This window comes from Bacteroides uniformis (assembly GCF_025147485.1).
Classification (GTDB): domain Bacteria; phylum Bacteroidota; class Bacteroidia; order Bacteroidales; family Bacteroidaceae; genus Bacteroides; species Bacteroides uniformis.
Map to the genome: position 1 here is coordinate 1,600,929 of NZ_CP102263.1, position 230,686 is coordinate 1,831,614.

Sequence of the window (230,686 nt, forward strand, 5' to 3'; positions counted from 1 at the left end):
TTTATGGCAAGGCAGTTGAAGAAATCACTTTCTATAGAAATTGAACGATTCAATGTATCACGAAAGAAAGGGTTTAGTTTTATGTTCTGATACTATATAAAACAAGGATTGCTATTTATGAGTTTATGGTAAACTTGCATGTGGGAAAGTTTGAACATCCATAGAAAGTGCCGTACTTGCCTTTCCTCAAAATGAGATGTCCTCCGCATTGAGGACAAACACCTTGATTTATTAGGCGTGAACTTCTGTATTGCCGAGCCTTTGCGTTATGCTTATGCTGTTTTAGTTTCTCTTTATCAGCGATTATGCGATTCTGGTTAATTGTCTGTATTATCCAATTTATGGTCTCCTGATTAAGAACAGCAGTTCTGTATTGTAATATAGCACGTTTTAGATTATATCTGTTTACAACTATGTTATTGTCAGCATGCACTTTTAATTCCGCACTGTTATTGAAAACGACAATTGGAATAAAAAGTATATCCGTTGAACATTTGAGCAAATGATGCAAAAATCTTACATGTCCAGCGTTTTGTTTTATCGGATTGTAAAATTGATGTTTACTTTTATAGATGGTTTGCGTCCAGTATTCACCGTTCTCTCTGCCCAAAATCCAACCTTTATATCCCTTTGTTTCAATTACAAAGACACCATAAGGTGAAACTACAATATGGTCAATTTGTGTTGAATATCCGTTACTTTCGAATAGTAAATCATTAAAAACAACATACTCTTCTGGTAACTCTTGAATCTTGTTATTCACAAGTTTTTCAGAATACTTGCCTTTCCACATTGGCATCTTCAATTTAATAAAGATTACCACTGCAAAAAAGATAACGGTGATGGCAATATGCATATTACTGATTTAATAGATTCTTTTTATCCATCTTTTACTTGATTCAAATCCCCATTGAACATGCCATCTTCTTCCTGTTACTTTATCTAACAAAAGAAATTGATATATATTTTTTGTTGGATATAATTCAAATGTTCCACAGCCTGTACCAAGAGATAGGTCTTCGTTATTAAGGGTTGCAGAACCTTCTTTATCATCATCCAAAGACCATTGTACAATTTCTATTTTCCCTGTCATTGTATCTAATTGCAGAAAATTATATATATTTTCTGTTGGATATAGCTTGTATCTATCAAGTCCATGCATACGAAAATCTATATCTTCTACAATAGCATGTATTTTAATCAAAGTAGAATCATTAACTGTTTTGGTATGTGAAATGGAACTTTCATTTTGTGCAAAAACACATAATGGAATTAAAAATAAATAAAAAATAATCGTAAGTTTCTTCATAGGTAAATCATTTAAGTGATTAAAATTAAGGGTAATAGTATAGCTATTACTGTATTTATTTCTTCCTATTTACATCCCATTTGAAAGTATAAATATAATCTCCGATGGGAATGTTTACAATCAAAATCTTACCTTTTTTCCTTTTAATATTCATATAGCCAATAATAGCTTCATCGGGATAAATAGTTGTGGTTTTTAAATATCCTTGTTCACGTATAGTTCGGTCATTATCCATCATTTGTCCTAATGTAAGCATTTGATTGGTAGATGCGACATTTGCTTGGTATGCTGCATTAGCGTCATAATGATTGGTTATGGTAGTGTAAGCATAACCATTAGAAGAATAAGACGTAGAATAGGATGTTGAATATCCTGCTGTTCCTGCATTAATGCCGGCAGAGATTCCATATAATGCCATAGCCCATGCTTGTGAGCGTTTTATTTTTTTTTGATATTCTTCATTTGTATATACTTCAAGTTTTAAAGTATCATCTTTTTTTGTTAGTAGATTAGAGTGTACGCTATCAGGTTGGAATACAATTGGGGTTTCACTTAAATTCTTGATAAAAATATCCAAGTGATAGTATTTTCCATAATCATCTTTTTCCTCAAAGCATGAAAGACCTACAACAAAATCATTTTTGTTTAAATAAGCCCAAAATTTTCCATCATTATATTCTGTCAGGATAGAATCGTTTTGGGGGTATATGAATGTTTGGGCTTTACATATGGTTGAAAGCAATAAAAATATTACCACGCATATATTCTGTTTCATATCAACTAACTGTTTTAATTATACACCTCCAGCTGCCACAAGGACTTTATAATATCACGAAGCGTGGAACTGTAATGCCACGTCTTTGAATGAAGGTCCTGAGAAAACCTTTGTGTACAGATGTAACAATAGCAGCCCACGCTATAGCGTGAGAACCACTATGCTATTCTTGTACACGTTTGAAAGTTTCTCAGGTTTTCATTCGCAAGAAATAAGCATAACGCTTCTTCTAAATTCTAATATGTCTTGGATAGAGTAGCCTCAATCCGCTTACAAAGATATTTAATTTTATTGAGATACAATCAAATACTATCATAATTACATTCTGAATCCTCTACTTTTTCTTGGTTCTTCTGCTAATTGTCGCAAACCTTGCCTTAATTTTTCCCATTGCTCCTTAAACCATTCGCCTATCGGCTGTCTGTTTATGGTCAGTATCAGTTTGCTATCATCGGTTGGATTCTTTTCCACCTTGAAAATATCATTCTTGATGTCAAACTTACGTTTGTGTTCTTCGGAATAAATCCTACCATTGCATCTGATAGCTTCCTTTTTTGTCAAAAGACTGTTTATCATATCTTTGGTAAATCCGATGGCATAGCAGAGCTTTTCCATTCTCAACATTTCTTTGAGCAATGGGAACCAGTTGAACGCTTTTTCAAGAATGGCGTTCAATCGTGAAATTTCCTTGTCTTTGGCTTCAAGTTCTTGATTATGTATTCCTTGCAGGTTACGAATCTGCTTACTATGCTGTTCCTGCATTTGTTGCATCTTGGCTTTTAATTCATCAATGCCCTTGTCACGTTTGGCAATTTCATGACGTAAATTCTCGTTAGATTGTTCTAAATCTTTCAACTTTCCACTTCCGAAAAGAGAACCTACACCACTGGTTATGGCAGTGGCTACATCGGTAGCTGCACTTTTGAGTTTGTCCGTGCGTATCTCTGCTTTTACTTGTTTGAGTTCTTGCTCGGCAAGGCTTACCTGTTGCTCCTTGTGTCGTTTGGTTTCCTCTATACGTTGCAGTTCGGCTTTCTGTTTTTTTATGATGAAATCGTTTCGCTCCAAGTGCTCCTTACCAGTGACAGCTTTTGCCTGCCCACGTTCCATCAGAAGTATATTGGAAGCCAAGGTCTGCATGGCTGCCATATCCTCGTCATTGAGCTTTCTGCTCTTTCCGGTTTCGTGGTTCATCCAGTCGAAAACGATATGGGCATGATAGTTCGGCTTGAACCATCTGTTCCCGACCTTGAAGCTTTCCCTGTCTTCCGCTTCCGGTTGACCGTTCAGCCAATGCCCTTCATCCTTGTGCAGGAAGATTTGCAACGGTGTGATGCCCCAGCGTCTTTGACACTCTTCACCGAATTTGCGTACATCAGCCAGTGTGGTATCCGGTCTGATGAGCAATACTCCTTCACGAATGGGTGAACATCCCGCCACCTTGATAATTTTTCCATTCTTTCCCTTGCGTTCCCTTTCCTTTTCCTGCATGGCACGTCCGGTCTTTTCCTTGACCATTTGCTTGATATTGTCATAATGAGTTCGCAGTTCGGGAGTGCCGAAGTCGGGATTTATCCACTGTTCGTTGTTGGTGGAGAGTTCGGGAACGACATAGATTCTGGACTCCCCGATGTTACGCATATATTCGGCAGTCCTTCGGTTGTGTACCTCGCTCGATGCGATGTTGCAAGGCTTGATGTGTATGCTTGATTTTGTTGCCATAGCTTCTTTTCTTTGTTTACAATTGATTTACTTTGCTCGCTTTCGCAGAGGGGTTCTTAGGGGTAACCCATAAGCGGAGATTGCAAAGAGAGGGTCACTCTTTGCTCGGGGTTCTCAGGGGTGAAACGCCCTGAGTGGGTTATTAGGGCAAAGTCCTAATCCCCTCGGGAGAGCCCACAACTACGAAAGCGGAGCGTGTAGTTATAGTGGGCTATAACCGAAAGCCGTTTTTCTTTTTCGGTGACTGGCTGCTCATCCCTTTGACGGATTGGACTTGCCTTTTTCTTTCAACCTGTTTCTGTAAGTATTCGTTCAAGTCCTTGCATCCGCTGTAAATCTGTGAAGCGTCACGGATGTATCGGTCTCTGCTGTATTCCTTGCGGATTTGTTGGAGAGCTTCTATGCCTGCATGGTCGTTGTCAAAAAAGCAGTGGATGCGTTCGTAATTGCCCAACGGATAGAGAGCCTTGTTTACATTCGATACGGAGTTTAATACGATGTAGTCCTGTCCGTCCAACTCCGGATAATTCGGGCAGCTCTCCTGTCTCAATGTCAGAAAGGAAAGGTAGTCCATGAAACCCTCGAACACATAACAAGTGTTCCTCGCTTTCCCCGATTGTCTGATGTGGGAGATTTCCTTTGGGGCGATGCAGCCCTTGAAATAGCGGTTGCGAACCTCAAACCCACCAGAACCATTGGGAAAGGCGATGGCAAAGTATCGCTTGCCGTTGTGGGTGAAACGTGCTTCACTACATTCTCTTTTCGCCAGTTCTATGTTAATTCCTCTACCTTGCAAGTAGGCAAGCAGGGCAGGAGATGACAGCGGAACAATCTCCAACTGTTGGAAGCTCGGCTCAGAAGAGCTTTGCTTTCCAAAAGAGAAAGATACCGGGCGCACGTGCGGTGTCTGCTCTGCTATCCGTTTCAAGATGTAAGGTACATGGTCGGTAGCGTACAGATGTGCAGCCAGTGCAATGATGTTTCCGCCCTTTCCCAAACCGAAGTCATACCATTGTTCACGTTCGGTATTCACTTTGAACGATGCTTCACTCTCTTCCCGAAACGGAGATTTGTACCAAAGGTTGATACCTTGTTGTTTTACTGGTGAATAACCCAAGCTGTGCAGGTAGTCGGCTATTCGTATGCTTTTAGCTTCTTCTATTGTCATTTTCTTGCGGATTTGTTGGTGAATGAAAAATGATGATTTGATGAATTTGGAATTTAACACACTGTTAAACAGCGTTATATCGGCTCATCTTTTTCTCATCAGATTGCTTGCCAAAAGAGAAATGATGTTTTCTTTTTTCATCAGCAATCGTTGTTGATGAGTGTTTGATGAATACATATCTATCTGTAAGGCAATATATTACTTCCCTTATTCATCATTTCATCAAAATAATTAGATAGCGGTCAGTTGTTCTTTCGTTACCGTATAAAACCGACCAGTTTTCCTTTTCGGCTCATAGTGGCACTCACGATGGGGTGCGAACTCATAAGCGGTGTAGGATAGCGAATTGTGTGCAGAAGTAAGTTTCCATACTTCCTGCACAACTTTCCTCACTTGATACTTTTCAACCTTGACCTGTGAATAGAGTAGCAAGGTTACAAGGTCGTTCAGGCAGAATGATACGCTTTCCACGTTCATGTTCGACATGATGTCAAGCAACAACTCGGTCATTTCTATTTCCAGTCGGTTGCGGTTGCTTCGGATTATTTTCTGCAAGGCTGCGGTATGTGTCAGTCTTGGGTTGAACCACATACGGCTTTCCTGTGTTGTGGATAGTTCCCTTTGGGTCAGGAAATAAAGAAATGCGGGTATTTCCGCTTTTAGCTTTTGCAGAAAGTTGGTATCATCACTCTGCAACGGCATTATCTTCCGCACCCAGTAGCGTGTTTCTCCTGCGTCTATGAGTATAGGCAGATATTCGTTGTTGGAACATAGCACGAACTTGGCGAAGAAAGCAATCTCCGTTCGGTCTTTGCCTTTGGCTTCCACCTTGTAGGTGAAAGTGGTGCTCAGGTTTTTCAACCGTTCGCTGTCTTCCCTGCGGTTGAGCAAAACTTCGTCCACAACGATTAGTAGCTTTCCTGCCCAGTCGGAATTGAACTGGCTGCGGAAATCTTCGTTGGTGTTGAAAGTCACGTTGTTCTCAAACACGGCTTTCAGGAAGTTCAAGAACGTGCTTTTGCCTGTGTTGCGTTCTTCTGAAACAAGTAGGACAATAGGCAGCTTCTGTGTCGGCTGTAGATACAGCAGTTGCATATAGTCCATACCCAGCTCGTATTGTTCCCCGAAGATGTGCCGCATCAAGGATTGGATGTGGGAGAAGTCCCCCTGCTGCGGTTTATGCTCTATAGGCTCGTAAAGGTTCAGAAATCCCTCAATCTCCTTTTGGTAGTTCAAATGGTTGGGAACGGTGCAAAAGCCGTCATACTTGGGGACGGTGGCAAGATAATTCTTTCCATAGTCCTGCCGTAATGTGCTGTTGTTCCATACGACACGTTTCTTCTCATAACCGCCATTGGCGCATGGCTGATTGACCACCTTGTACAAAGTTGTTCCTACGCGCATATATTCTTCCTCCTTCATAGGCTTAGATTAAAGGATTGTGTTCACCTAAAATTCTCTGAATGTCGGATTGTCGGTATCTGACCTTGTTTCCAACCTTTACAGGCTTCAGATAGTTTTTCTTAGACCAGTGCCAGAGTGTGGTATCACAAACACCGCACATCTTTTTCACTTCCTCTTTGGTTAGATACTTCTCCTTTCTTGCTTCCGCAATGGCGGTAGAAAGTTCATGCTTCGCACGGCTGATTAACTGGTTGGAGAATAATAGCAAATCTTCTCCTGTTACTTCCAACTTGATGTTGCCGTTTCCGTTTTGGATAATTGCCAATATGTCTGTCATAGGCTTCTTGAAACTGCCGGTTGTAAGACTTCCCGTTTCGGCAGTATTATAAACGAAAAGCCACTACCCCGATTAGGATAGTGGCGCAAATATATAATGAAAATCAATCGTAAAACAATGATATTCAATTCGTTAAATTCGTAAAAACGAAAAGCGAATTAAACGAACTTCAATTGGATAGATAGGCTTTCAATTCCTCGATGGCTTCATGGTCTTCACCAATGTCTTTTACCAGTTTCTTGCTGTTTCCAAACGGAGAAGTGAGATTTCTGTATGCTTTCTGGATGCCTCTTTCGTGGACGATTTCTTGTTCCTTGAACTGCTCGTACAGTGCGTTTCTGAAAGTCTTGATGGGACACTTCCGCATGAATCGGTATTCCACCAGTGCGATAAACAGTCGTGCTATATCTGTTTCCGTAGCATGGGTTTTCAATCGTGTGCCAATTCTTTCAATCAGTATGTCATGCCTTTCTATCAGAAGTTCTGGCAACGTGCGTGTGTCGGCTTTGCGTCCTGCGGTCTTTGGCTGTTCTTCCTGCAGCATATCTGTTTCTTCCTCGTCCATGTCTTCATCTTCTTCTATTGCCCATTCCACGAGAGAGTTTTCCTCAATGGCTTTCTGTTGCTTCCTGAATACTTGCCAGTCCTCTTTGGTTCTCATGCCATTGGCGATGCTTTTTCTGATAATGAATTTGACCATGCCGGAAACAAGCCATTTGTATAAGGTGGGAATATCCTTTCTTTTGGTCAGTTCCTCACCCTGTTCCACCATGCACTCATAGCTTCGTCCGTAATAGAGCCATGCAAGCATGGCAGGAACAATACTTCTCTTGTTCGGGGTATGAAACTCATTCACTATCTTCTCGGCAAGGTCTGATTGTAAAAGAACATTTTCCAGTTCCTCGAAATCAGGGTTTCTATCATCGCCTATTCTCTTGCGTGCTGCTTCTTTATATTTCGGAACAAGCCTTACAGCCGTATTGAAAATATTGAAGAACCCTTTGAACTTCTTGTCGTTCATTTCTTCTACAAAATCGGCATATTCATTCGGATGGCTGTCGAGCCATTCCTTTATCAGTCTTTTGAAATTATCATATTCCTGTTGTCCCATACAAGTATCAGTCTAATAGTTTTACAAGGTCTTTCTTCATTTCTTCGTCAATATCCCTGTATCGTCTGAAAGCTTTGCTTCCCTCCTTGTGTCCCGACAGTGCGGAAACAAGGTTCGGGTCTTTCACTTTTTTATAGATATTGCCGATAAACGTACGTCTTGCCAGATGGCTGCTTGCCACTTCATAAATAGGTCGTTTGATTTCGTTGTGCGTCAACGGGTCTAAGATTGTTACGATGCGGTCAACTCCAGCTAATTTGAATATCTTTTTTATGGCATCATTGTACTTTTGCTCGGATATGAACGGCAACAGTTTTCCCTCATATTCTTTGTAGCGTTCAAGGATTTCTTTCGCTTTGTCGTTAAGTGGAACACGTACCGTAACCGGATTCCCCTCTTTGGTTTTCTTGGGAATATATTCTATGGCTTCATTGACCACATTTAGTTTGGTCATTCGGTACAGGTCGCTCACCCTGCATCCTATCAGTGTCTGAAATATGAATATATCCCTCTGTATTGCCAGTTGTGGGGTGGCAGAAAGGTCTGCATTAAAAATCCTGTCCCTTTCTTCGAGTGTTATATAATAAGGTGTACCATATGTACACTCCTCTATCGGAAACTTGTCGAAAGGTCTGTTTGTGGTGCGTTTGTTATCGAAGCACCACAGGAAGAATGTGCGTATTCTTGAAAAACAGTCTATCAGCGTGTTTTTGCTTCTGGGCTGTGGTGTCCTCTTTTCGGGAATGGCTTCATAAATGCTCGGGTAAAGTTCATAATACTGGTATTCGTTCTGAAAGAAATCCCACATATCCCGAAGCGTGTCAGGTGTTACCAAATCCACATCAAGGATAAAGCCCTTTTGTCCTCTCTTTGTAGCCCTTACATATAGTTCATAACGCAGTAAGGCTCTTTTGACAACCCGGAAATTTTTCTTTCGTACTTCCGACAAAGGGTGCTTGTTTAGAAATTCATCGAATAGTTCTCCAATGGTAGGCTTGATAACCACTTCCTCCGGCAAAAAATATTTTTCAGGATGGTAAAATTTATCAAGTGTTGTTTTTAGCCATTCTTTGTCTATTGCTTCCTTTTCTTGTTGATATACCTTCTCGATATAGGTTTTCAACTGGCGTATCTCTTCATTTATATGGGTACGCATTTCTTCATTGCAGACAGCTTTCGTTTTTACACATTCGTCTTTATCATCCCATAGATTGGGATTGATGGCTAACTGAGTAGGAGCAACGGAGTCTAACTGCCTTCCGTTTCTAAAACGGACATAGATTGTAGCCATGGATTCTGTATCATATCGTTTGGCTGCTTTTTTAATGATAAAGGTTACTTTCATAGACTTTCAGGTTGAATTTTACTCTGCTGCAAATATAAATATTTTCCCCACATTTTCCCCACATCTGCTAAATATTTTGCAATTCGATTAACTTGGATTAAAATTTAATAGGATTATAACATATTGAAATACAGTGTAATTGTGGCGTTTTTCCGCATTTTTCTTTTTACCCACATTTTCCCCACTTTAATTATTTCAAATGCGGGTCTGGGTACGAAATAAAGAAGCGGGGAAAGTTTTAATGCTTTTCCCGCTTTCTTTTTATACTTATCTTTTATGCCCTTTGCTCATGGGAACAGATATCTGGCAAGAGATAGAAGTACTGAATCAAGAATTTGTGAGGCTTGGTATCAGTCAGTCGGTAGACTATGAAAAGTACTACCTCTATTCGCTTATTACCCATTCTACTGCTATTGAGGGCTCTACACTTACCGAATTGGATACCCAGTTGCTTTTTGATGAGGGGGTAACAGCCAAAGGAAAGCCGTTGGTCTATCATCTGATGAATGAGGATTTGAAGAAGGCATACGAACTCGCCAAAGAAGAAAGTGCACAAAATGCGGAAATTACGCCTGTTTTCTTACAAAAATTGAATGCTGCTCTAATGCGTACTACTGGGAGTGTATATAATGTAATGGGCGGTTCTTTTGATTCTTCTAAAGGTGAATTTCGTTTGTGCGGCGTTACTGCTGGGGTGGGCGGGTGTTCTTATATGAGCTATCCTAAAGTTCCCGCTAAAGTAGAAGAACTTTGTTCTATATTGAGAGAAAAGCAAAAGAATATGGAAACATTTCGGGAACGATATGAATTGAGTTTCAATGCTCATCTCAATTTGGTAACCGTTCATCCGTGGGTAGATGGCAATGGGAGAACGGCTCGTTTGTTGATGAACTATATCCAGTTCTGCCATCATCTTTTTCCGACGAAAATCTTTAAAGAAGATAGGGGCGACTATATTCTTTCTTTGCGGCAGTCGCAAGAAGATGAGAACAGTCAGCCTTTCTTGGACTTTATGGCAGCGCAGCTGAAAAAATCATTTGCGTCAGAGATTGAGAAATACAATACTGGACGTAAAAAAGGTTTTAATCTCATGTTTTGAAAAGCGACGATTCCTTCCTGATAAGCTCATATAGGCATTAGCTGATTGTGCTGTATCATCCTTTTGTATTGGGTTATTCTCAAAATATTCTCTTCTCGGCATTAAATACAAAATAATGGGTGTAAAATGCAAATTTATTTCGTAGATACTGTTTTCGCATTTATTTTTTTCTAAATTTGCAGTAGCTGGAATCTTATCTAACTATTTAATTATTAAATGTTTGCCAATTATGACAAAACATGTTCCTCTTTTTTTACCTCTCGGAAGTATTCGGTTACTGACGATATTCTTCTCTTTTTGTATAATCTTTGTTCATCCGGCATTGGCTGACAAAATGGCTGAAAGCCCCGAACTTTTCGATACTGCTTTCACCTTGCAGGAAAGGCTTGATATTCCCGACGGGTTTGTTCAAAGAGAGATGGTCTATATTTCCATTCTTTTAGGTACATTGGTGCTGTGCCTCTTCTTTTTCTTCATGCAGAGGCGGATGAAGAAATTGAGGGAAAGGGACCGGGAGAGGTATCTGCAACTGTTGGAAGGCATTCTTGATAATCTTCCCATTGCGGCAAAAGTGAAGGATGTGAATGATGGGATGCGCTATACTTTTTGGAATAAAAAGGCAGAGGAACTCTTTGAATGTTCGGCCAGAGAGGCTATAGGCAAGACGGATTTTGAAACAATGCCAGAGGCTGCGGCTTTAATTAGGAAGGAGGATGAAGAGTTGGTCAAGACGGGGATTCCACAAGAAGGTATACGACGTTTTTTTACCAAGAAGAACGAGGAGCGGTTTACCTTCCAGAACAATAATTTTATAAAGCTTTCTGATGGTCGCAAGTGGATTGTTTATACTGCTTGGGACATTACTGATTTGAAAATCATGGAGCGCAAACTACGTCTGGCCAAAGAGGAGGCTGAGGAGTCCAACCGGATAAAATCGGCTTTCCTGGCCAATATGAGTCATGAGATACGTACTCCGCTCAATGCAATAGTTGGTTTTTCGAGTATTTTGGCCACGGAAGTGTCTGAGGAAGAACGGGTGGAGTATCTCGATATTATAGAGCGGAATAATGAACTGCTGTTGCAGCTCATCAATGACATTCTGGATTTGTCGAAGATAGAAGCCGGTACATTGGAGTATGTCTATGCTAACGTGGATATCAATAAAATGGTGTCCGAGATAGAGCAGGCTACAAGTATCAGGCTGACCAATAAAGACGTGCGTCTGGTCACGGTTACGCCATTGCCCGGTTTGCTGCTGTATACCGATCAGCGCAGAATTACTCAGGTATTCAATAACTTCATCAGTAATGCGCTGAAGTTTACTGCTGCCGGTAGCATTACCATTGGTTACGGAATGCCCGAAAATAGCTATATCCGTTTTTATGTCACCGATACCGGGACGGGGATATCATCTGAGAATGCGCAGGGGATTTTTAACCGCTTTGTGAAGCTGGATTCCTTTAAGCAAGGTACCGGACTGGGACTGGCCATTTCGCAAAACATTGTGAAGGAACTGAAAGGAGAGATAGGGGTGGAGTCACAGTTGAGCAAGGGCTCCACTTTCTGGTTCACGTTGCCTTTTTATAAGATGGACGCGCACCGTTCTATCTTTCCTTGATGCTGCAAGCTCAATCCAATGAAGGGACATCGATTGTCTGGCTTTCCTCGTTCCAGTTGTCAAGGGTGAATTCTCCGGATGATTCTTCGGAAAAGATGTCTCCCAGAGTGAGGGTCAGGGTCAGTTTGGAGTTTGCTTCCAAAGGTCCGTTCAATGTTTGCTTGAAACTTTTCACGTTTCCATTTTTCAGTATGATGCTCATCTGGAATTCCGGTTTCCCGAAAGAAGGGAAGAGCATGACGGTGGCGTTGCTCATTTGTGTACCGTCGACGGAACGGACCAGAGGGAAGGCTACTGTGCGTGGGCTTCCTTGAGGAGCGGCGGTGTAGAAATTCAGTTCTCCAGCAATATTGGTGATGCGCACCACCATGCTGTCGATGCTCGAACTGAGGATGCCGTTGTTCTTGTCCTTGATGATTACTTTCAGCCCGGTCACTACCCGTTTGAGAGATGCTTTCAGGTCCTCACTTCCAATGTTGGCAGGCTGGACGGCGTGTACCAGGTCGAATACCGGATAATAGGTTGTGTCCGCTTCCATTTTGAATAGGGAGAAGTGTTGCTGGGACATGTCTTCGCCTAAGATGTAGACCGGGTCCCTCATGAGAGGATGTGCATAAATCGGCTCCTCGTATTTAGGGGTTCCCCAATAAATCATGTTATAGGGACCTGCGGGTAAGGATAACTCTCGATTGACGCCATCGTTATAGAAAGCTCCGTCTTTAACTTGGTAGTAACCGTAAAAAGGTGTCAGCTTCCGGTTTATGTAGTTTCCATAATAAATAGAGGTGCCCGCCTTGCAGGGCATGATGGTCAGTATACCGGTCAGCGGGCTTTGTCCGCTTTCTGTGGACACGTCCATCAAAAGTCGTGGCGATACCAACTCACTGCTTTTTTCTATCTGGGGCAGATTGTCATCGGCGCAGCTTGCCACGATTGCGGCAAGTACTGCAAATACTACTAATTTTTTCATTATCTGTTAAGCTTTAGGTTGTTCTTCCTTGAGAACGTTTTTAGAAAGAAATGGTTCTTTGTACTCCGGAGAAAGTATATTGGGGATGGAAAAGTGAGGTGAAACCAATCCCGGCATTGAGGGGAATGGAAAGAATAACCCCTCTTCAAAAGGCTTAGAGAAGGGATGGAAAACAAATTATACCTTTTTTAGTAACATTTTAGAAGCCTTGATTAACGAAATCATATACTCTTCATAACAATTTCTCGACACTCTTTTTCTTGTTCCTTCATACATTTGCATCCGAGTTCTTTGGTATTAATTGAAGAACACAATGAATCTTTGATATTAACCATTAAATAATGTACAATGAGAAAAACATTCTTGGAAAAGTGCATAAATCTGCGTTTATGCCGTGTTGCATTGGTACTTTTGTTTCTTGTACCTGCAATCAGTAGCCTGCAGGCTAATCCTTCTCAAAACAAGACCATTTCGGGTGTTGTGACATCGGCTACGGATAGTGAGCCGTTGATAGGTGTCAGCGTGCAGGTGAGAGAAACCGCTACGGGTGGAATTACCGACATTGATGGCCGGTATTCGGTAAGTGCCCAACAAGGACAGACACTGGTGTTTTCTTACATCGGTTATCAATCACAGGAAATCAAGGTAGGTACTTCTTCCGTCATCAATGTGGTGCTGAAGGAGGACACGGAAATGTTGGATGAAGTGGTTGTAGTGGGCTATGGTGTCCAGAAGAAGAAATTGGTGACGGGTGCCACTGTTCAGGTGAAGGGTGACGAAATAGCCAAGATGAATACAACCAATCCCTTGCAGGCTATGCAGGGACAGACACCGGGTGTAAGTATTGCTTCGACTTCCGGTCAACCGGGTGCTGACATGAAAGTGAGTATCCGTGGTCTTGGTACCGTGGGAAATAGTGCTCCTCTTTATCTGATTGATGGTGTGGGTGGTGATATTTCTACTTTGAATCCTGCCGATATTGAAAGTATAGATGTACTGAAAGATGCGGCTAGTGCGGCTATCTACGGTTCGGCCGGTGCTAATGGTGTAGTGCTTATTACTACCAAGCAAGGGCGCGAAGGTAAAGCGCAGATTAGTTTCGATGCTTATTATGGAATACAGAATGTAGCTCGTAAGGCTAATATGCTGAATGCAAAAGAGTATATGGCCATTATGGATGAGCAGGCTTTGAATAGCGGACTTTCGGCTTACGATTGGAGCCAATACCAGTCTATTTACGATGCCAATGGCAATGTGTATGATACGGATTGGGTAGATACTATGTTCAAAGATAATGCCACAACGGAGAGCTATACGCTGGGTGTCACTGGTGGAAGCGCAACTTCCACTTATGCCCTTTCGTTAGGATATATGAGTCAGGAAGGTATTGTCGGCGGTTCGGATGTGTCTAACTATTCGCGTTACAATTTCCGTGTGAACAGCGAGCACAAACTTTTCAAGGATATTTTGAAAGTGGGCGAGCAGGTGAGTTTTGTATATAAGATGAATAACGGTATCAGTGTAGGCAACCAATATAATAATACCTTACGCGGTGCATTCGGAACATCGCCTATCGCTCCTGTCTATAGCGATAATAATCTTTATGATTCGCCTTACAATGACACCAGTACCAGTGACTGGAATAAAGGTGATGGAAACCCTTATGGTTTAATGATGACCGACAGCAACAATGAGAACAAAACGGCTACTTTTTCCGGTAATGTTTATGCTGAATTGCAGCCTGTCAAGAATTTGAAGATAAAGTCTGTATTCGGTGTGGTTTATGGTTCCAGCGAATACCGTAGTTTCAAGCCTCTCTACAAGTTCAGCCAATATATATATAATGAAGAACGTACTACCGTATCTCAAAATGCCAATCACTCTTTGGGTATGACATGGACCAATACGGCTTCTTATGACTGGACTATGGGAGAACATTCGTTCAACGCCTTGCTGGGTATGGAAGCCTATCGTTACGAGGGCACTTATATCGAAGCTAAAAATGGTATGTTGAAAGAAGGTTTTGATGATTGGGAGCATGCTTTTGTGGGCAACGGAACGGCCTCCGATTCGACCAACGGCTTGGGTGCCAGTGGCAATCCGCATACCGAGAGCCGCAAGGTGTCCTATTTCGGCCGATTGGGTTGGAACTGGAAAGAAACTTATATGGTCAATGCTACTTTGCGTGCAGACGGTTCGAGCAACTTTGCCAAAGGCAACCGTTTTGGTTACTTCCCTTCGGTATCGGCAGGATGGACCATTACTAACGAAAAATTCATGGAAAGTACGCAAAACTGGCTCGACTTCCTGAAAATACGTGCCAGCTGGGGACAAGTGGGTAATGCCAACATTGACGCATTCCAATATCTGGCTCCTATCAAGAGTACCAATACACACTATCTTTTCGGCAGCGGTTACGGCGACTCGGATGCTGCGGCACAGCTCGGAACCAACTGGGGAGCTTACCCTAGTCGTCTGGCTAATGCTGACATCAAGTGGGAGACTTCACAGCAGACCAATATCGGTCTTGATGCCCGATTCCTCAACAGTCGCCTGGGTGTTAATTTCGATTTCTACATTAAAGATACTAAAGACTGGCTCGTGGTGGCTCCTATTCTTGCTACTGCCGGAGCAGGTGCTCCTTATATTAATGGCGGTGGAGTGAAAAACACCGGTGTGGAACTCAATCTTACTTGGAATGACCAAATAGGCAAAGACTTTAGTTACAATATCGGTATCAACGGTGCCTACAATAAGAATAAGGTCGGAGAGATTCCTAACGACGATGGTATCATTCATGGCTCTACCAACCAGTTGTATGACAATACTCCTGAATTCTATCGTGCCGAGAATGGTAAGCCTATCGGTTATTTCTATGGTTTCAAGACAGCAGGCATATTCCAAAACAATCAAGAAATAGAGGATTGGATTAAGGCTGGTAACGGTGTGCTGCAAGCTGACGTACAACCAGGTGACGTGAAGTTTGTGGACATCAACCATGACGGACGGGTGAACGAGCTTGACAAGACCGATCTTGGTAACGGTATTCCTGATTTCACTATGGGCTTCAATCTCGGTTTCAACTGGAAAGGACTTGATTTCTCTGTAGTGGCCAACGGTGCTTTCGGACAGCAGATTGTCCAGAGCTATCGTAACCATACCTCCAAGCAAGCCAATTATACTACTGCAATTTTAGGACGTTGGACAGGAGAGGGAACCAGCAATCGCATACCTCGTGTCACAGACCAGAATCTCAACTGGCAGTTCTCAGACCTCTATGTGCAGGATGGTGATTACCTGCGAATCAGTAACATTACTTTGGGCTACGACTTTGCCAAGCTACTGAGATGTAAGGTCATCAGCCAGTGCCGTATCTATGCTCAGGTACAGAATGCGTTCACATTTACCAAATATGACGGCATGGATCCGGAAATAGGTTATGGTCCCGAAGGAGATAACGGACAAGGTTGGGTATCGGGCGTTGATTTAGGTTATTACCCCCGTCCCCGTACCGTATTGTTTGGTGTTAACTTGAAATTTTAAAATATAGACTGATATGAAGAAAAACAAAAATATATTTATGGCAAGTGTCCTGCTCCTGAGTTTGGGACTGGCTTCGTGTACCGACAGTTTTCTCGATGTTACGTCGAAGACTGAATCTTCAACCGGTACATTCTATAAGACTGAAAAAGATGCTTATCGTGCTCTGATAGGTTGTTATGATGGTTGGCGCCAGACTTCATCAGCCATGATGGTAGGGTTTTATATGGCTTCCGAGGTGATGAGTGCCGAGTGTTTTGGCGCTACCGGAAATGCCGATGGACGTGGCTATCAGGCCATTGACCGTTTTGACATCTCCCAATCGCCGGCTGACCTCAACCTATACGAAGGTGACTGGAAAAATTATTATGCGGGCGTCTATCGTTGCAACGAGCTGATAGCTCATGAAGAGCAGATTGTATGGAATGAATCGGATAGCAAACGTGGTATCTATATGGGCGAATGTCGTACGTTGCGTGCATTGCTTTATCTGGATATGGTTCGTTTATGGGGGAATATCCCACTCTTTCTGGAACCGGTAAACGAAAATCGCGCTCCTTCACCTGCCAAAGAGGTGTTCAGTGCCATATTTACTGACTTAAAATATGCTATCGAGAATATTCCCGGTGACGCTTATCCCAAGGCCGACTATACCAAGAACGACGGACATATTACAAAATATGCCGCCGAGGCTTTGCTGGCACGTGCCTATCTTTTCTATACCGGATATTACGGTGAAGAACCTGCAGAGGTGACTCGTGCCGAAGCTTTGGCTGCTGTAGAAGACGTAATCGCTTCAGGAGAATATGGTTTGGTACCGCAATTCAAGAATTTATGGCCGGCTTCTTCTGCAAAAGTGGCCGAAAAAGGAGACTATGAAACTTTGAAGGGTACATATGCCGGTGATGGAAACAAGGAAACCATTCTTGCGTTGAAATTTACCGCTACTCAGGATTATAACGGGAATAATGACTCCAACCGTTGGCAGGTGATGTTGGGTATGCGCCAGCTTAATGCTGCTCCCTATTGCAAGGGATGGGGCGCATTGACGGTAAATCCTGATTTTGTGGAAGCGTTTCCCACTGGTGACCTCCGCCGTTCGGCTTCTATCATTGATTTGGTAGGGGAAGGAATCACCGGTTCGGCCGACTTTACCACCAGTTTTAATGACTGGCGTGAATATACCGGCTATGCTGTGAAGAAGTATGCTCCCCTTTGCTATGCCGATGGAAGCCATGCCGGTAAGCAGGATGGTAGCGGTGACTTCCAGACACAGAACCGCCAAGACTACGTTATTATCCGTTATGCCGACGTATTGTTGATGGCCGCAGAACTGGGTAGCCCCAATGCGCAAACTTATTTCGACCAAGTGCGTAAGCGTGCTTATCAGGTTGATGACAACGGAACAGTATCGGCCAACTATCAAGCTAAGAGTGTGTCTCAACAAGCTATTATGGAAGAACGTCGTCTTGAATTTGCTTTTGAAAGCATTAATTATTGGGATCTCCTGCGTCAAGGTATAGACGTGGCAGCCGAGAAGCTCGCCTTGAATGGTGTCAAGGTGAAGAGTGGAGGCGCTGATGATGCAATAACCATACGGGCCGACCGTGTGAAAGCCACCAAAGGCTTGAGCCAGATTCCTTATAATCAAATTAACCTTTCACAGAGTGTACTTGTGCAGAATCCCGGATGGTGAGTACCATTAATAGAGTAAATAAAAAATAAAAACAATAAGATATGAGACTTAAATCATTCTTTTCCATATTGGCAGGAGCGGCTTTGATATTTTCCGCTTGCTCGCCCGAAGAGTACGAGATGGGGGCAAAAACCTATGTTTCCGATGATTTGGTGGAAGGTATCGCCTATACGGTGACCCCTGATGCCAATGATCCTAATACGATTCATCTGACTTCGCTCATCAAGGGAGCCACTCCCTTGTGGGTCACTCCAAGCGGTCCTTCTCAAAAGACCACTCTTGACTTGGCACTTCCTTTTGCCGGAGAATATAGCGTGACTTTCGGCGCTTCCACACCGGCAGGTCCGGTATATGGCGAACCATATACCTTCAAGGTAGAGACCAATAACTTTGCCATGCTCGAAGACCCTATCTGGGCTAACCTTGCAGGTGGAGTGGGCAAGAGCCGTAAGTGGGTTCCCATTGACAAGAACTTTGGTATTGGCCGTTGTTCGGGACCGGTGATGTACATGAGCCACACTGATGTGAAAAATGATGGAAGCAATATTACCGACCTTATGATTGGTAGCGCTAATTGGGCTCCCAACTGGGATCCGGGTATCCAATCGTGGCTCATTCCGGCAGACGACCCCTATTTCCAGTCGTACATCACTTTCGGCCTGGATGCTGTGAAAGGCTGTACGGTGGAACTTCATCGGGTGGCTGCTTCGGGCACGACGGATGCCACCGGAACTTTCAACTTGAATGTGTCTGACCCGAAACGCCCTGTCATATCTTTCTATGGCGGTACCTATTCATTGCATAACGAGGGTTTTGATGATGTCTGTTCCAACTATACCAACGACATCAAGATTATAGAATGTACTCCTTATCTGCTGCAGGTAGCTACGATGCGTACCAATAGCGAAGGTCCGTGGTGGCTGGTGTGGAACTTCATTTCCGAAGAGGCTTATAATGACCCCAGTATCATACCGACTGAAGATCCGGGTTTGCTTCAGCCTGCCGAAGTACAACAGCCTGCCATTGAAGATTTGGCAACCAAACTGTTCACTACTGAAATCAACGGTGTCACCTATGTGGGCAATGAGGCACGCTTCCTCATCAATGATGAAGAACCTTATGACTGGACATGGTGGAATGGTGGCTCTGCTGCTTGGGAAAGCGTAGTGAAGGGACAGTACGGTTCTTCATGGGCACCTGTGGCCGATGCTTCCATTGCCGACTATGAGCTGGTATTGAGCAGCACGGCCGATGGCTACAAATGGGATGACGGTACCAATGCCGGTAAGCTTGCCATTGAAGACGGCAAATTGAAATTTATGGATGCCGACGGCAATCCGGTTGAGATAACCGTCCTCACCGCTACCGGTGATAAGCGCACGGTGGAAGTGAAGGGAAGCGAGTTTACCGTAATGGCTTGCGATGTCACCAGCTCTTTCCAGATGGGTGTGCCTGCAACGACCAATGACAAGGGAGCCGTGGATTCTTATCTTTGTGCCAACCTCAACTACAAACCTATCGCTACCGGACCTACCGGGCCTACTGAAATCAAGGTAGACAACAGCAAGGTACAAATTCTTTTCGGTGACGGAAATCCCGATCGTTTGCGCTTGCAGTTCTACAATCCTTGGGGCGGTGGTGACGCGGGATGGCCGATCGACATCACGAAGGTGAAGTTGAAAAAGAACCAGACGCTGAAGATACAGTACAAAGTGCTGAGTGGAATCACTTGGAACGAGGGCGCGACTCCTAAGACCGTGATTATGGACAATAACATCGGAAATGCTTGGGAAGATGACTGCTACAACCTGGCTCATGCCGTGGCCTTTGATACTGCCGAAGGAGCTGTACAGACTGTGTCCGTGACCAATACCACCGGTGCCACTGTGACTTACGAAGGAAGCAGTTGTATCTGTATCGGTATCCAGAATAAGGGACTTGCTACTGTGGCTGCCACCGAAGACGGACAGCCGGATGTGAAGGTTGAGATAATTTCGATGACCATTGAATAACCACTTAAATGAATTTAGTATATATGAAGACAAAGATATATTTAGGAATACTTTCACTTGTACTGGGTCTTTCGCTGGCTTCGTGCAGTGAAGATGACGACTATACTATCCACACCACCCCGATTCTGAACGAATCGTCGGTGGTGACGGGGTCGTCCGATGTGACCGCCACTACCGCTACACTCCATGCCACGCTCTCCGGGTTGGATGGCATGGATGCCGGAAGCTATAAGACCGGCTTCTTCTATGGTTTTGCGCAAGACAACCTGCCCGAGGACGTGCAGGCTGCTTATGACGGCAGCGCCTTCAGTGCTCAGTTGAACGGGTTGAACAATAACTCTACGCTCTATTATCAGGCTTATGTATGCTTGCAGGGTAAGGTGTATTACAAAGGTGAGGTGAAAAGCTTGCTCACCACCGATGCCAAGGTGGCTACTGCCGATGCCGCATCTGTCGACTTCGCCTCGGCTGTATTGGGTGGGACATTGACCGATGCTACGGCCGATGCTACTTGTGGTGTTGTTATCTCTACTTCATCCGATGTAGAAGCGGTTCGTGCAGGCCTTATAGTGAAGAGTGAGGAACTTAAGGACAGCTATTCATTCGTCCATGAAGGGTTGGTGCCCGAAACGCAATACTATTATGCGGCTTACCTCAATCTGGGTAGCGGCATTGTGTATGGTGAGGTGAAGAGCTTCACTACTCCTGCCTATGACTTCGATCTCGACAATGACCTTGTCGACCTGGGACTCTCCGTGAAGTGGGCTCGCTTCAATGTGGGTGCCAAGAGCGAGACTGGACTGGGTGGCCTTTTCGGATTCGGTGACCTGACCGGATGCAACAATAGCATCGACCCTGCCGACTATGCTTCGGCCGATACTTATAAAACGGCTTCCGACTTGGCTTTCCGTGCATTTCAAGGGCGTGCCACACTGCCTACTGCCGATGATTTCGAGGAACTCTTCACGTTGTGCCAGAAAGAGTGGACTGAGCAGAATGGAGTGACAGGTTTCAAGTTCACCGGTCCTAATGGTAATTCCATCTTCCTGCCTGCAGCCGGTACGCGTGTGGCAAACGATGTGACGGCGCTGGGTACTGAAGGATATTACCTCACCGGTACTGTCAACTCTTCCAATACAGAATTTGCGGTAGGTTACCAGTTTGCAGCTTCTGTCAATCACCGTATCACTGCCGCAGTTTATCAAGGTATGGCTGTACGCGCTGTTTCCACAGCCAAGAACGTACCGTTCAACAAGGCTCTGCTCTATCAGAAGTGGTATCTTGACAATGGCCAGGACGGTAAGCAGCACGTGTTTGAAGGACCTTTCACGCAGTGGGGTGTTACGGACAACTGGAGCACAGTTTCCAACGGACAACCCAACATTGAACAGCAGATTCATTGGGAGATGGGTACAGATAATGGCTGGATAGGTTATACCTACGGAAAGGACTACGGCTATATGGAACTCAAGGAAGACGGTACGGTGAACATTCATCGCATTGCCGAAGACGGCACCGTGACCGATGAAACCGGTAAGTTTACGATTGACGAGGCGAATAAAGTGATTGACATCGACATAGATGTGCTTTGTGCCAATACTTGGATTGGCACGAAGAGTGGTAAGCTGAACATTCTGTCGTTGACTGCCGACGGCTTGCAGATTGCCCTGCCCGATGGCGACTATGGCTATTCGTTGAACTATTACAGCCAGGCCAAGGCCGATGCCGATGCGCAGGTTCCTGTATTGCTCAATATCGCCGATTCATCATGGGCAGGAAGTTGGGATGCACTGCTTGTAGCCATTTCACCCGAAGACTTGGCTGGACAGCACACGTTTGTTTTCGAGGGAGCTTGTACCGATGCCATGGTGTTTACGCTTGACTTTGCCGGTATGGCGAAGCGCTATCCCAATTCGTTTGTACGCATTGACGAGATTAAGCTGGACGGTACTTCCATTCGGTTTGATGCCAACCGCTTCTATTATGGCGACATTGAAGGAAACGGTAAGTACCGTGTTCAGTTGTTCAATGCTTATGGGGCTGGTTCTGTAGGCAATGCAGTTCCCCTCAGTCCGTTCAGCAATGTAGAAAATCAAGGTACCGAGCCTGCCATCCATTTCAAGGAGAAGCTTGAGATTGTCTGCACCGTCATTACCGACGGTACCGGTGCAGGTATTTATACGCCCAATCTGGTTACTGTCAATCCGGATTGGGGAAGTGCATGGGGATATAACGCAGGAGCTGCGTTCGAGGTGAAATACGAGAACTTCCAGTACAGCCTTGTGGCTTCTCAATTCGACATTAAGTACGAATCTGCCGACTATGCGGCAGGTTCCATCATGACCTTCGTTGAAGTGGCTGACATCTACAAGTATTTCCCCGGTTTGCATGCCACGCTTGACAACCTCTATCTGGATGGCAAGGAAGTGACATTTGATGCATCCAAAGTGCTCGATGCCAATGAATCCCCGAAGTATCGTCTGGAACTTTGGAATTGCTATGGGGCAACAAAGGATAAAGGGTGCGCTTTCGGTACTCCTGATGGTGATGTTATCAAGGAACTTGGTTTCAGCAGTTCTATGGAAGTGAAGTTCACGTTCCACACTCTTTTCTCTGTTCCTGAATGGTAAGAGGGATAGACGGAAATATACTGGTTAGATAGGAAATCCGGGATGCAGGCCATCCCGGATTTTTTGTTTTGCCCTCACCGGTGTGCATCGTTCTGATATAGATTGAAGAACCATAGAGAGAATAAAATAAAGGAGGTGGTCCGTAAGGCGGCGCTTTGATAGCTCTTTGCCTTGTACTTTGTTCGGACGGGATGGGTACTTATTGCGATAAACATAGTGATTTTATGGTATCTCCACTAAAGTGGTCCGCCTTGTTCATAGTAGTGAACAAATCAGCCCACTTAGGTGAACAAACTTGTTCACCTAAGTGGGCCGTTCATGAATCTTTGTACTGAACCGGACAGACAAAAGGGCGGAAGCGGAGAAAAGCAGGGGCTTTCTCTAAGATTGGCTGCTATTTTCCTTCGTAATCAAAGTATTCAAAGTCTGCATATGCTTTTGAGGTTTGAGAACCGGAGATGGCATACAATCCCAGCATGATTCCCGTAAAGCCACCGGCAGTTTCTGTACTGATATAGCGCGTATTCATTCGGCCCAGTTCTTTAAAGTCCTTTCCGTTTGTGGCATACTCGAACGAATAGATTTCGTTGCTGCCTTTTACACGGAGTTGTACTTTCCCCTGGGGCAGAATAACTTCCTTTTCCGTATGGGTCAATTCATTCAATTGGTAGCGCAATACTACAGCTTGTTTCCCGTCTGCCAATTGCTTGACAAATAAATCGTAATGGGACGGTTCGAACATGTAGACCGTCAGGCCGGCTTCGTCGCCACTGGCGGCTTTTTTCAGTTGCATGGAAGTGGTGGCTGTGAAGTCGATATGTTCTTGCCGGCGGCCGACAAAAGTAGGACTGCCTTTCCCGTTGTTCAGGTTTACGGAGGTTGCTTTCAGACGGAGGTTACCGGAAGCAAAGGTATAGTTTTCCGGATGATAGTTTCTGATATGAACCCATTCGGGACCTAATTTGCCGTTTTTGAAATCGGTGCGTGCAGGCTTGGGGGCAAGAGGATGTTGCGGTAGGGTTGGCACATCCATTTGCAGGGCTATTGTACCATCTCCGTTTACTACCGGCCAGGCATTCTTGTCCCAGCGCACGGGAGCAAGGAACGTTTCGCGTCCCAGCAGGTGATGGTTGCCGCTTTGCGGACGGAAAGCGAGACACACCATCCACCACGAACCGTCAGGGGCTTGTATCAGGTCGGCATGGCCGGTTCCTTGTATCGGGCTGTTTTGTGCATTCTTGTTGATGTGGGTCAGGATGGGATTGGCGGGGTTCTCTTCGTACGGGCCGTCTATATCGCGGCTACGGGCTATTGTCACTTTGTGGCCGTATTCCGTGCCGCCTTCGGAAATCAGCAGATAATACCAGCCGTCTTTCTTGTAAATGTGCGGTCCTTCAGGGTGCCGTCCGCCCGTGCCGTTCCAGATGCGTTTGGACTCGTTGAGTTGTTCGCCGGTTTTGGGGTTGATTTCGCACAGATAGATACCTACGCCCGGATTGCTGACAAGGTAACACTTGTCGTCTTCAAAATAGAGGGACGGGTCTATACCGCCTTGCTTGAGCCATACGGGTTCTGACCATTCGCCACGCGGGTCGGTAGTGTGTACAAGGAAGTTGCCTTTGTCGGACACGTTGGTGGTAATCATGTAGAATGTACCGTCGTTGTAGCGGATGGTGGGTGCATAGATTCCTCCCCACGGGCCGGCGTCGTGAAGCGGCAGTTGTGAGGGGCGCGTCAGGCAGTGTCCGATTTGTTCCCAGTTGATGAGGTCTTTGCTGTGGAACAACGGTACGCCCGGAAAATATTGGAAACTACTGTTGACCAGATAAAAGTCATCTCCTGCGCGGCAGACACTCGGGTCGGGATGGAAACCGGGAATAACGGGATTTTGATAACCTTGCCGGTTTTGTGAAAAGCAGGACAGGCTGAGCGCCAGTCCTAAAAATAACATCATCTTTTTTCTCATAAGTACATTGTATTTTAAATAGTTTATCAGATATACGAATCAGTAGTTGAAGGAAGTATTTATACGCAAAAATAAAGTATTCCTTCGGTTCAAACAAGCCGGATGTGTCCGATGTCATTCAATGATTACTTTTGAACCCTATTCGGAAACAAATGATACCGTTGCAGATAACATGACATCGGTGTGTTTTCCGCCTTTTCCGTTACTTTTGCTTTCACTGATTTAACCATTATTTTTAATACGTAAAGACATGATGAAGAATATCATTGAAAAATTCCAAATTTGCCTGGTGCTGTCGGCACTGCTTTTCTCTTCTTTCGTTGCCGCATGTTCCGGCAATGATGATACTGTGACTCCGGAAATAACGATTCCCGCGAACATTCTGACAGATGGAATGACTTTCTCCAAGACCGGAGGAACAAGTACGCTGAACATCAAGTCGAACGTTGCATTGGAAGTTACCAGCAGTGCACCGGAGTGGTGCAAGGTTACTGCCGAAAGTTCTGCTTCGAGTAGCATTTTGAAGTATACCGTTATGGCAGAAGTCAATACGGACACGAGCGACCGTGAAGCCAGGGTAACGGTGAAAGCCGGAGGCAGCGAAGTAGGGAGCTTCACAGTGAAACAGACGGCTGCGGACGGACTAATCATATCCAACTCTACCTCTTTCGACCTGCCAGCTGTGGGAGGAGATGTTTCTGTGGTGGTGGAAACCAATGGTGACGTACAGGCCGTTTCTGATGTTTCTTGGATAAAGGCGGTCAATACCCGTGCCATGGAAGACAAGATTTTCAAGTTTACCGTCTCTTCCAATCCTCTGGGAGCGCGCGAAGGCCATATCACTTTTACTTTGGGTAGCCTGACGGAGACTGTGACCGTAAAGCAGGGTGCGGGCGAAACCGGCAATATGGAAAGCGATGCCAGGACACTTGCCGCCAAGATGTATGCAGGTATCAATATCGGCAACACGCTGGAAGCTTGTGATAACAAGAACAAGATAGCGGGCGAAACGTTATGGGGAAATCCTAAAGTGAGCGAGGCATATATCAAAGGGCTGAAGGCATTGGGATTTAATGCGGTGCGCATCCCTTGCGCGTGGGATTACTACATTGTGAATCCATCGACCTATGAGATAGATGCTGCATGGCTCGACCGGGTGAGCGAAGTGGTGGGCTACTGTGTAGCCAATGATATGTATGCCATTGTCAATATCCATTGGGATGGCGGTTGGCTTGAAGAGAGTATCACCCATGGTTACAGCAGCGAAGTAGATGCCAAGCAGAAAGCTATCTGGACACAGATTGCCAATAAACTGAATGCTTATGACGAACACCTGCTCTTTGCCGGATGTAACGAACCCGGACAGCAAGACCAGGGGAACGTTGGCACATCGGCCATAGATGTCATCTTGAAATACGAACAGACCTTCATTGATGCCGTGCGTGCCACCGGAGGAAATAATGCGAGCCGTTGTCTGATTGTGCAAGGTCCTTATACCAATATTGACAAGACGGTGAATGACTACACGATGCCCAAGGATGAGGTACCCGACCGTCTGATGGTGGAAGTTCACTTCTATGATCCCTATCAGTTCACCATGATGAACCATGACGAAACCTGGAGCAATGTATTCCTTTATTGGGGTAAGGATAATCATGTATCCGGTTCCATTCATAATGCCACCGGTTACGAAGAAGATTATGTGAAGCAGCAATTCCAGAAGATGAAAACGGCCTATGCAGATAAGGGAATTCCTGTGATTGTAGGCGAGTATAGTGCCATGAAGCGGGCAAAAGAAGACAAGATAGAGGGGACTTCTGAACTTGCCTATCCTGATATTGACCAGGAGATGCATAACAAGAGCCGCTCCTATTGGAATGAGGTAGTCACCCGAGAGGCGAAAAACCACGGTTGTGTCCCCTTTTATTGGGAAACCGGCGGTGACATGAACCGTGGTACGGGTACGCCGAAGGAGGCTTATGCCATTGAGGGCATCATGAAGGGAGCCGAAGCCGGCAAATACCCTTATTGATTGAGTGGCGGATAGAGTAAAAGACAGTTTTCAAAAGTATCATACAAATAGTTTTTATAGGTTACAAGGATTGTTGATATAGTTTTTTTTGATTGGTTACGGAGAAGCATGTCCGCGAGGGATATGCTTTTCCTTCTTTAAAAATCCTTGTCTTTCCTTGCTTTTCTGTTCGTTTTTCACTTCATTTGCAATAAAAATAACTTCCCTTAGCTCTGATAGTATGAAAAGACTGCAACTACTGCTCTTGTGGGTTTGGATGGTATGTTTCCCTGCTGTTTCACACGACTACATGTTTAAACATTTGGAAGTGAAAGACGGACTTTCCAATAATCAGGTTAATGCTATTTATAAAGATTCAAACGGATTCATGTGGTTTGGTACAGCTTCGGGGCTGAATCGCTATGATGGTTACAATATTAAGATTTATCGCAGCCAGAAAGATGATGAGAAATCTCTTCCCGATAGTTATGTCGAGGATATACAAGAAGATACGTCCGGTAATTTGTGGATACGTACGGGAGGCGGGTATGCCATTTACAACTCGGCTTCCGATGTTTTTGACCGTAATGTGGAAGCCTGGATGTGGAACATCGGTCTGACCGGAAATCCTTCACTTATCTATATTGATAAGGAAAAGACTTTCTGGATCTATATTAATGGTAAAGGTGTTTACAGCTATAGAGAGGAACAGAAAAATGCCGTAGCAGTAAAGGGGGCGGATGAACTGCTTGCGAAAGCCGAAGTGTCCGACATGAAAGAATGCGGCGAAGGAATCCTGCTGGTTCTGAGTAACGGTATCTTGGTTTGTATAGATGAGGAAAAGCAAAATATCAAGTGGACCAATCCGGACATTGCCGAAGATTGCAGGGAAGTAAAGAATGCTACCTTTGATTTGTTTGTCGACCATAGTGGGCGGGCGTGGATATTCAGTGTGGAGGGGATGTGGATTTATAGCCTTTCTCGGAAGGTTTGGGAACAGCGTTCTCCCCGAACGGACACCTACAATACCGTACGTGCAGTGGCACAGGATAAATACGGATGTATATGGGTAGGCAGGGATCAGGATGGCGTTGAATTGATAGAACCGGCGGGACGGAAAATCCGTCTGGCGAATGAACCTAATAACGGGCGTACTCTGTCCAACAATACAATAACGGCTCTTTATGAAGATGAGGCCGGTACGATGTGGGTGGGAACCTACAAGAAAGGCATCTCTTTCTATAATGAAAGCATTTTCAAGTTCGGTATTGCCGATGTAGGCGACATCAATTGCGTGGAGGACGGAGGCGGTGACATCGTATGGCTGGGAACCAACGACCGCGGGCTGGTGCGCTGGAATAGCGTGACAGATGAACGTATGGTTTTTTCGCATACGGCAGATCCCCACTCTATCTCGAGTGATGTCATAGTCTGCCTTCTTCGGGACAGTAGCGGCAGAGTGTGGGCTGGTACTTTCTGGGGCGGACTGAATTGCTATGATGGGAACCGCTTTATCCATTACCGGTCCCGTAAGGGAGACAGTAACTCGCTGGTCTATGACAATGTATGGGCATTGGCAGAAGATGCGGACAAAAATATCTGGATCGGTACGTTAGGGGGAGGATTGCAATGCCTGAATCCTCAGACGGGGATATTTACCACCTATTCTACAGGTAATTCAAACCTTGTGTCGGACTATATCTCATCCCTCTGCATCAGCTGTGACAATAATCTGGTTATCGGTACTTCGGCAGGGATGGCTTTCATGGACCTGAGGACCGGCGAGATTACAAATTTTGCAGGTACAAAATCGGGTAAGACCAGACTTTCCAACCAAAATATCAATCAAGTTTACGAAGATAGTCGCGGTTTGCTATGGATAGCCACGCGTGAAGGCTTGAATGTATATGACAGCAAACGGGATGAATTGTACGAAGTGCCTATCAAGCCCGGTTTCTCCAAACTATTGATATTAGGTATTACGGAAGATGAAAACAAAAGTATATGGATCAGCACCGGAGGAGAACTGATAAACGTGGTGTTGTCCGTTGACAGCAAGACGGAGCAGCCCGTGTTCCGTTGCTATACCTATAATGACAAGGACGGGTTGCAGAGTTGTGACTTCAACCAGCGTTCCCTCAAACGACTGCATACGGGCGAGATTGTAGTGGGAGGACTGTATGGGCTGAATCGCTTCCAGCCGGGCAACATAAAGTATAACCGTACGTTGCCCAAGGTTATGTTTACCGGTTTCCAGTTGTTCAATGAAGACGTGAAGGTGGGCAAGGAGTATGCAGGACGTGTCATCTTGAAGGAAGCTTTGAATGAAACAGAAGAAGTTGTCTTGGATTATAAGCAGAATGTGTTCACGGTGCTGTTTGCGTCGGACAATTTCGTGCTGCCCGAAAAGACACAGTATTTCTATAAATTGGAAGGATTTAATGAGAACTGGCTGACGAGTATGTCCGATATGCATCGCGTTACCTATACCAATCTGGCTCCGGGGACTTACATCTTAAAAGTGAAGGCTACAAACAGTGACGGATATGCGGGCACTGAAGAGGCTTCGCTCAAGATTGTCATTCTTCCGCCTTTCTGGATGACTCCGTGGGCATATATCGTTTATGCTCTTCTGATAGTAGGAGTTGTTTCCTTTTCACTTTATGCCGTACAACGGAGGGAACGTAATAAGTTCAGAATCCGCCAGATAGAGGAAGATGCGAAGAAGAGGGAGGAGTTGAGCCAGATGAAATTCCGCTTTTTTACGAATGTCAGCCATGAGTTGCGTACGCCGCTTACGCTGATTATATCGCCGATGGAAAGTATGATGAAGGAGATTACGGACGAAAAACTGCATGGCAAGCTGCAACTGATGTACCGCAATGCGCAGCGTTTGTTGAATTTGGTCAACCAGTTGCTCGATTTCCGTAAGAATGAGATGGCAGGATTGCATCTCACTTTGTCCGAGGGGGATATTGTGGCGTATGTGCGTAGCATCTGTGCTTCTTTCCTGATGCTTTCTGAAAAGAAACATGTACATCTGACATTTTTTTCGGCCATGGAATCGCTGAATATGTCATTCGACGAGGATAAAATTGGTAAAGTTGTGATGAATCTTCTATCCAATGCCTTCAAATTTACCCCGGACGGGGGACGTGTGGATGTGGCATTGGAAATGTCGAAAGAGATGTCCGGAAGATTGCTGATAAAGGTATCGGATACCGGTGTTGGCATTAGGGATGAAGACAAGGAGCGAATTTTTGAACGTTTCTATCAGGTGGAGCAGGAAGAACCGGAACACCAGTCAACGGGTAGCGGTATTGGCTTGAGCCTGGTACGCGACTTTGTGACGCTGCATGAGGGCACGGTGCGCGTTGTTGACAATGTGGGGTCCGGTAGTGTGTTCCTGATTGAGCTTCCGGTTAAACATGTGCATGTAAGTCCTTCCAAGCCTGCACCGCTTGCAGAAGAGGTGGAAGAGCATGAGGAACTTTTGCCGGATATGGAAGAGGAACCGCTTCCGGATGATTTGCCGGACGATATGGAGGAGGATAATGAAGATGAAAAAGAGAAGCCGTTGGCCCTGATTGTGGATGATAATGAAGATTTGGTTGCCTTCATGAAAGATAGTCTGAGCTTGTATTTCCGTATACAGTCAGCTTCCAATGGCCGGGAAGCTTGGCAGAAAATACCGGAACTGATGCCGGATATTATTGTCAGCGACGTAATGATGCCCGAGATGGATGGGAATGAATTGTGCCGCTGGGTGAAGACCGATAAACGCACGAGTGACATTCCGATGATATTGCTCACTGCACGGCAGGCTGTGGAAGATAAAGTGGAGGGGTTGACCATCGGTGCGGATGATTATGTGACGAAACCTTTCAATGTGGAAATCCTTATTCTGCGTATGCGCAAGTTGATTGACCTGAGCAAGAAGCGCAAGGCAAAGTCGCTCATTGACCCCGAACCAAGTGAAATAGCCATTACTTCGTTGGATGAAAAGCTGGTGGAAAATGCCATCAAATATGTGGAGGCGAACATCGGTCGGTGTGACTTGTCCGTAGAAGAGTTGAGTCGGGGGTTGGGTATGAGCCGGGTACATCTTTACAAGAAACTCTTGCAGATAACCGGTAAGACACCTATTGAATTTATCCGTGTCATCCGTCTGAAAAGAGCGGCGCAGATGCTGCGCGAGAGTCAGCAAAATGTATCGGAGATAGCGTATCAGTTGGGCTTTAACAACCCCAAGTATTTCAGCAAATATTTCAAGGATGAATTCGGTGTTTTGCCCTCTGTTTATCAGGAAAGAGAGGGTAGATAACAAAAGATACCCCTTACGGAAACATATTGTCTTTTAGGGTAATCAAAAGCGCCCTTTTGTTTCAACATCGGGAGGACTCGTTTTTGAAGTAAACTTTCTATTTTTGCATTGGAGAAAATTCACTTTAAAAACAGTAATATGAAATTGAAAAACACTTCAGTTTATTTGCTTGCCGGATGGATGCTCGCCGCATGTTCCGGAGGCGGATTCCAAAAGACCGAGAACGGTGTTGTTGTGGAAGTCAAGCAGCAGCAACCGACGGATGTGCGTAAAGTAAGATTAGAAGTAATGGGCGAGAAGCTCATTCATGTATCGGCTACTCCTGAGAAGGAATTTTCAAAGGAGCAGAGTCTCATTGTGATCCCTCAACAGAATAAGACCGACTTTAAGGTCGAAGAGCAGGGCGATGAAGTGACTGTCAAGACATCGGAATTATGTGCCATTGTGTCCAAGACAACGGGTGAGGTACGCTTCACGGATGCCGACGGCAAGCAGATTCTGGCTGAAGACTCTGACGGGCGGACCTTTACTCCGGTGGAAGTGGAAGGTACGAAAGGATATACAGTACGTCAGGTATTCCAGTCGGCAGGCAATGATGAGGCTTTCTATGGCTTGGGCCAGCACCAGGCGGATGAGTTCAACTATAAAGGTAAGAATGAGGAACTGTTCCAGTACAATACAAAGGTGTCTGTACCCTTCATCGTGTCTAATAAAAACTACGGTGTGCTTTGGGACAGCTATTCGCTCTGCCGTTTCGGTGACCCGCGTGACTACTCACAACTGGGTGATGTCTTCAAACTTTATGATAAAGAGGGCAAGGAAGGTGCTTTGACCGGTACATATATTCCGGGCAAGAAAGACGTGGAAACCCTTGTACGTCGTGAGGATTCTCTTTATTTTGAACATCTGGACCGTGCCGCACATCTGAGTAAGGTGGTTAATTTGCCTGCGGAGTTCCCGTTCGGAGGGTCCGACGTAGTTTATGAGGGAGAAATAGAACCGGCAGAAAGCGGCTTGTTCCGCTTCATCCTTTACTATGCAGGCTACATGAAAGTATATATTGATAATGAATTGGTGGTTCCCGAACGTTGGCGTACGGCTTGGAATCCTAACAGTTATAAGTTTGCTGTTAATCTGGAAGCGGGCAAGCGCGTTCCGTTGAAGATAGAGTGGAAGCCTGATGCCGGTGTTTCTTACTGCGGTCTGCGGGTATTGAGTCCGGTGGCTGATGAAGAACAGAACAAACTCTCTTGGTGGGGTGAAATGCAGAATGAAATAGACTACTACTTCGTTTATGGTGATGATATGGACGATGTGATTAGCGGCTACCGTACATTGACAGGTAAATCCCAGATTATGCCGAAATGGGCGATGGGTTACTGGCAGAGCCGTGAGAAGTACAATACGCGTGAGGAGGTTCTCTCCACTCTGAAAGAATTCCGCGAACGTCAGATTCCTATCGACAATATCGTAATCGACTGGCTGCACTGGGAGCAGGATTCTTGGGGAAGCCATGAGTTCGACCCCGAACGTTTCCCCGATCCGAAAGGAATGGTCGACTCCATCCATGCCATGAACGGACGTCTGATGATTTCCGTATGGCCCAAGTTCTATGCTACGACCGATCACTTCAAGGAATTTGATGAAAAAGGCTGGATGTACCAGCAGGCTATTAGAGACAGTATCAAAGACTGGGTAGGTCCCGGCTATCTGGGCTCTTTCTATGACGCATACGATGCCGATGCACGCAAGCTCTTCTGGAAGCAGATGCAAGACCATTACTATCCTCTCGGCATCGACGCCTGGTGGATGGATGCCAGCGAACCGAATATACGCGACTGTACGGATTTGCAATACCGCAAGGACCTTTGCGGCCCGACGGCACTCGGCCCCTCTGCCAAGTTCTTCAATGCATACGCACTGATGAATGCTGAAGCTATCTATGACGGACAGCGCGGCGTGGAACCGGACAAGCGCGTCTTCTTGTTGACACGTTCCGGCTTTGCAGGATTGCAACGCTATTCTACTGCCACCTGGAGTGGTGACATCGCTACCCGTTGGGAAGATATGAAAGCGCAAATCTCTGCCGGCTTGAACTTTGCTGTCAGCGGTATCCCTTATTGGACCATGGACATCGGCGGATTCTGTGTAGAGAACCGTTATGTGGCTGGTCAGATGGAATTCAACAAGACCGGACGTGAAAATGCTGATTATAAGGAATGGAGAGAGTTGAATACCCGTTGGTATCAGTTCGGCGCTTTCTGCCCGTTGTTCCGTGCACACGGCCAGTATCCGTACCGTGAGGTTTGGAATATTGCTCCGGCAGGACATCCGTGCTACAACTCCATCGTTTACTATACGAAGCTGCGTTACAACATGATGCCGTATATCTATTCTTTGGCTGGTATGACTTACTTCAATGATTATACCATCATGCGTCCGCTCGTAATGGACTTCACAGCTGATGCAAACGTCAACAATATAGGCGACCAGTTCATGTTCGGTTCTGCCCTGATGGTGGCTCCGGTTTACGAATACGGTGCACGCAGCCGCGAGGTTTATTTCCCGGCAAGCTGCGGTTGGTATGACTTCTACTCCGGCAAGTATGTGGACGGTGGCCAGAAGCTGACAGTAGATGCTCCTTATGAACGTATTCCGCTCTACGTATGCGAAGGTGCTATTGTACCTTATGGTCCGGATATGCAATACAGTGATGAAAAACCGGCTTCAGAAATCACCCTTTATGTTTATACGGGTAAGGACGGCGCATTTACGCTCTATGAGGATGAAGGTGTGAACTATAACTATGAGAAGGGACAATATGCCACTATACCGTTTGCCTATAACGATGCTGAGGGTACACTGGTTATCGGTGACCGTACGGGTGACTTCCCCGGTATGCTGAAGGAACGTACTTTCAATGTAGTGAAGGTAAGTAAAGACCAGCCGCAACCGTTCGATTTAAAGGCTAAAGGTACAACGGTGAAGTATGACGGAAAAGCACAAACCGTAAAATTATAATCAGAATGATAGACGACGGTGCCAGGGAGAGAAATCTTCCCGGTACCGATCTCGTCGTTCCTCGGTGCCAGGTACTTCCCCGCTTCTGAATAGCTGTGAGAGAGGAATAGGCACTCGATAATCTTTTAGATATTTATTACCATGAATAAAATCATATTGTCTTTGGCCATCGGGCTGTCCCTGCTGGTCGGTTGCAATGTTCCTAAAGAGGTAGCTGGCGATGACCGTAGCTTGGATTTTACTGCCGACTGGGCCTTTCGCTTGGGAGACGATACAGCGGCAGCCCGTCCGGATTATAATGACGCAGACTGGCGGAAACTGAACTTGCCCCACGATTGGGCCATTGAAGGAGAATTCAGTAAAGACAATCCTTCGGGAACGGGTGGAGGTGCACTACCTGGTGGTATAGGCTGGTATCGCAAGACTTTTACTGCCGATAAGGCCGATGAGGGCAAACGCTATCGCATAGATTTCGATGGTGCCTATATGAACTCCACCGTTTATATCAATGGCCATGAATTGGGGACACGTCCCTACGGGTACATCTCGTTCAGTTATGACCTGACTCCCTATATCAAGTGGGGAGAGGAGAATGTGTTGGCGGTTCGTGTGGACAACGCCGAACAGCCCAATTCGCGCTGGTATTCCGGTTGCGGCATCTACCGTAATGTATGGCTGACAAAGCTGAATCCGGCTCATGTAGCGCAATGGGGTACCTATGTCACGGCAGAAGATGTGTCGAAGAACAATGCCCGGTTGAAGATACGCACCAAACTGCAGTACGATGCAGAAGCACAGATGGTCGATGTCGTCCTGCAATCCCGGTTAGTGGATGCTGACGGCAATGCGGTGGGTGAGGCTGTGTCGGAAGCGCAGTTGATGCCTCTTACTCCGGCAGAAGTGGAGCAGGAGATACACTTGAAGAATCCCCGTCTTTGGAGTATTGATACGCCCTACATGTATAGGGTAGAAAGTATCCTCAAGGATAAACAGACCGGCGAGGTACTTGACCGTTACTATACTCCTACCGGCATCCGTACTTTCCGCTTCGATGCACAAAAAGGATTTATCTTGAATGGTGAACAAGTGAAAATAAATGGTGTCTGCATGCATCATGACCTGGGTTGTCTGGGAGCTGCGGTGAATACGCGCGCCATCGAGCGCCAGTTGGAGATTCTGAAAGAAATGGGTTGCAACGGCATTCGCTGTTCCCATAACCCTCCTGCACCAGAGCTGCTCGACCTTTGTGACCGTATGGGTTTCATCGTGATGGATGAGACCTTTGATATGTGGCGCAAGAAAAAGACCCGCCACGATTATTCACGCTATTTCAACGAATGGCACGAACGCGATTTGACTGACCTTATCGTGCGTGACCGCAATCATCCTTCCATCTTCATGTGGAGCATCGGCAACGAAGTGCTGGAACAGTGGACGGATGCCAAAGCCGACACCTTGAGTCTGGAAGAGGCCAATCTGGTCTTGAACTTCGGTCACAGTGCGGATATGCTGGCAAAGGACGGAGAAATGTCCGTCAACTCATTGCTGACAAAGAAACTGGCGGATATGGTGAGGGAGCTCGATACCACACGTCCCGTGACGGCGGGTTGCAACGAGCCGAACCCGAACAATCATTTGTTCCGTTCCGGTGCACTCGATATTATCGGCTTCAACTACCATGACGACTGGTTTGCAGGTGTTCCCGAGAACTTCCCCGGTAAGCCGTTCATCGTAACGGAAAGTGTTTCCGGCCTGATGACACGCGGTTACTACCGGATGCCGAGTGATTCGATGTTCATCTGGCCCGAACGTTGGGACAAGCCTTTCTATGATACCTCATTCTCTTGTTCCTCCTACGATAACTGTCATGTTCCTTGGGGCAACCGTCACGAAGGTACCATGCGTCATGTAAAGAACAACGACTTTATCAGCGGACAATACGTCTGGACGGGCTTCGATTATATCGGTGAGCCTACTCCTTACGGTTGGCCGGCACGCAGCTCTTACTTTGGCATTATCGACTTGGCCGGCTTCCCGAAGGATGTCTACTACATGTATCAGTCCGAGTGGCGTCCGGATAAGGCGGTGTTGCATCTTTTCCCGCATTGGAATTGGACGGAGGGACAAGACATCGATTTGTGGGCATATTATAACAATGCCGACGAAGTGGAGCTTTTCGTGAATGGAAAGTCGCAGGGTGTGCGCAGCAAGGGAAAAGACGATTTCCACGTCATGTGGCGCGTGAAGTATGAGCCGGGTACGGTAAAGGCTGTTTCCCGCAAGGAAGGAAAGACTGTGGCCGAGCAGGAAATCCGGACAGCGGGCGAACCTGCGCAGATTCGTCTCAGCCCCGACCGCAGTACCATTCAGGCAGATGGCAAAGACTTGAGTTTCATTACGGTTGAGATTCTGGACAAAGATGGAAATTTGTGTCCGAATGCCGAAAACGATGTGACCTTTGCCGTAGAAGGTGCCGGCTTCATTGCTGGAGTGGATAACGGAAGCCCCATCTCTATGGAGAAGTTCAAGGACAACCACCGCAAGGCTTTCTACGGAAAGTGCCTGGTGGTACTGCAGAACAACGGTGAACCGGGTGGTGTCAAGGTGACGGCTACGGCTGATGGACTGGAGAAGGCGACGACGGCGATTAAAGTTAAATGATAATTTGATGTGCTAATTGGCACATTAGCATATTAACCAATTAAGACATGAAGAATAAATTTTTAGCAACCTTATTTCTTGCATGCTCCATCAGTACCGTGTCTGCACAGACACCGGTCTATATGGACGATGCACAACCTATTGAAGCACGTGTAAAGGATGCTCTCAGCCGGATGACACTGGAAGAGAAGGTAGCCCTTTGCCATGCGCAGAGTAAATTCAGCAGTGCGGGTGTTCCGCGGCTCGGCATTCCCGAGCTTTGGATGAGCGACGGCCCTCACGGTGTCCGTGCCGAAATCAACTGGAATGACTGGGGATATGCCAACTGGACCAATGACAGCATTACCGCTTTCCCGGCTTTGACTTGTCTGGCCGCTACCTGGAATCCGGACATGTCTGCAAAGTATGGCAAGGCCATCGGTGAGGAAGCGCGCTATCGTGAAAAGGATGTGTTGCTGGGCCCCGGCGTCAACATCTACCGTACTCCGATGAACGGTCGTAATTTTGAATATATGGGCGAGGACCCTTATCTGGCCAGTGTGATGTGCGTACCTTACATCCAGGAGTTGCAGAAGAACGGAGTGGCAGCTTGTGTCAAGCACTATGCGCTGAACAACCAGGAACTGTGGCGCGGACATATTGATGTGAATCTTAGCGACCGTGCTTTGCATGAAATCTATCTGCCTGCATTCAAGGCTGCGGTAGAAGAAGGAGGTGCCTGGAGCATTATGGGCGCTTACAATAAGATTCGCGGCCAGCACGCCTGCCATAACGATTTCACACTGAACAAGATTCTGAAAGATGACTGGAAGTTCGACGGCTGTGTCATTACCGACTGGGGCGGTGCCCACGACACCTATGAAGCTGCCGTCAACGGTCTGGATATTGAAATGGGTTCTTACACCAACGGTCTGACGTCCGAGAGTGTATTTACCTATAACGATTATTACCTTGCCAACCCTTACCTCCAGATGTTGAAAGATGGCAAAGTGCCGATGTCTACAATAGATGACAAGGCTTCCCGCATTCTTCGCTTGATATTCCGTACGGCGATGAACCGTCAGAAACCCTATGGTTCGGTAGCTACGGAAGAGCATTATGCCGCTGCCCGCGAGATAGGCAATGAGGGCATTGTGCTGTTGAAGAATGCTCCGGTGATAAAGAAAGGTGCCCCGTTGCTGCCGATTGATGCAGCCAAGTATCAGAATATCCTGGTGGTGGGCGATAATGCCGTACGCTTGCTGAATCAGGGAGGAGGCTCTTCCGAACTGAAAGTGAAGGATATGGTATCTCCGCTGGATGGCTTGCGTGCCGTTTATGGTGATAAGGTAGCCTATGCGAAAGGCTATGCCGCCGGTCGTCCGATGTACGGCCGTGCAGATGAAATTCCGCAGAATGTGGTAGACTCACTCCGTGCAGAAGCCGTGGAAATGGCGAAAAAGGCAGACTTGGTGGTACTGGTAGGCGGATTGAACAAGAACCACTTCCAGGATTGTGAAGGCGGCGATCGTCTGGAATACGGCTTGCCTTTCGGGCAGGATGAACTGATTGAAGCTTTGCTGGGAGTAAACAAGAACCTGGTTCTGGTGCTTCTCAGTGGTAATGCGGTGGAAATGCCGTGGGTATCCCAGGTTCCTGCCATTGTGCAAGGCTGGTATTTAGGCTCCATGGGCGGCAAGTCTCTGGCTGACATCCTGAGTGGTGCGGTGAATCCGAGCGGCAAGTTGCCCTTCTCTTTCCCTGCCCGGTTGAAGGATTGCGGTGCACATGCTTTCGATGAACTGAGTTATCCGGGTGACAGCATCAAGCAGGAGTACAAGGAAGACATTCTGGTGGGTTATCGTTGGCATGACACCAAGAAGATTCCGGCGCTCTTCCCCTTCGGTCATGGCTTGAGCTATACTACCTTTACATATGGCAAGCCGGTGGCTTCTGCCAAGGTCATGGCTGCCGACGGTACGCTGACGCTGACGGTTGCCGTGAAGAATACGGGTAGCGTGGCCGGAAAAGAGATTGTACAGCTTTATATAGGCGATGATAAATGCAGTGTGCTTCGTCCTGTAAAGGAGTTGAAGCATTTTGCAAAGGTCGCTTTGGCGCCGGGAGAGGAGAAGAACGTGACTTTCACCCTTACTCCGGATGATTTGAAGTTCTACGATGAGGCTTCCGCAGCCTGGAAGTACGAACCGGGCAAGTTCAAGGCATACGTTTGCGCTTCGTCTGCCGACGTCCGTGGTGTAGTTCCGTTCGAAATGCAATAATCTTATAATCAGTGCGTAACCACTGCAAAATCAGTGCAACTATTTTGCAGTGGTACTGCATACCTTTTGCAGCGCTACTGCAATTGCTTTGCAGCGTCACTGCAAAAGGTATGCAGCAATGCTGCAAAGTGTATGCAGTAATGCTGCAAAATGTATGCGGTAAGTTTGTAGCCTGAAATCAGAATCAAAAAACAATATGAAGACACTTGCCACTCTATTTCTGCTTGCAGCCTCGTTGCTGCTTCGTGCAGCCGATGCGCCTGCCGACAGTTGTAATCATCAGCTATACTATACATCGCCCGCCGCTATCTGGGAGGAGACTCTTCCTTTGGGTAACGGACGCTTGGGCATGATGCCCGACGGAGGCATTCTCCGTGAGCACATTGTGCTGAATGAAATTTCATTATGGAGCGGAATGGAGGCGGATTATAGCAATCCGGATGCCTCGAAGAGTCTGCCTGCCATCCGGCAACTGCTGTTTGAGGGAAAGAACCGCGAAGCACAGGAGCTGATGTACAGCAGTTTCGTTCCGAAGAAGCAGGAGACTGACGGGAGATATGGAACCTATCAGGTATTGGGTGATTTGGATATAGATTTTACCTACAATTCTTCATTATCCATTCTCAATTCTCCATTAAACAACTATCGCCGTTGGCTCAACTTACGCGATGCGGTGGCATACACGGCTTTTAGGCTGGAAGATGTCGATTACCGCCGTGAGTATTTTGTTTCCCGTGACCGTGATGTCATGCTGATTCATCTGGTTGCCGGACATGAAGGGACTCTGAACTTCTCTGCCCGTTTGAGCCGTGCAGAACATAGCCTGGTGACTGTCCAAGGGAACACCCTTTTGATGGACGGCATGTTGGAAAGCGGTAAACCCGGTTTGGACGGTATGAAATACCGTGTGGCGATGCAACTCGTGCAGAACGGTGGTGAATCATCTGTCAGCCCGGAAAATGGTATCTGCTTGAAGAACGGGCAGGAAGCCTGGCTGATACTTTCTGCCGCTACCTCCTATGCCGCTGCCGGTACCGACTTCCCGGGCGAACGCTATGCGGAAGTCTGCGACAGCTTGCTCCGTCCTTTCACCGCCCCCGCTAATTCTCCATGTGCCATTCTCCATTCTTCATTATCCAACCATGTCACCGCTCACCGTTCCCTCTACGACCGTGTTTCCTTGACGCTTCCTGCCACGCCGGATGATACGCTCCCGACGAACGAGCGCATCCTCCGCTTCACACAGCAGGAGTCGCCGGCATTGGCTGCTCTGTACTATAACTACGGACGCTATCTGCTCATCAGCAGTACCCGTCCCGGCAGCTTGCCGCCCAATCTGCAAGGACTCTGGGCAAATGGAGTATCGACTCCCTGGAACGGGGACTATCATACGAACATCAATATCCAGATGAACCACTGGCCCTTGGAGCAAGCCGGCCTCTCCGAACTCTATCAGCCGCTGACGACGCTGATGGAGCGCCTTATCCCTTCGGGAGAGGCAAGTGCGCGTACCTTCTATGGCGATGAGGCAGATGGCTGGGTGCTCCACATGATGACCAACGTATGGAATTATACCGCTCCCGGCGAACACCCCTCCTGGGGAGCTACCAATACCGGTGGCGCTTGGTTGTGTGCCCATTTGTGGGAACACTATCTGTATACGCAGGACAAGGATTATCTGCGCCGTATCTATCCAGTCTTGAAAGGTGCCGCCCGGTTCTTTAGTTCCACTACCGTGCAGGAGCCTTCGCATGGCTGGCTGGTAACTGCCCCCACTTCTTCTCCGGAAAACAGCTTCTATGTGCCGGGTGACAGCGTGACTCCCGTCAGTATTTGTATGGGTCCCACTATGGATGTGCAACTGCTCACTGAGCTTTATACTAATGTCATCGCCGCCGCTCGCCTGCTGGATTGTGATGCGGATTATGTGGCGAAGCTTGAGGTGGACCTGAAGAGATTCCCACCCATGCAAATCAGTAAGGAAGGATACTTGCAGGAATGGCTGGAAGATTATAAGGAAGTGGATGTGCACCACCGCCACGTTTCCCATCTCTACGGCCTGCATCCGGGAAACCTGATTTCGCCGGAGTCCACCCCCGAGCTTGCCGAAGCCTGCCGGATGACCTTGAACCGTCGTGGAGATGAGGGTACTGGTTGGAGCCGTGCTTGGAAGATAAACTTCTGGGCTCGTTTGGGTGACGGAAACCGTGCTTGGAAACTCTTCAAGAGTTTGCTGCATCCTGCTGTTGATGCTGCGACGGGAGGTCATGGTAGCGGCACTTTTCCTAATTTGTTCTGTTCGCATCCGCCTTTCCAGATTGATGGCAACTACGGTGGCGCGGCGGGAGTCGGCGAAATGCTGTTGCAAAGTCATGAGGGCTTTATCCATCTGCTTCCTGCCCTGCCGGATAGCTGGACTGCCGGCAACTTCCGTGGAATGCGCGTACGCGGCGGTGCTTCCATAGACCTGGACTGGAAGGATGGACGGGCAACGAGGGCTGTTGTTACCGCTCTTGTTCCGGGTAAATTCATCCTAAAGATGCCCACAGGCGCCGTCCGTGCCCAAGTGAAGATAGGAGGACGTACGCATACTTACAAAGAACCGGCATTTCCGTTGGATTTGAACAAGGGAGAGGCGGTGACCATACATTTCTTATAGGAACGTTCCCCTCCGACAAAATTATCAAGTTATTTGTCTTTCGCGTCCGAATGCTGTACATTTGCAGTGCATGTAGAACAAATATCTTAGATAATTATGAAAAATAGAGTACGTTTTTTCTTCTTGTTTCTCGGCTTGCTGGGAGCGTTGGCAGTTCATGCACAAATCAATGAGTTGCCACGTTCCACACCCGAGGCAGAAGGAGTCCCTTCCAAGGCTGTCACTGCCTTGTTTGATTCACTGATGGCATTGCCGAAAACAGATATCCACAGCGTGGTGGTGCTGCGTCACGGCAAGGTCATCGGAGAAATCTATCCGGCTCCGTTCGCGCCGGAATATCGCCATACCATGTATTCCTGCTCCAAAACCTTTGTCGGGGCTGCCGTAGGACTTGCCATTGCAGACAACCGCTTGCGCTTGACAGACCGTGTCGGTACCTTCTTCCCGGAACTTCTTCCGGATTCGGTTTCCGCTAATCTGGCAGACATGACTGTCCGTGACCTGCTTACCATGACGTCGGGTATCACTCCCGACTGGAATATGCGCAACCTCACTTCCGACTGGATACGTACCTTCCTTGCCAAACCGGTGAAAACTCCGGGCAAGAAGTTTGAATATGATTCGATTAGTACCTATATGCTTTCCGCTATCGTGCAGAAGGTGACGGGCATGACTGTGCTGGATTATCTGAAGCAGAAGCTTTTCACCCCGATGCATATCACGGACGTTGCGTGGGAGATAAGCCCCGAAGGCATCAATACCGGTGGCTGGGGACTGCATATCCAGAGCGAGTCACTGGCAAAATTCGGATTGCTGCTGCTGAACCGGGGTGTTTGGGAAGGCAAGCAGTTGCTCCCGGCTTCCTGGGTGGAGCAGATGATGACCAGACAGATAGGAGATTATGGCTATCAGATGTGGCTTTGCGAATATCCGGGTGCTGTACGTGCTGACGGGGCTTTGGGACAATACATTCTGATTGTTCCGGATAAGGATATGGTAGTGGTCATTACCGAATGTACATTGATAGACGGTCGTCGGCAGCGTCGTCTGGTCTGGAACCGCTTGTTGCCGGAGGTCGGTGACCAGGTATTAGCGCCCGGTAAGGACTACAAGCGCCTGCAGAAGAAACAGCGTTCTTATCAACTGCCGTTAGTGCAAGGAAAGGCTGCTTCCTCCCTTTCACAGAAATACGCAGGCAAGCGCATCCTGCTCGGAGAGAACAAATACGGATGGCAATCCATCGAACTGCAATTCAAGCAGCAAGAAGTAGTGATGACTGTGGTGGAGAAAGACGGAAAGACATACAGTCTTCCGTTTGGCTATAAGCAATGGTCGAAAGCGGCAATTGATGGCTATCCTCCGTATTCGGTTGCTGCAAAGGGGCGTTTTAAGGGTATAGAAGGCCCTTTCCAGGTGGCAGGCAGTTATGCGTGGGCGTCACCTGATGCTTTGCAACTGAAAGTACATTATGTCAACTGGATAAGCGCTCTTGGGCTTACGCTCTGCTTTGAGGATAACAAGGTACTCCTGACTGTTACGGAGAATTATTCTTCGGGTGAAGGGGTGACTTTCGAAGGTACATTAGCGCATTAAAATAATGAATCGTATTTTGCTTACTCTAAAACGGCCTTTTATCTGGCTGTACCGTTTCCGGCACCGTTGCGGCTACGGTGTACATTCTCCTTTTGCCTTTAACCTGATTACGCATGTAATTTACGAAAGTACGGCTTATTATAAATATGAAGAGCTGGCCAAGGCACAGAAGCAACTGGAGCTGGAGAAAGATAAACGTTGGAAGTACGAATCGAAGAAAGTAAAACGCCTTCTGTTCCGTCTGGTAAACTATACCCAGCCGGAGACCATTGTAGATGCCGGTACGCTTGCCGCTTCTGCCCTCTATTTGAAAGCGGGGAAGGAGGGGGCAGATTATACTTCGGCTTCCGACCTTTCCGAGCTCTTTCTGGAGAGTGGCGTTCCCGTTGATTTCCTTTATTTGCACGATTATCGTCATCCCGATTTTGTAGAGGAGGTCTTCCGCATCTGTTCCACCCGTACCAGGGGAAAGTCTGTTTTTGTAATTGAAGGTATCCGTTACACTCCGCAGATGTTTGCCCTCTGGAAACGTATGAAGCAGGACGGGCGGGCGGGTATTACGTTCGACCTTTATGACCTTGGTATCATATTCTTCGATAAAACAAAGATAAAACAAGACTATATTGTCAACTTTTGATTATCTTTAGGCGTTTCAATAGTGATTAGCGGTTAGTGATTAGTGCTTAGCTCCACTTACTGGCTGCTAAACATTAATCCCTAACCCCTAAACATTAATTCCTTATGAAGATATACACCAAAACCGGAGATAAAGGAACCACCTCTCTTGTAGGCGGAACCCGTGTACCTAAAACGCATATCCGCCTTGAGGCATACGGTACGGTGGATGAGCTAAATTCCAATCTGGGTCTTCTCATCACGTACCTGCTTGACGGAAAGGATAAAGATTTTCTGCAGCAAGTGCAAGACAGACTTTTTGCCGTAGGCTCTCATCTGGCCACAGACCGGGAGAAAATGGAGCTGAAAGAAGCCAGTATCATCAGCTCGGAGCAGGTGGAAATGGTGGAGCGGGAGATAGACCGTTTGGATACTCTTTTGCCTCCTCTTTCAGCCTTTATTCTTCCCGGCGGAAGTCGCGGTGCGGCAGTCTGCCACGTTTGCCGTACGGTTTGCCGTCGTGCAGAGCGTCGGATTCTTGCTCTGGCCGAACAAGTGGAAATCGCTTCGGAATTACTGGCTTACGTGAACCGCTTGTCTGATTATTTGTTCGTTCTTTCCCGTAAAATGAATCAAGACGACAAAAAAGGTGAAATATTTTGGAATAATAGTTGCAAGTGAAATAAATTGTTATACTTTTGCCGAAAAATAGAAATAGGACTTAATATTCACAATTTTAATACTAGAGACTATGTATTGGACATTGGAATTAGCATCTAAGTTGGAAGATGCTCCTTGGCCGGCAACTAAGGATGAATTGATAGATTATGCCATGCGTTCGGGTGCTCCGCTTGAAGTGATTGAGAATCTGCAGGAAATGGAAGATGAAGGCGAGATTTATGAAAGCATAGAAGATATTTGGCCCGATTATCCCAGCAAAGAGGACTTTTTCTTCAACGAGGAGGAATATTGATACGCTTTAAAAGAAAAAACTTACCGGTATGTCTGGTAATATTTTGAAACATAGGGAGAAGTAATTCCAAAACCGATAACTATGGTTGAAGAATTACTTCTTTTCTTTTTAATACCCCCACACTACAATAATAATGAATGTACAAGAAGCAACGACACGCCGGTTACCGGATTTGAAGGAAAGGCATCTGCCTGAAAACTGCCGCGAAACCATAAACACGATTTTAAAGGAGACTTACGGCTACGAACAGTTTCGTAATCTTGAGATTTACGATGACTTGTCCAAGGGAAAAGAGAAACTCTGCATTTCGCAGGGACAGCTGATAGAGAACGTTATACTGGAGGCTGAAAAGGCTTGGAAAAGTGAAACGCAGGTAGACAATATATTGTTGACTGCCCCTACCGGCTCCGGAAAATCCTTGTTGTTCCAGCTTCCTGCCATCTATTTGGGGAAGGAGTATAATCTGCTTACCATTGTGGTTTCCCCTTTGAAGGCGTTGATTGTAGACCAGGTGGAAAGTCTGCAGGAACTGGGGTATGCGCGTGTGGCATACGCCTCGTCCGATTTATCGCCGGAACAGAAGATGGAGGTTTACCGGCAGGTGCGTGAGGGGGAGATTGATTTGTTCTATCTCTCGCCGGAATTGCTTCTCTCTTACGACATCAAGCATTTTGTAGGCGAGCGCCGCATCGGTCTGGTGGTGGTCGATGAGGCGCATACGGTAACGACATGGGGCAAGGAGTTCCGTGTGGACTACTGGTTCTTGGGGCGCTACCTGACTGCTTTGAAACAGACTCTCGGCTATAATTTCCCGTTGTTTGCATTGACCGCTACGGCTGTCTGGAATCCCAAAGGGGGCAATGACATGATATTCGAGACTATCCGTTCCTTGCAGATGGAGCCTTGTGTGCTTTATGTAGGTACGGTGAAGCGCCGGAATATTGGCTTTGACATCCGTCAGATGGAGATGGAGGACGGGGAGACATACGACAAGGCAAAGCAGCGCGTGGTGGCTGCGCGGGTCGAGGACTTCCTGGACGGACACAAGACATTGCTCTATTATCCTTTTGCGGGTGGCATCGACATGCGCCTGAAGACGTGGGTGAAGCCGGCAGACTGGCGTCTGGTCGCTTCCTATTATGGCAAGAAGGAAAAGGAACAGAAAGCTGCCATTGTGCAGGAATTCAAGGAGGGGACCAAGAAACTGATTGTGGCTACGAAAGCCTTTGGTATGGGAGTGGACATCAGTGATATAGACCGTGTATACCATGTGGCGCCATCCAGTACGTTTGTCGACTATATTCAGGAGATAGGGCGTGCCGCGCGTGATACGGAGATACATGGCATTGCCGCTACCGACTACCATGAACGGGATTTCTATTATATGAAGCGTCTGCATCAGACGGGGAACATTGCCCAGGAACAGCTGGTGCTTATTCTGAGAAAGCTCATGGAAGTGTACCGCATGAAAGGGGAAAAACCGGAAATCATGGTGTCTTTGTCCGATTTCGAGTTTGTGGTGAAACTGCCGCGTACAAAGAACAAGCTGGAGTATGAAGCAGAGTTGGGACAGCTCATCAAGACTGCCTTGCTTTGGCTGGAAGACGATTTGATGCAGCGTTATGGAAGGCATCTGCTTGAAATCAGCCCCAAGAATCTGTTGACCGAAGGATATGTCCAGGACAAGACGGGTGATGTCTTTGCCCGTGAATTCCATAGCTATCTGACAAAGGTAGAAGGGGAGGACGGGGTTTACGTCGTACGTCTGGAAGCGCTTTGGGAAGAGCGTTTCCCGGAGCTTGGCTACAAGGAGTTCAAACAGAAGCTGAATAATGGAACGTTGCGGGAAGGTGCCCGTGCCGTATCTGTAGGCAAGCATGAGGTGTTGTTAAAGGAAGATGCCACTGTCATCCGTGAGCGGATGGATGCCTTGTTCAAGAGCCTGACAATGATGCTGAAAACGGCATTGATAAAGTCGAAAGGACGTTTTGATGAAGAAGAACTGCGGGCTGTCTTTGCCGAGCATGGCATGGACGTGCGCTCTGCCAAACGCTTTATCGGTTCCCTGCTGGAGAGCCGCACGGAGGAAGGCCGCAGTGTGAGCTATATCAGCAGTGTGAAAAAGAAAGATTCCAATGAACTCTCTTTTACGGTGACCAAAGGCTTTGATTTGCTTCTGTCGCGCTATCAAAAACTGTTTAGCCAACGTATAGTGGGCAGTAAGGGAGACCGCCTGTTGTTTTATTGCACTCCTTTCTCGGACTTGAATATGCTGCTTAATCTGCTTTCTATGCTCGACTGCCTTTCGTTCAGTGTGGAGGGTGGCGGTACGCCTTGCGTATTTGTCCGTTTCAATGACCCCGAAACTCTGCAGGAACTTGCGCTTGGCGATGATTACCGCAATCTGATTCTGGATACCAACGAGCAGATATTCCAGGAGCAGATTGACTTGTTCTCTTTCTTCTTCGGAACAGATAAGCTGACGGATGAACAGCGCTGGGACTTTATCGAGGATTATTTTACGGGAATGGGAGTGGACGACTTGAAAAAGAAGTTTGTGTCCTTGTAGCACCAATTCGTTGAACAGCCTTTCCAGAGTTACAGTTCATCTTTGCTTTTACTGTAAAGATTGTGAGTAATTAGTCTAAGTGCTCCTGCAGAAACCGTTGCAGGATGCGTGCATGGTTGTATATCGGTGCTTTGGAAGCATATAGTAAGGTTATGGTATGGTGGTGTTTTATGGTGTCAATGAACCTAAGGGCGGCTTCCGAATTTTCCAGTTCCTTGCGATACATGGCTGCAAACCCCTCCCAGTGTTCCGCTTGGTCTTCGTGAAACCATTTTCTTAATTCAGGTGAAGGGGTAATATCCTTTTCCCAGACATCGTATTTCAGATGTTCCTTTTTTATGCCGCGAGGCCACAGCCGGTCCACCAATACACGGTAGCCGTCTGTTGCATCGGGTTCTTCATATACCCGTTTGATTCTGATTTGTGTCATGGCTGTTCTCTTAATTTTGCTTCCATTTTGATGGAGCGTGGGAAAACGATATTATTTTCCAGATGGATGTGCTGGTGCAAGGCCTCTTCAAATGCTTTAAGCTGTTGGAGTACGAGGCGGTAACTGTTGCAGGCATCTTCTGGAGCTGTATAGCCGTTGGTCAGATGCTCTATGTGGCGATAGCGTTCTCCTTCAATGTCATGTTCTGCCATCATGACGGATATGGGAGCTTCGATGCTTCCACAGTGGAATTCGGGCAGGGGAGTATTTTCCAGCTTAGCCTTTACCATCTCATAGATGTAGGGAAACAGTACCAGTTCCTCTTTGTCGAGATGGGCATTGAGGTCGGAGAGGGAATCATGAAAGAGAGCCTGCACATTGTAGAGTGACGGATGTTTTTCACCGTGTACGCGACATATTTTATCCAGCAGTTCTTCAATCTCGGGACCTTGTGTACGGATATTACGGTGGTGGATTTTGAGAATATAGTCCACCAATAAGTCCAGAGGCCAACTCTTGAAATCAATATTTTCGGAGGTTGTCGGAGCCAGATGCTCTATTTCTTCTATCACCTTCTCCATATCGGCTCCGGCAGTTTTACTGGCTTCGGGAAGCAGTGCGGAACCATGGCAGCAGAAATCAATGCCATATTTATCAAATATCCCGGCATTGTTGAAGTTGTCGGCTACGATTTCGCCGACTGTCATACGTTTATAATCCTTCATATGTTATCTTGTTTTTGTTTTCCACAACATTGTGGAAACCTGCTATATATACAATTATATGGCAGATAATGTTTGAAGGGTTATGATTATTTGAGTTTTCTTGCCCGGTTCTTTCATTTAAAGGAATTGGAGGAGTTATCACTTCGCTCCGCTCCGTCAGGAGTTGAAGAAGTTAAAGCCGATACTTCTGTGAATACATACGCACGAGTATTGGCTTTAACTCCTAAGTCGACTTGTCGGCTGATAACTCCTTTAAATGAAAGATTCGTGGTTTCCTTGTCTATCCTTCTACTTTTTGGAATGCCAGCCGTTCGTCTCCATTGGCCAGAAGGATGATGCCGCAATATTTGAATCCGTGCTTCTTCAGTATGTATTGCAGGATATGATTGTCCCGGTGGGTATCTGCACGTAGGTTGGGTATTTGTTCGTAGCACCATTGCAGGCAGGCATTGGCCACTCCTTTGCTGTGTTCTGTACTTGCCAGCCGGTGAATGACGCCGTAAGGAAGCGTATCTTCCACCCATTTTCCTTCATAGATATGCGTATATGTGGGGTCGTTTCCACGGATAAAGGCGAAGGTTCCGATAATTTCTTCGGTATCGTCGGTGCACACATAGCTGTTTCCTTGTTCGATGTCTGCTATGACGATTTCCCTGGAAGGGTAGTTGCCTCTCCACTGCAGCATATTTCCGTCTTTCCGCATGATGTGCTTCGCTTGTTCAAAGATGTCCATAAGGATTGTAATGTCTGTGGGTTGCGTCTTTCTGATTTTTATCATAGCTTTTTATTTTATCTGTGTGGTATCTTTCTTTGATTCAGGTTGCAAAGGTAATGCGTTTTGTGATTCATTGTTCTCTTAAATGAACAAATGCTAATAGATGTTGTTTCTTTAGGAAGAATTTGCATATATTTGTCCCGTAATATTAAACACAATTGATTATGAAAAAGATTTTTAGTGCTTTCATGATAGCTGTATGCTGTATGCTTATGGCTATGCCTGCTCAGGCCCAACTATTGAAGTGGGGTGTTAAGGGTGGTGTGAATATGACGAAAATAGATTGGGATGGCGGATATAAGGGAAACAAGGATAATTCTACCGGTTTCTTTATTGGTCCGATGGCTGAGTTTACCATTCCCATTGTAGGCTTGGGTGTTGATGGTGCTTTGCTGTTCTCTCAGCGCGGCAAGGACGAGGTGAAGCAAACAGGACTGGAAGTACCCGTAAATCTGAAATATACCATTGGCTTGGGTAGCTTGTTGGGTATTTATGTGGCAGCCGGTCCTGATTTCTTCTTCGATTTTAAGAAGAAAGACTACGTAGATCGCAAGAAGGCTCAAGTGGCACTTAATCTGGGTGCCGGTGTGAAGCTGCTGAAGCATCTTCAGGTTGGCGTGACCTATCAGCTCCCGATGGGCGACTCATTTACGTGGGAGGAGGCGGGTAAGGCTTTCGGTGCCAAGAATAAGACTTGGCAGGTGTCTGCGGCGTATCTTTTCTAAATCTGGCAAAACGATTTGTGGCATATAAAGAAAGGCTCTCCTACAAAAAGGAGGGCCTTTCTTGTGTTTTTGATTACTTTTCTACAATTACATCTACTGGGGCAGGTGCGTCATCGTGGAGTGGGATAGCAGCTTCGCGACTAGGCTGTCTACCGTCTTTGATGGCGAGTACCCATTCCCCATTTGCTTTTATGGGGTTGAACATGAACCCCATACTACTACCTGGAGTGTCAGAATCTGAACGTGGCGTAAATTCTATTTTGTACTTCACGTCATTGTTTCCTTGTGTAGAGAAGCTGAGGTAATCCAATTGATAACGAATTACCGGGAAACGCTGGAAACGTTTGGTCAGTGCTTCCCGTTGTTGTATTGTTAAAGGTTTGGCTATACCAGCGTCATCAATGGAGTAAAGCATATCAAGAGCTTTGTCAGTCTCTTTAGCTTTTAGAAGATCCATACACTGTGTACATAATGTAAGAACAGCGCTTGAGTCTGCAGCAGTCAAAGTAGCTACAAACTCGTCTTCTGCCTCTTTCTGTGTCTTCATTTTCTCTTCGTGTCCTTTTGTTGAACATGCTCCGAGTAGAAAGCTTACTGAGAGAAGAAGCATAAAAAAGATTTGTTTATTCTTCATTGTTGATATGTTTATTAATCGTGCATTGTTAAATAAAAAGGTGCGTCACCTTATTATGACGCACCTTTATTATATTACCGCATTTTAGGATGCGATGAGTTCTTTACAAGATTATCTGTTGGCGATAGTACCCTTAACAGCAATAGCAACTGCAGCTTCTACTTCACCCCATGCATAGGTTACCTTTACGGGAACCATGATGGTAAAGTCTTTAGTATTACCTTCGTTGTTCTTGTAGTTCAATTTGTAGGTGTTCAGTTTGGCAATGTCATCACCACTGATTGTAACTTCATTAGAAGTAGTGGCTGCGCCCGCATTATCAAGAATAGACAGCTTGATAACATCAGGATTAATAGGCATTTGCGTACCGCTTGTATTAACATCACAAGTTGCATTATCCAAATCCAAAGCTACTTTTTCAATTTGATAGTAAGTGTACAAGTTGACACCGTTTTCTAATACAGCTTCATATGCCTTGGTTGTAGTGTTATACTTGATAACAGCTTTGTCACGCCAATCTTCTGCGGTGAAGAGGTCACCCAGCTTCACAGAAGAACCACCTGCTTCAGCGTCTACAAACTTAGCATTGTCGTTGCTTTCGATATCCAACGGACGCAAGAAACGAGCGTTGAAATTGTAAGCAGGAGCCAGTTCTATGTTGCAGTCACCATAAACAGCTGAAACTTCGATGATGGCAAACTGTTGGTTAGGCTTATTTTCGTTGTGACCGAAGAGGTTCAAGAATTTCTTGGCTTCTGCGTTATCTTTGTAAGTAATCTTGTGGCTTACTTTATCAAGAGTTGCGATGAGAGAAGCGTCTGCTCTCTTTTCGCCCCAATACAAATTAGTGCTGCTCTCGTTCTTCTTAGTTTCATCTTTGCTAACAAACAACTTCTTTCCACCTATAGTCAGACCATCGTTCTTAGCAGAGAACAAGTAGCTGTACTTGATTTCCATACCTTTGTCTTTCTTGTTCCAGATTTCACCATAAACCGGCTTAGAAGCTTCTGATACAGTGAATTCAATGCCAGATACTTCTTTCTTAGAAGTAGCATCTATATGCCAGAAGTAGTCATCAAGATTTTTTACATAAGCAGTTACGTTATTGTTTGCATCCGGAGCAGGAACATTGGTACGTACAGTATCTCTGTCAGCCAATGCTGTTTCAGCAGGATACCAGTAAGCATCACGTTTATTACCGTAACTTGCTGTAGTCGGCAATTCTGCGATGGAAATCTTGATACCTACGTAAATAGCATAAGTTGTTCCACCTGCTACAGGTTTGTACTTGCCATAAAGTGTCAAGGTGCGATCTTTGTAATCCTTGATGAGTTGGTCTCTTTGTTCTCTTGTAGTAGTCCAAGTCAAGATGTCATTCGTTGAGCTAGGTTCAGCATCAGCTATCTCCTTAACTACACCATAAGCATTGTCCACAGCAAATTTATTAGCAGCTGTTACTTGAATGAAGCCACCCTTACCGTCTGCTACATAAGTTTCGTCTTTTACAAATGTATAACCCTTTGTGAATTCTTCCTTGGTCATACCCAGTTCTTCAAGAATCTTACCGGACATGTCTTTCCAAGTGATGGATACAGCTTGGTCACCACACAAGTACGGCAACTGCGGAGTGCTCTTGTCAATAACAATTGCATCAGGAGTAGCGGCTTTTTCAGTAATTTCCAACTTGATGTAACCTGCTAATACTACATTATTTGCAGCATCAACCAATTTAACCAATACTGCCGGACGACGACCGATAGCACTTCTACCAATCTTTTCTGTACTTCCTTCAGGAATAACTACACTTTCTTCTTTGTCGTTTACATAACAAGGAGTGAAAGTTCCGTCTTCTTCCAGTTTAGAGTAAGCATTTTCTTCTGTATCGTTGTCACCGCTGATATAGTGAACGGGCTCAAACTTGAGAGTCAAATTATATAACTGGGCAGCCTCGGCAAGAGTCATTCTTCCGTGATCAGTTGCGGTAATTTCTTCTCCAAAGTTTTCTACATGATGGATGCACAACAAATCTGCCAATTCGATGGAACCACCATTGTATTGTGCAGGAACAGTATATACGTTTTCGATAGCTTCCTTAGCTGTCTTATACAGTTCAGGCTTACAAGTGTTTTCTGTTACGATTTTACTCTCATCGGTGTAAGCGATAGCTTTAAAGCCTTGGATCATCGGCATGATGGCAGCATAGTCGGAAGTAACTGTAGACTTCTCTTCACCTTCTTTTTCGCCATTAGCTAATGTTGCTTCCAGAGCTGCGATAGAAATATACTTGTCTTTACCGGGAGTGCTCAAATTGCCCTTCTTCAAATCCTCTACAGAGAGTTTATATGTAGCATACATTCTTTCACCGTCAATGGTCTTACCTGCGTTTTGGAAGATAGGGGTTACTACAGCAGGATTAGCTTTTGTAGTTACATATTCCGGAGTAGCTGCCAAGAACTGCCATTCGATATCTTTCAGTTTGGCGTTCAACGGGTTCATATGATAGTACATAGCACTGGTTGAAGGCATCCAATAAGTTCTCTTAGTGGCATCTTTCAAAGCAATCCAATTGGTAGCACTTGTACCTTTCTTGATTACAAAAACTACACCGTGATCATCTTCACCATTTTCTTCGTTCTTTTCAGCTTCGATGAAATCACCGTTGGCATATTTGTATTTAGTAGCTTCTACTCCGTCTTCGTACAATTCAGGGATGAATACTAAAGCTTTCAACTTAGTAGTCAGAGAAATAGTCTTTTCAACCAATTTGCCGTTCTCATCCTTCATGTTACCAAGGGTCAGAGTTTCATCTTTTGTATTCCAAACAGCTGAAAGTGTTCCTTCCGGTAACCATTTCGTAGTTTGTACTTCATATAAAGGATCTTTACCCTTTTCTTCTGTTACCTTCACCCAGTAGCCAGCTTCTGCTTGGCCATGCAACTTACCAGTCTCTTCAGTACCTGGATAGTAATAGATAGTTTTAGCGTCTTGACCGGCAGCACCGTCACCCGGCTCACCTTTTTCACCACGTGCAGGAAACTCTGTTTGTACATCGTCTTTAGCCCACCAATAGTCACCGTTAGCGTCTTTTACAATACTCCAAACGGGAGCGTTTGTGCCGTTTGTTCCGTTCTTGATAGGATAAGATTCGCCATTGCTTAATTTGATGACAATGCCATCTTCTGTTTTGTCAACGCCGGTAATGACCGATCCAGCGTCAATCTTAGCTTGAAGGTCACTTACCAGCTTTTCTACTGCTGATACGCGGTTGTCCAAGCTTTCGATGTCGTCATCATAGTCCTTACAAGACGTGAACGTTCCTGCAGTGCCCACCATTAAGGCGCTGAACAGGATCACACTTAGAAACTTTTTGTTCATAATTGAAAACTTTAAATTTATAAATTTAAAAAAATAAAAAGTGAATAATCTCTCATTTTAAATCCCTTTCGCATACTTGTTTTGTTGTCAAGTATTCCGTTACTTCGCAGGTAATGAAATCCTGTTAATTTCGTTAATAATCAGGGAATAAGGAGAAAATAGACCGGTTTTGTTTGGAATAGTAAAAATCAGTCCGTTGGGATATTGGAAAGATAATATATAGTCTTAATCTCCAACATCATAGAAAAGCTGCAATAGAAATTATGAAGTGAAAAAGTCTCTAATTTTCAATATAAGATTCTATCTCTCAGTTTATTGCTTACGTTGGGAAACTTTTTGTAAAGCCAATATCAATCCGCTCCTCAAAACTTTGTTTGAAGACTATAAAAAAGAAACAACAAGTTTGCTCTACTTCCTCAAAAGAAGTAATCTCTTTTATACTGGATATCCTTCGTTTTTTACAAAAGAAATTACCTTCTGATTGGCTTCGTCAATCTTTCTGTTGCTGAAAGGCTTCAGATAGGTTTCCGTCACCGTGATGGAGGAGTGCCCCATGGCTTCCGATATGATTCCGGGGTGTATCTCGCAATGGTAGGCCATTGTGGCCCAGGTGTGTCTGGCTGCATAACTACTGAGTGCCGACTGCATTCCTAGGCACTGCCTGAGCACTGCCAGACGTTGGTTGAATGCCCTGAGCGCCGCCTGGTATTTCCGGTATGCCGCTTCCGTGCCTTCCTCACTTTGTAATATGGGGAATAAATAAGGAGAGTCCTTGTCCTTGTTCGCTATCATTCTCACCATTTGCATAGCTTCCGGCGTCAATGACACGGTCAGTGCCCGTCCCGTCTTCCTGCGTCTATAAGACAAGGTGTTTCCTTGTAAATCCCTCTTATGCAAATAGGCCAGGTCCACAAAAGGAATCCCTCTTAGCATAAACATCAGTACAAAGAAAATTTTTGTTTTCTGTCGGGTGTTGGGAGATTGGCCGTCCTGCAGGCTCATCTCTGTCTCCCGTACCAAGCAGCCTATGTCGGAAGCTTCGAGCGCCTTTTTCCTATCTGTCCGTGTACCGGTATACACATGCTCAAACAGCCTGGGTACATATCGCACCATCTTTCTGTCCACTGCCCGGTTGTAAACCGAACGTATCGCTTTGATATAAGTGGACACCGTATTCCAACTACAATTCCTCTGTCTGAGGAAGTTTTCGAATCTCTTCAGTACGGTCGGGCTCAGCTTGCGCATGGGCATCGGTTGCCATTTGGTGAATACCGAGAATGCATTCACCGCTGACTGGTAGATGTGTGCCGTTCCCCACCTGCCGCCTTCCCGGAGTTCCCCGATGACTGAGGAGAACATCTCTTGTAAGGTAATTTCATTTCTGCTCATTTCCAAATTATTTATAAAAAGGTTTATCCTGCAATTATAAATAAATTGAGAGCAAGTGCAAAGGCATCATTCTGAAATCTGCGAAACGGGAATGATGCCGTATCCGACAGCTTATTTGTTGGCTAACGTCTGTTTAGTGGCTGATATACGTATCCTGGAAGAACCGCTTGTTATCATTCAGGCTGCAAGTGGCATCCACTCCGGCTTGTTGCAGGCGTTCGGCAATCTCATTCAGTTTCTTCCTCGAAACCCTTCCGATATAGAACAGACGGTAGCGGTAATCGTTGTCCAGCAATTCCATGACGTGCGTGAAATTCTGTTCGCGGGCAAAGTCGAAGTTTACTTTTCTTAGGTTCTGGTACGGATAGCGGATAGTCCTGCCTACGCTGTGTATGATGAGGCCGTTATTGTCCAACGTCAGGTAGCAGAAGCGGGTCATCAGCATGCTGATGAAAAAAAGACTTAATGCAAACGAAATGATAGCCGGGATGAAGCCCCTGCCACTGATGGAATAATATCCCAATATAAGGAATATCAGGAATAAGACAAAGAACCAGAACATATAGAGTGACGGACGCTGGTATGTTTCTGTGGGAACCTCTGCGACTGTCCGTTCCCTCGGTGCGTAGTTGTCGAAGGGGATTTCTTGGGAGACCAGGTAGCGGATGACCGAGGAAGGGTGACGGAAAGGAGGCAGATAGATTACTTTTTCTTTTCCTTCCTTTAGATGTAAAGTCAGTATGCCCGGACCATATTTGTCTTTCGCAGCCAAGTTGCTTTTGCGGGGAACCTGGTGGTAACGCTTCATGAAACTGAAACTCTTGATTTGGTGCAGTCCGATGTGCTGGCTTTGCAGCAGTTGTTCGGCTCTTTTCTGTTCTTTACTGGTCACTTCCATAGTTCTTATTTTTTAAGTTCGGGATAACTGATGCGGGTATGGTATATAGTCTTCAGCTTCTCCTTGAATACGTTCTTCACGGTGGCAATATCCTTGAAGGTGATGGGGCATTCCTTGAAATAGCCTTCTGCCACTTGCGAATCGATAATCTTGTCTACCAGGTTGCTGATGCTCTCTTCCGTATATTCGGGCAGACTGCGTGAAGCGGCTTCCACCGAATCGGCCATCATCAGGATAGCCTGCTCTTTGGTGAACGGGTTGGGACCGGGGTAGGTGAATGCCTCCTCGTTAGGGTCTTCACCGGGGTGCTCGTTTTTCCAGGAGATATAGAAATACTTCGTTTTCCCACGGCCATGGTGAGTGGTGATGAAATCCTTGATTACTTTGGGGAGATTGTTCTTCTCGGCCAGCTTCAGCCCGTCCGTCACATGGCTGATGACGACTTGGGCACTTTGCTCATAGCCCAGATTCTTGTGCGGATTGACTCCACCCGACTGGTTCTCGGTGAAGAACACCGGATTCTCCATCTTGCCGATGTCATGATACAGCGCTCCGGTACGTACCAGCTGGCTTTTGGCTCCGATACGGTTGGCCGCTTCCGCCGCAAGGTTGGCAACCTGCATGGAATGCTGGAAGGTGCCGGGAACTGTCTCGGACATGCGGCGCAGCAGGCTGTTGTTGATGTTGGACAATTCGACCAGGGTGACATTGGAGGTAAAGCCAAACGTCTTTTCCACCAGGAAGAGCAGGGGATAGGTGAACAGCAGCAACACTCCGTTAATGACGAAATAAGTGTACATGCTTCCGTTGATTTTTGTCAAGTCGTTTTCTGTAATCAGCTCGAAAGCAAAGTAGACGGCAGCGTAGGTCAATATGACGAGGAAGGCTGTCCGGAACAGTTGCGACCGTTGTGAAAGTTCCCTCAGACTGAAGATGGCAACCAGTCCCGCCGAGAGTTGCAGAAGAATGAATTCATGCGGATAGCGCAGGCAGATGGAGCATATCAGTATGGTGGTGACTTGTGCGATGAAGGCCGTGCGTGAGTCGAGGAACACCCGGATGATGACCGGCAGCATGGCATACGGGATGATATAGACATTGAATATGTTGTTGGCAACCATGATGGCCGTCACCACGCAATAGAACATGATGAGGGCGAAGAGCAGGGAGAGGCTGCCCTTGCGCTTGTAGTAATCTTTACGGAACAAGTCGAGGTAGAGCATGAAACACAGCATGAAGATACTGACAAACAATACCTGCCCCGCCAGCATCAACCGTTTTTGCCCGATGGACTCACTGCGTTTGATGGATTCTTTCCGTAGACTCTCAAGGATGTTGTATGTCTCCTGGCTGACAATCTCGCCGCGGTCGATGATTTTCTGTCCGCTCAGTACGATGCCGTTGGCCCATGAATAGTTGTCGAGCATCTCCTTCTTAGCGGTTTCGGTCCGCTGCTCGTCATAGGTCAGATTAGGGAACAGATATTCGTTCAGCGAGCATTGCCGTAGAATGTCCGGGCGGTAGTGGGCGGTATCGGCCGTGAGTATATAGTTATAGGCATCCTTCACCGAATATACCTTGTTGATGTCCTGCTGGTTGGCCAGTTTGTCGTTAATGACCATGATGGCGGTTGTGCTGTCCTTATGCAGTTGGTTCAGCTCTTCGGTAGAAACGATGCCGGCGCGATATACTTCAGAGAGTTTCCTTTCCAGAAAGCGGACGTAGTCGGTGGAGGGAAGCAGGCCGCGCAGGTGGGTCTGATAGTCTGCCTTCAACTTGGCGAGCACACTTTTCTCAATGCTTTTGTCCAGCTGGAAATACGGCTGGAAGGCGGCGAGGATACTGTCTTGCTCGCGTTTCACCACTTCATCGGCCTTATAGATGGGGAAGTCGAAGGTGGCCATGAGCTGTCCGTACTTCCAGGGCTTGTCAATGTCGAACTGGTAGTTGAATTTACCGTCACGTGGCAGAAAATAGACAATAATCCCCACAGTGCCGATGAATATCAGTGCTCTGTATAGCAAATCTCTGAGCGAGAACTCTTTTTTTGTATTGAAATAACTCATATCGGCTGAAATTTTTGCGAAAAGTACAAAAAAAAACATTAGTGTGGAAAAAAAGGTTTAATTTTGCCGTCTAAAATATTCATAAGTAAGGTAGATTATGACAGAAAGAAAGGTCAGAGTCCGTTTTGCCCCGAGTCCTACGGGGGCGTTGCACATCGGCGGTGTGCGTACAGCTTTATACAATTATCTCTTTGCGCGTCAGCATGGAGGAGATTTTATATTTCGTATTGAAGATACTGATTCCAACCGGTTTGTACCGGGTGCGGAAGAATATATCCTGGAGTCTTTCAAATGGTTGGGCATCCCGTTTGACGAGGGCGTGAGTTTCGGTGGAGACCATGGCCCGTACCGTCAGTCGGAACGTCGGGAAATATACAAGAAGTATGTTCAGATTCTGCTGGAGGCCGGAAAAGCCTACATCGCTTTCGATACTCCTGAGGAGCTGGAAGCAAAGCGTGCGGAGATTGCGAATTTCCAGTACGATGCTTCTACCCGCATGCAGATGCGCAATTCACTGACCCTTCCTAAAGAAGAGGTAGACGCGCTGATTGCTGCCGGTAAGCAGTACGTGGTGCGTTTCAAGATAGAGCCGAACGAAGATGTGCATGTGAACGACCTGATTCGTGGGGAAGTAGTGATAAACTCTTCCATTCTTGATGACAAGGTTCTTTATAAATCGGCAGATGAACTTCCTACTTACCATCTGGCCAATATTGTGGACGACCATTTGATGGAAGTGTCCCATGTGATACGCGGTGAGGAATGGTTGCCTTCCGCGCCGTTGCATGTATTGCTCTACCGTGCCTTTGGGTGGGAGGATACCATGCCTGCCTTTGCGCATTTGCCCTTGTTGCTGAAGCCCGAGGGTAACGGCAAATTGAGTAAGCGTGACGGCGACCGTCTGGGCTTCCCGGTTTTCCCGTTGGAGTGGCATGACCCCAAGTCGGGAGATGTTTCTTCAGGCTACCGGGAATCTGGTTATCTGCCCGAAGCGGTCATTAATTTCCTGGCTCTGTTGGGCTGGAATCCGGGCAATGACCAGGAACTGATGTCTATGGATGAATTGGTGAAATTGTTTGATTTGAGCCATTGCAGCAAGTCGGGTGCCAAATTCGACTATAAGAAAGGTATCTGGTTCAACCATGAGTACATCATGATGAAACCGGATGCGGAGATAGCTTGTCTTTTCAGACCGGTGCTGGAGTCCAACGGCATAGACGCCTCCAACTATAGCGACGAGTTCCTTACGAAAGTGGTTTCACTGGTGAAGGGACGCGTCAACTTCGTAAAGGAACTGTGGGACCAGACCCGTTTTTTCTTCGTAGCCCCCACGGAATATGCGGCAAAGGATGTGAAGAAGCGTTGGTCGGAAGATACTCCCCGCATCATGACCGAATTGATGGATGTGTTGCGCGGCATCGGGGATTTCTCCTCCAAGCCTTCCGAAGATATTGTGATTGGTTGGATTACTGAGCGTGGCTATCACATGGGAAATGTGATGAATGCCTTCCGCTTGTCAGTGGTGGGCGAGTGTAAAGGCCCGCACATGTTCGACATTGCCGAGCTGATTGGCAAGGAAGAGACGTTGGCCCGTATACAGCGTGCTGTTGATGCTTTAAAGTGAATAAATCTTCTTCATCCTTAATCCATATAGTATGCTATATGACTTGGCAATAGCCATCTACGATATTCTGGTGCATCTGGCTGCTCCATTTAGCCGTAAGCCCCGAAAAATGATGAAGGGACACTGGGTGGTCTATGAACTTCTCCGGCAGCAGTTGGAGAAGGACGTGCGCTATATATGGTTCCATGCCGCTTCTTTGGGGGAGTTCGAGCAGGGACGGCCGTTGATTGAGAAAATTCGTGCCAAATATCCGGATTACGGTATTCTGCTGACTTTCTTCTCGCCGTCGGGCTATGAGGTCCGCAAGAATTATAGGGGGGCAGACGTTGTCTGTTACTTGCCTTTCGACAAGTCCCGCAATGTGAAGAAGTTCCTGGATATCGTGAATCCCTGCATGGCATTCTTCATCAAGTACGAGTTCTGGAAGAACTATCTGGACGAACTGCACAAGCGCCGTATTCCGGTGTACAGCATTTCTTCCATTTTCCGCCGCGGACAAGTATTCTTCAAGTGGTATGGCGGTACGTACAGACATGTGCTGCGCGACTTCGACCATTTGTTTGTGCAGAATGAACGCTCCAAACGCTATCTGGCGAAGATAGGTATCAGCCGTGTCACGGTGGTGGGGGATACCCGTTTTGACCGTGTGCTGCAGATTCGTGAGGAGGCCAAACATCTGCCTTTGGTGGAGCTTTTCAAGAACAACACGATGACTTTCGTGGCAGGAAGCTCCTGGCAGCCGGACGAGGATTTGTTTATTGAATACTTTAACCAGCATCCAGAGGTGAAGTTGGTTATCGCTCCGCACGTTATCGACGAAAACCATCTGGTAGAGATTATCCGTAAACTGAAACGCCCCTACGTGCGCTATACCCGTGCCGACGAGAAGAATGTCCGTAAGGCCGACTGCCTGATTATCGACTGCTTCGGGTTGCTCTCTTCCATCTACCGCTATGGCGAGATTGCCTATATCGGAGGTGGTTTCGGGGTGGGAATCCACAATACCCTTGAGGCTGCAGTTTATGGCATTCCGGTGATTTTCGGACCGAAGTATCAGAAATTCCAGGAGGCCATCCAGTTGCTGGAGGCAAAAGGCGCTTTCTCGGTGAAGGATTATGAGGAACTGAAAACTTTGCTCGACCGTATGCTGACAGATGAAGTCTTTTTGCGCGAATCAGGCATGAATGCAAGCAATTATGTGACCGGCAACGCCGGTGCAACGGATAAGATAATGAGTATGATAAACTTTTAGAAAAGTAAAGAGTGATAAAAGCGATAGGGCGGTAAAGGTGATGGAATGGCATCCCTTTATCGCCCTGCCTTTTTGGGGCGCCTTGTCTCCCTTTATTTGTACCAGTCGGAATACATCAGATAGTTGTGTGCAATCTTCTGGTTCAGCTCCTTGGCCTGCTCCGGATCTACTTTCTTGATGAACTTGGCGGGGACTCCTCCCCAGATGCTTCCCGGCTCGATGACCGTATTGCTCAATACCAGGGAACCAGCGGCGACAATAGCCCCTTCGCCCACTACTGCGTGGTCAAGGATGGTGGAACCCATCCCTACCAAAGCATAGTCCTTGATAGTGGCTCCGTGGATGGTCACGTTGTGCCCCACGGATACGTGGTCTCCTATCTCTATGGTCGATTTCTCGTACAAGGTGTGGAGCACGCTTCCATCCTGGATGTTTACTCCGTTCCCTATGCGGATTGAGTTTACGTCACCCCGCAGCACGGTGCTGAACCAGATGCTGCAATCCCGTCCCGTCTTGACGTCGCCAATGACAACCGCATTGTCCGCCAAAAAACAATTCTCCCCGATTTCGGGAGTGAATCCTCTTACTGATTTTATTAATGCCATTTTTTTAGTGATTAGTGGTTAGGTTACTGCATGCTTCCTTCAGCCATTCCCGTTCTCCTTCGTTCAGGCTTGGCGAAAGTGCCTCGTATACATGCTGGTGATAGTTGTCCAGCCATGCCGTTTCCTCTGCCGTCAGCATCTCTTTGATGATACCTTTCTTGCAGATGGGGCAGAGGGTAATGGTTTCGAACTTCAGGTAATTTCCGAACATGCCTTCACCGTCCTTCACGGTCAGCACCAGGTTTTCCGTGCGTATTCCATGGCTTCCGGCTTTATAAACGCCCGGTTCGTTGGAAGTGACCATTCCCGGCCGTAGGGTTACCGGATTCTCATTCATGCGGATGCTTTGCGGACCTTCGTGCACATTGAGGAAATGGCCTACGCCGTGCCCGGTACCATGCAGGAAGTTCATGTGGTATTGCCATATCGGCATGCGGGCCAGTACATCCAGTTGCGCTCCTCGCGTACCTTCCGGGAAGACAGCCATGGCGAGGTCGATATGTCCTTTCAGTATCAGGGTGTAGTCCGTCTTCTCTTCTTCGGTCAGTTTCCCCAGTGCGATGGTGCGGGTGATGTCGGTAGTGCCGTCCAGGTATTGCGCACCCGAGTCCAGCAGCAGGAATCCCTCGGGTTTCAGTGGCACGTCCGTTGCCGGAGTGGCTTCGTAGTGTACGATGGCTCCATGTTCCTTGTACCCGGCAATGGTGTCGAAGCTTTCTCCCATGTAGAGTGGCTGTGCGGCACGGAATTCGTGCAGTTTCTTGTCTACGCTGATTTCTGTCTCGTTGCCTGCGGGAACGGCCTCCTCCAGCCATTTCAGGAACTTCACCAGTGCCACTCCGTCGCGTTGCATGGCTGCGTGGATGCCGGCTATTTCCCGGTCATTGCGGACCGCTTTCAGCAAGGCTATCGGTGAGCGCTCGTCAAGTACCCGGCAGGAAGGGGGGAGGGCGGAATAAACGGCATAATTCGTCTTTCCCATGTCGAGCATGATGCTGCCGTCCGGTATTCTTGTCACAAAGGATTCGGTGTCCCCATAAGCATGGATGGTGACGCCGGCTTCTTCCAGATAGGCTGAAAGCTCTTCCGTTACTTTCTCGGGCTGGATGAAAAAGTGTGTTTCTTGTTCGTTGATTATCAGGTAGCTTACTACTACGGGGTTGCAATGCACATCGTTGCCGCGTATATTGAGTGTCCATGCTATCTCGTCCAATGCCGACACCAATAATACGTCCGCTTCACTCTTTTTCATCTCCCGGCGGATAGCAGCCAGTTTGTCCGGACAGCTTTTCCCGGCGTATTTCATCTCGTGGATAAAGGCGGGTGCTTCGGGCATGGGAGGGCGGTCTGTCCATATCTCATTCATCGGGTCGGCAATGCTCTTTACGGTGATGTCGTTTTTTGCCAGATCCTCTTGCAGGGCTATGGCTTGTGTGGTGGAAAATACCTTTCCGTCTATACCTACAACTGAATTTGCTGTAAGGTTCTCCCGCAGGAAATCGAGGATGCTGGGCGTTTCGGGTAGCATTTCCTTGTATAAGTCGATGCCGCTGCCTTCCAGCTGCTGCTCGGCTTGGAGAAAATAGCGGGAATCTGTCCACAGTCCCGCCTTGTCGCTGGTGATCACCGCCGTGCCTGCCGAACCGGTGAAGCCTGATATCCATTCTCTTGATTTCCAGTACGGTGCTACGTACTCGCTTAGGTGCGGGTCGGTACTGGGGATAATGAAAGCGTCTATGCCTTCTCTTTTTAACAATGCCCGTAGAGCATCTATACGTTGATTGATTGTCTGAGCCATATTTTTATAAATGTAATTAAGTAGGCGTGTAAATGAGTTTATAATCTCTCCATTCTCTGCTTTCAAAGTTACACATTCTCTTTTAAAAATGTGCTATGCTTCACGGATTTTAGCGGATTGGCTCAATAAAAACATCTTTCCCTTTGCTCATTCGTTTGATAATTAGGAATCATGGGTAATTTTTTTGCAGAAAGTTTTGTGAATAAAGAAAGTATGTGTAATTTTGCCGCTCAATTTAATCGTGAGATTTTTAAACCATTAACATTTAATTAAAAGAAAATGATTGTAGTACCTGTAAAAGAAGGCGAAAACATTGAAAAAGCGCTGAAGAAATTCAAAAGAAAGTTTGAAAAAACTGGCACAGTTAAGGAATTGAGACGCAGACAACAATTTGATAAACCGTCTGTGACTAAAAGACTTAAGAAAGAACGTGCTGTTTACGTTCAACAACTTCAGCAAGTAGAAGATTAATAATTCGTAAATTCCTTTGAATTATTGAATTCTTTTTCATACATTCGTTGCATGATTTTAGATATGTAGCGATATGTTGTTGACAGATTCTTTTCTTGACTATCTTCTGCACGAGCGGAACTATTCCAAAGGTACGGTTGAGTACTATCGGGCAGATATTCTTGAACTGCAGAGGTTTGGAGAAGAAATGTTGGGAGACTTGACTCCATTGGATGTAGATGCGGAACTTGTTCGTGAATGGATTGCTTCCTTGATGGACAAAGGACTTGCTTCTAATACGATAAACCGAAAGCTGAGTTCTGTCCGGACATACTATAAATTCCTTTTGAGGAGAGGCAAGGTCGCGGTAGATCCGTTGCGGAAAGTGACGGGGCCCAAGAAGAAAAAACCGCTTCCGGTATTTCTGAGAGAGGGTGAGATGAATAGGTTACTGGATGATATGGACTTTGGTGAAGGTTTTGAAGGGTGTCGCGACCATATGATTATTGAAATGTTTTATGCTACCGGCATGCGACTTTCAGAATTGATAGGGTTGGATGATAAGGATGTCGATTTTTCGGCTTCTCTCGTTAAAGTGACGGGAAAACGGAATAAACAACGTCTTATACCTTTCGATGAGGAGCTGGGACGCTCGATGCGAGAATATGTCAATGTGCGGAATGAAGCTGTCCCGGTTCGCTCGGATGCTTTTTTTGTCCGGAAGAATGGAAAGAGGCTTTACCGCGGTATCGTAGCATGCCTTGTGAAACGAAACCTTTCGAAGGTAGTGACTGTAAAAAAAAGAAGTCCCCACGTGCTGAGGCACACCTTTGCAACGGCTATGCTGAACAATGGTGCTGATTTAGGCTCGATAAAAGAACTCCTCGGACACGAGAGTCTGGCGACAACGGAAGTTTATACGCATACTACTTTTGAAGAGCTTAAAAAAGTGTATAATCAGGCTCATCCCCGAGCCTAAAGTAAAAAGGAGGTAAGTATGGAAGTAAGAATTCAATCGATTCACTTTGATGCGTCAGAGCAATTGCAGTCTTTCGTTCAAAAGAAAGTTGCTAAGTTGGAGAAATTTTACGACGATATAAAGAAAGTAGAGGTGTCATTAAAGGTAGTAAAACCAGAAACAGCCGAAAATAAAGAAGCCGGAGTGAAAGTATTGGTTCCCAATGGCGAGTTTTATGCAAACAAGGTTTGTGATACGTTTGAAGAAGCAGTGGATTTATGCCTGGAAGCTTTGGAAAAACAGCTGGTTAAGTACAAGGAAAAGCAACGGAGCAAATAATTTTCCGCTAAAATTTTGCGGGTAAAAAATAAATGCCTAAATTTGCAGCCGTTTCGCTCACACTATGAACGTTACGGTTGCATTTTTTAGCTTGCCTCTTTAGCTCAGTTGGCCAGAGCACGTGATTTGTAATCTCGGGGTCGTTGGTTCGAATCCGACAAGAGGCTCGCTCAAGGATGAGTGGAATGAGTCTTTCTTCACGAGGTGGAGATGATATGAGAACGGAAATCGTCCGGGTAAAGTTCACTCTGCGATGATTTAGTAAGGAAAAGAGTTCTTTTTGTAATGTAGGGGCAAATACCAGAGTGGCCAAATGGGGCAGACTGTAAATCTGCTGGCTTACGCCTTCGGTGGTTCGAATCCATCTTTGCCCACAACTCTTATTCTCCTTGCTGTTATAGCTCAGCGGTAGAGCACTTCCTTGGTAAGGAAGAGGTCCCGGGTTCAAGTCCCGGTAACAGCTCACAAAGATGTAAAAGCTGATTATTAATCAAATAAATAACAAGTAAAGCTATGGCTAAAGAGAAATTCGAACGTACCAAACCGCACGTAAACATTGGTACAATTGGTCACGTTGACCACGGTAAAACCACGTTGACAGCTGCTATCACTACAGTGTTGGCAAAGAAAGGTCTTTCTGAATTGCGTTCTTTCGATTCTATCGATAACGCTCCTGAAGAAAAGGAAAGAGGTATCACTATCAACACTTCTCACGTAGAGTATGAAACAGCTAACCGTCACTACGCTCACGTAGACTGCCCGGGTCACGCCGACTACGTAAAGAACATGGTAACTGGTGCTGCTCAGATGGACGGTGCTATCATCGTAGTTGCTGCTACTGATGGTCCGATGCCTCAGACTCGTGAGCATATCTTGCTGGCTCGTCAGGTAAACGTACCGAGACTGGTTGTATTCATGAACAAGTGTGACATGGTAGACGACGCTGAAATGTTGGAACTCGTTGAAATGGAAATGCGTGAACTGCTTTCAGCCTACGAATTCGACGGCGACAACACTCCGTTCATTCAGGGTTCTGCTCTTGGTGCGTTGAATGGCGTTGAAAAGTGGGAAGAGAAGGTTATGGAGCTGATGGATGCTTGCGACACTTGGATTCCTCTGCCTCCGCGTGATATTGACAAACCGTTCTTGATGCCGGTTGAAGACGTATTCTCAATCACTGGTCGTGGTACTGTAGCTACTGGTCGTATCGAAGCTGGTGTTATCCATGTAGGTGACGAAGTTGAAATCCTCGGTTTGGGTGAAGACAAGAAGTCTGTTGTAACTGGTGTTGAAATGTTCCGCAAGTTGCTGGATCAAGGTGAAGCTGGTGACAACGTAGGTCTGTTGCTCCGTGGTATCGACAAGAACGAAATCAAACGTGGTATGGTTCTTTGTAAGCCCGGTCAGATTAAACCTCACTCTAAGTTCAAAGCTTCTATCTACGTTTTGAAGAAAGAAGAAGGTGGTCGTCACACTCCGTTCCACAACAAATACCGTCCTCAGTTCTATCTGCGTACTATGGACTGTACAGGTGAAATCACTCTTCCGGAAGGAACTGAAATGGTAATGCCTGGTGATAACGTAGAAATCACTGTAGAACTGATCTACCCGGTAGCATTGAACGTAGGTTTGCGTTTCGCTATCCGTGAAGGTGGTCGTACAGTAGGTTCTGGTCAGATTACTGAAATTCTTGACTAATAACCAATATAATCTTAATCAGTTCCCGGTATACATCGGGAACTGATTATGTACAAACGGGAGTAGCTCAGTTGGTAGAGCACCGGTCTCCAAAACCGGGTGTCGGGAGTTCGAGCCTCTCCTCCCGTGCTAATATTTTTGAAATGAAGAAGATTGTAGCTTATTTTAAAGAAACTTACGACGAACTTGTTCATAAAGTGTCGTGGCCTACGTATTCTGAACTTACTAACAGTGCAGTAGTTGTTTTATATGCTTCCCTACTAATTGCAGTGGTAGTATTTGCGATGGACTTCTGTTTCCAGCATCTGATGGAATTTGTTTATCCACATTAAAAGTAAGGAGAAATGTCTGAGATTGAAAAGAAATGGTACGTTTTGCGTGCTATTAGCGGAAAAGAAGCTAAGGTAAAGGAATACCTTGAAGCTGATATTAAAAACAGCGACCTTGGTGATTACGTATCTCAGGTATTGATTCCTACCGAAAAGGTATATCAGGTTCGCAATGGTAAGAAAATTGTGAAAGAGAGAAGTTATCTCCCTGGTTACGTTTTGGTGGAGGCTGCTCTGGTGGGTGAGGTTGCTCATCATCTGAGAAATACTCCTAATGTGATAGGGTTCTTGGGTGGTTCGGAAAAACCCGTACCTCTGAGACAGTCGGAAGTGAATCGTATACTTGGTACGGTCGACGAATTGCAGGAATCAGGTGAAGACTTGAGTATCCCGTATGTAGTCGGCGAGACTGTAAAGGTGAATTACGGTCCGTTCAGTGGATTCAGTGGAATCATTGAAGAAGTGAACACCGAGAAGAAGAAACTGAAGGTCATGGTCAAGATATTCGGACGGAAGACTCCGCTCGAATTGGGCTTTATGCAAGTTGAAAAAGAATAGTGCAGGTGTTACGCTGTAGTATTCTTCATTAATGTTTATATATATAAATCAATTAGAAAATGGCTAAAGAAGTTGCTGGACTAATCAAATTACAGATTAAAGGAGGCGCGGCAAATCCATCACCCCCAGTAGGACCTGCATTGGGTTCCAAGGGTATCAATATCATGGAGTTTTGCAAGCAATTCAACGCCAGAACCCAAGACAAAGCAGGAAAGATTCTTCCTGTGATTATCACTTACTACGCAGACAAGTCTTTCGATTTTGTAATCAAGACTCCTCCCGTGGCTATCCAGTTGTTGGAAGTGACGAAGCAAAAGAGTGGTTCTGCTGAGCCTAACCGTAAGAAAGTTGCCGAGATTACTTGGGAACAGGTTCGTACGATTGCTCAGGACAAAATGGTTGACTTGAACTGTTTCACTGTAGAAGCTGCCATGAAAATGGTTGCCGGTACAGCTAGAAGTATGGGTATCGCTGTAAAAGGGGAGTTCCCGGTTAATAATTAATAAACTTCAATTAGAATGGGTAAACTGACAAAAAATCAAAAGTTGGCTGCAGAAAAAATTGAAGCAGGGAAAGCATACTCTCTCAAGGAAGCTGCTCAGTTGGTAAAGGAAATCACTTATACCAAGTTTGACGCTTCTCTGGATATCGACGTACGTTTGGGCGTTGACCCGCGTAAGGCCAACCAGATGGTGAGAGGTGTTGTATCACTTCCTCACGGTACTGGTAAGGTTGTACGCGTTTTGGTGCTTTGTACACCAGATGCTGAAGCTGCTGCAAAAGAAGCCGGAGCTGACTATGTTGGTCTTGACGAATATATTGAAAAGATCAAAGGTGGATGGACTGATATTGATGTGATTATCACTATGCCGTCCATCATGGGTAAGATTGGTGCACTCGGTCGTGTGCTCGGTCCTCGTGGATTGATGCCTAACCCCAAGAGTGGCACTGTAACTATGGATGTTGCTAAAGCTGTAAGAGAAGTAAAACAAGGCAAAATCGACTTTAAGGTTGACAAGAGCGGTATTGTTCATACTTCTATCGGTAAAGTTTCATTTAGCGCTGAGCAAATTCGCGACAATGCGAAAGAATTCATCTCTACTTTGAATAAATTGAAACCGACTGCAGCCAAGGGTACATATATTAAGAGTATTTATCTTTCTAGCACGATGAGTGCGGGCATCAAGATTGACCCGAAAACAGTAGAAGAAATCTAATAAAACGGAGTAATAATGAGAAAGGAAGATAAAAGTACGATTATTGAGCAGATTGCTGCTACAGTGAAGGAATACGGTCACTTCTATTTGGTGGATACCACTGCCATGAATGCTGCTACAACCAGCATGTTGAGAAGAGAATGTTTCAAGGCTGACATCAAATTGATGGTAGTTAAGAATACATTGCTTCACAAGGCATTGGAGAGCCTGGAAGAAGACTTTTCTCCGCTTTATGGTTCTCTGAAAGGTACAACTGCCGTAATGTTCAGCAACGTTGCTAACGCTCCGGCCAAGTTGATTAAAGATAAGGCTAAGAACGGTATTCCCGGACTGAAGGCTGCATATGCAGAAGAAAGCTTCTATGTTGGTGCTGACCAGTTGGATGCTCTCGTAAGTATCAAGAGTAAGAATGAAGTTATTGCCGATATCGTTGCATTGCTGCAGTCACCGGCCAAGAATGTTATTTCTGCTCTGCAATCAGGTGGTAACACCCTCCACGGAGTTCTCAAGACTCTTGGTGAACGTCCCGAAGCGTAAATTTCGGAAAAAGAATTATATCAATTTATTTAGTATTTAAACAATTAAAAATCATACAAAAATGGCAGATTTGAAAGCTTTTGCAGAACAATTAGTTAACTTGACAGTAAAAGAAGTTAATGAACTTGCAACAATCCTGAAAGAAGAATATGGTATTGAACCTGCTGCTGCAGCTGTAGCTGTTGCTGCTGGTCCTGCAGCCGGTGGTGCTGCTGCCGCAGAAGAAAAGACTTCTTTCGACGTAGTATTGAAGAGCGCTGGCTCAGCTAAACTTCAGGTAGTTAAAGCCGTTAAGGAAGCTTGCGGTCTTGGCTTGAAGGAAGCTAAGGACATGGTAGACGGTGCTCCTAGCGTAGTAAAAGAAGGTTTGGCTAAGGACGAAGCAGAATCATTGAAGAAAACATTGGAAGAAGCTGGAGCTGAAGTTGAACTTAAATAACATTAGCCTGTAAATCAGGTAATTCGGTTAGGAACCCTTCGTGAAAAGGGTTCTTAACCTTTTTGTGTATATATTTAAAATTAAGTTCTACAAATCCATTAACAGATGTCTTCAAATACTGTAAATCAAAGAGTTAATTTTGCTTCGACTAAGAATCCGCTTGAATATCCGGATTTTCTGGAAGTACAATTGAAGTCATTCAAAGACTTTCTACAACTGGACACCCCACCCGAGAAACGTAAGAACGAGGGACTGTATAAAGTATTTGCTGAAAACTTCCCCATTGCCGATACAAGAAATAATTTTGTTCTTGAGTTTTTGGACTACTATATTGATCCGCCGCGCTATACCATTGATGAATGTATAGAGCGAGGGCTTACATATAGCGTGCCTTTGAAGGCAAAATTGAAATTATATTGTACCGACCCCGACCACGAAGATTTTGACACGGTCATTCAGGACGTGTTCCTCGGTCCTATTCCTTACATGACGGATAAGGCAACATTCGTCATCAACGGTGCGGAACGTGTGGTTGTATCCCAGCTTCACCGTTCACCGGGCGTATTCTTCGGACAGAGCGTACATGCCAACGGTACCAAGTTGTACTCAGCCCGTATCATCCCGTTCAAGGGTTCGTGGATTGAGTTTGCCACCGACATCAACAACGTCATGTATGCGTACATTGACCGTAAGAAGAAATTGCCGGTTACCACTTTGCTGAGAGCCATCGGATTTGAGAATGACAAGGACATTCTCGAGATTTTTAATTTGGCGGAAGACGTGAAGGTGAACAAGACGAACCTCAAGAAGATGGTGGGACGTAAGTTGGCCGCACGTGTGTTGAAAACATGGATTGAGGATTTTGTAGACGAAGATACCGGTGAAGTTGTTTCCATCGAGCGTAACGAAGTCGTTATTGACCGTGAAACTGTAATCGAGCCGGAACATGTTGACATTATATTAGAGTCGGGCGTTCAGAATATCCTCGTACACAAGGAAGAACCGAACCAGTCTGACTATTCTATCATATATAATACTCTGCAGAAGGATCCGAGTAACTCGGAAAAAGAAGCTGTACTCTACATCTACCGCCAGTTGCGTAATGCAGACCCTGCCGATGATGCCAGTGCACGCGAGGTTATCAATAACCTGTTCTTCTCAGAGAAGAGATATGACCTGGGTGATGTAGGCCGTTATCGTATCAACAGAAAGTTGAACTTGACGACCGATATGGACGTGCGTGTCCTTACCAAGGAAGATATTATCGAAATTATCAAATATCTCATCGAGTTGATTAACTCGAAAGCGGATGTGGACGATATCGACCACTTGAGCAACCGTCGTGTGCGTACAGTGGGCGAACAGTTGTCCAATCAGTTTGCCATCGGTCTGGCACGTATGTCGCGTACTATCCGCGAGCGTATGAACGTCCGTGACAATGAAGTCTTTACTCCGATTGACCTGATTAACGCCAAGACAATCTCTTCCGTTATCAATTCATTCTTTGGAACGAATGCTTTGTCACAGTTCATGGACCAGACCAACCCGCTGGCCGAGATTACTCACAAACGCCGTATGTCTGCCCTGGGTCCCGGCGGTCTGTCACGCGAGCGTGCAGGCTTCGAGGTTCGTGACGTACACTATACTCACTACGGACGTCTTTGTCCTATCGAGACTCCTGAAGGTCCGAACATCGGTTTGATTTCTTCACTCTGTGTGTTCGCGAAAATCAACGAGCTTGGCTTCATTGAAACTCCGTACCGCAAGGTGGCAGAGGGTAAGGTTGATCTTTCTGACGAAGGTTTGGTTTACCTCACCGCAGAAGAAGAGGAAGCCAAGATTATTGCTCAGGGTAATGCTCCTTTGAACGATGACGGTACTTTTGTACGTGATAAAGTAAAATCCCGTCAGGATGCCGACTATCCGGTGGTTCCTCCTTCCGAGGTGGAATTGATGGACGTATCTCCCCAGCAGATTGCTTCTATTGCGGCTTCTTTGATTCCGTTCTTGGAGCATGATGACGCCAACCGTGCATTGATGGGATCAAACATGATGCGCCAGGCTGTTCCTTTATTGAAGAGCGAAGCTCCGATTGTAGGTACCGGTATCGAACGCCAGCTGGCACGCGATTCTCGTACGCAGATTACTGCCGAGGGTGACGGTGTGGTTGAATTCGTGGATGCAACGACTATCCGTATTCTGTACGACCGTACGGAGGAGGAAGAGTTCGTAAGCTTCGAGCCTGCATTGAAAGAATATAATATCCCGAAGTGGCGCCGTACCAACCAGAATATGACGATTGACCTCCGTCCGATTTGCGAGAAGGGTCAGCGCGTGACTGCAGGTCAAATCCTGACGGAAGGTTATTCAACCGAAGACGGAGAACTTGCACTGGGTAAGAACCTGCTGGTTGCTTACATGCCGTGGAAGGGCTATAACTATGAGGATGCTATCGTACTGAATGAACGTGTGGTTCGTGAGGACCTTTTGACCTCTGTACACGTAGAAGAATATTCTTTGGAAGTTCGCGAAACGAAGCGTGGTATGGAAGAGTTGACCTCTGACATTCCTAACGTAAGTGAGGAAGCGACTAAAGACCTTGACGAAAACGGTATTGTTCGTGTGGGTGCCCGCATCGAACCGGGTGATATCCTTATCGGTAAGATTACTCCGAAGGGTGAATCGGATCCTTCTCCGGAAGAGAAACTGCTCCGTGCCATCTTCGGTGACAAGGCCGGTGATGTGAAGGATGCTTCTTTGAAAGCCTCTCCTTCTTTGAAGGGTGTTGTTATCGGTAAGCGTCTGTTCTCCCGTGTTGTCAAGACCCGCAGCTCCAAGCTGGCCGACAAGGCTCTGTTACCGAAGATTGACGATGAGTTCGACGCTAAGATTGGTGACCTCAAGAAAGTGTTGATAAACAAGCTGTTGAAGCTTACAGAAAATTATACATCGGAAGGTGTGAAGGATTACATGGGTGCCGACATTATTTCCAAAGGCGCCAGATTCTCTGCTTCCGACTTCAGCGATTTGGACTTCACCGCTGTTCAGTTGAGCAACTGGACGAAGGATGAACATACCAACGGACTGATTCGTGCATTGGTGATGAACTTCATCAAGAAGTACAAGGAACTCGATGCCGAGCTGAAACGCAAGAAGTTCGCCATCACTATCGGTGACGAGTTGCCCGCAGGTATCATTCAGATGGCCAAGGTATACATTGCCAAGAAACGTAAGATTGGTGTCGGTGACAAGATGGCCGGTCGTCACGGTAACAAGGGTATTGTTTCCCGTGTGGTACGCCAGGAAGACATGCCGTTCCTTGCTGACGGTACTCCGGTAGACATCGTGCTGAATCCGTTGGGTGTGCCTTCACGTATGAACATCGGTCAGATATTCGAGGCCGTTCTCGGGCGTGCCGGAAAAAACCTGGGCGTGAAGTTTGCCACTCCTATCTTTGACGGTGCATCTTTGGACGATTTGAACGAATGGACCGATAAGGCCGGCTTGCCTCGCTACGGCAAGACAACGCTGTATGATGGTGGTACCGGTGAAGCATTCGAGCAGCAGGCTACGGTAGGTGTGACTTACATGCTGAAGCTCGGTCACATGGTTGAAGACAAGATGCACGCACGTTCCATCGGTCCGTACTCACTCATTACGCAACAGCCGTTGGGTGGTAAGGCACAGTTCGGTGGTCAGCGTTTTGGAGAAATGGAAGTTTGGGCACTCGAAGCGTTCGGTGCCGCACACATTCTGCAGGAAATCCTGACTATCAAGTCTGATGACGTTGTAGGACGTTCCAAGGCTTATGAAGCAATCGTGAAGGGTGAACCGATGCCTGCTCCGGGTATCCCCGAGTCACTGAACGTATTGCTGCACGAGTTGAGAGGTTTGGGCTTGAGCATCAACTTAGAATAATGGATAATTGATAATTGAGAGTGGATAATGCAAGTTACCATTCTCAATTATCGGTTTTCAGTTTTTCAATTTCAATTTTCCATTGTCAATTATCAATTAAATAAATTTATGGCTTTTAGAAAAGATAACAAGATAAAGAGTAATTTCTCGAAAATCTCTATCGGTTTGGCTTCTCCTGAGGAAATCCTTGAGAATTCGAGTGGTGAAGTTTTAAAGCCTGAAACCATCAACTATCGTACGTATAAGCCCGAACGCGACGGATTGTTCTGCGAGCGCATCTTTGGTCCTATCAAGGATTACGAGTGCCATTGCGGTAAGTACAAGCGTATCCGTTACAAAGGCATCGTCTGCGACCGTTGTGGTGTGGAAGTGACTGAAAAGAAAGTGCGCCGTGAGCGTATGGGACACATCCAGCTCGTTGTGCCCGTGGCTCACATCTGGTACTTCCGTTCACTTCCCAACAAAATCGGTTACTTGTTGGGCTTGCCCACCAAGAAGCTGGATGCCATTATCTATTACGAGCGTTATGTTGTCATTCAGCCGGGTGTACTGTCCGATGAAGTGGCACAGTATGACTTGCTTGAAGAAGGAGAATACCTGGACTTGCTGGAAAAGTTGCCGAAAGACAACCAGTTCCTCGAAGATTCAGATCCCAATAAGTTCATTGCCAAGATGGGCGCGGAAGCTATCTACGATTTGCTGTCACGCCTCGACCTTGACTCTTTGTCTTACGAACTGCGTAACCGTGCCGGAAGCGATGCTTCACAGCAACGCAAGACCGAAGCTCTGAAACGTCTTCAGGTAGTTGAGTCGTTCCGTGCATCACGCGGACGCAACAAGCCCGAGTGGATGATTGTACGCATTGTACCGGTTATTCCACCCGAACTTCGTCCGTTGGTCCCATTGGATGGCGGCCGTTTCGCAACTTCTGACTTGAATGACCTTTACCGTCGTGTCATCATCCGTAACAACCGTCTGAAGAGATTGATTGAAATCAAAGCTCCTGAAGTGATTTTGCGTAATGAAAAACGTATGTTGCAGGAAGCTGTCGACTCTCTGTTTGATAACTCCCGTAAATCGAGTGCAGTGAAGACCGACGCTAACCGTCCGTTGAAGTCACTTTCCGACAGTTTGAAGGGTAAGCAAGGACGTTTCCGTCAGAACTTGTTGGGTAAGCGTGTCGACTATTCCGCACGTTCTGTAATCGTTGTAGGTCCGGAGCTGAAGATGGGCGAATGCGGTATCCCTAAACTGATGGCAGCCGAGCTTTACAAGCCGTTCATCATTCGTAAGCTCATTGAGCGTGGTATCGTGAAGACGGTAAAGAGCGCCAAGAAGATTGTAGACCGCAAGGAACCCGTTATCTGGGACATTTTGGAACACGTGATGAAGGGGCATCCGGTGCTGTTGAACCGTGCCCCGACACTTCACCGTCTGGGTATCCAGGCATTCCAGCCTAAAATGATTGAAGGTAAGGCAATCCAGCTGCACCCGTTGGCATGTACGGCGTTCAATGCCGACTTCGACGGTGACCAGATGGCCGTGCACTTGCCGTTGAGCAACGAAGCGATTCTGGAAGCACAGATGCTAATGCTCCAGTCACACAATATATTGAACCCTGCCAACGGTGCTCCTATCACTGTGCCTGCTCAGGATATGGTACTTGGTCTGTACTATATTACGAAGCTGCGCAAGGGTGCCAAGGGTGAAGGCCTGACATTCTACGGTCCTGAGGAAGCGCTGATTGCCTACAATGAAGGTAAGTGCGACATCCATGCTCCGGTAAGCGTAATAGTGAAAGACGTTGACGAGAATGGTAACATTGTGGACAAGATGATGCACGATACCTCCGTGGGCCGTGTCATTGTCAACGAAATTGTTCCGGCAGAAGCAGGATATATCAATACGATTATCTCCAAGAAGTCACTCCGAGACATCATCAGTCACGTAATCAAGGTGTGTGGTGTTGCCAAGGCAGCCGACTTCCTCGACGGAATCAAGAACCTCGGTTATTACATGGCCTTCAAGGGTGGTTTGTCGTTCAACTTGGGCGATATCATTATCCCGGAAGAGAAGGAAGCATTAGTACAGAAAGGTTATGATGAAGTAGAGCAGGTAATCAATAACTATAACATGGGTTTCATCACGAACAACGAGCGTTACAACCAGGTAATCGATATCTGGACGCACGTGAACTCTGAGTTGTCCAACATCCTGATGAAAACCATTTCAAGCGACGACCAGGGTTTCAACTCTGTATACATGATGCTGGATTCCGGTGCCCGTGGTTCTAAGGAACAGATTCGTCAGCTCTCCGGTATGCGTGGTTTGATGGCGAAGCCCCAGAAAGCAGGTGCCGAAGGCGGTCAGATTATCGAAAACCCGATTCTTTCTAACTTTAAGGAAGGTCTGTCCGTGTTGGAGTACTTTATCTCTACCCACGGTGCCCGTAAGGGTCTTGCCGATACCGCTTTGAAGACGGCCGATGCCGGATACCTGACCCGTCGTCTGGTTGACGTATCGCATGATGTGATTATTAATGAAGAAGACTGCGGCACGCTCCGCGGATTGGTTTGTACGGCACTGAAGAACAATGATGAAACCATTGCCACTCTGTATGAACGTATCCTGGGTCGTGTATCCGTACATGATATTGTTCATCCTACAACTGGCGAACTGATTGTGGCCGGCGGTGAGGAAATTACCGAGGACATTGCACAACGCATTGAAGACTCTCCAATCGAGAGCGTTGAAATCCGTTCTGTATTGACCTGCGAATCCAAGAAAGGTGTTTGTGCCAAGTGTTACGGACGTAACCTGGCTTCCAGCCGTATGGTTCAGAAGGGCGAGGCAGTCGGCGTAATCGCTGCACAGTCTATCGGTGAGCCGGGTACACAGTTGACACTGCGTACATTCCATGCCGGTGGTACGGCAGCCAATATTGCTGCCAACGCAAGCATCGTGGCCAAGAATCCTGCCCGTCTGGAATTCGAAGAACTCCGTACGGTAGACGTTATCGACGAAGCAGGCGAACCGGCAAAGGTAGTGGTAGGCCGTTTGGCCGAAGTGCGTTTCGTGGATGTCAACACAGGTATTGTGCTTTCCACTCATAATGTACCCTACGGTTCTACGCTCTATGCAGCCGATGGTGAAATGGTAGAGAAAGGCAAGATGATTGCCCGTTGGGACCCGTTCAACGCGGTTATCATTACCGAAGCTACCGGTAAGATTGAATTTGAAGGCGTTATTGAAAACGTGACTTATAAGGTAGAGTCTGATGAATCTACCGGTTTGCGCGAAATCATCATCATTGAGTCTAAGGATAAGACGAAGGTGCCTACCGCACACATCATGACAGAAGACGGCGAACTGATCCGTACATACAACTTGCCAGTAGGTGGCCACGTAGTGGTTGAAGACGGTCAGAAGGTAAAGGCCGGTGAAGTTATCGTGAAGATTCCGCGTGCCGTAGGTAAAGCGGGTGATATCACGGGTGGTCTTCCCCGTGTCACTGAGTTGTTCGAGGCACGTAACCCGTCTAATCCCGCTGTGGTTTCAGAAATCGACGGTGAGGTTACCATGGGTAAGGTGAAACGCGGTAATCGCGAAATCATCGTTACTTCCAAGACCGGTGAAGTGAAGAAGTACCTCGTACCGTTGTCCAAGCAGATTCTGGTTCAGGAGAACGACTATGTACGTGCCGGTACTCCGTTGTCTGACGGTGCTATCACACCTGCGGACATCCTGGCTATCAAAGGTCCTACGGCCGTGCAGGAATATATTGTGAACGAGGTTCAGGACGTTTACCGTCTGCAGGGTGTGAAGATTAATGATAAGCACTTTGAAATCATCGTTCGTCAGATGATGCGCAAGGTGGAAATCGACGAGCCAGGTGATACCCGCTTCCTGGAACAGCAAGTTGTTGACAAGATGGAATTCATGGAAGAGAACGACCGTATCTGGGGAAAGAAGGTGGTAGTGGATGCTGGAGATTCCCAGAGTCTGCAGGCTGGCCAGATTGTGACGGCCCGCAAGCTGCGTGACGAGAACTCCATGTTGAAACGCCGCGACTTGAAACCCGTGGAAGTGCGCGACGCTGTACCTGCGACTTCTACTCAGATTCTTCAAGGTATCACCCGTGCTGCATTGCAGACTTCAAGCTTCATGTCGGCTGCTTCCTTCCAGGAAACGACGAAGGTACTGAACGAGGCTGCCATCAACGGAAAGGTGGACCGTCTGGAAGGTATGAAGGAGAACGTAATTTGCGGTCACCTGATTCCTGCCGGTACCGGACAACGCGAGTTCGAGAAGATTATCGTTGGCTCCAAAGAAGAGTACGACCGTATGCTTGCCAACAAGAAGACGGTACTTGATTATGCTGTAGACGAGAAAGTAGAGGGATAGCCTTACAACGTCAATATAATTCTATTAAATAGAGAGGGAATATCCTATAAGAAGGAGTATTCCCTCTCTGTTTTATCTTTGCCTCTTCCTTCTGTACTGCAATGCTTCTGTATGTTTGTTACAGTGCTACTGCAAAACGGTTGCAGTGGCTTGCTCCTTTTTCAGAACGGATTATTATGTGTCTTTTTGAACTTAAATGTATATCATCCGAAAAAAAAGAGTACTTTTGGTCTATCTTTTAAGAACATTTTAAAAACAATTGTGCAACATGGAAAATCAAGAAAACAACAACGGTCAACTCCAGATAGAATTGAAGGAAGAAGTGGCGCAAGGTACATATGCCAATTTGGCTATTATAACTCATTCCAGTTCGGAATTTATTCTCGACTTTATCCGCGTGATGCCTGGAATGCCAAAGGCTGGCGTGCAATCGCGCATAGTTTTGGCACCCGAACATGCCAAGCGTTTGCTGCGTGCACTCGAAGAGAATATTGGGAAATATGAACGCGCTTTCGGACTGATTCGCATGCCGGACGAACAAACATTTCCGCCTCTTCCCAACATCAAGGGTGAAGCGTAAAATCAAAAAAAAACTTGTAGTGCATTGATTATTCAAAACTTATTAGTATCTTTGCAGCCCAAAAGTGTATAGTTTTGAATTAATATAAACAATAATATATAACTAAAAACAATTAAAATGCCTACAATTCAGCAATTAGTAAGAAAAGGACGCGAAGTGCTGGTGGAGAAATCAAAGTCTCCAGCCTTGGACTCTTGTCCTCAAAGACGTGGCGTTTGCGTGAGAGTGTATACAACCACTCCGAAGAAGCCGAATTCAGCTATGCGTAAAGTAGCTCGTGTACGTTTGACCAATGGTAAAGAGGTGAACTCTTATATTCCGGGAGAAGGTCACAACTTGCAGGAACACTCTATCGTGTTGGTACGTGGTGGTCGTGTAAAAGACCTTCCGGGTGTGCGTTATCACATCGTACGTGGTACTTTGGATACTGCAGGTGTTGCAGGTCGTACACAAAGACGTTCCAAATACGGCGCAAAACGTCCGAAACCGGGTCAAGCAGCTCCTGCTAAGAAGAAATAATCTGGTGGCCTGATTCCCAAAATAGGAAAATTTAAAGTAATAACTTACGTTTTAGTTTGTTGGAAATGCTAAAGGTTGAGTAAATTCTCCGGAGGGAGAGTTGAAGAAGACAGAAGTAAACAACCAAGAACGAAAAACATTATTCTTTCAGACAAATGAGAAAAGCAAAACCAAAAAAACGCGTTATCCTTCCGGATCCCGTGTTCAATGATGTAAAAGTTTCCAAGTTCGTGAATCACTTGATGTACGATGGAAAGAAGAACACTTCTTATGAAATCTTCTATGCTGCGTTGGAAACAGTGAAGAACAAAATGCAGAACGAAGAGAAATCCGCTCTTGAAATCTGGAAAAAAGCTCTGGATAATGTGACTCCTCAAGTGGAAGTTAAGTCTCGCCGTGTGGGTGGTGCTACTTTCCAGGTTCCTACAGAAATCCGTGCTGACCGTAAGGAATCAATTTCCATGAAGAACTTGATTATCTTTGCACGTAAGCGTGGCGGTAAATCAATGGCTGATAAGCTGGCTGCCGAAATCATGGATGCTTTCAATGAACAGGGCGGTGCTTACAAACGTAAAGAAGATATGCATAGAATGGCAGAAGCTAACCGTGCATTTGCTCATTTCAGATTCTAATACTATAAGAGACTAACCAATTAGAAGATTAAAAAACTTAAAGTAAGGGAATTAGAAAATGGCAAAGCATGATTTACATTTGACACGTAATATCGGTATCATGGCCCACATCGATGCCGGAAAGACAACGACTTCTGAACGTATTTTGTTTTACACGGGTTTGACCCACAAAATCGGTGAGGTACACGATGGTGCCGCTACAATGGACTGGATGGAGCAAGAACAAGAACGTGGTATCACTATCACTTCTGCTGCTACTACCACTCGTTGGAAATATGCCGGTAATACTTATAAAATCAATTTGATTGATACTCCGGGACACGTGGACTTTACTGCTGAGGTAGAACGCTCTTTACGTGTGTTGGACGGTGCTGTCGCTGCTTATTGTGCAGTTGGTGGCGTTGAACCGCAATCTGAAACAGTTTGGCGTCAAGCAGACAAGTACAATGTGCCACGTATCGGTTATGTTAATAAAATGGACCGTTCCGGTGCAGACTTCTTCGAAGTAGTTCGCCAAATGAAGGACGTTTTGGGTGCTAATCCATGTCCTATCGTTATCCCTATTGGCGCTGAAGAAACTTTCAAGGGGTTGGTTGACCTTATTAAAATGAAAGCTATCTATTGGCATGATGAGACAATGGGGGCTGACTATACGGTGGAGGAAATTCCTGCCAATTTAGTAGACGAAGCCAATGAATGGAGAGATAAGATGCTCGAAAAAGTAGCTGAGTTTGACGATGCCTTGATGGAGAAATATTTCGATGATCCTTCTACTATTACAGAAGAAGAGGTTTTGAGAGCTCTTCGTAACGCAACAGTACAGATGGCTGTTGTTCCGATGCTGTGTGGATCTTCATTCAAGAACAAAGGTGTACAGACTTTGCTTGACTATGTTTGTGCATTCTTGCCTTCTCCGTTGGATACTCCGAATATCATAGGAACTAATCCTGATACTGGTTTGGAGGAAGATCGTAAGCCGGATGATGATGAAAAAACATCTGCTTTGGCATTTAAGATTGCTACTGACCCGTATGTCGGTCGTCTGACTTTCTTCCGTGTTTATTCAGGAAAAATTGAAGCGGGTTCTTATATTTATAATTCCCGTTCAAGGAAGAAGGAGCGTGTGTCCCGTTTGTTCCAGATGCATTCTAACAAGCAGAATCCGGTAGAAGTTATCGGTGCTGGTGATATTGGTGCTGGCGTAGGTTTCAAGGATATACATACTGGTGATACATTGTGTGACGAAACTGCACCGATTGTATTGGAATCTATGGACTTTCCGGAACCGGTTATCGGTATCGCAGTTGAGCCTAAGACTCAGAAGGATATGGATAAACTGTCAAATGGTCTGGCTAAGCTGGCTGAAGAAGACCCGACGTTCACAGTTAAGACTGACGAACAGACTGGTCAGACAGTTATCTCTGGTATGGGCGAGCTTCACTTGGATATTATTATCGACCGTCTGAAACGTGAGTTCAAGGTTGAATGTAACCAGGGTAAGCCTCAGGTTAACTATAAGGAAGCTATCACTAAGACAGTCAACTTGCGTGAAGTTTACAAGAAGCAGTCCGGTGGTCGTGGTAAGTTCGCTGATATTATCGTGAACATCGGCCCGGTTGATGAAGACTTCAAGGAAGGCGGATTGCAATTCGTCGACGAAGTGAAGGGTGGTAACATTCCTAAGGAATTTATCCCGTCTGTACAGAAGGGCTTCACTACTGCCATGAAGAATGGTGTGTTGGCAGGTTATCCGTTGGATTCACTGAAAGTAACCTTGATTGACGGTTCTTTCCACCCGGTTGACTCTGACCAGTTGTCATTCGAAATCTGTGCTATCCAGGCATATAAGAATGCTTGTGCTAAGGCAGGTCCGGTGCTGATGGAGCCTATCATGAAGCTGGAAGTTGTTACTCCGGAAGAGAACATGGGTGACGTTATCGGTGACTTGAACAAGCGTCGTGGCCAGGTGGAAGGTATGGAATCCAGCCGTTCCGGTGCACGTATCGTGAAGGCAATGGTTCCGCTGGCAGAAATGTTCGGTTACGTAACAGCATTGCGTACCATCACTTCTGGTCGTGCAACCTCTTCAATGGTATACTCTCACCACGCCCAGGTTTCCAACTCTATTGCCAAGGCAGTATTGGAGGAAGTAAAAGGTCGTACTGACTTAATCTAAAAAAAACTTGAAGTCCCGTAGGCTAGCGAATGACTCTTAGCCTGCGGAACTTCATCTTATATAACTATTTAATAATTAAAGACAGTAATGAGTCAAAAAATTAGAATCAAACTGAAATCTTACGACCACAACTTGGTTGACAAGTCAGCTGAGAAGATTGTAAGAACGGTGAAGACAACGGGCGCCATCGTTAGCGGTCCGATTCCTCTTCCTACGCACAAGCGTATCTTTACCGTGAACCGTTCGACTTTCGTTAACAAGAAGTCGCGTGAACAATTCGAACTCTCTTCTTACAAGAGACTGATTGACATCTATAGCTCAACAGCTAAGACAGTAGATGCTCTGATGAAGTTGGAGTTGCCGAGTGGTGTGGAAGTAGAAATCAAAGTGTAAGTATTAAAAATTAAGTGAAATGCCAGGATTATTAGGAAAAAAAATCGGAATGACATCCGTTTTCAGTGCCGAGGGTAAGAATGTACCATGCACTGTTATCGAAGCAGGTCCTTGTGTTGTTACTCAAGTGAAAACTGTAGAAAAGGACGGTTATGAAGCTGTTCAGCTGGGCTTCCAGGACAAGAAGGAGAAGCACACTACAAAGCCTTTGATGGGGCACTTTAAGAAAGCTGGAGTAACTCCCAAGAAACACTTGGCTGAGTTCAAAGAATTTGAAACAGAGTTGAATCTGGGTGACACTGTTACCGTAGAACTGTTCAATGACGCAACTTTTGTTGACGTTGTAGGTACTTCTAAGGGTAAAGGTTTCCAGGGTGTAGTAAAACGCCATGGTTTTGGTGGTGTAGGCCAGACTACTCACGGTCAGCACAACCGCGCTCGTAAGCCGGGTTCTATCGGTGCTTGTTCTTACCCTGCAAAAGTATTCAAAGGAATGCGCATGGGCGGACAGCTTGGTGGCGACAGAGTAACTGTTCAAAACCTGCAGGTATTAAAGGTAATCGCGGAGCACAATCTTCTTTTGATTAAGGGATCTGTTCCTGGTTGCAAAGGTTCAATCGTAATAATTGAGAAATAATGGAAGTTAACGTATATAACATTAAAGGTGAAGACACTGGGAGAAAGATTACGTTAAACGAGTCTATCTTCGGAATTGAGCCCAACGACCACGCTATCTACTTGGATGTTAAACAGTTTATGGCTAACCAGCGTCAGGGTACACACAAGTCAAAGGAAAGAAGCGAAATCAGTGGTTCTACTCGTAAAATCGGTCGCCAGAAAGGTGGTGGTGGTGCACGTCGTGGTGACATGAACTCACCGGTACTTGTTGGTGGTGGACGCGTATTCGGTCCGAAACCGAGAGATTACTACTTCAAATTAAACAAAAAAGTAAAGGCTCTGGCTCGTAAGTCAGCTTTGTCATACAAGGCTCAGAACAACGCAGTTGTAGTAGTAGAAGACTTCTCTTTTGAAGCTCCGAAGACTAAAGATTTTGTTGCAATGACAAAAAATCTTAAAGTTTCTGACAAAAAGCTGCTTGTGATTTTACCAGAAGCAAATAAAAACGTATATTTGTCGGCTCGTAATGTGAAGGGTGCTAATGTGCAGACTATCTCAGGGTTAAATACTTACAGAGTATTGGACGCTGGGGTCGTTGTGTTTGCTGAAAGTGCACTTTCTGCTATCGACAATATCTTAATGTAAAAAGGAGGCTTAAATAATGGGAATTATTATTAAACCGTTAGTGACAGAGAAGATGACTGCAATTACTGATAAGACGAATAATCGTTTCGGCTTTATCGTGCGTCCTGAAGCTAATAAACTGGAAATTAAGAAGGAAGTTGAAGCCCTTTACAACGTTACAGTAGTTGATGTGAATACAATGAAGTATGCCGGCAAAAACAAGAGCCGTTATACTCGTGCCGGTATCATCAACGGACGTACGAATGCGTTCAAGAAGGCTATCGTTACGTTGAAAGAAGGAGATACTATTGATTTTTATAGCAATATTTAATAAAAATGGCAGTACGTAAATTTAAGCCCACAACACCGGGGCAAAGACATAAAATTATTGGTACTTACGAAGAGATTACTGCACGGGTACCAGAAAAGTCTCTTGTATTTGGTAAGAAATCTTCAGGTGGTCGTAACAACGAAGGTAAGATGACTATGCGCTACATCGGTGGCGGTAGTAAGAAGATTATTCGTATCGTAGATTTCAAGAGAAATAAAGACGGTGTGCCTGCAGTGGTTAAAACAATTGAATACGATCCGAATCGTTCGGCTCGTATCGCTTTGTTGTTTTATGCAGATGGAGAAAAAAGATATATTATTGCTCCCAATGGATTGCAAGTTGGTACGACTTTGATGTCAGGTGAGACTGCCGCTCCGGAAATCGGAAACGCACTTCCGCTTCAGAATATTCCGGTCGGTACTGTAATTCACAACATCGAATTACGTCCGGGACAAGGCGCTGCCTTGGTTCGCTCGGCTGGTAACTTCGCTCAGTTGACTTCTAGAGAAGGTAAGTACTGCGTTATCAAGTTGCCTTCAGGTGAGGTTCGTCAGATCCTCAGTACTTGTAAGGCTACTATTGGTAGTGTAGGTAACTCAGATCATGGATTGGAAAGTTCAGGTAAAGCTGGACGTTCTCGTTGGTTAGGACGTCGTCCGCGTAACCGTGGTGTTGTTATGAACCCGGTTGATCACCCGATGGGTGGTGGTGAAGGACGTGCTTCAGGAGGACACCCGAGATCTCGTAAGGGATTGTACGCTAAGGGTCTTAAGACAAGAGCTCCGAAGAAACAATCGTCTAAGTATATTATTGAGAGAAGAAAGAAGTAATCTGATTAATTGAGTAAATTATGAGTCGTTCATTAAAAAAAGGTCCGTATATTAACGTTAAGCTTGAGAAGAAAGTGCTTGCCATGAATGAATCGGGCAAGAAAGTGGTAGTTAAGACCTGGGCCAGAGCTTCAATGATTTCGCCTGATTTCGTAGGCCATACTGTTGCAGTTCACAACGGAAATAAATTTATTCCTGTTTATGTTACCGAAAATATGGTAGGACACAAGTTGGGCGAATTTGCTCCAACTCGTACTTTCAGAGGACACGCTGGTAACAAGAAAAAATAAAACAGGATTTATCTGAAATAATAAAGTAATAATATAATGGGAGCAAGAAAAAAAATATCGGCTGAAAAAAGAAAAGAAGCCCTTAAGACCATGTATTTTGCGAAATTGCAAAATGTTCCTACTTCCCCCCGTAAAATGCGTCTCGTGGCTGACATGATTCGCGGGATGGAGGTGAACAGAGCACTCGGCGTTTTGAAGTTCTCTTCAAAAGAGGCTGCCGCAAGAGTGGAAAAGTTGCTGCGCTCTGCAATTGCTAACTGGGAGCAGAAAAACGAACGTAAAGCTGAAAGTGGCGAGCTGTTCGTAACCAAGATTTTTGTTGATGGTGGTGCTACACTCAAAAGAATGAGACCGGCTCCGCAGGGTAGAGGTTACAGAATTCGTAAACGTTCAAACCACGTAACGTTGTTCGTTGGTTCTAAAAGTAATAACGAAGATCAAAATTAAGGTAAATGGGACAAAAAGTTAATCCAATAAGCAACCGTTTAGGAATTATCAGAGGATGGGATTCCAATTGGTATGGTGGAAAGAATTACGGCGATTCTCTGCTGGAAGATAGCAAGATTCGTAAATATTTGAACGCTCGTCTGGCAAAGGCTAGTGTGTCAAGAATTGTAATTGAACGTACACTGAAACTCGTGACTATTACCGTTTGTACTGCACGTCCGGGTATCATTATCGGCAAAGGTGGCCAAGAAGTTGACAAGTTGAAAGAGGAGTTGAAGAAGGTTACTGATAAGGATATTCAGATTAATATCTTCGAAGTTAAGAGACCAGAGTTGGATGCTGTTATCGTGGCTAACAACATTGCCCGTCAGGTTGAAGGCAAAATAGCCTACCGTCGTGCCATCAAGATGGCTATTGCCAATACAATGCGTATGGGTGCGGAAGGTATCAAGATTCAGATTTCAGGACGTTTGAATGGTGCAGAAATGGCCCGTTCTGAAATGTATAAGGAAGGAAGAACTCCGTTGCACACTTTCAGAGCAGATATCGACTATTGTCATGCAGAAGCATTGACTAAGGTTGGTCTTCTCGGCATTAAAGTTTGGATTTGTAGAGGTGAAGTTTATGGTAAGAAGGAGTTGGCTCCGAACTTTACGCAAAGCAAGGAAAGTGGTCGTGGAAGCAATAGCGGAAACAATGGCGGAAAGAACTTCAAAAGAAAGAAAAATAATCGCTAACGAATTTGATTTTTAGGAATTATGTTACAACCGAAAAAAACAAAATTCAGAAGACAACAAAAAGGCCGTCAAAAGGGTAATGCCCAAAGAGGAAACCAGTTGGCTTTCGGATCTTTTGGTATTAAGGCCTTGGAAACGAAATGGATTACAGGCCGTCAGATTGAAGCTGCGCGTATTGCAGTGACAAGATATATGCAACGTCAAGGACAGATTTGGATTCGTATTTTCCCCGACAAACCTATCACCAGAAAGCCTGCTGATGTGCGTATGGGTAAGGGTAAGGGTGCGCCGGAAGGATTCGTAGCGCCTGTTACACCGGGTAGAATTATTATCGAAGCCGAAGGAGTATCTTATGAAATCGCTAAAGAAGCTTTGCGCTTGGCTGCACAGAAGCTTCCTATCACAACTAAGTTTGTGGTTAGACGTGATTATGATATTCAAAATCAAAATGCGTAAGAAGTATGAAAACAGCAGAAATTAAAGAGATGCCTACCAGTGACTTGGTAGAAAGAGTTGAAGCAGAAGTAGCTAATTACAACCAAGTGATTTTAAATCATTCTATTTCTCCTTTGGATAATCCTGCTCAGATCAAACAATTACGCAGGACTATTGCGCGTATGAAGACTGAATTACGCCAAAGAGAACTTAACAATAAATGATGAGCTTGATGGAAGCAAGAAATTTAAGAAAAGAAAGAACTGGGGTTGTGCTGAGCAACAAGATGGATAAGACCATTACAGTAGCAGCTAAGTTTAAGGAGAAACACCCCATATATGGTAAGTTCGTTAGCAAGACGAAGAAGTACCATGCTCATGATGAAAAGAATGAGTGCAATATCGGCGATACTGTACACATCATGGAAACTCGTCCTTTGAGCAAGACTAAGAGATGGAGATTGGTAGAAATAATTGAAAGAGCTAAGTAATTATGATACAAGTAGAATCCAGACTTACAGTATGTGATAATAGTGGGGCAAAAGAGGCTCTCTGTATCCGCGTTTTGGGTGGTACAGGTCGTCGCTATGCTTCAGTAGGGGACGTGATTGTCGTTTCTGTTAAGAGCGTTATCCCTTCAAGTGATATTAAAAAAGGTGCAGTGTCTAAAGCTTTGATCGTACGTACTAAGAAAGAAATCCGTCGTGCTGATGGCTCTTACATACGTTTTGATGATAATGCTTGCGTGTTGTTGAACAATGCAGGTGAAATTAGAGGTAGTCGTATTTTCGGTCCGGTAGCTCGTGAACTTCGTGCTACTAACATGAAAGTTGTGTCACTCGCTCCTGAAGTACTTTAATATTGTAAAAGATTTGAGTAATGAGTAAATTACATATTAAAAAAGGCGATACAGTTTATGTAAACTCCGGTGAAGACAAGGGTAAGACTGGTCGTGTATTGAAGGTTCTTGTTGATAAAAACCGCGCAATCGTTGAAGGTATCAACATGGTGTCTAAGAGCACAAAACCGAATGCTAAGAACCCGCAAGGTGGTATTGTGAAGCAAGAAGCTTCTATCCACTTGTCAAACTTGAACCCCGTTGATCCAAAGACTGGCAAAGCAACGCGTGTTGGTAGAAAAGTAAGTGCTGAAGGCACTTTAGTGCGTTATTCTAAAAAATCAGGAGAGGAGATTAAGTAATGAGTAATACTGCTAGCCTTAAGAAAGAATATGCAGAGCGTATTGCGCCTGCATTGAAATCACAGTTCCAGTATTCTTCTTCTATGCAGATACCCGTACTTAAGAAGATTGTTATCAATCAGGGTCTGGGTATGGCTGTTGCCGACAAGAAGATTATTGAAGTGGCAATTAATGAAATGACTACTATCACTGGCCAGAAAGCCGTGGCAACCATTTCTCGTAAGGATATTGCAAACTTTAAGTTGCGTAAGAAAATGCCGATTGGCGTTATGGTAACTCTGCGTCGTGAGAGAATGTACGAATTCCTTGAAAAGTTGGTTCGTGTAGCTCTGCCTCGTATCCGCGACTTCAAGGGTATTGAAAGTAAGTTCGATGGTAAGGGTAACTATACCCTTGGTATTCAGGAACAAATCATTTTCCCTGAAATTAATATCGATAGTATTACTAGAATTCTCGGAATGAATATTACCTTTGTAACCTCTGCGCAAACAGATGAAGAAGGGTATGCCTTGTTGAAAGAATTCGGTTTACCGTTTAAAAACGCTAAAAAAGATTGATAATATGGCAAAGGAATCAATGAAAGCACGCGAAGTAAAGCGTGCTAAATTAGTAGCCAGATATGCCGAGAAAAGAGCTGCGTTGAAGCAAATCGTTAGAACCGGTGATCCTGCTGAAGCTTTTGAAGCTGCACAGAAATTGCAGGATTTGCCTAAAAATTCTAACCCGATTCGCATGCACAACCGTTGCAAGCTGACAGGTCGTCCCAAAGGATATATCCGTCAGTTTGGCATCTCCAGAATCCAGTTCCGTGAGATGGCTTCTAACGGTCTTATTCCCGGTGTAAAGAAAGCAAGCTGGTAATTATTGTTTTTAAATATTGTCAGGGTAGGCCTGATTAATTTAATTTATTTTTTATATGACTGATCCAATAGCAGATTATTTGACGAGGTTGCGGAACGCTATTCAAGCGAAGCACAGAGTTGTGGAAGTTCCGGCTTCTAATTTGAAAAAAGAAATCACTAAGATTCTTTTTGAAAAGGGCTACATTCTTAATTATAAGTTTGTAGAAGATGGTCCTCAAGGTACAATCAAAGTTGCCTTGAAGTATGATCCGGTAAACAAGGTTAACGCAATCAAGAAGCTGGAGAGAATCTCTTCTCCGGGTTTGCGTCAATATACCGGTTATAAAGACATGCCGCGTGTTATTAATGGTTTGGGTATTGCTATAATATCTACTTCCAAGGGTGTAATGACCAACAAAGAAGCCGCTGAACTGAAGATTGGTGGTGAAGTTTTGTGTTATGTATATTAATAGGAGGAATTAGCAATGTCAAGAATAGGAAAATTACCCATTAGTATTCCCGCTGGAGTAACAGTTACTCTGAAAGATGACGTGGTTACCGTTAAGGGACCCAAAGGCGAAATGAGCCAATATGTAAATCCTGCTATCAATGTTACCATCGAAGACGGTCATGTTGTTTTGGCTGAGAATGAAAATGCAATGCTGGATAACCCCAAGCAAAAGCATGCATTCCATGGATTATACCGTTCATTGGTGCACAACATGGTTGTTGGTGTATCAGAAGGATATAAGAAAGAATTGGAACTTGTCGGTGTAGGTTACCGTGCCTCTAACCAGGGAAATATCATTGAACTGGCTTTAGGTTATACTCACAGTATCTTTATACAGTTGCCTCCTGAAGTTAAAGTTGAGACTAAGTCTGAAAGAAACAAGAATCCTTTGATTATATTGGAATCTTGCGACAAGCAGTTACTTGGTCAAGTTTGCTCTAAAATACGTTCTTTCCGTAAGCCTGAACCGTATAAGGGTAAGGGTATTAAGTTTGTTGGCGAAGAAATTCGTAGAAAGTCTGGTAAATCAGCTGGTGCTAAATAATCATTTAAATTGATATTATTATGACAACAAAAATAGAAAGACGAATTAAGATCAAATATAGAGTACGCAACAAAATTTCAGGTACTACTGAATGCCCGCGTATGAGTGTATTTAGAAGTAACAAGCAAATCTATGTTCAGATTATCGATGACTTGTCCGGTAAGACATTGGCTGCCGCTTCTTCGTTGGGTATGACTGAAAAAATGCCTAAGAAGGAACAAGCTGCTAAAGTAGGTGAACTGATTGCGAAAAAAGCTCAGGAAGCAGGTATTACTACTGTTGTTTTCGACCGTAATGGTTACTTGTATCATGGGAGAGTAAAAGAGGTGGCTGATGCTGCCCGTAACGGTGGACTTAAATTTTAATCATTATGGCAGGACTTAATAATAGAGTTAAGATTACAAACGATATAGAGCTGAAAGACAGATTGGTTGCTATTAATCGTGTAACCAAAGTAACCAAAGGTGGTAGAACTTTTAGTTTCTCTGCTATTGTGGTAGTAGGAAACGAAGAAGGCATCATCGGTTGGGGCCTTGGTAAAGCTGGTGAAGTAACCGCTGCTATTGCCAAAGGTGTTGAATCTGCAAAGAAAAACCTGACAAGAGTGCCTGTACTGAAAGGTACAGTTCCTCACGAACAGTCTGCAAAGTTCGGTGGCGCTGAAGTATTTATTAAACCGGCTTCTCACGGTACTGGTGTTGTTGCTGGCGGTGCAATGCGTGCCGTATTGGAAAGTGTTGGTGTAACAGACGTTTTGGCTAAGTCAAAAGGTTCTTCCAACCCGCACAACTTGGTAAAGGCTACTATCTTGGCATTGAGTGAAATGCGCGATGCTCGTATGGTTGCCCAGAACAGAGGAGTTAGTATGGAAAAAGTATTTAGAGGATAAGGAGGAAGAATATGTCGACTATAAAGATTAAACAAGTTAAAAGTAGAATTGGTGCTCCTGCTGATCAGAAGAGAACTCTCGATGCACTGGGACTTCATAAGTTGAATCGTGTGGTTGAACACGAATGCACTCCTTCAATTCTTGGAATGGTGGATAAGGTTAAACACTTGGTTACCATTGTTAAGTAATTATTTGTTGAATATAAAACGAATTACAATATGAACTTAAGTAATTTAAAACCTGCAGAGGGATCTACTAAAACAAGAAAGAGAATTGGACGTGGTCCGGGTTCTGGCTTGGGAGGTACTTCTACTAGAGGTCATAAAGGAGCTAAATCAAGATCTGGATACTCTAAGAAAATCGGTTTTGAAGGTGGTCAGATGCCTCTTCAACGTCGTGTACCTAAGTTTGGCTTTAAAAATATCAATCGTGTAGAGTATAAGGCTATCAACTTGGATACAATTCAGAAATTGGCTGAAGCAAAGAACTTGCAGACTGTAGGTATCAGTGACTTCATTGCTGCTGGTTTCATTTCTGCAAGCCAGTTGGTAAAAGTATTAGGTAACGGAACTTTGACTGCTAAGTTGGATGTACAAGCACATGCATTTTCTAAGACTGCTGTTGCTGCCATCGAAGCTGCTGGTGGACAAGTAGTAAAACTCTAATTCAATGAGAAAAGCTATTGAAACATTAAAGAATATATGGAAAATTGAGGATCTGAGACAACGGATCCTCATTACCATATTGTTTGTGGCAATCTACCGTTTTGGTTCGTATGTCGTTTTGCCGGGTATCAATCCGTCAATGCTGACACAATTGCATCAACAGACAAGCGAAGGTCTTTTAGCCTTGTTAAATATGTTTTCCGGAGGAGCATTTTCCAATGCCTCTATTTTTGCATTGGGTATCATGCCGTACATCTCTGCCTCCATTGTGATTCAGTTGCTGGGTATTGCGGTTCCGTATTTCCAGAAATTGCAGCGCGAAGGTGAGAGTGGTAGAAGAAAAATGAATCAATATACTCGTTATCTGACGATTCTTATTCTTTTGGTTCAGGCTCCTTCTTATTTGCTCAATCTTAAGATGCAGGCTGGTCCTTCTTTAAATGCTTCATTAGATTGGACTCTGTTTATGTTTACTTCTACCATTATTTTAGCGGCTGGAAGTATGTTTATTTTGTGGCTTGGTGAGAGAATTACGGATAAGGGTATCGGTAATGGTATTTCGCTGATTATCATGATTGGTATCATCGCCCGTCTGCCACAGTCCTTATTCCAGGAATTGATTTCCCGTATGACGGACAAGACTGGTGGTCTGGTAATGTTCTTGATTGAGCTTGTTGTTCTGCTGGTTGTTATTGCATTCGCTATTCTTTTGGTGCAGGGAACTAGAAAGATTCCTGTACAATATGCGAAGAAGATCGTGGGTAACAAGCAATATGGCGGTGCTAGACAGTATATTCCTTTGAAGGTGAATGCTGCTAACGTGATGCCTATCATTTTTGCTCAGGCTATCATGTTTATTCCTATCACTCTTGTTGGGTTCTCAAATGTAAATGATGCAAGTGGTTTCGTACGTGCATTGACTGATCATACAAGCTTTTGGTATAATTTGATTTTTGCAGTGTTGATTATATTGTTTACGTATTTCTATACTGCAATTACTATTAACCCGACTCAGATGGCTGAAGATATGAAGAGAAACAATGGTTTTATTCCGGGTATCAAGCCAGGAAAGCAAACTGCTGAGTATATTGACGTGATTATGTCGCGTATTACTTTGCCTGGTTCTTTCTTCTTGGCCTTGGTTGCCATTATGCCTGCGTTTGCCGGTATATTCGGTGTGAAAGCTGAGTTTGCTCAATTCTTTGGCGGTACATCTTTGTTAATCCTTGTGGGTGTGGTGCTTGATACTCTCCAGCAGGTAGAAAGTCATTTGTTGATGAGACACTATGACGGTTTGCTGAAATCCGGACGTATTAAAGGCCGCAGTGGTAATGTAGCTGCATATTAATCTTTTTTGAAGAATGATATTTCTTAAAACAGAAGATGAAATAGAGCTGCTCCGCAAGAGTAATTTGCTTGTTGGAAAGACGTTGGCTGAGATAGCTAAGGTTATAAAGCCCGGAGTGACAACAAAAGAGCTGGATAGGGTGGCGGAAGAGTTCATCAGAGACAATGGTGCTGTTCCAACCTTTAAAGGTTTTCCTAATCAATATGGCGATCCGTTTCCAGCTTCTATTTGCACATCTGTAAATGACCAGGTGGTACATGGTATTCCGGGAGATGATGTGGTACTGAAAGATGGTGATATCGTGTCTGTTGATTGTGGTACTTACATGAATGGCTTTTGTGGCGACTCAGCCTATACGTTTTGTGTAGGTGAAGTTGACGAAGAAGTCCGCAAATTACTGAAGGTTACTAAAGAAGCATTGTACATAGGGATACAGAATGCCGTTCACGGCAAGCGGTTGGGTGATATCGGTTATGCGATACAGCAGCACTGCGAATCTAATTCTTATGGTGTGGTGCGTGAGTTTGTGGGTCACGGAATAGGCAAGGAAATGCATGAAGATCCTCAGGTTCCCAATTACGGAAAGCGTGGTTATGGGACAATGCTGAAGAAAGGCTTGTGCATTGCCATTGAACCGATGATAACTTTAGGTAACCGACAAATACTCATGGAGCGTGATGGCTGGACGGTGAGGACAAAAGACCGCAAGTGTGCAGCTCATTTTGAACATACGATAGCAGTCGGCACTGGTGAAGCTGATATATTGTCATCATTCGAGTTCATTGAAGAAGTATTAGGAGATAAAGCAATTTAAGAAATTAATATGGCAAAGCAATCTGCAATAGAACAAGATGGAGTTATAGTTGAAGCATTGTCTAATGCAATGTTTCGTGTTGAATTAGAAAACGGACATGAGATTACTGCACATATTTCCGGTAAGATGCGGATGCATTACATCAAAATCCTGCCAGGGGATAAAGTAAGAGTCGAAATGTCTCCTTACGATTTATCGAAAGGAAGAATTGTATTTAGATATAAATAAAATTAAGATATGAAAGTAAGAGCATCCTTAAAGAAACGTACGCCAGAGTGTAAGATCGTTAGACGTAATGGCCGTTTGTATGTTATTAACAAGAAAAATCCTAAGTATAAACAACGTCAAGGATAATATTATTATTTTTGCAAAAAAAATAATTTAGTATATGGCTATAAGAATAGTTGGTGTCGATTTGCCTCAAAACAAGAGAGGTGAAGTTGCGTTGACCTATGTATATGGTATAGGTCGTAGTAGTTCAGCAAAAATTTTGGATAAAGCAGGTGTTGACAGAGACCTGAAAGTAAAAGACTGGACGGATGATCAGGCTGCCAAGATTCGTGAGATCATTGGTGCAGAGTATAAGGTTGAAGGTGATCTTCGTTCTGAAGTTCAATTGAACATTAAGCGTTTAATGGATATCGGTTGCTATCGTGGTGTTCGTCATCGTATTGGTCTTCCAGTAAGAGGTCAGAGCACAAAGAACAATGCCCGTACTCGTAAGGGTAGAAAGAAAACCGTTGCTAATAAGAAAAAAGCTACTAAATAATAATTGTTGATATGGCAAAAAAAACAGTTGCAGCAAAAAAGAGAAATGTGAAGGTTGATGCTAATGGACAGTTGCATGTTCATTCATCTTTTAACAACATTATTGTTTCTCTGGCAAATAGCGAAGGTCAGATCATTTCTTGGTCTTCTGCCGGAAAGATGGGTTTTAGAGGTTCAAAGAAGAACACTCCCTACGCAGCACAGATGGCTGCTCAAGATTGTGCTAAGATAGCATACGATCTTGGCTTGAGAAAGGTAAAAGCATATGTGAAGGGCCCGGGTAACGGACGTGAGTCTGCTATTAGAACTATCCACGGTGCAGGTATCGAGGTTACTGAAATCATTGACGTAACTCCGCTTCCGCACAACGGTTGTCGTCCTCCGAAAAGACGTAGAGTTTAAAATTTACCTTTAATAGAAGTGAGACTTGATTTTGTTATTGGATTGTAAACTTTCTCTCTGCAATCGCGGCTGCAACAAACCCAAGTTCATGAATAAACAATTAAATATTTAAAAGAAATGGCTAGATATACTGGACCAAAATCAAGAATAGCCCGTAAATTCGGTGAAGGTATCTTTGGAGCAGATAAAGTATTGTCAAAGAAGAACTATCCTCCCGGACAGCACGGTAATTCCAGAAAGAGAAAGACTTCTGAATACGGTGTTCAACTTCGTGAGAAACAGAAAGCCAAATATACTTATGGCGTTTTGGAAAAACAATTCCGCAACTTGTTTGAGAAGGCTGAGACTGCTAAAGGTATTACTGGTGAAATCCTTCTCCAATTGTTGGAGGGTCGCCTTGACAATATCGTATTCCGTTTGGGTATTGCTCCTACTCGCGCAGCTGCTCGTCAGTTGGTGAGCCACAAGCACATTACTGTAGACGGTGAGGTTGTGAATATTCCTTCTTATGCAGTGAAACCGGGTCAGGTGATCGGTGTTCGTGAAAGATCCAAATCATTGGAAGTTATCGCTAATTCACTGGCTGGCTTTAACCATAGCAAATATCCTTGGTTGGAATGGGATGATAACTCTAAGGTAGGCAAATTGCTGCATGTACCTGAAAGAGCAGACATTCCTGAAAACATTAAAGAGCATTTGATCGTAGAATTGTATTCTAAATAATAATTAATTTCATGGCGATATTAGCATTTCAAAAACCTGATAAAGTATTAATGTTGGAAGCGGACTCTAGATTCGGAAAATTCGAATTTCGTCCGTTGGAGCCCGGTTTCGGTATTACCGTGGGTAATGCACTGCGCCGCATCCTGCTTTCTTCATTGGAAGGTTTTGCTATCACTACTATCAAGATAGACGGTGTTGAGCATGAATTTTCCAGTGTTCCGGGGGCAAAAGAGGATGTTACTAACATTATCTTGAATCTGAAACAAGTGAGATTCAAGCAAGTAGTTGAAGAATTCGAGAGTGAGAAAGTAAGTATTACAGTCGAGAATTCAAGTGAATTTAAAGCAGGTGACATAGGTAAGTATTTGACTGGATTTGAAGTGTTAAATCCTGAATTAGTTATTTGTCATTTAGATTCAAAGTCGACTATGCAGATAGATATTACGATCAACAAAGGTCGTGGTTATGTTCCTGCTGACGAAAACCGCGAATATTGCACCGATGTGAACGTAATTCCTATCGATTCTATTTATACTCCGATACGTAATGTGAAGTATCAGGTAGAGAACTTCCGTGTAGAGCAGAAGACCGACTACGAGAAACTGGTACTTGAGATTACTACCGACGGTTCCATTCATCCGAAAGAAGCCCTGAAAGAAGCTGCAAAGATTCTGATTTATCACTTCATGCTTTTCTCTGACGAGAAGATCACGCTGGAAACAAATGATGTTGACGGCAATGAAGAGTTTGATGAAGAAGTATTGCACATGCGTCAGTTGCTGAAGACCAAGCTCGTTGATATGGATCTCTCTGTACGTGCCCTCAACTGTCTGAAGGCTGCAGATGTAGAGACTCTTGGTGACTTGGTACAATTCAACAAGACGGATTTGCTGAAATTCAGAAACTTCGGAAAGAAATCGCTTACCGAGCTTGATGATTTGCTGGAAAGTCTGAATCTGTCGTTTGGAACTGATATTTCTAAATATAAATTAGATAAAGAATAAAAAATGAGACATAATAAGAAATTCAACCATTTGGGTCGTACTGCCTCTCATAGAAACGCTATGTTGGCTAATATGGCGTGTTCTTTGATTAAGCACAAAAGAATCACTACGACCGTTGCAAAGGCTAAAGCTTTGAAGAAGTTTGTTGAGCCTTTGATTACAAAGGCTAAAGACGATACGACTAATTCCCGTCGTGTTGTATTTAGCAATTTGCAAGACAAGTATGCTGTAACTGAATTGTTTAAAGAAATCTCTGTGAAGATTGCTGATCGTCCGGGTGGTTACACTCGTATTATCAAGACTGGTAACCGTTTGGGTGACAATGCTGAAATGTGCTTCATTGAACTCGTTGACTACAACGAAAACATGGCTAAGGAAAAGGTTGCCAAGAAGGCTACTCGTACCCGCCGTTCAAAGAAAGCTGCTGCTACTGAAGCTACTCCTGCTGCAGAAACTGCTGCACCAGTTGCAGAAGCTCCTGCTGCTGAGGAAGCTAAAGCTGAATAATTCAACTATTCTTTTTATATATAGAAGCCGTTCCAATTTGTTTGGAGCGGCTTTTTATTTCCTATAAATCATCCAAGAAACATTAAAAGATGTGTGCATTAAACAAATTCCTGAAAGAAACTGTTATATTTGCACATAGATATGGCTAAATTCTTAAGATTCATAGGATTCATGGTGCTTGCATTGGCTTTATGGCAGACTGTAAGCGATACATTTGCCAATAAAGCGGCGAGTGGTGGGAATGTTGTGAGTGAGAATACTATTGCCGTACATGAGCAGACTGATGCCTATATTGCGATGCCTCAATTGCCTTATCTGCCGGATGCAGAGCTGGCGGGCATGGGTGGACAATTACATTCGCTGACGTACTCCCGTATACAGCGCATTTCTACCACGGAATATATATTTTCTTTAAAGGACTGGATTGACAAACTGGCCCAGCGAGCGGCTGTTTTGTCTCTGCATCGTGAGAAACTCTATGATGCCACTGCCTATTATCGTTGCCAGCCGGTGTGCGAATATTACATTTTCACACTAAGGCGTATTCTCATTTAGTGTTTTATTGAATCTTCCTTTTTCCCTTGTGTATGGTCAGACTATGTGTTTTTGCAGGGAAATACTGTATTTTCTATTTCTAATAAATTCATTAAAACATATTATAATTATGGCAACTCAAACTATTGACGCAACTCTTTTTGCGTCTTCACATCCCGATATTGTAAAGCGTACCAGTGTTTCAGGACTTATCTTTTCAGTAGCTATGCTGCTGGTCGGTGTTTTTATTTTTGCATCCATTTTTGAGATGAGTGATAAATCTTCCACTCTCAGCATGGCTTTGATGGTGCTGGGTACGGCATTCGTCTTGCTTGGCGTGTTCCGTCTGTTTTGGAAATCGAAGGAAGTGGTCTATTTGCCGACGGGCAGTGTGACCAAGGAACGCAGTGTTTTCTTCGATTTGAAATATTTGGGCAAACTTACAGATATGATTGAGAATGAACAGCTGAATGGCGAGACTGAAATAAAAAGTAGCGGCAGTGGAAATGTGCGCATGGATGTCATGATTTCGCAGGACAATAAATTTGCGGCTGTACAGTTGTATCAGTTTGTGCCTTACACGTATACTCCGGTAACTTCCGTACGCTACTATACGGGTAGCGATGCGGTTGCAGTATCTACTTTCCTGGAGAAATGTAAAACAGCATAATCAGTCAAAGAGTTAGACTTGACTTTAACTGTGGTGGGGATTAGTCGGCAACGGCAATCCCCATTTTTTTCATCAGGAAGCAGGCGTTCATATTCTGGGCGATGCCTGGGCGCAAGCGGTAGGAGAAGGTCAGTTCATTGTCTGTAATGTCTGCTTCGAAGCGATAGTTGCGGATGTCATCGGGGAAGAGGTCGATGAGTGTTCCCAGCAGCAGGTCGTGGGTGGCAATGATGCCATTGGCCTGCAAAGTCATGAATTGCTTGATAAGGGAAAAGGAGCCTTTCTGCTTGTCCATGGAGTTGGTACCTTTCAGAATTTCGTCGAGGATGATGAAAAGCTCCTCACCAGCCTGCAGCTTGTCTATGATGAGTTTCAGACGTTTGAGTTCGGCAAAGAAGTAGGACTCGTTGTCGTTCAGTGAATCCGAGGTACGCAGGCTAGTGATGAGCCGGGCCGGGCATATTTCCATTTGGCGGGCACAGACGGGGGCGCCGATGCAGGCAAGGAGGTAATTGATGCCCACCGTACGCAGATAGGTGCTTTTCCCTGCCATGTTGGCGCCGGTGACGATGATGAAAAACGGTCGTTTCACCATGTCGATGTCATTGCGGACACAGCGGTCACGGTTCATCAGCGGATGGCCTAGGGCTTCGGCACGGAGACGGAAGGAGGAAGGGGCATTGATGGGTGCTTCCGTTTCAGAATTGCTTTCTTCTTCTTTATTTAGGTTTCCTTTTCCCTTTCTTTCCGCTTGAACTATCTTTGGGTAAATATAGTCCGGATGATTATAGGCAAATGTTGCCAGTGAGTTGAGCGCATCCATTTGTCCGATGGCATCGAGCCACCCGGGCAGTTCAGCGGCATATTGCTCTTTCCAGGCTTCAATGCGCATGATTTGACGCAGTTCCCAGAAGAAGAGGCCGTTCAGAATGACGTACATAAAGACATTGTTGCGTTGGTCGAGTTCATCCATGAGCTTGTTCAGCCTGCTGATGGAGTGGGAGGCTTTCCGTTTTTCTCCGCCAATCTGTTGTCTTATCTCTTTGAGCAGGGTGGCTTGTGCAGGCTGCTTTTCCATGAGGTGGAGCAGGGCGGCGTAGGTGGAGAGAATTTGCAGTTTTTTGCCATAGATGGCCTGCATCTTGGTGACTTTGCCAGTGAAGCCGAAGCCGGCGATGACGAAGCAGGTCCAGATGATGCCGTAGATACTTGCGGACAGAATTCCTGCCATGACGAGTGCGAGGCAGATGAGGTTGGCTCCCGTCACCAGTACCGGCAGGAGGCGCAGTAATTTCTGGCTCCGGAAGATGCTTGGACTTTCCGCCCATTGGCACAGTTCTGTTTCATCGGCGGCTTTTCCTTTGTACAGCAGGCCGAGGATACGGAAGCGCTGACGGAATTTCAGTTCCGGAGCCAGTTCACTGACGGCTTCTTGTCGGCGGATGATTTCTTCCTTTCTCTCGAGATGTTTCCCCAGCCAGTGGGCGAGGCGGTGTTTCCCGGGCTGTGTGCAGGTACGGTTGATGTACTGGAAAAGGGAATGCGGACCGAAAACATCCAAATCATAGGTGTAGAGATGGGTGGGGTCTATGTATGCTTCGCCGTCATCGAAAGAAGACGTATCGTAATCCAGAGCGGCGAGTTCCTGCTCGTTGATTTCCATCTTCTTTTCCAGATAGTCCTTGCGATGGAACAGCCGGTTGTGGTATTTCATTAAAAATAGGAACGGCAGTAGGGTGATGAGGGCAATGCAGGCCAGTATACCCCAGCTCTCGCTCCAGAAATAGATAATTCCTACTACTCCTGCCACAAACAGCAGCAGGCGCAGGCTGCCGATGCGGTAAATCTTCTGTTGTACTTTATTCAGTTCTTGTCTTGCCTCTTCTGCCGTGTTGCGGTAGACGGCGCTGATTTTATCTATCGTATTTATTTGCTCCATACATGTTAAGTTTAAGGCAAAGATATACATTTCCAATTGTTTTTTCCGCGATTTTTTGTCTACTTCCGATAAAAAATGTACCTTTCGCTCACTAAAACAAAGTTTCAGAAAAGAGGAGGTTGGGATATGAAGAAGAGTTGGTTGTCAGGCGTTCTGATGTTGCTGGCGGTTTTGCCGGCGGCGGCGCAACAGGTGATGTATTCCAATCTGAAAGAGTTGGTGGAGAACCGTGGCGATACGGTTACCACACTGAAGATTGAGAAGCGTACAAAGAACCAGATTTACCTCATGGGCGGTGCCGATTATCGTATTACGGTAGACGACAATCCCGGTCTTTGCCGTTATTTGAAGTCCCGTTGTTATGCTGTACGGGTAGATACCTCGCTTTATGTCAATTGCCGTAAGATGCGCTATAAGCGTTATCGCTTCGGGCAGTGGTATGCACCTGCCATGTGGCTCGGCGGCAAGGTTTACTTCTGTGCACAGCCTGTGGGACAAGCAGCCACCAGTACCATGACTCCCGATGATGCCACACGATTGGGCGGTGAAGTGGGAGACGCCATCAATGCTTCGGGACTGGTGCATGCCCGCGTCTATTACGAACTGAATCCCGAAACCGGAAAGTCCGAGTTCGTGGGGCGTGAGCGAATGATGCAACTGCTTGCCGGATACCCGACACTGCACGCCGAATTCGAGAAAGAAACAAGCGAGTCGGCAGAGGTCATCGGCAAGTATCTGCGTGCACTCCGTCCATTAATCACTAACCATTAATCATTAATAAGATGATATTATTGCAAGACGTGCCCGATGGGTACGAATACTGCTTTGCGGGTAACGGAAAGTGCCCCAAAGCCTCTTCCTGCCTGCGGGCGATAGCGGCACAACTGTTGTCCGAGAGTGAAGCCCCCCAGCCACAGTCCGTTCGTGCGGTGAATCCTTTTTATGTCAGCAGCTTGTCCGGGTCCTCCACTTGTGCCCGTTACCGCTCCAGCGAGCAGCTGCACTATGCCCGCGGTATGACGCATCTTTTCGACGAAGTACCCACCAAGCTGCTTTTCACCGTGCGCCATCGCGTGATGGGATGCTTCTCTTGCGAACGCTATTACTATCATTGCCGCAAGGGCGAGCGCCCTATCTCTCCCGAAGAACAGCAGCGGATAGCCCGGGTATTCAAAGCGGTAGGCATAGGCACCAAGCCTAAGTTCGACCACTACGAGTATGCGGTAGCTTGGTGACCGGCTGCAAAGTCACTGCACACCTTTTGCAGCGTCACTGCAAACCCGTTGCAGTCGCGCTGCAAAGCAGTTGCAGTATCACTGCAAATAGGTATGCAGTGATGCTGCAAACGGTATGCAGTGGCACTGCAAAATGCATGCACTCACTTTGCAGTGAGAAGTCGCTGTTGTTCACGTTGTTACAGTATGAATACAATGAGGCCTTATCTCCCTCTTTTCGGCCTGCTGTTTACAGATTGCAGAAGAAGGATACGAATACCGGTACACTCATATCAATTAATATTCCGTGGAATATAGCGATAGGAATCACGTCCTTTCCGGAATATTGGGTGATGGAGGGTAGAAGTACATCCATCGAATTGACCCCTGCCGCCGATATAGGTGCCAGTTTGCCGAAATATTTCCGGATGAGCGGTGCACCCAGCAAAGCCATCATTTCACGGAAGATATTGGCAAGCAGGGCGATGGTGCCCAGCTCCGTGGCGAGTTGCAGGCCTATGGAAGGTTCCTTGAATTGCGTAATCAGAATGGAGGAAAGCGAATAATAAGCAAATCCGCTACCCACCGCCATGCAGTCGAACACACTCCATTGGCTCAACAGCAGACTGGCGAAGGCGGAGAACAACAGCGTTCCCACAATGGTGGCCATCGGCACCAAAAGCATTTTGGGCCGCAGGCTCTTGACCAGCTCCTTCAGTTTCTTGTTGCTCCCGATGCCGATGCCCACCTGGAACATCAATGCATAGAGCACATACATGGATAAGTCGTGCAGGTCGAACTGAAAATCATTGGCTACTCCCATCAGGCAGCCGGCACAGAAAAATGCAACAACCGTCAAACTTCCCTTCATCTCTTCTCTCCTTTCTTGAAAAATAGGTGAAACACCATCAGTGAGGCCAGCATGCTGCCTGTAATGCTCAGTGAGGCCAGTACGGCGGCCTGCCACCCGAATCTTCCCAGATTGTCAACAATCAGACGGTTGGAGCCGATGGATACACCGAGTACAAAGAGCAGCAGTAAGATGGTGAGCGAGGCGCTTTTCTCCACTTTTTGCAACATTTGTACGTTACGCATCAGGTATCCGATACCGATTCCTATAAACATGATAGATATAATTGTAAACATAAGTTTTCTTCTTCTTTTTGGTGAATACATAGGTTAGTCCGGTTTTTCCGAATGGAAACCCCATACACGGCATTTCTCCCTCCTTTTCTCGGTAAGGGAAGTGCAAAATAGTAAAATGTAAATTGCAGGGTAGTTAAATGAATCCGCTGAACCAATGTACGTGCACTATGAAATGGCCGCATAAGGTCTTGTTGCCCCATGCAGCATTGCGCGTATTGTATGTTGTAGTTAAGGACTGGTTCATATCGTTTTTTGAATTTCGGCGCAAAGGTAATGCTAGCTTGAATAATTTCCAAATAAATATTCATAATTTGTTTTGTGAAAAGACTCTTCAATATATGGAAGCTCCCGTAAAAACATTATTTTTGCAGAAACATAGAGGAAATACAAGAGTTCCTTTGTTTAGAAATATAGTTTTAAAAAGAAAAGAGACATGAAAAGATTGAGAGATTTAACTGCTGTTCTTGGCATGGTTGCTTTGACTGCTTGCAACAATGCCTCCATTGAAGGCTCTTGGGTGGAGCCGGTTCCGGGAATGTCCGGTATGCAACAAGGTTTCGTTCTTGATGGGGACGGAAGCGCCTCTTCCATTAACATGGCCACCTTGAAATATGAGGCATGGAAAAAAGTAGGAAACCGGTTGTTACTTTCAGGTACCAGCATCGGCAATCACCAGAATATTTCTTTTACGGATACGCTGACAATAGAAAAACTGACGCAGGACAGTCTGACTCTTAAAAGAGGAGAGCTACTCTTGAGGTATGCCAAAACCAACGAAGACTGAATAAAGAAAAAAATGCTTTGATTTTGGTTATTTAGTCTCGGGGCTGGGTTTCAAGAAGTCGTTCCGGCTCATTCTTCTCAGATGCTTCTTTTTGCTTCCGTCATCAATGACGAGGGTCAGCGAATCGCTCCATTGTTGGAGAGAAGATAGAGAAGAGATATCGCATGATACGGTACGGAAGTGATGGCTTGTTTTTGTCCATCCGTCGGGAATGCGCGGATTGTAGCAAAGTTGCAGTCTGAGCGTGTCCGGTTCCTGCTTGGTTGCGTCGTATACCAGATTCACTTCTCCGTTGTGGATTTCGCCGTTTATGTGGTTGAAGGTGGAGAATCCGGCCTGTAAATCCACATAGCCGTAAGAGGCATAATCTATAGACAATGATTGGGGAATAGTACAATTTTCATTGCCGGTGATGTGTCCGGCATCCGCTTCCTCCTGGGTGAGGGGATGAACTGTTTCGTATGCCTCTATTGTATAGACCTGCGCATTGTCGATATATTTCATGCCATTGGTAGAGGTGGTCCAGTCGTCTTCTGTGTAATAAAAGTTGAAGTAACCCCGTTCCTTGCCGGCAAGTTCCTTGCTGTGCGAAACAACCAGACCGGCATAGTGTCTCTGGTAGCAGTAGAAACCGTTTTCTGCATCTCCCACGATGGTGGCCACGTTGGCAAATCCTCTGGAGCCGTCGTCCTTCATAAGGTCTGTGCAACTAGCACAGCTAAGCATGCCGATTGTCAGGATGATACTTGATAGTAAGTTTTTCATAGTTATATTCTTTTGGCTTTTAATGATTTTATCTCGTCTTTTTTTGGAAGAGTTTCACAAATATAGAGATTATTTTGATAAAATGTAGTGTGTGGAGGCAAAAACATCTGAAATGTTTGCAGGTTCTGGGATAATCTCTGATAAAAGCGTTGTAACAAACAGCGGGGGGCGGGCGAAGTGTTTTGGTCGGTTTCTGACTAAAAGATAAATAATCCTGGCATTCCATTGCGAATATCGGGATTTATTTCTATATTGCGGCAAATATAGCCTTCGTGGGCTGACACTTTGTAAATCCTTAATCTTTATAGGACATGGAGATAACCTTAAGTAAAACACTGCCTTCCTATCCTTCCTTTGTCGAGGGCATCCGGCGGGCACCCGACCGTGGCTACACCCTTACCCCTGCGCAGACGGCTACGGCATTGAAGAACGCTTTGCGCTACATCCCCAAAGAGCTGCACGAAACCCTCGCTCCGGAGTTCATGGAAGAACTGCGTACACGTGGACGTATCTATGGCTACCGCTACCGCCCGCAGGGCGACCTCAAAGCGAAACCCATCGACGAATACAAGGGGAACTGCATTGAAGGCAAGGCATTCCAGGTGATGATTGACAATAATCTTTGTTTCGACATCGCCCTTTATCCGTATGAATTAGTTACCTATGGTGAGACGGGACAGGTCTGCCAGAACTGGATGCAATACCGGCTCATCAAGCAGTACCTCGAAGTGTTGACGCGCGAACAGACACTGGTCATCGAAAGCGGACATCCGTTGGGGCTTTTCAAGTCCAAGCCCGAGGCGCCCCGTGTCATCATTACCAATGCGCTGATGGTGGGGCTCTATGATAATCAGAAGGACTGGCACACCGCTATGCAGATGGGCGTTGCCAACTACGGCCAGATGACTGCCGGCGGCTGGATGTACATCGGTCCGCAGGGCATCGTGCACGGCACGTTCAACACGTTGCTGAATGCAGGCCGTCTGAAACTGGGCATTCCGCAGGACGGCGATTTACGCGGACGCTTGTTTGTTTCTTCCGGTCTGGGAGGCATGAGCGGTGCGCAGCCCAAAGCTGCCGAGATGGCAGGGGCGGCGGCAATCATTGCCGAGGTGGATGCTTCCCGCATCGAAACCCGCCATACCCAGGGCTGGGTGGGACACGTTACGGATTCTCTGGAAGAAGCCTTCTCGCTGGCTCGACAAGCTATGGACGAGTGTCACCCGGTTTCTGTGGCCTATCACGGCAATGTCGTCGATTTGCTGGAATATGCGGTGCAGAAGCAGTTGTACATAGATTTACTTTCCGACCAGACTTCCTGCCATGCCACCTATGAGGGCGGTTACTGTCCCGCCGGACTGACGTTTGAGCAGCGTACCCATATGCTGCACGAGAATCCGTCGAAGTTCCGGTGTCTGGTGGATGCTTCCTTGGAGCGTCATTTCAAGGCTATAAAAAGGCTGGTGGAACACGGCACGTACTTCTTCGATTATGGGAACTCCTTCATGAAAGCCGTCTACGATGCCGGCGTGAGCGAAATTGCTCGGGACGGAGATGATAAGAACGGCTTCATCTTTCCCAGCTATGTGGAAGACATAATGGGACCGGAACTGTTTGATTATGGTTATGGTCCGTTCCGCTGGGTGTGCCTCAGTGGAAAACATGAAGACTTGGTGAAGACCGACCGTGCGGCGATGGAATGTATCGACCCTACACGTCGCGGGCAAGATTTGGATAACTATAATTGGATTCGTGATGCGGAGAAAAACAACTTGGTGGTAGGCACGCAGGCTCGTATTCTTTATCAGGATGCCGTGGGACGTATGAATATAGCTTTGCGCTTCAATGAAATGGTGCGTAAGGGAGAGGTCGGCCCCATTATGTTGGGACGCGACCATCACGATGTCAGCGGTACAGACTCTCCATTCCGTGAAACATCCAATATCAAGGACGGCAGTAATGTCATGGCAGATATGGCGGTGCAGTGTTTTGCTGGAAACTGTGCGCGTGGCATGAGCTTGGTGGCCTTGCACAATGGAGGTGGCGTAGGTGTCGGAAAAGCCATCAACGGCGGTTTCGGCATGGTGTGCGACGGCAGTGAGCGGGTAGACGAAATCCTGCGTTCCGCTATGTTGTGGGATGTGATGGGTGGTGTGGCCCGCCGTTCGTGGGCACGCAATCCGCATGCCATGGAGACGAGCGAGGAGTTTAACCGTACGCATGCAGACGGCTATTATATCACGATGCCGTATGTGGCTGATGAGAAGTTGGTGCAGAAAGTGGTGAAGGAGTAAGTAAAGTGATGATTTCATTTTTTAGACGCGGATAACGCGGATTTTTTCTTTCAAAAGAATCCCGACGTCTCTGTATTCCGATAAAAAGAATCCACGTCATCTGCGTCTGAAAAATCAGAGTATATATATTTTTTTTAAAGAGCATTATGAATAAGATTATGGAATGCGTCCCCAATTTCAGCGAAGGGCGCGATTTGCAGAAGATAGATAAGATAGTAGCTCCTTTTCGGGGCAAACAAGGTGTGAAACTGTTGGATTACAGTAACGATGAAGACCACAACCGCCTTGTGGTGACCGTAGTGGGCGAGCCGGAACCGCTTCGTGATGCTGTGCTCGAAGCTATCGGCGTGGCGGTAGAGCTGATAGACCTCAATCACCATCAGGGACAGCATCCTCGTATGGGTGCTGTAGATGTAGTACCTTTTATCCCCATCCGGAATGTGACGATGGAAGAAGCCGTTGCCCTCTCCAAAGAAGTGGGCAAGGAGGTTGCAAAACGTTACAGTCTTCCCGTCTTCTTATATGAAAAGTCTGCTTCTGCCCCTCATCGGGAGAATTTGGCTGCTGTCCGTAAAGGGGAGTTCGAAGGTATGGCCGAGAAGATAAAGCAACCGGAATGGCATCCCGACTTCGGACTGGCCGAACGTCATCCCACCGCAGGCACAGTGGCTATCGGTGCCCGCATGCCTTTGGTGGCTTATAACATCAACCTCAATACCCCCAGTCTGGAGATAGCCCATGACATCGCTAAGAAAATCCGTTTCATCGGCGGAGGACTGCGTTATTGCAAGGCAATGGGAGTGGAGTTGAAGGACCGCGGCATCACGCAGGTATCCATCAACATGACGGACTATACCCGCACCGCCCTCTACCGTGCTTTCGAACTGGTGCGTGTGGAAGCCCGCCGCTACGGCGTCAGTATTGTGGGCAGTGAGATTATCGGTCTGGTGCCGATGGAGGCCTTGATAGATACAGCGTCCTACTATCTGGGATTGGAGAACTTCTCCATGGAGCAAGTCTTAGAAGCACGAATGTAACCGAATTAAATAGTACTAACTTAATTCCCCTCCCTACGGGGGAGGGGTTAGGAGAGAGGCTTTATGACAGAAAACCTTATTATATTCAATACCCGTGTAGTGACCCCCCTCGGCTTTTCTGCCCGTTGCGGCAAGGAGATGGAGCAACTGAGCATCATCGACAATGCTACGGTGGAAGTGACCGACGGTGTCATCACCTACGTCGGTCCCAACCGTGGAGAGGAGCGTGACGGCTATTATCAGCACTACTGGCATTACAATGCCCGCGGCAAGTGTCTGCTACCCGGCTTTGTGGACTCACACACACATTTTGTGTTTGGTGGCGAGCGTGCCGAGGAGTTCTCCTGGCGTTTGAAGGGAGAGAGTTACATGTCCATCATGGAACGTGGAGGAGGCATCGTGAGTACGGTGAAAGTTACCCGTGCATGTAATTTCATCCAGCTGCGCAGCAAGGCGGAGGGCTTTCTGAAGCAGATGAGTGCTATGGGAGTGACTACCGTAGAGGGAAAGAGCGGCTACGGTCTGGACAAGGAAACCGAGCTCCTGCAGCTTCGGGTGATGCGTAGCCTTAATAATGACGAGCACAAGCGTGTAGACGTTGTCTCCACTTTTCTCGGTGCACATGCTGTGCCTGCAGAATACAACGGACAGACGGACGAGTACGTGGACTACATTATCCGCGAAGTGATGCCCGTAGTGGTTCATAATAATTTGGCAGAGTTCTGCGATGTCTTCTGTGAGCAGGGCGTTTTCTCCATCGAGCAGTCCCGTCGCCTTTTGCTGGCAGCCAAGGAAATGGGACTTGTCTTGAAACTCCATGCCGACGAGATTGTACCATTAGGGGGTGCCGGACTGGCTGCTGAACTTTCTGCCGTCTCTGCCGACCATCTGCTGCATGCTTCGGATGCGGACATCCGCGCCATGGCCGACAAGGGAGTTGTGGCGACCCTTCTTCCGCTGACAGCCTTTGCTTTGAAGGAACCCTATGCTCGTGGGCGCGAAATGATTGATGCTGGTTGTGCCGTGGCCCTTGCCACCGACCTCAATCCGGGCAGTTGTTTCTCCGGTTCCATCCCCCTGACATTTGCCTTGGCGTGCATTTATATGAAAATGAGTATTGAAGAGGCCATCACTGCTCTGACCTTGAACGGTGCGGCCGCTCTGAACCGTGCGGACAGCATTGGTAGTATCGAGGTGGGCAAGAAAGGAGACTTCGTAGTGCTCAATACGGATAATTATCACTTTTTACCTTATTATGTAGGTATGAATTGTGTCAATACCACCATAAAGGGGGGAGTGCTTTATCCTGTACTTTAAGAAGTGCTGATATCCCCTCTTAATCCTTAATCTTTAATATTTAATATCATGTTAGTTGATTTGACAGTAAAGGAATTTTTGAATAAAGTGGCGGGTAGCGATCCCGTCCCCGGTGGCGGTAGTATTGCCGCTTTGAACGGTGCTATTGCTTCTGCTCTTGCCGCTATGGTTGCTAACCTCACCATCGGTAAGAAAGGTTATGAACTTCACGAAGAGCTGATGCGCCATATCTCCGGAGTTGCCTTGCAGCAAAAGGGGGCTTTTGTAGAAGATATAGACCGCGACTCTGAAGCCTACGACAAGGTGTTTGCCTGCTTCAAGATGCCGAAAGCTACGGATGAGGAAAAGGCGGCGCGCAGTACTGCCATCCAGGCGGCTACCAAGTTTGCCGCCCTTGTTCCCATGCAGGTGGCACGCAATGCGTATGAGCTGATGACGGTTATCATGGATGTAGCTCGCCTGGGCAACCGCAATGCCGTTACGGATGCTTGTGTGGCCATGATGTCTGCCCGTTCGGCTGTGCTGGGCGCACTGATGAATGTACGCATCAACCTGGGTTCGCTGAAGGACAAGGAGTTTGTGTCCAAGCTCCAAAGTGAAGCCGACGAATTGGAACACTTGGCTTGTGCGAAAGAAAAGGAATTGTTGGACGAAATCAATCAAGAGCTGAAAGTATGAACAATGTCTATTATGTAGGTTCCGGTGAGTTGACCTTCGACCTCATCGAACGTATCATCAATGAAAATCTGAAACTGGAGCTGGCTCCGGAAGCCAAGCTGCGGATACAGAAGTGCCGCGATTATCTGGACAAGAAGATTGCGGAGTCGGAAGAACCCTTGTATGGCATTACCACCGGTTTCGGCTCGTTGTGCAGTAAGAGCATTTCGTCGGACGAGCTGGGCACCTTGCAGGAAAATCTCATCAAGAGCCATGCTTGCAGTGTGGGCGAGGAGATACGCCCGGTCATCATCAAACTGATGATGTTGCTCAAGGCGCATGCTCTCTCTTTGGGGCATAGCGGTGTGCAGGTCATCACCGTGCAGCGCATCCTCGATTTCTTCAATAACGACGTGATGCCTATCGTTTATGACCGTGGCTCACTGGGCGCCTCCGGCGACCTGGCTCCTCTGGCCAACCTCTTCCTGCCGCTTATCGGTGTGGGCGATGTCTATTATAAAGGAAAGAAGCGCGAGGCTATCAGTGTGCTCGACGAGTTCGGTTGGGAACCGGTGAAGCTGATGAGTAAAGAGGGATTGGCATTACTCAACGGCACCCAGTTTATGAGTGCCAACGGTGTCTTTGCTCTTCTCAAAGCCTTCCGTCTCTCCAAGAAAGCCGACTTGATTGCCGCCCTCTCCCTGGAAGCTTTCGACGGGCGTATAGATCCGTTTATGGACTGTATCCAGCAGATTCGTCCACACAAGGGCCAGATAGAAACGGGTGCCAACTTCCGCAAACTATTGGAAGGCAGCGAGCTGATAGCCCGTCCCAAGCAGCATGTACAAGACCCTTATTCGTTCCGTTGCATCCCTCAGGTGCATGGGGCCACGAAAGACGCCATCCGTTACGTGGCTTCCGTCCTGCTGACGGAAATCAATTCTGTGACGGACAATCCCACCATCTTCCCCGATGAGGACCGTATCATCTCGGGCGGTAACTTCCACGGCCAGCCGCTTGCCATTTCCTACGACTTTCTCGGCATTGCCCTGGCAGAGCTGGGCAATATATCCGAGCGGCGCATCGCCCAGCTTATCATGGGGCTGCGTGGACTTCCGGAATTCCTTGTGGCCAATCCCGGTCTGAACTCCGGTTTCATGATTCCGCAATATGCTGCCGCGTCTATGGTAAGCCAGAATAAGATGTACTGCTATGCCGCCAGCAGCGACTCCATCGTTTCCTCCAACGGGCAGGAAGACCATGTCAGCATGGGTGCCAATGCAGCTACTAAGCTTTATCGCATTATGGACAATCTGGAGCATATCCTTGCCATCGAACTGATGAATGCCGCTCAAGGCATCGACTTCCGCCGTCCGGCAAAGACTTCTCCCGTTCTGGAGCGTTTCCTGCACGAATATCGCAAGGAAGTCCCTTTTGTGAAGGAAGACATCGTGATGTATAAGGAAATCCATAAGACAGTCGCTTTCCTCAACCGGACAAAGTTTGATTATTAGGAACTTCCCAATAAATCTGCCAGAAACATAATAATTATTAATCTGTTAACAATAAGAAAGGAAACTTAATTGGCGAATTGAGTTTTCTTTCTATATTTGTCCCGTTTTATTCCGATAATGAATAAAAATAGTTTTAGTTTAGAAAGGGAAGAAAAATGGGCGAACACACGAAGCATTCAACATCACGGGTGGAACTGAGGGAACGTATCATTCTGGCCGCCGTAGAATTATTTACAACAAATGGAATAAAAAGTATCACGATGGATGAGATTGCCGCATCTTTGGGTATCTCTAAGCGCACTCTCTACGAAGTTTTTCCGGACAAGGAAACCTTGTTGGAAGAATGTATCCTGAAGTCCCAGAAGGATGGTGATATTTTTGTGAAAGGAGTAATAGAGACTTCCAGTAACGTATTGGAAGTTTTGTTGAGATGTTATCAGTGGAGCATAGAGCGTTTTCATGCCACGAACAAGAAGTTTTTTGAGGATATCAAGAAATATCCCAAGGCTTATCAGCTGATGAAGAACAATCGGAACCGGAGCTCGGAAGATACAGTGAACTTCTTCAAAGAGGGCGTGAAGCAAGGCATTTTTCGTGATGATGTGAATTTCGCCATTATCAATCTGCTCGTGCGCGACCAGCTCGATTTGCTGATGAATTCGGACATCTGCAATGAGTATTCTTTCCTTGAAGTGTACGAATCTATCATGTTCACTTTCTTGCGCGGTATCTCTACGGAGAAGGGTGCCCGTGTCCTGGAGGACTTTATCTGCGAATATCGCAAGAATCAGGTAAAGCCGGATGAAACGAAGGAGTAGTTTTAATAAATAATCTATTTTTGATTTATGAAGATGCAGAGATTTTGGGTAGGAAGAGCACTACTGTTGGCAGTTGCTGTGCTGTATGCCGGCGGCTATGTGCGCGCACAAGAGGCAAAGGATACCCTGACCCTGACCCTTGACCGTGCCTTGGAGATTGCTTTAAGCGACAATCCTACCATAAAGGTGGCGGAGGAAGAAATTGCTTTGAAGAAAGTGACTCACAAGGAGACCTGGCAGAACTTGCTTCCGCAGGCAAGCATTGACGGTACGTGGAATCATACCATCAGTGCGGCACAGATGAATCTTGGCGGACAGTCGTTCAAGATGGGTATGGACAATTCGAATACGGTAAGCGGGGTGCTGAATATCAGTTTGCCCATATTCGCCCCTAGCGTATATAAGGCCATGTCGATGACGAAGACAGACATTGAACTGGCTGTGGAAAAGTCACGGGCTTCTAAGCTGGACTTGGTGAACCAGGTAACTAAGGGTTACTATCAGCTGATGCTGACGCAAGACTCCTACGATGTGTTGCAGAAGAGCTATAAGCTGGCGGAAGACAACTACAACATTGTCAATGCCAAGTATCAGCAGGGTGCCGTCAGTGAGTTCGATAAAATCAGTGCCGAGGTGCAGATGCGCAGCATTAAGCCGAATGTGATTTCGGCGGGTAATGCCGTGACGTTGTCCAAGTTGCAGTTGAAGGTACTGATGGGGGTAACGGCCGATGTGGATATAGAGATTGCCGACAATCTCGGCAACTATGAGACGGAGCTGTTTGCCAATGAACTGAATCAGCCCGCTGCCAATCTGAACAATAATACGACGATGAAGCAGTTGGACTTGAACCGGAAGATGCTCAATCAGAACATCAAGTCACTCCGTGCCAACTTCATGCCTACTTTGGGTATGAACTATTCTTACCAGTACCAGTCACTCTACAACGAGGATTGGAACATCCTCGATTATAATTGGAGCGGAAGTTCCGCACTGATGTTTACGCTGAGTATTCCTTTGTATAAGGCAAGCAATTTCACCAAGCTCAAGTCCAACCGTATTCAGATACGTCAGTTGGAGCAGAACCGTCTGGACACAGAGCGAAAGCTGAACATGCAGATTACCAGCTACCAGAACAACATGGCTGCCAGTTCCGAGCAGGTTGTCAGCAACCGCGAGAATGTGATGCAGGCACAGAAAGCTGTGCAGATTGCCGGTAAACGCTATGAGGTAGGCAAAGGTACGGTGTTGGAACTGAACACATCACAAGTGCAGCTTACGGAGGCTGAACTGACTTACAATCAGTCCATCTATGATTATCTGGTAGCGAAGGCTGACCTTGACCAAGTGCTGGGAAAGGATTATATTGCAGAGAACGAAGAATGAAGAACTAAGAATGAAGAATAGAAATAAGAACAACGATATGAAAAAAGGTTTTCAATGGATGGCCCTGCTGGTTGTTGCCATGTTGGGGGCATGTAGCGGAGGTAGTGATAAAGCTGCTGCTGAGAAGGTGGACGAGAAGCCGAGGGTGAAACTGGCCGAGGTGTCGTCCCGTCCCGTGGAACAGATTCAGGAATACACCGCTACGGTGGAAGCCGAAGTAAAAAACAATATTGCTCCCTCTTCTCCGGTGCGTATAGACCGCATCTTTGTGGAGGTGGGCGACCGCGTGTCGAAAGGCCAGAAGCTGGTCAGCATGGATGCTGCCAATCTGAAGCAGATAAAATATCAGTTGGACAACCAGCAGATAGAGTTCAAGCGTATTGACGAGTTGTATAAGGTAGGCGGTGCCTCCAAGTCGGAGTGGGATACCGCCAAGATGAATCTCGACATCCGTGAGACTTCCTATAAGAATCTCTTGGAGAACACCTCGTTGCTCAGTCCCATTAACGGGGTGGTGACGGCACGCAATTACGATAACGGAGATATGTATAGCGGTGGAGAACCGGTACTGGTAGTGGAGCAAATCACTCCGGTAAAACTATACATCAACGTATCCGAAGGCTACTTTACCAAAGTGAAGAAGGGCGCTCCCGTATCCGTGAAAGTAGATGTCTATGGTGACGAGGAGTTCGAAGGCAAAATCAGCCTTGTTTATCCTACCATCGACCCGGCTACCCGTACTTTCCCGGTAGAGATACAGCTTGTCAACCGTGATCAGCGCGTACGTCCGGGAATGTTTGCCCGCGCCACGCTGAACTTCGGAACACAGGACCACGTGGTTGTTCCCGACCTGGCCATTGTGAAGCGTGCCGGTTCAGGCGACCGCTATGTCTATGTCTACAAGGACGGCAAGGTGTCTTATAATAAGGTAGAGCTTGGCCGTCGTATGGATACGGAGTATGAGTTGATTTCCGGTGTAGACAATAACTCTCAAGTTGTTATTGCTGGGCAGTCTAAATTAGCCGATGGTGTGGAAGTCGAGGTAGAAAAATAATATGGTAATGTGGTAATGTGATAATATGCTAATGTGCCGATGTAGCTACATTGCGCAGCCAATTAGCATATTAGCACATTGGCAAATTAAAGAATTAATCTTATGAGTTTATACGAAGGAGCGGTTAAGAAACCGATTATGACCTCGCTCTGCTTCCTGGCAGTGGCTATATTTGGTCTGTTCTCTCTGTCGAAATTGCCGGTAGACCTTTATCCGGACATCGAGACCAACACCATTATGGTGATGACGACCTATCAGGGTGCCAGTGCCTCGGACATCGAGAATAACGTGACCCGTCCGTTGGAAAACGTGCTGAATTCGGTCAGCAACTTGAAGCATATCACTTCCCGTTCGTCGGAGAATATTTCCGTGATTACGCTGGAGTTTGAGTATGGATATGACATAGACGTGCTGACGAACGACGTGCGTGATAAACTGGACATGGTGAGCTCCATGCTGCCCGATGAGGTCGAAACTCCCATCATCTTCAAGTTCAGTACGGACATGATTCCTATCCTGCTGCTCTCCGTGCAGGCAGAGGAGAGCCAGCCGGCTCTTTACAAAATATTGGATGACAACGTGGCGAATCCCTTGGCGCGTGTGCCCGGTGTGGGTACGGTGTCCATTTCGGGTGCCCCCAAGCGTGAGGTCAATGTATATTGCGACCCCAATAAACTGGATGCCTACAACCTTTCTGTAGAAACTATCAGCTCTATTATCAGTGCCGAAAACCGGAATACGCCGGGCGGTACGTTCGATGTGGGTAGCAATACCTATTCGCTGCGTGTGGAAGGTGAGTTCAAGGATCCCAAAGAGATGGAGAACATCGTGGTAGGTACGCACAACGGTGCTTCCGTCTATCTGCGCGATGTGGCAAAAGTTGTGGACTCTGTGGAGGAACGTGCACAGAAGACGTATAGCAACGGTGTGCAGGGCGCTATGATTGTGGTGCAGAAACAATCGGGTGCCAATTCTGTAGCCATTTCGCAGAAGGTAATTGATATGTTGCCACAGTTGCAGAAGTCACTGCCGAGCGATGTGAAGCTGGGGATCATTGTCAATACTTCCGATAACATCTTGAATACGATAGACAGCTTGGAGGAAACCATTATGTACGCTATGCTGTTCGTTATCTTGGTGGTGTTCGTTTTTTTGGGGCGTTGGCGTGCCACGGTCATCATCTGTATCACCATACCGATGTCACTGGTTGCCTCGTTCATCTATCTGGGTATCATCGACGGCGGTTCACTGAATATCATCTCGCTCTCTTGTCTCTCTATTGCTATTGGTAACGTGGTGGACGACGCCATTGTGGTACTCGAGAATGTAACGACCCATATTGAACGGGGTTCCGAACCGAAGCAGGCAGCGATACATGCCACGAACGAGGTGGCCATCTCCGTAATTGCATCTACGCTGACTATGATTGCGGTATTCTTCCCATTGACGATGGTAAGTGGTATGTCCGGTGTGTTATTCCGTCAGTTGGGATGGATGATGTGTGTGATTATGACGGTTTCCACAGTTTCAGCCTTGTCATTCACCCCGATGATGTGTGCGCAGCTTCTGCGTTTGCAGAAAAAGCAGAGTAAGATGTTCCTTACGCTCTATACGCCGATTCAGCGTGCGCTGGACGGTCTTGACGTGTGGTATCAGAACCGGTTGAACTGGGCTGTGCGCCATCGTCTGACGGTTATGGCAGGCTGTGCCGCATTCTTTGTGGCAAGTCTGTTCTGTGCCAAGTACATCGGTACCGAGTTCTTCCCGGCAGCAGACAATAGCCGCATCGGTATCAACCTTCAGTTGCCCATCGGGGCCCGTGTGGAGCGTGCGGAAGCATTGGCTTCGGAACTGACAAACAAGTGGATGACGCGCTACGGAGATATGATGAAAGTTTGCAACTACACTGTGGGGCAGGCGGACTCTGACAATACGTTTGCTTCCATGCAGGACAACGGTAGTCATATCATTAGTTTCAATATCAGTCTGGTGAGTCCGGGAGACCGTGACGTGACACTGGAAACCGTTTGCGACGAAATGCGTGAGGACTTGAAGGGGTATCCCGAATTGGACAAGGCGCAGGTTATTCTGGGCGGTAGCACAGGCGGCATGAGCGCCCAGGCAAGTGCCGACTTTGAGGTTTATGGTTACGACTTCACCGCTACGGACAAAGTGTCAGCCGAACTGAAAGAGAAATTGTTGCAGGTGAAAGGTGTGAGTGAAGTGAACATCAGCCGTCAGGATTATCAGCCCGAATATCAGGTGGACTTTGACCGTGAGAAGCTGGCATTGCATGGCTTGAATCTTTCTACTGCCTCCAACTATCTGCGTAATCGTGTAAATGGTGCTTTGGCATCTTATTATCGCGAAGATGGTGACGAGTACGACATCCGTGTGCGTTACGCTCCCGAATTCCGTACAAAGATTGAAGATTTGGAGAACATCCTTATTTATACGCCTTCCGGTGAGGGTATCCGCGTGAAAGACCTCGGCAAAGTAGTCGAGCGTTCTGCTCCTCCTACTATCGAACGTAAAGACCGTGAGCGTATTGTTACTGTATCTGCGGTTATTTCGGGAGCACCTTTGGGCGATGTGGTGGCCGATGGTAATGCTATAATTGATAAGATGGACCTACCAAGTGGTGTTTCTATCCAGATTTCGGGTTCGTATGAGGACCAACAGGATTCATTCTCCGACTTGGGAACGCTGGCTGTATTGATTGTTATTCTCGTATTCATTGTGATGGCAGCTCAGTTTGAGTCTTTGAGTTATCCGTTCATCATCATGTTTTCCATTCCATTTGCATTCAGCGGTGTGTTGATGGCATTATTCTTTACGGGAACCAATTTGAATGTGATGTCGCTTTTGGGTGGAATCATGTTGATTGGTATTGTGGTGAAGAACGGTATCGTACTCATAGACTACATCACGCTTTGCCGCGAACGTGGTCAAGCGGTGCTTCACTCTGTAGTCACGGCAGGCCGCAGCCGTTTGCGTCCGGTATTAATGACTACACTGACCACTATCCTCGGTATGGTGCCGATGGCTGTAGGGCAGGGTGAAGGTGCCGAGATGTGGCGTCCGTTGGGTGTTGCCGTAATTGGCGGTCTGACGGTATCTACCATTCTGACATTGATTCTTGTCCCCGTACTCTATTGCTCGTTTGCAGGTGTTGGTATCCGCCGCACGCGTAAGAAGATTAAGAAAGACCGTGAGCTGAATGATTATTACCAGTTGCATAAGGAGAAGATGACGAAACCACGTAAACAATGATTAATCATTATCCGTTAATCATTAAACATTAATCACTAAACATTATATAGCGTGAAATCAGTATTTATAACATTCGACCAAGCGTTCTTTGAACGTATCATGGCATTGCTTGACCGCCACAACTGCCGCGGCTTCAGCTATTGGCAGCAAGTACAGGGGCGTGGCAGTAAGACGGGGGAACCGCACTATGGCAGCCATGCCTGGCCCAGTATGTGTTCCGCCATCATCACTATCATAGATGAGGCTAAGGTGGCTCCGTTGCTCGAAGCGCTCCACCGGATGGACAAGGAGACCGAGCAACTCGGACTCCGTGCTTTTGTTTGGAATATCGAACAGACCATTTAATCGGGTCTGCTCTGTCTATAACCGTTATCCCTGGAGAAAAAATCTTGTTTCTTTGGGGATAATTCTTTTTTGTCCGGAGAGATTTTTTCAACCTATATCTATATCTTTGCGGCCACATTAGGTATGGAAAAGAATTCATTGAAATATACGGGTCTGTTGGCGTTTATCGTATGGGGTGCATTGTTGCTGATGCATCTGTTGCCAAGTATTACGATGGGTGGCCGTGTGCTGAGGCGTGTGGATATCTTGGGGGACGTGCGTCGTCCTTCCAAGCCGGTGAGTGAGCCGGACAGCCTGCTGCCTCCGCCCCCGAAGGTGAAGCCCGCCTTTGTGGACACCTGCCGTGCGGGCATGACGTGCATTGAAGATTACAGCGATTCTACCATGCGTGGCATGACGCGGTTCTATCAGGCGCTCGACGAGCTTGCCAAAGCACCCCGTCCGGTTCGTATCGCCTACTTCGGCGACTCCTTTATCGAAGCGGATATTCTGACGGCTGATTTACGCGAGATGCTTCAGCAGAAATATGGCGGTTGCGGAGTAGGTTTTGTCACCATTACGTCCATGACCAGTGGCTTCCGTCCTACAGTGCGTCATTCCTTCAGCGGATGGCAGAGTCATTCTGTCATGGACTCCGTGTTCTTTGACCGTAGCAAGCTGGGAGTCTCCGGACATTACTTTATTCCGAATACCGGTGCTTATGTGGAACTGCGGGGGCAGAAGAACTATGCCTCCCGTCTGGATACTTGCCAGCGTGCCAGTATTTTTTTCTATAACCGTGGCACAACCACCCTTTCTGTCCGCGTCAATCGTGGCGAAGCAACTACCGAGACTTTTGAGCCGATTGATGATTTGCAGGAGATGACGGTAGAGGGAAATATCGGTTCTGTCCGTTGGACGGTGGAAAGTGCGGACTCCACCTTGTTTTATGGCCTTGCCATGGACGGTACTTCCGGCATTGTGCTGGATAACTTCTCACTGCGTGGCAGCTCCGGCCTTTCCCTCCGCTCTGTTCCCGTGTGGATGATGCGTGAGTTCAATGAACAGCGTCCTTACGATTTGATAATCCTGCAGTACGGACTGAATGTGGCTACAGAGCGCGGACGGAATTACGACAAGTACATTGCCGGCATGCAGACAACGGTGCAGCATCTCAAGGAGGCCTTTCCGCAAGCAGCCATCCTCATAGTCAGCGTGGGCGATAGGGACTATAAGACCGAAGAAGGGGAGCTGCGTACCATGCCTGGCATCAAGAATCTGGTTCGTTATCAACAGAATTTGGCGGCGGATGAGGCTGTCGCTTTCTGGAACATGTTCGAGGCTATGGGTGGGGAAGGCAGTATGGCAGACATGGTGCATGCCAAGCCGTCATTGGCCAATTATGATTATACGCACATCAACTTCCGTGGTGGAAAGCATCTTGCGGGATTACTTTATGAGTCTTTGATTTATGGCAAGGAACAGTATGACAGAAGGAGGGCCTACTATGAAGAGGAGCCATAAGGAGGATTCACGATTGTACGATTTACGATGTACGATTTGCTGCGCGGTGCTGGTGCTGATTGCGGCGATACGGCCGCTCCATGCACAGGACATACTGCCAGGCAGCCTTTCGTGTCATGCCAGTGGAGCGGATTGTGATACTCTCTGCCTCTATTCCCAACGTACGGATACGGTGTCTGTCCCTTTGATAACTTTTCCCGCCGCATTCCGGCAAATGAAGGAGAATGTACTTACCGACAGTCTGGGTATTCTTAATCCTTTCTGGGAGAAGTTGCGTCTGTCTCGGCTGGGCGCTTCCGCTGATACGCTTCGCATCGTACATGTGGGCGACAGCCATATACGCGGCCATATCTTCCCCCGTACCATCGGTGCGTTGATGCAGGACACTTTCGGGGCAGTCTCTTATACCGATGTAGGTATCAACGGTGCATTTTGTACTACTTTCACCCGTCCGGACCGTATTGCTGATATTGCGGCTCTGCATCCCGACCTGCTTATTCTTTCCTTCGGGACGAACGAAAGCCATAACCGCCGTTACAATACAATGCTGCACTATCGCCAGATGGACGACCTTGTACGCATGCTTCGCGAGAAACTGCCGAATGTACCGATGTTGATGACCACTCCTCCGGGCTCTTACGAGAGTTTCCGGCAGCGTCGCCGTCGTCGGACCTATAAGATTAATCCGCGTACTGCCGTTGCCGTGCAGACCATCCGCCGCTATGCCGATGAAAACGGATTGGCGGTATGGGACATGTACGAAATACTTGGCGGTACCCACCGTGCCTGCCTCAACTGGCAGGAAGCCGGATTGATGCGTCCGGACCATGTACACTATTTGCCGGACGGTTACCGCCTGCAAGGCGAGCTGTTCTACCAGGCCTTGTTAAAAGCTTATAACGATTATGTGGAATATTGACGAATTTTTATCCGGATTGAATATAGACTTGGACCGTTTGCGCGATGTCTTCACTTATGACCCGCAAGCCCCGATGATATTCAGCAGTGGTATTTTCCTCTGGCTGTTTGTCGCTTTTATATTGGTTTATCTGTTGTTGCAACGCCGGACGACGGCGCGTTTGCTGTTTGTCACCTTGTTTTCCTATTACTTCTATTATAAAAGTAGTGGCACTTATTTCTTCCTGCTTGGACTGGTGACGGTCTGTGACTTTTTCATTGCACGCTTGATGGCACGCGAGGCTATTCCCTGGCTACGTAAGGCATGGGTTGTGTTGAGTCTGTTCATCAATTTGGGATTGTTGTGTTACTTCAAGTACACCAATTTTCTGGGCGAAACTTTTGCCTCGCTGACGGGAGGCACGTTCACGACAATGGATATTTTCCTTCCGGTGGGCATCTCTTTTTTCACTTTTCAGTCGTTGAGCTATACGATAGATGTGTACCGTCGCCAGATAACGCCTCTGACCAGTTTGTTGGATTATGCTTTTTATGTTTCTTTCTTTCCCCAGTTGGTGGCGGGTCCTATTGTACGTGCCCGTGATTTCATTCCGCAAATCCGCCGCCCGCTGTTTGTCTCCAATGAGATGTTCGGACGTGGAATCTTCCTCATCGTGAGTGGGCTCTTCAAGAAAGCGGTTATATCGGACTATATCAGCGTTAACTTTGTAGAGCGTATTTTTGATAATCCTACTCTTTATTCGGGGGTGGAGAATCTGATAGGTGTTTATGGCTATGCCTTGCAGATTTATTGCGACTTCTCCGGTTACAGTGATATGGCTATCGGCATTGCCTTGTTGCTGGGCTTCCATTTCAATATCAATTTCGATTCCCCTTATAAGTCCGCTTCCATTACGGAATTTTGGAGGCGGTGGCATATTTCGCTTTCCAGCTGGTTGCGCGATTACCTTTATATTTCTTTGGGAGGCAACCGGAAGGGGAAAATCCGCCAATATGCCAATCTCATCATTACCATGTTCCTGGGCGGCTTGTGGCATGGCGCTTCGTGGAATTTTGTACTTTGGGGAATGATGCATGGCGTTGCGCTTGCAGCCCATAAGTTCTGGATGACGCTTACCGGGCGTAAGAAGGGGACGGAGAGCCATGGCATCCACCGCTTCTTCGGAGTGCTTGTCACTTTCCATTTTGTTTGTTTCTGCTGGATATTCTTCCGTAATGCGGAGTTCTCCACATCAATGGATATGCTGAAGCAGATATTCACTACTTTCCGTCCGCAACTCTTCCCGCAGCTGGTAGAGGGTTATTGGGAAGTGTTTGCACTGATGGCATTGGGCTATCTGCTGCATTTTGTGCCCGACAGTTGGGAACGTGCTTGCACAAAAACAGTAATCCGCCTCCCCTTGTTGGGAAAGGCGGTACTGATGCTTGCTGTAATCTATCTGGTCATTCAGATGAAAAGTTCGGAGATACAGCCGTTTATCTATTTCCAGTTCTGATTACTTCTTCTCGGTCGCTGTGGAGTCTGCCTGCTGTCGGAAGGGTTCCCGGTAGTTGAGCCCGTCTCTCCGGTAGAGGCCGATGAGTCCGGCCAGTCGGGTAGTGAAGTTTGTATAATCTTTCTTTTCCAGTTGTGTCCATTGTACTTCGGCAAGGGCGGCCATACGGGGGAGAACCATATACTCTACCTGTTCGCTGGTCGGGATGTATTCTGTCCAAAGGTTGGCTTGTGTGCCGAGTATGTGCTTGGCTTGTTCTTCGGTCAGTGAGGCGGTAGGATTCAGACTGTATACTTTCTCCAATGGGACAAAGCCTCCGATGGCAAATGGTTCGTGCCGGGTATCCTCACTTTGGTAATAATCAAAGTAGCAATAGTCATTGGGTGTCATTATCACGTCGTGTCCCAGTTGGGCCGCCTTGATTCCTCCTGCCGAGCCACGCCATGACATAACAGTTGCGTTGGGGGCGACGTCGCCTTCCAGAATCTCATCCCAGCCGATAATCTGGCGTCCTTTACTATTGAGGAGCTTTTCGATACGTGTCATACAATAGCTCTGCAGACGGTCTTCGGCAGTATGGTTCTTGTCGGCTTTCAATTTTTCGGTTCTGATACGTGCCTGGCATTTGGGACACTTTTCCCAACGGGTGCGGGGAGCTTCGTCACCGCCGATGTGGATGTATTTGGAAGGGAATATGTCAATGATTTCGGCCATGACATCTTCGAGGAACTGCATGGACTTTTCGTTGCCGATGCACAGCACATCTTCGAATACGCCCCAACGTGGGCACACTTCATACGGTCCACCGGTACATCCCATTTCGGGATAGGCGGCCAGTGCGGCAAGCATGTGTCCGGGCAGGTCTACTTCGGGGATGACCGTGATATAGCGCTCCCCGGCATATTTTACGATTTCTTTGGCTTGCTCCTGCGTATAGAAACCGCCATACCGGGTGTTGTCATACTCTTCGGTGTTCCGGCCGATAACGGTACGGTCGCGCCAGGCGCCAATTTCCGTCAGCTTGGGATACTTCTTTATTTCTATTCTCCAGCCTTGGTCTTCGGTGAGGTGCCAGTGGAAGGTATTCATATTGTGAAGTGCCAGCAAGTCTATGTATTTTTTTACGAACTCAATGGGAAAGAAGTGGCGGCCCACATCGAGGTGCATGCCCCGGTAGCTGAAGCGGGGTTCATCCTGGATGCTGCCGGCAGGCAATAGGATAGAGGTGGCTTTGGTTTCGGCGGGGATTGATTTACGCAGGGTTTGTATACCGTAGAACACCCCGTTCTCGGTCTGTCCGTTTAGGGTCACCCGGTCGGCTTTGACGGTCAGCACATAGCCTTCCCGGTTGCTGATGGCCGGATCCAGTCCCAATGTGATGGCGCCTTTGGGCGCTTCGCTCCCCGGGGCAAGGGCTTCTGTCTGGAGGGTGTGGCCGGTGGACTGGCTGATGTATTCGGCCAAAAACTCGGCATTGCGTTTCAAAAGTTCATTGTGTTCGGGGTAGGCGATGATGGTACCGTCATTCAGGTTGAAGGGGGATTCCTGACTCAAGGCAACCTCCTGGGGCAGGGGAATGACTTGATAGTTGGCTGTTGTTTCTACTCCGCATGAAGAGCAGGCCAGGATGAGAGTGCCTGCAAGGAGCATGTGTGTAAGTTTTCTCATGGTATTGAACTGATTAAATTAGTGTCTGACAAATATACTAAAAAAATACTAAAGAGGCAGAGGAGAAGGGGATAAATGCATGCTCATACCTCAGTTCTTCTTTGCTCTGTACTCCTTGGGTGACATTCCCGTGTGTTTCTTGAAATATCGTCCGAAGAAAGACTGGTCGGGAAAACGATATTTGTCGGCAATCTCTTTCAGTGACATGCCGGTGGATTGCAGTGCCATTTTCAGTTCCAATATCAGGTTTTCGTCAATGATTTCTTTGGCAGAATTTTCCGCCACTTGTTTGGTGATGGCAGATAGGTAGCGGGTCGAAATGCAGAGTTGGTCAGCATAAAAAACGACATCCCGCTGGGTAGCACAGTACGTATGTACCAGATTTATAAACTTTTTGAACAATTCTTCTTTCCGGTTACTGCCATTGATTTGCTCTTCCGTAAAGTAACGTTGAACCTTGTCGTAGGTGTCGAGAAAGAAAATTTGCAGCAGGTTTTGTGCAATGGCTTCGCGATACAGATTTTCAGAATCGCGGTAGATGGCATTGCTTGCCGTGATGAGTCCTGTGATAGCACGAACCGGTTCGTCTTCGGTATGCGTATAGCATGCATTCTCCTTTATAAAATGTATGAAGGGCGGCTCTAAACGGAAGCATGCCGTCTTGAACATTGTCTCGGAATAGGCAAAGAAGTCCACCAGGAAATCTTTACTCGCACTTGTCAGTGAAATAATGGAACTTGGAAGCAGCGTAATGTGCGTATTGGGTACAATATGATATTTTCTTAAATCTATTGTGATATTTGCTTCTCCACGGGTGCAGAACATCAGTGCTCCATTGTTCATTTTCAGAAGACGTTCCCGGAAGAATTCCAGCTTGTCTGTTCCGGCTCTGAACGTTTCTTGTTTGGTAGTCAGTAATGGGTTCATATGTTAGATTGCTTATGATTTGCGGTTACAAAGGTACGAGTTCTTTTTGGATTGTTAAATGGCATGTTCCGAAAATGAACAGTCGTGTACCTTCAATGAAACAAATGGTTGTTCAAAAACGGCATACCTTTGCTGCCGGCTTAAAAAATGAAAGAGAAAGCCGACGTATTATTTTTTTAAGATAAAAAGTATGATAACAAAAAAGAGTATGATGAAACAGATGATGACCGTCATCTGTAGTGCAACACTGGCAGCCTGCGGCAGCGCGCCTGTCGTGCAACCCCAGTCGGAATATCAGGTGATGACTATTTCGACTACCGACAAAGAACTGCAGACAATTTATTCCGCAGCCATCCGCGGACGGCAGGACATTGACATCTATCCGCAGGTGTCCGGTACACTCACCAAACTTTGTGTGGAGGAAGGACAGACCGTGCGTCGGGGGCAAGTCTTGTTTATTATCGACCAGGTGCCCTATCTGGCAGCCTTGCGCACAGCAGAAGCCAATGTGGAAGCTGCCCGTGCCGGCGTGGCCACTTCGCAACTGACATATGACAGCAAGAAGGAGCTTTATGCCCAGAAGGTGATTTCCGAGTTTGACTTAAAGACTTCCTACAACAGCCTGCTGACAGCGAAAGCCCAGTTGGCCCAAGCCGAGGCGCAGCAGGTGAATGCCGCCAATAACCTCTCTTATACAGAAGTGAAGAGTCCGGCAGATGGAATGGTAGGTACGCTCCCTTATAGGGTGGGGACGTTGGTCAGCGCCAGTTTGCCCAAACCACTGACGACCGTATCCGATAATTCTAATATGTATGTCTATTTCTCCATGACAGAGAATCAGTTGCTTGACCTCACCCGCCGCTACGGCTCCAAGGATAAGGCGCTGGCAGAGATGGACTCTATCGAATTACAGCTCAATGACCGTTCTGTCTATCCGCAAGAAGGTAAGATAGAAACTATCAGTGGTGTAATTGATACCTCTACGGGTACAGTCAGTCTGCGTGCCGTGTTCCCCAATAAAGAGGGATTGCTGACCAGTGGCGGTTCGGGCAACGTCATCATCCCGGTACGGAAAGAGAACTGCATCGTTGTTCCCCAGAGTGCCACTTACGAAGTACAGGACAAGGTCTATGTATATAAGGTAGTTGACGGCAAGGCGCAATCAGTTCCCGTGCAAGTGACCCGTGTGAATGGAGGTCAGGAATATATCGTAGAGAGTGGCTTGAAAGTGGGGGACACAATTGTGGCCGAAGGCGTGGGTTTGCTGCGTGAAGGTACCTCCGTCCAACCCAAAACGAATGAATGATAATTTTTAACCGATAGAATATGAACCTCAGAACTTTTATAGAACGCCCCGTTTTTTCGGCAGTCATCTCCATTACGATTGTCATTCTGGGCATCATCGGATTGTTCACCTTGCCCGTTGAGCAATATCCCGACATTGCGCCGCCCACCATCATGGTGAGCACCACTTACTATGGTGCCAGTGCGGAAACCCTTCAGAAAAGTGTTATCGCTCCGTTGGAAGAGGCCATCAACGGTGTGGAGGACATGACTTACATGACTTCTACCGCCAGCAATGCAGGGTCGGTTTCCATTACTGTTTACTTCAAGCAGGGTACAGACCCGGACATGGCGGCGGTCAATGTGCAGAACCGTGTGTCCAAAGCTACGGGGCAGCTTCCTGCCGAAGTAACCCAGGTGGGTGTCACCACCAGCAAGCGGCAGACCAGTATCTTACAGATGTTCTCTTTATATAGCCCTGATGACAGCTATGACGAGAACTTTCTTGCCAACTATATCAGTATCAACCTGAAGCCGCAGATTCTCCGTATCTCCGGTGTGGGCGATATGATGATTATGGGTGGTGACTACAGCATGCGTATCTGGATGAAACCGGATGTCATGGCGCAGTACAAGCTGATACCTTCGGATGTGACGGCTGTGCTGGCAGAGCAGAATATCGAATCGGCCACCGGGTCGTTTGGTGAGAACTCGGATGAGACGTATCAATATACCATGAAATATACGGGACGCCTCATTACTCCTGAGGAGTTCGGCGACATCGTCATCCGTTCTACCGAAGACGGCGAGGTGCTGAAACTGAAGGACATCGCCGATATAGAGCTGGGTAAGGACAGTTATGCCTACAAAGGTACCATGGATGGACATCCCGGTATCTCCTGCATGGTGTTCCAGACCGCGGGCTCCAATGCCACGGAAGTGAACCGGCAGATTGACCGGCTCCTTGAAGAAGCACGCAAGGACTTGCCGAAAGGCGTGGAGCTTACCCAGATGATGTCCAGCAACGATTTCCTCTTCGCCTCTATCCACGAAGTGGTGAAAACGCTGATTGAGGCTATTATCCTGGTTATCCTGGTGGTTTATGTCTTTTTGCAAGACATCCGCTCTACGCTGATTCCGCTGGTAGGTATCGTTGTTTCACTGATTGGTACGTTTGCTTTCATGTCCGTTGCCGGATTCAGTATCAACCTGATTACGCTGTTTGCGCTGGTATTGGTGATTGGTACGGTGGTGGATGACGCCATTGTCGTGGTGGAGGCGGTGCAGGCACGGTTTGATGTGGGCTATAAGTCCTCCTATATGGCAAGTATCGATGCGATGAAGGGCATCAGCAACGCGGTTATCACTTCTTCACTGGTGTTTATGGCGGTGTTTATTCCGGTATCGTTCATGGGAGGGACTTCCGGTACGTTCTATACCCAGTTTGGGTTGACGATGGCGGTGGCCGTTGGTATTTCGGCGATTAATGCGTTGACACTCAGTCCCGCACTTTGTGCCTTGCTGCTGAAGCCTTATATCAATGAGGACGGAACGGAGAAGAATAATTTTGCTTCGCGCTTCCGCAAGGCATTCAACACGGCTTTCGAGGCGGTGGTCGAGAAGTATAAGAAGATAGTGTTGCTGTTCATCAAGCGCCGCTGGCTGGGATGGTCGTTGCTGGCACTTTCGGTGGTGCTGCTGGTATTCCTGATGAATACCACCAAGACCGGACTGGTGCCCGACGAGGACCAAGGAACGTTGTTTGTCAACGTTAGCACCGCTCCGGGTAGCTCGCTCAAGACGACAAATGACATTATAGACCGCGTGGAGAAGCGTCTGGAAGACCTTCCTCAGAAATTGCACTTGCAGAAAGTTGCCGGTTATGGTCTGCTGTCCGGGCAGGGAAATTCTTTCGGTATGATTATCGTGAAGCTGAAACCTTGGGACGAGCGTACGGCAAAGGAAGACCAGGTGCAGGCAGTCGTCAACCAGATATACGCTCGCACGGCGGATATTAAGGATGCTACAGTCTTTGCCATTGCTCCGGGTATGATTCCGGGCTATGGTATGGGTAATGCGCTGGACTTGAATGTGCAGGACAAGCAGGGAGGGGATATGAACACCTTCTTCCAGACCACCCAGCAGTATCTGGCGGCACTGAACCAGCGTCCGGAAATTTCGATGGCATACTCCACGTTCGATGTACGCTATCCGCAGTGGACCGTCGAGGTGGATGCTTCCAAGTGCAAACGTGCCGGGATTACTCCCGACCAGGTGTTGTCCACACTGTCGGGCTATTATGGCGGGCAATATGTCTCCAACTTCAACCGTTTCTCCAAAGTTTACAAGGTAATGATTCAGGCCGACCCGAAGTTCCGTTTGGATGAGGCTTCACTGAACAATGCCTTTGTGCGCATGTCCAACGGTGAGATGGCTCCGTTGAGCCAGTTCGTTACGCTGACCCGTTCCTACGGTGCCGAGTCCTTGAGCCGCTTCAACATGTTCAACTCCATTGCCGTGAATGCCATGCCTGCTGAGGGATACAGTACCGGTGACGCCATCCGTGCCGTACAAGAAACGGCGGAGATAGCCTTGCCGAAGGGATATGGCTATGACTTTGGTGGCATCACCCGCGAGGAAAGCCAGCAGAGTGGTACTACAGTCATCATCTTCGGTATCTGTATCTTGATGATTTACTTGATTCTGAGTGCGCTTTACGAGAGCTTTCTGATTCCGTTTGCCGTTATCCTGGCCGTTCCTGCGGGCCTGATGGGGTCGTTCCTTTTTGCCAGGATAGCCGGGTTGGAGAATAATATCTATTTGCAGACGGGACTTATCATGCTGATAGGTCTGTTGGCAAAGACTGCTATTCTGTTGACGGAGTATGCCGCCGAGCGCCGTAAAGCGGGAATGGGGCTGATTGCTTCTGCCGTCAGTGCGGCAAAGGCGCGTTTCCGTCCCATCCTGATGACGGTACTGACGATGATTTTCGGCCTTTTCCCCTTGGTGGTTGCCACGGGTGTCGGAGCCAACGGTAACCGTTCATTGGGTACGGGTGTTGTCGGTGGTATGTTCATCGGCACATTGGCGCTGCTGTTCATTGTTCCTGTCTTGTTCATCAGTTTCCAGTGGTTGCAGGAGCGGCTTCGTCCTGCCCAATCCGTCCCGACGAGCGACTGGCAGATTGAGGAAGAGATGAAAGTAAGCCGGAAGGAGATAGAAGAATCACATTAGTACATTATCGCGTAACTAACATAAAAAAATAATGAAGAAACAATTCATATTATTAGCTGTCGTCGGCTTGGTACTGACCAGTTGCGGCATCTATACCAAATACCAGCGCCCGGAGGACATCACGACCGATGGACTTTATGGACACGATTTGGATGGGCAAAGTCTGGATAGCCTGAGTCTGTTTGTGGCATCAGACACTGCCTCCATCGCTTCCCTTTCCTGGCGCGAGCTTTTTACGGACCCGCAATTACAGTCGCTCATCGAGCAAGCCTTGCAAGGCAACACCGACCTGCTTTCCGCCCGGCAACGTATCAAGGAGGCGGAAGCCACGCTGATGTCGGCCAAACTTTCGTACCTGCCTTCGTTTATGCTCACTCCGCAGGGTGGCGTCAGCAGTTTCGACAATTCCAAAGGCTCGTGGACCTATTCCGGCATTGCCTCGGCAAGTTGGGAAGTCGATATTTTTGGTAAGTTGACCAATGCCAAACGCCGTTCCAAAGCGCTCTACCTTCAAAGCTTGGAGTACGAACAAGCCGTCAGCACTTCGCTGATAGCTAATGTGGCCAATCTGTACTACACCTTGCTGATGCTCGACGAGCAATACCGCATTTCCGAAGAAACAGCCGCCAGTTGGCGCGAAAGTGTACGCACCATGCGAGCCATGATGGCTGCAGGCATGACGAACGAGGCGAGTGTCTCGCAATCCGAAGCCAACTGTCGTCAGGTGGAAGCTTCGCTGCTCGACCTCCGGCAGCAGGTAAAGGAAGTGGAGAACAGTCTCTCCATTCTGTTGGACGATGTTCCGGGCACCATTGAGCGTGGCCGGTTGGCGGGGCAGGAGTTCCCGCAGGAACTTGCGGTGGGCGTACCTCTGCAACTGCTTTCCCGCCGTCCCGATGTGAAAAGTGCCGAACTCTCGCTGGCATCCGCTTTCTACAGCACCAATGCCGCCCGTTCTGCTTTCTACCCCTCCATCACCTTGAGCGGTACAGCTGGCTGGACCAACTCGGCAGGAAGCATGATTGTCAATCCAGGAAAACTACTCTTCTCCGCCATCGGCTCGCTGACACAACCCTTGTTCAACAAAGGGCTGAACGTGGCACAGCTCAAGATAGCCAAAGCACAGCAGGAAGAAGCCAGGCTCGCTTTTCAGCAAGCTTTGCTCAATGCCGGTAGCGAAGTGAACAATGCTCTGACCCAAGTGCAGGTAGCCCGTGGAAAGACGGAGCTCCGCGCAAGGCAGATAACTTCACTGGAAACTACCGTCCGCAGCACCCGGTTACTGATGCAACACGGCACTTCCACCTATTTGGAAGTGCTCACTGCCCAGCAGGGGCTACTCTCTGCCCAACTGACACAGGTAGCCGACCGCTTTGATGAAATACAAGGTATCATCAACCTCTATCAAGCCCTTGGTGGAGGGCGGGAGTAAAATATACTCTTTCTCATCTTCATTCTCTCGCCCCTCTATCAATCCGGCATTTCCTTTTTTTGTGGGAATCCGATGGTAGAGGGGCTTTCATATAAGCGGGCTATGGCAAAAAAACTACGGTTTCTTGCCGTCAAACCGGGACAAACTTTATAACTTTGCGGCATACGACATAAAAATCTATCTATTATGAACTGCAAATCCTTGTTTTTTCTGGTTGTTTTTTCCCTGACCCTTATATCAGGGGTGTTTGCTCAAAAGAAAGTTTCTATTCTTGGCGATTCCTATTCCACTTTTTACGGTCATGTCTCTCCTGCCGCCAATCTCTGCTGGTATGGAGTTCCCGGCGAAAAGAAAGAGAATGATGTGACAAAGGTGGAGGAAACCTGGTGGTACCGTTTCATCCATGAGCACGGCTTTCAGTTGGAACGCAACAATTCCTATTCCGGCTCCACCGTCTGTCATACCGGTTACGAGAAAGCCGATTACTCCGACCGTTCTTTTATCACCCGTATTCACAACCTCGGCACCCCCGACATAATCCTTGTTTTTGGCGGTACCAATGACAGTTGGGCAGGTGCTCCCATTGGCGCATACCAATATGATGGCTGGACGAAAGCCGATTTGTATAGCTTCCGTCCTGCCTTTTGCTATCTGCTTGCATCTCTCAAGCAGCTCTATCCTGCGGCCAGGATTTATAATATTACCAATTCAGAATTATCCGAAGAGGTAACTGATTCCATGGATGAAATTTGCCGGCACTATGGCATCGAGAATATTCGTTTGCACGACATTGATAAACAATGGGGGCATCCTTCTGTGCAAGGAATGCAGAGTATCGATGCTCAGGTTTGGGAGTCTGTCTCCCCGATATTGGAGGCTTCTGTTTCTTTGCCTGCCAAGAACTAAGGACAGACTCATTGGGAGTTATCCTTTTCTATCCTAAATGCTAATCTTTCCACTGCCGTATTCTTTTCTTTCCACAGCTGTGGAAAGAAAAGAATACGGCAGTGGAAAGAAAGTAAAATCCTTGTGGCAAGAAAAATAATTAGTACCTTTACTGCCAGCTTCTGCCGATTTCGAGAACATTTCTTCCCCAAGTTTGCTGCAAGTTTCCCTCAATTCTCTATAAACCATTAATTTAAATTATTTTATGAGTGCTTATTATGACCTTTATGAAACGCCCGTCCCCGAAGGCGAGGAACCGAAGTCGCTGCATGCCCGTGTCTGTTCCAAGGGAACCATTTCTGGTAAAGAGTTTATGGAACGGGTTTTTCGTGAAGAACATATGCCCCACGCCATGGTTGTGGGTATTGTGCAAGCCATCACCACTACGCTTGGAGACTGGCTGGCAAAGGGCTATACGGTGGAGATAGAGGGACTTGGCTTCTTCAGCACCACGCTGAAGTGTACCCATCCGGTGATGAATAAGAAAGAAGTACGTGCGGAGTCGGTCAAGATGTCCACGGTGAAATTCCGTCCCGGCATCGAATTCAAACGTTATGTGGCAGGTAAGATGGAGTTGGAACGTGCGGATAAACGCTTTTTCCCGGATAAACCGAAAGCAATGGGCGACATGGTTGCCCGTGAAAAAAGCATGATGGACTTTCTGGAGGCTAATGTCTGTATTACTCGTGCAGAATATTCCCGCCTTGTCCATGTCACCGCCCGCCGGGCTTCGAGGGATTTGCAGACATTTATCGATTCCGGCGTGATTCGCAAGCGTGGTGCCGGCCGTTCTGTGGTCTATGTCAAGGGGTGAACTTAGTATATTCCGATGCGCGCGCGTATATATATAATGTGTCCCCTTCCTTCCTGCCTTTCTTTCCCTTTAAAAAACATGCTTTAAAACATATCTATCAATCAGCTAGTTATGAAAAAGTTCACGTAAACCCTCAAAAAAAGCTTGTATATATTTTGCAGATGTCCGTAAAAGCCCTACTTTTGCATCCGCTTTCGGGAACGAAGGCGGCGATGTTTTGACATTCTGACAGTAAAACGGAGCGGTAAGCTTCCATTTTTCTCTTCTTTGCCATAGGTTTCTTTCGGAACTTCGGCCTTGGAAAAGAAAAATGAAAAAAAACTTCCGAAACATTTGGAAGTTATGCTTTAAAGTCCTTACCTTTGCACCCGCTTTTGAAAACGAAAGCAGCGCGAGTTGACATTCTTTTTAAAGAAACGGTGCCTGGTCCTTCTTCCTTTTTCTTTTTGCCTCCCTTTCGACAAGAGAGACGACGAGGAAAGAGAAAAAAAGAAAAAATGAAAAAAACTTCCGAAAATATTTGGAAGATATGCTTTAAAGTTCTTACCTTTGCATCCGCTTTCTGAAAAGAACAGCAATCGTGAAACAAGCGATCTTTGAACAGATTTACATAAACAATACAAGTAGTACAAGAGCAGGTGCTTCGCAAATTAATAATTGGAAACTAATGATTAAGGCGCGTCGTACCTGGGTAAAACAAAAGAACCGTCAATACTTATTTTATATAGATAGGTAAAGATAGACTTTTTGAATTCGAGCGTCCTGAACAGATAATTAAGCTGTCGCACTTTAATTTTTAATATGCGCAGTCAAGATACTTTTACAATGAAGAGTTTGATCCTGGCTCAGGATGAACGCTAGCTACAGGCTTAACACATGCAAGTCGAGGGGCAGCATGAACTTAGCTTGCTAAGTTTGATGGCGACCGGCGCACGGGTGAGTAACACGTATCCAACCTGCCGATGACTCGGGGATAGCCTTTCGAAAGAAAGATTAATACCCGATGGCATAGTTCTTCCGCATGGTAGAACTATTAAAGAATTTCGGTCATCGATGGGGATGCGTTCCATTAGGTTGTTGGCGGGGTAACGGCCCACCAAGCCTTCGATGGATAGGGGTTCTGAGAGGAAGGTCCCCCACATTGGAACTGAGACACGGTCCAAACTCCTACGGGAGGCAGCAGTGAGGAATATTGGTCAATGGACGAGAGTCTGAACCAGCCAAGTAGCGTGAAGGATGACTGCCCTATGGGTTGTAAACTTCTTTTATACGGGAATAAAGTGAGGCACGTGTGCCTTTTTGTATGTACCGTATGAATAAGGATCGGCTAACTCCGTGCCAGCAGCCGCGGTAATACGGAGGATCCGAGCGTTATCCGGATTTATTGGGTTTAAAGGGAGCGTAGGCGGACGCTTAAGTCAGTTGTGAAAGTTTGCGGCTCAACCGTAAAATTGCAGTTGATACTGGGTGTCTTGAGTACAGTAGAGGCAGGCGGAATTCGTGGTGTAGCGGTGAAATGCTTAGATATCACGAAGAACTCCGATTGCGAAGGCAGCTTGCTGGACTGTAACTGACGCTGATGCTCGAAAGTGTGGGTATCAAACAGGATTAGATACCCTGGTAGTCCACACAGTAAACGATGAATACTCGCTGTTTGCGATATACAGTAAGCGGCCAAGCGAAAGCGTTAAGTATTCCACCTGGGGAGTACGCCGGCAACGGTGAAACTCAAAGGAATTGACGGGGGCCCGCACAAGCGGAGGAACATGTGGTTTAATTCGATGATACGCGAGGAACCTTACCCGGGCTTGAATTGCAACTGAATGATGTGGAGACATGTCAGCCGCAAGGCAGTTGTGAAGGTGCTGCATGGTTGTCGTCAGCTCGTGCCGTGAGGTGTCGGCTTAAGTGCCATAACGAGCGCAACCCTTATCGATAGTTACCATCAGGTTATGCTGGGGACTCTGTCGAGACTGCCGTCGTAAGATGTGAGGAAGGTGGGGATGACGTCAAATCAGCACGGCCCTTACGTCCGGGGCTACACACGTGTTACAATGGGGGGTACAGAAGGCAGCTACACGGCGACGTGATGCTAATCCCTAAAGCCTCTCTCAGTTCGGATTGGAGTCTGCAACCCGACTCCATGAAGCTGGATTCGCTAGTAATCGCGCATCAGCCACGGCGCGGTGAATACGTTCCCGGGCCTTGTACACACCGCCCGTCAAGCCATGAAAGCCGGGGGTACCTGAAGTGCGTAACCGCAAGGAGCGCCCTAGGGTAAAACTGGTGATTGGGGCTAAGTCGTAACAAGGTAGCCGTACCGGAAGGTGCGGCTGGAACACCTCCTTTCTGGAGTGACGTCTCGACTCGATCGTTGGTTCTTGAAGTTATGCTTCCATAAGAACCTCTTGTACTGCGCGTACTTGTTTATTAAAATATACGAGAAAAGTAGAAGCCGAGCCGTAAGGCGAGGGTTTGACTGACAGTCCTATAGCTCAGTTGGTTAGAGCGCTACACTGATAATGTAGAGGTCGGCAGTTCAACTCTGCCTGGGACTACTTCAAAGTTGAAAACTGAAAATTGAGAAATGAAAATCGGGAACTCTCCGGATTTTCCACTTTCCACTTTCCGTTTTCCACTTATAAGAAGGGGGATTAGCTCAGCTGGCTAGAGCACCTGCTTTGCACGCAGGGGGTCAACGGTTCGAATCCGTTATTCTCCACTCCGTTTTGATTATTGTTTTATAATTGAAACACCGTTCTTTGACATGATGTGACCAAAAAAAAGTAAAGTTAAAAGCTGAAAGTATATATCGACCATACGTGATCGGTAAGACAAAAAGTAAGTAAGGGCACATGGCGGATGCCTTGGCTCTCGGAGGCGATGAAGGACGTGATAAGCTGCGATAAGCTGCGGGTAGGTGCAAATGACCTTTGATCCGCGGATTTCCGAATGGGACAACCCGGTACTTTGAAGAAGTATCATCCTGCATTGCAGGAGGCTAACGCAGGGAACTGAAACATCTTAGTACCTGCAGGAAAAGAAAATAAACAATGATTCCCCCAGTAGTGGCGAGCGAACGGGGAATAGCCCAAACCATCCATGTTACGGCATGGGTGGGGTTGTAGGACCACGCCGTGGCAAGAAAGTTGGTGAGCAGAATGTTCTGGAAAGTACAGCCATAGAGCATGAGAGCTGCGTATGCGAAGCCAAGCGAAGCCTAGTGGTATCCTGAGTAGCGCGGAGCACGAGGAATTCTGCGTGAATCTGCCGGGACCATCCGGTAAGGCTAAATACTCCCGAGAGACCGATAGTGAACCAGTACTGTGAAGGAAAGGTGAAAAGCACTTCGAACAGAAGAGTGAAATAGTTCCTGAAACCATGTGCCTACAAGCGGTCGGAGCACCTTCTGGTGTGACGGCGTGCCTTTTGCATAATGAACCTACGAGTTACTTTTTCCGGCGAGGTTAAGGATTTCAGATCTGCAGCCGAAGCGAAAGCGAGTCTGAACAGGGCGTATAGTCGGAAGGAGTAGACGCGAAACCAAGTGATCTACCCTTGGGCAGGTTGAAGGATGGGTAACACCATCTGGAGGACCGAACCAATAAGCGTTGAAAAGCTTCTGGATGACCTGAGGGTGGGGGTGAAAGGCTAATCAAACTTGGAGATAGCTCGTACTCCCCGAAATGCATTTAGGTGCAGCCTTGACTTATACTGGCATGAGGTAGAGCGACTGATAAGATGCGAGGGCTTCACCGCCTATCAAGTCTTGACAAACTCCGAATGCGTGTCAGTTCTATGTCAGGAGTGAGGGCATGGGTGCTAAGGTCCATGTCCTAAAGGAGAACAATCCGGACCAACAGCTAAGGTCCCGAAATGAATACTAAGTTGAACTAACGAAGTCAGATTGCTAAGACAGCTAGGATGTTGGCTTGGAAGCAGCCATTCATTTAAAGAGTGCGTAACAGCTCACTAGTCGAGGAGTTTGGCGTGGATAATAATCGGGCATAAGTATTCTACCGAAGCTTTGGGATGAGAAATCATCGGTAGGGGAGCATTCCACTCGGCGTCGAAGGTGAAGCGCGAGCTTTGCTGGAGCGTGTGGAAAAGCAAATGTAGGTATAAGTAACGATAAAGGGGGTGGGAAACCCCCTCGCCGAAAGACTAAGGTTTCCTGATCAACGCTAATCGGATCAGGGTAAGTCGGGTCCTAAGGCTCAGCCGAACGGCGAGGCCGATGGCAGAACCGGTTAATATTCCGGTACTACCTGTGGGAGTGACGTGGAGACGGAGTCGTGACAGCGCCGCGGACTGACGGAATAGTCCGTTGAAGGGTGTAGATGCTGATTGTTCCAGGCAAATCCGGAGCAAGAGTCGAACCTGATAGTATGGAGCGTTCTTAGAACAATCCAATAGTGCGTGTAATCATACTTCCAAGAAAATCCGCTAAACTTAATCCTGCAGGTACCCGTACCGCAAACGGACACACGTAGTCGGGTTGAATATACTAAGGCGCTTGAGTGATTCACGGTTAAGGAACTAGGCAAACTGACCCTGTAACTTCGGGATAAAGGGTCCTCGCTTAACGGCGAGGCGCAGAGAATAGGTCCAGGCAACTGTTTAACAAAAACACAGGGCTGTGCAAAATTGAAAGATGAAGTATACAGCCTGACACCTGCCCGGTGCTGGAAGGTTAAGAGGAGATGTCATCGCAAGAGAAGCATTGAATTGAAGCCCCAGTAAACGGCGGCCGTAACTATAACGGTCCTAAGGTAGCGAAATTCCTTGTCGGGTAAGTTCCGACCTGCACGAATGGTGTAATGATCTGGACGCTGTCTCAACCGTGAGCTCAGTGAAATTGTAGTATCGGTGAAGATGCCGATTACCCGCGATGGGACGAAAAGACCCCGTGAACCTTTACTATAGCTTAACATTGAATTTGGGTAATTGATGTGTAGGATAGGCCGGAGGCTTCGAAGCGGGCACGCCAGTGTCCGTGGAGCCGCTGTTGAAATACGGCCCTTTGATTATTTGAGTTCTAACCCGTTGTTGCGGGGACACTGTTTGGTGGGTAGTTTGACTGGGGTGGTCGCCTCCAAAAGTGTAACGGAGGCTTCTAAAGGTGCCCTCACGACGATTGGTAACCGTCGGCAGAGTGTAATGGCATAAGGGCGCTTGACTGGGAGACTTACAAGTCGATCAGGTAGGAAACTAGAGCATAGTGATCCGGTGTTTCTGTATGGAAAGGACATCGCTCAAAGGATAAAAGGTACTCCGGGGATAACAGGCTGATCCCTCCCAAGAGCTCATATCGACGGAGGGGTTTGGCACCTCGATGTCGGCTCGTCACATCCTGGGGCTGGAGAAGGTCCCAAGGGTTGGGCTGTTCGCCCATTAAAGTGGCACGCGAGCTGGGTTCAGAACGTCGTGAGACAGTTCGGTCTCTATCTATCGTGGGCGCATGAAATTTGCGTGGCTCTGACACTAGTACGAGAGGACCGTGTTGGACTGACCTCTGGTTTACCGGTTGTGCCGCCAGGTGCATTGCCGGGTATCTAAGTCGGGATTGGATAAGTGCTGAAAGCATCTAAGTACGAAGCCAGCCACAAGATTAGATTTCTCAGGGTCGTTGTAGACTACGACGTTGATAGGATGCAGGTGTACAGGCAGCGATGTCATAGCCGAGCATTACTAATTGCCCGTCCACTTTTTGCCTTCCGTGTATGGAGGTATATACGTTCAGCAATGTATGGACACTTTACTTTTTTCTCATCATGTCTGCCTTATTCAGGTGACTACAGCACCGGGGTTCCACCTCTTCCCATTCCGAACAGAGAAGTTAAGCCCGGTCACGCCGATGGTACTGCGTAACAGTGGGAGAGTAGGTAGTCGCCGTTTTCAGAAGAAGCCTCCGTGTCTGATAAGGATACGGAGGCTTTGTTCGTTTTATATACCTCTCCTCTAACATTCCGTTTCTACCGCTAATCACTATACCTTATTATATATAATTATTCATCATATATTCATCAGATTAATTCCCGAATTAAGGTGCTAAATGAATGATTAAAAACTTTTAAATCAGTATTTTATATCCTATTTCCACTTTCGTATTTCATATATTCTTCGTACCTTTACAGTGTATTAAAAGGTATAGTAAATCCTTTAATCAGTGAACAATTTAATCTTTTTACAAAAGAAAGTAACATAGCTGTAAAACAAATAAGAGAGACATCTGTTATTTATTGTAGAATCATTAGACGACATGAAAACAACTGTAAAGACATTCTGGATATGCATGCTACTGATGTTGACTTGCAGCATTAGCGGTAAAGCCATTGACCTGGTGCAGGTGGATGACAGAATGGCCGGAACTGCTGAAGTTTCCGCTTCTTTATCTTCATGTTCTTCTACTTCCGACAATAGTATTGACAAGAAGAATTCATTGTTCACGAATACCAAGTTCGCATGGACTACGGATGTCGAACTGGGAAACAAACCGGTTTCCGAAACTTACTCTTCTCATCAACAGCGTTTGCGCAGGGTGATTGAAGACAATCTTTTCCTCAGAAACATTCTTTTGATGTTATCCAACCACGAGAATCTACTCGTGCAAGGCCGCTCTAAATTATACTACTCAGATAAAGACCCGTACTATGCATTGACGGGCAGTGATTACTATATTTATACGCTTCGGCGGATTTTGATTTAGCCAACTTTTCTTCTTATTGATTTCCCCCTTTTTCTCCTTATTGTCTTGAAGAGACTGAAGGCAGGTGACCTTTAGTGTACATATATGTTAGTTAAGGTTGCAAGGATGATTACGCCCTGTCGGTTCGTAAGCGGGAAGTCGTATCCCTATGCTTTATTTTCAAAACTCTATTTAAATACCAACAATTAAACTTTTCATCATGGAAACTACTCAAAAAAAAGCAGCCTCTTTTAAAGGCATCAGATCCGCCGGTTGGGTAATCGTAATCTGTTTTATCATCGCCGTGCTTATTTTTCACTTTGTGTTGGGAAATCCCTCCAACTTTATGAACAACGACCCGAACAACCATCCGTTGCCGGGTAACTTCCTCGGTACCATCTATAAAGGTGGATTCATTGTTCCTGTAATTCAAACGCTTTTGCTGACTGTCATCGCACTGAGTATTGAACGTTATATTGCCATTGGCGCTGCCTTTGGTAAGGGGTCATTGGTGAAATTCGTAGCTAACATCAAAGCAGCCTTGGCTGAAGGTGATATGAAGAAGGCACAACAAATCTGCGATTCACAACGTGGTTCTGTAGCCAATGTGGTAAATGCCACTTTGAAGAAGTATGCCGAGATGGAGAATGACACAGAGCTGTCCAAAGACCAGAAACTGCTTGCCATCCAGAAGGAATTGGAAGAAGCCACTGCGCTGGAACTGCCGATGATGGAGCAGAATCTTCCTATTATTGGTACCATCACGACTTTAGGTACATTGATGGGATTGCTCGGTACAGTTATCGGTATGATCCGTTCATTTGCCGCCCTTGCAGCCGGAGGTTCAGCCGACTCCATGGCTCTGTCGCAAGGTATTTCTGAGGCTTTGATTAATACTGCCTTCGGTATCTTGACCGGTGCATTGGCCGTTATCTCCTACAACTATTATACAAACAAGATTGACAAGTTGACTTACAGCCTCGATGAGGTTGGTTTCTCCATCGTGCAGACTTTTGCAGCTACCCATAAATAGTTGACTGCTGATAGTTGGAGCTGCGCTGTGACGTAGGCTTCTATTATCTATTCAACGAATGAATTCTCAATTTTAATTTTCAATGAAACGATTATGGGCAGAGCGAAAATAAAAAAGAAAAGTACGTTCATCGATATGACGGCGATGAGTGACGTAACTGTACTGCTGCTGACCTTCTTCATGCTGACTTCTACGTTCGTGAAGAAAGAGCCGGTACAAGTAACGACTCCCGCCTCTGTATCCGAGATTAAGATTCCGGAGACAAATGTACTCCAGATATTGGTCGATCCGAGCGGAAAAGTATTTATGAGTCTGGACAAGCAGTCCGACTTGCGCGAAGTGCTGGAAGCTATGGGGCAGGAGTATGGAGTGACTTTCACTCCGGAGGAAACTAAAAAATTCATGCTGGCGTCTACCTTTGGTGTGCCGATGAAGAGTATGAAGAAATACCTCGACTTGCCGCAAGACCAGCAAGATGCTGTATTGAAGAATGAGGGGATACCGACAGACAGTATTGACAATCAGTTCAAGGCCTGGGTACGCAACGCCCGTGCAGTGAACAGTGATTTGCGCATTGCCATCAAGGCAGATGCCAATACTCCTTATTCCGTAATAAAAAATGTGATGAACTCACTTCAGGACCTCAGAGAGAACCGGTACAACCTGATTACTTCTCTGAAGACCACAAGTGAAGAGTGACAAGCTACGAGTTACAAGTAGAACAAGAAAGGAAACATTATGGCTGAAATACAAGAAAGCGGCAACAAGAAAGGTGGAAAAAGCAAGCAGAAGAAAATGACTGTCAGGGTGGACTTTACACCTATGGTGGACATGAACATGTTGCTGATTACCTTCTTTATGCTTTGTACCTCACTGAGCAAACCTCAGACCATGGAGATAAGCATGCCGAGCAATGACAAGACCATCACCGAGGAGCAGCAGACCAAAGTCAAGGCTTCCCAAGCCATCACGCTGTTGCTGGGGGATGACAACAAGTTGTATTATTACGAAGGGGAACCTAACTACAAGGACTATACTTCACTGAAGGAAACTACCTATCAGGCGGATGGTCTGCGGGCAATGCTTCTGCAACGTAATAGAGTTGCTGTGAACGAGGTGAACAGACTGAAGCAGCAGAAACTGGATCTTAAGATATCAGAGGATGACTACCGGAAACAGCTTTCCGAGATAAAAAGCGGAAAGGATACGCCGACAGTCATCATCAAGGCTACCGATAAGTCTTCGTACAAGAATCTGATTGATGCTCTCGATGAAATGCAGATATGTAATATAGGTAAGTATGTGATAACGGATATTGCCGAAGCCGACGAGTTCTTGATGAAGAACTACGAAAGCAAGGGCGAATTGTCCCAGAACATTGCTGAATGATGTGTAACACCCAAAGAAAGGAAAGAATATGGCTAAAGTAGATTTAAGCTCCCAAGCATGGTGTGACCTCGTGTTCAGTGGTAAGAACAAAGCATATGGAGCCTATAAGATGCGTGAGACCTCTCCCAGACGGCACAACATTGCCGTGATACTGGTAATTGTAATTGCATTGATAGGTTTCAGTATCCCTACGCTGATAAAGATGGCTACCCCCAAACAGAAAGAGGTGATGACCGAAGTGACTACCCTTTCGCAGCTGGAAGAACCGGAAGTGAAGCAGGAAGAGATGAAGCGGATAGAGCCCGTGGCCCCACCGCCGCCTGCATTGAAAAGCTCCATTAAGTTTACCGCTCCCGTCATCAAAAAGGATGAGGAAGTGAGGGACGAGGATGAAATAAAAAGCCAGACAGAACTGACGGAAACGAAAGTTGCCATCTCCATTGCCGACGTGAAAGGTAATGACGAGGAACACGGCAAGGACATCGCCGACTTGAAACAAGTGGTGACGCAGGCCGAACCGGAACCTGAAAAGGTTTTCGATATGGTAGAGCAGATGCCCCAGTTCCCCGGTGGTCAGGCCGAGATGATGCAGTTCATCAGCAAGAATATGAAGTATCCGACCATTGCCCAGGAAAACGGTACGCAAGGGCGTGTAACCTGCCAGTTTGTGGTAGGTGCCGACGGCAAGGTGCGTGATGTGAAAGTGCTGAGAGGTGTAGACCCCTATCTGGATAAAGAAGCTGTCCGTGTGATTATGTCCATGCCCAAATGGATTCCCGGCAAGCAGAATGGTAAGGCCGTATCGGTGAAATATACGATACCGGTGATGTTTAGATTACAATAAGTGTGTGTGTTATGAAAACGGTGAAACAACTTCAGCTTTCAGGCTTGCTGGTGCTGCTGACTCTGCTGTCTGCCTGCCAAAGCAAGCCCAAGGACGGACAAACGGATACGTATACCTCCGGTGTGATTGCAATTGCTGCGGACGAAAGTTTCCAGCCTATTGTGCAGGAAGAAATTGACGTGTTCGAAGGACTGTTCCCCTTGGCAGGAATTGTGCCCCGTTATGTGACGGAAGTCGATGCCGTCAACCTCTTGCTCAAGGACAGTCTGCGGTTGGCAATAACCAGTCGCAGACTGACTCCCGAAGAGATGAATTCCTTCAATAGCCGGAAGTTTTTTCCGCAGGAGATAAAGATTGCTACGGACGGGCTGGCATTGATAACCCATCTTGGCAATCCGGATTCATTGATTAGTGTGAAGGACATCCGCCGCATCCTGACGGGTGATGCGAAGCAGTGGAAAGATATCTATCCGGCTTCCCGTCTGGGGGATATCAGTCTTGTGTTTGACAACAAGAACTCCAGTACCGTACGTTTTGCTGTCGATTCCATCTGTAAGGGTGTACCGCTTTCCAGTCAGTTGAAAGCGTTGAAAACCAATAGGGAGGTGATTGACTACGTGGCCCGCACGCCTGATGCCATCGGTATTATCGGCGTGAACTGGCTGAGCGACCGGAATGACAGTACGGGGCTCTCTTTCAGTAAAGAGGTGCGGCTGATGTCCGTCAGTGCTGCTGACAAGGCCATGCCGGACAACAGTTACAAACCCTATCAGGCGTATTTGTATTACGGTGATTATCCGTTGGCACGCAGCATCTATGCCTTGTTGAATGATCCGCGGAGCGCACTTCCGTGGGGATTTGCCTCTTTCCTCGCTTCCGACCGGGGACAGCGGATTATATTGAAGTCGGGATTGGTCCCCGCCACCCAACCGGTGCGCGTGGTGAACGTCAAGGATGAATAACTAAAATGAATGCTAACATGAAACGTAGATTTGTATTTTGTTTGGGAGCGATGCTGTTTGCAGGTACGCTCGCCGCACAAACGCCGGTGCCCGAATGGCAGGCGGGGGTGGATAAAGTAAAAAGTCTGATAAAGACGAATCCGGAGCAGGCTTCCGACGCAGCCGGAGAACTGCTGAAGGGCAAGAACAAGAAAAATGTGGAGCTTGTGACTTCCGTGGCCCGTGCCTATCTGGATGCAGGACAGCTGAAAGAGGCGGAAACCTATCTGGAGATGGCAAGAAAGGCCGACAACAAGGCTCCGGCAGTTTCTGTACTCGAGGGTGACATCGCTTTTGCCCGGAAAGATATCGGAAAGGCATGCCAGCTTTATGAGCAAGCCATCTATTTTGATTCGAATTATAAGGATGCGTATCTGAAATATGCGCAGGCATACAAGTCTGCCAGTCCTTCGCAGGCCATAGAGAAGCTGAACCAGCTGAAGGCCATAGCTCCGGATTGCCTGGAAGCAGACAAGGAGCTGGCGGAAGTGTATTACGCCACCAACCGTTTTGGCAAGGCTGCCGACACCTATGCCAAGTTCATCGATACTCCCGTGGCTACGGAAGATGACATCCTGAAATATGCTTTTGCACTATTCCTGAACCACGACTTCGAGAAATCCTTGGCGGTGGCGCAGAAAGGTTTGCAGAAGAATGCCCGCCATGCCGCATTCAACCGGCTTGTGATGTACAACAATGTCGACCTCAAGCGTTATGACGAGGCAGAGAAGGCTGCCGATGCTTTCTTCAATGCTTCGGATAATGCCGATTATTCATGCTTGGATTACCGCTATCACGGTGCTCTGTTGAGTGCTCTGAAGAAATATGACCAGGCCATTGAGGAATATGGTAAGGCATTGGAGAAGGATGAGAGTCAGGTGGATTTGTGGCGTGAGATTGCCGATGCTTATGAATTGAAAAACGACTATACCCAAGCCATTGCTGCTTATAAAAAGTACTATGACTCGCTGGCACAAGGTAAAAAGACGTCCGAAAACTTATTCCAGTTAGGGCGTCTGTACTACGGAGAGGGTACGTCCTCGGACACTCTCTCCGTTCAGTCTGCCGACCGCATGGCGGCATTGCAGGCTGCCGACTCTGTGTTCGCACTTGTTGCCGAACAAGCTCCCGACAGTTATTTGGGAGATATGTGGCGCGCCCGCACACACTCTGCCATGGACCCCGAAACTACAGAGGGATTGGCGAAACCTTATTACGAGAAGGTGGTGGACGTACTGCTTGCCAAAAACGAACCGAGGTACAACTCTGCATTGATAGAGTGTTACAGTTATCTGGGCTACTACTATCTGTTGAAGAGTGACTATGCTACTTCGAAAGAGTACTGGAATAAAATTCTGGCTATCGACCCCACCAATGCCACAGCAAACAAGGCATTGGACGGCATCAAATAGCAATAATTTTAGTTGTTTGTCGTGTCGGGAGGAGTGGAGAGTGATTCTTAGCTCCTCCTTTTTTGTTGCAGGGTCCCCCTTGGAGGCAGTGATTGCTTGCGGTAGTCCGTGGGTGAAGTGCCTAAGTGTGTCTTCACATACTTCCCGAAAAAGGAGATGTTGGGGAAATCCTGATGCTCGGAAATCTCCTTGATAGACTTATTGGAATACTTCAGAAAATATTTGATGTCTTCGACCACATAATCGTTTATCCACTCGAAGGCTGTCTTTCCGCTGACCTTTTTGCAGACGGTGGAAAGATATTTGGGAGTAACACACAGCTTACCCGCATAATAGGAAATAGAACGTTTTTTCACCTCGGTGCAGGCCAGCAGGTCGAGGAATCTCTTGAATAGAATGTTGCTCCGCTTCACCATTTGGCTTTCGGGAGGGGTGCTCAACTGGTTTAAATCTGCCAGCAGCTCATACAGCATGGTGCGTATCAGCGACCTGATGACTTCTTTGTAGTAGGGCTGCTCCGCTTGTTTCATTCGGGCACGTATCACCTTATAGTATAAATCGAACAGTTGCACTCTGTCCTTGTCAATGCGTACTACCGGATTCTGGCTGATATAGAAAGCCTTGTTCCATATGTCACTACTTTTATGAAGGTACTTCTGTGTAATCTGGGTCGACAGACAGAACATGGCGCCCTTGAAGTCGGAACTGGTTGTGCAATTGCTCAGAATCATATTGGGCATACAAATCAGCATCTCACCGGGGTAGATAGCATATTTTTGGGTATTGATGTTTATCTGCAGTCTTCCTTTTACACAGACCACATAGATGTTTGCATTCAACTTGAAATACTTGTTGAAAAGCAAGTTCTTGAAATCTCCAAGTATAGCAATATCGTTGTCGGTATAGTCCGTACTTGTATATTCTGCTATATTGTATGTGTTAAGTTGGTAAATCTTTTCTTCGTTTTTCATATTCATGTCTTTAGCTCCTTTGCAAATGTAAAGCAAGTGGCAGGAAATATAGAGTCCTAAATGGATACAGAAGTGTCCTAATCTTCTTGCGTGTGAGGCTAATTTCGAACCAAAGAATAGAATTGTTCCTTTTTCTGAGCATTTTTTTTCTTGAAACGCTTGTCGTATTGAAAAGAATGTCTACTTTTGCGGTGTACTATTATACTAATACACATAAACAATAAGATATTTAATTCATCCAAGCGTATGTTACAAGTAGAAAACATTTCATTTAGTTATCGCAAGGGGCGGAAAGAAGTCCTGAGCGATTTTTCACTTTCGCTGGAAGCCGGCCGGGTTTACGGTCTGTTGGGTAAGAACGGAGCCGGCAAGTCTACGTTGCTCTATCTGATGAGCGGTTTGTTGGCTCCCAAACGTGGGAGAGTGATGTATCATGATACCGACATGCGCCGCCGGTTGCCCGTCACGTTGCAGGACATGTTTCTGGTACCCGAGGAGTTCGAGCTGCCTCCTATTTCCTTGGTCAGCTATATTGAACTGAACAGTAAGTTCTATCCCCGTTTCAGCAAGGAAGACATGGTGAAGTACCTACATTTCTTCGAGATGGATATGGATGCTGATTTGGGAGCCTTGTCCATGGGGCAGAAAAAGAAAATCTTCATGAGTTTTGCGCTGGCCACCAATACTTCCCTGCTGCTGATGGATGAGCCTACCAATGGACTGGATATTCCGGGAAAGAGCCAGTTCCGCAAATTTCTGGCTTCGGGTATGTCGGACGACAAGACGATTGTCATTTCCACCCATCAGGTGCGTGACATTGACAAAGTACTGGACCATGTGCTGATTATGGACAACAGCCGCGTATTGCTGGACGAATCCACTGCCAGCATTTGCAGTAAGCTGTTCTTCTTGGAGAGTGACGACCGGGAGTTGGCTGCGACTGCCTTGTACACGCTTCCCTCCGTACAAGGCAATTTCTTGATGCTGCCCAATACGGAAGGTGAGGAATCGGAGATTAATCTTGAACTGCTGTTTGGCGCCGTACTTGCAGAGCCTGGGAAGATAGCGGAAATGTTTCACACTAAAACAAATGAATAATGATACGCGATACCTTTTTTAGTTTGCATCGCTTTGTGAACGTATGCCGCAAAGAGATGGTGGAGAATTGGAAGACCTATATACTCCGCTCGGTGATGGTCTACGGAATGTTGGCCATAGTCTTTGTCTGGAATGGATACTATCAGTATCACAATCTGGAAGCGGGAGCTGTGGGCATGGACCCTATCTGGGAGTTTGAGTCCAGATTCTTTCTTTGGGGACTTGTCATTTGGGGATGCATTAGCGCCTCGTTTACCATGGAAAGGATGAAAAGCAAGACGAGTCGTACCGTTGTGCTCATGACACCTGCCACCATGTTCGAGAAATTCTTTGCCCGCTGGCTGGTGGCTACCTGCGGCTTTATCTTGGTCTTTCTGATAGCTTTCAAGCTGGCGGACTTGACAAGAGTCGTCTTCTATCTTCTGGCCTACCCGGAGCTGCATGTCGTTCACTCCTTTCCGTTGTGGGAATTCTGCTGTAACACGAACCGTTTCTATGAGACGATAGGAAGCGGACCGGCTGTGGTGGGTATATTCCTGAGCTGCTACTTTTTTCTACAGTCTTTCTTCCTGCTGGGCAGTACGGTCTGGCCCAAAAATGCACTTATCAAGACTTTTGCGGCCGGTGTCTGCATCTTCGTTTCATATATCCTGATAGCTGTATTGTGTCTGGAAACCATTCTACCCAATAATTTTTTTATGACCGAGCCTTATATCAACAGGGAAGCATCGAGTGACTGGCTGATTTTTATAACTTCGTTTTTCGCCCTTTTCAACTGGGTGCTTGCCTATTTCCGTTTCAAGGAGTCCGAAATCATTAATCGCTGGTAACTATGAACTTTAAGGAAAGCAAAGCCATCTACCTGCAAATAGCAGACCGCATTTGCGACGAGGTACTTCTCGGGCAATATCAGGAGGAAGAACGTATTCCTTCGGTACGGGAATATGCGGCTGTGGTAGAGGTCAACGCCAATACGGTGATGCGTTCGTACGACTACTTGCAGACGCAAGGAGTGATTTACAACAAGCGGGGTATCGGCTATTTTGTGTCGGTAGGTGCACGTAAGCTGATTCTTTCGTTGAGGAAAGAGTATTTTCTGAAGGAGGAAGTGGATTATTTCTTCAAGCAGATTTTCACGCTGGGCATCTCTGCCGAGGAGTTGTCCGGGATGTATCAGGAGTTTATCAAGAAACAAAAATAAAAGAAGACAGTTATGAAACGAACGACTTATATAATGATAGGAATGCTGGTTACCGGTGTGGCAATGGTATGCGGACTCATGTTCTATGTGGTGGACCGCAATGTCACTCAGAAAGATAATTTTATGGAAATCGGCGGAGAACGGAAAACGGTGCAGCTGCCCTCGTGCAGGGTGTTGAAGCTGACACAGCCTCCGGTGGTGTGGAAACAGAAAAAAGAAGGTATTGTGGAGGCAGAGCGTATGTTCTCGTTCGGGGAAGTGCCGTTGGAGGTAACTGCCGGAGACTCTTTGCAGCAGGGCAGTTTCTCCTATGCAGGGGATATGGAGGCTTTTATGTCGATGACTTCCGTTGGCGATACCCTGCTCGTCACCTTTGACTTTCCGGAGGATAAGCTGGAACAGCATCTTCAGAATGACATTTGGATAAGGGTTCGTTCAGAAGGGATGGAATTGCGGTTGCCTGCGGAGGTACAAGCGGTTGTGGTAGATGTGGAAGATATGGAAGCCAATTTCTACGGACTCCGTTGCGATACGCTCTCTTTCCGCACGCGATACCTTGCCCGGCTGGAAGATTGCCATGTCACTGCGCTTGCGGCGCAGGCGCAGAGCTTGCATTTCAACAGCGGCACAGTGCGCAACCTTTATCTGAATCTGGACGAGATAGCCGACTGGGATGTCAATACCGGTTCCTTCCATATCGATACGGAGCATCTGTCCGGCAGTCGCTATCATCGTTGTCTTTTGCAGAAGAATGAATGCCGCCGGGTGTTCTGGACACCGTTAAAGGATGATGCCTCTTTGAGTGTGGAGTTAAAACAAGCAGTTAAAATAGAAGTAGGTGAGTAGCCATAATACGAAATGACTTATCTTTGCACATGAATCAAAAAGTGTAGAGTATATGGCCTTGCAATTGGCATTCGTATTGGTAGCTATCATTATAGGCGCCCGCTTGGGCGGCATTGGACTAGGTGTAATGGGAGGGATAGGTCTGGCAATTCTGACGTTTGGTTTCGGATTGCAGCCTACATCACCTCCCATTGACGTTATGTTGATGATAGCCGCCGTCATTTCTGCCGCATCCTGCATGCAGGCGGCTGGCGGACTGGATTATATGGTAAAGCTGGCAGAACGGTTGTTGCGGAAGAATCCTTCGCAGGTCACCATCTTGAGCCCTATTGTGACCTATTTGTTTACTTTTGTTGCCGGTACGGGACATGTGGCATATTCGGTGCTTCCCGTGATTGCCGAGGTTGCCACGGAGACCAAGATTCGTCCCGAGAGGCCACTGGGCATTGCGGTGATTGCTTCGCAGCAGGCTATTACGGCAAGTCCCATTTCGGCTGCCACCGTCGCATTGCTTGGGTTGCTGGCGGGATTTGATGTCACCTTGTTTGATATTCTGAAAATAACGATTCCTGCTACCATTATCGGGGTACTTGTGGGCGCCTTGTTCTCCATGAAGGTGGGCAAGGAGTTGGCAGACGACCCGGAGTACAGAAAGAGGTTGACCGAAGGCTATCTTGATGTCAAGAAGGTGGAGATAAAGGATATACACAATAAACGGCATGCCGTCTTGTCTGTGCTTATCTTTATCCTTGCCACTGTTTTTATCGTGTTCTTTGGTTCGTTCGACAGTTTGCGTCCTGCCTTCGTGATAGACGGCGAGACGGTGAGACTCGGCATGTCCGCCATTATCGAAATCGTGATGCTCTCTGCCGCCGCCCTCATCTTGCTGCTGACTCGCACCGACGGCATGAAGGCAACGCAAGGCTCCGTCTTCCCGGCAGGCATGCAGGCGGTGATTGCCATATTCGGCATTGCCTGGATGGGAGATACTTTTCTTCAGGGAAACATGCTTCAGTTGACCCAGTCCGTCGAGGGAGTGGTGAGGCAAATGCCGTGGCTGTTCGGGATAGCCTTGTTTGCCATGTCGATTCTGCTTTATAGCCAGGCCGCCACTGTGCGCGCACTGATGCCTTTGGGCATCGCTTTGGGCATTTCGCCTATGATACTGGTTGCTCTGTTCCCGGCCGTAAACGGTTACTTCTTTATTCCCAACTATCCCACCGTAGTAGCAGCCATTAATTTCGACCGTACCGGAACTACCCGTATCGGCAAGTATGTGCTGAACCACTCGTTCATGCTTCCCGGACTTGTTTCGACTGGCGTTGCCATCGGGCTGGGGTTGCTTTTCATCAGGATATTCTAAGGGAAACCGCTGCTTTTAATCCGTTGTATATAGGGCTTTGTTTACTTGTGTATAGGGAGTGTTCCCTTTTACTCATTGCCTTATCAGCGCCTAATGGTCGTGCGGTGATCTGCTGACGGCTGTTAAGCGGGTTGTTGATGGCCGTTAGGCGATTGCATCATGGCCGTTGCATACTGTTGATTCCTTATGTCCGACGTAATAAATACCTTCATTCTCTGAATAAAGCACAGAGGAAAACAGTATTGAGGTCTTGGCTTTGTGTGGCTGTACGCATTTGTTCTGATTGCATTTGAAGGGGGAGGAGATGGAATTAATACCGTGTTTGCAGGATATTGATTTCGTCAGGTACGATATAAATAAGATGTGATGCAAGAAATTAATAACTTGTGTTACTCCATGTTATCTTCTTGTGGTGTCAGTATTTCTGTTTGTGAAACGGTGTGGAAGCAAATTTTGCTTCCACACTTTTGAGTTGCTTCCACCGCATCTGTAATGCCGATGAATAAAGGGATGTGGAGAGGAGGTGGAAGTGTGGAAGCAATTTGCACAAACATTATTTGCGCAAACATTTTTTTCTGTCCTTGATGGGAATTAAAAAAAATGAGGATAAACGGCCTTTAAACCTTTTATCCTCATTGTAGTTGCGGAGATCCGACTCGAACGAATGACCTTTGGGTTATGAGCCCAACGAGCTACCAACTGCTCCACTCCGCGATGTTATTGTTTTGTGGGTGCAAAGGTACGGCTTTTTATTTAATATGCAAATAAAATGCATGATATTTTTGAGGTTAAGTGGATTTTAATGAGTAATATGTTGATAAATAGAACGATAATAAGCCTACTTTTTTTCTTCCTTTTTAGGGCTGTTCATTAATAAAATGAATGTTTTCTTGTAAGATATGCGGAAATGTCTTACTTTTGCTCAAATAATAAAGCAATGTGCAATTAATCTATGACCGTATCGAAGACAAAAGCTAAATTAGTGGACGTTGCCCGTCAGCTGTTTGCAAAGATGGGCGTTGAGAATACCACGATGAATGATATTGCCCTCGCTTCGAAGAAAGGTAGGAGAACGCTCTATACCTATTTTAAGAGCAAGGAAGATATCTACTTGGCTGTTGTCGAGTCGGAGCTGGATATTCTTTCGGATATGATGAAGCACGTGGTAGAGAAAGATATTCAGCCGGACGAGAAACTGATGGAAATGATTTACACTCATCTGGATGCGGTAAAAGAGGTTGTCTTTCGGAATGGTACTCTTCGTGCCAATTTCTTTCGGGATATTTGGAGAGTGGAGAAAGTGCGCAAACGTTTCGATGCTACAGAGACCCAGCTTTTCAAGGAGGTTCTGCGTGAAGGTATGGAGAAGGGTGTTTTCCAGATAGATGACTTGGATATGACTGCCGAGATTGTGCATTACAGTGTCAAAGGTATTGAAACACCTTATATCCGCGGCCATATAGGGGCCAATCTGGACGATGCGGTACGCGATACTTACGTGACCCGTCTGGTACTTGGTGCATTGGGAAAGAAGTAAGAATACATTTTATAAATAATTTTAAAATAATATGGGATTATTAGATGGAAAAACAGCCATTGTGACAGGTGCTGCACGCGGCATCGGCAAGGCTATCGCTTTGAAGTTCGCTCAAGAAGGAGCAAATATTGCATTCACTGACTTAGTGATTGATGAAAATGCCGAGGCTACGGCAAAAGAATTGGAAGCTTTGGGAGTAAAGGCAAAAGCTTATGCCTCCAATGCAGCAAACTTTGAAGACACTGCCAATGTAGTGGCAGAAATCCATAAGGACTTTGGACGTATTGATATTCTGGTAAACAATGCCGGTATTACACGTGACGGTCTGATGATGCGTATGAGCGAACAGCAATGGGATATGGTTATCAATGTCAACCTGAAATCGGCATTTAACTTTATCCATGCCTGCACACCCATCATGATGCGCCAGAAGGCGGGTAGCATTATCAATATGGCATCTGTGGTAGGTGTTCACGGCAATGCCGGCCAGGCCAACTATTCTGCTTCCAAAGCCGGTATGATTGCTTTGGCCAAGTCTATCGCTCAGGAGCTGGGTTCTCGTGGAATCCGTGCCAATGCCATTGCTCCGGGCTTCATCATGACAGCCATGACCGACGCCTTGTCTGAAGAGGTGAAGGCTGAATGGTGCAAGAAGATTCCTTTGCGTCGTGGCGGCACACCCGAAGACGTGGCAAATATCGCTACTTTCCTGGCTTCTGATATGTCTTCTTATGTATCCGGTCAGGTTATTCAGGTAGATGGTGGGATGAATATGTAATTTAATGATTAATGATTAGTGATTAATGTTTAATGAGAAGTTGGGTGTTAGTCATTAATCATTAATCACTAATCATTAAACATTAACAACCGATGACTGTCGTATACGAAGACAATCATATCATTATAGTCAACAAGACCGCTTCCGAGATAGTTCAGGGAGACAAAACGGGTGATACACCGCTTTCGGAAACTGTAAAGCAGTACCTGAAAGAGAAGTACAGCAAGCCTGGAAATGTCTTTATCGGTGTCGCTCACCGGCTGGACCGCCCCGTGAGCGGTCTTGTTGTTTTTGCCAAGACCAGTAAGGCACTGTCGCGTCTGAACGAGATGTTCAAGAATAGCGAGGTGAAGAAGACTTACTGGGCAGTAGTGAAGAACTTGCCCCGCGAGGAAGAGGGGGAATTGGTGAACTATCTGGTGCGAAATGAGAAACAGAACAAGAGTTATGCATACGACAAGGAGGTGCCGGGCAGCAAGAAAGCGATTTTGCATTACCGGCTCATCGGGCGGTCGCAGAACTATTATCTGTTGGAAATAGATTTGAAAACCGGACGCCATCACCAGATACGTTGTCAGTTGGCAAAGATGGGCTGTCCCATCAAGGGAGATTTGAAGTATGGTTCGCCCCGCTCCAATCCCGACGGCAGCATCTGTCTGCATGCGCGGTATATCCGTTTTGTGCATCCGGTGTCCAAAGAACTGATAGAAGTGGAGGCGCCCGTTCCTCCCGGAAATTTATGGAATGGTTTTGAAACGATTTAATCTTACAGTAATGAAGAAAATCACAGTTTTGTCGGGTTTGCTGCTCCTTGCGGGATTGGCTGCCCAAGCTCAGGAAAGAGTTGCTGAGTATAACGTGCGTCCGGCCGTTACGGTGCGCACTCCCCTCCAGGGCGATAGTATCAACTTCAAGGGAGACAAGTTTACTACCGGCAATCTTCTGAAGACGAAGGTCAGTCTCGACTTCGACGGAGGTCGGTACGAACGTATGGTTGCTGATACGGCTGGATATGTAACTGTGGCAAAGGCGGACAAGGACAATCTGTTCTATCTGTTTGCTACCAATCTGCGTGCGGAGCGTTTCATGAAGGGCAAGCTGAATGTATATTCTCCTGCCCGTTTTGAGGTGTTTGTAAACGGTGAATCCAAGCAAGTCAAGGAGACAGCGGAGGACAGCTTGTCGCAGGTCCGTCCTACGGCTGTCAGTCTGCGTATGGACCCTGAAGCGGATTATGAGATTGTCATCAAGTTGCTTTCAAGCGCGGACGACAAGATGCAGCCGATGCTGAAATGCGAATTTGAAAAGGAAAAGGACTTTGCCGATGTAGCTTGCCGGATGGCACCGGACATGAAGAGACGTTTCTCTTTGTTCAACACCAATTTCGGCTCCCGAGCGAGCAGGGTTTCTCTTTCGCCCAACGGCAAGTATCTGCTGACCCGCTATTCGGACAATTACGACGTGAAGCGTTCCAGGACCCGTTGTGAGCTGACCGAGGTAAAGACCGGCCGGGTGATATTGCCCAATGCCAATGAAAAGATGAACTGGATGCCCAACAGCAACAAGCTCTATTATACGGTTATGGGCGAGGAGCAGAATGACCTGGTTGTGTTCGATCCCGCCACGATGCGTGAGGAAGTGCTGCTGAAGAATGTTCCCGAAGGATATTTCAGCTGGTCTCCTACAGAAGACTATCTTATCTATATGCTCACGGACGAGGGCGAAAAGGTGAGTGGCCCGTTGAAACGTCTCTTGCATCCGGACGACCGTATCCCCAATTCTCGTGACCGCTATTATCTCATGAAATACGATGTGGCGACGGGACTTTCCGAGCGCCTGACCTACGGTAGTCACAACGTCTATCTGAATGATATTTCCCCGGATGGCAAGAAACTGTTGTGCAGCACTTCCAAGCCGGACATCACTCGATGCCCTTTCTCCCTCTCTTCTCTTTTCGAGATTGATTTGACCACCTTGCAGGCAGATACGCTGGTCGCCTGGGATGCTTATCTGGGAAGTGCTTCTTACTCTCCGGACGGGAAGCAGCTTCTGGTGACGGGCAGTCCGTCTGCTTTCGGAGGCATTGGCAAGAATTGCGGTGAACATCCCATAGCCAATGACTTTGATACCCAAGCATTCATTATGGATTTGGCTACAAAGAAAGTGCAGGCTATCACGCGCGATTTCAATCCTACGGTGTCTCTCGTGCAGTGGAACCGTGTGGACGGATGTATCTATTTCGATACGACTGATGGGGATTGCAGGCATATCTACCGTTATGTTCCGAAGACGGGCGGCTTTGAAATGCTTCCGCTTGAAGAAGATGTGATTACTTCCTTCACGCTGGCCAATGACAATCCGGTTGTGGCTGCCTATGTGGGCGGAGGAAACACCAGCACGGGCGTAGCTTATACGTACGACACGAAGAAAAAAGTTTCTACCCTGCTTGCCAATCCCATGAAGCCCATCCTCGATAAGATTGAGCTGGGACAGATGGAAGAGTGGAACTTTACAGCTTCGGACGGTACGGAGATAAAGGGAATGGTTTGTCTGCCGCCGTCTTTTGACCCGAACAAGAAGTATCCGCTTATCGTATACTATTATGGAGGAACGACTCCTACAACCCGCGGTATAACTTCCCCGTACTGTGCACAGTTGTTTGCGTCACGTGACTATGTGGTTTATGTTATCCAGCCCAGTGGTGCCATCGGGTACGGCCAGGAGTTCTCTGCACGCCATGTCAATGCATGGGGTGAGCGTACGGCCGATGAGATCATTGAAGGTACGAAGAAATTCTGTGCAGCCCATCCGTTTGTCAACGATAAACGTATCGGATGCCTGGGTGCCTCTTATGGAGGATTCATGACGATGTATCTGCAGACTAAGACGGATATGTTTGCTGCCGCTGCCTCGCATGCTGGCATCAGCAATGTAACGAGCTATTGGGGCGAGGGTTATTGGGGATATTCCTATAACTCTGTTGCGGCAGCCGATAGCTATCCTTGGAATAATCCCGATTTGTTTACGAAGCATGGAGCATTGTTCAATGCGGACAAGATTAATACCCCTCTGTTGTTGCTGCATGGCACGGTAGATACAAACGTGCCTATCGGTGAAAGTATCCAATTGTATAATGCGCTGAAGATATTGGGTAAGCCGGTGGAATTTATTACCGTAGATGGTGAAAACCATTTTGTACTTGATTATGCAAAACGTGAATTGTGGCACAATTCAATTATGGCTTGGTTTGCCCGCTGGCTGCAGGATAGTCCGGCATGGTGGAATGACCTTTATCCGGAAAGACATTGGTGATGTTTTAATTAACAATTGATAATAAAAAAAGCCGTTTCCCAGAATAGACAAGGAGGAAACGGCTTTTTTGTTGTAGTGTGCTTACTGTTATTGGGCCACTTTTGCTGTGTCTTGGACGTTCTCGGCTTTCTGCAAAGTATCCGTTACCACAGTGTCGTTAGACAAGGTTGTTGTCTTACTCGGCTGTTCTACCGGAGCCTTAGCTTGAGCCAAGAACGTTCCGCCACAAACAAACATAAACAGGGCTGCTACTAATACTAATTTTTTCATAATTCATTTGCTTTTAGGTTGGTATATCTTATTGTTAAGTCTAAGTGCTTGCTTGTTGTAGCGCTTGTTGCTTACGTCTAATATAGGTCAAATGGTGTGCCAGAAAGAGTGTGTGTTGGATAATGTTCTGATAGTTAGTGATATATGTTTCTGTGCAAAGTGTGGCATAGTGTGGAAAAGTGTGGAATGTGTGGAGGGGAGTGTGGAATAATTCCACACCCTTTAGTCGGATATGTTATAAAGCTTCAACTTGTTGTACAGCGTTTTGCGGTCAATGCCCAACAGTTGTGCAGCGCGGCTCTTGTTGTTTCCCGTCTGCCGCAAGGCTTCGATGATTTGATGCTTCTCTGCCTCCTCATTGCGGAGAGGGATACCGATGATGCCCGGTGCGGGTCCTTTCAGTTCATTCAGTTCGTTGATAGTAATGAATTTGCCTTGTGCCAGCAAGGTTGCACGGCGTACCATATTCTTCATTTGGCGTAGATTGCCGGGCCAGGGATATTCCAATAGGGCGCGGGATGCCTTGTCATCAAAGCCGGTCAGTTGCTTGTCCATTTCGCGGTTGGCCTGGTCCAGAAAGAAATTGGCAAAGAGCAGGATGTCTTCACGGCGGTCTTTGAGTTGCGGCATACGTAGGGTGAATTCATTGATACGGTGATATAAATCTTCACGGAACGCCCCTTTTTCGATGGCTTGCTCCAGATTTTCGTTGGTGGCGGATACCAGACGTACATCCACGCTTATCTCTTTGTTTGAACCTACCGGACGTATCTTGCGCTCTTGCAAAGCACGCAGCAACTGTATTTGCACTTCATAGCTCAGATTGCCTATCTCATCCAGGAAGATGGTACCGCCGTTGGCTTCGACGAAAGCGCCCGTTTTGTCGGTCAGTGCGCCGGTAAAGGCACCCTTTATGTGCCCGAAGAACTCCGAAGCGGCCAATTCTTTGGGAATAGAACCGCAATCGATGGCTACAAACGGCCGGTCGGCACGCTTGCTGAGCTGGTGGATGCGGTGGGCTACGTATTCTTTGCCCGTTCCGCTGGCACCATTGATGAGTACAGACATATTGGTAGGTGAAACCAGTTTCACATAATTGTAGAGTTGTTTGGCTGCGTCGCTCTCTCCCTCGAGGAAGTCGGAGGAGGACAATGAGCCTTCTGCACCCTTCAGAGGCTGATTTTTCATCTTGTCGGAATGCATCGTCTGTTTGGGTGAAACGGATGGTCTGTTTGGGGTAAACGCATCATCTGTTCGGGACGAATGCATCATCTGTTTCAAAGCGGAGGATGATGCATTCAAGGCTTCGCCTATTTTTTTCAGTAATTCGTCCGGGTTCACAGGCTTGGCAATGTAATCGCAGGCTCCCAGTTTCATGGCTTGGACGGCCGACTGTATGTCAGCGTATCCCGTCATGATGATAAGCGGTATTTGCAGGCCGTGTTCGCCCAGCCATTTCAATAAGTCAATGCCATCCTTGTCGGGCAGGCGCAGGTCAGACAATATCAAGTCTACGGTTTCCGACTCAATATGTTTTTGAGCACGGGCAATGCTGCTGGCGGAGGTTACTTGGAAACCTTTTTTGCCGAGCCATGTTTTTAGCATCATGCCGTAAGTAATATCATCTTCTACAATTAATATGGATGTCATTGCTTTAGCCTTTTATCTCTTTTATGTAGGCAAAGGTAAGTGCTTTTGTCTGATTTTAGTATATTTGCAAACTTAAATTAAATAAAAAACAAAATGAAAAGAAATCTTATTGTATTATTAACTATACTGGTTTGCGGTCTGACTGCTTGCAAGCCGGGACAAAAGAAAGAGGAAGATATGGAAAAAGAAACGAAGCTGAAGATTGAAACAAGTGCGGGTGACATCACCGTGAAACTGTATAATGAAACCCCGAAACATCGTGATAACTTTATCAAGCTGGTGGAAGACGGCACGTATGAAGGTACGCTGTTCCACCGTGTCATCAAGGACTTTATGATACAAGCAGGTGACCCGGAATCGAAGAAGGCTCCGAAAGGCAAGATGCTGGGGGCAGGCGACGTGGGTTATACCGTTCCTGCCGAATTTGTTTATCCGAAGTATTTTCACAAAAAAGGTGCTTTGTCGGCTGCACGCCAGGGTGATGAGGTGAACCCTGACAAGGCATCATCCGGCTGCCAGTTCTACATTGTGACCGGAAAAGTGTATAATGACTCTACCTTGCTGGGGATGGAACAGCAGATGAATCAGATGCGCTTGAACAATGCTTTCAACGCGTTGGCGCAGAAACACATGAAGGAAATCTACAAGATGCGCAAGAATAATGACCAGGACGGTCTGATGGATTTGCAAGATTCCTTGATTGCGCAGGCAGAGGCTCAGGTTGCCAAGGAACTGGAGTTCAAGTTTACCCCCGAGCAGGTGAAGGCTTATACTACCGTGGGCGGTACTCCACATTTGGACGGTGCATATACCGTGTTCGGTGAAGTGCTGGAAGGTATGGATATTGTTGATAAAATACAGAAGGTCAAGACTGACCGTAACGACCGTCCCGAAGAGGATGTGGTTATTAAAAAAGTGACAGTGATAGATTGATGATAGATTCTGTCATTCCATTTTATGAAGATAAACAAAAAGATATTTGACAACGGTCTGCGGTTGGTGCACAATGAGGACACCAGCACGCAGATGGTTGCCTTGAATATTGTTTATGACGTGGGTGCCCGTGACGAACATCCCGAGCATACGGGCTTTGCCCATCTGTTCGAGCATCTGATGTTCGGAGGTTCGGTGCATATTCCTGATTATGACGCTCCTTTGCAATTGGCAGGCGGGGAGAATAATGCATGGACCAATAATGATATAACCAATTACTACCTGACGGTTCCAAAATCGAATGTGGAAATCGGCTTCTGGCTGGAGTCCGACCGCATGCTGGAACTGGCATTCAGTGAGCAAAGTCTTGAAGTGCAGCGTGCGGTAGTGATGGAGGAATTTAAACAACGTTGCTTGAACCAGCCGTATGGTGATGTGGGACATCTGCTTCGTCCTTTGGCTTATCAAACGCATCCTTATCGCTGGCCTACTATCGGGAAAGACCTCTCTCACATTGCCAATGCCACGCTGGACGAGGTAAAGGAATTCTTTTTTCGTTTTTATGCACCTAATAATGCAGTGCTGGCCGTTACCGGAAATATTTCGTGGGAAGAAACGGTTAGGCTGACAGAAAAATGGTTTGCTCCCATTCCCCGTAGGAATGTGCCCGTAAGGCAATTACCGCAAGAAGTTGTGCAGACGGCGGAACGCCGGCAGACGGTGGAACGGAATGTTCCTCTGGATGCTTTGTTCATGGCTTATCACATGTGCAGCCGTGAGGATGCCGATTATTATGCCTTCGATATTCTGTCGGATATTCTGAGCAATGGACGTTCCAGTCGCTTGACCCGCAGGCTGGTGCAGGAGCAAAAGCTCTTTTCCAGTCTCGATGCCTATATCTCTGGTACACGGGATGCCGGACTGCTGCATATCAGTGGAAAACCATCTGCAGGCGTATCTTTGGAGCAAGCCGAGGCTGCTGTCCGGAAAGAGTTGGAAGAGTTGAAATCCGGGTTTGTTGGAGAACAAGAATTGGAGAAAGTAAAGAACAAGTTTGAGTCTACACAGATATTCGGCAACATCAATTATCTGAATGTTGCCACGAATCTTGCCTGGTTTGAACTGACCGGACAGGCAGAAGACATAGACCGTGAAGTGGACAATTACCGCTCTGTGACGGCAGAACAGCTTCATAGGGTCGCCCAACAGACCTTCCGCGATGAAAACGGGATTGTGCTTTATTACCAAAAAGAAAACCTTTAGTATGAAAAAATTATTTGATACGTATAAGCAGCACTATAAAGCATTGCTTCTCCTGGGGCTACCCATTGTGGTGGGGCAGTTGGGAGTCATTGTGCTTGGTTTTGCCGATACGCTGATGATTGGGCATCACAGCACGGAGGAACTGGGTGCCGCTTCTTTCGTAAACAATCTGTTTACTCTTTGCATTATTTTCAGTACGGGCTTCAGCTACGGGCTGACACCGGTTGTAGGGGGCTTCTACGGTAACCGCCGCTTTGCCGAGGCAGGGCAGGCGTTGCGGTGTAGCCTGGTTGCCAATGTGCTGGTGGCTTTGTTGCTGACTCTTGTCATGGCTGTTCTCTATTTCAATGTGGAGCGGCTGGGACAGCCCGGAGAATTGCTGCCTCTAATCAAGCCTTACTATCTGGTGTTGCTTGCTTCACTGGTCTTTGTCATGCTGTTCAACGGTTTCAAACAGTTTACGGACGGCATCACCGATACCAAGACGGCCATGTGGATTCTGCTCGGAGGGAATGCGCTTAACATCGTAGGAAACTATATACTTATCAATGGAAAGCTGGGCTTTCCGGAGATGGGACTGCTTGGTGCGGGTATCAGCACCTTGTTCTCCCGCATTGTGATGGTGGTGGTCTTTGCGGCGATTGTGCTTCGCGGCCGCCGGTTTATCCGTTACAGGCTCGGCTTCATGCGGCTGGGGTGGTCGATGCCGATGTTCAGGAAGCTCAATGCACTGGGCTGGCCCGTGGGTATGCAGATGGGTATGGAGACCGCTTCCTTCAGTCTGAGCGTCGTCATGGTGGGCTGGCTGGGGACACTTGCCCTAGCATCGCATCAGATAATGCTTACTATCTCTCAGTTCACCTTCATGATGTATTATGGCATGGGCGCTGCGGTTGCCGTGCGTGTCAGCAACTTCAAGGGGCAGGGAGACGGGCAGAATGTGCGCCGCTCGGCGTATGCCGGCCTTCACATCATCCTGTGTATGGAGGTGGTGTTGCTGGGTATCGTCTTTGCGCTTCGCGGTCAGGTAGGGGGATGGTTTACGGACAATGCGGAAGTGTCCGGCATGGTTGCCGCTCTCTTCTTCCCGTTCTTGGTTTACCAGTTCGGCGATGGGTTGCAGATTAACTTTGCCAATGCCCTGCGCGGCATCTCGGATGTGAAACCGATGATGATTATTGCATTTATATCCTATTTTATTATATCTTTGCCCGTAGGGTACCTTTGCGGTTTCGTTTTCGGTTGGGGGCTGACGGGAGTCTGGATGGCTTTCCCGTTCGGACTGACCAGTGCGGGAGTGATGCTGTGGTTGAGGTTCCGTAAACAGACCAGGGAAAGGATTTGATAGTATGAATAATGTCTCCAAAGTAAAGATTGCCGTAGGCTACACTTTGTTGCTGGCGGTATTGTTTTTTTCCTTGTTTTTCGTACACCGGGAAATGGAGAACCTTATTCTTACTGATGACCGCGATGTACAATGGACAGACAGCGTGCTTGCTTTGATACGCGAGAAGGATACCAATACGATAAAAATGCTGCGCACGCTGAGTGAGGCGAATGACAGCATGGTATCCACCAGTGACATTGAGCAGATAATTGCCCAGCAGGACTCGGTAGTGACCCAGCAGCGTGTGCAGCACCGTATCATTACACATCGGGATACCGTCGTGACACGCCCTCGGAAGAAGGGGTTTTTCCGTCGTTTGGGTGAAGTGTTTGTCCCCCCAAAGAAAGATACGGCTATCCAGGTAAAGACCTCCCTTGAATTTGCAACGGATACGGTGATTGAACCCTATAATCCGGCCGATTCTTTGCATGAGAAACTGCGTGCCGTGGCCCAGCAGAAAAAAGCTGTAAACACTGTTATACAGCGACGTAAACGCTATCTGCAACGCTTGGACCATATGCTGACCGCTCGTATTGACAGCTTGCTGAAAGATTACGAGACGGAAACTCTGCTGCGTGCACGGACGGAAGCCGAGTATCAACAAGCGGTCCGACGCCGTTCGGCCAAGATTATCAGTGGCATTGCCGTAGGTGCGGTGTTGCTTTCCGCTTTTTTTCTTATTATCATCGGCCGCGACATAACCCGAAGCAACCGTTACCGTCGTGAGTTGGAAGAGGCCCGTCGTCGTGCCGAGGATTTACTCGCTGTCCGTGAAAAACTGATGCTTGCCATTACCCATGATTTCAAAGCCCCGCTCGGTTCTATTATGGGCTATGCCGACTTGCTTTCCCGTCTGACGGTGGATGAGCGTCAGCGGTTCTATCTGGACAATATGAAAACCTCATCGGAACATCTGCTGAAGCTGGTCGTTGATTTGCTCGACTTCCATCGTCTTGATTTGAACAAGGCCGAAATCAACCGGGTCACCTTTCATCCTTCCCGCCTGCTTGAAGAGATACACGTCAGTTTTGAACCACTTACGGCTGCCAAAGGACTGGCGCTTCATTGCGACATTGCCCCGGAGCTGGGCGGTACCTATATTTGCGACCCCTTGCGTCTGCGCCAGATTATCAACAATTTGCTGTCCAATGCCGTGAAGTTTACGGACCAAGGCAGTGTTACCATGACTGCCCGTTACGAGGACCGTCGACTGGTAGTTGCCATTGCTGATACCGGTAAAGGTATGGAACCTGCCGACCGGGAACGTATCTTCCAGGAGTTTACCCGCTTACCGGGTGCTCAGGGTAAAGAGGGGTTTGGACTTGGACTTTCCATTGTCCGTATGCTGGTACAGTTGCTTGAAGGCACGATTGATGTAGACAGTGTGCCAGGCAAGGGAAGCACTTTCACCATATATATTCCTATCTATCCCGTAAGGAGTGAAGGACGGAGAATGAAGGATGAAGAATCGGGATGTGCTGCCACGCCGAATGGCAATTCTTCATTCCCCGTTCCTCATTCTTCACTGAAGAATGTCCTCCTTATCGATGATGACCGTATTCAGCTTACCCTTACTGCCGCCATGCTTCAGCAGAGTGGTATAAATTCTGTCTCTTGTTTACAACTGGATGAACTGCTGGATGCCTTGCGCACTGCAACCTTTGATGTTCTGCTTACTGATGTGCAGATGCCTGCTATTAATGGTTTTGATTTACTGAAACTGCTTCGTGCTTCGAACATACCGCAGGCACAGTCTGTTCCGGTGATTGCTGTCACTGCCCGCAGTGACATGCAGCGTGAGGAATTTACGGTGCATGGATTTGCCGGATGCCTGCATAAGCCGTTTACCGTCAGTGAATTGCTACATGAATTGAATATGGAGGACAAAGGGATGGAGGTTATGGAAGTTTCGGAAACTTCGGCTTGCCCGGGGTATAAATTCTCTTCGCTCACTGCTTTTTCGGTCGATGACCCCGAGGCGGCAAAGTCCATTCTGGAAAGTTTTGTGGCTGAAACCCGCCTCAATGCGGAGCGTTTGCAGAAGGCTGTGGAGAATGAGGATGTGGACGAGATGGCTGCTGTCTCCCACAAAATGATTCCCCTCTTTACTTTAATTGGAGCAGCGGAACTGGTTGCATTGCTGAAACTGTTGGAAACTTCTCATGGAGTGCCTTTTACCGGAGAGTTGAAAGAACACGCCCTTGCCGCCCTCGTTTTGATAGAGGATGTCATTACTCAGGCAACAGCTTTTCCGTAATGGGGGAACAGAGAAGAATACGTGATTTTTCTCTGTCGGGAACCAAATGTCGAAAGAAATTGTTTACTTTGTAGGACTTTTAAATACGATGAAAGATTGACGTTCCGATGAGAAGAAAATGGTTGAGAACAGCACTGTGGGTGTTGCTTACTCCTATTATACTGTTTATAATATTGATGATATTGCTTTATGTGCCTCCCGTACAGAATTTGATACGGAAGCAGGCTACGGCAATTGCATCAGGTGCTACGGGTATGGACATATCCGTGGAGCGGATTGACCTTCGCTTTCCTTTGAATTTGTTGGTCCGCGGTGTATTGGTGGTACAGCCTGCCGACAGTGCTGTTGATGTGCAGCATCCCGATACCTTGCTGAATCTTGGAAGTTTGAACGTACGGGTACAGGCATGGCCTTTACTCAAAGGGAAAGTGGAGGTGGATGACATTACCTTGAAACAAGTTGCTGTCAACTCCTCCAATTTAATGGAAGGTATGTGCATCAAAGGAGTACTGGGGCATTTCTTTTTCGAAAGCCATGGCATAGACCTTACAAAAGAAGATGCCATCCTCAATAATATAGAATTGAGCGATACCCATGTGCAGGTGATGCTTGCAGATACCACTGAGACTCCCAAAGACACTACTGACACTGCGTTAAACTGGAAAGTCACACTCCATACTCTGAAGTTGAAGAACGTCTCGGTCGATTTACAGATGCCATTGGACTCCATGGGGCTGAAAGCCCATATAGGAGATGCTGAGATTGCGGACGCTGCTGCCGACCTGAAACACCAGTTCTATGGCTGGAGAAAATTCCTGCTGACTGGAACTTCTGTCAATTATGATACCGGTGGCCCGGGGAGTGCGATAGGCTTCGACCCCTCGCACATTGCTCTTCGCGACATTCGCCTGGGCATTGATTCTGTGATGTACTACGGCAGAGATATGAATGCCGTTATCCGGGAATTTTCCATGTATGAGCGTTCCGGTTTGAGTGTAACTTCCCTGACCGGGCGGTTGTTTGCCGATTCTACCGTTATCCGTATCCCTTCTTTGAAGTTGCTGACACCTCATAGTGAGATGAACCTTACGGCACAGACTTACTGGGAACTGATAAATATACCTACCACCGGCCGTCTGACAGCCCGTTTCAATGCCCGTATCGGCAAACAGGATGTACTGCTTTTTGCCGGTGGCTTGCCGGAAGCTTTCAAGGAAGCCTATCCGTTCCGTCCGTTGGTGATTCATGCCGGTACGGAAGGAAACCTGAAGCAGATGCAGATTTCCCGTTTTACGGCTGAGCTGCCCGGAGCCTTTTCGTTGAGTGGGGGAGGAGAATTCTGGAGCTTGACCGACAGTGTGAAACGTAATGGAAGCATGGACTTCGAAATGCATACGCAGAACTTGAACTTCCTGACCGGACTAGCTGACATTGCTCCCGATGGCTCCATCATTGTGCCGGACAGTATGCACCTTGCGGCACGTCTCGGTATGGAGGGGGCGCAGTGCACTGCCGCCCTGAAACTGAAGGAGAAGGAAGGCGCCTTGAATTTGGACGCCGCCTATAATCTTGCTACGGAAGCCTACCATGCCGACCTTGCCATCAACAACTTGCAGGTGCATCACTTCCTGCCCAAGGACTCTATCTATACTCTTACGGCAAAGATGTCCGCTAAGGGGCAAGGGGTGGATGTGGCATCACGAAAAACTGTGGCCGCTTTGAATGCCTCCTTGGAAAAACTACAGTATGGCCATTGGGACATTTCCGGTGTAGATGTGCATGCCGGACTCAAGTCATCCGTTGCTACCGTCCGTCTTGCCAGCGATAATGTCCTTCTCAAGATGCAGGGAAATGCGGATATGCGTCTTGACCGCAACTATCTGGATGGCGCTTTGGATTTAAATGTGGAAGAGGTGAATCTGCATAAGCTGGGTTTGGTGCCCCGACCATTGCAACACCCGTTTGCCTTTACAATGGGAGCGGAGGCACGTCATGATTCTCTCAAGTTGAGGCTTGATGCCGGTGACTTGAATCTGCGTTTCCGCGCTCACAGCACGTTGAAGAAGTTGATGGAACAGTCGGATAAATTTGTCTCTATCCTGACAAAGCAGATTGATGAACGGCGTTTGGACCATGCCGCTTTGCGCCAAGTCCTTCCTTCAGCGGGCATGCATCTGGAAGCCGGTAACCAGAATCCCGTCAGCTATTTCCTGGCTGCAAAGGGTATTTCCTATAATGATTTCAAACTGAGCTTCGGATTTACTCCGCAAGTCGGCATCAATGGACGTACAGCTGTTCACGGATTGCGCATGGACTCCTTGCAGCTCGATACGATATTTTTTACAGTGAAGCAGGATACTGCCCGCATGAAGTTGCAAGGTGGTGTCATAAACGGTCCCAAGAACCCGCAGTTTGTGTTCCGTAGCACACTGACGGGTGAAGTCCGTAATGAAGATGCGGAACTGACTGTGGATTATGTGAATGGAAAAGGGCAGACCGGTGTTCTATTCGGTATTAATGCCCGTCCGTTGACCGAAGGACACGGTCGCGGTAATGGTGTGCTGCTGAACCTTATTCCTGCCGAGCCGATTATCGCTTTCCGTAAATTCCACTTTGCGGACAATAGTAACTGGATTTATCTGCATAAGAATATGCGCGTCTATGCCAATATTGATATGGACAGCGACGATGGTCTGTGTTTCCGTATGCAATCCGACAAGAATGATACCCTTTCCTTGCAGAATATAAACGTAGAACTGAGCCGATTGCGCCTGGATGAACTTACGGAGGTACTTCCTTATATGCCCCGGCTTACGGGATTGTTCTCTGCCGAAGCAAATTATATACAGACTGCCACTTCCCTGCAGGTGTCTGCCGAAGCCAATGTAGAGAAACTGACCTACGAACGCCAACCGGTTGGAGACATCGGCCTGGGGGCTACCTGGTTGCCGGGCGACAAGAATACGCACTATCTGAATACCTATTTTACATATGATAATGAAGAAGTGATGACCGCCGACGGTATCTTGACGCAGAAGAACGGAAAGGATACCCTGGAAGTGTCCACCCGTTTCGAGCATTTTCCATTGAAGATGGCCAATGCATTCATCCCTGACCAAACGGTGGCCTTTACCGGAGATATTGATGGAGGGCTTTATATTTATGGTTCGCTGGACAAGCCTCAAATGCATGGTGATATTGTTTTGGACAGTGTGTCTGTCTATGCACGCCAGGCGGGAGCACGTTACTGGTTCGACAACCGTCCGGTACAGATAAAGGACAATCAGTTGATATTTGATAAGTTTGCCATTTATACCACCAGCAAGAATCCGTTTACGATTGACGGTAAGGTTGATTTCCGGAATATGGAGCGTCCTACTGCCAACCTCAATCTGCTGGCAGAGAACTATACGTTGCTGGATGCACCGCGTACCCGCGAAAGTCTGGTGTATGGAAAGGTGTTCGTCGACTTGCATGCCACGGTGAAGGGGCCGCTTGACGGGCTCACGATGCGTGGAAACATGAATTTGCTGGGCAATACCAACGTAACCTACGTGTTGACCGATTCCCCTTTAACGGTGGAAGACCGTCTCAGTGGGCTGGTTACCTTTACCTCGTTCACCGATACGACGTCGGTAAAAGCAGATGAGGTTCCTGCCATGTCTTTGGGAGGATTGGAAATGTATATGTCCGTCCATATTGACGATGCTGTCCGTCTTCGTGCTGACTTGAGTCCCGACCGCAGCAAATACATCGAACTGGAAGGTGGCGGTGATTTGAATATGCAGTATACTCCCCAAGGGGATATGAGCCTTACCGGACGCTATACCCTTTCGGGTGGCGTCATGAAATATTCGCTGCCTATCATCCCGTTGAAGGAGTTCCAGTTCAATCCCGGCAGTTATGTGGATTGGCGGGGGAATATTATGAATCCTACGCTGAGTCTGAAGGCTACGGAACGTATGCGTGCTTCTGTGGCCGATGGTGACGGGGACGGTTCGCGCATGGTGAACTTCGATGTTTCCATTTCCATCAAGAACAGGCTTGACGCTCCCGATTTGATATTCGATATTTCGGCGCCCGAAGATGCCGCAGTAGAGAATGAGCTGCAGGCAATGGGTGCAGAAGAGCGTAGCAAGCAGGCCATTGCCATGCTTGCCACGGGTATTTACCTGAACAGTGGTGCCAAAGGAGGAGGTTTGTCAATGGGAGCCGCCTTGAACTCAGTGCTTCAGAGCCAGATAAACTCCTTGGCGGGAGGTATAAAAGGGGCCAATATCAGTGTAGGTGTGGAAGACCGTACCTCTGCTGAAACGGGTGACACGCAGAAAGACTTCAGTTTTCGTTATTCCCAGCGTTTCTTCAACGACCGCGTACAGATAGTCATCGGTGGAAAAGTGTCCACCGGGGCCAATGCCACGAACGATGCGGAATCATTCATTGACAATATATCGCTGGAATACCGTCTTGATGCGTCGGGTACTCGATATGTCCGTGTATTCCATAATAAAAACTACGAAAGCATACTCGACGGTGAGATAACCGAAACGGGTGTCGGCCTTGTGCTGCGCCGGAAGATGGACCGATTGAGTGAACTCTTCATCTTCAGGAAGAAAAAGATAAAACCGGAGGCTGAAAATAGCGATATGAAAAAGTAGGAATGTGATATGAAACGACTGATATTATATATTGCAGGATTGATATTTCTGGCAGGTTGCTCCACCACGAAGCACTTGCCCGAGGGGGAGATACTCTATACCGGCCAAAAGCCGATGATTGTATTGAACCGCAGTGAAACGTCTGTTGGTGAGATTGCTATGGAAGAGGTGGAAGCCGCCCTTGCTACGGCACCGAACAATTCGTTGCTGGGAAGCTCTACTATCCGCTATCCCTTTCCTTTCGGACTGTGGATTTACAATGGTTTCCAGAAGTATGAGAAGGGATTCGGAAAGTGGATATTCAATAAATTTGCCGCCACTCCGGTGCTTATGTCTACGGTGAATCCCGATATACGCCAGAAGGCGGCGGTTAACTTGCTGCGCGATTATGGCTATTTCAACGGAAGCGTCAGCTACAAGACATTTATCGACCCGAAGGACTCGCTGAAGGCAAAGTTGCAATATACGGTGAACATGCGTAACCCCTACTTTATAGATACGGTATATTATCGTGGTTTCAGCGAGCGTACCACTCGCATTATGGAGCTGGGACGCCGACGTTCCCTTATCAGTTCGGGAGAACAATTCAATGTGGCTGATTTGGATGGGGAGCGTACCCGTATCAGTACCCTGCTGCGTAATGTGGGCTGTTATTATTTCCGTCCCGACTACCTAACCTATCAGGCCGATACCATGATGGTTCCCAATGGGCATGTCCAGATGCGCTTGATTCCCGTTCCCGGTATGCCAAAGGTAGCCGAGAAGCAGTTCCGTGTGGGGCGTAAATCCGTCTATCTTCTTGGAAAGCAGGGGCAGGAACCCAATGACAGCATGGATTACAAAGGCTTGACCATACATTACTACAACAAACCTCCGGTACGTCCCAACATGCTTTACCGTTGGTTGAACTATCAAGGTTATCGGCGGAAACGTCAGATACAGGACAGCGCAGGTATTGCCCGCCAGCGTTCTATGCAGAGTTTGTATAGTTTGTACCGTCAGACCCGTATTCAGGAGCGTCTGGCAAGCGTCGGTATTTTCCGTTATGCGGAGATGCAGTATATACCGCGTGATACGGCGTTTGTGTCTGATACATTGGATGTGAGGGTCATTGCCGCGCTCGATAAACCCTACGATGCGGAGTTGGATTTTAATGTCACCATGAAGAGCAATAACCAGACGGGACCGGGTGCCGCTTTTACGGTGACGAAGAACAATGTCTTCGGTGGCGGTGAAAGCTGGAATGTGAAGTTGAACGGTTCGTACGAATGGCAGACGGGCAAGTCAAGTTCTTCCCTGATGAACAGCTATGAACTGGGGATTTCCACTTCTCTCATCTTTCCGCGCGTGGTGTTTCCTAGGATGGGCGACCGTGAGTATGACTTCCCGGCTACAACGACTTTCCGTTTATATGCCGACCAGATGAACCGTGCCAAGTATTATAAGCTGCTGGCTTTTGGCGGTAATGTCACTTATGACTTCCAGCCCAAATCGACTTCCAGGCACAGTATAACTCCTTTCCGTTTGACATTCAATGTGCTGCGTAATCCTACTGCCGCTTTCGATACGTTGCGTGCCGAGAATCCGGCACTCTACGTTAGTTTGCGCGACCAGTTCATTCCTGCCATGGAGTACACCTATACTTATGACAACGCTTCCGTGCGCGGCAAGCGTAACCCCATCTGGTGGCAGACCACCGTTGCGTCGGCCGGTAACCTGACTTCTGCCGTCTACCGTATTTTCGGCAAGCCGTTCAGTGAGGAAGGAAAGAAGCTTTTCGGGGTACCTTTTGCACAGTTCCTGAAGCTGAACTCGGAATTCAGGTACCATTACCGGATAGACAAGAACCAAATGATAGCCTCGCGTATTGCCGGAGGGGTGATATGGTCGTATGGCAACGCTACGACTGCACCTTATACGGAACAGTTCTATATCGGCGGTGCCAATAGTGTGCGCGCCTTTTCTGCACGCAGTATAGGTCCGGGCGGCTATCCTCCCGAGACGGACAGAAAATATACCTATATCAACCACGTGGGTGATATTCGCATAGAAGCCAATATCGAGTATCGCTTCCGTATGATTGCCGACTTGCATGGAGCGGTGTTTCTGGATGCCGGCAATGTATGGCTGATGCGTAAGGACGAAAATCGCCCGAACGGTGAGTTCACCTTGAAGAATTTCCCGAAACAGATTGCTTTGGGTACGGGATTCGGCTTACGCTATGACCTGGACTTCCTTGTTTTCCGTCTGGATTTGGGTATCGGGCTTCACGACCCGTATGATACCGGAAAGTCGGGATATTACAATATTCCTAAGTTCAAGGATAGTATGGCACTGCATTTTGCCATCGGTTATCCGTTCTAAATGTACGTTTTTGAACGGATAGTGGTAAAGAATGAACTAAAACTCCCTTTTGTCAGACATAAATTTTTGTACATTTGCAACCGTTATCAACTATGATACACTAACCTTTTTAAATAATAACTAATATGAAACCAACTTTATTCTTATTGGCAGCCGGTATGGGCAGCCGTTATGGTGGCTTGAAACAATTGGACGGATTGGGACCGAATGGCGAAACTATCATGGATTATTCTATTTACGATGCCATCAATGCCGGTTTTGGCAAGCTCGTTTTCGTAATCCGTAAAGATTTTGAACAGGACTTCCGCGACAAGATTATTTCCAAATACGAAGGCCATATTCCCTGCGAACTGGTATTCCAGTCCATAGATGACCTTCCTGAAGGCTTCACCTGCCCCGAAGGCCGTACCAAACCTTGGGGAACCAACCATGCTGTAATGATGGGTGCCGATGTAATAAAGGAACCGTTTGCTGTTATCAATTGCGACGATTTCTACGGTCGTGACTCCTTCCAGGTAATGGGCAAATTCCTTGCAGCCCTTCCCGAAGGCTCCAAAAACGTATATTCCATGGTAGGCTTCCGCATCGGCAATACGTTGAGCGAGAGCGGTACCGTATCCCGTGGTTTGTGCGGAACGGATGCAAACAACTTGTTGACTTCTGTAGTAGAGCGTACCAAGATTCAGCGTATGGACGGCGAGGTGAAGTACATCGATGATAACGGTGAATGGACTGCCACTCCCGAGACGACTCCGGTCAGCATGAACTTCTGGGGCTTTACTCCCGATTACTTTGCTTACAGTGCAGAGTTTTTCAAGAGCTTCCTGAGCGACCCGAAGAATATGGAGAATCTGAAAAGCGAATTCTTCATCCCGCTGATGGTGGATAAGCTGATTAACAATGGCACTGCTACCTGCGAAGTGCTCGATACAACCAGCAAGTGGTTCGGTGTGACTTATCCCGAAGACCGTCAGAGTGTAGTCGACAAGATTCAGGCTTTGGTGGATGCGGGCGAGTATCCTGCGAAGCTGTTCTAAGAAGAACTTGAATACTTTACTATAAGGAAAGGCTGTTTCACGTTGCATCGTGAGGCAGCCTTTTTGTGTATAGTGGGAGAGTCTGCCGGAAAGCTCTGTATTTGCGTTCTTTGTGATTATTTTTTAGACGCGGATGACGCGGAGTTTTCATATTTCAATCCGCGTCATCCGCGTCTAAGCGATAGCAGATATAAGTTTTCGAACACTGAAGAGGAGAATACCTCTGCAATGAAACAAATGCTTCTCTTTGCTGATATGTTGTAAGCTAAAATACAGATGTTTGAACGAAGTATAATGAAAGACTTGCGCAAGTGGGCAGATAATCCTTATAGGAAACTTTTCGATAGATAAGGTGCAGACCATAGAAGGTAAAAGCTTCCGGCTGGTGAACTTACCATTTTATTTATTGGCTGCTTTGCCGGAGGTATTGTCGAAGTTATAGTGTCTTTTTGTCTCTTAATTGGCAGGGTTTTGCCACCGCATTGGCAAAAGTTTGCCAAAGGTGTGGCAAGGGGTTGGCAAAACTTTTCTCTGATTGTCAGTGTATTACCGTTATGGACGATTGTTGAGTTCTGAACAGTCCCCCAATGAATAAAAATCCGTAAAAACAGTATAATCTCTCCTCGAAAGCAATAAATTGTAGTCGGATATTTGTTTTATCCTCTTGAACCGATTACTCATATTTTAAAATCGAGAGATTATGAATCAAAACAATCTTTTTGCCTACATGGCATCCGTCGTTTCCCAACTGAAGGAGGAACGGCGTATGGGCACCGCCCATGTGTATCAGAGCACTTTGCGACGCGTCATGGAATTTGAAGGAGAGGAGACTCTGGATTTCAAGGACTTGACTCCTGCCTGGTTGAAGAGCTTTCAAGACCATCTGCTGGACAGCCGGTTGCAGTGGAACACCGTCTCCACCTACATGCGCATGCTCCGTGCCATTTACTTCCGCGCGGTGGACGACGGTGTTGCGCCCTATCGTTCGCGGCTTTTCAAAGGTGTATATACCGGCACCAAGGTGACGGTGAAGCGCGCGGTGGGCGAAGAGACCTTTCGCAGGCTCAGCGCTCCCGTCGATGATGAATCCCTGGAGTCGGCGCGTTGCCTTTTCCTGCTGCTGTTCATGCTTCGCGGCATCCCGTTTGTGGACATCGCCTATATGCGCCGTTGCGACATGCATGGCAATGTCATTGCCTATCGCCGCCGCAAGACGGGGGCATGGCTCACGGTGCGCGTCGAGCCCGAAGCTATGGAGCTTATCCGGCGTCTGAAGAACCCCGATGAGTCATCACCCTACCTTTTCCCGTTTATCAGCCGTCCGGGCAATAACGAATACCGCCAGTACCAAAATGCGTTGCGCCACTTCAATTATTGCCTTGGCAGGCTGGCACGGGATATGAGTGGGGTGGAAGGGCTGAGCAGCTACAGTGCCCGCCACAGTTGGGCTACCATTGCCAATTTCAGGAGCTATCAGCAGGAGCTCATCAGCAATGCCATGGGACATTCCTCGGTCAAGGTAACCGAAACTTACTTCAAAAAACATTCGGACAAACAAATACAAGAAATGAACAGGGGCATACTCTCGTATGTCTTTGATGGATATAATGCTTGGAATTAGGAGTTTACGACAAATCTGCTTCCTGGCGAATACTATGCCGGACATCCGTTACTTTGTAGGTAACGGGAATCTTTTCTGTTCGCAAATATCAACATGATTTTTTTAATTAGCAAGAAAAAAGCGACTTTTTCTTATCAAAAGTTGAAAATAGCCCCAGAAAGGCTTTCTGAGCGGTATTTTCTTATAATACAAGGCAATGCAGTTTGAGAAAATGCATAACGCCGGTGCTCCCGTGTTAGGTTAAATTAACACGGGCTGTCTGTTCATGTCTTCCTTTTTCTTTCCATGGTTCCCTTGAACAGTAGTGTATTTTACTACATAAGCGGCTTCTGCGGCCTCCTATGGTCGTTTCCCGTTACCTACAAAGTAACGGGACTGTTAAATCATCCCCTTTCCGGGGATGCCATGGACACGTACTAAAATTACACACATACTAAATATGAAGAATATGAGAAAAAGTGTTTGCATAATCTTTCTGATGATCGGCATCTCCCTGTCTGCCCAGAATGTGGCGGTAAAGACAAACCTGCTCTATGATGCCACGACCACCTTCAACCTGGGTGCCGAAATAGGCCTTTCCCCCCGGTGGACGTTGGATTTGTCCGCCAATTATAATCCTTTTTCATTTTCTGACAACAAGAAGTGGAAGCACTGGATGGCGCAGCCCGAGGCGCGCTACTGGTTCTGCGAACGCTTCAACGGACACTTTATGGGACTTCATCTACTGGGGGGACAATACAACGTGGGGGGCGTGAAGCTGCCTTTCGGCATCTACCCCTCGGTGGAGGACTACCGCTATGAGGGCTACTACTACGGCGCGGGCCTTGCCTACGGCTACCAGTGGGTGCTGGGCAAGCACTGGAGCTTCGAGGCAAGCCTGGGCCTGGGCTACGTGCGTGCGCACTACGACCGCTACGACTGCCCACGCTGTGGCGAATGGAAAGGCAAGGGAGACAAGAATTATCTGGGGGTGACGAAAGCCGCCATCTCCCTTATTTATGTAATCAAGTAAACAGAAGGAGGACATGGAAATGAAACGAATGCTATATGTCACGGGCCTGCTGCTGTGCACCTCCTTAGGAGGATATGCGCAGGAGGGCAACCTTATCGATGTGAAGGTGGTGAACGAAGAAGTGAAGAAACAAGGTAGCGAGGTGAGCCTGCGCATGACGCTGGACTTGACCGGCCTGCGTGTGGGTAATCAGAAGAGCGTGTGCCTGCATCCGGCAGTGGTCTCTGCCGACGGCACGCACGAAGCCGTGCTCGCCCCCGTAGTGGTGGACGGCAAGACGCGCAGCCGCGTGCACCGCCGCGAGAAGGCGCTGACAGGAGCCTCTCCTGCCACGGACAATGCCTACACGGTACTCCGCTCCGGGCGTGAGAGCCGGGTGGAATATATCGCCAAGCTTGCCTATGAGCCCTGGATGGTGGACAGCCGCCTAGTGCTGCGCGAGCGGATGACGGGCTGCCTGGACTGCACGGCGGCCACGGAAGAATCGACGGTAAAGGCACCTTTCATAAAGCTTTTCACCCCGCGGTATGTCACGCCTTTCGTTACACCGGAGCGTGAAGCGGTGAAGGTGCGCAACGAGGTACGCGTGGCACGCCTGCAATTCCGCCAGGGAAAGTCGGATGTGGACCCGCGCTACAAGGACAACCGCGCGGAGCTGGAAACGGTGACAGGCTCCATCAACGTGGTAAAAACCAACCCCGACCTGACCATTACGGGCATCTACATCACCGGCTACGCCTCGCCCGAAGGCTCGGTGGCTTTCAATCAGAAGCTGTCCGAATCGCGTGCAAACGCCCTGGCCGAATATGCCCGGAAAGATACCCACATGGATGCTTCTCTGTGGCACGTCGCGGGCATGGGTGAGGACTGGGAAGGCCTGCGCCGCGAAGTGGAGAAGCACCCGCAGTTGCTGGACATCGACAAGGTGCTGAGGCTTATCGACGAGTGCGAGGGCGACAAGGACGCCTGCGAGAAGCGTATCCGCGAGTCCGTATCACCGGATGTCTATACCCGCCTGCTGAACGAGATGTACGGCCCGCTGCGCCGCAACGAATACAAGATAGAGTACAGCGTGCGTAGCTTCAACCTGGAGGAGGCAAAGAAGCAGATAAAGACCCGCCCGGACCTGCTGAGCGTGGAGGAAATCTACACGGTGGCGGAGTCTTATGGCAAGGGTACTGCCGACTATGAAGAAGCGCTGCGCATAGCTGCCGCTACTTATCCCAAGAACGCCGCCGCTGTGGTGAATGCCGCCTGCCTGAAGATGGAGGGCAGAGACGTGCAGGGAGCTATCGCGATGCTGGAGGCTTCGGAGGTGAAAGAGGACGGCAGGGTGCTGAACGCGCTGGGTGTGGCGTATGCCAAGCAGAAGCAGTACGACCGTGCAAAGGCGGTGCTGGAGCAAGCAGTGCAGGCAGGAAGCCGGGAAGCACGCACCAACCTGGAGCAGGTGGCAGGCGTAGTGGCCGACTTGTAAGAAAGACAGAACAGATACATAAAACGAATATTTTTTACTAATACTTTAAATTATGAAGTTAAACAGATTTTTTATGCTGGGTTTGGTCGGATTGGCATTCGCGGCATGTGGGAATGAAGATGAAGCTGAAAATGCTTTGGCTCAAGGTAATGGTGCAGTCAGCATCAAGATTGTGTCTCCGACTGCAAATAGTCGTGCGGTGACTTCGGACTCTCCGGATGGTACAATAAAAGTAACAGGTCCTGCTACGGTGTCTTTAACTGCTACTTTTGATGGTGAAGAGAAAATCAAGACGATTGACTTGGCAAGAGGAGAAACTGAAGCTAAATTTTGGAATGTGACAAATCCTACGCTGGTAACCGTATCAATGAATGACGGTACGAAAGTTTACACAACAAGTATTAACGATGTTACAATGCAGGTTACTGAGAGTATTCCTGCTTATGGTGAAACCAAAGACTTCACCTATAATAACCGAACAGGCACTCCGACTCTAGAAGACATCACGAATGGAGACAATACGGGAGCAAAAGATGGTGATACTGATAAAACGTTCTTCATGTATGAAGCTACCGTAGACTTGAAAATTCCTGTAGCACGTTTGGAGGTATCAAATATTAAGCATAAAAAGGAGGTTGAATCTGTTAAATGTGAATATGCAACATTGACTATTGATGGTGTCTATATGGATAATATCAGACCGACTGGAACAGGTGATTTGACCGATTATAAGTTCCCTGGTGACAATGGGGGAACAGCTTCCGGAACTGACGCTATCTTGTTTGATGCTATCCCAGCAGAAGGAAATGCAAATAATTTTATGGATTATGATTTATCTTGGCCGGCAGCGGATGAAGATGGCAAAGCCCAAGTGTTTGCTTATAACTTCTATGCTCCGGAAACAGGAGATGATACTTCTGTAAATCCGATTTTTAAAATTTATTTCAAGACGGCAACACCGAGCAACACGGGCGAGATAATGGCAACACCTCGTTATGCTAAAATCGTGAACTACAAGTCTGAAGTGAATGGTGCTCCTATTGTGTTGCTTGCCGGTCATGTTTACCGCATTACAGATGTTCAACTGGAAGATAAGAATATCTCCGGTGGTGAAGGTGGTGATGAGCTGTGGGGTGTAACTGTTACTGTAAGAGAGGCTGCATGGCAGGTTGAAACCACTTATGCTGATTGGGCAGAATAATTATCTTCCCACACCAATTAAGAATTTCTTTTTCCCCGCCTCCTTTCCACAGGCTGCGGGGAGAACCCTTTCTCTTTTTCTTTTCTTGTTTGAAGAAAAATGACGTATCATATAACCGAAAACGTATGACAATGAAACAATTAAAGAAACTCATATTACTGTCGCTGGTTCCCGTCCTGACAACCGGTTGCATAAAAGAAGATATGGACGATTGTGAAAACGTCGCCATCTGTTTCCGTTACAAGGCCGACGGAGATAAGGATGTGCTGCGCCAATACATGGACAAGATTGACCTGTACGTTTTCGATGCCAACAACCGTCTTGTCGACCAAAGGACATACAATCAGGACGCCTTGAATCCCGCCCAAGAAGCACCCTCCTTCAAGCTACCCCAAGGCACCTACAGCGTGGTGGCAGTGGGAAACGCCTACGGCAAAACCCAGGTGAAGGACATCAACTCCACCGACCTCTCACAAATCTACATACAGCATCCCAACTGGGGCACAGCCTCCGCAGTGGACGGGCACGACCACAACTACATGGGAAGCAAGCAAATCACCGTGCCCGGCAGCAACAAGTTCCTGCGTGACACGCTCGACCTATTCAGCTCGCACATCAACGTAGACATCGAGATACACGGCCTGCCCGCCCCCGGCGAGGCAACACGCGCCGGTATTCCCTATAAGCTGAGCATCGAGAAATCGAATGCCCAGACCGACTTCAACAACGAGATTAACGAGGACGAAAAGGGTACCTGCTACCCCGAACTGGTGTACGACTCCCAGACCGGCGTCTACCACACCAACGACCTCACCCTCTTCCGCATGGACCACAACGACGTGTTGTCCCCCGTCTGCTGTACGCACCTCCTTCGCCTGGAGGACGCCGACGGCAACACCTTGGTGACTGGCAGCATCTACAACTACCTGCAACAGCACCTCAAAAGCATTGATGTGACCAAGCAGGAAGCCTACCTGCCCATCAGCATTGTGTTCACTCCGGTAGGAGTCACCATCAAGGTCCCCTCATGGTATGTGGAAGACGTAACACCCGACTGGCAATAAAAACAAGGAGGAACGATATATGAAAAAAATACTGAAGAAATACAGTCTGGCGGCAACCTTGATGGCAATCCTCTGCCTACTGCCCGCCTCGTGCATCACCGATGATGCCCCCGCCGCCACCGAGAAAGCAACGGTGACGATGACGTTTACGACGAGGGCGGTGACGGATGATACAAACGGAAGCAGCCTATTGGATAATGAGCAGATGCGGACTTTGCATGTGATTATGGTAAGAAGCAGTGACTCTGAAGTGATATTGAATGAAAGATATGACATCGCTCCCGAGGTAACTTCGCAAACAATCACTTACAATGACCTTGTTGTAGACAAGAATAATGGTACTGAATTTGATTTTTATGCCATTGTGAATGAAGGTTCTCTTACACTAACTGAGGAGGTAACAGAAATTTTGAATAGTAAAACTACTATTGATAACGTTTCTCTATTGGAGAATGTGATACTGGGAGAAAATGGTTTTGATTTTCAAAATCCTCCAACAGATAAAAAACCATTGCCACAAACTGTAATGAGGAAAAATGTTCGTTTAGAAGCTGAAAAATCTCAAAATGTGGCCTTGCAGTTACAATTTCCGGTGGCAAAGGTATGCTTGAAGTTTATTAATAATACCGATAAGGAGCAAGAGCTTACTAATATTAAAATGCCGAATGTGAAACCTAATAAGGGTTATCTTTTCGTTAAAGAAAACAACCTGCCAACTCAAATTTCTTATACAGATTTACTATTAAAAGAAAGTATAACAATAGCTTCTTCCCTAAAAGAATCTGAAGAAATTATCAGCTATCTCTATCCGGGACATATTGGTACGGGATATGAGTTGGTTACTAACTGGGAATATGTGGGACCACAATCGTTGAAGCTGCAAAAGAACAATGAAACTTTAACCCACCTTAGTGCCGGAGAGTGTCTGAATATAATCGTCACCTTGAATTCAACTCCGAAAGATACTGAGTTACAGTGGACCATCAGTGGTTGGACAAAGGAAGAAATAGATGTGCCATTTGAATAATGGATAGGAGAAATTTGTTATGAACAGAAAATTACAATATATATATAATCTTTTTATCGCAATGATTGTTTCCGCACTGGCTGTGTCGTGTACGGATGATGAACTTGTGAAGGGTGGAGATAAATATGAGGTAGTGCCTGACATTCCTGTGGCACTTTCGCTGAAAATAAAAGTGGCAGATCAAATGGAAGTTCAAACCCGTTTGGCACAGTCTGACGAAACAGAACGCACAGTTAATAAATTGTTTGTGATAGCTTTCAAGCCGAGTAAGCAATCTGATGGAGCGGAGAATGCAGATGCTTCGGATGACGAATGGTCTGTGGACAATTCTGCATTTTATGATACTGAAGATGGTTTGGGAAATCCTATTGAAGTAGGGAAACCGCAATCTGTAGAGTTCTCTATGACTACAGGATTGAGGAGAATTTATGTGGTAGGTAATCCGCAGAGCGGGGTAGGAACCTTATCTGATGATGAATTGAAGAATGTAAAGACAATAGCAGCCCTAAAAGCACTTTATTCCAAGTTGAGTGATAATTTGAGTGTTGAGCGTGTCTATTTCTTGATGACTGGACAGGCGATAACCAAAGAAAAGAGTGAAATTGTAACAGTATATAAGTCTGGGGACCACCAGGGAGCAATAAGGGAAGATTACACAATGGCATTAAACCATGTAGATGCGCGTATAACTTTCAATATTATACCTGCTGTGGGAGTGACTTTTGAACCTGAAGCCTATAGAGTTATTAATATTCCGGGTGGTACTTATTTGTTTTCGCGCGAGAAACAAAATAGTGGAGATAATACATGGGATTATGATGGAGCGGGCTATGCTCCGAGTAATCGGCTGAGTGACTTTACTGAAAAGGATGGGAAGTCTATTTTTGAGTTTTATATTTGTGAGAATAGACAAAATCCTAAACAAAAAATAAGTACAGAGAGCCTACTTGAGGAGGGTACTTATTATGCTTTGCGTGAGAAACAGGAGAAAAAGCTAATAACCGGAACTGTAGAAGGGCAAAAATATGAAAATGGAGAATATGTATATGCCAATGCTAAATCAACGTATGTAGAATTGGAGGGTACTATTACCTATAAGGATGATGATGGGAGTGAAGTGTACGCAAAGACAACTTACACAATTCATTTAGGTAATACAGGAAATAGTAATACAGCCGACTGGTTGAATGACTTGGAACTCGTCAACAATTATGATACGGAACGTAATACTCATTATACTTATAATGTGAAAGTACAAAGTGTAGACCAAATCATTGTAGAAGTTGAGGATAGTAAGGAAGTCAATCCAGGTGCGGAAGGCAATGTCATCGTTGCGCAAGGAACTGTTAAGACGATGGATTCCCACTATGGAAGATTATTGCTGACGTTAAGAAAAGAAGATATTCAAAAAGGACTTTCCTGGTCGGTAACCACTCCTTTTCAACGAGGGATGAAGGTGTTTGATACGAAACTTCCCTATGATGGATACGGGCTTCCTCAAACAGATTTGTCTTTGAATGATTATAAGTGGGTAAAGTTTCTGGTTAATAAGGAATGTCGTTTGGCTAATGGAAACTATGTGCCGACAAATGTCATGGCAAAATATCCTGGCGAACAAGCGTATGACGGTGGTGGTAAAAATAATTCAGAAGCAGCCCCTATTGCAGGTGGGGAGTATATAGAAACACAATTTTATGGACATGTGCGGTTGTATGACATTAATCAGTTATTGAATTTTTTGCATGTGGAGGCTAACAATGGCAATAGTGATATTTTTGAGCGGAGATGGAATTCGGAAACATTTGAATACGAAGATGTTGTAACGATTACTGCTTATGTAGATGAATATATTTATGTATATGACCCACGAATGATTTATTATCGTCAGGCAGCATCAGTAGGACTTCCCGGTTCTGGTGATGGTATAGAGGGTGTTAATTTGGAATTATGGAAAGAAACAGTGAATGGAGAAAATCGTATGCTAAATTTTTGTGTAGAAGGCTCAAAATACAGTGAAGATGGAGAAAGTTCCGTAGCACGTAGTGTTTATTCCATCGCACAAAATCCGGTTTATACTTTCTACAATCCGAAACATGCTGACTTGAAAACGGCATGGGGAACAGAGGCTATGATGGAAACGAAATTCTTGCCGATAGTACCGGACGGTGTTTCCGATGAAGACTTTAATAGTCGTTTTAGTGGACAAAATCCAAATGGAATGGAGAATGGACGCCTCAATATGTTGAACCTTATTAATGCGAGACAAACAGTAAACCAATTACATTGGACGGATGTCTTAGGAGTTGTTACGGATGTAGATCATCAATTAAACTCTGGCTATGAGAGTATTTGGTATGCCTGCTTGTTGCGTAACCGTGATTTGGATGGGGATGACGTTATAGATGCAGATGAAATCCGTTGGTATCTTGCTTCTGTAGATCAATTGACAGATTTGTGGATTGGGGAAACTGCTATTCCTAAAGCGAAACTTTATATGAATGATATTGATGCTTCCGGAGTGGAAATACCAATTGAAAATGGAGAAACACGTGTACATGTGGCAAGTAGTAGTTATCATCCTGGTACAACAGATAAGCCTACAAATAAACCTAGTGATCCATGGGTTATATGGGCAGAGGAAAGTGCATCGAGAGGATCTGCGTCTTATTCACAGACAGCACCTGGTGAACACTTTACTGGTATTAAGAATTTCTCTTATCGTTGTATAAGAAATCTGGGGTTAAGTTTGAAGGATATTGATGCAGTTCCAGAGGATTATGTAACGAAAGGAAGTAGCACACATATTATTGGAGGTGTAACTTATAAGGAGAAAACTATTGATATAAATCCTATGATTGATAACACAATCAGACCGTCTGTAGGTACTGAAGTATTGCCGACAAATACGGAAAGAGATATTTCTGGTAACAATCGTCCACCTTTGACGTTGGCAATTCTTGCGGATGAGGGTGATATTAGTTATGGAGTATATCCTGAAGAGGGATCAATTGGAGCAGAACGTGTGGCAAAATATGAAAGAGTTGATCGCCCCTGTCCTATTGGATACCGTGCTCCTAATCAGCGTGAATTAATGTTGATGTACACAACCTATCCTGATTTGATGACCGGATTTACTTATTTGACAAATACAACTTTTAGCGGTAGGAATACTGATATAGGGCAAGGTGTAGGATCTACAACGAATAGAAAGGAAGCTTTCGCCTATACAAGTGGTACTCTTCAATTGACTACGGGCTGGGGAAGTGGTAAGGTGCGTTGCGTACGCGATGCTACCAATAATCTGGGAGGAAATTAATAGGGAATGAGACGTATCCTCAGCTGTATCGGTTTGTTTCTGTTTATTGTCGGTTTGCTTCATTCTTGCATTGCCGGTGATAAACAGAAAGCCGGGAAGATGGATGAATGTACAGAGAATGTCAAAGGGAAAGCTGAATTGAGAGATCAGCAATTCCCTTTTCCCGAAATCCCCTCCGTCCTCACCTCCCCCACCGAGCGCAAGACTTTCTTGCTGACGCACTACTGGGACAGCTATAACTTCTCCGACACCGCCTTGGTGAATAACCGGGCGGTGACGGAGCAAGGCTTGGTCAATCAGCTATCCCTGTTGTCGGCTTCAGAAGCCACGCAGGAGGAGATTAAGGGAGGCATCGGCAACCTCTGCACCGGCATGGAGAGTCAGGAGCATGCAAGGCAGGTGTTCATGCGGCTGATGGATGATTATCTCTATAATCCCAATTCGCCGTACTACAACGAAACGCTCTATGCTGCCTACCTGCGCCGTATGCTGCAAAGTACCGCGCTGGACGAGGCAAGGAAAAGTTCTTTGAAATTCAAGTTGGAGCTGATAAGCCGTAATAACGTGGGCAAGGCAGCTACGGACTTCACCTACTACCTGGCGGACGAAGAATGTCGCACGCTGCGGACAACCACGGTACAGGGAGACAAGCTGTTGCTGGTATTCTACGACCCCGAATGCCCCAGTTGCCACGAAGTGCTGAAAGCGATGATGGCAGACCGGGCATTGGCTGATGCTGTGGATACAGGCACCCTGACCGTACTTGCCGTCTACACCGAGGGCAATGATGAAGTGTGGAGGAAAGCCCTGACAGACATGCCCCGTAGCTGGCTAATAGGCAACGACCGGCAACAGGTGAAAGACTGTGCTTTGTATGACCTCAAGGCCATGCCCTCGCTTTACTTGCTGGATAAAGACAAAACCGTACTGCTGAAAGATGCGGCCTACGACACCGTGAGGCAGGCGCTGGGTTTGAGATAAATCTTGTAATAATGAATCGGGCAGACGTGATTTGCGGTCTACCCTCGGAAAATTTAATCCTCTCCTCGACAAGAAGGCTTAAATTTTCGCTATGAGACCAACTGTGAAGTTCGTCTGATAGATTTTGTTTGTTTTGTTTGTGAATGCCTCCGATTCAAGCGTGGATTCGGGGGCATTTTGTCTTATTATCCCTGGAAAAATGAAATGTTATTAATCAGGCATTTGGAGGGAGCTCTATTTTATTTTCCATATCTTTGCAAGATGACTGTTTGTCTTTGAACTGAAAAAGAAGGAGCAGACAAGTTGATGATTATCACAAGAGACAAACATAAATCGTTATAACCAAGTGATGAAACAATTAATTGCATGTTGCGGACTGGATTGCGAAAATTGCACCGCCCGTATAGCCACTGTCAATAATGACGATGAGCTGAGAGAGAAAACCGCCAAAGAGTGGAGTGTGCTGAACAATACGCCGGAAATTACGGCAGAAACCATCCATTGTATGGGGTGCCGTGCAGATGGGGTGAAGTTTGCCTATTGCAGCAATTACTGTGCTATCCGTAAATGTGTGTACGAAAAAGGTTTCAATACCTGCGGTGACTGTAAGGAACTGGATACTTGCCAGGTGGTAGGTGCCGTTCTTCAGCATGTGCCCGGTGCAAGGGAAAATCTTTATTAACCGTAAATTTTTTGATTAAATAAAATATTGCTTATCTTTGCAGTATGACAAAGACATTTAAATCGGATTTGGTTTTGTAAACAATCTGTGTTCCATGCACAGATTGTCCCTTTCGTTTACTTTCGGATAACTTCTTTCGAGAGTGTTTTTCTATTGTTATAATTCAAGTTTAATCCGCATATTATGCTGAAGGTGTTGTGATACTTTCCGTATATGCAAAATATAGTAAGAAAATGAGTAACGAAAATAAAACTATCCACGATTTCGAATTTAATTTAATCTGTGACTTTTTCTCCAATATGGAACGGCAAGGCCCTGGCAGTCCTGAAGTGACGTTGAAGGCATTGAGCTTTGTAGACGGTCTTACCGATGAATCCCTTATTGCCGATATCGGTTGTGGAACAGGTGGTCAGACAATGGTATTGGCTGGCCATGTTCCGGGACAGATTACCGGAATTGACCTTTTCCCCGGCTTTATTGACATCTTCAACCGTAATGCAAGGCAGTTGGGCTTGCAGGACAGAGTAAAAGGAATTGTCGGTTCAATGGATGCCCTCCCTTTCGGTGAGGAGGAGCTGGATATGATTTGGTGTGAAGGTGCTATCTATAACATCGGCTTTGAACGTGGCTTGAAGGAGTGGCGTAAATATCTGAAACCGGGAGGGTATATTGCCGTATCCGAGAGTTCATGGTTTACGGACGAACGTCCTGCGGAAATCAATGACTTCTGGATGGACGCCTATTCTGAAATGGATACACTTCCCAATCAGGTAGCCAAGTTGTACAAGGCGGGTTATCTCCCCGTTGCTACATTCATTCTGCCGGAGAATTGCTGGACAGAGCATTACTTTGCTTCAAAGGTTGCGGCTCAGGAGATTTTCCGTAAGAAATATGCCGGTAATAAAATTGCCGAAGAGTTCAGCTCACTCCAAATGATTGAGGATGAACTATACGGCAAATATAAGGAATTCTACGGTTATGTGTTTTTTATTGCTAAGAAGGTAGGTTGATGGCAGACTTCTCTTATTGAGGAATGCGGGTATTCTCATGGCAGAATATCCGCATTTTGTGTTTTGAGTGGATTTTATTGTTTTGAGGATGTGCGGAACTTCTGAGGAGGTATTCCCGTATGACGTTTAAAGAATTTGTTGAAGAAGGCCGCATTATTAAAACCTAGACTCACGGCTATATCCTTTATCGGAGTGTTGGCGGTACAAAGTTGTGCTTTGGCATCCATGATGATAGTATTGTTGATGATTTCCATGGCTGTATGTCCTGATTCCTTTTTGACAAGGCGGCAAAGAGCTGCCGGTCTCATATTCATTTTCAATGCATAATAGGACACTTGATGCTCCCGGACATAGTCTGTGTGTACCAATCGGATAAAAATGCGGTATTGGTTGAAATGCCTGCTGCCCGGAGTCTCTTTTATTCTAGGGCGTTCCGGACAGAGTTCGGATATACCTTGTAACAGATAGGTCAGTAGAGTTTGCAATGAAACTAGACTTGAGGGGCTTTCTGTTCTTTGGTAGAGGTGTGACAAATAGGTCATGAACTCGGCATAAAGCTGGAAGTCCGTTTTCGATAGAGGAAAAATATAGTGTTTGCCTATAATGTGAAACTTATCCATCATGACCTTGCCGGCCCCTGAACTCTGGATAAGTTGTTGGGAAAATATGACGACATATATTTCAGCATCGTCTGACGTGTGTAGCAATTGTACGAAGGTCTCGGGAGGAATAACTAGGAGGGTGTTAGCTTCAACCCTGAATTGAGTATGGTTTATGATGGTTTTCAGAACTCCTTTGGTGCATAGAGCGAAGATACTGGCCTTGGTGTGGTATGGCTTTTCCACTAGCGGATTCAGTTCATTGGTTGTGATATGATTGCAGGCAATGAACTCGGCATTTATATTGAATTCGGATATATTCATGTTGGAGATTTTAAGACACAAAAATGGGGGATAATAATGTATAAATGACAGAGATAACAGTTAAAATCAATATTACGCTCAATTTGTCTCTGTTAAATAAGGTAAAGTTGTGAATAATAGAATATATACATGCTAAAACGGAATATTGATTTATAAGGGTTTGTTTGTGGCATAAGCATTTTAGCCCGAACTTTGCTCCTTGTATGATAAAACAATTCTGATGAATCCGAATGTTCCTCAAGAAGTACGTATAATAAATGCCATCTCCGAGCAGTTGTTCAACTCATGGCCCGTCAGCATTATTATGATTGATTTGGAAGATTGTATCTGGCGTCTGAATCAGCAGGTGATGAATGAACTCCATTTGAATGAGTATGTGATAGGGCGGCGTATCACTGACTTATTGGAAGTGGTATGTGATAAAAAGAATGTGTTAGAAGACCTTTTGCTGCAACTTCGGGAGAGGGATGTGCGGATTATTCCCTTAGATATCAATTGCTTTATACGTGAATTGAAGAGTGGTATCAGTTTTCTGATACAAGGTGCTATGGTGGGAATTCATGAAGATGGACAATTGGTGAGGATTGTACTCTATTTCAGGAATGTGTTGGAAGAACGGACACAGAAGCATTTGCTGAATATTGCGCTGAGCCGCACCCAGATATTTCAATGGTCTTTCGACATGGAACATAATCTGATGATTATAGAACCGCGTTATTTTGAATATTTGGGGATTCCTACGCGTGACTATACGCTGACGCCTGAGGAATTCGCATTTCTGATTCATCCGGACGACCGGAAGGGAGTGTTTGATGCTTTGGCTTTACAGTTGCATGGTAATTTGTACGAACGCCCAGTGGAATACCGTCTACGGAGGGGAGACGGCAAGTGGGAGTGGTTTGAGGCGCAATCTACCTATGTGGGGCAATTGACGGATTTGCCGTTCCGTATCATCGGTATTTGCATGAGTACGCAGAAATACAAGGATACGGAGAATAAATTGAACGAGGCTTTGCAGAAAGCGCAACGTAGCGATGAGTTGAAGAGCGTATTTCTTGCTAATATGAGCCACGAGATACGTACGCCACTAAATGCCATTGTGGGCTTCTCTACACTACTGGCTTGTGGGGATGCCGACTTGTCGCGGCAGGAGATTATGGAATTTACGTCTTTGATTGAAAAGAACAGCCAGTTGTTAATGGTGTTGATTTCAGATATTCTGGATTTGTCCAAGATAGAATCGAACACGATGGAATTCCATTTTGAGAAGGTTTCTTTAAATGGCATATTGGAAAGCATTTACAGTGCGCAGAAGATGAATCTTCGGAAAGGAGTGGAGTTACTGCTAGACCTTCCGGACCGGGCGGCAGTTATCTATACAGATCCTACGCGTTTGGGGCAAGTTGTCAACAATCTTATCAATAATGCGGTGAAGTTCACTGCTGAAGGACGCATAACCATAGGGTATAGGCTGAAGGACTTTGCTACATTGGAAGTCTTTGTGGAAGATACGGGAACTGGCATGTCGGAAGAAGTTCTGGCGCACATTTTTGAACGTTTCTATAAGGGAGATGCTTTTGTGCAGGGCACGGGATTGGGATTGGCCATTTGCAGGACTATCGTTGAAAGGTTTCATGGAAAAATAGAAGTGGCTTCAACTCTTGGCAAGGGGAGCCGCTTTGCAATTGTCCTTCCGCAGGAAATGCGGGAGTAGTGTTCTCTTTCTTGGATATTTGATGTAATTATGTGAGCGTATGATATTGTATAACGTTGAAAATCGCTACCTTTGCAGTCTTGAACGATAAATTCATTGACACTATGATATCTGTAGAAGGACTGAAGGTAGAATTTAATGCCACTCCTCTGTTCGAAGACGTCTCTTATGTTATCAATAAGAAAGACCGTATAGCTCTTGTCGGCAAGAATGGTGCCGGTAAGTCCACCATGCTCAAGATATTGGCTGGCATTCAGCAGCCCACTGCCGGCATTGTTGCCGTTCCTCGCGAATGTACTATCGGGTATTTGCCCCAAGTGATGATACTCAGTGACAAGCGCACCGTAATGCAGGAGGCTGAACTTGCCTTCGAGCATATTTTTGAGATGCAGGCGGGCATCGAACGCATGAATCGGCAACTTGCCGAACGTACCGATTACGACAGCGAGGATTACCAGAAACTGATTGACCGCTTCACTCACGAAAACGAACGTTTTCTGATGATGGGCGGCACCAACTACCGTGCCGAAATAGAGCGCACGCTCCAAGGGCTGGGCTTCAGCCGCGAGGACTTTGACCGCTCTACAAGCGAGTTTTCCGGTGGTTGGCGTATGCGTATAGAGCTTGCCAAGCTGTTGCTTCGCCGTCCGGATGTGTTGCTGCTCGACGAGCCTACCAACCACCTTGACATCGAGAGTATCCAGTGGTTGGAGAACTTCCTTTCCACCCGTGCCAATGCGGTGGTGCTTGTCAGCCACGACCGCGCCTTTTTGAACAATGTCACTACGCGTACCATCGAAATAACTTGTGGACGCATTTACGACTATAAAGTGAAATACGATGAGTTCGTGGTGCTTCGCAAGGAGCGCCGGGAGCAGCAACTACGTGCTTACGAGAATCAGCAGAAGCAGATACAAGATACGGAAGATTTCATCGAACGTTTCCGGTACAAAGCTACCAAGGCTGTGCAAGTGCAGAGCCGCATCAAGCAGCTCGAAAAGATAGAGCGCATCGAAGTGGATGAGGAAGACAACTCCTCTTTGCGCCTGAAGTTTGTTTGCAGTAGCCGTAGCGGTAATTATCCCGTTATCTGCGAGGATATGGAGAAATCCTACGGTGGGCACGTTGTTTTCCACGATGTGAATTTGACTATCAACCGAGGAGAGAAGGTTGCTTTTGTCGGTAAGAACGGCGAAGGTAAGTCTACGCTTGTAAAGTGTATTATGGGTGAGATTACGGATTATACCGGTAAGCTTACACTGGGACATAATGTGCAGATTGGATATTTTGCCCAGAACCAGGCACAGCTTTTGGATGAGAGCCTGACTGTATTCGATACGATTGACCGCGTGGCCGTAGGGGATATCCGCCTCAAAATCCGTGATATTCTAGGTGCTTTCATGTTCGGCGGTGAGGCTTCGGATAAAAAGGTGAAGGTGCTCAGCGGTGGAGAGCGTACCCGGCTTGCCATGATAAAACTGCTGTTGGAGCCGGTGAATTTCCTGATTCTCGACGAACCTACGAATCATCTTGACATGCGTTCCAAAGATGTGTTGAAGGAGGCTATCCGCGATTTTGACGGAACGGTGATAATAGTCAGCCATGACCGTGATTTTCTGGACGGACTTGCGACTAAAGTGTACGAGTTTGGTGGCGGACTGGTGAAGGAACATCTGGGAGGAATTTATGATTTCCTGCAAAAGAAGCAGATAGAGAGCCTGAATGAGTTACAGAAATCCCCTTCACTTTCCGCTTCGCCCACTGCCGGTAAGGCGGCATCGGGAAATGTTGGTGCAGAACCGGTTCAACCCTCGGCAGCCAAACTCTCTTATGAGGAGCAGAAGGAGCTTAATAAGAAGCTCAAGAAACTGGAACGTCGCGTTGCCGATTGTGAAGCGGAGATAGAGCAGACGGAGGCTGCCATTGCCATTCTTGAGGCCAGGATGGCCACACCGGAAGGTGCTTCGGACATGTCGCTTTATGAGCAGCACCAAAAACTGAAAGAGCAGCTTGACCGCGTGATGGAAGAGTGGGACGCGGCTACTGTAGAGTTGGAGAATCACTAACTATTATATTTTATATGTTTATGAAAGCAAATCATTTGTTACCCATTGCAGCATTCTGTCTGATGACGGCTTCCTGCAACACCGGCAAGCAGCAGGCTGAACTTACAGCAGGCATCCAGCTCGCCAATCTTGACACAACGGCTCTACCCGGAACTGACTTTTACCAATACGCATGTGGCGGTTGGATGAAGAACAATCCGATTCCTGCTGAATACTCACAGTACGGTTCTTTTACTATCCTTGCAGAAAACAACCGCAAGCAGATTCAAGGACTGATTGAAGAACTTGCCGCCACCCAGCACGAAGCCGGCAGCGTGGCACAAAAAATCGGTGACTTGTACAAAATCGTAATGGACAGCGTGAAGCTGAACAAAGATGGTGTAGCTCCCATCAAGGCTGAACTCGACCAGCTGGCTGCTTTGAAGGACAAGAAAGAGCTTTATGCCTTGCTGGGCGATATGCAGAAGAAAGGCATCATCGCCTACAACGTGCTGTATGTTGGCGCTGACGAAATGAACAGTAGCATGAATGCTGTACAGACCTATCAGACCGGGCTGAGCATGGGCGAACGTGAATACTATCTGGAGAATGATGAGGCTACCGCCAAAATTCGTGATGCTTTCCGTACACATGTACAGAAGATGTATCAGTTGGCTGGTTTCGACGAGGCTACTGCCAAGAAAGGTATGGAGGTGGTGATGGATGTGGAAACACGTCTTGCCAAGGCTTTCCGCTCTCGTACGGAGTTGCGTGACCCGCATGCCAATTATAACAAGATGAGCATGGAAGAGTTGAAGAAGAATTATCCTACTTTCGATTGGGATGCTTATTTGTCTGCCATGGGCTTGAAGGATGTGAAGGAAATCATCGTAGGCCAGCCCGCTTCACTGAAAGCTGCTGCCGATATTCTGGATACGCTGCCCATTGAACAGCAGAGCCTTTATCTGCAATGGAAATTGATTGATTCTGCCGCAAGCTTGTTGAACGATGCTATGGCAGAACAGAACTTCGACTTCTACAGCCGCACCATGAGCGGTACACAAGAAATGCAGCCTCGCTGGAAGAGAGCGGTAAGCACTGTAAGCGGCGCGCTGGGCGAAGCTGTAGGTCAGATGTACGTGGAGAAATATTTCCCTGCTGCTGCCAAGGAGCGTATGGTGACTTTGGTGAAGAACTTGCAGGAAAGTCTGGGCGAACGTATCCAGAATCTTGCCTGGATGGGTGATTCCACTAAGGTGAAAGCTCTGGAGAAACTGGCTACCTTCCATGTGAAGATTGGTTATCCCGACACTTGGAAAGACTACTCCACACTGGAAATCAAAAACGACTCTTACTGGGCAAACATGGAACGTGCCAACGAGTGGAGCCATGCCGAAATGATAGCCAAGGCCGGCAAGCCGGTGGATAAGGACGAATGGCTGATGACTCCGCAGACCGTCAACGCTTACTATAACCCGACCACCAACGAAATCTGTTTCCCCGCCGGTATCCTGCAATATCCTTTCTTCGATATGAATGCGGATGATGCCTTCAACTATGGTGCCATCGGTGTGGTAATCGGTCATGAGATGACTCACGGATTCGACGACCAGGGTCGCCAGTACGACAAGGACGGTAACCTGAAAGACTGGTGGACTGCTGAAGATGCCAAGAACTTTGACGAGCGTGCTCAGGTGATGGTGAACTTCTTCGATAGCATCGAGGTTGCTCCGGGCGTATATGCCAACGGACGCATGACATTGGGTGAGAATATTGCCGACCACGGTGGTCTGCAGGTTTCTTATCAGGCATTCAAGAAAGCTACGGCTGCCAATCCGCTGCCGGTGCTGGATGGTCTTACTCCCGAACAACGTTTCTTCCTGGCATACGCAGGTGTATGGGCCAATGATATCCGTCCCGAAGAAGTGCTGAACCGCACGAAGAGTGATGTGCACTCATTGGGCGAATGGCGCGTAAACGGTGCATTGCCGCAAATCGGTGCTTGGTATGAGGCATTCAACGTGACAGAAAAAGACCCGATGTTCTTGCCGGTAGAAAAACGTGTATCTATTTGGTAAACCAACAAAATAACCCTTAAAAAAAGGCGGCAGACTGGAAACAGATGCCGCCTTTTTTAATTATACCTAATTTATTGTGTATGAATGTATGTATGAATAAACAAAATTTGTAACTTTGCGCATCAAATACTAATATACGCATACTTTAATACGCAAATCCATGTCTGAAACAAAAAGAATCAAAACAGCTCTGGTATCTGTTTACCATAAGGAAGGTTTGGACGAAATCATTACCAAACTGCATGAAGAAGGTGTAGAGTTCCTCTCAACCGGTGGAACCCGTCAGTTTATAGAATCCCTGGGTTATCCCTGCAAGGCAGTGGAAGACCTCACTACATACCCTTCCATCCTGGGCGGACGCGTGAAGACTTTGCATCCGAAGGTTTTTGGAGGTATTCTTTGCCGCCGCGGATTGGAGCAAGACATGCAACAGATTGAAAAATATGAAATCCCCGAAATAGACCTCGTCATTGTTGACCTCTATCCGTTTGAGGCTACCGTTGCCAGTGGTGCCGAAGAACCTGCCATCATCGAAAAGATTGACATAGGCGGTATCTCCCTAATTCGTGCCGCAGCCAAGAACTATAACGACGTGGTTATCATCGCTTCGCAAGCACAATATCAGCCGTTCCGCGACATGCTGATGGAACACGGAGCCACTACTACCATCGAAGAACGCCGTTGGTTTGCCAAAGAGGCTTTCGGAGTGTCTTCACACTATGATTCTGCCATCTTCAACTATTTCGATGGCGAGGAAGGTTCCGCTTTCCGTTGCTCTGCCAACAGCCAGAAGACTTTACGCTATGGCGAGAATCCGCATCAGAAAGGTTATTTCTATGGCAATCTGGATGCTATGTTCGACCAGATTCACGGTAAGGAAATCTCTTATAACAACCTGCTCGACATCAATGCTGCCGTTGACTTGATTGACGAATTCAAGGATACGACTTTCGCTATCCTGAAGCATAATAATGCTTGTGGACTGGCTTCACGTCCCACTGTGCTCGAAGCATGGAACGATGCGCTTGCCGGTGACCCGGTATCCGCTTTTGGTGGTGTGCTCATCACTAATGCCGTGATTGACAAGGCTGCTGCCGAAGAAATCAATAAAATTTTCTTTGAGGTGATTATCGCTCCCGATTATGATGTGGATGCGTTGGAAATCCTCGGTCAGAAGAAGAACCGTATTATCCTGGTCCGCAAGCCGGCAGCTCTGCCTAAGAAGCAGTTCCGTTCTTTGCTGAATGGCGTATTGGTTCAGGACCGCGACCTTAAGGTGGAAACTCCTGAAGAATTGAAGACTGTAACTACGAAGGCTCCCACTGCACAGGAAATTGAGGATATGCTCTTTGCAAACAAGATTGTGAAGAACAGTAAGTCGAATGCCATTGTGCTGGCAAAAGGAAAGCAGTTGTTGGCAAGTGGTGTAGGTCAGACCAGCCGTGTGGATGCTTTGAAGCAGGCTATCGAGAAAGCCAAAAACTTCGGTTTCGACTTGAATGGCGCTGTAATGGCAAGTGACGCATTCTTCCCTTTCCCCGACTGCGTGGAAATTGCCGGCAATGAAGGCGTAACAGCCGTCATCCAGCCGGGTGGAAGCATCAAGGATGAACTCTCGTTTGAATATTGCAACGAGCATGGCATCGCCATGGTGACTACGGGATTCCGTCACTTTAAACACTAATTCGGATTTACGATTTGACGATTTACGATTTACGATTGAAGTTACATCGTAAGTCTGAATCTCAAATTGTAAACAAGAGGAATATCAATCGTAAATCGTAAATAGTTAAATCGTAAATATTAATGGGATTATTCTCCTTTACACAAGAAATAGCGATGGACCTTGGCACAGCCAATACCATCATCACCACGAATGGCAAGATTGTGGTGGATGAGCCTTCGGTGGTGGCTTTGGACCGTCGTACCGATAAGATGATTGCCGTGGGTGACAAGGCAAAGATGATGCACGAAAAGACCCACGAAAACATACGTACCATCCGTCCGTTGCGCGATGGTGTGATTGCCGACTTCTATGCCTGCGAGCAGATGATACGTGGACTTATCAAGATGGTGAACAACCGTAACCGTCTTTTCTCTCCGTCACTCCGCATGGTGATTGGTGTTCCTTCGGGCAGTACCGAAGTGGAGCTGCGTGCCGTGCGCGACTCTGCCGAGCATGCCGGCGGGCGCGACGTTTATTTGATTTTCGAGCCGATGGCTGCTGCCATCGGTATCGGTATCGATGTAGAGGCTCCCGAAGGCAACATGATTGTTGACATAGGTGGTGGTTCTACGGAAATTGCCGTTATCTCTTTGGGAGGTATCGTAAGTAACAACTCCATCCGCATTGCCGGTGACGACTTGACTGCCGATATTCAGGAATACATGAGCCGCCAGCACAACGTGAAGGTCAGCGAGCGTATGGCTGAGCGTATTAAGATTAATGTGGGTGCTGCCTTGACGGAACTCGGTGAGGATGCTCCTGAAGACTATATCGTTCATGGTCCGAACCGCATCACGGCATTGCCCATGGAAGTGCCGGTATGCTATCAGGAAGTGGCGCATTGCTTGGAGAAGTCTATCTCTAAGATTGAGACAGCCATCTTGAGCGCATTGGAAAATACGCCTCCCGAATTGTATGCCGACATCGTTCACAACGGTATCTATCTTGCCGGTGGCGGTGCATTGCTTCGTGGACTGGATAAGCGTCTGACTGATAAAATAAACATACCGTTCCACATTGCGGAAGACCCCTTGCATGCCGTTGCCAAAGGTACGGGCGTGGCATTGAAGAACGTTGACCGCTTCTCATTCTTGATGCGGTAATGCGAAATTTATTAAACTTTCTCATTAAATATAATTACTGGTTCCTCTTTCTTCTGTTAGAGGTTGCCAGTTTTATTTTATTATTTCGCTTTAATCATTACCAGCAGAGTGTGTATTTCACCTCTGCCAATGGCGTGGCGGGGAAGGTTTATGAAATATCGGGTGGCATCACTTCCTATTTCCACTTGAAGACGGCCAACGAAGACCTGCTCGACCGCAACATGTGGCTGGAGCAGCGGCTTTCGTTTCTGGAAAATGTCTTGAAGGAGAAAGGATTGGACTCCGCCAGGTTGTACAGCATGGAACGGCTTGCTCCTACGGAGTATCAGATATTCAAGGCGAATGTCATAAAGAACAGCTTGAACAAGGCTGACAATTATATCACTTTAGACCGTGGAACAACAGAAGGTATCCGTCCTGAGATGGGAGTTGTAGATGCCAATGGCGTGGTGGGTATTGTGTATAAGACCTCTCCCCATTACTCGTTGGTCATTCCGTTGCTGAACAGCAAGTCAAGCATCAGCTGTAAGATTGTGGGCAGTGATTATTTCGGTTATTTGAAGTGGGAGGGAGGTAATTCCCGTTTTGCCTATCTGAAGGATTTGCCCCGGCATGCCGAATTCAATCTGGGAGATACAGTAGTGACCAGCGGCTATTCCACCGTGTTTCCAGAAGGTGTCATGGTGGGGACGGTGGATGACATGTCTGACTCGCACGACGGGCTTTCGTATCTGTTGAAGATAAAGCTGGCTACGGACTTTGGAAAGGTGAGCAATGTGCGCGTCATTTCCCGCAACGGGCAGGATGAACAAAAGGCATTGGAGTCGAGGGCAGACGAGAAGTGACTAAGAAATTAGGGATTAGGGGTTAAGGATTAGGGATTAATCATCTTTATATCTTATAACTTATACACTCAATAACTTGTAACTCGTAACTTATAACTCATTAGCGTTGTTAATTAATTATCTGCATAAAATAGGATGGTTCATAGGCTTGGTACTGTTGCAGGTGCTGATATTGAACAATGTGCATATTGCAGGATATGCCACTCCATTTCTGTATATCTACTTGATACTGAAGTTTGAGTCGGACACTCCCCGCAATGCGTTGATGTTGTGGGCATTCTTTTTAGGGCTGGCTGTCGACGTCTTTTCCGACACACCGGGGATGAACGCTGCCGCTACGGTGTTGCTGGCTTTCTTGCGCCCCACTTTCCTGCGGCTGTTCGTGCCTCGTGACACGCTGGATACACTGGTTCCGGCCATCCGTACAATGGGGATTCTTCCTTTCCTGAAATATCTGGTTGTGAGTGTGCTGATACATCACGGCTTGTTGCTTACCCTCGAATTCTTCTCTTTTGCCCATATTGGTACGCTGTTGTTGAGAATTGCGGCAAGTACCCTGCTTACTGTGACCTGCATTATGGCTGTTGAGGGAATAAGAAAGAAAGGATAAAGGGATTAAGGATTAGGAATTGATGAAAGACTATACACTGGAAAAGCGGAAATATGTAATTGGAGCGGCGGCTATTGTCATCGTTCTTATTTACGTGTTCCGGCTGTTCGACCTGCAAATCATGACTGATGACTACAAGAAGAACGCGGACAGCAACGCTTTTCTGAACAAGATACAATATCCATCACGGGGGGCTATCTACGACCGTAACGGTAAGTTGCTCGTGTTTAACCAGCCTGCCTATGATATTACGTTTGTGCCTCGGGAGGTGACGCAGCTGGATACACTCGACCTTTGCAGTGCCTTGAACATTACCCGTGAGCAGTTTGACAAACGGATGAAGGACGTCAAGAACCGCTGGATGAACCCCGGTTATTCCAAATACACCCATCAGGTGTTCATGACGCAGCTTTCTGCCGAAGAGTGCGGTGTGTTTCAGGAGAAGCTGTTCAAATTTCCAGGTTTCTATATTCAGCGGCGTACTATCCGTCAATATACCTATAACTCTGCCGGCCATTTGCTGGGAGACATCGGCGAAGTGTCCAAGAAAGACATTGAGAACGATGACTATTATATTCGCGGAGACTATATAGGCAAGCAAGGCATCGAGAAATCCTATGAAAAGTATCTGCGTGGAGAGAAGGGGGTGGAGATTCTGCTTCGTGACGCTCACGGGCGCATCCAGGGACACTACATGGACGGACAGTTGGACCGTTCCTCCGTACCCGGCAAGAACCTGACGTTGGGCATCGACATTGACCTTCAGATGTTGGGAGAACGACTGCTTCAACACAAAATCGGTGCCATTGTGGCCATCGAACCGGCTACGGGTGAGATACTATGTATGGTTTCCTCGCCTACCTTTGACCCTCATCTGATGATAGGGCGCCAGCGGGGAAAGAACCACCGCCTGCTGCAGATGGACAAGCGGAAGCCTTTGTTGAACCGTGCCATCATGGGAGCTTATCCGCCGGGCTCCACCTTCAAGACGGCGCAGGCGCTGACCTTCCTTCAGGAAGGGATTATCCACGAAGATTATCCGACTTTCCCTTGTGCGCATGGTTTCAATCATAAAGGCCTTCATGTGGGATGTCACGGACATGGTTCGCCTCTGTCGCTGATTCCTGCCATCGCTACCTCTTGTAATTCCTATTTCTGTTGGGGATTGTATCGCATGTTCGGTGATAAAAAATACGGTTCGCCGCAGAATGCCATTACCGTATGGAAAGACCACATGGTATCGCAGGGCTTCGGCTATCGGCTCGGTACCGACCTCCCCGGCGAACAGCGTGGACTGATACCGAATGCAAAGTTCTACGACAAGCCCTATCGGGGTTCGTGGAACGGTCTGACGGTGATTAGTATCTCCATCGGGCAGGGAGAGATTCTCGCCACCCCGTTGCAGATAGCCAATCTGGGTGCCACCATTGCCAACCGGGGGCATTTCATTACTCCGCACATCGTGAAGGAGATAGAAGACAATGAACTGGACAGCATCTATCGCAATCCCCGTTATCCCACCATCGACCGCGAATATTATGAAATGGTGGTGAAAGGCATGCGTGCCGCTGTAGACGGAAGTACGGGTAGCGCCACTTGCCGCATGGCGGGAGCCATCCTGCCGGGTGTGGAGGTCTGCGGAAAGACGGGCACGGCACAGAACCGCGGCAAGGACCATTCTGTCTTTATGGGCTTTGCCCCGATGGACAACCCTAAGATAGCCATTGCCGTCTATGTGGAGAACGGTGGTTTCGGTGCCACGTATGGCGTACCTATCGGTGCCATGATGATGGACCAGTATCTGCATGGAAAGCTGTCGCCCGAGAATGAGATACGGGCGGAAGAATTCAGTAACCGGGTGATACTTTACGGAGATGAGGAGAGATGATGATGAGGGGTTGGGGATTAAGGATTAGGGGGTAGGGATGAACGGTGAGTGACTTCAATAGTAAATAGTAAATCGTAAAATCGTAAATAAATTGGTGACAAGGAGAGATAGCATATGGAAATCATTGGACTGGGTGACGATTGTCGTTTACCTGCTGCTGATTGTATTCGGCTGGTTCAGTGTCTGTGGGGCGAGTTATGATTATGGTGACCGTGACTTTCTGGACTTCTCTACGCGTGCCGGCAAGCAGTTTGTCTGGATTATATGTTCCTTCGGGCTGGGGTTTGTGCTGCTGATGCTGGATGATTCCCTCTATGACATGTTCTCCTACCTTATATATATAGGGCTGATGCTGTTGCTGATTGTCACGATATTCATTGCGCCCGACACGAAAGGGTCGCGGTCGTGGCTCATCCTGGGGCCGGTCAGTTTGCAGCCGGCGGAGTTTGCCAAGTTTGCCACGGCGCTGGCGCTTGCCAAGTATATGAGCGCCTACTCGTTTACGATGAAGAATTGGAAAAGCTCCCTTATGTTGGCTTTCCTGATTCTCTTCCCCATGTTGCTGATTATCCTACAGCGGGAGACGGGTTCGGCATTGGTGTACTCTGCATTTTTCCTGATGCTTTATCGGGAGGGAATGCCGGGCGTGGTACTGTTCTCGGGTATATGTGCAGTGGCCTACTTTGTGGTGGGCATCCGTTTTGATGCGGTGATGATTGCCGATACACCGACGCCTATCGGGGAATTTGCCGTACTGCTGATGGTACTGCTCTTTGCCGGAGGTATGGTGTGGGTTTATAAAAAGCGTTGGGAACCCACACGGAATATTATCGGCGGTTCGCTGGGAGTGCTGCTCGTGGCTTATCTGATTTCGGAATACGTGGTACCCTTCAACTTGGTGTGGGTGCAGTGGGGGCTTTGTGCACTTGTTGTCGGGTATCTTGTCTTTCTTTCTTTAAGCGAGCGCCATTTATCTTATTTTCTGATTGGGCTGTTTGCTTTGGGTTCGATAGGTTTCCTCTACTCCAGCGACTACTTCTTCAATAAAGTGCTGGAGCCCCATCAACAGATACGTATCAAGGTGGTGCTCGGTATGGAAGAGGACCTTGCTGGTGCCGGCTATAACGTGAACCAGTCGAAGATAGCCATCGGCTCCGGGGGGCTGACCGGCAAAGGTTTCTTGAATGGTACGCAGACAAAGCTGAAGTATGTGCCGGAGCAAGATACGGACTTCATTTTTTGCACCGTGGGTGAGGAGGAAGGATTCGTAGGGTCTACGGCTGTACTGTTACTGTTCCTTATTCTTATTTTACGGCTGATTGTCGTGGCCGAGCGGCAGCAATCTCCCTTTGGCCGGGTGTATGGTTATTCTGTGCTTAGTATATTCTTGTTCCATCTATTCATCAATATAGGCATGGTGCTGGGGCTGACCCCCGTCATCGGTATCCCGTTGCCTTTCTTCAGTTACGGAGGTTCTTCTCTCTGGGGATTCACAATCCTGCTGTTTATCTTTCTGCGGATTGATGCGGGACGTAATCGTCGAATTTAGTTATGACCGTTTCCTTGTGGGACATATGTCTTATCCTGATATAGGTAGACACATTTACAAACTAATAAATGTGTTACTATTATGACTTCAAAACGAAAGCTTTATCGTGAAGATGAAAAACTGTTTTTTCTTCACTCTTACTACCAATCAGGTATGAGTAAGCATGCCTTTTGCCGGGCACATGGCATTTGTTGCCCTGCCTTGCTAAATAGTTGGATTAAAAAGTATTCAAATTTAGCAGAAGAGCTATCTTTGCCTTCTGAACAAGAATCACCAGATATGTCCAATCGCAGCAAGGAAGCCTACAAAGATGAAAATACCCAATTAAAAAAGCGCATTAAAGAGCTGGAGAAAGCTCTGTCTTTCTCCAAGCTGGAAACAGAAGCCCGTGAGTTGATGATTACGCGTGCTGAAGAACTCTTCAACATCCCTATCAGAAAAAAATCTGGGGCCAAATCGTAACGGAACTGGTCAGTCAGCGCAACCTGAAAGTTGCGTTGGCCTGCCGTCTGTTTGGCCATTGTCGTCAAGCCTACTACCAGTCAAAGGCTGACATTGAGAGTCAGATACATAGGGAACGTCTCATGCTGGATGCTGTCCGTGATATCCGTATCGAAGATCCGGGTATAGGCTGTTACAAACTGTGGATTATGCTCACCGTGCTTTTTGGAGCCGGGTTCATGCCTGGGCGGGACAGCTTTTATGCATTGCTCCGGCAACACCGCTTGATGCTTCCTGCCCGCAAGACCCGGCATACGACGAACTCCAACCATCGCTACCACAAGTGGAAGAACCTAATCAAAGGACTGACCTTGACTTCAGCCAACCAGTTGTGGGTCAGCGACATTACTTATATACCACTTGCCAATGGTGAAGTCTGTTATCTGCATCTGATTACGGATGCCTACTCCCATAAGATAGTGGGATGGGTGCTTGCCGACACCTTACGGGTATCGGCAACCATCAATGCATTGCAACAGGCTATAGAGCAGGCTGTTGAAATGACAGGAGATGAAAATCTTACGGGCCTGATACATCACTCGGACCGTGGCGTACAATACTGTTGCGACCCATACGTGGCACTTCTTCAGAAACATGGCATTGCCATCAGTATGACGGAAGACTACAAACCCACCGACAATGCCGTTGCGGAACGTATCAACGGGATTATTAAGGCGGAAAGCAGCCATCCTCGAGGCCGGTTCAACGAAATCGGGCATGCAAGAAATGTCATAGCTCGCTACATACATTTCTATAACCATCGCAGACCGCATATGAGTATCGGGTATAAAATACCTGCTGTGGCGCATCTGGAGAAGGGAATACAGAAGAAAATGTGGAAGAAGAAAAAATATCCTTCCACAAGTAGCAATAAAAAGAAGGATGCAATATCTTTGCAAAGCCGGACAGCAAGTCCGGGCGAAGGCGCAGGACAGCGCACCTGACAAAGACAGAATGCCTCTTTTAGGGGCACCCAGTCTTGCCGGACAAGCAAGCACGGGCTCTGCAAATGCAGCAGGATGACTGTCAACAGAATCAGGACAACTCACTTTGCTGTGTCTACTATATCAGCAGGGCTTGGGAAGAAGTGACTACTGAACCAGTACAACATTCCAAGAACCGTCTACTGATATCGGTTATAAAAAGAAAAAGCGTCTAGCTAAATCAGGAAAAGACAATACGAATGGACTTGATTATCATTACATTGCATTTACACATTGTTTACATCGTAATGTAACGGCCGTTACACCGCATTGTAACGTCCTTTACGCTGTATCGTAACGACTTTTACGCTATATTGTAACGCCCTTTACATGCTGGTGTAACGGTCGTTACATCCTGGCGTAAAAGACGTTACGCTATGAGGTAAGAGGGCAAGTTATGATACCCCGCCCGTTTCCGCTTCAAGGAGACGTGAGTGGGAGACTGAGGTGGTTGTTAGAAGAAGGTAATAAAGAACAATAGGGAGTTCCTATCTCTTCAGTTTGATGCCGATGTCATTGATTCCTTGCAGCCTTTCGTCCGGTAGCGTATAGGCCACTTTAAAGAGGTAGGTGCCGGGTTTGCCGATTCGAACGCTTCCTGCGGAGACGGCAGTCTGATAGAGACCTCCCCAGCCGTCACCTTTCCAGATTCCTTCTTTGTCCGCGAGGATTAGCTGTATGGTGTCCGTGGGTGACGGAATGGAATCTGCGGTGGTGTAGCAGATGGATAGAGGTAGATTCTGATAGGGGTAGTTGCTTCGGTTACGAACTTCCAAAGACAGTTTGTAGTAGGTCAGTGAGTCGGTGACCTTCACGTCGAAAGAGAGCGTGTCTTCGCGCAGCCAGCCTTCGGTGGGAAGGGATTGGAAGGAATGGTATACAGTCTGTTTGTCGCAAGCGCTCAGCAGGCTTGCGACAAACAGTAGTATGATACCTTTCAGGCAGAGATTCCTATTCTTGAGCTGGTTTGTCATTTTGGGCAGGTCTTTCACCTTGAGGTTTGGGCTTATTGTTACGGGGCGGACGACGGTTGTTATTGTTCCGTTGTTGACGTTCGCCTTGTTGCTGTTCACCTTGTTTGGGTGCTTGCCGGTCTTGTTTCTGTCTCGGTTGCCGGTCTTGCCTGGATTGTTCTCTCTGGTTGTTGGATTGCGGAGCACCCTGCTGCTCACCTCCTTGCGGACGACCGTTTCCACTCTTTTTCTTTCTCTTGTTACGGCTGTTGTTGCTGTTCTCGCCACCGTTGCCGTCACTGCCACTCTTGCCTTTCCGGTTGCGGTCAAAGCGAGTGAGACTCTCTTGTTCCAGCAAGTCCACCGGCTTTTTGGGTTCGGAACGATGGGTTTCTTCTATCAGGCTGTCGGGCTTGATGCCACGTCTGTTCAAACCGATAATCTCGAAGGCGCGTCTGCCGCTGATGGTCACCAGGTTGGCGGGGATGTTCTTGTCGCTTGAGTAGGTTATCTGGTTGCTCAGAATGTCGGCTTTGAAGAAGAAGAACTCACCGTCTTTGGTCTCTAAGGTAATCTCGCGTGAGGGCAGGCGTTTCTGTGCTTCCACGTAGCAGTCTACTTCGTAGTTGAGGCAGCACTTCAGTTTGGCGCATTGTCCGGCAAGCTTCTGCGGATTCAGTGAAATGTCCTGGAAGCGCGCCGCGCTGGTGGATACCGATACGAAGGAGGTCATCCAGGTGGCGCAGCACAGCTCGCGTCCGCAGGGACCGATACCGCCGATGCGTCCGGCTTCCTGGCGGGCACCAATCTGTTTCATCTCGATACGCACGCGGAAAGCGTCGGCAAGTACCTTGATGAGCTGGCGGAAGTCCACCCGTTCGTCGGCTATGTAGTAGAAGATGGCCTTGTTGCCGTCTCCCTGATATTCCACGTCTCCAATCTTCATGTTGAGGTTGAGGTCCAGGGCTATCTGACGCGAGCGTATCATGGTGGAGTGTTCACGGGCTTTTGCCTCGTTGTACTTCTCCATATCCACAGGCTTCGCCTTGCGGTAGATGCGTTTGATGTCTGCCTCAGACTTGATATTGGCTTTCTTCATTTGCAGCGGCACGAGACGTCCGGTCAGGGTCACCACACCGATATCATGTCCGGGGGTGGCTTCTACGGCTACGATGTCGCCTTTCTCCAGAGGTATCTTGTTGCTGTTGCGGAAATATCCCTTGCGGGTATTCTTGAACTGAACCTCTACCAGCTCGCTCTCATCGGCATTGCCCGGAATGTCTGCCAGCCAGTCGTAGGTGTTCAGTTGCTTGTCCTGCCTGCCGCAACTCTTGCAGCAGAGACCTCCGCTTCCGTTATGTAGTTTAAATTCCATCATCTATTTATTTACTATTTGACTATTTACTATTTGACTATTTACTATTTACGATTTGATACTTTGCATTTCATTATTTTGCCACTTTTCATTGTTTCAATAAAACAATCATTTTGAGAGAGAAGTCGAAAAACACCATGCGGGCGTTTACGTTCTGCTCGATGTGGCGTTGCGCTTCACTTAGTTCGTCCATGATACCCATGACGTTCCGTTCGTTGACAAAGGGGGCGAAACGGGTGGCGAAGTTCTGTTCGGGCAGCGTCATGTAGTTCATCTCCTTGCGGTGCAGGTTGTAGATGAAGTTCTCGCGGGTCATGCGCTGGCAGTAGTCCAGGAAGTTCTTCTGCCGTTCGCGTCCCATGGCAGCAAGCTGCTCGCTCCATTGTTTCATTTCCCGTATCTTGCGCTGGTAGGAGAGTCGCATCAGGCTGACAAAGAGGTTGAAGAACAGTTCGTTCTCTTCGTTCAGATGGATGGTCTCCAATGCTTTGATGAAGTCTCCGTTTGCCAGATGGGCTATCGTCTCGCTGTCGCGGGGCTGCACTCCGTACTTCTGCTGCAGGGCTTCGGCTATGTCGGCTTCTTCAATCTTGGGAATGTTGAAGCGCTGCGTGCGGCTGAGGATGGTGGGCAGTATCATTTCCGGAGCTTCGGAGATGAGGAGGAATATCGTTTTCTCGGGTGGCTCTTCCAGCAGTTTCAGCAGCTTGTTGGCGCATACTTCATGCAGCTTTTCGGGTAGCCATACGATGGTGACTTTGTAACCTCCTTCACTGGATTTCAGACTCAGCTTGCGGGTTATCTCGTCGCTTTCCTTGGCATAGATGATGGCTTGTCCGTTTTCGGCATCCATCTCGTTCAGCCAATGGTTCAGTCCGAAGTAGGGGCTGTTCAGCAGCAGGTGCCGCCAGTTGGCGATATAGTCGTCGCAGACTTCCTTTTTCCCTTTGGCACTCTTGACGATAGGGTATACGAAGTGTACGTCCGGGTGCACCAACTTGTTCCATTTCACGCAGGAGGGACAAGTACCGCAGGCATCGGTTTCCGTCCGGTTGGGACAGCAGATGTAGCGGGCATAGGCAAGTGCCAATGGGAGTTTTCCTACTCCGGCAGGGCCACAGAAAAGTTGTGCGTGGGGAATACGTCCTTCCTGCACTTCTTGTATCAGCCTTTGTTTGGCTGCCTCTTGGCCTATTATGTCCTTGAAACTGAACACGGGTTAATTAGTTATAAGTTATTACTTGTGACACTGCCAGTTGTCAATTGTCAACTATCGATTATCTATTGTTTAGTAGATTTGTTTGGCTACTTCCCTGATGCTGTCTGTGGCTCCTACCGAGTAGAAGTGGAGGCTTGGGACGCCATGGGCTATCAGCTCTTTGCACTGCTGCACGCACCATTCGATACCCACTTGCTGAGCTTCCGCATCGGTGTTGCACTTCAGAACCTCTTGGGTCAGTTCCTCGGGCAAGTCTACCTTGAACGTCTTGGGTATTATGCTGAGTTGTGACAGCTTCTTGAAGGGCTTGATGCCCGGGATAATCGGGATGGTGACACCGGCTTGACGGGCACGTTCCACGAAGTCGAAATATTTCCGGTTGTCGTAGAAGAGCTGGGTCACGGCATACTCTGCACCCATTTCCATTTTTTTCTTCAGCCAGTAGATGTCTGTATCCATGTTGGGGGCTTCTTCATGCTTTTCCGGATAGCACGCCACACCGTATGAAAACGGGGTATTGGTAACTTTCATCTCGGAGCCGTCCACAAAAATACCTTTATTGAAGTTGTTGATTTGCTCTTGTAGTTCGACGGCGTGGTGGTAACCGTTGCCCACGGGGATAAAAGAGGATTCGTGCTTTGCCTTGTCGCCACGAAGCACCAGCAGGTCGGTGATGCCGAGGAATTGCAGGTCGAGCAGCACGTACTCCGTCTCCTCGCGGGTGAAGCCGCTGCAAAGGATGTGCGGCACCATGGTGATGTTGTACTTGTTCTGGATGGCAGCAGCTACGGCTACGGTGCCGGGGCGGCGGCGCAGGCGGTTTCGCTGGAACAATCCGTTGCCGAGGTCTTTGTACACGTACTCGCTGCGGTGCGTGGTGATGTTGATGTATTTGGGGTCGAATTCCCGTAACGTATCTATGGTTTGATACAGCTTTTCGATGCCCGTACCTTTCAGTGGTGGCAATATTTCAAAGGAAAAAGCTGTTTTTTCGTTACTGTTTATCAGGTCGATTACTCTCATTTCTCTTTCGTTATCTTTGTCCGATTGGCAAAAATCTTGCACATTGGGAACAAAAATACAAAAAAGAAATGAGAAATGCCGAAATTGCCGGCTATTCTTTTATACAGCGGATGGAAAGAGCTTTATAGTAGGGCTTGCCGGTGACATGGGCAGCGCTTGATACAAACTCGTCGCTTTCGCCGAGAAAATAAATGGTGCTTTCCGAAAGGGTATGCTTTGTATGATCCCAACTCCAAAAGGCGGTCATTTTATTGGGGCTGTTGTGTCCTTTGTTGTACCACATTCCTACCGGGAAAGCATTGAACCGGGTATGGTTGTTGACGGGGGCAACTTCACCGGATACCATTGCCTGCCATTCTCCTGCTTTTAGTATGGAGGCATCGTTGCCGGTGTAGTTTTTCAGCTGTTCCCAGTCTGCATCCGATGGAATTTTCCAGCCCTCGGGAGCCAGCTCTCCTGCCAGTATGGATTCTCCATTGTAAAAATAAATGTCATATTTGTCCGGCTTGTAATATCCGGCTTTGTCTGTTCCCAAGTCACTCTGTTTTTTCAAGGGAGCTCCGTCACGGTAGGTGGTGGCATGGAGCTCTTTACCCATCCAGTATTGGGCTCCAATCTTGACAATGGGGTATTCGGTAGACACTCCTTTTCTGATGTCTCGAAGGGTGTAGCATGCCACATTCACTTTGATGGCGTTTTCCGGTTTATCCAGAAGTAGCTTATGGTTATTGTCTATATAGAGCTTGTCTATGCCGGTATATTCCCCTTTAGTGTAGGTAAATCCATAGTCGTCTGTATTCCAGCTTATTCTTCCTCCGCAGATGGTGTCTTTACGGTCTGCAAGCTGTAGGATGACTCCATTGCTCAGGTCGGTCTTTTCATTTTCGCCTATGGGATAGGCTATAACGGCTCTGGAAGTCAATGACGCTGATTTGAGATATTCCTTGCAGACTTCTGCAATGGGTATCCCTTCGTGATAAATTCTGTACACATTTGAAAGAGAAAAGGAGAGAGCGGAGATATGTATGGCAGTGTAATCTTCCATATTGTCGGTGTCGATGGGAGGGAGGCTGCTCCATTCCTTGATTTTTCCGGCAAAACTGCTCAGTACGTTGCTGTTGCTCTGCATGGCTGATATGTTAATGATACATTGCGTGCTGCTACTCATTTCCACTTCGGGTATTGCACAACTGTATATACGTCCGCTCCACTCCATAATGAAGGATTGCTTGCCATCATTTATCGTTTGGGGTATGATGATGAATTCCTTGCCGGTAAGTTTGTTGTCTTTGACGCTCCATTCGCCGGAGGCTATGATGTCTTGTGTCCCCGTAAGATTACTGAAAGTCCCGTCTTCCAGATTATAATCGGCCGAGGTCTTGAGCCCGGTTGCGATGATACGCGGATTGGCTTTCAGCAAATCATTGGCAGAGTTGCTTGCGTCGGGTGTCAGAGAGATTGCCAGTTTGGACAGCTTGTGTTGGAACTCCAGGGTTACAGATTTGGTTTTACTGGTGATTCCTTGCGCTTTAGCTACCAAGAAGTCACTTTGTGCGCGGTTTTTCTCATTGCTCTGGTCTATCTGCACAGATACGGGAAGAACGGGTGTACCGGCAGCTACCCCTTCGGTTTGGTAAGGGTGGTAACTGATAAAGTCCAGTGACACATCTCCTTCCGGATAGAATACTGTCTTTTTGGGAACTAGTGTGGAGCCTTCCGTATATTCCAGGGCCAGATTGTCAATATACCGTTTTCCCTTGATGGAGCCGGAGGAAGTGGTTGCAAACAAGCCCATTCTGTCTCCTTTTTCAAAGGCGGTGTTTGTGACCTTGGTACTGGCCTTTTCCATTTTGATAGAGAACGTGATAGGTGTCGTCCCTTCCTCGATTTCCGCTTCTGATTCTTCGTCAATCCGGTTCACACAAGCTGTATTCCCTAAGGACATGCAGCAGAATAAAGAGGCAGCCAAGACTCCTCTTGCAAGAATAAGTTTTTTCATTGTATTATTATTGTGGGGCAACGGTTTTTCCGCTTTCCCAATTATACTCAATGAACCTTGTCTTAAAAATGTGGATTTAGCAGAGCTATAACCGGTATGGAAAAGTCTTTTACGCTTTTGGATGCTAATTATCAGTATCACGCTTGATGCCGCAGTGCTTTTTAATCTTATTTTTAATAACTTTTAATAGGTTTCGGGTACAAATGTAATTAAACGTGTTAAATGAAGAGGGATAAATCGATAAAACTTTTATAATTTATTTATCACACTCTGATTTTTTGCCTAACTTTACACGCTAAAATCGTAGACAGTAATAAGTTAAACCATAGATATAAACTCATGCCTTTAAATTTACCCGATAAACTACCCGCTATCGAGTTGCTGAAAGAGGAGAATATTTTTGTCATTGACAATTCCCGGGCAACCCAGCAGGATATCCGTCCGCTGCGTATCGTGATTCTGAACTTGATGCCGCTAAAGATTACAACGGAAACGGACCTGGTGCGTCTGCTTTCCAATACTCCGCTTCAGGTGGAAATCTCGTTCATGAAGATAAAAAGCCATACTTCCAAGAACACTCCGATAGAACACATGAAAACATTCTATACGGATTTCGACAAGATGCGCGGTGAAAAGTACGATGGCATGATTATCACCGGTGCTCCGGTAGAGCAGATGGATTTTGAGGAGGTGACTTATTGGGATGAGATTACTGAAATCTTCGACTGGGCGCGTACGCATGTCACCTCTACGCTCTACATCTGCTGGGCGGCGCAGGCAGGGCTCTATCATCATTATGGAGTGCCGAAGTATGCACTGGATAAGAAGATGTTCGGTATCTTTGAACATCGTACCTTGCAACCGTTGCATCCCATTTTCCGTGGATTTGATGATATGTTCTATGTGCCGCATAGCCGCCACACGGAAGTGCGCCGGGAAGATATACAGAAGGTTCCGGAATTGACGCTGCTTTCCGAGTCGGAGGATGCTGGTGTATATATGGCGGTGGCCCGTGGAGGGCGTGAGTTCTTCGTGACCGGCCATTCGGAATACTCCCCGCTGACATTGGATACAGAGTATCGCCGTGACTTGAATAAGGGCCTGCCCATTGAGATACCCCGTAACTACTATGTGGACGATGACCCGGACAAAGGAGTGCTGGTGCGTTGGCGTGCCCATGCCAATCTGTTGTTCTCCAATTGGCTGAATTATTTTGTATATCAGGAGACGCCGTATAATATTAATGAAATAGGGTGAGTTACTCGTAACTAAACGATGATAAAGCAACGTAAAATAGAGCTGCTGGCTCCTGCCAAGAATTTGGAGTGTGGCATAGAAGCTGTGAATCATGGGGCAGATGCGGTATACATCGGTGCACCCAAGTTCGGTGCGCGTGCGGCTGCTGTCAACTCTTTGGAGGATATTGCCGCTTTGGTGGAGCATGCCCATCTGTATAATGCCCGTATCTATGTGACGGTCAATACCATTCTGAAAGAAGAAGAGCTGAAAGAGACGGAGAGGATGATTTGGGAGCTGTACCGCATCGGTGTGGATGCACTGATTGTACAGGATATGGGGATTACGCGGTTGAATTTGCCGCCCATTCCGTTGCATGGCAGTACGCAGATGGATAACCGTACGCCGGAGAAAGTACGTTTCCTTGCCGATGCCGGTTTCCGTCAGGTGGTGTTGGCACGCGAACTTTCTTTGCAGGAGATACGCGGTATCCATGAGGCGTGTCCCGACGTGCCGCTCGAAGTCTTTGTACACGGGGCTCTTTGCGTCAGTTATAGCGGGCAGTGCTATGTCAGCCAGGCTTGTTTCGGACGGAGTGCCAACCGGGGGGAATGTGCGCAATTCTGCCGTTTACCCTTCAGTCTGGTAGATGCCGATGGCAAGACCATTGTGCGTAATAAGCATCTGCTTTCTTTGAAGGACCTCAACCAAAGCGAGGTGTTGGAAGAACTGCTGGATGCCGGAGCCACTTCGCTGAAGATAGAAGGCCGCTTGAAGGATGTGACCTATGTGAAGAATGTGACGGCGGCTTACCGTAGGAAGCTCGATGCCATTTTTGCCCGTCGCAAGGAATATGCCCGTGCTTCTTCGGGCACCTGCCGTTTCGATTTCCAGCCACAGTTGGACAAGAGTTTCAGCCGCGGTTTCACCCATTATTTCCTGCAAGGAAGGGGAGGGGAGATCACTTCGTTCGATACGCCCAAATCTTTGGGAGAGGAGATGGGCACTTTGAAGGAACAGCGCGGGGGATATCTCACGGTGGCAGGCGTAAAGCCTTTCCACAACGGAGACGGTGTCTGTTTTCTTGATGAGCAGGGACATTTGCAAGGTTTCCGCATCAACCGGGTGGATGGTAACAAACTCTATCCGGCAGGGGAAGTGCCTCGCATCAAACCTCGTACACGGCTTTATCGCAATTTCGACCAGGAGTTTGAACGTATCCTTACCCGTAAATCCTCCGAACGCAAAATCGGTGTTTGTTGGGAGTTGGCAGATACTTCTTTCGGGTTTAGCCTGACGGCTGCGGACGAGGATGATAACCGCGTGACGCTCTCTTTCCCTTATCCGAAAGAGTTGGCACGTACACCGCAGGTGGATAATCTGCGTAATCAGCTGGGCAAGTTGGGGAATACTCCTTTTGAGATAGCAGGATATTTGTCTGAAGATGCTTCGGGCATCAGGCTCAATCTTTCTGCTAACTGGTTCCTTCCTGCTTCTGCGGTGGCGGACTGGCGCCGGCAGGTGATAGATAAGCTGATTGCGGCTCGGCGTGTTACTTATCGTCGTGAGCTGGCTGTTTGGAAACCGACCAGCCATGCTTTCCCGGCTACTTCGCTGACCTATCTGGGTAATGTGATGAACGGTGCTGCCCGGAGTTTCTACCGTGAGCACGGGTTGTCGTCCATAGCACCTGCTTACGAGGCACAAGCGGTTCCGGATGCTGTACTCATGTTCTGCAAACATTGCCTGCGTTTCAGTATGGGATGGTGTCCCACCTATCAGAAAGGACATTCTCCTTATAGGGAACCTTATTATTTGGTTGGGACGGACGGCAAGCGTTTCCGCTTGTCTTTTGATTGCAAGAATTGCCAGATGAAAGTCATTGCTCATGAAGAGCCGCTTTAATGAAGGATGAAGAATGAGGAATTACTAATAAAGACTTGAAAATGAGGAGTGAGGAACGGGCACATAATGAAAGGCTGGCAAATGACCGGTACCGGGAAGCGGGCAGGGACAAACATCCTTTGCGTTCACTGCGTTCCCTCCTATTCTGCATTCTTTATTTTTCATGCTTCATTGCTTTAGTTTCCTGCCATTATTCCCGTCCTAATCTTGAAGATGAACATCTGTCTAAGGAGACGCGTGATTCGCTGGCCTATCTTTTTGAGCGGCATTATACTTGGAATACCAATCTGGAAGTGCTGGCAGATTCTGTGAATTTGGCTTGTCTGCCCGTGAAGGACTGCTATAATATGCTTTATCGGGGAGACCGCGTGGTGGTTGCCGAGTTCGCCATCCATCCTGCCGACAGTGTGGATAGTGTATGGGTGAAGCTTGCCCATTCGCAGGAAGTGCAGGGTTGGTTGCGGGAGTCCGAAATGATGCATGCCTTTGTTCCTACAGACAGCATTTCGCAGGCCATCTACTTGTTCAGTGATACCCATGCCTCTTATTTTATCATTATTTTTGCCTTGTTTGTGGCAGTCTGGCTGTTCCGGGCTTTTCGGCGCAAGCAGTTGAGGATGGTGTACTTTAATGATATAGACAGTCTCTATCCGTTGTTGCTATGTCTGCTGATGGCGTTCTGTGCCACTATTTACGAATCTATACAAGTGTTTGCGCCGGAGACGTGGCAACACTTCTATTTTAATCCTACCTTGTCGCCGTTCAAGGTACCGCTTGTGCTTTCTGCTTTTCTGATGGGTATCTGGCTGTTTATAGTGGTGTTGCTGGCGGTACTCGACGATTTGTTTCGCCAGTTAAGTCCGGCGGCGGCCGTATTCTATCTGTTGGGGCTGGCCTCCTGCTGCATCTTCTGTTATTTTTTCTTTATCCTGACTACATCTATCTACGTCGGATACTTGTTTTTGACCGCTTTTGTATGGGTATTCCTCAAAAGGCTTCGCATTTCGCTGCTGGCTTCACGCTATCGTTGCGGCAGATGCGGGCAGAAACTGAGGGAGAAGGGAGTCTGCCCGCATTGCGGAGCTATCAATGAATAAAAAAGCTTTGTAACTTTTCCATATTCAGTAGGAAAATGTAACTTTGTAGTTGAACTTTTAAAAGGAGGAATTGATTATGAGTAGTTTGGAGTTGGAAGCCGGAAAATTGGAGTTGATTCGTGAGATAGTCAATATCAATAGCAGTACTGCATTGGAGAGCCTCAGAAAATATATGAAGGAGGTTTTGAATAAGAATAGTCATTCCATTCCGACAGCGGCAGATAGCAAATTGCTGACTAAGCGTATGCTTGCAAAGTATGCCGGTAGTTGGAAGGACAATCGTGATTCTGATGAAATCAATGATGATATATATGCATCACGCCTTTCTCGAAAAGAAGAAAACTTTAGCCCCTTTGACGAATGAAACGATATTTGCTTGATACTAATATTTGTGTTCGCTTCATGCGTCAGAAATTTGGAGTAGACGAACATATTGAAAAGGTGGGCTGGGAACATTGTTGCATTTCGGAGGTTACGGTAGCAGAGTTGTTGTTCGGTGCAGAGCGAAGTAATAATGTGGAGAGAAACTTGCAGCTTGTTACTGATTTCTGCCAAGATATCAAGGTAATACCTTTGTCCTCGGCTTTATGTTGTTATGCCCGGAGTAAGGCTGCCTTATATAGTCAAGGAACTCCCATTGAGGATTTGGACTTATTTATAGGATGTACAGCGGTGGCTAACCAAATGATAATGGTTACTGAAAACAAGAAACATCTGGAAAGAATACCTAATATTGAAATTGAAAACTGGGTACATAGAGGATAACTTCTCCTCTGTCAGATAGAAACATAGAAACGGTCGTTCGGGTATGCAATGTGTAAGTACCCGAACGACCGTTTCTATTTTCCTTTACTTTCGGAGGGACAAAGCTCTCCAATCAGAACCTGCACCTCAACTCTATTCCCGCCTGCACAGGCCGTCCTTTCTGCATAAATCCGTTCCCCATACTCTCAAAATAGAACGAAGCATACTCTTTGTCCAGTGCATTGCGCACCCAGAAATCAATCTGTCCATGTCCTTTCTGGAAGCTGATACGTCCGTTCAGCGTGCCGTAGAAGGCTTGGCTCACGGTATTCTTCTCGGTCCAGTAGATGCGCCCGGCACCGGTGTAGTTGGCGTTCAGCTGGATGCAGTCCAGCCAGTGCCCCGGACGGATGCGGAAGATGTACTGACCGCCCACGTTCATGGTATGCTTGGGAACAAAGGGTACGTACTTGCCGTTGTAGCTGATTTCCTGAAGCTCCCCATTCACTTTCTCGTTGGTGATGTAATCCTTAAAGGTGGCATAGGTATAACCATAACTTGCATTCAGCGTGAAGTCCGTAGCAACGGCAGCCGTCAAGGCAACCTCTGCCCCCTGGCTGCGGCTTTTGCCGGCATTTGCCGTTTCGCGTCCCAGTCCGCTTGGGGCGAAGCGTGAAATCTGCTGGTCGCGGGTTTCCAGCCAGAAGATGGCGGCGTCGGCATGCAGACGTCCGTCCAGCAGATTCAAGTGTGTTCCTATTTCGTAGTTCCAGGTCTGTTCGGGCTTGTAGACGGTGGCGGATTTTGCATCCGGATTCTCTCCCGCATCGGGGAAGTATTTACCCACCAGCTCTTTGTAGGCATCCGGCACGTTGGGCATAATCGCCTCTTTGCTTTGCCGCATCATGTCATTCTTCAAACTGGATTGCAGCAGGTCGGAGAACATCTGCACGTTGTAACCTCCCGAACGGTAACCTTTGCTGACCGTTGCATACACATTTCCTCTGTTTCGCGCAAAGTCATACTGCAAAGCAAACTTGGGCAACAGCTGAAGATAATCCTTATCAATGTTTCCTTGGTAGCGCGACTCTACGGTCAGCGCCGTCTCCGGCATCATCTCTATTTCGCGGATGACGACGTCGCCCCGCTTCATTTCTCCCTTGATGCCCACCTTGTAGTCCAGGCTGGTGCCGGAGTTGTAATCCATCTTCATACGCTCATAATCCAGGCGTAACCCGGCAGTGAACGACACTCCTTTCAGCCCGAATAAATCTCTGAAGGTGGATTGATGAAAGAGTGCCCCATTCAGCAGCGGAGTGTCGAAACTGCCCCCGATGGGCATGGTCCGGCTGCTGATGCCCAGTGAGGGCAGGATATTCATACTCATGGATGGTCCCATCTCTACTTGTATTTGCGATGGGATGACACTGCCCAACATCTGATTCAGCATCCCCATTCCGGCTTCCCTGAAAGTGACGGGAGCTTCCGTATTCAGCCATTGGTAGAAGCCGAAGGCGCCGGTGGTCCATTGCCAGCGGCTACCGCTTTTACTCTTCAAGATGATTTCCTCGCTCAGTGCGTGGGAGCGTTGTTTCTGTTGCAGGGTATAGATGTCGTTGGCGGTGAAGTCCTGGTCTATGTCCATGCAGTCCTTTAGAAACTGGTAGCCGGTGACCATGCTCAACGTGAAGTGCTGTGCCTGGTATTCCAGGTTCAGACCCGTGTTCAGCAGGTTGCGGTAGTAGTTGCTACGGGCGTTATTGGAGATTTTTCCGATGTAGGGCTTCAGCGGCTCGCTCTGTGCTTCGGGGGCCAGGCTGCCTTGGTAGAAATACGGGTAGCCACCCTGGTCGCTGTATTCGTAGTTGATGTTTAGGTCCACCTTCCAGTTGTCCGAGGGGAGGTAGATGGCGCGGATGCGTCCGCCTGCCGATTGCCCCTTGTCCGCTTTCTCGTCCCTCACCGTGTTGCGGAAGAATCCTCCTTGATAATCGTAAAAACCTCCGGTGGAAAAGGCGAACCGTTCCGAAAGGCGGTGATAGTGGGTCAGCGAGGTATTATAGGCATTGTACGTACCTGCCCCCATGCGGAAGTCCGTCCCCTGGTAGGAGAAGGGCGATTTGGTGTGCACCTTAATCAATCCGCCCATGGCATTGCGCCCGTAGAGCGTGCCCTGCGGACCGCGTAGCACGTCGATGCGCTCTACGTCGGCATAGCTGAAGTCGAAGGCTGACTTGTCTATATAAGGTATATTGTCTACATAAAGTCCTACGGAGGGAGTGTTGATGCGCGAGCCGATGCCGCGGATATAGACTGCCGAAGTCAGTCGCGAGCCGTAGTCGGGGATAAACATATTGGGCACTACGGATGTCAGATTCTTGATGGAGTTCACCTGTGCGTTCTGCATGTCCTGCTGCGAAAGCAGGGTGACGGCGGCGGGCTGTTCGCGCAGTTTCCGGTTTTCTTTGGGGGCGGCAATGACGGTTATTTCCTCTACATCCACCACTTTCAAGGTGTCTGCCTCTTCGGCAAGTACGTTGCCGGTTGCCAGGAGGCAGAAGATACCGGCTAAGATTCTATATCTGTTCATAAACTGTTTTTTTAAGCACCTGCAAAGTAAAGGGATTCTTGCGGAAGGGACAATCCTCATTTATTAGGATTTCGTTCCTGGAGTGCTAATCTTAAATCGTTCCATCATGCAAAAAATATCGTTCCTCCGTGGGGTAAAAATCGTTCCACCATGGTGGAACGATTTTTACCCCACGGAGGAACGATTAGATGTTAGCACATTAGCACACTAATTGGGGCGAAGTCTTTCTGAAAAGACTTCGCTTCTGATGTATCCGGTTGTAGGATTATATTCTGTCCGCTTCCACATATCCGTGCATCACGGCATAGATAGTCAGCCCGGACACGGACTTGATACCCAGCTTCTCGGTGATATTCTTGCGGTGTGAGATGACGGTGGTCAGGCTGATGTTCAGTTTGTCGGCAATCTCCTTGTTGATGAGACCTTTGGTAATCAGCACCAGCACTTCTATTTCGCGGGCGGAAAGGTCGTGCCCGGCGGCTGTATTTATTGCCATATCCGAGTGTCTGGCGGGTGCCGGCTTTCCGTGGTTTTGTCTGTATTGGTTTCCGTATTGGCGCAGCTGCAGAATGTTTTTTGCCAGATTTTGTTCGTCCTGATAGATGTTTAGCGTCGGCATGCCCGACAGTTGGGGGACGGTTTCACCATTGACCAGCACAATGGTTTTGGGCTTGCGCTCCAGAAAGAAAGCGGTATGCTCGAAGTAAATCTGTGAAGAGATGAAATAATGCACATACATGTCAGGCGTATCATCCATCAGTTCGCCAAAGGAACGGAAAGAGCGGATGATGGCTGTCGGGATGATTTCCTCCAGCAAGTTCTGCAGTCCCAGACAGGAGAGGGTGTTGGAGTCGACGATTGCTATTTCAGGAGTCATTCTCGTTTTTTTGTTTCTGCAAAAATACGGATTATTTTTTAGGGTTTGTCTGTGCGGGGCTGCAAAATGAAAAATTCTCCTATGCAGAACTATTCTCCCTCTCCTTTTGGGGAGCGGGGAGTGTCTCCTTTCGCATATTGGCTGGGGCTGACATTGAAATATTTCTTAAAGACTTCCCGGAAGTATTTCCCATCGCAGAAACCGGTTCTTTCTGCTACTTCAGTCACGGAATATTTCCCTTCTTTCAATAGCTCGGCAGCATGTTTCAAACGGATATTCCGTACGAAATCTGCCGGTGCCTGGCCGGTCAGCGCTTTCAGTTTACTGTAGAAACTGGTACGGCTCATATTCAGGAGCGAGCACAATACGTCTACTGTGAAATCGGGATTATCCATGTTCTCCTCGATATGTCTCTTTACATTCGACATGAATTTCCAGTCGAGACTGTTGGAGCAAGTGGTAGTTGTGGAGGGCTCTTCTTCTGTATTGATTTCCAAATCCGCATATCTCTTGCGCAGCAATGCGCGGTTGGCAAGCAGATTGGCAATGCTGGCTTTCAGTATGTTTATGCTGAAAGGTTTTACAATATATTCGTCCGCACCGATATGGAGTCCTTCGAGAATGTTCTTTTCATCTCCCAGTGCCGTCAGCAGTACTACCGGGATGTGGGATGTTTCAATATCGTTCTTGATGGCGATGCATAATTCGTCGCCTCGCATTTCCGGCATCATGATGTCGGAAAGAATCAGTCCCGGCCAGAATTGTTTTACAATGGTCAGCGCTTCCTTGCCGTTGTTGCATACTTGTACATTGTAAATCGGAGAGAACGACTGGAAGAGATAGTTGCGCAGCTCGTCATTGTCTTCTACAATCAAGATGCGATGCAGTTTGTCATTGTCTTCAGTCCGGAGTTCTCCGGCAAGTTTCAAAGGAACGGTGGGGACATCCGGTTCATAGAAGGTCTTCTTATCCTTAACGGACAGAGTGAAGTTCTTGAACTGTTCTTTCTCTTTGGGAAGGATGATTCTGACAGTACTGCCTTGGCATTCGGTGCTCTCAATGTATATTTTTCCATTGTGCAGGCTTACCAGCTTCCGCACCAGCATCAGACCGATACCGCTTCCCGTTATTTTGGAGTTGATGGCATTTGTTCCACGGAAGTGCATCTTGAACAGTTTTCTTTGTTCTTTGGCGGGAATTCCTATTCCATTATCTTTGACTTCTAGTCTCCAGGAGCTTTTCATGTCATAAACAGAAATGAGTATATCGCCATTTTGGGGAGTATACTTCAGAGCATTGGATATGACATTTTCCAGGATAGAGTCCATCTTCTCTTTGTCGAACCATACATTCATGTAGCTGAAATTGCTTTCGTATCTGAAAGTGATATGTTTTATGGTGGCATAGGTCTGGAAATTGTTGTATATCTCCTTGATGTAAGTATTCAATTCATATTCTGCTATGTACAGATGAGGGGAATATACTTCTGCCCGTTCAAAGTTTATCAGATTGGTAGTCATGCGCAGGAGGGAGTTGACATTTCTCAGTGCCATGTGCATATTGTTGGTCTCGGCTTCGTTCAGTGTCTTGTTTTCAAGCATTTCTTCCAGAGGTGCCTTTATCAGTGTCAATGGCGTGCGGATATCATGCGCGGTATTGACAAAGAAACGGGTTTTCTCATCGGATATCTTTTTCTGTTTTCTCAGTGCCATGACACGGAAACCGACAACGGACATCAGTACTGTCAGCAGGACATAGCAGGCTATGGCCCAAAAACTGAACCAGACGGGGCGCGCAATGCTGATGTCGATGCTTCGCTCTTCAAAATAAAGATAAGGCTCTTCCTTGGATACCGCCCGTATGTAAAGTTTGTAATCGCCCGAGGCAAGGTTGGTGAAGCGGAGATGCCCTTCTTCACCCAGGCGGTTCCAGTCATCGTAAAAGCCTTCCAGCTTCCAGTAGAAAGTGACATTGTCCGGCGCGTCATAATTGATGGATGAAATACTGAGGGAAAAAGTGTTCTGGTTATATTTCAGCTTTAACCGGTCTGTCTGGTTGATGTTTTCCTTCAAGGGGGAATTCGGACTGCCGGGAAAGACTGTCTGATAGAGTATCTGAAAATCGCTGAGTATCATAGGAGAGTAGATGTACTTGGGCAAACGGGTTCCTTCGGGAAACTCGATGGCTCCGTCTGTGCTGCCAAAGACAAAACCCTTGTTCTTGCGTAGCGTTCCGGAAGAGGCACTGAAGCAGGAGGACATCAGCCCTTGCTCTTTAGTCCAGTTGTGGAATGTCTTCTCCGTAGGGTGGAAACAGCTGATTCCGTTTTCGGTACTCATCAGGATATGCCCGTCCGACTCGGGGAGTATGGTGTAGATGTTGTTTGAAATCAAGGCACAATTGTCCTTGTGATAATGCTTGAACGTATTGTCCTTTGCGTTGTAGACAACCACTCCGGAGCCGTTTGTTCCTATATATAGAGAGAGGTCTTCCGCTTGGTAAAGTGTGTTGATGTAGGTCGTCTCTTCCTGCAAGGCGACATATTGGAATCTACCCGACTCTTTGTCCAGCAGATACAGTCCGGCACTTGTCCCAATCCACATGTGTCCGTCGTCCTTTTCTGTAATGGCGGTGACGGAATTTATTCCGGGATACAGACGGACAGAATTCAGAGACAAATCGAAGCATTTCAGATTATAGAATCCTCCGGACCAGATATATCCTTTGGAGTCTTTAACAATGTCTCGGATATACTTGTCAGGACGTATGTTATCCGGACTGAGCAGGTAAGGGGAGAAATATTCTACCGAGAGTGTCCTTTTATTTATTTTGTATACTCCCGAAGTATATCCTCCTGCCCAAATAATGCCGGGTGATACCTCGCATAGCGTAATGAATATGTGGTTCTTGTCTTTCAGTTGATGGTCGAAGGAACTTAGGAATGAGTGCCACTGCCCGGTTTTCGATTGATAAAGGCTGATTCCGTTGCTTGTTCCGAACCATAGGTCTCCGTCACTGTCTTCAATGACAGAGTGTACCTGATCGTTGACCAGCGATTGTCTGTTTCCGATGGAATGCTTTATCCAGTTATAGTTTTTGTACCGGTTGTCTATAATGGTAATCCCTTCCGGGTAGTTGGCTATCCATATCCGCTTTTCTTCATCAATATAAATGTCATTGATGTTATTGCTGTTCATCTCATTGTAACTTTTGTAGCTGGAGGTGATGTACGGTTCCGAGATGCACGAGTTCACATTGATTTTGTGTATGCCCATACCTTCTGTCGCTATCAATAGCTCTGTCCGGTTCAGAGGTCTGATTCGGGCAATGTTTACATCGCTCAAATCCGTATTGGAGTGTATAATCCGTTGTTGCCGTATGTCGTAGGCAAAAACTCCTTTTTCAAAAGTACCGATGAAAAGTCTTTGTGATTCTTGATGGAAATGGAGTGCACTGATTTGTGCCTGGATTTTGTCAAGAGGTTCAAGAGGGACAATCTGCAATGCTTCGTTTTCGAGTTTGACGTATCGCACTCCCTTGTTGGTGGCCATGAAGAAGTGGTCGTTGTCCACTTGTTCGATACTTGTAATGCTACTTTTCAGTTCATTGGGCATTTGATGGGTCTCTCCGGTTTGTGTGTCGTAAAGAGCGATACTGTATCTGCTGCACAGCCAAATCCTATGATTGTGGTCCATATAGCCGTAGCTGATATTGACCGGTGTCTTGGGCAGTTTATATACTTTATTGAACACATCGTGTTCTTGGTTGTATTGAAAAATGCGGCCGGCTTTACCTATGACCCATAACTTCCCCTTCTCTTCAAAATACAACCAGCCGAGATGGATGGGGGAACTCGATTCTTTGTTTTCTCCTATTAATTTATAATGTTTGATGTCTTTTCCATTGTACCGGTCTATGCCTTCGTTGGTGAGGAACCACATGTAACCTATCGAATCCTTTTGAATGTCGAAGATTCTGCGGTTACTCAATCCGTTTTCTACTCCTATGTATTTATAAGTTTGCGCCGTGGCAATGAGGGGTAAAAGGAATAGAAAGCATACAATGTTTATGATGAATCTCATATAAATATTTATCTATAAATACAATATAACAACATGCGTGTGATAATAGTTTACAAATTAAACGAGAAAAAGTGAGATTTCAAAATTTAAATGTCAATATTGCAGCTTAACCAAGGAATGCCTTTGCAGCTTCTGCACACCGTTCGCCGTCAATCCCGGCAGAAACGATGCCTCCGGCATATCCGGCGCCTTCTCCGCAAGGGAACAATCCTTTTATACGTACATGTTGCAGTGTTTCCTTGTCTCTTGTTATGCGTACCGGTGCCGATGTGCGGGTTTCCACTCCAATCATTGTCGCCTCGTTCGTCAATAACCCCCGGCTGTATTTCCCGAATAGCTGGAAACCTTTGCTCAGGCGTTCTGCAATGAAAGAGGGCATCCAGAAGTGGAGAGGTGAGGATACCAAGCCTGGTGCGTATGAGGTTTCCGGCAGGTCGTAGCTTAGTTTCTTCTTGGTGAAGTCCACCATTCTCTGTGCCGGTGCTGTCTGCTTCATATTGCCTTGTTGCCAGCAGAGGTACTCTAGATACTCTTGAAAATGCATCATACTCAATGGAGAATTGGCAGTTGACAATTGACAATTGGCTGCGCTGTCGTGCTGCATAGCAATTGTAAATTGTAAATTGTCAATAGTAAATTGCTCCAAGTCTTCCGGGCGTAGCTCTACCACCATTCCCGAATTGCTCCAACGGGAACCGCGGTTGCTGGGACTCATCCCGTTGACTACAATCTGCTCGGGACCGCTGGCGGCGGGCACAACGAAGCCGCCGGGACACATGCAAAAGCTATATACTCCTCGTCCGTCCACCTGGTTTACAAAGCTATATTCGGCGGCAGGCAGATATTTTCCCCGTCCGTTCCGGTTGTGATATTGTATTTGGTCTATCAAGGTGGCGGGGTGTTCCAGTCGTACGCCTACGGCAATGCCTTTAGCTTCAATCTCTACATTGTTGGCGGCAAGCCAGCGGTATACGTCCCGGGCAGAGTGACCGGTGGCAAGTATCACCGGGCCAAGGAAAGTCTTGCCGGTATTTGTTTCAATGCCTTTGATTTCATCCTTCTCTATGAGTAGGGCGTCCATGCGTGTTTCAAAGTGGACTTCGCCACCGCACTGGATGATAGTGTTCCGCATGTTTTCAATAACACGCGGCAGTTTGTCCGTACCTATGTGCGGATGTGCATCTACCAGTATGGAAGTGGAGGCTCCATGTTGACAGAAGACATTCAGAATCTTGTCTACATTGCCGCGCTTTTTGCTGCGTGTGTACAGCTTGCCATCCGAGTAGGCTCCGGCACCTCCCTCTCCGAAGCTGTAATTGGACTCCGGGTTGACGAGTTGCTGGCGGCTGATTTGCGCCAAGTCTTTCTTGCGTTCCCGTACGTCCTTTCCACGCTCCACAATGACGGGGCGCAGACCGAGCTCTATCAGTCGCAGGGCGGCGAAGAGTCCTCCGGGACCGGCGCCTACCACTACTACTTGGGGCTTTCCTTCTACATTATTATATAAGGTATGTTGATATTCGTCCTCTTTCGGCATTTCGTTCAGATATGCCCGTACGTTGAGGTTGATATAGATTGTCCGTTGGCGGGCATCGATACTGCGCTTCAAGATACGCGCTGCGGTTATCTCCCGTGCATTCAGTCCTTTTTCGTGTATTAAGTACTCTTTCAGGCGTTGCTCGTTTGCCGCTACTTCGGGCAATACGCGTAGTTGGTATTCTTGTATCATAACGATTATCCGAATAAGGCACGGAATGCCTCTTCTACCTTCCGTACCGGTATTAATTCTATTTTTATCTTTTGGGTATTGAGTCCCTGCATATTATACTTGGGAAGTATAAAACGCTTGAAGCCAAGTTTCTCTGCTTCTCCGATGCGCTGCTCAATGCGGTTTACCGGGCGTATCTCTCCCGACAGACCTATTTCTCCTGCCATGCACACCTCTGGCTCTATGGCCGTGTCCATGTTGCTGGAGAGGATGGCGCTGATGACGGCAAGGTCTATTGCCGGGTCGTTCACTTTCAATCCGCCGGCAATATTGAGAAATACATCTTTCTGTGCCAGTTTGAAGCCTACACGTTTTTCCAATACGGCCAGCAGCATATTCATGCGGCGGATGTCGAACCCTGTGGCAGAGCGTTGTGGGTTACCATATACGGCACTGCTGACCAATGCCTGCGTCTCGATGGGGAACGGTCTGATGCCTTCTATCGCGGAGGCGATGGCTATGCCGCTCATACCTTCATGGTCTTGGCTCAGCAGCAGTTCGGATGGGTTGCTCACCTGCCGTAATCCATCTTGCCGCATTTCGTAAATACCCAGTTCGGCAGTGCTTCCGAAGCGGTTCTTGATGCTGCGCAGGATGCGGTACATGTAGTGCTGGTCGCCCTCGAACTGGAGTACGGTATCCACGATATGTTCCAGTACCTTGGGGCCGGCTATGCTTCCTTCCTTATTGATATGCCCGATAAGGATGACCGCCGTATGCGTTTCCTTGGCAAAGCGCAGGATGGAGGCGGAACATTCCCGTACCTGGGCAATACTCCCCGGCGACGATTCAAGGGTTTCGGTAGAAATCGTCTGTATGGAGTCGATGATGACGATGTCCGGGCGGATGTTCTTGATATGGACGTAAATCTGTTCCAGGGAAGTTTCGCACACGATGAGGCAATCACTGGAAGCACTTGTCAAACGGTCGGCACGCAGTTTCAACTGACGGGTACTTTCTTCGCCGGAGACGTAGAGGATACGTTTCTCCGGTATACGGAGTACGGTTTGTAGCACCAGGGTGGATTTCCCGATACCCGGTTCGCCGCCAATTAATACAAGAGAACCTTGTACCAGACCGCCACCCAGTACCCGGTTCAGTTCGGCATCATGGAGATCGATGCGCGGTTCGTCATCGGCTACAATTTCATGGAGGGTTACGGGTTTGGCTTTGGCGGTCTCTATACCCGATACGGGACGTTTGTTCACCACTTCTTTCCGTACCACCTCTTCCACATACGTGTTCCACATTCCGCACGACGGACACTTGCCTACCCATTTGGGAGAGTCTTGTCCGCAGTTGCTGCATACATAAACCGTCTTCTCTTTAGCCATAGTTGTGCATTCTCTTCTAAAATGATTGCCCAAAGGTACAATTTTTCGATGCAGGGCTTGCAGACTCCCATAGAGTTTTTTTATTTTTGTGAGTAGAAAACAATAACATGTTATAAAAGCCATGATAGAAGATATTCTTGCATACAACAAGCGTTTTGTAGCCGAGAAGGGGTATGAGAAATACATCACGAATAAATACCCGGATAAGAAGATTGCCATCCTCTCTTGTATGGATACCCGTTTGACCGCTTTACTGCCGGCAGCCTTGGGCATCAAGAACGGCGATGTGAAGATGATAAAGAATGCGGGTGGAATCATTTCACATCCGTTCGGTAGTGTCATTCGTAGCCTGATGGTGGCCATTTACGAGTTGGGCGTGACGGAAGTGATGGTTATTGCCCACTCCGATTGCGGTGCGTGCCACATGAGCAGCGCCCAGATGATAGAGCATATGAAGGCCTGGGGCATCAAGCAGGAGACGATTGATATGATTCGTTTCTGCGGAGTGGATTTCGAGTCTTGGCTGTATGGATTCGAAGATACGGAGAAATCGGTAAAGGGTACGGTGGAAGCTATTATCAATCATCCGCTGATACCGAATGATATCAATGTCAGCGGTTTCATAATAGATTCTGTGACGGGAGAATTGACCCCGGTGCAGTGATAGTTGTGCTTCACACGGTAATTTCCCCTGCCAGCGGTCGTCCCATCAGTTCGCGTATTTCGGCAGGTGGATAATCGTGCCCCAGAAGGAACATCAGCTTGGTTACGGCAGATTCCGTTGTGCTGTCATATCCGCAGACAACTCCTGCCTGCATCAGTTGGTAACCGGTTTCATAGCGCTCCATTTCAACAGTGCCGGCACTGCATTGGGTGACGTTGACAATGATGATGCCTTGTTCGCAGGCATCATGCAGGTGGCGTAGAAACCATTCCTTTCGGGGAGCGTTGCCGGAACCGTAGGTTTCGAGGACTACGGCCTTCAGTCCTTTAGTGGCAAGTATGGCTGCCACGACATTTTCCTGAATACCTGGAAAAAGCTTCAGTATGGCGATGTTGGTATCAAGCAGATAATGAGGCTCCAGTTCGTGGGGAGTGCCGTGCGTATGAATTTGCACATTATTATATTTAATATGTATACCGGCGGAAGCGAGTACCGGATAATTGAAGGAACGGAAAGCATTGAAGTTCTCCGCGTTCATTTTGGTGGTACGGTTGCCGCGCATCAGGTGGTTTTCGAAGAAGATGCAGACTTCGGGTACGATGGGCTGTCCGTTGGAGTGGCGGTCGGTGGCTATTTCGATGCTGGTCAGCAGGTTTTCCTTGCCGTCTGTGCGGAGCACGCCAATGGGCAGTTGCGAGCCGGTTAGGATGACGGGCTTGTTCAGCCCTTCAAGCATGAAGCTGAGTGCAGAAGCTGTGTAGGCCATGGTGTCTGTGCCATGCAGGATGACGAAGCCTGTATATTGGTTGTAGTTGTTGCTGATGATGCGTACCAGTTTGCGCCAGGCATCGGGGTCCATGTCCGAGGAATCCATGGGCGGGTCGAATTGATAAGTGTCGATACGGAACGCAAATCTCTGAAGTTCGGGAACATGTTTCTGCAACTGCTCGAAGTTGAAGCTTTCCAGGGCGCCGGTTTCTGCATTCTCTATCATTCCGATAGTTCCACCGGTGTATATTAGCAAAACGGAAGTATTTTCTGGGTTCATGCGCACTTTTCTTTCATGTTTTCCATGCAAATATAATGATATATATTGAGAGTGATAGCAAAATGTTAGAAAAGAATAAACGGATATACAGAAAAAAGGTATGGAAAGTGTGAAAGTGTAAGCCGTAAGTTGTGCATATTTCTTGCCTTTTTAGAGGCTTTCTGCATTTTTATCGCAAAAAAGTCGCAAAAAGTGATAGATTGAATGTTTTTATTGTTACTTTTGCAACACTTATCATAAATGATAGAAACAAGAGACTATGAACAAGTACTATCAACATACAGTCACATCCATGTGGACCATGACCCTTAGGGGTTAGGGATAGTATTTTGTGTTTCTACGTGTTACACCATTTTCAAGCAGTTTTTCCATTTAATTAAAGTCAATGCAAGCCGTAGCAGCTTGTTTCCGACACATTGTATCAACCATCTCAACAATATAAAGAGAAATGAAAGTAATGAAATTCGGCGGAACGTCCGTAGGTTCCGTGAACAGTATTTTGAGCGTCAAGAGAATTGTAGAAGCAGTCGATGAACCGGTTATCGTGGTGGTGTCCGCATTGGGCGGCATCACGGACAAGTTGATAAACACCTCTAGAATGGCGGCAGCCGGTGATGCTTCTTACGAGAATGAGTTCCGGGAGATTGTCTATCGTCATGTGGAAATGATTAAGGAAGTGATTCCGGCAGGCGAGGCGCAGGTTGCCTTGCAACGCCAGATTGGTGAGCTGCTCAACGAGCTGAAGGACATCTTTCAGGGCATTTATCTGATAAAGGACCTTTCGCAGAAGACGTCCGATACGATTGTGAGCTATGGCGAACGTCTTTCATCTATCATCGTTGCCCAGTTGACGGGAGCGGAGTGGTTTGACTCACGCAAGTTTATCAAGACGGAAAAGAAGCATTCCAAGCATGTGCTGGATACGGAGCTGACAAATTCGTTGGTGCGCGAGACATTCAGTAGCCTGCCCAAACGCGTATTGGTTCCGGGTTTTATCTCCACAGACAAAATGACGGGAGAGGTAACGAACCTGGGTAGAGGTGGCTCTGACTATACGGCGGCAATCATTGCTGCTGCACTGGATGCCGACAGTCTGGAAATCTGGACGGATGTAGACGGATTCATGACAGCTGACCCGCGTGTGATTTCCAGGGCATACACTATCAATGAATTGAGCTATGTGGAAGCTACGGAGCTTTGTAACTTCGGTGCGAAAGTGGTCTATCCGCCTACAATCTATCCGGTTTGCCACAAGAATATCCCCATTCTGGTGAAGAATACCTTCAATCCGGAGGGTGTGGGAACTGTCATCAAGCGAGAGGTTTCCGACCCGCAAAGCAAGGCCATCAAGGGTATTTCATCCATCAATGATACGAGCCTAATTACAGTGCAAGGCCTTGGTATGGTAGGTGTCATCGGTGTGAACTACCGTATCTTCAAGGCGCTGGCAAAGAATGGCATCAGTGTGTTCCTTGTGTCCCAGGCTTCTTCGGAGAATTCAACGTCTATCGGTGTGCGCAATGCGGATGCTGATCTGGCTTGCGAGGTGCTGAACGAGGAGTTTGCCAAAGAAATAGAGATGGGAGAAATTTCTCCTATTCAGGCAGAAAAGAACCTGGCTACCGTGGCCATCGTAGGCGAGAACATGAAGCATACGCCGGGTATTGCCGGAAAGCTGTTCGGTACGTTGGGGCGTAACGGTATCAATGTGATTGCTTGTGCGCAGGGTGCTTCGGAAACCAACATCTCGTTTGTAGTGGACAGCAAATCATTGCGCAAATCGCTGAATGTCATCCATGATTCTTTCTTCTTGTCGGAATATCAGGTACTGAATCTTTTTATCTGCGGCATAGGAACCGTAGGCGGCAGCTTGATAGAGCAAATTCACAGCCAGCGCCAGAAGCTGATGCAGGAGAACGGCCTGCAGCTGAATGTAGTGGGCATTGCCGATGCAAACAAAGCCATGTTCAGCCGCGAAGGTTTCGATTTGGGACGTTTTCGTGAAGAACTGCAGGAGAAGGGAAAGGACAGCTCTCTGGAAACGCTGCGTAATGAGATTATCGGTATGAACATCTTTAACTCTGTCTTTGTGGACTGTACGGCAAGTGCAGGCGTGGCTTCCCTTTACAAGGACTTGCTGCTGCACAATGTTTCGGTAGTGGCTGCTAACAAGATTGCTGCTTCTTCCGAATACGAGAACTACCGTGAACTGAAACAGATTGCCCGCCAACGCGGTGTGAAGTACTTGTTTGAAACCAATGTAGGCGCCGGACTCCCCATCATCAATACCATTAACGACCTTATCCATAGCGGTGATAAGATATTGAAGATTGAAGCCGTGCTGAGCGGTACGTTGAACTATATCTTCAATAAAATCAGTGCCGACATTCCTTTCAGCAAGACCATTAAGATGGCGCAGGAGGAACGTTACTCCGAGCCCGATCCGCGTATCGACCTCAGCGGAAAGGATGTTATCCGCAAACTGGTGATTCTGGCACGCGAGGCCGGTTACTGTTTGGAACAGAGCGATGTTGAGAAGAACCTCTTTGTGCCCGATGACTTCTTTGAAGGCTCCCTGGATGACTTCTGGAAGAAAGTGCCGAGCCTCGATGCCGATTTCGAAGCCCGCCGCAAGGTGTTGGAAGCCGAGAACAAGCATTGGCGTTTCGTAGCCAAACTGGAAAATGGCAAAGCATCTGTCGGTTTGCAGGAAGTCGGCGCCAACCATCCGTTCTACGGGCTGGAAGGCAGCAATAACATCATCCTGCTGACCACGGCACGCTATAAGGAATATCCGATGATGATACAAGGCTACGGAGCCGGTGCGGGTGTAACGGCTGCGGGGGTATTTGCGGATATTATGAGCATTGCAAACGTTTAATCTAAATCGTAATATAGAAAGATGAAACACATCATTATATTGGGTGATGGTATGGCCGACTGGCCCGTGAAGGCTCTGGGAGGCAAAACCTTGCTGCAGGCGGCTGCAACTCCCTATATGGACAAGCTGGCACGCATGGGACGTGTGGGAAGGCTGGTGACGGTGGCCGAGGGATTTCATCCCGGCAGTGAGGTGGCGAATATGTCCGTTCTGGGCTATAACCTGCCGAAGGTGTACGAAGGCCGCGGTCCATTGGAGGCGGCGAGTATCGGTGTGGACTTGCAGCCGGGTGAGATGGCGATGCGCTGCAACATTATCTGTATCGAGGGAGACAATATCAAGAATCATTCTGCCGGGCACATTACTACAGAGGAAGCGGATGTGTTGGTAAAATACCTTCAGGAGCATTTGGGTAATGACCGCGTGCATTTCCATACGGGCGTGCAATACCGCCATCTGCTGGTAATAAAAGGAGGGGACAAGCGCATTGACTGTACGCCGCCCCACGATGTCCCTTTGAGGCCTTTCCGTCCGTTGATGGTGAAGCCGATGGAGGGTACGGAGAATATTTCGGTCCCCGAAGGCGGTGCAGAGCTTACTCCGAAGCAGACTGCCGATTTGATTAATGATTTGATTCTCCGTTCGCAAGTGTTGCTGGAAAACCATCCGGTCAACATGAAGCGGAAGGCCGAGGGTAAGGACCCTGCCAATAGCATCTGGCCGTGGAGTCCCGGTTATCGTCCGCAGATGGAGCGCCTTTCAGACAAGTTCCCGCAGGTGAAGCGTGGTGCTGTGATTTCTGCCGTGGATTTGATTAACGGCATCGGCTACTATGCCGGATTGCGGCGCATCACCGTAGAAGGTGCGACGGGGCTTTATGATACCAACTATGAGAATAAGGTGGCTGCCGCCCTTGATGCATTGCGGACGGATGATTTTGTCTACCTGCATATCGAGGCCAGTGATGAGGCCGGTCACGAAGGAAATGTCCCCTTGAAGATTATGACGATTGAGAATCTGGACAGCCGTGCCGTAGGTCCTATCTACGAGGCTGTGAAGGATTGGGAGGAACCCGTTGCTATCTCCGTATTGCCCGACCATCCCACTCCCTGCGAACTCCGTACGCATACGGCCGAACCTATCCCGTTCCTCATTTGGCATCCGGGTATCGAGGCTGACGAAGTACGGACATTTGATGAAGTGGCAGCCTGCGAAGGCAGTTACGGACTGATGAAAGAAGACGAGTTTATTAATGAATTTATGAGTTCCACCACAGAGTAACACAGAGTTTTACGGGGTTTTATTTATAGAGAATTCTGTGAGACTCTGTGGTGAATAAAAAAATACCGCAATGAAATATTATAGCACCAACAAACAAGCCCCCGAAGCCACTCTTGAAGAGGCCGTGGTAAAGGGGCTTGCCGCAGACAAGGGGCTTTTCATGCCCTTTACAATCAAAACTCTGCCACAAGAGTTTTACGATAGCATCGATACACTCAGCTTTCAGGAGATAGCCTATCGCGTGGCAGATGCTTTCTTTGGCGAGGATGTTCCTGCCGATACGCTGAAACAGATTGTTTATGACACACTCAGTTTCGATGTCCCTCTGGTCCGGGTGACAAAGAATATTTATTCGCTTGAGCTGTTCCATGGTCCGACGCTTGCCTTTAAGGATGTAGGCGGTCGCTTCATGGCGCGTTTGCTGGGATACTTTATCAAGAAAGAGGGCAAGAAGCAAGTCAATGTGCTTGTTGCTACCTCCGGTGATACGGGCAGTGCCGTTGCCAATGGTTTCCTCGGTGTGGAAGGCATACACGTCTATGTGCTCTACCCGAAGGGAAAAGTCAGTGAAATCCAGGAGAAACAGTTCACTACCTTAGGGCAGAATATCACGGCTATTGAGGTCGATGGTACGTTCGACGATTGCCAGGCTTTGGTTAAATCCGCTTTTATGGACCGCGAGCTCAACGAACATCTGCAACTGACCAGTGCCAATTCCATCAACGTGGCGCGTTTCTTGCCGCAGGCATTCTATTACTTTTATGCCTATGCTCAACTGAAACGTGCCGGCAAGGGAGGCAATGCCGTCGTGTGTGTACCCAGCGGTAACTTCGGTAACATCACTGCCGGCCTCTTCGGCAAGCGTATGGGACTGCCCGTGGAACGCTTTATCGCTTCCAACAACCGCAATGATATCTTCTTCCAATATTTGCAGACAGGTGTTTATACGCCGCGTCCCAGCATCGCTACCATTGCCAACGCGATGGATGTGGGCGACCCGAGTAACTTTGCCCGTGTACTCGACCTTTACGGAGGCAGCCATGCCGCCATCTCTGCCGAAATCAGCGGTGCCACTTATACCGACGAGCAGATTGCCGAAACCATGCGGGAAGTGTGGAAGAAGGACCATTACCTGCTCGACCCGCACGGAGCCTGCGGCTTCCGGGCCCTGGCCGAAGGACTGAAACCCGGCGAAACGGGCGTATTCTTGGAAACGGCCCATCCGGCGAAGTTCAAGGATACAGTGGAGAAGATTATCGGTGAAGCCGTAGAAATACCTGCCAAGCTTCAGGCCTTTATGCGCGGCGAGAAGAAGAGCCTGCCAATGTCGAAGGACTTTGCGGACTTCAAGCAATATCTGATGCATGTATAAAGAATGGGACGTCAGTAAAGAAAAACACCGGATTACTTGACATTGCCTTTCGGATGTTGTATCTTTGTAACTGCAATCTTAGTTCAGATTCAATTTTAAATTAGCATAAAAGGAGAGGCATCGCTTCTCCTTTTTTGTTGTGTTCTTCCGTCACTTCATTTGCCAAACCTTAGGGTCTACTCTCCTAAACCAGTGCTTTGCAGATTTAATCCTCCACTTCAGCAAGCGGAATGGTGGGCATTTGCTTGGAAAATCCCGGCGG

At 47.0% G+C, this 230,686-nt stretch carries 185 protein-coding genes, 7 tRNA genes and 3 rRNA genes (1 of these 195 running past the window's edge); 152 read left to right on the forward strand and 43 right to left on the reverse strand.

The features are described from left to right. Positions 1–90, forward strand: the 3' portion of a protein-coding gene (locus tag NQ510_RS05995) for a Fic family protein (protein ID WP_004291350.1). 720 nt of this gene lie to the left of the window's left edge; the window shows 90 of its 810 coding nt (coding positions 721–810); its start codon lies off the left edge, out of view; its stop codon occupies positions 88–90. A gap of 25 nt (positions 91–115) precedes the next feature. Here NQ510_RS05995 and NQ510_RS06000 read toward each other — a convergent pair whose 3' ends face one another. The 9 genes from NQ510_RS06000 to NQ510_RS06040 form a co-directional block, all read right to left on the reverse strand. Continuing rightward, positions 116–856: an NERD domain-containing protein gene (locus NQ510_RS06000; protein WP_004291349.1), complete on the reverse strand. Its 741-nt coding sequence runs from the start codon at positions 854–856 to the stop codon at positions 116–118. A gap of 9 nt (positions 857–865) precedes the next feature. Next, positions 866–1,309, reverse strand: a complete 444-nt coding sequence (locus NQ510_RS06005) for a hypothetical protein (RefSeq protein ID WP_004291348.1) — start codon at positions 1,307–1,309, stop codon at positions 866–868. Between the two features lie 55 nt (positions 1,310–1,364). After that, positions 1,365–2,084, reverse strand: coding sequence for a hypothetical protein (locus tag NQ510_RS06010; RefSeq protein ID WP_005649593.1), 720 nt, complete (start codon positions 2,082–2,084; stop codon positions 1,365–1,367). Positions 2,085–2,402: 318 nt separating this feature from the next. After that, positions 2,403–3,806 (reverse strand): coiled-coil domain-containing protein, encoded by a 1,404-nt coding sequence (locus NQ510_RS06015; RefSeq protein WP_005649590.1) that lies wholly within the window; start codon positions 3,804–3,806, stop codon positions 2,403–2,405. A gap of 211 nt (positions 3,807–4,017) precedes the next feature. After that, a complete protein-coding gene (locus NQ510_RS06020) occupies positions 4,018–4,974 on the reverse strand; it encodes a toprim domain-containing protein (RefSeq protein WP_004291345.1) in 957 nt (318 codons plus the stop codon). Between the two features lie 231 nt (positions 4,975–5,205). Next, complete coding sequence (locus tag NQ510_RS06025; RefSeq protein WP_004291344.1) at positions 5,206–6,396, reverse strand: primase-helicase family protein; 1,191 nt, start codon at positions 6,394–6,396, stop codon at positions 5,206–5,208. 4 nt (positions 6,397–6,400) lie between these two features. Then, on the reverse strand, positions 6,401–6,715 hold the full coding sequence (locus NQ510_RS06030) for a helix-turn-helix transcriptional regulator (protein ID WP_004291341.1): 315 nt from the start codon (positions 6,713–6,715) through the stop codon (positions 6,401–6,403). Positions 6,716–6,884: 169 nt separating this feature from the next. Then, the gene (locus NQ510_RS06035; protein ID WP_004291334.1) at positions 6,885–7,826 is read right to left on the reverse strand and encodes a DUF6043 family protein; all 942 of its coding nucleotides are present in this window, start codon (positions 7,824–7,826) and stop codon (positions 6,885–6,887) included. Between the two features lie 7 nt (positions 7,827–7,833). After that, a complete protein-coding gene (locus NQ510_RS06040) occupies positions 7,834–9,171 on the reverse strand; it encodes a site-specific integrase (protein ID WP_004291332.1) in 1,338 nt (445 codons plus the stop codon). A 289-nt stretch (positions 9,172–9,460) separates the two neighbouring features. On the opposite strand from NQ510_RS06040, the gene NQ510_RS06045 reads away from it, so the two are divergent. Further along, the gene (locus tag NQ510_RS06045) at positions 9,461–10,270 is read left to right on the forward strand and encodes a Fic family protein (RefSeq protein WP_034525383.1); all 810 of its coding nucleotides are present in this window, start codon (positions 9,461–9,463) and stop codon (positions 10,268–10,270) included. Between the two features lie 229 nt (positions 10,271–10,499). After that, positions 10,500–11,888: a PAS domain-containing sensor histidine kinase gene (locus tag NQ510_RS06050; RefSeq protein ID WP_005824402.1), complete on the forward strand. Its 1,389-nt coding sequence runs from the start codon at positions 10,500–10,502 to the stop codon at positions 11,886–11,888. A gap of 10 nt (positions 11,889–11,898) precedes the next feature. Here NQ510_RS06050 and NQ510_RS06055 read toward each other — a convergent pair whose 3' ends face one another. Continuing rightward, positions 11,899–12,858 carry a FimB/Mfa2 family fimbrial subunit gene (locus NQ510_RS06055; RefSeq protein WP_005824403.1) on the reverse strand — a complete coding sequence of 320 codons (960 nt, stop codon included), beginning with the start codon at positions 12,856–12,858 and terminating at the stop codon, positions 11,899–11,901. A 348-nt stretch (positions 12,859–13,206) separates the two neighbouring features. On the opposite strand from NQ510_RS06055, the gene NQ510_RS06060 reads away from it, so the two are divergent. From NQ510_RS06060 to NQ510_RS06075, 4 genes are read left to right on the forward strand one after another with little or no spacing between them, the layout of a single operon-like run. Further along, positions 13,207–16,401, forward strand: a complete 3,195-nt coding sequence (locus NQ510_RS06060; RefSeq protein ID WP_005824407.1) for a SusC/RagA family TonB-linked outer membrane protein — start codon at positions 13,207–13,209, stop codon at positions 16,399–16,401. Between the two features lie 13 nt (positions 16,402–16,414). Then, positions 16,415–18,094: a RagB/SusD family nutrient uptake outer membrane protein gene (locus tag NQ510_RS06065; RefSeq protein WP_005824409.1), complete on the forward strand. Its 1,680-nt coding sequence runs from the start codon at positions 16,415–16,417 to the stop codon at positions 18,092–18,094. Positions 18,095–18,135: 41 nt separating this feature from the next. After that, positions 18,136–20,106, forward strand: coding sequence for a hypothetical protein (locus tag NQ510_RS06070; RefSeq protein ID WP_005824411.1), 1,971 nt, complete (start codon positions 18,136–18,138; stop codon positions 20,104–20,106). An 8-nt stretch (positions 20,107–20,114) separates the two neighbouring features. Beyond that, a complete protein-coding gene (locus NQ510_RS06075) occupies positions 20,115–22,736 on the forward strand; it encodes a hypothetical protein (RefSeq protein WP_005824413.1) in 2,622 nt (873 codons plus the stop codon). A gap of 394 nt (positions 22,737–23,130) precedes the next feature. Here NQ510_RS06075 and NQ510_RS06080 read toward each other — a convergent pair whose 3' ends face one another. Beyond that, entirely contained in the window at positions 23,131–24,702 is a 1,572-nt protein-coding gene (locus NQ510_RS06080) for a glycoside hydrolase family 43 protein (RefSeq protein WP_005824415.1), read from the reverse strand. A 250-nt stretch (positions 24,703–24,952) separates the two neighbouring features. Here NQ510_RS06080 and NQ510_RS06085 point away from each other — a divergent pair, with 250 nt between their 5' ends. The 11 genes from NQ510_RS06085 to NQ510_RS06135 all read left to right on the forward strand — a co-directional run bounded on the left by NQ510_RS06085 (position 24,953) and on the right by NQ510_RS06135 (position 47,389). After that, positions 24,953–26,734 carry a cellulase family glycosylhydrolase gene (locus NQ510_RS06085; RefSeq protein WP_005824418.1) on the forward strand — a complete coding sequence of 594 codons (1,782 nt, stop codon included), beginning with the start codon at positions 24,953–24,955 and terminating at the stop codon, positions 26,732–26,734. A 220-nt stretch (positions 26,735–26,954) separates the two neighbouring features. After that, complete coding sequence (locus NQ510_RS06090) at positions 26,955–31,037, forward strand: hybrid sensor histidine kinase/response regulator transcription factor (RefSeq protein ID WP_005824420.1); 4,083 nt, start codon at positions 26,955–26,957, stop codon at positions 31,035–31,037. Positions 31,038–31,175: 138 nt separating this feature from the next. After that, positions 31,176–34,058: a TIM-barrel domain-containing protein gene (locus NQ510_RS06095; RefSeq protein WP_005824422.1), complete on the forward strand. Its 2,883-nt coding sequence runs from the start codon at positions 31,176–31,178 to the stop codon at positions 34,056–34,058. A gap of 141 nt (positions 34,059–34,199) precedes the next feature. Next, positions 34,200–36,719 carry a glycoside hydrolase family 2 TIM barrel-domain containing protein gene (locus NQ510_RS06100; RefSeq protein ID WP_005824424.1) on the forward strand — a complete coding sequence of 840 codons (2,520 nt, stop codon included), beginning with the start codon at positions 34,200–34,202 and terminating at the stop codon, positions 36,717–36,719. Between the two features lie 47 nt (positions 36,720–36,766). Continuing rightward, complete coding sequence (locus tag NQ510_RS06105) at positions 36,767–38,980, forward strand: glycoside hydrolase family 3 C-terminal domain-containing protein (protein ID WP_005824426.1); 2,214 nt, start codon at positions 36,767–36,769, stop codon at positions 38,978–38,980. 196 nt (positions 38,981–39,176) lie between these two features. Beyond that, positions 39,177–41,639, forward strand: a complete 2,463-nt coding sequence (locus NQ510_RS06110; RefSeq protein WP_005824428.1) for a glycoside hydrolase family 95 protein — start codon at positions 39,177–39,179, stop codon at positions 41,637–41,639. Positions 41,640–41,735: 96 nt separating this feature from the next. Further along, positions 41,736–43,232 carry a 3-succinylated cholic acid synthase gene (gene bas-suc / locus NQ510_RS06115; protein WP_005824432.1) on the forward strand — a complete coding sequence of 499 codons (1,497 nt, stop codon included), beginning with the start codon at positions 41,736–41,738 and terminating at the stop codon, positions 43,230–43,232. 4 nt (positions 43,233–43,236) lie between these two features. Next, entirely contained in the window at positions 43,237–43,869 is a 633-nt protein-coding gene (locus NQ510_RS06120) for a hypothetical protein (protein WP_005824435.1), read from the forward strand. A 104-nt stretch (positions 43,870–43,973) separates the two neighbouring features. Further along, the gene (locus NQ510_RS06125) at positions 43,974–44,528 is read left to right on the forward strand and encodes a cob(I)yrinic acid a,c-diamide adenosyltransferase (protein ID WP_005824436.1); all 555 of its coding nucleotides are present in this window, start codon (positions 43,974–43,976) and stop codon (positions 44,526–44,528) included. A gap of 70 nt (positions 44,529–44,598) precedes the next feature. Continuing rightward, positions 44,599–44,820, forward strand: coding sequence for a DUF2795 domain-containing protein (locus NQ510_RS06130; protein ID WP_002558131.1), 222 nt, complete (start codon positions 44,599–44,601; stop codon positions 44,818–44,820). A 133-nt stretch (positions 44,821–44,953) separates the two neighbouring features. After that, positions 44,954–47,389: a DEAD/DEAH box helicase gene (locus NQ510_RS06135; protein WP_005824438.1), complete on the forward strand. Its 2,436-nt coding sequence runs from the start codon at positions 44,954–44,956 to the stop codon at positions 47,387–47,389. Positions 47,390–47,459: 70 nt separating this feature from the next. Here NQ510_RS06135 and NQ510_RS06140 read toward each other — a convergent pair whose 3' ends face one another. The 3 genes from NQ510_RS06140 to NQ510_RS06150 all read right to left on the reverse strand — a co-directional run bounded on the left by NQ510_RS06140 (position 47,460) and on the right by NQ510_RS06150 (position 49,322). Next, entirely contained in the window at positions 47,460–47,819 is a 360-nt protein-coding gene (locus NQ510_RS06140) for a DUF488 domain-containing protein (RefSeq protein ID WP_005824440.1), read from the reverse strand. Next, positions 47,816–48,544: an iron-sulfur cluster repair di-iron protein gene (gene ric / locus NQ510_RS06145; RefSeq protein ID WP_005824443.1), complete on the reverse strand. Its 729-nt coding sequence runs from the start codon at positions 48,542–48,544 to the stop codon at positions 47,816–47,818. The genes NQ510_RS06140 and ric overlap by 4 nt, the downstream gene beginning before the upstream one ends. Before the next feature lie 280 nt (positions 48,545–48,824). Beyond that, positions 48,825–49,322, reverse strand: a complete 498-nt coding sequence (locus NQ510_RS06150) for a GNAT family N-acetyltransferase (RefSeq protein ID WP_005824447.1) — start codon at positions 49,320–49,322, stop codon at positions 48,825–48,827. Between the two features lie 161 nt (positions 49,323–49,483). Here NQ510_RS06150 and NQ510_RS06155 point away from each other — a divergent pair, with 161 nt between their 5' ends. Beyond that, complete coding sequence (locus NQ510_RS06155) at positions 49,484–50,044, forward strand: porin family protein (protein WP_005824451.1); 561 nt, start codon at positions 49,484–49,486, stop codon at positions 50,042–50,044. A 73-nt stretch (positions 50,045–50,117) separates the two neighbouring features. Here NQ510_RS06155 and NQ510_RS06160 read toward each other — a convergent pair whose 3' ends face one another. From NQ510_RS06160 to NQ510_RS06180, 5 genes are all read right to left on the reverse strand, one after another. Next, complete coding sequence (locus tag NQ510_RS06160) at positions 50,118–50,678, reverse strand: hypothetical protein (RefSeq protein ID WP_005824453.1); 561 nt, start codon at positions 50,676–50,678, stop codon at positions 50,118–50,120. 111 nt (positions 50,679–50,789) lie between these two features. Further along, complete coding sequence (locus NQ510_RS06165; protein ID WP_005824456.1) at positions 50,790–54,053, reverse strand: PL29 family lyase N-terminal domain-containing protein; 3,264 nt, start codon at positions 54,051–54,053, stop codon at positions 50,790–50,792. Between the two features lie 435 nt (positions 54,054–54,488). Beyond that, positions 54,489–55,442 carry a tyrosine-type recombinase/integrase gene (locus NQ510_RS06170; RefSeq protein WP_005825744.1) on the reverse strand — a complete coding sequence of 318 codons (954 nt, stop codon included), beginning with the start codon at positions 55,440–55,442 and terminating at the stop codon, positions 54,489–54,491. A gap of 133 nt (positions 55,443–55,575) precedes the next feature. Beyond that, the gene (locus NQ510_RS06175) at positions 55,576–56,340 is read right to left on the reverse strand and encodes a hypothetical protein (RefSeq protein WP_005825742.1); all 765 of its coding nucleotides are present in this window, start codon (positions 56,338–56,340) and stop codon (positions 55,576–55,578) included. Positions 56,341–56,345: 5 nt separating this feature from the next. After that, complete coding sequence (locus NQ510_RS06180) at positions 56,346–58,406, reverse strand: HD family phosphohydrolase (RefSeq protein ID WP_009037308.1); 2,061 nt, start codon at positions 58,404–58,406, stop codon at positions 56,346–56,348. Positions 58,407–58,503: 97 nt separating this feature from the next. Here NQ510_RS06180 and gltX point away from each other — a divergent pair, with 97 nt between their 5' ends. Further along, complete coding sequence (gene gltX / locus NQ510_RS06185; protein WP_005825740.1) at positions 58,504–60,030, forward strand: glutamate--tRNA ligase; 1,527 nt, start codon at positions 58,504–58,506, stop codon at positions 60,028–60,030. Positions 60,031–60,061: 31 nt separating this feature from the next. Further along, positions 60,062–61,282 carry a 3-deoxy-D-manno-octulosonic acid transferase gene (locus NQ510_RS06190; RefSeq protein WP_005825739.1) on the forward strand — a complete coding sequence of 407 codons (1,221 nt, stop codon included), beginning with the start codon at positions 60,062–60,064 and terminating at the stop codon, positions 61,280–61,282. A gap of 92 nt (positions 61,283–61,374) precedes the next feature. Here NQ510_RS06190 and NQ510_RS06195 read toward each other — a convergent pair whose 3' ends face one another. Both NQ510_RS06195 and NQ510_RS06200 read right to left on the reverse strand, forming a co-directional pair. Further along, a complete protein-coding gene (locus NQ510_RS06195; protein ID WP_005825738.1) occupies positions 61,375–61,887 on the reverse strand; it encodes a gamma carbonic anhydrase family protein in 513 nt (170 codons plus the stop codon). Positions 61,888–61,891: 4 nt separating this feature from the next. After that, the gene (locus tag NQ510_RS06200; RefSeq protein ID WP_008661879.1) at positions 61,892–63,685 is read right to left on the reverse strand and encodes an aminopeptidase P family protein; all 1,794 of its coding nucleotides are present in this window, start codon (positions 63,683–63,685) and stop codon (positions 61,892–61,894) included. 279 nt (positions 63,686–63,964) lie between these two features. On the opposite strand from NQ510_RS06200, the gene rpsU reads away from it, so the two are divergent. The 52 genes from rpsU (at position 63,965) to NQ510_RS06455 (ending at position 98,564) form a co-directional block, all read left to right on the forward strand. Further along, entirely contained in the window at positions 63,965–64,156 is a 192-nt protein-coding gene (gene rpsU / locus NQ510_RS06205; protein WP_005825735.1) for a 30S ribosomal protein S21, read from the forward strand. A 73-nt stretch (positions 64,157–64,229) separates the two neighbouring features. Next, the gene (locus NQ510_RS06210; protein WP_005825733.1) at positions 64,230–65,114 is read left to right on the forward strand and encodes a tyrosine recombinase XerC; all 885 of its coding nucleotides are present in this window, start codon (positions 64,230–64,232) and stop codon (positions 65,112–65,114) included. An 18-nt stretch (positions 65,115–65,132) separates the two neighbouring features. Beyond that, the gene (gene hpf / locus NQ510_RS06215) at positions 65,133–65,432 is read left to right on the forward strand and encodes a ribosome hibernation-promoting factor, HPF/YfiA family (RefSeq protein ID WP_005825731.1); all 300 of its coding nucleotides are present in this window, start codon (positions 65,133–65,135) and stop codon (positions 65,430–65,432) included. Between the two features lie 93 nt (positions 65,433–65,525). Next, a tRNA-Thr gene (locus tag NQ510_RS06220) sits at positions 65,526–65,599 on the forward strand. 124 nt (positions 65,600–65,723) lie between these two features. Continuing rightward, a tRNA-Tyr gene (locus NQ510_RS06225) sits at positions 65,724–65,806 on the forward strand. 17 nt (positions 65,807–65,823) lie between these two features. Beyond that, positions 65,824–65,895: transfer RNA gene (locus NQ510_RS06230), tRNA-Thr, on the forward strand. 50 nt (positions 65,896–65,945) lie between these two features. Then, positions 65,946–67,130: an elongation factor Tu gene (tuf, locus tag NQ510_RS06235; RefSeq protein ID WP_005825727.1), complete on the forward strand. Its 1,185-nt coding sequence runs from the start codon at positions 65,946–65,948 to the stop codon at positions 67,128–67,130. 56 nt (positions 67,131–67,186) lie between these two features. Then, positions 67,187–67,259 (forward strand) — tRNA-Trp (locus NQ510_RS06240). A gap of 14 nt (positions 67,260–67,273) precedes the next feature. Further along, positions 67,274–67,462: a preprotein translocase subunit SecE gene (secE, locus tag NQ510_RS18875; RefSeq protein ID WP_005825726.1), complete on the forward strand. Its 189-nt coding sequence runs from the start codon at positions 67,274–67,276 to the stop codon at positions 67,460–67,462. Between the two features lie 12 nt (positions 67,463–67,474). Further along, the gene (nusG, locus tag NQ510_RS06245; RefSeq protein WP_005825724.1) at positions 67,475–68,017 is read left to right on the forward strand and encodes a transcription termination/antitermination protein NusG; all 543 of its coding nucleotides are present in this window, start codon (positions 67,475–67,477) and stop codon (positions 68,015–68,017) included. A 59-nt stretch (positions 68,018–68,076) separates the two neighbouring features. Beyond that, positions 68,077–68,520, forward strand: coding sequence for a 50S ribosomal protein L11 (gene rplK / locus NQ510_RS06250; RefSeq protein ID WP_005825722.1), 444 nt, complete (start codon positions 68,077–68,079; stop codon positions 68,518–68,520). 15 nt (positions 68,521–68,535) lie between these two features. Continuing rightward, positions 68,536–69,234 carry a 50S ribosomal protein L1 gene (rplA, locus tag NQ510_RS06255; protein WP_005825721.1) on the forward strand — a complete coding sequence of 233 codons (699 nt, stop codon included), beginning with the start codon at positions 68,536–68,538 and terminating at the stop codon, positions 69,232–69,234. A gap of 15 nt (positions 69,235–69,249) precedes the next feature. Further along, entirely contained in the window at positions 69,250–69,771 is a 522-nt protein-coding gene (rplJ, locus tag NQ510_RS06260) for a 50S ribosomal protein L10 (RefSeq protein ID WP_005825719.1), read from the forward strand. A 61-nt stretch (positions 69,772–69,832) separates the two neighbouring features. Further along, entirely contained in the window at positions 69,833–70,210 is a 378-nt protein-coding gene (gene rplL / locus NQ510_RS06265; protein ID WP_004291279.1) for a 50S ribosomal protein L7/L12, read from the forward strand. A 105-nt stretch (positions 70,211–70,315) separates the two neighbouring features. After that, positions 70,316–74,128: a DNA-directed RNA polymerase subunit beta gene (rpoB, locus tag NQ510_RS06270; RefSeq protein WP_005825717.1), complete on the forward strand. Its 3,813-nt coding sequence runs from the start codon at positions 70,316–70,318 to the stop codon at positions 74,126–74,128. A gap of 108 nt (positions 74,129–74,236) precedes the next feature. After that, a complete protein-coding gene (gene rpoC, locus NQ510_RS06275) occupies positions 74,237–78,532 on the forward strand; it encodes a DNA-directed RNA polymerase subunit beta' (protein ID WP_008661873.1) in 4,296 nt (1,431 codons plus the stop codon). A gap of 268 nt (positions 78,533–78,800) precedes the next feature. After that, the gene (locus NQ510_RS06280) at positions 78,801–79,112 is read left to right on the forward strand and encodes a DUF3467 domain-containing protein (RefSeq protein WP_005825714.1); all 312 of its coding nucleotides are present in this window, start codon (positions 78,801–78,803) and stop codon (positions 79,110–79,112) included. A gap of 117 nt (positions 79,113–79,229) precedes the next feature. Then, complete coding sequence (gene rpsL / locus NQ510_RS06285; protein ID WP_005825712.1) at positions 79,230–79,631, forward strand: 30S ribosomal protein S12; 402 nt, start codon at positions 79,230–79,232, stop codon at positions 79,629–79,631. Positions 79,632–79,786: 155 nt separating this feature from the next. Then, complete coding sequence (gene rpsG, locus NQ510_RS06290) at positions 79,787–80,263, forward strand: 30S ribosomal protein S7 (protein ID WP_005825710.1); 477 nt, start codon at positions 79,787–79,789, stop codon at positions 80,261–80,263. A gap of 58 nt (positions 80,264–80,321) precedes the next feature. Beyond that, a complete protein-coding gene (gene fusA / locus NQ510_RS06295; protein ID WP_005825709.1) occupies positions 80,322–82,439 on the forward strand; it encodes an elongation factor G in 2,118 nt (705 codons plus the stop codon). A gap of 87 nt (positions 82,440–82,526) precedes the next feature. Continuing rightward, positions 82,527–82,832 carry a 30S ribosomal protein S10 gene (gene rpsJ, locus NQ510_RS06300; protein WP_004291244.1) on the forward strand — a complete coding sequence of 102 codons (306 nt, stop codon included), beginning with the start codon at positions 82,527–82,529 and terminating at the stop codon, positions 82,830–82,832. Between the two features lie 19 nt (positions 82,833–82,851). Beyond that, positions 82,852–83,469 carry a 50S ribosomal protein L3 gene (gene rplC, locus NQ510_RS06305; RefSeq protein WP_005825708.1) on the forward strand — a complete coding sequence of 206 codons (618 nt, stop codon included), beginning with the start codon at positions 82,852–82,854 and terminating at the stop codon, positions 83,467–83,469. Next, positions 83,469–84,095, forward strand: coding sequence for a 50S ribosomal protein L4 (gene rplD / locus NQ510_RS06310; RefSeq protein WP_005825707.1), 627 nt, complete (start codon positions 83,469–83,471; stop codon positions 84,093–84,095). Before rplC ends, rplD begins: the two co-directional genes overlap by 1 nt. Positions 84,096–84,111: 16 nt before the next feature. After that, complete coding sequence (gene rplW, locus NQ510_RS06315; protein WP_005825706.1) at positions 84,112–84,405, forward strand: 50S ribosomal protein L23; 294 nt, start codon at positions 84,112–84,114, stop codon at positions 84,403–84,405. A 5-nt stretch (positions 84,406–84,410) separates the two neighbouring features. After that, positions 84,411–85,235 carry a 50S ribosomal protein L2 gene (gene rplB, locus NQ510_RS06320; RefSeq protein WP_005825705.1) on the forward strand — a complete coding sequence of 275 codons (825 nt, stop codon included), beginning with the start codon at positions 84,411–84,413 and terminating at the stop codon, positions 85,233–85,235. Between the two features lie 20 nt (positions 85,236–85,255). Further along, positions 85,256–85,525, forward strand: a complete 270-nt coding sequence (gene rpsS / locus NQ510_RS06325) for a 30S ribosomal protein S19 (protein ID WP_002558070.1) — start codon at positions 85,256–85,258, stop codon at positions 85,523–85,525. A gap of 36 nt (positions 85,526–85,561) precedes the next feature. Beyond that, positions 85,562–85,972, forward strand: coding sequence for a 50S ribosomal protein L22 (rplV, locus tag NQ510_RS06330; protein ID WP_004291236.1), 411 nt, complete (start codon positions 85,562–85,564; stop codon positions 85,970–85,972). A gap of 5 nt (positions 85,973–85,977) precedes the next feature. After that, positions 85,978–86,709, forward strand: a complete 732-nt coding sequence (rpsC, locus tag NQ510_RS06335) for a 30S ribosomal protein S3 (protein WP_004291235.1) — start codon at positions 85,978–85,980, stop codon at positions 86,707–86,709. 21 nt (positions 86,710–86,730) lie between these two features. Further along, positions 86,731–87,165 (forward strand): 50S ribosomal protein L16, encoded by a 435-nt coding sequence (gene rplP, locus NQ510_RS06340; protein WP_004291234.1) that lies wholly within the window; start codon positions 86,731–86,733, stop codon positions 87,163–87,165. A 5-nt stretch (positions 87,166–87,170) separates the two neighbouring features. Then, positions 87,171–87,368, forward strand: coding sequence for a 50S ribosomal protein L29 (gene rpmC / locus NQ510_RS06345; RefSeq protein ID WP_005825702.1), 198 nt, complete (start codon positions 87,171–87,173; stop codon positions 87,366–87,368). Further along, the gene (gene rpsQ / locus NQ510_RS06350; RefSeq protein ID WP_005825701.1) at positions 87,365–87,634 is read left to right on the forward strand and encodes a 30S ribosomal protein S17; all 270 of its coding nucleotides are present in this window, start codon (positions 87,365–87,367) and stop codon (positions 87,632–87,634) included. Before rpmC ends, rpsQ begins: the two co-directional genes overlap by 4 nt. A 2-nt stretch (positions 87,635–87,636) precedes the next feature. Further along, positions 87,637–88,002, forward strand: coding sequence for a 50S ribosomal protein L14 (gene rplN, locus NQ510_RS06355; RefSeq protein ID WP_005825700.1), 366 nt, complete (start codon positions 87,637–87,639; stop codon positions 88,000–88,002). 20 nt (positions 88,003–88,022) lie between these two features. Further along, positions 88,023–88,343, forward strand: a complete 321-nt coding sequence (gene rplX / locus NQ510_RS06360) for a 50S ribosomal protein L24 (RefSeq protein ID WP_005825699.1) — start codon at positions 88,023–88,025, stop codon at positions 88,341–88,343. Continuing rightward, a complete protein-coding gene (rplE, locus tag NQ510_RS06365) occupies positions 88,343–88,900 on the forward strand; it encodes a 50S ribosomal protein L5 (RefSeq protein ID WP_005825698.1) in 558 nt (185 codons plus the stop codon). The genes rplX and rplE overlap by 1 nt, the downstream gene beginning before the upstream one ends. 4 nt (positions 88,901–88,904) lie before the next feature. Further along, positions 88,905–89,204, forward strand: coding sequence for a 30S ribosomal protein S14 (gene rpsN / locus NQ510_RS06370; protein ID WP_005825697.1), 300 nt, complete (start codon positions 88,905–88,907; stop codon positions 89,202–89,204). A 55-nt stretch (positions 89,205–89,259) separates the two neighbouring features. Further along, complete coding sequence (gene rpsH, locus NQ510_RS06375) at positions 89,260–89,655, forward strand: 30S ribosomal protein S8 (RefSeq protein ID WP_004291226.1); 396 nt, start codon at positions 89,260–89,262, stop codon at positions 89,653–89,655. Between the two features lie 15 nt (positions 89,656–89,670). Further along, positions 89,671–90,240 (forward strand): 50S ribosomal protein L6, encoded by a 570-nt coding sequence (gene rplF, locus NQ510_RS06380; RefSeq protein ID WP_005825696.1) that lies wholly within the window; start codon positions 89,671–89,673, stop codon positions 90,238–90,240. Between the two features lie 20 nt (positions 90,241–90,260). Next, positions 90,261–90,605, forward strand: coding sequence for a 50S ribosomal protein L18 (gene rplR, locus NQ510_RS06385; protein WP_005656518.1), 345 nt, complete (start codon positions 90,261–90,263; stop codon positions 90,603–90,605). A 5-nt stretch (positions 90,606–90,610) separates the two neighbouring features. Further along, on the forward strand, positions 90,611–91,129 hold the full coding sequence (rpsE, locus tag NQ510_RS06390) for a 30S ribosomal protein S5 (protein ID WP_005825693.1): 519 nt from the start codon (positions 90,611–90,613) through the stop codon (positions 91,127–91,129). 11 nt (positions 91,130–91,140) lie between these two features. Then, complete coding sequence (gene rpmD, locus NQ510_RS06395; protein WP_004291222.1) at positions 91,141–91,317, forward strand: 50S ribosomal protein L30; 177 nt, start codon at positions 91,141–91,143, stop codon at positions 91,315–91,317. Between the two features lie 30 nt (positions 91,318–91,347). Next, on the forward strand, positions 91,348–91,794 hold the full coding sequence (gene rplO, locus NQ510_RS06400) for a 50S ribosomal protein L15 (RefSeq protein ID WP_005825692.1): 447 nt from the start codon (positions 91,348–91,350) through the stop codon (positions 91,792–91,794). A gap of 4 nt (positions 91,795–91,798) precedes the next feature. Beyond that, positions 91,799–93,142 (forward strand): preprotein translocase subunit SecY, encoded by a 1,344-nt coding sequence (gene secY / locus NQ510_RS06405; RefSeq protein WP_005825690.1) that lies wholly within the window; start codon positions 91,799–91,801, stop codon positions 93,140–93,142. Positions 93,143–93,155: 13 nt separating this feature from the next. Continuing rightward, a complete protein-coding gene (map, locus tag NQ510_RS06410) occupies positions 93,156–93,956 on the forward strand; it encodes a type I methionyl aminopeptidase (protein ID WP_005825687.1) in 801 nt (266 codons plus the stop codon). A 9-nt stretch (positions 93,957–93,965) separates the two neighbouring features. Continuing rightward, a complete protein-coding gene (gene infA, locus NQ510_RS06415; protein ID WP_002558052.1) occupies positions 93,966–94,184 on the forward strand; it encodes a translation initiation factor IF-1 in 219 nt (72 codons plus the stop codon). A 9-nt stretch (positions 94,185–94,193) separates the two neighbouring features. After that, positions 94,194–94,310 carry a type B 50S ribosomal protein L36 gene (ykgO, locus tag NQ510_RS06420; RefSeq protein WP_002558051.1) on the forward strand — a complete coding sequence of 39 codons (117 nt, stop codon included), beginning with the start codon at positions 94,194–94,196 and terminating at the stop codon, positions 94,308–94,310. Positions 94,311–94,344: 34 nt separating this feature from the next. After that, positions 94,345–94,725: a 30S ribosomal protein S13 gene (rpsM, locus tag NQ510_RS06425; RefSeq protein ID WP_004291218.1), complete on the forward strand. Its 381-nt coding sequence runs from the start codon at positions 94,345–94,347 to the stop codon at positions 94,723–94,725. Between the two features lie 11 nt (positions 94,726–94,736). Further along, a complete protein-coding gene (rpsK, locus tag NQ510_RS06430; RefSeq protein ID WP_002558049.1) occupies positions 94,737–95,126 on the forward strand; it encodes a 30S ribosomal protein S11 in 390 nt (129 codons plus the stop codon). A 117-nt stretch (positions 95,127–95,243) separates the two neighbouring features. Continuing rightward, positions 95,244–95,849 carry a 30S ribosomal protein S4 gene (gene rpsD, locus NQ510_RS06435; RefSeq protein WP_005825685.1) on the forward strand — a complete coding sequence of 202 codons (606 nt, stop codon included), beginning with the start codon at positions 95,244–95,246 and terminating at the stop codon, positions 95,847–95,849. Between the two features lie 11 nt (positions 95,850–95,860). After that, positions 95,861–96,853: a DNA-directed RNA polymerase subunit alpha gene (locus NQ510_RS06440; protein ID WP_005825683.1), complete on the forward strand. Its 993-nt coding sequence runs from the start codon at positions 95,861–95,863 to the stop codon at positions 96,851–96,853. A 3-nt stretch (positions 96,854–96,856) separates the two neighbouring features. Further along, positions 96,857–97,360 carry a 50S ribosomal protein L17 gene (rplQ, locus tag NQ510_RS06445; protein WP_005825680.1) on the forward strand — a complete coding sequence of 168 codons (504 nt, stop codon included), beginning with the start codon at positions 96,857–96,859 and terminating at the stop codon, positions 97,358–97,360. A 141-nt stretch (positions 97,361–97,501) separates the two neighbouring features. After that, on the forward strand, positions 97,502–97,915 hold the full coding sequence (locus NQ510_RS06450; protein WP_005825677.1) for a hypothetical protein: 414 nt from the start codon (positions 97,502–97,504) through the stop codon (positions 97,913–97,915). 109 nt (positions 97,916–98,024) lie between these two features. Next, positions 98,025–98,564, forward strand: a complete 540-nt coding sequence (locus tag NQ510_RS06455) for a hypothetical protein (RefSeq protein WP_005833536.1) — start codon at positions 98,025–98,027, stop codon at positions 98,562–98,564. A gap of 40 nt (positions 98,565–98,604) precedes the next feature. Here the strand turns inward: NQ510_RS06455 and NQ510_RS06460 are convergent, their stop codons facing one another. Beyond that, positions 98,605–100,503, reverse strand: coding sequence for a MutS family DNA mismatch repair protein (locus NQ510_RS06460; RefSeq protein WP_005825673.1), 1,899 nt, complete (start codon positions 100,501–100,503; stop codon positions 98,605–98,607). A gap of 126 nt (positions 100,504–100,629) precedes the next feature. Here NQ510_RS06460 and NQ510_RS06465 point away from each other — a divergent pair, with 126 nt between their 5' ends. Further along, the gene (locus tag NQ510_RS06465; RefSeq protein WP_034525464.1) at positions 100,630–101,274 is read left to right on the forward strand and encodes a DUF6563 family protein; all 645 of its coding nucleotides are present in this window, start codon (positions 100,630–100,632) and stop codon (positions 101,272–101,274) included. Positions 101,275–101,285: 11 nt separating this feature from the next. Next, a complete protein-coding gene (locus NQ510_RS06470; protein ID WP_005825667.1) occupies positions 101,286–101,738 on the forward strand; it encodes a DUF6078 family protein in 453 nt (150 codons plus the stop codon). A gap of 229 nt (positions 101,739–101,967) precedes the next feature. Here NQ510_RS06470 and NQ510_RS06475 read toward each other — a convergent pair whose 3' ends face one another. Both NQ510_RS06475 and NQ510_RS06480 read right to left on the reverse strand, forming a co-directional pair. After that, a complete protein-coding gene (locus NQ510_RS06475; RefSeq protein WP_005825665.1) occupies positions 101,968–102,588 on the reverse strand; it encodes a lysine exporter LysO family protein in 621 nt (206 codons plus the stop codon). Continuing rightward, complete coding sequence (locus tag NQ510_RS06480; RefSeq protein ID WP_005825664.1) at positions 102,585–102,863, reverse strand: LysO family transporter; 279 nt, start codon at positions 102,861–102,863, stop codon at positions 102,585–102,587. The genes NQ510_RS06475 and NQ510_RS06480 overlap by 4 nt, the downstream gene beginning before the upstream one ends. Before the next feature lie 433 nt (positions 102,864–103,296). Here NQ510_RS06480 and NQ510_RS06485 point away from each other — a divergent pair, with 433 nt between their 5' ends. Then, the gene (locus NQ510_RS06485) at positions 103,297–103,647 is read left to right on the forward strand and encodes a lipocalin-like domain-containing protein (RefSeq protein ID WP_005825659.1); all 351 of its coding nucleotides are present in this window, start codon (positions 103,297–103,299) and stop codon (positions 103,645–103,647) included. Between the two features lie 27 nt (positions 103,648–103,674). Here the strand turns inward: NQ510_RS06485 and NQ510_RS06490 are convergent, their stop codons facing one another. Then, complete coding sequence (locus tag NQ510_RS06490) at positions 103,675–104,412, reverse strand: hypothetical protein (protein WP_016271991.1); 738 nt, start codon at positions 104,410–104,412, stop codon at positions 103,675–103,677. Positions 104,413–104,723: 311 nt separating this feature from the next. On the opposite strand from NQ510_RS06490, the gene NQ510_RS06495 reads away from it, so the two are divergent. The 13 genes from NQ510_RS06495 (at position 104,724) to NQ510_RS06555 (ending at position 122,024) form a co-directional block, all read left to right on the forward strand. Further along, complete coding sequence (locus NQ510_RS06495) at positions 104,724–106,706, forward strand: urocanate hydratase (RefSeq protein ID WP_005825655.1); 1,983 nt, start codon at positions 104,724–104,726, stop codon at positions 106,704–106,706. Between the two features lie 146 nt (positions 106,707–106,852). Further along, positions 106,853–107,743, forward strand: a complete 891-nt coding sequence (gene ftcD / locus NQ510_RS06500) for a glutamate formimidoyltransferase (RefSeq protein ID WP_005825654.1) — start codon at positions 106,853–106,855, stop codon at positions 107,741–107,743. A 63-nt stretch (positions 107,744–107,806) separates the two neighbouring features. After that, positions 107,807–109,060, forward strand: coding sequence for an imidazolonepropionase (hutI, locus tag NQ510_RS06505; RefSeq protein ID WP_016271987.1), 1,254 nt, complete (start codon positions 107,807–107,809; stop codon positions 109,058–109,060). Positions 109,061–109,108: 48 nt separating this feature from the next. Then, on the forward strand, positions 109,109–109,738 hold the full coding sequence (locus NQ510_RS06510; RefSeq protein WP_005825652.1) for a cyclodeaminase/cyclohydrolase family protein: 630 nt from the start codon (positions 109,109–109,111) through the stop codon (positions 109,736–109,738). Continuing rightward, a complete protein-coding gene (hutH, locus tag NQ510_RS06515) occupies positions 109,735–111,231 on the forward strand; it encodes a histidine ammonia-lyase (protein ID WP_005825651.1) in 1,497 nt (498 codons plus the stop codon). Before NQ510_RS06510 ends, hutH begins: the two co-directional genes overlap by 4 nt. Before the next feature lie 155 nt (positions 111,232–111,386). Then, positions 111,387–112,049 (forward strand): TetR/AcrR family transcriptional regulator, encoded by a 663-nt coding sequence (locus NQ510_RS06520; protein WP_005825647.1) that lies wholly within the window; start codon positions 111,387–111,389, stop codon positions 112,047–112,049. 27 nt (positions 112,050–112,076) lie between these two features. Beyond that, complete coding sequence (locus NQ510_RS06525; RefSeq protein WP_005825645.1) at positions 112,077–113,435, forward strand: TolC family protein; 1,359 nt, start codon at positions 112,077–112,079, stop codon at positions 113,433–113,435. A gap of 37 nt (positions 113,436–113,472) precedes the next feature. Beyond that, positions 113,473–114,489, forward strand: coding sequence for an efflux RND transporter periplasmic adaptor subunit (locus NQ510_RS06530; protein ID WP_005833504.1), 1,017 nt, complete (start codon positions 113,473–113,475; stop codon positions 114,487–114,489). Between the two features lie 102 nt (positions 114,490–114,591). Further along, entirely contained in the window at positions 114,592–117,762 is a 3,171-nt protein-coding gene (locus tag NQ510_RS06535; protein ID WP_005825640.1) for an efflux RND transporter permease subunit, read from the forward strand. A 51-nt stretch (positions 117,763–117,813) separates the two neighbouring features. After that, entirely contained in the window at positions 117,814–118,107 is a 294-nt protein-coding gene (locus NQ510_RS06540) for a PG0541 family transporter-associated protein (RefSeq protein ID WP_005825638.1), read from the forward strand. Between the two features lie 123 nt (positions 118,108–118,230). Next, positions 118,231–119,610: an SGNH/GDSL hydrolase family protein gene (locus tag NQ510_RS06545; protein ID WP_005825636.1), complete on the forward strand. Its 1,380-nt coding sequence runs from the start codon at positions 118,231–118,233 to the stop codon at positions 119,608–119,610. Next, the gene (locus NQ510_RS06550; RefSeq protein ID WP_175522711.1) at positions 119,558–120,529 is read left to right on the forward strand and encodes an SGNH/GDSL hydrolase family protein; all 972 of its coding nucleotides are present in this window, start codon (positions 119,558–119,560) and stop codon (positions 120,527–120,529) included. The genes NQ510_RS06545 and NQ510_RS06550 overlap by 53 nt, the downstream gene beginning before the upstream one ends. Continuing rightward, on the forward strand, positions 120,516–122,024 hold the full coding sequence (locus NQ510_RS06555; protein ID WP_005825628.1) for an MBOAT family O-acyltransferase: 1,509 nt from the start codon (positions 120,516–120,518) through the stop codon (positions 122,022–122,024). Before NQ510_RS06550 ends, NQ510_RS06555 begins: the two co-directional genes overlap by 14 nt. On the opposite strand, the gene NQ510_RS06560 is transcribed toward NQ510_RS06555, so the two are convergent. Both NQ510_RS06560 and NQ510_RS06565 read right to left on the reverse strand, forming a co-directional pair. Beyond that, a complete protein-coding gene (locus tag NQ510_RS06560; protein ID WP_005825626.1) occupies positions 122,025–123,692 on the reverse strand; it encodes a beta-N-acetylhexosaminidase in 1,668 nt (555 codons plus the stop codon). It abuts the gene before it with no gap. A gap of 90 nt (positions 123,693–123,782) precedes the next feature. Continuing rightward, entirely contained in the window at positions 123,783–124,619 is an 837-nt protein-coding gene (locus NQ510_RS06565; RefSeq protein ID WP_005825624.1) for a helix-turn-helix domain-containing protein, read from the reverse strand. A 190-nt stretch (positions 124,620–124,809) separates the two neighbouring features. On the opposite strand from NQ510_RS06565, the gene NQ510_RS06570 reads away from it, so the two are divergent. The 17 genes from NQ510_RS06570 to NQ510_RS06650 all read left to right on the forward strand — a co-directional run bounded on the left by NQ510_RS06570 (position 124,810) and on the right by NQ510_RS06650 (position 144,695). Continuing rightward, a complete protein-coding gene (locus NQ510_RS06570) occupies positions 124,810–125,925 on the forward strand; it encodes an efflux RND transporter periplasmic adaptor subunit (protein ID WP_005825620.1) in 1,116 nt (371 codons plus the stop codon). Between the two features lie 20 nt (positions 125,926–125,945). Then, entirely contained in the window at positions 125,946–129,137 is a 3,192-nt protein-coding gene (locus NQ510_RS06575; RefSeq protein WP_005825618.1) for an efflux RND transporter permease subunit, read from the forward strand. A gap of 31 nt (positions 129,138–129,168) precedes the next feature. After that, positions 129,169–130,569: a TolC family protein gene (locus NQ510_RS06580; RefSeq protein WP_005825616.1), complete on the forward strand. Its 1,401-nt coding sequence runs from the start codon at positions 129,169–129,171 to the stop codon at positions 130,567–130,569. Between the two features lie 186 nt (positions 130,570–130,755). Next, the gene (locus NQ510_RS06585) at positions 130,756–131,475 is read left to right on the forward strand and encodes an SGNH/GDSL hydrolase family protein (RefSeq protein WP_005825612.1); all 720 of its coding nucleotides are present in this window, start codon (positions 130,756–130,758) and stop codon (positions 131,473–131,475) included. A gap of 244 nt (positions 131,476–131,719) precedes the next feature. Continuing rightward, positions 131,720–132,328, forward strand: coding sequence for an HU family DNA-binding protein (locus tag NQ510_RS06590; RefSeq protein WP_005825608.1), 609 nt, complete (start codon positions 131,720–131,722; stop codon positions 132,326–132,328). 822 nt (positions 132,329–133,150) lie between these two features. Then, positions 133,151–134,677, forward strand: a 16S ribosomal RNA gene (locus NQ510_RS06595). A 135-nt stretch (positions 134,678–134,812) separates the two neighbouring features. Further along, positions 134,813–134,886 (forward strand) — tRNA-Ile (locus tag NQ510_RS06600). A gap of 90 nt (positions 134,887–134,976) precedes the next feature. After that, a tRNA-Ala gene (locus NQ510_RS06605) sits at positions 134,977–135,050 on the forward strand. Between the two features lie 113 nt (positions 135,051–135,163). Continuing rightward, positions 135,164–138,043: ribosomal RNA gene (locus tag NQ510_RS06610) — 23S ribosomal RNA — on the forward strand. Positions 138,044–138,115: 72 nt separating this feature from the next. Then, positions 138,116–138,226: ribosomal RNA gene (gene rrf, locus NQ510_RS06615) — 5S ribosomal RNA — on the forward strand. Together the 16S, 23S and 5S rRNA genes with 2 tRNA genes alongside form the textbook arrangement of a ribosomal RNA operon. Positions 138,227–138,590: 364 nt before the next feature. Beyond that, positions 138,591–139,037 carry a hypothetical protein gene (locus NQ510_RS06620; protein ID WP_005828652.1) on the forward strand — a complete coding sequence of 149 codons (447 nt, stop codon included), beginning with the start codon at positions 138,591–138,593 and terminating at the stop codon, positions 139,035–139,037. Between the two features lie 199 nt (positions 139,038–139,236). Then, entirely contained in the window at positions 139,237–140,049 is an 813-nt protein-coding gene (locus NQ510_RS06625; protein WP_005828650.1) for a MotA/TolQ/ExbB proton channel family protein, read from the forward strand. A 93-nt stretch (positions 140,050–140,142) separates the two neighbouring features. After that, positions 140,143–140,748 carry an ExbD/TolR family protein gene (locus NQ510_RS06630; RefSeq protein WP_005828648.1) on the forward strand — a complete coding sequence of 202 codons (606 nt, stop codon included), beginning with the start codon at positions 140,143–140,145 and terminating at the stop codon, positions 140,746–140,748. Positions 140,749–140,787: 39 nt separating this feature from the next. Further along, positions 140,788–141,438 carry an ExbD/TolR family protein gene (locus tag NQ510_RS06635; protein WP_005828642.1) on the forward strand — a complete coding sequence of 217 codons (651 nt, stop codon included), beginning with the start codon at positions 140,788–140,790 and terminating at the stop codon, positions 141,436–141,438. A gap of 28 nt (positions 141,439–141,466) precedes the next feature. Beyond that, positions 141,467–142,282: an energy transducer TonB gene (locus tag NQ510_RS06640; RefSeq protein ID WP_005828639.1), complete on the forward strand. Its 816-nt coding sequence runs from the start codon at positions 141,467–141,469 to the stop codon at positions 142,280–142,282. Positions 142,283–142,293: 11 nt separating this feature from the next. Beyond that, entirely contained in the window at positions 142,294–143,244 is a 951-nt protein-coding gene (locus NQ510_RS06645; protein ID WP_005828635.1) for a PstS family phosphate ABC transporter substrate-binding protein, read from the forward strand. Positions 143,245–143,249: 5 nt separating this feature from the next. Continuing rightward, a complete protein-coding gene (locus tag NQ510_RS06650; RefSeq protein ID WP_005828632.1) occupies positions 143,250–144,695 on the forward strand; it encodes a tetratricopeptide repeat protein in 1,446 nt (481 codons plus the stop codon). Positions 144,696–144,742: 47 nt separating this feature from the next. Here NQ510_RS06650 and NQ510_RS06655 read toward each other — a convergent pair whose 3' ends face one another. Then, a complete protein-coding gene (locus NQ510_RS06655; RefSeq protein ID WP_008665930.1) occupies positions 144,743–145,666 on the reverse strand; it encodes a helix-turn-helix domain-containing protein in 924 nt (307 codons plus the stop codon). 246 nt (positions 145,667–145,912) lie between these two features. Between NQ510_RS06655 and NQ510_RS06660 the strand changes: the two genes are divergently transcribed. From NQ510_RS06660 to NQ510_RS06680, 5 genes are read left to right on the forward strand one after another with little or no spacing between them, the layout of a single operon-like run. Further along, positions 145,913–146,764, forward strand: coding sequence for an ABC transporter ATP-binding protein (locus tag NQ510_RS06660; protein ID WP_005828621.1), 852 nt, complete (start codon positions 145,913–145,915; stop codon positions 146,762–146,764). Continuing rightward, the gene (locus tag NQ510_RS06665) at positions 146,764–147,594 is read left to right on the forward strand and encodes a hypothetical protein (RefSeq protein WP_005828617.1); all 831 of its coding nucleotides are present in this window, start codon (positions 146,764–146,766) and stop codon (positions 147,592–147,594) included. The genes NQ510_RS06660 and NQ510_RS06665 overlap by 1 nt, the downstream gene beginning before the upstream one ends. 2 nt (positions 147,595–147,596) lie before the next feature. Further along, complete coding sequence (locus tag NQ510_RS06670; RefSeq protein WP_005828614.1) at positions 147,597–147,965, forward strand: GntR family transcriptional regulator; 369 nt, start codon at positions 147,597–147,599, stop codon at positions 147,963–147,965. A gap of 12 nt (positions 147,966–147,977) precedes the next feature. Further along, a complete protein-coding gene (locus NQ510_RS06675) occupies positions 147,978–148,811 on the forward strand; it encodes a hypothetical protein (protein ID WP_005828612.1) in 834 nt (277 codons plus the stop codon). A 52-nt stretch (positions 148,812–148,863) separates the two neighbouring features. Next, positions 148,864–150,174, forward strand: a complete 1,311-nt coding sequence (locus NQ510_RS06680; protein ID WP_005828611.1) for an anaerobic C4-dicarboxylate transporter family protein — start codon at positions 148,864–148,866, stop codon at positions 150,172–150,174. A gap of 641 nt (positions 150,175–150,815) precedes the next feature. On the opposite strand, the gene NQ510_RS06685 is transcribed toward NQ510_RS06680, so the two are convergent. Next, positions 150,816–150,888, reverse strand: a tRNA-Met gene (locus tag NQ510_RS06685). A gap of 238 nt (positions 150,889–151,126) precedes the next feature. Between NQ510_RS06685 and NQ510_RS06690 the strand changes: the two genes are divergently transcribed. The 4 genes from NQ510_RS06690 (at position 151,127) to NQ510_RS06705 (ending at position 155,801) form a co-directional block, all read left to right on the forward strand. Next, positions 151,127–151,711, forward strand: a complete 585-nt coding sequence (locus NQ510_RS06690) for a TetR/AcrR family transcriptional regulator (protein ID WP_005828604.1) — start codon at positions 151,127–151,129, stop codon at positions 151,709–151,711. A gap of 31 nt (positions 151,712–151,742) precedes the next feature. Further along, positions 151,743–152,489 carry a 3-oxoacyl-[acyl-carrier-protein] reductase gene (fabG, locus tag NQ510_RS06695; RefSeq protein WP_005828602.1) on the forward strand — a complete coding sequence of 249 codons (747 nt, stop codon included), beginning with the start codon at positions 151,743–151,745 and terminating at the stop codon, positions 152,487–152,489. A gap of 92 nt (positions 152,490–152,581) precedes the next feature. Next, positions 152,582–153,253 carry an RluA family pseudouridine synthase gene (locus NQ510_RS06700; protein ID WP_005828600.1) on the forward strand — a complete coding sequence of 224 codons (672 nt, stop codon included), beginning with the start codon at positions 152,582–152,584 and terminating at the stop codon, positions 153,251–153,253. Positions 153,254–153,263: 10 nt separating this feature from the next. Beyond that, complete coding sequence (locus NQ510_RS06705; protein WP_034525661.1) at positions 153,264–155,801, forward strand: S9 family peptidase; 2,538 nt, start codon at positions 153,264–153,266, stop codon at positions 155,799–155,801. 87 nt (positions 155,802–155,888) lie between these two features. Here the strand turns inward: NQ510_RS06705 and NQ510_RS06710 are convergent, their stop codons facing one another. After that, positions 155,889–156,071, reverse strand: coding sequence for a hypothetical protein (locus NQ510_RS06710; protein WP_005828596.1), 183 nt, complete (start codon positions 156,069–156,071; stop codon positions 155,889–155,891). Positions 156,072–156,293: 222 nt separating this feature from the next. After that, complete coding sequence (locus NQ510_RS06715) at positions 156,294–157,721, reverse strand: sigma-54-dependent transcriptional regulator (protein ID WP_005828592.1); 1,428 nt, start codon at positions 157,719–157,721, stop codon at positions 156,294–156,296. Between the two features lie 93 nt (positions 157,722–157,814). On the opposite strand from NQ510_RS06715, the gene NQ510_RS06720 reads away from it, so the two are divergent. The 17 genes from NQ510_RS06720 (at position 157,815) to NQ510_RS06800 (ending at position 185,011) form a co-directional block, all read left to right on the forward strand. Next, positions 157,815–158,654, forward strand: coding sequence for a peptidylprolyl isomerase (locus tag NQ510_RS06720; RefSeq protein ID WP_005828591.1), 840 nt, complete (start codon positions 157,815–157,817; stop codon positions 158,652–158,654). A gap of 24 nt (positions 158,655–158,678) precedes the next feature. Then, positions 158,679–159,917 (forward strand): M16 family metallopeptidase, encoded by a 1,239-nt coding sequence (locus tag NQ510_RS06725; RefSeq protein WP_005828590.1) that lies wholly within the window; start codon positions 158,679–158,681, stop codon positions 159,915–159,917. Between the two features lies 1 nt (position 159,918). Then, positions 159,919–161,262, forward strand: coding sequence for an MATE family efflux transporter (locus tag NQ510_RS06730; RefSeq protein WP_057253230.1), 1,344 nt, complete (start codon positions 159,919–159,921; stop codon positions 161,260–161,262). A 4-nt stretch (positions 161,263–161,266) separates the two neighbouring features. After that, positions 161,267–163,561, forward strand: a complete 2,295-nt coding sequence (locus NQ510_RS06735) for a hybrid sensor histidine kinase/response regulator (protein WP_005828587.1) — start codon at positions 161,267–161,269, stop codon at positions 163,559–163,561. A gap of 107 nt (positions 163,562–163,668) precedes the next feature. Next, positions 163,669–168,219: a translocation/assembly module TamB domain-containing protein gene (locus NQ510_RS06740; RefSeq protein WP_005828586.1), complete on the forward strand. Its 4,551-nt coding sequence runs from the start codon at positions 163,669–163,671 to the stop codon at positions 168,217–168,219. Between the two features lie 9 nt (positions 168,220–168,228). Further along, positions 168,229–170,583 carry a translocation and assembly module lipoprotein TamL gene (gene tamL / locus NQ510_RS06745; protein ID WP_005828585.1) on the forward strand — a complete coding sequence of 785 codons (2,355 nt, stop codon included), beginning with the start codon at positions 168,229–168,231 and terminating at the stop codon, positions 170,581–170,583. 125 nt (positions 170,584–170,708) lie between these two features. Next, positions 170,709–171,620 (forward strand): nucleotidyltransferase family protein, encoded by a 912-nt coding sequence (locus NQ510_RS06750; RefSeq protein WP_005828584.1) that lies wholly within the window; start codon positions 170,709–170,711, stop codon positions 171,618–171,620. Between the two features lie 700 nt (positions 171,621–172,320). Then, the gene (locus NQ510_RS06755; protein WP_005828581.1) at positions 172,321–173,241 is read left to right on the forward strand and encodes a tyrosine-type recombinase/integrase; all 921 of its coding nucleotides are present in this window, start codon (positions 172,321–172,323) and stop codon (positions 173,239–173,241) included. A 439-nt stretch (positions 173,242–173,680) separates the two neighbouring features. Further along, on the forward strand, positions 173,681–174,253 hold the full coding sequence (locus tag NQ510_RS06760; RefSeq protein WP_005828576.1) for a DUF3575 domain-containing protein: 573 nt from the start codon (positions 173,681–173,683) through the stop codon (positions 174,251–174,253). 13 nt (positions 174,254–174,266) lie between these two features. Further along, on the forward strand, positions 174,267–175,730 hold the full coding sequence (locus NQ510_RS06765; protein ID WP_005828573.1) for a DUF3868 domain-containing protein: 1,464 nt from the start codon (positions 174,267–174,269) through the stop codon (positions 175,728–175,730). Between the two features lie 52 nt (positions 175,731–175,782). Continuing rightward, positions 175,783–176,931 (forward strand): hypothetical protein, encoded by a 1,149-nt coding sequence (locus NQ510_RS06770; RefSeq protein ID WP_005828571.1) that lies wholly within the window; start codon positions 175,783–175,785, stop codon positions 176,929–176,931. A 131-nt stretch (positions 176,932–177,062) separates the two neighbouring features. Further along, a complete protein-coding gene (locus NQ510_RS06775; RefSeq protein ID WP_008665958.1) occupies positions 177,063–177,995 on the forward strand; it encodes a FimB/Mfa2 family fimbrial subunit in 933 nt (310 codons plus the stop codon). Between the two features lie 19 nt (positions 177,996–178,014). Further along, on the forward strand, positions 178,015–179,022 hold the full coding sequence (locus tag NQ510_RS06780) for a hypothetical protein (protein ID WP_005828567.1): 1,008 nt from the start codon (positions 178,015–178,017) through the stop codon (positions 179,020–179,022). Positions 179,023–179,041: 19 nt separating this feature from the next. Then, complete coding sequence (locus NQ510_RS06785; RefSeq protein ID WP_005828565.1) at positions 179,042–182,338, forward strand: fimbrial protein; 3,297 nt, start codon at positions 179,042–179,044, stop codon at positions 182,336–182,338. 6 nt (positions 182,339–182,344) lie between these two features. Next, positions 182,345–183,319, forward strand: coding sequence for a DUF5106 domain-containing protein (locus NQ510_RS06790; RefSeq protein WP_005828563.1), 975 nt, complete (start codon positions 182,345–182,347; stop codon positions 183,317–183,319). A gap of 349 nt (positions 183,320–183,668) precedes the next feature. Then, positions 183,669–184,001, forward strand: coding sequence for a DUF3795 domain-containing protein (locus tag NQ510_RS06795; RefSeq protein ID WP_005828559.1), 333 nt, complete (start codon positions 183,669–183,671; stop codon positions 183,999–184,001). Positions 184,002–184,234: 233 nt separating this feature from the next. Further along, positions 184,235–185,011 (forward strand): class I SAM-dependent methyltransferase, encoded by a 777-nt coding sequence (locus tag NQ510_RS06800; RefSeq protein ID WP_005828557.1) that lies wholly within the window; start codon positions 184,235–184,237, stop codon positions 185,009–185,011. A 74-nt stretch (positions 185,012–185,085) separates the two neighbouring features. Here the strand turns inward: NQ510_RS06800 and NQ510_RS06805 are convergent, their stop codons facing one another. Further along, positions 185,086–185,934: a helix-turn-helix domain-containing protein gene (locus NQ510_RS06805; protein ID WP_005828555.1), complete on the reverse strand. Its 849-nt coding sequence runs from the start codon at positions 185,932–185,934 to the stop codon at positions 185,086–185,088. A 220-nt stretch (positions 185,935–186,154) separates the two neighbouring features. Between NQ510_RS06805 and NQ510_RS06810 the strand changes: the two genes are divergently transcribed. The 11 genes from NQ510_RS06810 to NQ510_RS06860 all read left to right on the forward strand — a co-directional run bounded on the left by NQ510_RS06810 (position 186,155) and on the right by NQ510_RS06860 (position 200,937). Next, positions 186,155–187,648 (forward strand): sensor histidine kinase, encoded by a 1,494-nt coding sequence (locus NQ510_RS06810; protein ID WP_005828554.1) that lies wholly within the window; start codon positions 186,155–186,157, stop codon positions 187,646–187,648. Between the two features lie 104 nt (positions 187,649–187,752). Then, positions 187,753–189,714: a ribosomal protection-like ABC-F family protein gene (abc-f, locus tag NQ510_RS06815; protein WP_008665967.1), complete on the forward strand. Its 1,962-nt coding sequence runs from the start codon at positions 187,753–187,755 to the stop codon at positions 189,712–189,714. A 20-nt stretch (positions 189,715–189,734) separates the two neighbouring features. Continuing rightward, the gene (locus NQ510_RS06820; protein WP_009037259.1) at positions 189,735–191,771 is read left to right on the forward strand and encodes a M13 family metallopeptidase; all 2,037 of its coding nucleotides are present in this window, start codon (positions 189,735–189,737) and stop codon (positions 191,769–191,771) included. Between the two features lie 160 nt (positions 191,772–191,931). After that, positions 191,932–193,455, forward strand: coding sequence for a bifunctional phosphoribosylaminoimidazolecarboxamide formyltransferase/IMP cyclohydrolase (gene purH, locus NQ510_RS06825; RefSeq protein ID WP_005828546.1), 1,524 nt, complete (start codon positions 191,932–191,934; stop codon positions 193,453–193,455). A gap of 122 nt (positions 193,456–193,577) precedes the next feature. Beyond that, positions 193,578–194,600, forward strand: coding sequence for a rod shape-determining protein (locus tag NQ510_RS06830; RefSeq protein ID WP_005828544.1), 1,023 nt, complete (start codon positions 193,578–193,580; stop codon positions 194,598–194,600). Further along, positions 194,600–195,445, forward strand: coding sequence for a rod shape-determining protein MreC (mreC, locus tag NQ510_RS06835; protein ID WP_005828542.1), 846 nt, complete (start codon positions 194,600–194,602; stop codon positions 195,443–195,445). The genes NQ510_RS06830 and mreC overlap by 1 nt, the downstream gene beginning before the upstream one ends. 106 nt (positions 195,446–195,551) lie before the next feature. After that, positions 195,552–196,055: a rod shape-determining protein MreD gene (mreD, locus tag NQ510_RS06840; RefSeq protein WP_005828540.1), complete on the forward strand. Its 504-nt coding sequence runs from the start codon at positions 195,552–195,554 to the stop codon at positions 196,053–196,055. Positions 196,056–196,074: 19 nt separating this feature from the next. Continuing rightward, on the forward strand, positions 196,075–197,943 hold the full coding sequence (gene mrdA, locus NQ510_RS06845) for a penicillin-binding protein 2 (protein ID WP_034525656.1): 1,869 nt from the start codon (positions 196,075–196,077) through the stop codon (positions 197,941–197,943). A 91-nt stretch (positions 197,944–198,034) separates the two neighbouring features. Next, positions 198,035–199,492 carry a rod shape-determining protein RodA gene (rodA, locus tag NQ510_RS06850; RefSeq protein WP_009037257.1) on the forward strand — a complete coding sequence of 486 codons (1,458 nt, stop codon included), beginning with the start codon at positions 198,035–198,037 and terminating at the stop codon, positions 199,490–199,492. Positions 199,493–199,573: 81 nt separating this feature from the next. Beyond that, complete coding sequence (locus NQ510_RS06855) at positions 199,574–199,954, forward strand: transposase (RefSeq protein ID WP_005828537.1); 381 nt, start codon at positions 199,574–199,576, stop codon at positions 199,952–199,954. A 23-nt stretch (positions 199,955–199,977) separates the two neighbouring features. Then, positions 199,978–200,937, forward strand: a complete 960-nt coding sequence (locus NQ510_RS06860; RefSeq protein WP_225990577.1) for an IS3 family transposase — start codon at positions 199,978–199,980, stop codon at positions 200,935–200,937. Positions 200,938–201,464: 527 nt separating this feature from the next. Here NQ510_RS06860 and NQ510_RS06865 read toward each other — a convergent pair. The 5 genes from NQ510_RS06865 to NQ510_RS06885 all read right to left on the reverse strand — a co-directional run bounded on the left by NQ510_RS06865 (position 201,465) and on the right by NQ510_RS06885 (position 207,545). Next, complete coding sequence (locus NQ510_RS06865; protein WP_005828535.1) at positions 201,465–201,950, reverse strand: gliding motility lipoprotein GldH; 486 nt, start codon at positions 201,948–201,950, stop codon at positions 201,465–201,467. After that, on the reverse strand, positions 201,928–203,304 hold the full coding sequence (gene ricT, locus NQ510_RS06870; protein WP_009037255.1) for a regulatory iron-sulfur-containing complex subunit RicT: 1,377 nt from the start codon (positions 203,302–203,304) through the stop codon (positions 201,928–201,930). Before ricT ends, NQ510_RS06865 begins: the two co-directional genes overlap by 23 nt. An 88-nt stretch (positions 203,305–203,392) precedes the next feature. Further along, positions 203,393–204,520 carry a DNA polymerase III subunit delta' gene (gene holB, locus NQ510_RS06875; protein ID WP_005828533.1) on the reverse strand — a complete coding sequence of 376 codons (1,128 nt, stop codon included), beginning with the start codon at positions 204,518–204,520 and terminating at the stop codon, positions 203,393–203,395. 72 nt (positions 204,521–204,592) lie between these two features. Then, positions 204,593–205,546: a methylenetetrahydrofolate reductase [NAD(P)H] gene (metF, locus tag NQ510_RS06880; protein WP_008665978.1), complete on the reverse strand. Its 954-nt coding sequence runs from the start codon at positions 205,544–205,546 to the stop codon at positions 204,593–204,595. A gap of 91 nt (positions 205,547–205,637) precedes the next feature. After that, positions 205,638–207,545, reverse strand: coding sequence for a fimbrillin family protein (locus NQ510_RS06885; protein ID WP_034525653.1), 1,908 nt, complete (start codon positions 207,543–207,545; stop codon positions 205,638–205,640). Between the two features lie 339 nt (positions 207,546–207,884). Here NQ510_RS06885 and metA point away from each other — a divergent pair, with 339 nt between their 5' ends. From metA to NQ510_RS06910, 5 genes are all read left to right on the forward strand, one after another. Then, on the forward strand, positions 207,885–208,802 hold the full coding sequence (gene metA, locus NQ510_RS06890; RefSeq protein WP_005828529.1) for a homoserine O-acetyltransferase MetA: 918 nt from the start codon (positions 207,885–207,887) through the stop codon (positions 208,800–208,802). A gap of 18 nt (positions 208,803–208,820) precedes the next feature. Further along, complete coding sequence (locus NQ510_RS06895) at positions 208,821–210,686, forward strand: peptidase U32 family protein (protein ID WP_005828527.1); 1,866 nt, start codon at positions 208,821–208,823, stop codon at positions 210,684–210,686. A gap of 41 nt (positions 210,687–210,727) precedes the next feature. Beyond that, positions 210,728–211,783: a hypothetical protein gene (locus tag NQ510_RS06900; RefSeq protein ID WP_005828525.1), complete on the forward strand. Its 1,056-nt coding sequence runs from the start codon at positions 210,728–210,730 to the stop codon at positions 211,781–211,783. A 76-nt stretch (positions 211,784–211,859) separates the two neighbouring features. Continuing rightward, positions 211,860–212,147, forward strand: coding sequence for a hypothetical protein (locus NQ510_RS06905; RefSeq protein WP_005828523.1), 288 nt, complete (start codon positions 211,860–211,862; stop codon positions 212,145–212,147). Then, on the forward strand, positions 212,144–212,548 hold the full coding sequence (locus tag NQ510_RS06910) for a type II toxin-antitoxin system VapC family toxin (RefSeq protein WP_005828521.1): 405 nt from the start codon (positions 212,144–212,146) through the stop codon (positions 212,546–212,548). The genes NQ510_RS06905 and NQ510_RS06910 overlap by 4 nt, the downstream gene beginning before the upstream one ends. Positions 212,549–212,660: 112 nt before the next feature. Here the strand turns inward: NQ510_RS06910 and NQ510_RS06915 are convergent, their stop codons facing one another. From NQ510_RS06915 to radA, 5 genes are all read right to left on the reverse strand, one after another. Continuing rightward, complete coding sequence (locus NQ510_RS06915) at positions 212,661–215,117, reverse strand: TonB-dependent receptor (protein ID WP_005828519.1); 2,457 nt, start codon at positions 215,115–215,117, stop codon at positions 212,661–212,663. Positions 215,118–215,382: 265 nt separating this feature from the next. Beyond that, positions 215,383–215,994: a helix-turn-helix transcriptional regulator gene (locus tag NQ510_RS06920; RefSeq protein ID WP_005828517.1), complete on the reverse strand. Its 612-nt coding sequence runs from the start codon at positions 215,992–215,994 to the stop codon at positions 215,383–215,385. 89 nt (positions 215,995–216,083) lie between these two features. Further along, positions 216,084–220,076, reverse strand: a complete 3,993-nt coding sequence (locus tag NQ510_RS06925) for a hybrid sensor histidine kinase/response regulator transcription factor (protein WP_005828515.1) — start codon at positions 220,074–220,076, stop codon at positions 216,084–216,086. Positions 220,077–220,182: 106 nt separating this feature from the next. Continuing rightward, positions 220,183–221,805: an NAD(P)/FAD-dependent oxidoreductase gene (locus NQ510_RS06930; RefSeq protein WP_005828513.1), complete on the reverse strand. Its 1,623-nt coding sequence runs from the start codon at positions 221,803–221,805 to the stop codon at positions 220,183–220,185. A 5-nt stretch (positions 221,806–221,810) separates the two neighbouring features. Then, positions 221,811–223,178 carry a DNA repair protein RadA gene (gene radA / locus NQ510_RS06935; RefSeq protein ID WP_008665988.1) on the reverse strand — a complete coding sequence of 456 codons (1,368 nt, stop codon included), beginning with the start codon at positions 223,176–223,178 and terminating at the stop codon, positions 221,811–221,813. Positions 223,179–223,299: 121 nt separating this feature from the next. Here radA and NQ510_RS06940 point away from each other — a divergent pair, with 121 nt between their 5' ends. Then, positions 223,300–223,842 (forward strand): beta-class carbonic anhydrase, encoded by a 543-nt coding sequence (locus NQ510_RS06940; RefSeq protein WP_005828510.1) that lies wholly within the window; start codon positions 223,300–223,302, stop codon positions 223,840–223,842. A gap of 10 nt (positions 223,843–223,852) precedes the next feature. Here the strand turns inward: NQ510_RS06940 and NQ510_RS06945 are convergent, their stop codons facing one another. Then, a complete protein-coding gene (locus NQ510_RS06945) occupies positions 223,853–224,890 on the reverse strand; it encodes an asparaginase (RefSeq protein ID WP_005828507.1) in 1,038 nt (345 codons plus the stop codon). Positions 224,891–225,338: 448 nt separating this feature from the next. Here NQ510_RS06945 and thrA point away from each other — a divergent pair, with 448 nt between their 5' ends. The 3 genes from thrA (at position 225,339) to thrC (ending at position 230,424) form a co-directional block, all read left to right on the forward strand. After that, positions 225,339–227,771 carry a bifunctional aspartate kinase/homoserine dehydrogenase I gene (gene thrA, locus NQ510_RS06950; RefSeq protein ID WP_005828504.1) on the forward strand — a complete coding sequence of 811 codons (2,433 nt, stop codon included), beginning with the start codon at positions 225,339–225,341 and terminating at the stop codon, positions 227,769–227,771. A 21-nt stretch (positions 227,772–227,792) separates the two neighbouring features. Continuing rightward, complete coding sequence (locus tag NQ510_RS06955; RefSeq protein ID WP_005828502.1) at positions 227,793–229,052, forward strand: cofactor-independent phosphoglycerate mutase; 1,260 nt, start codon at positions 227,793–227,795, stop codon at positions 229,050–229,052. Positions 229,053–229,122: 70 nt separating this feature from the next. Next, complete coding sequence (gene thrC, locus NQ510_RS06960) at positions 229,123–230,424, forward strand: threonine synthase (protein ID WP_005828500.1); 1,302 nt, start codon at positions 229,123–229,125, stop codon at positions 230,422–230,424. The last annotated feature ends 262 nt before the right edge of the window (positions 230,425–230,686 follow it).

Bases quoted from the DNA above. Each gene is read 5' to 3' on its own strand.
- NQ510_RS06000 (WP_004291349.1), bottom strand. From the start codon at position 856: ATGCATATTGCCATCACCGTTATCTTTTTTGCAGTGGTAATCTTTATT.
- NQ510_RS06005 (WP_004291348.1), bottom strand. From the start codon at position 1,309: ATGAAGAAACTTACGATTATTTTTTATTTATTTTTAATTCCATTATGT.
- NQ510_RS06010 (WP_005649593.1), bottom strand. From the start codon at position 2,084: ATGAAACAGAATATATGCGTGGTAATATTTTTATTGCTTTCAACCATA.
- NQ510_RS06015 (WP_005649590.1), bottom strand. From the start codon at position 3,806: ATGGCAACAAAATCAAGCATACACATCAAGCCTTGCAACATCGCATCG.
- NQ510_RS06020 (WP_004291345.1), bottom strand. From the start codon at position 4,974: ATGACAATAGAAGAAGCTAAAAGCATACGAATAGCCGACTACCTGCAC.
- NQ510_RS06025 (WP_004291344.1), bottom strand. From the start codon at position 6,396: ATGAAGGAGGAAGAATATATGCGCGTAGGAACAACTTTGTACAAGGTG.
- NQ510_RS06030 (WP_004291341.1), bottom strand. From the start codon at position 6,715: ATGACAGACATATTGGCAATTATCCAAAACGGAAACGGCAACATCAAG.
- NQ510_RS06035 (WP_004291334.1), bottom strand. From the start codon at position 7,826: ATGGGACAACAGGAATATGATAATTTCAAAAGACTGATAAAGGAATGG.
- NQ510_RS06040 (WP_004291332.1), bottom strand. From the start codon at position 9,171: ATGAAAGTAACCTTTATCATTAAAAAAGCAGCCAAACGATATGATACA.
- NQ510_RS06045 (WP_034525383.1), top strand. From the start codon at position 9,461: ATGGGAACAGATATCTGGCAAGAGATAGAAGTACTGAATCAAGAATTT.
- NQ510_RS06050 (WP_005824402.1), top strand. From the start codon at position 10,500: ATGACAAAACATGTTCCTCTTTTTTTACCTCTCGGAAGTATTCGGTTA.
- NQ510_RS06055 (WP_005824403.1), bottom strand. From the start codon at position 12,858: ATGAAAAAATTAGTAGTATTTGCAGTACTTGCCGCAATCGTGGCAAGC.
- NQ510_RS06060 (WP_005824407.1), top strand. From the start codon at position 13,207: ATGAGAAAAACATTCTTGGAAAAGTGCATAAATCTGCGTTTATGCCGT.
- NQ510_RS06065 (WP_005824409.1), top strand. From the start codon at position 16,415: ATGAAGAAAAACAAAAATATATTTATGGCAAGTGTCCTGCTCCTGAGT.
- NQ510_RS06070 (WP_005824411.1), top strand. From the start codon at position 18,136: ATGAGACTTAAATCATTCTTTTCCATATTGGCAGGAGCGGCTTTGATA.
- NQ510_RS06075 (WP_005824413.1), top strand. From the start codon at position 20,115: ATGAATTTAGTATATATGAAGACAAAGATATATTTAGGAATACTTTCA.
- NQ510_RS06080 (WP_005824415.1), bottom strand. From the start codon at position 24,702: ATGAGAAAAAAGATGATGTTATTTTTAGGACTGGCGCTCAGCCTGTCC.
- NQ510_RS06085 (WP_005824418.1), top strand. From the start codon at position 24,953: ATGATGAAGAATATCATTGAAAAATTCCAAATTTGCCTGGTGCTGTCG.
- NQ510_RS06090 (WP_005824420.1), top strand. From the start codon at position 26,955: ATGAAAAGACTGCAACTACTGCTCTTGTGGGTTTGGATGGTATGTTTC.
- NQ510_RS06095 (WP_005824422.1), top strand. From the start codon at position 31,176: ATGAAATTGAAAAACACTTCAGTTTATTTGCTTGCCGGATGGATGCTC.
- NQ510_RS06100 (WP_005824424.1), top strand. From the start codon at position 34,200: ATGAATAAAATCATATTGTCTTTGGCCATCGGGCTGTCCCTGCTGGTC.
- NQ510_RS06105 (WP_005824426.1), top strand. From the start codon at position 36,767: ATGAAGAATAAATTTTTAGCAACCTTATTTCTTGCATGCTCCATCAGT.
- NQ510_RS06110 (WP_005824428.1), top strand. From the start codon at position 39,177: ATGAAGACACTTGCCACTCTATTTCTGCTTGCAGCCTCGTTGCTGCTT.
- bas-suc (WP_005824432.1), top strand. From the start codon at position 41,736: ATGAAAAATAGAGTACGTTTTTTCTTCTTGTTTCTCGGCTTGCTGGGA.
- NQ510_RS06120 (WP_005824435.1), top strand. From the start codon at position 43,237: ATGAATCGTATTTTGCTTACTCTAAAACGGCCTTTTATCTGGCTGTAC.
- NQ510_RS06125 (WP_005824436.1), top strand. From the start codon at position 43,974: ATGAAGATATACACCAAAACCGGAGATAAAGGAACCACCTCTCTTGTA.
- NQ510_RS06130 (WP_002558131.1), top strand. From the start codon at position 44,599: ATGTATTGGACATTGGAATTAGCATCTAAGTTGGAAGATGCTCCTTGG.
- NQ510_RS06135 (WP_005824438.1), top strand. From the start codon at position 44,954: ATGAATGTACAAGAAGCAACGACACGCCGGTTACCGGATTTGAAGGAA.
- NQ510_RS06140 (WP_005824440.1), bottom strand. From the start codon at position 47,819: ATGACACAAATCAGAATCAAACGGGTATATGAAGAACCCGATGCAACA.
- ric (WP_005824443.1), bottom strand. From the start codon at position 48,544: ATGAAGGATTATAAACGTATGACAGTCGGCGAAATCGTAGCCGACAAC.
- NQ510_RS06150 (WP_005824447.1), bottom strand. From the start codon at position 49,322: ATGATAAAAATCAGAAAGACGCAACCCACAGACATTACAATCCTTATG.
- NQ510_RS06155 (WP_005824451.1), top strand. From the start codon at position 49,484: ATGAAAAAGATTTTTAGTGCTTTCATGATAGCTGTATGCTGTATGCTT.
- NQ510_RS06160 (WP_005824453.1), bottom strand. From the start codon at position 50,678: ATGAAGAATAAACAAATCTTTTTTATGCTTCTTCTCTCAGTAAGCTTT.
- NQ510_RS06165 (WP_005824456.1), bottom strand. From the start codon at position 54,053: ATGAACAAAAAGTTTCTAAGTGTGATCCTGTTCAGCGCCTTAATGGTG.
- NQ510_RS06170 (WP_005825744.1), bottom strand. From the start codon at position 55,442: ATGAGCAGAAATGAAATTACCTTACAAGAGATGTTCTCCTCAGTCATC.
- NQ510_RS06175 (WP_005825742.1), bottom strand. From the start codon at position 56,340: ATGGAAGTGACCAGTAAAGAACAGAAAAGAGCCGAACAACTGCTGCAA.
- NQ510_RS06180 (WP_009037308.1), bottom strand. From the start codon at position 58,406: ATGAGTTATTTCAATACAAAAAAAGAGTTCTCGCTCAGAGATTTGCTA.
- gltX (WP_005825740.1), top strand. From the start codon at position 58,504: ATGACAGAAAGAAAGGTCAGAGTCCGTTTTGCCCCGAGTCCTACGGGG.
- NQ510_RS06190 (WP_005825739.1), top strand. From the start codon at position 60,062: ATGCTATATGACTTGGCAATAGCCATCTACGATATTCTGGTGCATCTG.
- NQ510_RS06195 (WP_005825738.1), bottom strand. From the start codon at position 61,887: ATGGCATTAATAAAATCAGTAAGAGGATTCACTCCCGAAATCGGGGAG.
- NQ510_RS06200 (WP_008661879.1), bottom strand. From the start codon at position 63,685: ATGGCTCAGACAATCAATCAACGTATAGATGCTCTACGGGCATTGTTA.
- rpsU (WP_005825735.1), top strand. From the start codon at position 63,965: ATGATTGTAGTACCTGTAAAAGAAGGCGAAAACATTGAAAAAGCGCTG.
- NQ510_RS06210 (WP_005825733.1), top strand. From the start codon at position 64,230: ATGTTGTTGACAGATTCTTTTCTTGACTATCTTCTGCACGAGCGGAAC.
- hpf (WP_005825731.1), top strand. From the start codon at position 65,133: ATGGAAGTAAGAATTCAATCGATTCACTTTGATGCGTCAGAGCAATTG.
- tuf (WP_005825727.1), top strand. From the start codon at position 65,946: ATGGCTAAAGAGAAATTCGAACGTACCAAACCGCACGTAAACATTGGT.
- secE (WP_005825726.1), top strand. From the start codon at position 67,274: ATGAAGAAGATTGTAGCTTATTTTAAAGAAACTTACGACGAACTTGTT.
- nusG (WP_005825724.1), top strand. From the start codon at position 67,475: ATGTCTGAGATTGAAAAGAAATGGTACGTTTTGCGTGCTATTAGCGGA.
- rplK (WP_005825722.1), top strand. From the start codon at position 68,077: ATGGCTAAAGAAGTTGCTGGACTAATCAAATTACAGATTAAAGGAGGC.
- rplA (WP_005825721.1), top strand. From the start codon at position 68,536: ATGGGTAAACTGACAAAAAATCAAAAGTTGGCTGCAGAAAAAATTGAA.
- rplJ (WP_005825719.1), top strand. From the start codon at position 69,250: ATGAGAAAGGAAGATAAAAGTACGATTATTGAGCAGATTGCTGCTACA.
- rplL (WP_004291279.1), top strand. From the start codon at position 69,833: ATGGCAGATTTGAAAGCTTTTGCAGAACAATTAGTTAACTTGACAGTA.
- rpoB (WP_005825717.1), top strand. From the start codon at position 70,316: ATGTCTTCAAATACTGTAAATCAAAGAGTTAATTTTGCTTCGACTAAG.
- rpoC (WP_008661873.1), top strand. From the start codon at position 74,237: ATGGCTTTTAGAAAAGATAACAAGATAAAGAGTAATTTCTCGAAAATC.
- NQ510_RS06280 (WP_005825714.1), top strand. From the start codon at position 78,801: ATGGAAAATCAAGAAAACAACAACGGTCAACTCCAGATAGAATTGAAG.
- rpsL (WP_005825712.1), top strand. From the start codon at position 79,230: ATGCCTACAATTCAGCAATTAGTAAGAAAAGGACGCGAAGTGCTGGTG.
- rpsG (WP_005825710.1), top strand. From the start codon at position 79,787: ATGAGAAAAGCAAAACCAAAAAAACGCGTTATCCTTCCGGATCCCGTG.
- fusA (WP_005825709.1), top strand. From the start codon at position 80,322: ATGGCAAAGCATGATTTACATTTGACACGTAATATCGGTATCATGGCC.
- rpsJ (WP_004291244.1), top strand. From the start codon at position 82,527: ATGAGTCAAAAAATTAGAATCAAACTGAAATCTTACGACCACAACTTG.
- rplC (WP_005825708.1), top strand. From the start codon at position 82,852: ATGCCAGGATTATTAGGAAAAAAAATCGGAATGACATCCGTTTTCAGT.
- rplD (WP_005825707.1), top strand. From the start codon at position 83,469: ATGGAAGTTAACGTATATAACATTAAAGGTGAAGACACTGGGAGAAAG.
- rplW (WP_005825706.1), top strand. From the start codon at position 84,112: ATGGGAATTATTATTAAACCGTTAGTGACAGAGAAGATGACTGCAATT.
- rplB (WP_005825705.1), top strand. From the start codon at position 84,411: ATGGCAGTACGTAAATTTAAGCCCACAACACCGGGGCAAAGACATAAA.
- rpsS (WP_002558070.1), top strand. From the start codon at position 85,256: ATGAGTCGTTCATTAAAAAAAGGTCCGTATATTAACGTTAAGCTTGAG.
- rplV (WP_004291236.1), top strand. From the start codon at position 85,562: ATGGGAGCAAGAAAAAAAATATCGGCTGAAAAAAGAAAAGAAGCCCTT.
- rpsC (WP_004291235.1), top strand. From the start codon at position 85,978: ATGGGACAAAAAGTTAATCCAATAAGCAACCGTTTAGGAATTATCAGA.
- rplP (WP_004291234.1), top strand. From the start codon at position 86,731: ATGTTACAACCGAAAAAAACAAAATTCAGAAGACAACAAAAAGGCCGT.
- rpmC (WP_005825702.1), top strand. From the start codon at position 87,171: ATGAAAACAGCAGAAATTAAAGAGATGCCTACCAGTGACTTGGTAGAA.
- rpsQ (WP_005825701.1), top strand. From the start codon at position 87,365: ATGATGAGCTTGATGGAAGCAAGAAATTTAAGAAAAGAAAGAACTGGG.
- rplN (WP_005825700.1), top strand. From the start codon at position 87,637: ATGATACAAGTAGAATCCAGACTTACAGTATGTGATAATAGTGGGGCA.
- rplX (WP_005825699.1), top strand. From the start codon at position 88,023: ATGAGTAAATTACATATTAAAAAAGGCGATACAGTTTATGTAAACTCC.
- rplE (WP_005825698.1), top strand. From the start codon at position 88,343: ATGAGTAATACTGCTAGCCTTAAGAAAGAATATGCAGAGCGTATTGCG.
- rpsN (WP_005825697.1), top strand. From the start codon at position 88,905: ATGGCAAAGGAATCAATGAAAGCACGCGAAGTAAAGCGTGCTAAATTA.
- rpsH (WP_004291226.1), top strand. From the start codon at position 89,260: ATGACTGATCCAATAGCAGATTATTTGACGAGGTTGCGGAACGCTATT.
- rplF (WP_005825696.1), top strand. From the start codon at position 89,671: ATGTCAAGAATAGGAAAATTACCCATTAGTATTCCCGCTGGAGTAACA.
- rplR (WP_005656518.1), top strand. From the start codon at position 90,261: ATGACAACAAAAATAGAAAGACGAATTAAGATCAAATATAGAGTACGC.
- rpsE (WP_005825693.1), top strand. From the start codon at position 90,611: ATGGCAGGACTTAATAATAGAGTTAAGATTACAAACGATATAGAGCTG.
- rpmD (WP_004291222.1), top strand. From the start codon at position 91,141: ATGTCGACTATAAAGATTAAACAAGTTAAAAGTAGAATTGGTGCTCCT.
- rplO (WP_005825692.1), top strand. From the start codon at position 91,348: ATGAACTTAAGTAATTTAAAACCTGCAGAGGGATCTACTAAAACAAGA.
- secY (WP_005825690.1), top strand. From the start codon at position 91,799: ATGAGAAAAGCTATTGAAACATTAAAGAATATATGGAAAATTGAGGAT.
- map (WP_005825687.1), top strand. From the start codon at position 93,156: ATGATATTTCTTAAAACAGAAGATGAAATAGAGCTGCTCCGCAAGAGT.
- infA (WP_002558052.1), top strand. From the start codon at position 93,966: ATGGCAAAGCAATCTGCAATAGAACAAGATGGAGTTATAGTTGAAGCA.
- ykgO (WP_002558051.1), top strand. From the start codon at position 94,194: ATGAAAGTAAGAGCATCCTTAAAGAAACGTACGCCAGAGTGTAAGATC.
- rpsM (WP_004291218.1), top strand. From the start codon at position 94,345: ATGGCTATAAGAATAGTTGGTGTCGATTTGCCTCAAAACAAGAGAGGT.
- rpsK (WP_002558049.1), top strand. From the start codon at position 94,737: ATGGCAAAAAAAACAGTTGCAGCAAAAAAGAGAAATGTGAAGGTTGAT.
- rpsD (WP_005825685.1), top strand. From the start codon at position 95,244: ATGGCTAGATATACTGGACCAAAATCAAGAATAGCCCGTAAATTCGGT.
- NQ510_RS06440 (WP_005825683.1), top strand. From the start codon at position 95,861: ATGGCGATATTAGCATTTCAAAAACCTGATAAAGTATTAATGTTGGAA.
- rplQ (WP_005825680.1), top strand. From the start codon at position 96,857: ATGAGACATAATAAGAAATTCAACCATTTGGGTCGTACTGCCTCTCAT.
- NQ510_RS06450 (WP_005825677.1), top strand. From the start codon at position 97,502: ATGGCTAAATTCTTAAGATTCATAGGATTCATGGTGCTTGCATTGGCT.
- NQ510_RS06455 (WP_005833536.1), top strand. From the start codon at position 98,025: ATGGCAACTCAAACTATTGACGCAACTCTTTTTGCGTCTTCACATCCC.
- NQ510_RS06460 (WP_005825673.1), bottom strand. From the start codon at position 100,503: ATGGAGCAAATAAATACGATAGATAAAATCAGCGCCGTCTACCGCAAC.
- NQ510_RS06465 (WP_034525464.1), top strand. From the start codon at position 100,630: ATGAAGAAGAGTTGGTTGTCAGGCGTTCTGATGTTGCTGGCGGTTTTG.
- NQ510_RS06470 (WP_005825667.1), top strand. From the start codon at position 101,286: ATGATATTATTGCAAGACGTGCCCGATGGGTACGAATACTGCTTTGCG.
- NQ510_RS06475 (WP_005825665.1), bottom strand. From the start codon at position 102,588: ATGAAGGGAAGTTTGACGGTTGTTGCATTTTTCTGTGCCGGCTGCCTG.
- NQ510_RS06480 (WP_005825664.1), bottom strand. From the start codon at position 102,863: ATGTTTACAATTATATCTATCATGTTTATAGGAATCGGTATCGGATAC.
- NQ510_RS06485 (WP_005825659.1), top strand. From the start codon at position 103,297: ATGAAAAGATTGAGAGATTTAACTGCTGTTCTTGGCATGGTTGCTTTG.
- NQ510_RS06490 (WP_016271991.1), bottom strand. From the start codon at position 104,412: ATGAAAAACTTACTATCAAGTATCATCCTGACAATCGGCATGCTTAGC.
- NQ510_RS06495 (WP_005825655.1), top strand. From the start codon at position 104,724: ATGGAGATAACCTTAAGTAAAACACTGCCTTCCTATCCTTCCTTTGTC.
- ftcD (WP_005825654.1), top strand. From the start codon at position 106,853: ATGAATAAGATTATGGAATGCGTCCCCAATTTCAGCGAAGGGCGCGAT.
- hutI (WP_016271987.1), top strand. From the start codon at position 107,807: ATGACAGAAAACCTTATTATATTCAATACCCGTGTAGTGACCCCCCTC.
- NQ510_RS06510 (WP_005825652.1), top strand. From the start codon at position 109,109: ATGTTAGTTGATTTGACAGTAAAGGAATTTTTGAATAAAGTGGCGGGT.
- hutH (WP_005825651.1), top strand. From the start codon at position 109,735: ATGAACAATGTCTATTATGTAGGTTCCGGTGAGTTGACCTTCGACCTC.
- NQ510_RS06520 (WP_005825647.1), top strand. From the start codon at position 111,387: ATGGGCGAACACACGAAGCATTCAACATCACGGGTGGAACTGAGGGAA.
- NQ510_RS06525 (WP_005825645.1), top strand. From the start codon at position 112,077: ATGAAGATGCAGAGATTTTGGGTAGGAAGAGCACTACTGTTGGCAGTT.
- NQ510_RS06530 (WP_005833504.1), top strand. From the start codon at position 113,473: ATGAAAAAAGGTTTTCAATGGATGGCCCTGCTGGTTGTTGCCATGTTG.
- NQ510_RS06535 (WP_005825640.1), top strand. From the start codon at position 114,592: ATGAGTTTATACGAAGGAGCGGTTAAGAAACCGATTATGACCTCGCTC.
- NQ510_RS06545 (WP_005825636.1), top strand. From the start codon at position 118,231: ATGGAAAAGAATTCATTGAAATATACGGGTCTGTTGGCGTTTATCGTA.
- NQ510_RS06550 (WP_175522711.1), top strand. From the start codon at position 119,558: ATGGCAAGGAACAGTATGACAGAAGGAGGGCCTACTATGAAGAGGAGC.
- NQ510_RS06555 (WP_005825628.1), top strand. From the start codon at position 120,516: ATGTGGAATATTGACGAATTTTTATCCGGATTGAATATAGACTTGGAC.
- NQ510_RS06560 (WP_005825626.1), bottom strand. From the start codon at position 123,692: ATGAGAAAACTTACACACATGCTCCTTGCAGGCACTCTCATCCTGGCC.
- NQ510_RS06565 (WP_005825624.1), bottom strand. From the start codon at position 124,619: ATGAACCCATTACTGACTACCAAACAAGAAACGTTCAGAGCCGGAACA.
- NQ510_RS06570 (WP_005825620.1), top strand. From the start codon at position 124,810: ATGATAACAAAAAAGAGTATGATGAAACAGATGATGACCGTCATCTGT.
- NQ510_RS06575 (WP_005825618.1), top strand. From the start codon at position 125,946: ATGAACCTCAGAACTTTTATAGAACGCCCCGTTTTTTCGGCAGTCATC.
- NQ510_RS06580 (WP_005825616.1), top strand. From the start codon at position 129,169: ATGAAGAAACAATTCATATTATTAGCTGTCGTCGGCTTGGTACTGACC.
- NQ510_RS06585 (WP_005825612.1), top strand. From the start codon at position 130,756: ATGAACTGCAAATCCTTGTTTTTTCTGGTTGTTTTTTCCCTGACCCTT.
- NQ510_RS06590 (WP_005825608.1), top strand. From the start codon at position 131,720: ATGAGTGCTTATTATGACCTTTATGAAACGCCCGTCCCCGAAGGCGAG.
- NQ510_RS06620 (WP_005828652.1), top strand. From the start codon at position 138,591: ATGAAAACAACTGTAAAGACATTCTGGATATGCATGCTACTGATGTTG.
- NQ510_RS06625 (WP_005828650.1), top strand. From the start codon at position 139,237: ATGGAAACTACTCAAAAAAAAGCAGCCTCTTTTAAAGGCATCAGATCC.
- NQ510_RS06630 (WP_005828648.1), top strand. From the start codon at position 140,143: ATGGGCAGAGCGAAAATAAAAAAGAAAAGTACGTTCATCGATATGACG.
- NQ510_RS06635 (WP_005828642.1), top strand. From the start codon at position 140,788: ATGGCTGAAATACAAGAAAGCGGCAACAAGAAAGGTGGAAAAAGCAAG.
- NQ510_RS06640 (WP_005828639.1), top strand. From the start codon at position 141,467: ATGGCTAAAGTAGATTTAAGCTCCCAAGCATGGTGTGACCTCGTGTTC.
- NQ510_RS06645 (WP_005828635.1), top strand. From the start codon at position 142,294: ATGAAAACGGTGAAACAACTTCAGCTTTCAGGCTTGCTGGTGCTGCTG.
- NQ510_RS06650 (WP_005828632.1), top strand. From the start codon at position 143,250: ATGAATGCTAACATGAAACGTAGATTTGTATTTTGTTTGGGAGCGATG.
- NQ510_RS06655 (WP_008665930.1), bottom strand. From the start codon at position 145,666: ATGAAAAACGAAGAAAAGATTTACCAACTTAACACATACAATATAGCA.
- NQ510_RS06660 (WP_005828621.1), top strand. From the start codon at position 145,913: ATGTTACAAGTAGAAAACATTTCATTTAGTTATCGCAAGGGGCGGAAA.
- NQ510_RS06665 (WP_005828617.1), top strand. From the start codon at position 146,764: ATGATACGCGATACCTTTTTTAGTTTGCATCGCTTTGTGAACGTATGC.
- NQ510_RS06670 (WP_005828614.1), top strand. From the start codon at position 147,597: ATGAACTTTAAGGAAAGCAAAGCCATCTACCTGCAAATAGCAGACCGC.
- NQ510_RS06675 (WP_005828612.1), top strand. From the start codon at position 147,978: ATGAAACGAACGACTTATATAATGATAGGAATGCTGGTTACCGGTGTG.
- NQ510_RS06680 (WP_005828611.1), top strand. From the start codon at position 148,864: ATGGCCTTGCAATTGGCATTCGTATTGGTAGCTATCATTATAGGCGCC.
- NQ510_RS06690 (WP_005828604.1), top strand. From the start codon at position 151,127: ATGACCGTATCGAAGACAAAAGCTAAATTAGTGGACGTTGCCCGTCAG.
- fabG (WP_005828602.1), top strand. From the start codon at position 151,743: ATGGGATTATTAGATGGAAAAACAGCCATTGTGACAGGTGCTGCACGC.
- NQ510_RS06700 (WP_005828600.1), top strand. From the start codon at position 152,582: ATGACTGTCGTATACGAAGACAATCATATCATTATAGTCAACAAGACC.
- NQ510_RS06705 (WP_034525661.1), top strand. From the start codon at position 153,264: ATGAAGAAAATCACAGTTTTGTCGGGTTTGCTGCTCCTTGCGGGATTG.
- NQ510_RS06710 (WP_005828596.1), bottom strand. From the start codon at position 156,071: ATGAAAAAATTAGTATTAGTAGCAGCCCTGTTTATGTTTGTTTGTGGC.
- NQ510_RS06715 (WP_005828592.1), bottom strand. From the start codon at position 157,721: ATGACATCCATATTAATTGTAGAAGATGATATTACTTACGGCATGATG.
- NQ510_RS06720 (WP_005828591.1), top strand. From the start codon at position 157,815: ATGAAAAGAAATCTTATTGTATTATTAACTATACTGGTTTGCGGTCTG.
- NQ510_RS06725 (WP_005828590.1), top strand. From the start codon at position 158,679: ATGAAGATAAACAAAAAGATATTTGACAACGGTCTGCGGTTGGTGCAC.
- NQ510_RS06730 (WP_057253230.1), top strand. From the start codon at position 159,919: ATGAAAAAATTATTTGATACGTATAAGCAGCACTATAAAGCATTGCTT.
- NQ510_RS06735 (WP_005828587.1), top strand. From the start codon at position 161,267: ATGAATAATGTCTCCAAAGTAAAGATTGCCGTAGGCTACACTTTGTTG.
- NQ510_RS06740 (WP_005828586.1), top strand. From the start codon at position 163,669: ATGAGAAGAAAATGGTTGAGAACAGCACTGTGGGTGTTGCTTACTCCT.
- tamL (WP_005828585.1), top strand. From the start codon at position 168,229: ATGAAACGACTGATATTATATATTGCAGGATTGATATTTCTGGCAGGT.
- NQ510_RS06750 (WP_005828584.1), top strand. From the start codon at position 170,709: ATGAAACCAACTTTATTCTTATTGGCAGCCGGTATGGGCAGCCGTTAT.
- NQ510_RS06755 (WP_005828581.1), top strand. From the start codon at position 172,321: ATGAATCAAAACAATCTTTTTGCCTACATGGCATCCGTCGTTTCCCAA.
- NQ510_RS06760 (WP_005828576.1), top strand. From the start codon at position 173,681: ATGAAGAATATGAGAAAAAGTGTTTGCATAATCTTTCTGATGATCGGC.
- NQ510_RS06765 (WP_005828573.1), top strand. From the start codon at position 174,267: ATGGAAATGAAACGAATGCTATATGTCACGGGCCTGCTGCTGTGCACC.
- NQ510_RS06770 (WP_005828571.1), top strand. From the start codon at position 175,783: ATGAAGTTAAACAGATTTTTTATGCTGGGTTTGGTCGGATTGGCATTC.
- NQ510_RS06775 (WP_008665958.1), top strand. From the start codon at position 177,063: ATGAAACAATTAAAGAAACTCATATTACTGTCGCTGGTTCCCGTCCTG.
- NQ510_RS06780 (WP_005828567.1), top strand. From the start codon at position 178,015: ATGAAAAAAATACTGAAGAAATACAGTCTGGCGGCAACCTTGATGGCA.
- NQ510_RS06785 (WP_005828565.1), top strand. From the start codon at position 179,042: ATGAACAGAAAATTACAATATATATATAATCTTTTTATCGCAATGATT.
- NQ510_RS06790 (WP_005828563.1), top strand. From the start codon at position 182,345: ATGAGACGTATCCTCAGCTGTATCGGTTTGTTTCTGTTTATTGTCGGT.
- NQ510_RS06795 (WP_005828559.1), top strand. From the start codon at position 183,669: ATGAAACAATTAATTGCATGTTGCGGACTGGATTGCGAAAATTGCACC.
- NQ510_RS06800 (WP_005828557.1), top strand. From the start codon at position 184,235: ATGAGTAACGAAAATAAAACTATCCACGATTTCGAATTTAATTTAATC.
- NQ510_RS06805 (WP_005828555.1), bottom strand. From the start codon at position 185,934: ATGAATATATCCGAATTCAATATAAATGCCGAGTTCATTGCCTGCAAT.
- NQ510_RS06810 (WP_005828554.1), top strand. From the start codon at position 186,155: ATGAATCCGAATGTTCCTCAAGAAGTACGTATAATAAATGCCATCTCC.
- abc-f (WP_008665967.1), top strand. From the start codon at position 187,753: ATGATATCTGTAGAAGGACTGAAGGTAGAATTTAATGCCACTCCTCTG.
- NQ510_RS06820 (WP_009037259.1), top strand. From the start codon at position 189,735: ATGAAAGCAAATCATTTGTTACCCATTGCAGCATTCTGTCTGATGACG.
- purH (WP_005828546.1), top strand. From the start codon at position 191,932: ATGTCTGAAACAAAAAGAATCAAAACAGCTCTGGTATCTGTTTACCAT.
- NQ510_RS06830 (WP_005828544.1), top strand. From the start codon at position 193,578: ATGGGATTATTCTCCTTTACACAAGAAATAGCGATGGACCTTGGCACA.
- mreC (WP_005828542.1), top strand. From the start codon at position 194,600: ATGCGAAATTTATTAAACTTTCTCATTAAATATAATTACTGGTTCCTC.
- NQ510_RS06855 (WP_005828537.1), top strand. From the start codon at position 199,574: ATGACTTCAAAACGAAAGCTTTATCGTGAAGATGAAAAACTGTTTTTT.
- NQ510_RS06865 (WP_005828535.1), bottom strand. From the start codon at position 201,950: ATGACAAACCAGCTCAAGAATAGGAATCTCTGCCTGAAAGGTATCATA.
- ricT (WP_009037255.1), bottom strand. From the start codon at position 203,304: ATGGAATTTAAACTACATAACGGAAGCGGAGGTCTCTGCTGCAAGAGT.
- metF (WP_008665978.1), bottom strand. From the start codon at position 205,546: ATGAGAGTAATCGACCTGATAAACAGTAACGAAAAAACAGCTTTTTCC.
- NQ510_RS06885 (WP_034525653.1), bottom strand. From the start codon at position 207,545: ATGAAAAAACTTATTCTTGCAAGAGGAGTCTTGGCTGCCTCTTTATTC.
- metA (WP_005828529.1), top strand. From the start codon at position 207,885: ATGCCTTTAAATTTACCCGATAAACTACCCGCTATCGAGTTGCTGAAA.
- NQ510_RS06895 (WP_005828527.1), top strand. From the start codon at position 208,821: ATGATAAAGCAACGTAAAATAGAGCTGCTGGCTCCTGCCAAGAATTTG.
- NQ510_RS06900 (WP_005828525.1), top strand. From the start codon at position 210,728: ATGAGGAGTGAGGAACGGGCACATAATGAAAGGCTGGCAAATGACCGG.
- NQ510_RS06905 (WP_005828523.1), top strand. From the start codon at position 211,860: ATGAGTAGTTTGGAGTTGGAAGCCGGAAAATTGGAGTTGATTCGTGAG.
- NQ510_RS06910 (WP_005828521.1), top strand. From the start codon at position 212,144: ATGAAACGATATTTGCTTGATACTAATATTTGTGTTCGCTTCATGCGT.
- NQ510_RS06915 (WP_005828519.1), bottom strand. From the start codon at position 215,117: ATGAACAGATATAGAATCTTAGCCGGTATCTTCTGCCTCCTGGCAACC.
- NQ510_RS06920 (WP_005828517.1), bottom strand. From the start codon at position 215,994: ATGACTCCTGAAATAGCAATCGTCGACTCCAACACCCTCTCCTGTCTG.
- NQ510_RS06925 (WP_005828515.1), bottom strand. From the start codon at position 220,076: ATGAGATTCATCATAAACATTGTATGCTTTCTATTCCTTTTACCCCTC.
- NQ510_RS06930 (WP_005828513.1), bottom strand. From the start codon at position 221,805: ATGATACAAGAATACCAACTACGCGTATTGCCCGAAGTAGCGGCAAAC.
- radA (WP_008665988.1), bottom strand. From the start codon at position 223,178: ATGGCTAAAGAGAAGACGGTTTATGTATGCAGCAACTGCGGACAAGAC.
- NQ510_RS06940 (WP_005828510.1), top strand. From the start codon at position 223,300: ATGATAGAAGATATTCTTGCATACAACAAGCGTTTTGTAGCCGAGAAG.
- NQ510_RS06945 (WP_005828507.1), bottom strand. From the start codon at position 224,890: ATGAACCCAGAAAATACTTCCGTTTTGCTAATATACACCGGTGGAACT.
- thrA (WP_005828504.1), top strand. From the start codon at position 225,339: ATGAAAGTAATGAAATTCGGCGGAACGTCCGTAGGTTCCGTGAACAGT.
- NQ510_RS06955 (WP_005828502.1), top strand. From the start codon at position 227,793: ATGAAACACATCATTATATTGGGTGATGGTATGGCCGACTGGCCCGTG.
- thrC (WP_005828500.1), top strand. From the start codon at position 229,123: ATGAAATATTATAGCACCAACAAACAAGCCCCCGAAGCCACTCTTGAA.